187 protein-coding genes, 2 tRNA genes and 2 pseudogenes (1 of these 191 cut by a window edge) are annotated in these 208,846 nt (G+C 43.2%); 101 read left to right on the top strand and 90 right to left on the bottom strand.

All coding sequences use genetic code 11. The annotated features are described in order from the left end of the window. Positions 1–216, top strand: a pseudogene (locus IEX80_RS19070) (hypothetical protein); the annotation flags it as partial. A gap of 398 nt (positions 217–614) precedes the next feature. Here IEX80_RS19070 and IEX80_RS19065 read toward each other — a convergent pair. The 5 genes from IEX80_RS19065 to IEX80_RS19045 form a co-directional block, all read right to left on the bottom strand. Then, complete coding sequence (locus IEX80_RS19065) at positions 615–1,130, bottom strand: glutathione peroxidase (RefSeq protein ID WP_091174940.1); 516 nt, start codon at positions 1,128–1,130, stop codon at positions 615–617. Between the two features lie 42 nt (positions 1,131–1,172). After that, positions 1,173–1,598 carry an rRNA maturation RNase YbeY gene (gene ybeY / locus IEX80_RS19060; RefSeq protein ID WP_176626352.1) on the bottom strand — a complete coding sequence of 142 codons (426 nt, stop codon included), beginning with the start codon at positions 1,596–1,598 and terminating at the stop codon, positions 1,173–1,175. Then, the gene (locus tag IEX80_RS19055; protein WP_090532819.1) at positions 1,598–2,020 is read right to left on the bottom strand and encodes an ATP-binding protein; all 423 of its coding nucleotides are present in this window, start codon (positions 2,018–2,020) and stop codon (positions 1,598–1,600) included. Before IEX80_RS19055 ends, ybeY begins: the two co-directional genes overlap by 1 nt. 1 nt (position 2,021) lies before the next feature. Further along, the gene (locus IEX80_RS19050; RefSeq protein ID WP_188833780.1) at positions 2,022–5,351 is read right to left on the bottom strand and encodes a DUF4175 family protein; all 3,330 of its coding nucleotides are present in this window, start codon (positions 5,349–5,351) and stop codon (positions 2,022–2,024) included. Positions 5,352–5,552: 201 nt separating this feature from the next. Then, positions 5,553–5,990: a hypothetical protein gene (locus IEX80_RS19045; RefSeq protein ID WP_090532817.1), complete on the bottom strand. Its 438-nt coding sequence runs from the start codon at positions 5,988–5,990 to the stop codon at positions 5,553–5,555. A gap of 488 nt (positions 5,991–6,478) precedes the next feature. On the opposite strand from IEX80_RS19045, the gene IEX80_RS19040 reads away from it, so the two are divergent. After that, positions 6,479–7,192 (top strand): hypothetical protein, encoded by a 714-nt coding sequence (locus IEX80_RS19040; protein ID WP_188833779.1) that lies wholly within the window; start codon positions 6,479–6,481, stop codon positions 7,190–7,192. A gap of 688 nt (positions 7,193–7,880) precedes the next feature. Further along, positions 7,881–7,954: transfer RNA gene (locus IEX80_RS19035), tRNA-Pro, on the top strand. A 254-nt stretch (positions 7,955–8,208) separates the two neighbouring features. Here the strand turns inward: IEX80_RS19035 and IEX80_RS19030 are convergent. After that, positions 8,209–8,901: an FISUMP domain-containing protein gene (locus tag IEX80_RS19030; protein WP_175490075.1), complete on the bottom strand. Its 693-nt coding sequence runs from the start codon at positions 8,899–8,901 to the stop codon at positions 8,209–8,211. 429 nt (positions 8,902–9,330) lie between these two features. Here IEX80_RS19030 and IEX80_RS19025 point away from each other — a divergent pair, with 429 nt between their 5' ends. After that, entirely contained in the window at positions 9,331–11,754 is a 2,424-nt protein-coding gene (locus IEX80_RS19025; RefSeq protein WP_188833778.1) for a TonB-dependent receptor, read from the top strand. Positions 11,755–12,328: 574 nt separating this feature from the next. Here the strand turns inward: IEX80_RS19025 and IEX80_RS19020 are convergent. From IEX80_RS19020 to IEX80_RS18995, 6 genes are all read right to left on the bottom strand, one after another. Beyond that, complete coding sequence (locus tag IEX80_RS19020) at positions 12,329–13,417, bottom strand: acyltransferase family protein (RefSeq protein ID WP_188833777.1); 1,089 nt, start codon at positions 13,415–13,417, stop codon at positions 12,329–12,331. A gap of 249 nt (positions 13,418–13,666) precedes the next feature. Beyond that, complete coding sequence (locus IEX80_RS19015) at positions 13,667–14,218, bottom strand: DUF4256 domain-containing protein (protein ID WP_188833776.1); 552 nt, start codon at positions 14,216–14,218, stop codon at positions 13,667–13,669. Positions 14,219–14,416: 198 nt separating this feature from the next. Beyond that, positions 14,417–15,007, bottom strand: coding sequence for a YdeI/OmpD-associated family protein (locus tag IEX80_RS19010; RefSeq protein WP_229701678.1), 591 nt, complete (start codon positions 15,005–15,007; stop codon positions 14,417–14,419). Then, positions 15,008–15,397, bottom strand: a complete 390-nt coding sequence (locus tag IEX80_RS19005; protein ID WP_218117198.1) for a DoxX family protein — start codon at positions 15,395–15,397, stop codon at positions 15,008–15,010. 8 nt (positions 15,398–15,405) lie between these two features. Next, complete coding sequence (locus IEX80_RS19000) at positions 15,406–15,873, bottom strand: SRPBCC family protein (RefSeq protein WP_188833775.1); 468 nt, start codon at positions 15,871–15,873, stop codon at positions 15,406–15,408. Position 15,874: 1 nt separating this feature from the next. Next, the gene (locus tag IEX80_RS18995; RefSeq protein WP_090532792.1) at positions 15,875–16,195 is read right to left on the bottom strand and encodes an ArsR/SmtB family transcription factor; all 321 of its coding nucleotides are present in this window, start codon (positions 16,193–16,195) and stop codon (positions 15,875–15,877) included. 275 nt (positions 16,196–16,470) lie between these two features. On the opposite strand from IEX80_RS18995, the gene IEX80_RS18990 reads away from it, so the two are divergent. Further along, positions 16,471–17,964: a TonB-dependent receptor gene (locus IEX80_RS18990; protein WP_176626330.1), complete on the top strand. Its 1,494-nt coding sequence runs from the start codon at positions 16,471–16,473 to the stop codon at positions 17,962–17,964. A gap of 156 nt (positions 17,965–18,120) precedes the next feature. Here IEX80_RS18990 and IEX80_RS18985 read toward each other — a convergent pair whose 3' ends face one another. Both IEX80_RS18985 and IEX80_RS18980 read right to left on the bottom strand, forming a co-directional pair. Further along, positions 18,121–18,597, bottom strand: a complete 477-nt coding sequence (locus tag IEX80_RS18985; RefSeq protein ID WP_176626328.1) for a hypothetical protein — start codon at positions 18,595–18,597, stop codon at positions 18,121–18,123. Positions 18,598–18,601: 4 nt separating this feature from the next. Then, positions 18,602–19,564 (bottom strand): heme-binding domain-containing protein, encoded by a 963-nt coding sequence (locus IEX80_RS18980; RefSeq protein WP_188833774.1) that lies wholly within the window; start codon positions 19,562–19,564, stop codon positions 18,602–18,604. A 216-nt stretch (positions 19,565–19,780) separates the two neighbouring features. Here IEX80_RS18980 and IEX80_RS18975 point away from each other — a divergent pair, with 216 nt between their 5' ends. The 3 genes from IEX80_RS18975 to IEX80_RS18965 all read left to right on the top strand — a co-directional run bounded on the left by IEX80_RS18975 (position 19,781) and on the right by IEX80_RS18965 (position 22,466). Then, complete coding sequence (locus IEX80_RS18975; protein WP_188833773.1) at positions 19,781–20,851, top strand: serine hydrolase domain-containing protein; 1,071 nt, start codon at positions 19,781–19,783, stop codon at positions 20,849–20,851. Positions 20,852–20,864: 13 nt separating this feature from the next. Continuing rightward, positions 20,865–21,425, top strand: a complete 561-nt coding sequence (locus tag IEX80_RS18970) for a helix-turn-helix domain-containing protein (protein WP_188833772.1) — start codon at positions 20,865–20,867, stop codon at positions 21,423–21,425. A 306-nt stretch (positions 21,426–21,731) separates the two neighbouring features. After that, the gene (locus IEX80_RS18965; protein ID WP_188833771.1) at positions 21,732–22,466 is read left to right on the top strand and encodes a heavy metal translocating P-type ATPase; all 735 of its coding nucleotides are present in this window, start codon (positions 21,732–21,734) and stop codon (positions 22,464–22,466) included. A 192-nt stretch (positions 22,467–22,658) separates the two neighbouring features. Here the strand turns inward: IEX80_RS18965 and IEX80_RS18960 are convergent, their stop codons facing one another. After that, positions 22,659–22,889 carry a hypothetical protein gene (locus IEX80_RS18960; RefSeq protein WP_090532876.1) on the bottom strand — a complete coding sequence of 77 codons (231 nt, stop codon included), beginning with the start codon at positions 22,887–22,889 and terminating at the stop codon, positions 22,659–22,661. Between the two features lie 120 nt (positions 22,890–23,009). Then, positions 23,010–23,375, bottom strand: coding sequence for a response regulator (locus tag IEX80_RS18955; RefSeq protein ID WP_188833770.1), 366 nt, complete (start codon positions 23,373–23,375; stop codon positions 23,010–23,012). A 208-nt stretch (positions 23,376–23,583) separates the two neighbouring features. Here IEX80_RS18955 and IEX80_RS18950 point away from each other — a divergent pair, with 208 nt between their 5' ends. Beyond that, entirely contained in the window at positions 23,584–24,594 is a 1,011-nt protein-coding gene (locus IEX80_RS18950) for a LacI family DNA-binding transcriptional regulator (RefSeq protein WP_090532776.1), read from the top strand. A gap of 116 nt (positions 24,595–24,710) precedes the next feature. On the opposite strand, the gene IEX80_RS18945 is transcribed toward IEX80_RS18950, so the two are convergent. Together IEX80_RS18945 and IEX80_RS18940 are read right to left on the bottom strand one after the other, a co-directional pair. Then, positions 24,711–25,340: an NAD(P)H-dependent oxidoreductase gene (locus IEX80_RS18945; protein WP_090532874.1), complete on the bottom strand. Its 630-nt coding sequence runs from the start codon at positions 25,338–25,340 to the stop codon at positions 24,711–24,713. A gap of 163 nt (positions 25,341–25,503) precedes the next feature. Next, positions 25,504–27,405 (bottom strand): 7TM diverse intracellular signaling domain-containing protein, encoded by a 1,902-nt coding sequence (locus IEX80_RS18940; RefSeq protein ID WP_229701677.1) that lies wholly within the window; start codon positions 27,403–27,405, stop codon positions 25,504–25,506. A 521-nt stretch (positions 27,406–27,926) separates the two neighbouring features. Here IEX80_RS18940 and modA point away from each other — a divergent pair. From modA to IEX80_RS18925, 3 genes are read left to right on the top strand one after another with little or no spacing between them, the layout of a single operon-like run. Next, complete coding sequence (gene modA / locus IEX80_RS18935; protein WP_188833769.1) at positions 27,927–28,703, top strand: molybdate ABC transporter substrate-binding protein; 777 nt, start codon at positions 27,927–27,929, stop codon at positions 28,701–28,703. A gap of 15 nt (positions 28,704–28,718) precedes the next feature. After that, positions 28,719–29,390 carry a molybdate ABC transporter permease subunit gene (gene modB / locus IEX80_RS18930; RefSeq protein ID WP_188833768.1) on the top strand — a complete coding sequence of 224 codons (672 nt, stop codon included), beginning with the start codon at positions 28,719–28,721 and terminating at the stop codon, positions 29,388–29,390. Continuing rightward, positions 29,387–30,013 carry an ATP-binding cassette domain-containing protein gene (locus IEX80_RS18925; RefSeq protein ID WP_188833767.1) on the top strand — a complete coding sequence of 209 codons (627 nt, stop codon included), beginning with the start codon at positions 29,387–29,389 and terminating at the stop codon, positions 30,011–30,013. The genes modB and IEX80_RS18925 overlap by 4 nt, the downstream gene beginning before the upstream one ends. Before the next feature lie 166 nt (positions 30,014–30,179). On the opposite strand, the gene IEX80_RS18920 is transcribed toward IEX80_RS18925, so the two are convergent. From IEX80_RS18920 to IEX80_RS18910, 3 genes are all read right to left on the bottom strand, one after another. Then, a complete protein-coding gene (locus IEX80_RS18920; protein ID WP_129571791.1) occupies positions 30,180–30,812 on the bottom strand; it encodes a hypothetical protein in 633 nt (210 codons plus the stop codon). A gap of 120 nt (positions 30,813–30,932) precedes the next feature. Then, the gene (locus IEX80_RS18915; RefSeq protein WP_090532767.1) at positions 30,933–31,211 is read right to left on the bottom strand and encodes a NifU family protein; all 279 of its coding nucleotides are present in this window, start codon (positions 31,209–31,211) and stop codon (positions 30,933–30,935) included. A gap of 31 nt (positions 31,212–31,242) precedes the next feature. Continuing rightward, positions 31,243–32,331 carry an Mrp/NBP35 family ATP-binding protein gene (locus IEX80_RS18910; protein WP_090532765.1) on the bottom strand — a complete coding sequence of 363 codons (1,089 nt, stop codon included), beginning with the start codon at positions 32,329–32,331 and terminating at the stop codon, positions 31,243–31,245. A 115-nt stretch (positions 32,332–32,446) separates the two neighbouring features. Between IEX80_RS18910 and IEX80_RS18905 the strand changes: the two genes are divergently transcribed. The 5 genes from IEX80_RS18905 to IEX80_RS18885 all read left to right on the top strand — a co-directional run bounded on the left by IEX80_RS18905 (position 32,447) and on the right by IEX80_RS18885 (position 41,241). After that, entirely contained in the window at positions 32,447–34,699 is a 2,253-nt protein-coding gene (locus tag IEX80_RS18905) for a transglycosylase domain-containing protein (RefSeq protein WP_188833766.1), read from the top strand. 569 nt (positions 34,700–35,268) lie between these two features. Then, positions 35,269–37,146: a glycoside hydrolase family 30 beta sandwich domain-containing protein gene (locus tag IEX80_RS18900; RefSeq protein ID WP_090532761.1), complete on the top strand. Its 1,878-nt coding sequence runs from the start codon at positions 35,269–35,271 to the stop codon at positions 37,144–37,146. Between the two features lie 41 nt (positions 37,147–37,187). After that, positions 37,188–38,420, top strand: coding sequence for a family 16 glycosylhydrolase (locus IEX80_RS18895; protein WP_188833765.1), 1,233 nt, complete (start codon positions 37,188–37,190; stop codon positions 38,418–38,420). 65 nt (positions 38,421–38,485) lie between these two features. Then, positions 38,486–39,379, top strand: coding sequence for a hypothetical protein (locus IEX80_RS18890; RefSeq protein WP_188833764.1), 894 nt, complete (start codon positions 38,486–38,488; stop codon positions 39,377–39,379). 368 nt (positions 39,380–39,747) lie between these two features. Next, the gene (locus tag IEX80_RS18885) at positions 39,748–41,241 is read left to right on the top strand and encodes an MAC/perforin domain-containing protein (protein ID WP_188833763.1); all 1,494 of its coding nucleotides are present in this window, start codon (positions 39,748–39,750) and stop codon (positions 41,239–41,241) included. A 107-nt stretch (positions 41,242–41,348) separates the two neighbouring features. On the opposite strand, the gene IEX80_RS18880 is transcribed toward IEX80_RS18885, so the two are convergent. The 4 genes from IEX80_RS18880 to IEX80_RS18865 all read right to left on the bottom strand — a co-directional run bounded on the left by IEX80_RS18880 (position 41,349) and on the right by IEX80_RS18865 (position 44,557). Then, positions 41,349–42,179, bottom strand: coding sequence for an MlaD family protein (locus IEX80_RS18880; protein WP_188833762.1), 831 nt, complete (start codon positions 42,177–42,179; stop codon positions 41,349–41,351). After that, positions 42,176–42,967, bottom strand: a complete 792-nt coding sequence (locus IEX80_RS18875) for an ABC transporter ATP-binding protein (protein ID WP_176626296.1) — start codon at positions 42,965–42,967, stop codon at positions 42,176–42,178. The genes IEX80_RS18880 and IEX80_RS18875 overlap by 4 nt, the downstream gene beginning before the upstream one ends. 1 nt (position 42,968) lies before the next feature. Next, the gene (locus IEX80_RS18870; protein WP_090532750.1) at positions 42,969–43,748 is read right to left on the bottom strand and encodes an MlaE family ABC transporter permease; all 780 of its coding nucleotides are present in this window, start codon (positions 43,746–43,748) and stop codon (positions 42,969–42,971) included. 98 nt (positions 43,749–43,846) lie between these two features. Next, on the bottom strand, positions 43,847–44,557 hold the full coding sequence (locus IEX80_RS18865) for a pirin family protein (RefSeq protein WP_188833761.1): 711 nt from the start codon (positions 44,555–44,557) through the stop codon (positions 43,847–43,849). A gap of 83 nt (positions 44,558–44,640) precedes the next feature. Here IEX80_RS18865 and IEX80_RS18860 point away from each other — a divergent pair, with 83 nt between their 5' ends. The 5 genes from IEX80_RS18860 (at position 44,641) to IEX80_RS18840 (ending at position 51,207) form a co-directional block, all read left to right on the top strand. Further along, positions 44,641–45,297, top strand: coding sequence for an oxidoreductase (locus tag IEX80_RS18860; protein WP_188833760.1), 657 nt, complete (start codon positions 44,641–44,643; stop codon positions 45,295–45,297). Further along, positions 45,294–47,159, top strand: a complete 1,866-nt coding sequence (locus IEX80_RS18855; protein WP_188833759.1) for an ABC-F family ATP-binding cassette domain-containing protein — start codon at positions 45,294–45,296, stop codon at positions 47,157–47,159. The genes IEX80_RS18860 and IEX80_RS18855 overlap by 4 nt, the downstream gene beginning before the upstream one ends. Further along, positions 47,159–47,404, top strand: a complete 246-nt coding sequence (locus IEX80_RS18850; protein WP_208102383.1) for a CBU_0592 family membrane protein — start codon at positions 47,159–47,161, stop codon at positions 47,402–47,404. The genes IEX80_RS18855 and IEX80_RS18850 overlap by 1 nt, the downstream gene beginning before the upstream one ends. Before the next feature lie 184 nt (positions 47,405–47,588). After that, positions 47,589–49,451, top strand: coding sequence for a tRNA uridine-5-carboxymethylaminomethyl(34) synthesis enzyme MnmG (mnmG, locus tag IEX80_RS18845; protein ID WP_090532742.1), 1,863 nt, complete (start codon positions 47,589–47,591; stop codon positions 49,449–49,451). A 115-nt stretch (positions 49,452–49,566) separates the two neighbouring features. Beyond that, entirely contained in the window at positions 49,567–51,207 is a 1,641-nt protein-coding gene (locus tag IEX80_RS18840) for an Ig-like domain-containing domain (RefSeq protein ID WP_188833758.1), read from the top strand. Here IEX80_RS18840 and IEX80_RS18835 read toward each other — a convergent pair. Further along, positions 51,197–51,709, bottom strand: coding sequence for a gamma carbonic anhydrase family protein (locus IEX80_RS18835; protein ID WP_188833757.1), 513 nt, complete (start codon positions 51,707–51,709; stop codon positions 51,197–51,199). The two genes, IEX80_RS18840 and IEX80_RS18835, sit on opposite strands and share 11 nt — an antisense overlap. A 74-nt stretch (positions 51,710–51,783) precedes the next feature. Between IEX80_RS18835 and IEX80_RS18830 the strand changes: the two genes are divergently transcribed. Beyond that, a tRNA-Gly gene (locus tag IEX80_RS18830) sits at positions 51,784–51,856 on the top strand. A 126-nt stretch (positions 51,857–51,982) separates the two neighbouring features. On the opposite strand, the gene nadB is transcribed toward IEX80_RS18830, so the two are convergent. Beyond that, the gene (nadB, locus tag IEX80_RS18825; RefSeq protein WP_090532736.1) at positions 51,983–53,575 is read right to left on the bottom strand and encodes an L-aspartate oxidase; all 1,593 of its coding nucleotides are present in this window, start codon (positions 53,573–53,575) and stop codon (positions 51,983–51,985) included. Between the two features lie 407 nt (positions 53,576–53,982). Between nadB and nadA the strand changes: the two genes are divergently transcribed. The 4 genes from nadA (at position 53,983) to IEX80_RS18805 (ending at position 57,806) form a co-directional block, all read left to right on the top strand. Beyond that, a complete protein-coding gene (gene nadA, locus IEX80_RS18820) occupies positions 53,983–54,975 on the top strand; it encodes a quinolinate synthase NadA (RefSeq protein WP_090532733.1) in 993 nt (330 codons plus the stop codon). Between the two features lie 441 nt (positions 54,976–55,416). Then, a complete protein-coding gene (gene thiL / locus IEX80_RS18815; protein ID WP_188833756.1) occupies positions 55,417–56,463 on the top strand; it encodes a thiamine-phosphate kinase in 1,047 nt (348 codons plus the stop codon). Next, positions 56,463–56,909, top strand: a complete 447-nt coding sequence (locus tag IEX80_RS18810; RefSeq protein ID WP_090532729.1) for a hypothetical protein — start codon at positions 56,463–56,465, stop codon at positions 56,907–56,909. Before thiL ends, IEX80_RS18810 begins: the two co-directional genes overlap by 1 nt. A 36-nt stretch (positions 56,910–56,945) precedes the next feature. Continuing rightward, positions 56,946–57,806: a DUF6263 family protein gene (locus tag IEX80_RS18805; protein WP_188833755.1), complete on the top strand. Its 861-nt coding sequence runs from the start codon at positions 56,946–56,948 to the stop codon at positions 57,804–57,806. On the opposite strand, the gene IEX80_RS18800 is transcribed toward IEX80_RS18805, so the two are convergent. The 3 genes from IEX80_RS18800 to IEX80_RS18790 form a co-directional block, all read right to left on the bottom strand. Continuing rightward, on the bottom strand, positions 57,807–59,177 hold the full coding sequence (locus IEX80_RS18800) for a DNA recombination protein RmuC (protein WP_090532725.1): 1,371 nt from the start codon (positions 59,175–59,177) through the stop codon (positions 57,807–57,809). A gap of 78 nt (positions 59,178–59,255) precedes the next feature. After that, entirely contained in the window at positions 59,256–60,683 is a 1,428-nt protein-coding gene (locus IEX80_RS18795) for a DUF4932 domain-containing protein (protein ID WP_090532723.1), read from the bottom strand. Between the two features lie 104 nt (positions 60,684–60,787). Next, on the bottom strand, positions 60,788–61,018 hold the full coding sequence (locus tag IEX80_RS18790) for a hypothetical protein (protein ID WP_090532719.1): 231 nt from the start codon (positions 61,016–61,018) through the stop codon (positions 60,788–60,790). Positions 61,019–61,117: 99 nt separating this feature from the next. On the opposite strand from IEX80_RS18790, the gene IEX80_RS18785 reads away from it, so the two are divergent. After that, positions 61,118–61,498, top strand: coding sequence for a hypothetical protein (locus IEX80_RS18785; RefSeq protein ID WP_090532717.1), 381 nt, complete (start codon positions 61,118–61,120; stop codon positions 61,496–61,498). A gap of 6 nt (positions 61,499–61,504) precedes the next feature. On the opposite strand, the gene IEX80_RS18780 is transcribed toward IEX80_RS18785, so the two are convergent. The 3 genes from IEX80_RS18780 to IEX80_RS18770 are packed head-to-tail and all read right to left on the bottom strand — an operon-like array spanning position 61,505 to position 64,628. Further along, positions 61,505–61,987 carry a gliding motility lipoprotein GldH gene (locus tag IEX80_RS18780; protein ID WP_188833754.1) on the bottom strand — a complete coding sequence of 161 codons (483 nt, stop codon included), beginning with the start codon at positions 61,985–61,987 and terminating at the stop codon, positions 61,505–61,507. Then, complete coding sequence (gene ricT / locus IEX80_RS18775) at positions 61,984–63,480, bottom strand: regulatory iron-sulfur-containing complex subunit RicT (protein WP_188833753.1); 1,497 nt, start codon at positions 63,478–63,480, stop codon at positions 61,984–61,986. Before ricT ends, IEX80_RS18780 begins: the two co-directional genes overlap by 4 nt. A 2-nt stretch (positions 63,481–63,482) precedes the next feature. Then, positions 63,483–64,628, bottom strand: coding sequence for a DNA polymerase III subunit (locus IEX80_RS18770; RefSeq protein ID WP_188833752.1), 1,146 nt, complete (start codon positions 64,626–64,628; stop codon positions 63,483–63,485). A 164-nt stretch (positions 64,629–64,792) separates the two neighbouring features. Between IEX80_RS18770 and ruvX the strand changes: the two genes are divergently transcribed. Next, on the top strand, positions 64,793–65,203 hold the full coding sequence (ruvX, locus tag IEX80_RS18765) for a Holliday junction resolvase RuvX (RefSeq protein WP_112653146.1): 411 nt from the start codon (positions 64,793–64,795) through the stop codon (positions 65,201–65,203). A gap of 94 nt (positions 65,204–65,297) precedes the next feature. Here ruvX and IEX80_RS18760 read toward each other — a convergent pair whose 3' ends face one another. Next, on the bottom strand, positions 65,298–65,675 hold the full coding sequence (locus IEX80_RS18760) for a GxxExxY protein (protein WP_188833751.1): 378 nt from the start codon (positions 65,673–65,675) through the stop codon (positions 65,298–65,300). Between the two features lie 161 nt (positions 65,676–65,836). Between IEX80_RS18760 and IEX80_RS18755 the strand changes: the two genes are divergently transcribed. The 5 genes from IEX80_RS18755 to IEX80_RS18735 all read left to right on the top strand — a co-directional run bounded on the left by IEX80_RS18755 (position 65,837) and on the right by IEX80_RS18735 (position 70,024). Next, positions 65,837–66,475 (top strand): O-methyltransferase, encoded by a 639-nt coding sequence (locus IEX80_RS18755; protein WP_091174796.1) that lies wholly within the window; start codon positions 65,837–65,839, stop codon positions 66,473–66,475. Between the two features lie 3 nt (positions 66,476–66,478). Continuing rightward, positions 66,479–67,021, top strand: a complete 543-nt coding sequence (locus tag IEX80_RS18750) for a glycoside hydrolase family 73 protein (protein ID WP_090532703.1) — start codon at positions 66,479–66,481, stop codon at positions 67,019–67,021. Positions 67,022–67,083: 62 nt separating this feature from the next. Next, positions 67,084–67,920 (top strand): glucosaminidase domain-containing protein, encoded by an 837-nt coding sequence (locus IEX80_RS18745; RefSeq protein WP_090532701.1) that lies wholly within the window; start codon positions 67,084–67,086, stop codon positions 67,918–67,920. A gap of 125 nt (positions 67,921–68,045) precedes the next feature. Further along, positions 68,046–68,855 (top strand): peptidase associated/transthyretin-like domain-containing protein, encoded by an 810-nt coding sequence (locus IEX80_RS18740; protein WP_188833750.1) that lies wholly within the window; start codon positions 68,046–68,048, stop codon positions 68,853–68,855. Positions 68,856–69,001: 146 nt separating this feature from the next. Continuing rightward, complete coding sequence (locus IEX80_RS18735) at positions 69,002–70,024, top strand: DUF3078 domain-containing protein (protein ID WP_188833749.1); 1,023 nt, start codon at positions 69,002–69,004, stop codon at positions 70,022–70,024. Positions 70,025–70,027: 3 nt separating this feature from the next. On the opposite strand, the gene IEX80_RS18730 is transcribed toward IEX80_RS18735, so the two are convergent. Next, entirely contained in the window at positions 70,028–71,230 is a 1,203-nt protein-coding gene (locus IEX80_RS18730) for a DUF3738 domain-containing protein (protein ID WP_188833748.1), read from the bottom strand. 129 nt (positions 71,231–71,359) lie between these two features. Between IEX80_RS18730 and IEX80_RS18725 the strand changes: the two genes are divergently transcribed. The 6 genes from IEX80_RS18725 to IEX80_RS18700 all read left to right on the top strand — a co-directional run bounded on the left by IEX80_RS18725 (position 71,360) and on the right by IEX80_RS18700 (position 78,614). Further along, complete coding sequence (locus IEX80_RS18725) at positions 71,360–72,868, top strand: sensor histidine kinase (protein ID WP_188833747.1); 1,509 nt, start codon at positions 71,360–71,362, stop codon at positions 72,866–72,868. Then, positions 72,856–73,548: a response regulator transcription factor gene (locus IEX80_RS18720; protein WP_188833746.1), complete on the top strand. Its 693-nt coding sequence runs from the start codon at positions 72,856–72,858 to the stop codon at positions 73,546–73,548. The genes IEX80_RS18725 and IEX80_RS18720 overlap by 13 nt, the downstream gene beginning before the upstream one ends. A gap of 71 nt (positions 73,549–73,619) precedes the next feature. Continuing rightward, positions 73,620–74,948 carry a signal recognition particle protein gene (ffh, locus tag IEX80_RS18715; protein WP_090532696.1) on the top strand — a complete coding sequence of 443 codons (1,329 nt, stop codon included), beginning with the start codon at positions 73,620–73,622 and terminating at the stop codon, positions 74,946–74,948. 242 nt (positions 74,949–75,190) lie between these two features. Then, complete coding sequence (locus IEX80_RS18710) at positions 75,191–75,934, top strand: hypothetical protein (protein ID WP_188833745.1); 744 nt, start codon at positions 75,191–75,193, stop codon at positions 75,932–75,934. A gap of 78 nt (positions 75,935–76,012) precedes the next feature. Beyond that, a complete protein-coding gene (locus IEX80_RS18705) occupies positions 76,013–76,936 on the top strand; it encodes a hypothetical protein (RefSeq protein ID WP_188833744.1) in 924 nt (307 codons plus the stop codon). Between the two features lie 97 nt (positions 76,937–77,033). Further along, complete coding sequence (locus tag IEX80_RS18700) at positions 77,034–78,614, top strand: M1 family metallopeptidase (protein ID WP_188833743.1); 1,581 nt, start codon at positions 77,034–77,036, stop codon at positions 78,612–78,614. Positions 78,615–78,845: 231 nt separating this feature from the next. On the opposite strand, the gene IEX80_RS18695 is transcribed toward IEX80_RS18700, so the two are convergent. After that, complete coding sequence (locus tag IEX80_RS18695) at positions 78,846–79,217, bottom strand: response regulator (protein WP_090532688.1); 372 nt, start codon at positions 79,215–79,217, stop codon at positions 78,846–78,848. Positions 79,218–79,492: 275 nt separating this feature from the next. Here IEX80_RS18695 and IEX80_RS18690 point away from each other — a divergent pair, with 275 nt between their 5' ends. Both IEX80_RS18690 and IEX80_RS18685 read left to right on the top strand, forming a co-directional pair. After that, on the top strand, positions 79,493–80,896 hold the full coding sequence (locus tag IEX80_RS18690; protein WP_188833742.1) for a glycoside hydrolase family 30 protein: 1,404 nt from the start codon (positions 79,493–79,495) through the stop codon (positions 80,894–80,896). 36 nt (positions 80,897–80,932) lie between these two features. Beyond that, positions 80,933–82,723 carry a cellulase family glycosylhydrolase gene (locus tag IEX80_RS18685; protein WP_188833741.1) on the top strand — a complete coding sequence of 597 codons (1,791 nt, stop codon included), beginning with the start codon at positions 80,933–80,935 and terminating at the stop codon, positions 82,721–82,723. A gap of 637 nt (positions 82,724–83,360) precedes the next feature. On the opposite strand, the gene IEX80_RS18680 is transcribed toward IEX80_RS18685, so the two are convergent. The 6 genes and pseudogenes from IEX80_RS18680 to IEX80_RS18655 all read right to left on the bottom strand — a co-directional run bounded on the left by IEX80_RS18680 (position 83,361) and on the right by IEX80_RS18655 (position 88,703). Next, positions 83,361–83,801 (bottom strand): hypothetical protein, encoded by a 441-nt coding sequence (locus tag IEX80_RS18680; RefSeq protein ID WP_176626240.1) that lies wholly within the window; start codon positions 83,799–83,801, stop codon positions 83,361–83,363. After that, complete coding sequence (locus tag IEX80_RS18675; RefSeq protein WP_188833740.1) at positions 83,798–84,241, bottom strand: hypothetical protein; 444 nt, start codon at positions 84,239–84,241, stop codon at positions 83,798–83,800. Before IEX80_RS18675 ends, IEX80_RS18680 begins: the two co-directional genes overlap by 4 nt. A 128-nt stretch (positions 84,242–84,369) precedes the next feature. After that, on the bottom strand, positions 84,370–85,872 hold the full coding sequence (locus IEX80_RS18670) for a TlpA disulfide reductase family protein (RefSeq protein ID WP_188833739.1): 1,503 nt from the start codon (positions 85,870–85,872) through the stop codon (positions 84,370–84,372). 106 nt (positions 85,873–85,978) lie between these two features. Further along, positions 85,979–86,086 (bottom strand): annotated as a pseudogene (locus tag IEX80_RS28010) (magnesium chelatase subunit ChlI family protein); the annotation flags it as partial. A gap of 549 nt (positions 86,087–86,635) precedes the next feature. Continuing rightward, positions 86,636–88,174, bottom strand: a complete 1,539-nt coding sequence (locus tag IEX80_RS18660; protein WP_188833738.1) for a YifB family Mg chelatase-like AAA ATPase — start codon at positions 88,172–88,174, stop codon at positions 86,636–86,638. A 121-nt stretch (positions 88,175–88,295) separates the two neighbouring features. After that, complete coding sequence (locus IEX80_RS18655) at positions 88,296–88,703, bottom strand: hypothetical protein (protein WP_176626232.1); 408 nt, start codon at positions 88,701–88,703, stop codon at positions 88,296–88,298. 540 nt (positions 88,704–89,243) lie between these two features. On the opposite strand from IEX80_RS18655, the gene IEX80_RS18650 reads away from it, so the two are divergent. Next, positions 89,244–91,940, top strand: a complete 2,697-nt coding sequence (locus IEX80_RS18650) for an outer membrane beta-barrel protein (protein WP_188833737.1) — start codon at positions 89,244–89,246, stop codon at positions 91,938–91,940. Positions 91,941–92,151: 211 nt separating this feature from the next. Continuing rightward, positions 92,152–93,666 (top strand): PA14 domain-containing protein, encoded by a 1,515-nt coding sequence (locus IEX80_RS18645; RefSeq protein ID WP_188833736.1) that lies wholly within the window; start codon positions 92,152–92,154, stop codon positions 93,664–93,666. Between the two features lie 155 nt (positions 93,667–93,821). On the opposite strand, the gene IEX80_RS18640 is transcribed toward IEX80_RS18645, so the two are convergent. Beyond that, positions 93,822–96,773, bottom strand: a complete 2,952-nt coding sequence (locus tag IEX80_RS18640) for an outer membrane beta-barrel protein (protein ID WP_188833735.1) — start codon at positions 96,771–96,773, stop codon at positions 93,822–93,824. Positions 96,774–97,209: 436 nt separating this feature from the next. Here IEX80_RS18640 and IEX80_RS18635 point away from each other — a divergent pair, with 436 nt between their 5' ends. Further along, positions 97,210–97,482 (top strand): hypothetical protein, encoded by a 273-nt coding sequence (locus tag IEX80_RS18635; RefSeq protein ID WP_090532667.1) that lies wholly within the window; start codon positions 97,210–97,212, stop codon positions 97,480–97,482. A 136-nt stretch (positions 97,483–97,618) separates the two neighbouring features. On the opposite strand, the gene IEX80_RS18630 is transcribed toward IEX80_RS18635, so the two are convergent. Both IEX80_RS18630 and IEX80_RS18625 read right to left on the bottom strand, forming a co-directional pair. Continuing rightward, on the bottom strand, positions 97,619–100,261 hold the full coding sequence (locus tag IEX80_RS18630; RefSeq protein ID WP_188833734.1) for a zinc-dependent metalloprotease: 2,643 nt from the start codon (positions 100,259–100,261) through the stop codon (positions 97,619–97,621). Between the two features lie 96 nt (positions 100,262–100,357). Next, on the bottom strand, positions 100,358–101,608 hold the full coding sequence (locus IEX80_RS18625) for an aspartyl protease family protein (protein ID WP_188833733.1): 1,251 nt from the start codon (positions 101,606–101,608) through the stop codon (positions 100,358–100,360). Positions 101,609–101,667: 59 nt separating this feature from the next. Between IEX80_RS18625 and IEX80_RS18620 the strand changes: the two genes are divergently transcribed. Next, positions 101,668–102,993 carry a D-alanyl-D-alanine carboxypeptidase/D-alanyl-D-alanine-endopeptidase gene (locus IEX80_RS18620; protein ID WP_188833732.1) on the top strand — a complete coding sequence of 442 codons (1,326 nt, stop codon included), beginning with the start codon at positions 101,668–101,670 and terminating at the stop codon, positions 102,991–102,993. Positions 102,994–103,114: 121 nt separating this feature from the next. Here the strand turns inward: IEX80_RS18620 and efp are convergent, their stop codons facing one another. The 7 genes from efp to IEX80_RS18585 all read right to left on the bottom strand — a co-directional run bounded on the left by efp (position 103,115) and on the right by IEX80_RS18585 (position 109,727). Next, positions 103,115–103,678, bottom strand: a complete 564-nt coding sequence (gene efp / locus IEX80_RS18615) for an elongation factor P (RefSeq protein ID WP_090532660.1) — start codon at positions 103,676–103,678, stop codon at positions 103,115–103,117. A 221-nt stretch (positions 103,679–103,899) separates the two neighbouring features. Beyond that, entirely contained in the window at positions 103,900–104,520 is a 621-nt protein-coding gene (locus IEX80_RS18610) for an ABC transporter ATP-binding protein (protein ID WP_188833731.1), read from the bottom strand. Beyond that, the gene (locus IEX80_RS18605; RefSeq protein WP_188833730.1) at positions 104,517–104,696 is read right to left on the bottom strand and encodes a hypothetical protein; all 180 of its coding nucleotides are present in this window, start codon (positions 104,694–104,696) and stop codon (positions 104,517–104,519) included. The genes IEX80_RS18610 and IEX80_RS18605 overlap by 4 nt, the downstream gene beginning before the upstream one ends. A gap of 93 nt (positions 104,697–104,789) precedes the next feature. After that, positions 104,790–105,575 carry an acyl-ACP--UDP-N-acetylglucosamine O-acyltransferase gene (gene lpxA, locus IEX80_RS18600; RefSeq protein ID WP_090532656.1) on the bottom strand — a complete coding sequence of 262 codons (786 nt, stop codon included), beginning with the start codon at positions 105,573–105,575 and terminating at the stop codon, positions 104,790–104,792. Continuing rightward, positions 105,572–106,978, bottom strand: coding sequence for a bifunctional UDP-3-O-[3-hydroxymyristoyl] N-acetylglucosamine deacetylase/3-hydroxyacyl-ACP dehydratase (locus IEX80_RS18595; protein WP_188833729.1), 1,407 nt, complete (start codon positions 106,976–106,978; stop codon positions 105,572–105,574). Before IEX80_RS18595 ends, lpxA begins: the two co-directional genes overlap by 4 nt. 21 nt (positions 106,979–106,999) lie before the next feature. Then, complete coding sequence (lpxD, locus tag IEX80_RS18590) at positions 107,000–108,049, bottom strand: UDP-3-O-(3-hydroxymyristoyl)glucosamine N-acyltransferase (RefSeq protein ID WP_188833728.1); 1,050 nt, start codon at positions 108,047–108,049, stop codon at positions 107,000–107,002. A gap of 445 nt (positions 108,050–108,494) precedes the next feature. After that, complete coding sequence (locus IEX80_RS18585; RefSeq protein WP_090532868.1) at positions 108,495–109,727, bottom strand: HD domain-containing protein; 1,233 nt, start codon at positions 109,725–109,727, stop codon at positions 108,495–108,497. Positions 109,728–109,996: 269 nt separating this feature from the next. Here IEX80_RS18585 and porX point away from each other — a divergent pair, with 269 nt between their 5' ends. Further along, positions 109,997–111,550 carry a T9SS response regulator signal transducer PorX gene (porX, locus tag IEX80_RS18580; protein WP_188833727.1) on the top strand — a complete coding sequence of 518 codons (1,554 nt, stop codon included), beginning with the start codon at positions 109,997–109,999 and terminating at the stop codon, positions 111,548–111,550. An 80-nt stretch (positions 111,551–111,630) separates the two neighbouring features. Here the strand turns inward: porX and IEX80_RS18575 are convergent, their stop codons facing one another. From IEX80_RS18575 to IEX80_RS18565, 3 genes are all read right to left on the bottom strand, one after another. Beyond that, entirely contained in the window at positions 111,631–112,398 is a 768-nt protein-coding gene (locus IEX80_RS18575; protein ID WP_176626213.1) for an exodeoxyribonuclease III, read from the bottom strand. Positions 112,399–112,569: 171 nt separating this feature from the next. Next, positions 112,570–113,280 (bottom strand): peptidylprolyl isomerase, encoded by a 711-nt coding sequence (locus tag IEX80_RS18570; RefSeq protein ID WP_188833726.1) that lies wholly within the window; start codon positions 113,278–113,280, stop codon positions 112,570–112,572. A 167-nt stretch (positions 113,281–113,447) separates the two neighbouring features. Continuing rightward, the gene (locus tag IEX80_RS18565; protein WP_090532643.1) at positions 113,448–113,798 is read right to left on the bottom strand and encodes a hypothetical protein; all 351 of its coding nucleotides are present in this window, start codon (positions 113,796–113,798) and stop codon (positions 113,448–113,450) included. Positions 113,799–114,009: 211 nt separating this feature from the next. Between IEX80_RS18565 and IEX80_RS18560 the strand changes: the two genes are divergently transcribed. The 7 genes from IEX80_RS18560 (at position 114,010) to IEX80_RS18530 (ending at position 121,764) form a co-directional block, all read left to right on the top strand. Next, on the top strand, positions 114,010–114,333 hold the full coding sequence (locus IEX80_RS18560) for a hypothetical protein (RefSeq protein WP_188833725.1): 324 nt from the start codon (positions 114,010–114,012) through the stop codon (positions 114,331–114,333). A gap of 73 nt (positions 114,334–114,406) precedes the next feature. Then, entirely contained in the window at positions 114,407–116,728 is a 2,322-nt protein-coding gene (locus IEX80_RS18555; RefSeq protein WP_188833724.1) for a TonB-dependent receptor, read from the top strand. 197 nt (positions 116,729–116,925) lie between these two features. Beyond that, a complete protein-coding gene (locus IEX80_RS18550) occupies positions 116,926–117,903 on the top strand; it encodes an alpha/beta fold hydrolase (protein ID WP_188833723.1) in 978 nt (325 codons plus the stop codon). A gap of 361 nt (positions 117,904–118,264) precedes the next feature. Beyond that, positions 118,265–118,681 (top strand): tRNA (adenosine(37)-N6)-threonylcarbamoyltransferase complex ATPase subunit type 1 TsaE, encoded by a 417-nt coding sequence (gene tsaE / locus IEX80_RS18545; RefSeq protein ID WP_090532637.1) that lies wholly within the window; start codon positions 118,265–118,267, stop codon positions 118,679–118,681. Positions 118,682–118,734: 53 nt separating this feature from the next. Continuing rightward, positions 118,735–119,961, top strand: a complete 1,227-nt coding sequence (locus IEX80_RS18540) for an alanine dehydrogenase (RefSeq protein ID WP_090532635.1) — start codon at positions 118,735–118,737, stop codon at positions 119,959–119,961. Positions 119,962–119,970: 9 nt separating this feature from the next. Then, positions 119,971–120,654, top strand: a complete 684-nt coding sequence (locus IEX80_RS18535; protein ID WP_188833722.1) for a M15 family metallopeptidase — start codon at positions 119,971–119,973, stop codon at positions 120,652–120,654. A 111-nt stretch (positions 120,655–120,765) separates the two neighbouring features. Further along, the gene (locus IEX80_RS18530; protein ID WP_188833721.1) at positions 120,766–121,764 is read left to right on the top strand and encodes a YihY/virulence factor BrkB family protein; all 999 of its coding nucleotides are present in this window, start codon (positions 120,766–120,768) and stop codon (positions 121,762–121,764) included. A gap of 226 nt (positions 121,765–121,990) precedes the next feature. On the opposite strand, the gene hisS is transcribed toward IEX80_RS18530, so the two are convergent. Together hisS and IEX80_RS18520 are read right to left on the bottom strand one after the other, a co-directional pair. Continuing rightward, a complete protein-coding gene (gene hisS, locus IEX80_RS18525; RefSeq protein ID WP_188833720.1) occupies positions 121,991–123,529 on the bottom strand; it encodes a histidine--tRNA ligase in 1,539 nt (512 codons plus the stop codon). A 269-nt stretch (positions 123,530–123,798) separates the two neighbouring features. Further along, positions 123,799–124,830 carry a hypothetical protein gene (locus tag IEX80_RS18520; RefSeq protein ID WP_188833719.1) on the bottom strand — a complete coding sequence of 344 codons (1,032 nt, stop codon included), beginning with the start codon at positions 124,828–124,830 and terminating at the stop codon, positions 123,799–123,801. A 1,234-nt stretch (positions 124,831–126,064) separates the two neighbouring features. Here IEX80_RS18520 and IEX80_RS18515 point away from each other — a divergent pair. The 3 genes from IEX80_RS18515 to IEX80_RS18505 all read left to right on the top strand — a co-directional run bounded on the left by IEX80_RS18515 (position 126,065) and on the right by IEX80_RS18505 (position 129,264). Further along, complete coding sequence (locus tag IEX80_RS18515; protein WP_217633198.1) at positions 126,065–126,727, top strand: 3-keto-disaccharide hydrolase; 663 nt, start codon at positions 126,065–126,067, stop codon at positions 126,725–126,727. A 132-nt stretch (positions 126,728–126,859) separates the two neighbouring features. After that, positions 126,860–128,596 (top strand): GMC oxidoreductase, encoded by a 1,737-nt coding sequence (locus IEX80_RS18510; RefSeq protein WP_188833718.1) that lies wholly within the window; start codon positions 126,860–126,862, stop codon positions 128,594–128,596. Positions 128,597–128,616: 20 nt separating this feature from the next. Continuing rightward, entirely contained in the window at positions 128,617–129,264 is a 648-nt protein-coding gene (locus IEX80_RS18505) for a gluconate 2-dehydrogenase subunit 3 family protein (RefSeq protein WP_090532622.1), read from the top strand. A gap of 153 nt (positions 129,265–129,417) precedes the next feature. On the opposite strand, the gene IEX80_RS18500 is transcribed toward IEX80_RS18505, so the two are convergent. Continuing rightward, complete coding sequence (locus IEX80_RS18500) at positions 129,418–130,989, bottom strand: alpha-amylase family glycosyl hydrolase (RefSeq protein ID WP_188833717.1); 1,572 nt, start codon at positions 130,987–130,989, stop codon at positions 129,418–129,420. Between the two features lie 298 nt (positions 130,990–131,287). On the opposite strand from IEX80_RS18500, the gene IEX80_RS18495 reads away from it, so the two are divergent. From IEX80_RS18495 to rbp, 4 genes are all read left to right on the top strand, one after another. Further along, complete coding sequence (locus IEX80_RS18495) at positions 131,288–132,406, top strand: Zn-dependent alcohol dehydrogenase (RefSeq protein ID WP_188833716.1); 1,119 nt, start codon at positions 131,288–131,290, stop codon at positions 132,404–132,406. A gap of 8 nt (positions 132,407–132,414) precedes the next feature. Further along, the gene (locus IEX80_RS18490) at positions 132,415–133,212 is read left to right on the top strand and encodes an alpha/beta hydrolase (protein WP_090532618.1); all 798 of its coding nucleotides are present in this window, start codon (positions 132,415–132,417) and stop codon (positions 133,210–133,212) included. 317 nt (positions 133,213–133,529) lie between these two features. Continuing rightward, a complete protein-coding gene (locus IEX80_RS18485; RefSeq protein WP_229701676.1) occupies positions 133,530–133,925 on the top strand; it encodes a GreA/GreB family elongation factor in 396 nt (131 codons plus the stop codon). A gap of 311 nt (positions 133,926–134,236) precedes the next feature. Then, on the top strand, positions 134,237–134,617 hold the full coding sequence (gene rbp / locus IEX80_RS18480) for an RNA-binding regulator (protein ID WP_090532614.1): 381 nt from the start codon (positions 134,237–134,239) through the stop codon (positions 134,615–134,617). Positions 134,618–134,771: 154 nt separating this feature from the next. Here the strand turns inward: rbp and IEX80_RS18475 are convergent, their stop codons facing one another. After that, positions 134,772–135,980 (bottom strand): sensor histidine kinase, encoded by a 1,209-nt coding sequence (locus IEX80_RS18475; protein WP_188833715.1) that lies wholly within the window; start codon positions 135,978–135,980, stop codon positions 134,772–134,774. A 211-nt stretch (positions 135,981–136,191) separates the two neighbouring features. Between IEX80_RS18475 and IEX80_RS18470 the strand changes: the two genes are divergently transcribed. From IEX80_RS18470 to IEX80_RS18440, 7 genes are all read left to right on the top strand, one after another. After that, positions 136,192–137,037, top strand: a complete 846-nt coding sequence (locus IEX80_RS18470) for a dienelactone hydrolase family protein (RefSeq protein WP_188833714.1) — start codon at positions 136,192–136,194, stop codon at positions 137,035–137,037. Between the two features lie 82 nt (positions 137,038–137,119). Then, on the top strand, positions 137,120–138,082 hold the full coding sequence (locus tag IEX80_RS18465; protein ID WP_090532608.1) for a lysylphosphatidylglycerol synthase domain-containing protein: 963 nt from the start codon (positions 137,120–137,122) through the stop codon (positions 138,080–138,082). Then, the gene (locus tag IEX80_RS18460) at positions 138,079–139,209 is read left to right on the top strand and encodes a glycosyltransferase family 2 protein (protein ID WP_229701675.1); all 1,131 of its coding nucleotides are present in this window, start codon (positions 138,079–138,081) and stop codon (positions 139,207–139,209) included. Before IEX80_RS18465 ends, IEX80_RS18460 begins: the two co-directional genes overlap by 4 nt. Before the next feature lie 221 nt (positions 139,210–139,430). Continuing rightward, positions 139,431–140,639 carry an ABC transporter permease gene (locus IEX80_RS18455; RefSeq protein ID WP_090532606.1) on the top strand — a complete coding sequence of 403 codons (1,209 nt, stop codon included), beginning with the start codon at positions 139,431–139,433 and terminating at the stop codon, positions 140,637–140,639. Between the two features lie 40 nt (positions 140,640–140,679). Beyond that, the gene (locus IEX80_RS18450; RefSeq protein WP_090532604.1) at positions 140,680–141,918 is read left to right on the top strand and encodes a PP2C family protein-serine/threonine phosphatase; all 1,239 of its coding nucleotides are present in this window, start codon (positions 140,680–140,682) and stop codon (positions 141,916–141,918) included. Between the two features lie 86 nt (positions 141,919–142,004). Next, positions 142,005–142,601 carry a ribonuclease HII gene (gene rnhB, locus IEX80_RS18445; protein WP_090532602.1) on the top strand — a complete coding sequence of 199 codons (597 nt, stop codon included), beginning with the start codon at positions 142,005–142,007 and terminating at the stop codon, positions 142,599–142,601. Between the two features lie 57 nt (positions 142,602–142,658). Further along, complete coding sequence (locus IEX80_RS18440; RefSeq protein ID WP_090532600.1) at positions 142,659–143,873, top strand: glycosyltransferase family 4 protein; 1,215 nt, start codon at positions 142,659–142,661, stop codon at positions 143,871–143,873. An 80-nt stretch (positions 143,874–143,953) separates the two neighbouring features. On the opposite strand, the gene IEX80_RS18435 is transcribed toward IEX80_RS18440, so the two are convergent. From IEX80_RS18435 to IEX80_RS18420, 4 genes are all read right to left on the bottom strand, one after another. Continuing rightward, positions 143,954–144,922, bottom strand: a complete 969-nt coding sequence (locus IEX80_RS18435) for a transglutaminase family protein (protein ID WP_090532598.1) — start codon at positions 144,920–144,922, stop codon at positions 143,954–143,956. 96 nt (positions 144,923–145,018) lie between these two features. After that, positions 145,019–145,954 carry an alpha-E domain-containing protein gene (locus IEX80_RS18430; protein WP_090532596.1) on the bottom strand — a complete coding sequence of 312 codons (936 nt, stop codon included), beginning with the start codon at positions 145,952–145,954 and terminating at the stop codon, positions 145,019–145,021. A 110-nt stretch (positions 145,955–146,064) separates the two neighbouring features. After that, positions 146,065–147,513: a circularly permuted type 2 ATP-grasp protein gene (locus IEX80_RS18425; protein ID WP_090532594.1), complete on the bottom strand. Its 1,449-nt coding sequence runs from the start codon at positions 147,511–147,513 to the stop codon at positions 146,065–146,067. A 198-nt stretch (positions 147,514–147,711) separates the two neighbouring features. Then, on the bottom strand, positions 147,712–148,569 hold the full coding sequence (locus IEX80_RS18420) for an AraC family transcriptional regulator (RefSeq protein ID WP_188833713.1): 858 nt from the start codon (positions 148,567–148,569) through the stop codon (positions 147,712–147,714). 90 nt (positions 148,570–148,659) lie between these two features. Between IEX80_RS18420 and IEX80_RS18415 the strand changes: the two genes are divergently transcribed. Next, on the top strand, positions 148,660–149,667 hold the full coding sequence (locus IEX80_RS18415) for a zinc-dependent alcohol dehydrogenase family protein (protein ID WP_229701674.1): 1,008 nt from the start codon (positions 148,660–148,662) through the stop codon (positions 149,665–149,667). A gap of 51 nt (positions 149,668–149,718) precedes the next feature. Here IEX80_RS18415 and IEX80_RS18410 read toward each other — a convergent pair whose 3' ends face one another. The 8 genes from IEX80_RS18410 to IEX80_RS18375 form a co-directional block, all read right to left on the bottom strand. Next, positions 149,719–150,183, bottom strand: coding sequence for a hypothetical protein (locus IEX80_RS18410; RefSeq protein WP_188833712.1), 465 nt, complete (start codon positions 150,181–150,183; stop codon positions 149,719–149,721). Between the two features lie 51 nt (positions 150,184–150,234). Further along, a complete protein-coding gene (locus tag IEX80_RS18405) occupies positions 150,235–150,936 on the bottom strand; it encodes a hypothetical protein (protein ID WP_188833711.1) in 702 nt (233 codons plus the stop codon). Positions 150,937–150,997: 61 nt separating this feature from the next. Continuing rightward, a complete protein-coding gene (locus IEX80_RS18400; protein WP_176844483.1) occupies positions 150,998–151,378 on the bottom strand; it encodes a VOC family protein in 381 nt (126 codons plus the stop codon). A 60-nt stretch (positions 151,379–151,438) separates the two neighbouring features. Continuing rightward, a complete protein-coding gene (locus IEX80_RS18395) occupies positions 151,439–152,245 on the bottom strand; it encodes a helix-turn-helix domain-containing protein (protein ID WP_090532585.1) in 807 nt (268 codons plus the stop codon). 150 nt (positions 152,246–152,395) lie between these two features. Continuing rightward, the gene (locus IEX80_RS18390; RefSeq protein ID WP_090532583.1) at positions 152,396–152,662 is read right to left on the bottom strand and encodes a Txe/YoeB family addiction module toxin; all 267 of its coding nucleotides are present in this window, start codon (positions 152,660–152,662) and stop codon (positions 152,396–152,398) included. Beyond that, positions 152,650–152,871 carry a DUF2683 family protein gene (locus IEX80_RS18385; RefSeq protein WP_090532581.1) on the bottom strand — a complete coding sequence of 74 codons (222 nt, stop codon included), beginning with the start codon at positions 152,869–152,871 and terminating at the stop codon, positions 152,650–152,652. Before IEX80_RS18385 ends, IEX80_RS18390 begins: the two co-directional genes overlap by 13 nt. Before the next feature lie 117 nt (positions 152,872–152,988). Further along, positions 152,989–154,806 carry a serine hydrolase domain-containing protein gene (locus tag IEX80_RS18380; protein WP_188833710.1) on the bottom strand — a complete coding sequence of 606 codons (1,818 nt, stop codon included), beginning with the start codon at positions 154,804–154,806 and terminating at the stop codon, positions 152,989–152,991. Next, on the bottom strand, positions 154,793–156,424 hold the full coding sequence (locus IEX80_RS18375) for an amidohydrolase (protein WP_188833709.1): 1,632 nt from the start codon (positions 156,422–156,424) through the stop codon (positions 154,793–154,795). Before IEX80_RS18375 ends, IEX80_RS18380 begins: the two co-directional genes overlap by 14 nt. A gap of 127 nt (positions 156,425–156,551) precedes the next feature. On the opposite strand from IEX80_RS18375, the gene mutL reads away from it, so the two are divergent. From mutL to cysS, 5 genes are all read left to right on the top strand, one after another. Then, complete coding sequence (mutL, locus tag IEX80_RS18370) at positions 156,552–158,411, top strand: DNA mismatch repair endonuclease MutL (RefSeq protein WP_188833708.1); 1,860 nt, start codon at positions 156,552–156,554, stop codon at positions 158,409–158,411. An 18-nt stretch (positions 158,412–158,429) separates the two neighbouring features. Further along, positions 158,430–159,155, top strand: a complete 726-nt coding sequence (locus tag IEX80_RS18365) for a rhomboid family intramembrane serine protease (protein WP_090532574.1) — start codon at positions 158,430–158,432, stop codon at positions 159,153–159,155. A 33-nt stretch (positions 159,156–159,188) separates the two neighbouring features. After that, positions 159,189–160,061, top strand: coding sequence for a rhomboid family protein (locus IEX80_RS18360; RefSeq protein ID WP_090532572.1), 873 nt, complete (start codon positions 159,189–159,191; stop codon positions 160,059–160,061). Continuing rightward, positions 160,062–161,171, top strand: coding sequence for an endonuclease/exonuclease/phosphatase family protein (locus tag IEX80_RS18355; protein ID WP_090532570.1), 1,110 nt, complete (start codon positions 160,062–160,064; stop codon positions 161,169–161,171). A gap of 87 nt (positions 161,172–161,258) precedes the next feature. Next, positions 161,259–162,725 carry a cysteine--tRNA ligase gene (gene cysS / locus IEX80_RS18350; protein ID WP_090532568.1) on the top strand — a complete coding sequence of 489 codons (1,467 nt, stop codon included), beginning with the start codon at positions 161,259–161,261 and terminating at the stop codon, positions 162,723–162,725. Positions 162,726–162,740: 15 nt separating this feature from the next. Here the strand turns inward: cysS and IEX80_RS18345 are convergent, their stop codons facing one another. Further along, a complete protein-coding gene (locus IEX80_RS18345; RefSeq protein WP_188833707.1) occupies positions 162,741–163,415 on the bottom strand; it encodes a hypothetical protein in 675 nt (224 codons plus the stop codon). A 277-nt stretch (positions 163,416–163,692) separates the two neighbouring features. Between IEX80_RS18345 and IEX80_RS18340 the strand changes: the two genes are divergently transcribed. Further along, positions 163,693–164,556, top strand: a complete 864-nt coding sequence (locus tag IEX80_RS18340; protein WP_090532564.1) for a Cif family virulence factor — start codon at positions 163,693–163,695, stop codon at positions 164,554–164,556. Between the two features lie 207 nt (positions 164,557–164,763). Here the strand turns inward: IEX80_RS18340 and IEX80_RS18335 are convergent, their stop codons facing one another. Together IEX80_RS18335 and IEX80_RS18330 are read right to left on the bottom strand one after the other, a co-directional pair. After that, on the bottom strand, positions 164,764–165,726 hold the full coding sequence (locus IEX80_RS18335) for an AAA family ATPase (protein WP_090532562.1): 963 nt from the start codon (positions 165,724–165,726) through the stop codon (positions 164,764–164,766). 3 nt (positions 165,727–165,729) lie between these two features. Continuing rightward, a complete protein-coding gene (locus tag IEX80_RS18330) occupies positions 165,730–167,199 on the bottom strand; it encodes a peptidylprolyl isomerase (RefSeq protein ID WP_090532560.1) in 1,470 nt (489 codons plus the stop codon). Positions 167,200–167,377: 178 nt separating this feature from the next. Here IEX80_RS18330 and IEX80_RS18325 point away from each other — a divergent pair, with 178 nt between their 5' ends. From IEX80_RS18325 to IEX80_RS18310, 4 genes are all read left to right on the top strand, one after another. Next, complete coding sequence (locus IEX80_RS18325) at positions 167,378–167,971, top strand: hypothetical protein (RefSeq protein WP_176626146.1); 594 nt, start codon at positions 167,378–167,380, stop codon at positions 167,969–167,971. Between the two features lie 21 nt (positions 167,972–167,992). Then, the gene (locus IEX80_RS18320; RefSeq protein ID WP_176626144.1) at positions 167,993–168,574 is read left to right on the top strand and encodes a non-canonical purine NTP diphosphatase; all 582 of its coding nucleotides are present in this window, start codon (positions 167,993–167,995) and stop codon (positions 168,572–168,574) included. Between the two features lie 175 nt (positions 168,575–168,749). Continuing rightward, the gene (locus IEX80_RS18315; RefSeq protein WP_175490073.1) at positions 168,750–168,917 is read left to right on the top strand and encodes a hypothetical protein; all 168 of its coding nucleotides are present in this window, start codon (positions 168,750–168,752) and stop codon (positions 168,915–168,917) included. Positions 168,918–168,966: 49 nt separating this feature from the next. Then, positions 168,967–169,449: a hypothetical protein gene (locus IEX80_RS18310; RefSeq protein ID WP_188833706.1), complete on the top strand. Its 483-nt coding sequence runs from the start codon at positions 168,967–168,969 to the stop codon at positions 169,447–169,449. A 151-nt stretch (positions 169,450–169,600) separates the two neighbouring features. Here IEX80_RS18310 and IEX80_RS18305 read toward each other — a convergent pair whose 3' ends face one another. Together IEX80_RS18305 and IEX80_RS18300 are read right to left on the bottom strand one after the other, a co-directional pair. Then, the gene (locus tag IEX80_RS18305; RefSeq protein ID WP_090532553.1) at positions 169,601–170,734 is read right to left on the bottom strand and encodes a lactonase family protein; all 1,134 of its coding nucleotides are present in this window, start codon (positions 170,732–170,734) and stop codon (positions 169,601–169,603) included. Between the two features lie 161 nt (positions 170,735–170,895). After that, positions 170,896–172,317, bottom strand: coding sequence for a pseudouridine synthase (locus IEX80_RS18300; RefSeq protein ID WP_188833705.1), 1,422 nt, complete (start codon positions 172,315–172,317; stop codon positions 170,896–170,898). Positions 172,318–172,563: 246 nt separating this feature from the next. Here IEX80_RS18300 and IEX80_RS18295 point away from each other — a divergent pair, with 246 nt between their 5' ends. The 5 genes from IEX80_RS18295 to IEX80_RS18275 all read left to right on the top strand — a co-directional run bounded on the left by IEX80_RS18295 (position 172,564) and on the right by IEX80_RS18275 (position 178,844). After that, the gene (locus tag IEX80_RS18295) at positions 172,564–173,334 is read left to right on the top strand and encodes a lytic transglycosylase domain-containing protein (RefSeq protein WP_188833704.1); all 771 of its coding nucleotides are present in this window, start codon (positions 172,564–172,566) and stop codon (positions 173,332–173,334) included. A gap of 215 nt (positions 173,335–173,549) precedes the next feature. Further along, positions 173,550–176,396: an excinuclease ABC subunit UvrA gene (uvrA, locus tag IEX80_RS18290; RefSeq protein WP_188833703.1), complete on the top strand. Its 2,847-nt coding sequence runs from the start codon at positions 173,550–173,552 to the stop codon at positions 176,394–176,396. Between the two features lie 109 nt (positions 176,397–176,505). After that, positions 176,506–176,760, top strand: coding sequence for a type II toxin-antitoxin system Phd/YefM family antitoxin (locus IEX80_RS18285; protein WP_090532548.1), 255 nt, complete (start codon positions 176,506–176,508; stop codon positions 176,758–176,760). Beyond that, a complete protein-coding gene (locus tag IEX80_RS18280; RefSeq protein WP_090532546.1) occupies positions 176,757–177,011 on the top strand; it encodes a Txe/YoeB family addiction module toxin in 255 nt (84 codons plus the stop codon). Before IEX80_RS18285 ends, IEX80_RS18280 begins: the two co-directional genes overlap by 4 nt. Positions 177,012–177,056: 45 nt before the next feature. Continuing rightward, positions 177,057–178,844 carry a DUF885 domain-containing protein gene (locus IEX80_RS18275; protein WP_188833702.1) on the top strand — a complete coding sequence of 596 codons (1,788 nt, stop codon included), beginning with the start codon at positions 177,057–177,059 and terminating at the stop codon, positions 178,842–178,844. A gap of 360 nt (positions 178,845–179,204) precedes the next feature. Here IEX80_RS18275 and IEX80_RS18270 read toward each other — a convergent pair whose 3' ends face one another. Continuing rightward, positions 179,205–180,089 carry a UbiA family prenyltransferase gene (locus tag IEX80_RS18270; RefSeq protein WP_188833701.1) on the bottom strand — a complete coding sequence of 295 codons (885 nt, stop codon included), beginning with the start codon at positions 180,087–180,089 and terminating at the stop codon, positions 179,205–179,207. Positions 180,090–180,219: 130 nt separating this feature from the next. Here IEX80_RS18270 and IEX80_RS18265 point away from each other — a divergent pair, with 130 nt between their 5' ends. From IEX80_RS18265 to IEX80_RS18230, 8 genes are read left to right on the top strand one after another with little or no spacing between them, the layout of a single operon-like run. Beyond that, positions 180,220–180,747: a YceI family protein gene (locus IEX80_RS18265; RefSeq protein WP_176626131.1), complete on the top strand. Its 528-nt coding sequence runs from the start codon at positions 180,220–180,222 to the stop codon at positions 180,745–180,747. Positions 180,748–180,765: 18 nt separating this feature from the next. Further along, positions 180,766–181,875, top strand: coding sequence for a type III polyketide synthase (locus tag IEX80_RS18260; RefSeq protein ID WP_188833700.1), 1,110 nt, complete (start codon positions 180,766–180,768; stop codon positions 181,873–181,875). Between the two features lie 6 nt (positions 181,876–181,881). Next, complete coding sequence (locus IEX80_RS18255; protein ID WP_188833699.1) at positions 181,882–183,006, top strand: NAD(P)/FAD-dependent oxidoreductase; 1,125 nt, start codon at positions 181,882–181,884, stop codon at positions 183,004–183,006. An 18-nt stretch (positions 183,007–183,024) separates the two neighbouring features. Beyond that, positions 183,025–183,723 (top strand): methyltransferase domain-containing protein, encoded by a 699-nt coding sequence (locus tag IEX80_RS18250; protein ID WP_188833698.1) that lies wholly within the window; start codon positions 183,025–183,027, stop codon positions 183,721–183,723. Positions 183,724–183,732: 9 nt separating this feature from the next. Next, complete coding sequence (locus IEX80_RS18245; protein WP_091169237.1) at positions 183,733–184,797, top strand: sensor histidine kinase; 1,065 nt, start codon at positions 183,733–183,735, stop codon at positions 184,795–184,797. A 48-nt stretch (positions 184,798–184,845) separates the two neighbouring features. After that, entirely contained in the window at positions 184,846–185,496 is a 651-nt protein-coding gene (locus tag IEX80_RS18240) for a DUF47 domain-containing protein (protein WP_090532530.1), read from the top strand. Positions 185,497–185,517: 21 nt separating this feature from the next. Then, complete coding sequence (locus tag IEX80_RS18235; RefSeq protein ID WP_090532528.1) at positions 185,518–186,528, top strand: inorganic phosphate transporter; 1,011 nt, start codon at positions 185,518–185,520, stop codon at positions 186,526–186,528. Between the two features lie 34 nt (positions 186,529–186,562). Next, entirely contained in the window at positions 186,563–187,300 is a 738-nt protein-coding gene (locus IEX80_RS18230; RefSeq protein WP_188833697.1) for a DUF4197 domain-containing protein, read from the top strand. Positions 187,301–187,370: 70 nt separating this feature from the next. On the opposite strand, the gene IEX80_RS18225 is transcribed toward IEX80_RS18230, so the two are convergent. From IEX80_RS18225 to IEX80_RS18195, 7 genes are all read right to left on the bottom strand, one after another. Beyond that, positions 187,371–188,738, bottom strand: a complete 1,368-nt coding sequence (locus IEX80_RS18225; RefSeq protein ID WP_188833696.1) for a carboxypeptidase-like regulatory domain-containing protein — start codon at positions 188,736–188,738, stop codon at positions 187,371–187,373. 16 nt (positions 188,739–188,754) lie between these two features. After that, positions 188,755–189,324, bottom strand: a complete 570-nt coding sequence (locus IEX80_RS18220) for an RNA polymerase sigma factor (protein ID WP_188833695.1) — start codon at positions 189,322–189,324, stop codon at positions 188,755–188,757. A 228-nt stretch (positions 189,325–189,552) separates the two neighbouring features. Further along, positions 189,553–191,118: a M28 family metallopeptidase gene (locus IEX80_RS18215; protein WP_188833694.1), complete on the bottom strand. Its 1,566-nt coding sequence runs from the start codon at positions 191,116–191,118 to the stop codon at positions 189,553–189,555. 540 nt (positions 191,119–191,658) lie between these two features. Then, a complete protein-coding gene (infB, locus tag IEX80_RS18210; RefSeq protein ID WP_188833693.1) occupies positions 191,659–194,763 on the bottom strand; it encodes a translation initiation factor IF-2 in 3,105 nt (1,034 codons plus the stop codon). Positions 194,764–194,823: 60 nt separating this feature from the next. After that, positions 194,824–196,059, bottom strand: a complete 1,236-nt coding sequence (gene nusA / locus IEX80_RS18205; RefSeq protein WP_090532515.1) for a transcription termination factor NusA — start codon at positions 196,057–196,059, stop codon at positions 194,824–194,826. Between the two features lie 3 nt (positions 196,060–196,062). Then, a complete protein-coding gene (gene rimP, locus IEX80_RS18200) occupies positions 196,063–196,527 on the bottom strand; it encodes a ribosome assembly cofactor RimP (protein ID WP_176626114.1) in 465 nt (154 codons plus the stop codon). Positions 196,528–196,653: 126 nt separating this feature from the next. Continuing rightward, positions 196,654–197,079: a hypothetical protein gene (locus IEX80_RS18195; protein WP_176626112.1), complete on the bottom strand. Its 426-nt coding sequence runs from the start codon at positions 197,077–197,079 to the stop codon at positions 196,654–196,656. A gap of 66 nt (positions 197,080–197,145) precedes the next feature. On the opposite strand from IEX80_RS18195, the gene IEX80_RS18190 reads away from it, so the two are divergent. Beyond that, positions 197,146–197,751: a murein L,D-transpeptidase catalytic domain-containing protein gene (locus IEX80_RS18190; RefSeq protein WP_229701673.1), complete on the top strand. Its 606-nt coding sequence runs from the start codon at positions 197,146–197,148 to the stop codon at positions 197,749–197,751. 33 nt (positions 197,752–197,784) lie between these two features. On the opposite strand, the gene IEX80_RS18185 is transcribed toward IEX80_RS18190, so the two are convergent. From IEX80_RS18185 to IEX80_RS18175, 3 genes are all read right to left on the bottom strand, one after another. After that, positions 197,785–198,345 carry a suppressor of fused domain protein gene (locus IEX80_RS18185; RefSeq protein ID WP_090532508.1) on the bottom strand — a complete coding sequence of 187 codons (561 nt, stop codon included), beginning with the start codon at positions 198,343–198,345 and terminating at the stop codon, positions 197,785–197,787. Positions 198,346–198,424: 79 nt separating this feature from the next. Further along, positions 198,425–199,006 (bottom strand): hypothetical protein, encoded by a 582-nt coding sequence (locus IEX80_RS18180; protein ID WP_090532507.1) that lies wholly within the window; start codon positions 199,004–199,006, stop codon positions 198,425–198,427. A 129-nt stretch (positions 199,007–199,135) separates the two neighbouring features. Next, positions 199,136–201,496, bottom strand: coding sequence for a prolyl oligopeptidase family serine peptidase (locus IEX80_RS18175; protein ID WP_188833692.1), 2,361 nt, complete (start codon positions 201,494–201,496; stop codon positions 199,136–199,138). A gap of 70 nt (positions 201,497–201,566) precedes the next feature. Here IEX80_RS18175 and IEX80_RS18170 point away from each other — a divergent pair, with 70 nt between their 5' ends. The 3 genes from IEX80_RS18170 to IEX80_RS18160 are packed head-to-tail and all read left to right on the top strand — an operon-like array spanning position 201,567 to position 202,858. Then, entirely contained in the window at positions 201,567–202,082 is a 516-nt protein-coding gene (locus tag IEX80_RS18170) for a GNAT family N-acetyltransferase (protein ID WP_090532504.1), read from the top strand. 16 nt (positions 202,083–202,098) lie between these two features. After that, entirely contained in the window at positions 202,099–202,677 is a 579-nt protein-coding gene (locus IEX80_RS18165) for an ATPase (protein ID WP_090532502.1), read from the top strand. Beyond that, complete coding sequence (locus IEX80_RS18160; protein WP_091169281.1) at positions 202,667–202,858, top strand: DUF8506 family protein; 192 nt, start codon at positions 202,667–202,669, stop codon at positions 202,856–202,858. The genes IEX80_RS18165 and IEX80_RS18160 overlap by 11 nt, the downstream gene beginning before the upstream one ends. A 7-nt stretch (positions 202,859–202,865) precedes the next feature. Here IEX80_RS18160 and IEX80_RS18155 read toward each other — a convergent pair whose 3' ends face one another. Further along, positions 202,866–203,360, bottom strand: a complete 495-nt coding sequence (locus IEX80_RS18155; protein WP_188833691.1) for a GNAT family N-acetyltransferase — start codon at positions 203,358–203,360, stop codon at positions 202,866–202,868. Between the two features lie 41 nt (positions 203,361–203,401). Next, positions 203,402–204,652, bottom strand: coding sequence for a peptidase T (pepT, locus tag IEX80_RS18150; protein WP_188833690.1), 1,251 nt, complete (start codon positions 204,650–204,652; stop codon positions 203,402–203,404). Between the two features lie 78 nt (positions 204,653–204,730). Between pepT and IEX80_RS18145 the strand changes: the two genes are divergently transcribed. The 5 genes from IEX80_RS18145 to IEX80_RS18125 all read left to right on the top strand — a co-directional run bounded on the left by IEX80_RS18145 (position 204,731) and on the right by IEX80_RS18125 (position 208,687). Continuing rightward, a complete protein-coding gene (locus IEX80_RS18145) occupies positions 204,731–205,480 on the top strand; it encodes a hypothetical protein (RefSeq protein WP_188833689.1) in 750 nt (249 codons plus the stop codon). Further along, positions 205,480–205,833 carry an MmcQ/YjbR family DNA-binding protein gene (locus IEX80_RS18140; RefSeq protein WP_188833688.1) on the top strand — a complete coding sequence of 118 codons (354 nt, stop codon included), beginning with the start codon at positions 205,480–205,482 and terminating at the stop codon, positions 205,831–205,833. The genes IEX80_RS18145 and IEX80_RS18140 overlap by 1 nt, the downstream gene beginning before the upstream one ends. 13 nt (positions 205,834–205,846) lie before the next feature. Beyond that, entirely contained in the window at positions 205,847–206,248 is a 402-nt protein-coding gene (locus IEX80_RS18135) for a ribonuclease E inhibitor RraB (RefSeq protein WP_188833687.1), read from the top strand. Between the two features lie 63 nt (positions 206,249–206,311). After that, the gene (locus IEX80_RS18130) at positions 206,312–208,057 is read left to right on the top strand and encodes a M14 family zinc carboxypeptidase (RefSeq protein WP_188833686.1); all 1,746 of its coding nucleotides are present in this window, start codon (positions 206,312–206,314) and stop codon (positions 208,055–208,057) included. Beyond that, a complete protein-coding gene (locus tag IEX80_RS18125) occupies positions 208,058–208,687 on the top strand; it encodes a rhomboid family intramembrane serine protease (protein WP_188833685.1) in 630 nt (209 codons plus the stop codon). It abuts the gene before it with no gap. Here the strand turns inward: IEX80_RS18125 and IEX80_RS18120 are convergent. After that, a protein-coding gene (locus tag IEX80_RS18120) for a hypothetical protein (protein WP_176626095.1) crosses the window boundary here: on the bottom strand, positions 208,656–208,846 show its 3' portion. The gene runs 799 nt beyond the window's last position; the window shows 191 of its 990 coding nt (coding positions 800–990); the start codon falls outside the window, past its right edge; it ends in the stop codon at positions 208,656–208,658. The genes IEX80_RS18125 and IEX80_RS18120 overlap by 32 nt on opposite strands.

Genomic DNA, 208,846 nt, shown 5'->3' with positions numbered 1-208,846 from the left:
GAGGCACAAAACGCGTTTCTGGAAATCAATCTTTACAAAAACCGACTGCAGATCAGCATCCGTGATGACGGGCGCGGATTTGACCCTGATGTGCGCAAGCACGAAACCATGGGCATCCGGAATATTTACGCCCGGGCAAAAAGATTGAACGCCGAACTGAAAATTGATACCGCCCACGGTAAAGGCACATCCATCGGCCTTAAACTGAACCTTTAGCGTATACCCCATAATAGGTATAAAGAAAGCCGGGATAATTTAGGAAATTAGCATTTTATATTTACCGAAAAGCATGCTCCAGATAGTTTTGTTAGAAGATAATTTACATTACCGGCGCGGGCTGGAACAGAAGAAACTAAAAGGCCTTGTTAAAATTAACTTCCCTGTTAGTGATCTTTAAAGCCTAAACCTTATCATTACCATAATTCATTGCCGCCCGGCTTCGCGAGTACTTGTCATTCACCTTTGCACAATTATAATCACCAGCCTAAAGGATCAATCCCGCTTTAACAGTAAAGGGACAAACAACCAATTGGTCAATTGCCCCTTTATTTTGTTCAAACCTATCCTGCGCAACCGGAACTATCGCCGGCAGCCTGTGCCTTAAAGGCAAAGTCTTAGTTCAGATATTTGGTGATATCTTCAGATAGTGGAGTGGTTTGCGACCTGAAACGGTGGATCAGTTTGCCGTTTTCGTCTATCAGAAATTTTTCGAAATTCCATTTGATGTCGCCGGTAAAATCAGGGTTTGGAGCAGTTGTTAAGTATTGGAACAACGGATCGATATCTAGGCCCAAAACGCTAACCTTACCGCTCATAGGGAATTTTACGTTAAAGTTTTCTTTGCAAAAGGTTTTGATATCCTGGTTGGTACCCGGCTCCTGGCCGCCAAAGTTATTGGCCGGAAAACCTACTACAACCAGCTTGCCTTTGTATTGCTCAGATAATTTTTCCAGGTCGGCGTATTGCTTGGTGAAGCCGCATTTTGAAGCCGTATTTACGATCAATACTTTTTTGCCTTTGTATTTAGCCAGGCTAAAATCTTTGCCATCAATAGTTTTCAGTTTAAAATCATATACCGAAGAAGGCGCGGTGGCAAATAATAAGGCGATGATGAGTGCCAGTGTTTTCATGGTTTTTACAATTGATTTTTATAATCCACTATAAAAGTAAGGCTAAAAATTTCTTTTAGCTAAGTACTCATCTTCTTTTTGTGTCATTTTTTGTTTTGTAACAACACTTTTATCCGTATAGCCCAACAAGTGCAACGCGCCGTGAATAATAACACGGTGCAACTCATTGGTTTCGCCTGTTTTAAATTTGGCGCCATTTTCACGGATGCGGTCTATCGAAATAAAGATATCGCCAACTATCTCCCCCTCCACTTCCGAATTATCAAAAGTAACGATATCGGTATAGGTATCATGATCAAGGTATTGCTGGTTTATTTGCAGCAGGTAGGCGTCTGAGCAAAAAATGTAATTAAGCTCCCTCAGCTTAAAGCCCTCGGCAATTACCGTCTCTTTTATCCACTGCCTTAATTGTGCTTTTTGTTTCGGTTTAAAAGTAGTGTCTTCTTCAAAAAAATTAATCGCGGGCATCAGATCTTAAAGTGAAGTTCAATTTCATTCCCCGAGGCGTTAAAGATACATTGATCGGCGAGGTGCTTAATGATAAACACACCGCGGCCCGTCAGGTTCTCGAGATTTTCGGGAGCTGTAGGATCGGCAAGGTTATTATAATCAAAGCCAGGGCCTTCATCGGTAACAGTCCAGATAATACGCTTGGATTCAACCTCGGCATTAACAATCACCTTTTTAGTCTCGTCCTGCTTGTTCCCATGCATAATGGCGTTAATAACCGCTTCGTTAAGACAAGTCATCATGTTGGCAAAAGTATCTTCCTCAACATGATATTTATCAGCAATTTCTTCTATCAGCTGCTCAAGCAACGTTATGCTCTCCGGTTTTGACGGCAGCTGCAACGTATATAGCTCGCTGGTTTGAACATTTGCCTCTTCCATATTATTTGGCATTAAGTTGATCAAAGTAAGATTTTATTTTTTGTTTATAATACAAATTAAGTGCCGGAGATACCGTTCTGATCTGCTCCGTCTGCTTTGCTTTTTGTTGCTGGTACCCCTGCAGTGCCTTTATATATCCCGGTGGCAAATCCTTCCCCGCATTACTCTCTCTTTGCTGATCCTGTTCACGTTGCTGCTCGGCCTTTTCGGCCTCCAATAACCGGGTTTGTATTTGCTGCTGCCTTTTTAGCGCGTCATCTGTAATCTTCCTGTTTACGAGATCACGTTCGGTTTGTTCCATTTCTTTCGAAATTTTATCCAAATTGCCCAATCCCCCTGTCCCGTCTTTATTTTCATCCTTGTCAATTTGTTGCAAAGCCTGCCGTATCATCTGCTGTTGACGTGCCATTTTAGCAAACTGCTCGCTCATATTACCGCTATTGCCCCGTTGCCCTTTACCCTGATTGCCTTGTTGCTGCATCTGTTCGCGGGCCTTTTGCATATTTTGATTAAGCTGCTGCTGCATTTTTGCCAGTTGCGATATGGACTGCTGTTTGCCCTTGCCTCCTTTACCACCCTTGTTCATCATTTTCTGCATTTGCTCAAGCGCTTCACTTAGCATCAGGGCAAGGTTGTTCATGGATGTCATGGCGTATTGCTGATTACGATTGGCTTCAAGTGTACGCCTGTCGCCCAAAAATTCGAGCGCTTGATCAATATGATCGTTAATACTGGTAATCTCCTTATTAACTGTCGACTGGATCTGCGGCACCCTCCTGCTGATAGCATATAGGCTGTCTTCGGCCGTTTTCAAGTTGTCTTTTATATCCTTTTGATTTTGCGATAGCGTAACATATGACGGATCTGTAGGATTGGTGTTTTTAAGCGTTTGCATCAGCTTTTCCTGGTTAAACGAGCTGTTAACTAAGCTCTTTAACAACTCTCTCAGTTGCTGTGCGTCAACGGCATTCTCTTTTGATTCGCCTTCGTCGCTATCCTTTTGCATTTTGGCAGCGAGATCTTTCATCTGCTTTGCTGCCTGCTGCTGCGATTTTGAAGCCTTTGCATTATCTTTTTTTTGCAGATCGCCGGCGCTTTGATCCATCTGCTGTTCAATATCTTTGGTTTCCTTCTCTGGATTTTGATAATCTGATTTACGTTCGGACTGCTCATTGACCTTCTGCAACTCATCGAAGCCTTTCTTCACATCCTGAAAATCCTGCTTCAGTTTATCCTGTTGCTGTTGCAGGTTCTTCTGGTCGGCACCGGGCTGTTTGGTTTGATCAGATAGTTTTTGCTGCTCGTCGGCCAGCTTATTCAACTGATCGAGGTTTTGGTTAAGCTTTTGTTCAAATTCCAGCTTTTTATAAAGTTCCAGCACCCGGTCAAGTTCTTTTTTCAATGATTTATTATCCATCTGCATTTTGGATAGTTCATCGCGGGTAGCATCTTTTTGCTGCTCATTTAGCATTTGCTGCAGGTTTTGAAGGAGCTCCTTTGTTTTTTGATCAAGTACATTGTTAAACAAATCTTCAATTTGCTTTTGCTTAGCCCGTATCTCTTCGGTTTGCTGCTGGTTTTCCTGCCGGTTGTATAAATTCTTTTTATTGTCGGCCTGGATATCTTTCACCATGTCTTCCAGGTCTTTCCTTTTTTGCATCAGGTCTTCCACCTGCTTTTTCTCATCGAAAGAGAGCGTGTTTTTGTTCAGCAGGTTTTGATTTAGCTTTTGCGCGTCGCGCTCAACCTGCCCGGCCAGTTTAATAGCCGATTGCATTTTTTCTTTTATGGCCTTTGATCCGGCATTTAACTGCTGGTTAATCTCCTTGCTGTCAGGGACATTTAGTGTATGTTTTGCTGTACGGGCTGTTTTATGCCCGGCGACGCCATCGTTATCGGCAACCTCAAAAAAGTAACTTACATGATCGCCGGGAGTAATGCCCATGTCCTTGAGGTTCCAGTAGTAAAAAAAGTCGGCCTGTGTTTGAGACAAATCTGCATTAACTTTTTTGGTAAATTCCCTTTCCTTGCTGTTGCCTGTAGCCTCGATGGTATAATGAAACGTGAGCGATGAAAAACCGTGATCGTCCTGGATTTTACCGTTAAAGTAAAATGCTTTCATACTTACCGAATCCGGCTTTTCATCAATAGTAATGGATGGCGCTTCATCAGTAACAACGTTGATACGATATGTAGCCGAATCACTTTGGTTCACCTGGGCATTAACCGGTAAAAGCTTATAGACCGAATTTTTCAATACCCGTTCACGATGTTCAAACAAATCGGCGCTGCTTTGCACAGCCGGATGGCTTTGTCCGTTCATATCAAACATGAGCGCACTGGCATATTGGGTATGCAATTGCCAATTCACAGTTGTACCGGCAGGAATAATCAAATCGCCGGCATTGAGCAGCCTTTCATTTTTTTTATGGAGGTAGGCCGGATAATTTAGGTCAACGTCAAAGTGTAACAGTGCCGGCTTTTGATTTACCTTGATTTCGTAAACAGCCGAACTAAAGCCATTACCCGAAAACTTAAAGCGGGCATTTTGCTGCAGGTTGCTAAACTGGTAATGAAAACGGCTGATGTTATCTTTATCCAATTTAAACGTATTCTCCCCTGTTTCAACATAAACATCCGCGGGCAGCTTATCGCCTTCCAGTTTAAGGTCGAGCTTTAAATCACTCCCCTGCACAACTGAAAGTGTTTTGTTCAATACAATAAACCTGAACGGAGCAGCAGGAACAAAATATTCGTTATGCCTGATCAATCTTTTAGTACTTTCGGTTAATACAGAGGGCGCAGTTAAAGCAATAATGATAATTACGCCCAGCGGACCAAGCGCCCATTTTAAATATTTAGTGTTTTCTTTCAGATTGATAGCCGATGGAAAGCTTACCGGTTTAAGCGCCTCTATCTTTTGGTCGATACTGGCTTCAATCAACGCACGGTGGCTTTCATCTTCGGCAGCAAGTTTTTTTAGCTGCAGAGTATTGAGGAGTTTATCATGCACATCGTTAAAATGCCTGCCAATAATTTCGGCAGCTTCATCATGCGTTAAAGTTTTACCCAGCTTAAGCCAGGCCAGCAATGATGGCAAAACCAGCCAACAAACAAGCACTGTATTAAGCAGGATAAAAAAGTAAAAAAGAATGGTACGCAGCAGGATACTGAAATTGCCGAAATATTCGCTTAAGGTAATTACTACGTAAGCTGAGAAAAGGCCGGCACCTAAAAATATTAATCCGCGCAAAAAATTATTGAAATAATACTTCCGGGTAAAAGTATTGATTTTGCCAAGCAAAAGTTCATAATTTTCTGTCGAGGCCATACTACATGTGGAAAACGTTAAATAAACACGCCTTATTAAACGCAAAAGCCATGTATTATATATAACACGTGTTGGTTTAAGTTAAAAATTAAAGCAATAATAATAAAATGTTAATTGTTTATGACAATTAAAATTGAATCCCCCTCTTTATTGGGAAATACATGGTTTTAAACAATGATAATAGGCAAAATTGGGAAAATCTTATTCCTGCTCCTCAACTGTTTCTTCCTCAAAATCTGGAGATTCCAGCTTATGCAGCCAAATACCGGCTATCCCCGTAATTGAATATGGAAATATAATTACAGCTATGGAAGATACAGCCGAAACCTTTTTCTCAAAAAGTAATTCAAAAAACGGGAGCATAGTAATTATCAATATAGCTATGGTTAAAACCTGTTTTACATAAAACGGCTCTCTCTTTTTTGATAAAGAGTATACTGCCACCCAAAATACAAAGGCGAAAGGAATAGTAAGCAGCAGAACCATATCTGCAAAAATGATATAGTCTTTTTGGATCTCTGCAATAAGGCTTATTTCAGGGTTCTCGATAATAAACCATGACAGCACAAGGTGGAGCAATGGCGCTATGATCACCATCAGCAACCAAACTTTTAAACTATATATAAATGACCTGTTCATAATTTATTAAGCGCGCAAACAAGATACATAGCAGTCAATAAAATAACAAGGCTACCCGGGTTAGTAAACGGTATACGATTATTATTTAACACAGCAATTATAATCGTGATAACCCGGAAAATGCTTTTTTACATACGGCCGTTGCGCTGCCATAATTGCAGATTTAAAAACAACGCTGATTTAAGGGCCACGCCATTTAATTTAAAAGGTTTACATTAAAATATAGAACTGTTTTTTTATCCAAAAATTATATCTGCAACAGCAGAAAACCCTCTCCTAAAATAGTGGAGCAAAAATTTCGGCTTTCGGGGAGAAAACGTAGGATTTGGACCACAAATAACAAGTACGATTATTTATTTTAAATTTCTACATTAAATTAACCCCGGGTTAATTGCCGCAATATAAATTACCATAAAAAAGGGTGTTTTCACGGATTGTTAAGCGTATAGTTAATTATTACCTTGCACTAATTTAGCCACAGCCCTATCATGACCATTCCTATCCAACTCGATAAATCCATATTGGACTACTTTAGTGTAGGTGGCGTTTGGCAAAATATTTTATTTTACGCCACTATACTTTGCCTTTTTTATATTAACATTTTGTTAACCCGTCGAAAGAAAAATTATAAGCTGCAGCCCGTTGGGGACTTACCTGACGAAAAAGACGAGTCTGCGCTGACGACGGCAGATAGCGCCGGGCTCAAAACAAACGTCGCTTTAAATAAAGAAATAGCTACACTAAGAAACGAGCTTTTGGCTCTGGGCGAGAAATTGGAGCTTTCGTACATGAAATCGGAAAGACTTAATGGCCAGTTATCAGAAATATTGGATAGTGTTGAATTAACAATGGTCTACGATCATACCCTTTGGGATTGGTCGCTGGATTTTAGCAGCAAAGAGATTACGCTTTCCGAATATGGCTTAAAGCTCTTCGGCTTTCCGGAAAATACAAAGCCCATTTTAAATGAGGCCATCCATATTGTTGATCCCCGGCACCAGGCCGCACTTATGGATGCTGTTGAAAAATCATTTAACACCGGTGCCGACTTTTCAATAACCTGTCTTGTTCATCCATTAAACGGCAGCCAGTCGAAAGAAATAAAGGCAGCAGGCAGGGTTTATTATAACGAGTACGGAACACCCCTAAAACTATCCGGGAAATTTTCAATTATGCATACCGAGCCAGTGGCGAAGAGGTGATTGTGCTTCACAGCTTCCGTTCCCTGCCAAATTTACAAGTGTTCAATTTTTAAAAGTGTGAACACTTGCTTTTCTTTTGCAAAAGAACCTCATTGGCTATCAGCCACTTATATTTTGTCTAAAATACATTAAAAGGAGATTTGAACAAACAAGCGCTGGAAATCAACGGGTTACAAATTTTCATTTTCAAACATTGAACACCCGGTTTTTAAAAATTGAACACTGACAAGATCCTGTCAGTTTATTGGGAGGGATTAGCCCGTTAAGTAATCGCCCGGGCAGGGGTTTAAAGTTCATTTTATAACGATATAGCTGTTTTGGAAACAACAGCTCTGGTTAAGGCATACGTTGGGGAGTTGCAATGTTTGTATCGTTAAATAGCAAACTAACTTATTACATTTGAGAATCAATTATAAACCAATATGTCACGTACTCGAATGGCAGGGCTACTTATCTTTCTTTTAGGGATAGGGATGTTAATCTGTGGCGCTGGCATGTTCACCTATCAGGGAGAGGCCTTGACCCCACTCGTTTCTAAACTTGGAGAGTTTTCATTTATATATTGGGTTCCGACTGTAATCATAGGTATCGCTCTGTTCATTGCAGGCAGAAAGAGCAAATAGGCTTCATTTACATTTTGAAATATCCCTGCAACAATTATATTTGCAGCCCGGCCATACATTTATTTCGGGATGTAGCGTAGCCCGGTATCGCGCCAGCATGGGGTGCTGGAGGTCGTGGGTTCGAATCCCGCCATCCCGACTTGAACACAAGCATTAAAGAGCATGTCTCAAAGGTAGTTTTACTGATGAGGTATGCTCTTTTGATTTCTTATTGCCCTGAAGCTTCGTCCTTACCGCTGTCCTCAAGGTTAGCTTTACGGGTTATAAAAACTCCTGATAATGATTTCATTCACAATTTCCAATATTCAATACTTTGCATGCTGGCCACAAGGCACAGCCTTGCGGCAGCGGGGGGCACTTTGATTATGCATTTAGCTAAAAACATAGAGGCAATTATTTAGCCTGATTATCTCTTACAAACCTCACCGATTTGGGAGAGTCGATGTTATGTCCGCCGTCCACAAAGCAACCAAAACATTGCGTATAATCATCACTGGAAGTGGTTCCATACAGCCTGCTTAAAATAAACGAATAATAAGTGGCATGAAAATTAACTTTTGCAGCCGGCAATGGAGTGGAGGTTAAAAACAACGCAAGGTTTCCTGGGGTTTCGTTATATGGGCTGGCATAATATCCCGCCGGATAAGCATTAAACCCAGAAGTATTAGTTCCCTGTTTATCAGATGCCCCACGCACCTCCCATCCCGACGTAGATTTAAGCACGAGGGCCTCATTGTAATCCATTACAAAATTGCCCTCAGTATCTTTCTTGCTGGTAAAATTGCTCATTAGTTTATTAAAATCGGCAACAGTCGGTATACGCCAGCCAGAAGGCAGTTTTAAGTTCGCTAAATCGGCTTGAGTATAAAATTTCTTATAATTGATATTGGGCACATAAAAAGTACCCTCTATACCTCCCTGTCCGTCATAGTTGACGGCCGTCCATTCTTGTTGCCCAATTTTAACAGTTGGATACACAGTGCCTGATATGATCACTCCTGAAGCTTCCTCTTTTGTTGTGCTATCTTTTTTACAGGCGGCAAATAGCAGTAAAAAAGATAAAAACAAAAGCAGAAGGAGTTTCATTGGTAAGGTTTTATCCAAAATTAAACAAAAACTTAGATATTCAAAACGACACATTTTTGGGTTCGAATCCCGCCATCCCGACTTAACCACAACGTTAAAGAGCATATTTGAGCAGTTTTTTACTGATTGAATATACTTTTTGATTTTGTTTACGATCGTGTTTACAGGGGCGTTTACGGTTTACCTCTCAACAGTAAATATCAACAATTGGTGATCTCTTACCCCGGAGGTAATTGAATACGAACTTATATTCTTCCATTTTTTTAACCCCGAATTAATTTTAATAATCTGCAACCCCCATAGAAAACATTTCAATCAGGCATATATTATTAAATAAAAAAAAGATCTTTTTTATAGCTTAGCATTATATTTTTAAAAACACAACGATGGTCGAAAACAAACCGACATGTCAAAAAACACGATCATTCTATGAAAAAAGCTTTCCTTACCTTTCTCCTTTTCTCGTTACTTACCCATGCTTTTTCCCAATCAACCGGCAATATTAAAGGTAGCATCACCGACAATTCAAAAGCCCCGTTGGAGCTGGTGAATATTATTCTTTACAAAACAAATTTCAGCGCCACCACAAATAATAAAGGCCAATACAGCATCAATAATATTCCTGCCGGAAATTACCTGGTCATTATTTCGCACATCGGCTATAAATCTGTTAAACAGCATATACTCGTAAAAAACAATGACACTACTGAATTTTCCTATACGCTTCAGGCCGGCGTTATTAAGATATCTGCTGTTGAAGTACAAGGCGAAAGAGGCGTAGGAAGCATCAAAGCGTTACCCGAGATCGGCGGAACAAATATTTATTCGGGCAAAAAAAATGAAGTTGTTTTGGTTGACAGCGTCAATGCAGATATCGCACAAAATAAAGCCCGCGATGTGTTTGCAAAAGTACCGGGTATCACGTCGTGGGAGTTGGATGGTTCGGGCACTCAAACCAGTGTAGCGGCAAGAGGATTAAGTCCGCACAGATCATGGGAGTTCAATGTGAACCAGAATGGCTACAATGTTAATAACGATCTGTATGGTTATCCCGAGGCCATGTATAACCCGCCATTGGAAGCCGTACAGCAAATTGAGCTCATCAGGGGATCAGCCGCTCTTCAATATGGCCCTCAGTTTGGAGGAATGCTCAATTATGTAATTAAACAACCTGATACCACGAAGTCGTTAAGCATTGAAACCGAACAAACGTATGGCTCGTTCAATACCTCAAATTCCTTTGTTTCGGTAGGTGGAAAAAAAGGCAAGTTCACTTATTATGCTTTCTTTAATTACCGTAGCAGCGATGGATGGCGTCCTAACTCCGACTATAATTTCCTGAATGCTTACGCAAGTTTGCACTATAAGCCAACAGATAAAATGGATATTGGTCTCGAATATTCAAGAGAAAACTATGTGCAGAAATTTGCTGGCGGGCTTACCGACGCGATGTTTGCTGCCAATCCGCGCCAGTCAACCAGGAGCAGAAATTATTTTAACCCGATACTTAACCTCCCCGCTTTGCTTTTTAATTACGCCATCAATAGTAAAACATTATTGAATATAAAAGCCTATACCTTGTTCGGGCAAAGAAACATGGTTATTGCCAGCCCGAGTTTAGCCACCAATGCAGATACCATCAGCCAAACTACAGGCTCCTACGCGCCAAGAGAGATAAACAGGGACTTTTACAACAGCTATACTGTTGATGCACGAATGATAAAAAAATACGATCTGTTCGGCCATGAGAGTGCCCTATCGGGCGGCTTAAAATATTCCAACGCTGCTACCAACAGAAAACAAAACGGGGAGGGAACTACAGGAACTAATTTTGACCTTACTCAAACCGGCAATTACGGTATCGTCCTGCTCTTTAAAACAATAAACTACGGGGCGTTTCTTGAAAACCTTTTCCGCATCACCGATAGGCTATCCGTTACCCCCGGCATCAGGTATGATAACCTCAAATCAACTTTAAACGGAACGGAATATAAAGTATATAAAAATTTTAACCCCGTATCGCTTTCAACCTCCAGGAACATCGTGCTGGGTGGAATCGGTGCGCAGTATAAGATCACTGAAAGCATTAATATTTATGGCAATTACTCGCAGGCATACAGACCTATTCTTTATGCAAATCTTATCATCGGATCGAGCACAGCGGTGATCGACCCGAATTTGAAAGACGCGAGCGGCCATAATGCAGATATTGGCATTAAGGGAAAGATTAAAAAGATATTGACCTTTGATCTAAGCGCATTTGAACTGAAGTATAACAACAGGATAGGAAATATAACGCTGACTGATGGCAACGGAAAACCCTACACCTACACTACCAATGCAGGCAATGCGCTCACCAGGGGAGTGGAAGCTTTTGTTGAGGTTCACCTGCTTAATTTTAATACCGAGGACACTAACAATGATCTTTCCATATTTTCTTCTTACGCTTATAATCACGCCAGGTATTTAAATGGCAAAACAGGCGTGGTTGATCTGACTGGAAAAACGTTGGAAGACGTTCCTCAATTTGTTAGCCGCTCGGGCATAAATGGCTCTGTACATAACCTCTCCGCTACCTTGTACTATTCATATGTTGGCGGATCATGGTCGGATGCGAATAATACAGCTGCTACCAAAACAAGTCCCAATATAGGTTATGTCCCACGATATCACGTGGCCGATTTTGCCCTGGGCTATAAGTTTTCCGACAAGTACAACATCAGGATCGGTATCAATAACCTGACAGATAATAAATACTTTACCCGCCGAACAGAAACGCTCGTTTACCTTGGTAATGGTATATTACCCGGCGACGGAAGATCATGTTATGTTACATTAGGTGCTAAATTCTGACAGCAGGATATCAATCCTGTTTTTGCACAATGGCTGTTCAACCTATTTCCGCCGACTAATAGTTTGTCTGCCTGCTTGCAAGATTGCCAAAATGCGAACCGCATAGTTTACGCCATTGTTCTTTCCCTATTCACCAATTTAGCGAGTTTAGCCCACCGCCGGGATAAAAAGTAAAGGCTATACAAGCGGGCGGATTTGTTCGTCTTCAGCGGCCCGGCCTTGGCTTTTCCCGGGTCGCGCTTTAGGTTGCTTACATGGGTGATTAAAGCGCTATCGTTCAATTGCATCGCCGGGGGAGCCATAACTACGAGATCTTTTATTTGTAACAGACATTCATCATGTTTTATAACAAGTTCATTGATTATCAACTATAGCATAAATAAGTATCAAAGGCCATCAAACCGAAGCACAATATATGTGCCCCATACGGCGCCCGTCCTGAATATCATAGATATAAATGCCGGGGTAATCGTCTCCTCATCCCGACTTGAAAACAACAAAAAAAGCATACCTGCACAGTAGTCTTACTGATTGGATATGCTTTTTTTTATTTAACAAATGCCGTAATTGATAATTAGAAATTTACAGAATCATCTACTGCTTGTAATTTTAAACGCTTCCGGTCTTTCCAGCCTTTTATCCAGTCTTTTGCTGGAATTTCAATGAAAAAATAACAGGCAATTGAAATACAAATAAGCGCAACCAAAAAGGTATAAAATTGCAGTTCGGGATTTACAACCCGTATTTTTTTGAAGAAAAAGCTAAGGAAAGATTTTATTGGATGTTGAAGGATGTACATACTATAGCTTGCTTCGCCCAACAGTATCAAGTATTTGTTTGAGAAAACCTTTGTGATTTTTCCGTTATTTAAGGCCAATAATAAAATGAGGGGAGCAAACAATACGGCCATTAACCCATCATGAAAGCTTAAGTAATTATTAACGGATAACACGACTAATAAAGCAATAACAATAAATGTAATGTGCAAGTCATAGTTTGCCTGCCTTTTTGCCGACTTTAAATAAACAAAGCCGAGAATATTGCCAATCATAAATTCATTAATATGCATTAATGGAAAATAGAATAACAGGTCATGAATGGTAGATGGCGGAGCTGCGTAATATGGCGACCGGTAAAGAAAGTTTAGTAGCACCTGGGTTGTAAGCCATAAACACGAAACCAATATGGCGACAGACTTAAACGAGAATTTACTATAGTAATAATTGAAAAGCAATGGAAACGCTACATAAAACAAAGCCTCAACGGATAATGACCAGCCCGGGGCGTTAACCTTGCTGATATAACCAGGGAACCATGATTGAATAGCAAACAGCTGTAATATAAATTCCTTAACAGGTAGCGTATCAATTATCAATAATCTGACAGCTGCCAATATAAGCGCAAAAAGATATACCGGATAGATCCTGGCTATTCTGTTCAAATAATAATTCCCCGGCTTAACTTTAACGGCTTTTTGCTGGCCATAGGCAATGATCATTACAAATCCGGATAATATAAAAAAGTAACTCACACCAACATTTGCCTTACTGAAAACATTATGTAAAACCGGCAAATTAAATGGCCAAATATCACTCTTGGCGTGGTATATAACAATAGCAACCGCTGCAAGAAACCTGGTAAAAGTAAGTTGGTTTAATTTCATATTGGGCAGAATATATCAATTAAATTTTTACACAAAGGTAGCTTTTTAACCCTTTCTTTCACTGACGGAAGTTTTATTTCTAAACAAGCTTTCTTTACACAACATTTCAGGTCAATTTGCGCTATGCATAGCCGCCAACATCACACATTCATCGACACATTTGCTCTTTAACCTTAATACTAAATTGCGCCTATTTACTTTAGTCACCCCTACCCCGCCATTTGATTTTAATTTCGGGCCAGGTCGGCTTTAAACCCTCAACGCCCCTCTAAACCCCCTGGCAGCATAATATGACTCCGCCCCATTGTGGTAAATAAATATGGTACCATAACGGTAATCGGCGAAGATGGCCCCGCCGAGCTTCCTGATATCGGCCGGTGTTTTGATCCAGCTTGAGGTTTTGGTATCAAACTTCCCAAGCTTTTGCAATTCGCGGTATTGTTCTTCATCTAAAAGTTCAATGCCCATATCCTTCGCCATTTCAACAGCGCTGTTTCCGGGCTTGTGTTCTTTTCTGGCTTCCAGCGCTTCATGATCGTAGCAAACACTCCTGCGGCCTTTGGGGCTTTCTGCAGCACAGTCGAAAAAAATATATTCGTTCGTGTTTTTATCGTAAGCAACAACATCGGGTTCTCCGCCGGTTATTTCCATTTCATTAAGTGACGATAGTTTTTCGGTATCGGCTTCCAGATTGGCCTGTACCCCGGCCCATTCTATGCCGGTGTGACGGTTCATGTTTTTCTCAAAACGGGTTTTTAGTATGCCGATAAGTTCTTCCTGTTGTTCTGGTGATAGCTTCATATTTATTGCAGGTTATGGTTTATTGGTTTTTAGGTAATTTTTCAATTCCCCTCTTGAGAGAGGGGGCGCGTAGGACAGCGCGGTGGCAGGGCTGTGTTTATGCGATTTCCTTTTCAAAGCAGAAACACACCCCTACACCCCTCTTGAGAGAGGGGAATCGCACAGGCTTCCGCTTTTTATTCTTCAAAACGGGCTGCATTACAAATCATTCAATCCTTTACCGTTAAGGATTTGCGGCATCCATTTTTCAACTCGTGCCTCGCGGGTTGAGGTTTGTTTGGGTTGGGAAAAATGAAGGAGATATGCTTTTTGCCGTCCGGGTGTTAATGCTTCAAATGCGGTTTTAAGGGCGGGTATGGTATTTAATTTTTGTTGAAACTCCTGAGCGACGGCAAAATCTTCCGTCTGCTTTAAATTTACTTTTAGTCCTGCCTTTTCCACCTCAATGGCTTCATAAATATAAGCTTTCAGGATACTCCTTTGCCCGGCTATTTCCCCGGCATTGGTAAACCTGATTTGCCGCGCAGCTTGTACGTTTTCGGTTTGCTGAATAAGGATGTTATGGGTATCACTTAATAAAGCTCCCTTGAAAAATAAAAGCGCGCAATATTCTTTAAATACATGGATCAAAACAATGTTGCTTTCCCGAAAGGTGTAACAGGGACAGCCCCATTTTAATTCTTCGGTCAATCCGCAATCAAGAACAATCGATCTCAATTGCTCTACTTCTTCCTGCCACTTCCCGGCTTTATTAAAATAAAAATCAACTTTGGGGTTCATGTCGTTCATTTATTGGTTTCCCGAAATTACTTTTCTTTCGGCGGGTCTGAAATACCATGATATTACAGTAAGTACCAGTAATAACAGCGCGGGAAATATCTCAGCTATAGCATTCCCCGCTGCAATATGCGAAAAAATCGCGCCCGACATAGCAAAGAAAAAACCCGCGTACGCCCATTCCTTTACCACCGGAAATTTAGGAATCAATACTGCTATAACGCCCAAAACTTTCCAGATGCCCAATATAGTCAAAACATAACCCGGATAGCCTAAATGCGTCAAACTGTCGGCTCCTCCTGCCCCGGCCTTCGCTTTTAATAACTGTACCATTCCTGTTGATATCATCCCTAAAGCAAGCCAGATGGTAGCTATCCAATAGATAATTTTATTCCGTTTCATGATATGTGTTATTTCAATTTGTTTACTACTTCCTGCAGGCGGTTATGGGCCATATTTATACCATAGGCAAAAGGCAGCTTAAGCATCTGGTCTCTCAGTTCGGGCGTTCGGTAAACCACATGCATATTGAGCTTGCTGGTATCGTCGGTAAGCTTTTCAAACTCCAGGAACTCGAGTTGCACATCAAAGGGCGCGTTATCCATTTCAAACGTACGGGTGATCTTTTGCCCGGGGATAAACTCATGAATTGTTCCGTTGGCTTTAAAAACAATGTTTCCATGCGGGTCTTTTGTTTCAAATTGCCAGCTGCCGTGCTTTTTATTTTCAAGCTTCAGCACTTTTGTTCCCATCCATTGCTCAACAATTTCGGGCTCCATGTAGGCTTTAAAAAGCAGTTCCACCGGTAAGTCAAACACTCTTGTAATGGTTAAATCCTGTTTGCCGTTTTCAGCGTCTATTTTTGTTTTTTGTTCCATGTTATTTGCCTTTATAATTTTTCATAATAGTTTCTAATTTGTTGAACCTGTCTTCCCACATTGCGCGGAACGGTTCAATGAAGTCGGCCACATCTTTCATTTTTTCTGCATTGATATGATAATAAATCTCCCTGCCGTTTTGCTCCTGTTTAAGCAGCTCACACTCAGTAAGTATTTGCAGGTGTTTGGAAACTGTAGGCCGGGCGGTGTCAAAGTTTGACGCAATTACACCAGCGGTCATTGCTTGTGTGGCAACCAGTAAAAGGATGGCCCTTCTGGTTGGGTCGGCTATGGCTTGAAATACATCTCGTCTTAAATTCATCGTGTAGCTATTTGACTACAAATATAAATGTAGCCATTTAACTACGCAAGTTTTTTGTTTGTTTTTTTTACTGGAACCTTTACCTGATGACCCTCAGTATCAAGCCGGAATATCTGTCAAAAACACATTAATTTATTTTCTGAACGTAATAAAACGAGCCGATTGCTTATTTTGTAATACATTCTTAACACGCCTTCGCTTAAAAAAGTGTAATTTTAGACCTTCTTAGCAAGGTTATACTACTGGTAACAGTAAACTATAATAATTTAATGGGTATGAATGCCATTCACAATAAAGATATTGGGACCAAACAAAAAGCGCTGGCCATTAATCTTAACCCCGAAATTTATGGCTCATTTGCCGAAATAGGTGCCGGACAGGACGTAGCAGCAAACTTTTTTAAAGCCGGGGCATCATCCGGTACCATAGCCAAAACCATGTCGGCCTATGACATGCTTTTTTCAGATGCCATTTATGGGGTACAACAAACCCGCCGTTATGTAAGCGAACCGCGCCTGATGGCCATGCTTGGTCATGAATATGGCCTGATCATTGAGCGCCTTGGTACGCAGCGTGGTGACACTTCAACTTTTTTTGCTTTCGCGGATACCATATCGGCCCTCAATTACAATAAAACAAATGAAGGCCACGGTTGGATGGGCGTACGCTTTCAGCTGGAGCCGAACGGGCAGTACAATGACGTGGTGATCCACGTTAAGCTGCTGGATAATGATAATAACCTGCAGCAGCAGGCTGTAGGGATATTGGGTGTAAACCTGATGTATGCCTGCTTTTATTATAATGAGATTCCACCGGTATTCCTGCTTTCGCTGATGGATAATCTCTCGCGCGACAGGATCCAGATAGACATGATCCGCTTTGAAGGACCAAACTTTACCAAAGTTGATAACCGGCTCATGAGCCTTCACCTGGTAAAATACGGCTTTTCGGATGCGGCACTGTTTGGGCCCGACGGTAAAAACCTGCAACCATCCGAAGTTTTATACAAAAAGCATATCGTAATGGTGCGTGGCCGTTTCCGCCCGGTTATCAACGTGCATATGGATATGTTAAACACCGGTGTTAAACAGTTTTTACAGGAATCGGATGTTGATAAGGACAACGTTGTTGTTGTTACCGAGCTTACCCTCCAGGCCCTGAAAGAACGTAACGCAGATATCAACGCAGATATAGACGAGAAGGACTTTCTCGACCGTGTAGACATCCTCGGTTCGTTAGGGCAAACGGTGATGATCTCTAATTTTCACGAGTATTATAAACTGGTGGCCTATCTTTCAAAGATCACCAAACTTAAAATGGGCGTGGTACTTGGTTTCCCTAACCTGGAGTACATTTTCTCGGAAGAACATTATAAAGATTTGCCGGGCGGCATTTTAGAGTCGTTCGCTACGTTGTTTAGCCGTAAGGTGAAACTGTTTATATACCCTACCCTGCGCGATGGCGTGATCTGGAATTGCCTGCGTTTTTACCTTCCCCCTCACCTGATTGATCTGTACCGTTACCTGATAGCCAACAATAAGATAGAAGACATCAGGCATTATAACGAAAATAACCTCAACGTTGAAACCGACAATGTGCTTGAGCTGATAAAACTGGGCGCCGATGGCTGGGAAGAGTTTGTGCCGTCCGAGGTGGCTACGATAATCAAAGAGCGTCGCCTGTTTGGATATGCCTCCGGTTTGGAACCGGTAAAAACACTTGAGGCCCCTCCACAAGATGGTGATCGGACTGAAATTGATATAGCGTAAGGCTTTTTAAATCCCCTCTTGAGAGGGCGCGCGGAGGGGATGAGCGGTAGCAGGGGTGTGTCTTTGCGATAGACTTATCAAAACAGAAACACACCCCTCCACCCCTCTCAAGAGGGGAATCGCACGGCCCAAAACTATAAAAAGCTCATTCTATTGCTACGGCAAAACAGAAGGCTTTTGCCCAAGGATATATTTAATCCTTTCAGACTGGCCCGAAGTATCTGCTTTCAAGTCGAGAGACTTTCCATTAAGTTGTTGATAATTAACAGCTACGCTATTACCAGACGATGTAGTTTTAATCACTTCCACCGATTCAACATTTGATGGGATCTTCGCGCCAAACCAATGATCGTCATCCTGTTGCTTCCAGGTTACTAATGTAAATACTTCATTAGCGCCAACTGTTTTGTTTCCATCAATTGCCGATTTCAAAGCCAGGTCATTCCCGTAAAGTGTTGAGGCTGTACCTTTGGTCTTATTAACAAATGAGGTAATTACCTTGAGCCCATCGAGGTTATATTTCGGGGATGATGGCAGCGCGGCTTTGGTATTGTATAATTCAACCGGTTTGTTATCGGAGCAGGCCGCAAACATTAAGCTGCATACAGCAAATAAACTATATAATGCTTTCATGGGGTTAGTGTTTAATTGGTTGGGTAAATACAAAATCTTCGGCAGCCATCGGCTTGTGGCAATTCATACATTCTGTGGTAAACATGACATTTGAACCGCCATATGGCACCATTTTCGGGGTCTTAAACCTCGCCCAGCCCCAGCCATAGGTAGATGCATATTTTTTATCGTCTTTTATCATGTACTCCACCTGTTTAAACTCGCCGGTATGGGTGGTCCCGTCTTTATCCTGTAGTTGCGCCCAGGCCACTTTGGCAAATATGGCGCCGTTTGGCCATGGGTGGATCTTGTTTTCTTTGATCGCTTTCACGGCAATATCATTACCGAAGATTACACGAAGGGTGTTATTATCAAATCGTTCAGTTGTACTGATAGGCTGCCAGTTTTTATAATCGGGGATGTAAGAGATGCCGTTGGCCGCTGTCGGCAATTTGCTTACTGCTGTTTTGTTTTTTTGCCAATACTGATATTGCCTGTCGGCGGCATTGATAACCGCCGTATCGGCAGGCTTGCTGTGCACCATTGAAGCAAGATAGTTCTTCAAAACAGCAAGATCGGCTGCGGATACTTTTGCGCCGGTATGAACAGCGGTATAACCCGGCAAAGGCATTGCTCCGGCTATTATTTGATTTACCGACTCCCAGAGTTTGCCTTTCTGATCGGCCGGCGCGAGCTTATTCCATTCGGAAAAATTAAGGTCGGCCCTGCCCTGTTTGATATGGGACGCGACTCCCCAGTAAATGGGAACTATTTTATCATACCAGCGTAAATTGGTGTTGTTTGAATGGCAATCATAACAGGCACGTTGAATAATAGCCTTAACATCTGCCGGGGCTTCCAGGTCGCCCGTTACCGGCGGGTTAGGAACATCCGGGCGCACAAACTGGATGCACAAAAAGCCTGCAAATAAAATCAGGATGATAAGGAACGCTTTTCGTTGATACATGGGTTTTCTGTTGGTTTTCATAGCCATTCGGTTTGCAATGCAAAGAAAACTACTATCCTTTATAATAAATGTAACAATTAGTTGGGCGGGTGCAAATAATCGTTGAATAAGGAAAAAAGGAAGTTGAGACAACAAATCGCGCTGCTTTTGTGCTCGTCGCCATCAATATAATCAGCATGTATGAATAAACTTTAAATTAGCGTAGCAGTCAAACAAACGCATCAATCACCCTCAAAAATGGAAGCAAGATCTATCTTACTACTAATACTTATTTCCTTTAGCGCTATTAAAGTAAATGGGCAATACAATTTTACCAAAGTTGATAACTGGCTAAATGACCACGCATCCGAAATGGGTCGCCGGGTGGTGCTTATTGTTTATAAAGATGGCAAGGTAGTTTATAACCGCGCAGTTAATGATATGAACATGAGGCAAAAATTTGTTGGCCGCATGATAGCCCGCAAACAAGGCAAAAAGGCTGATCTGGATGACTATACGTCCACCTCAAAGGTGGCTATTGCCAGCTGCAGCAAATGGCTTAGTGCCGCTTTGGTGATGACCTTTGTTGATGAGGGAAAGCTAAAATTGAGCGATACAGTTGGCAAATATTTGCCTGTACTATCGCGACATGGCAAGGGGGGCATCACCATTGGTCAATGCCTGTCGCACCAAACCGGGATCAAGACGCCGCCATTAAAAGAAAGTTTAGAAGATATGCGCCAGGACAACTCGATGGATGATGCAATAGCCGATATAGCAGCCTTACCGATGGAAGGTACACCCGGCAAGGTTTTTCACTACAGCAATGCCGGCTTGCAAATTGCCGGGGCTATCATCGAAAAAATCAGCGGCAAAAACTTTGAAACCTTATTTGCCGAACGTATTGCCCGGCCGCTTAATATGCAGCATACTGATTTTGGAAATGCTAAAGTAGCCCTGCCCGCGGGCGGGGCTTACAGTATTCCCGAGGATTACCTGAACTTTTTGACCATGATCATGAACCGGGGCATTTTTAACGGAAAGCGTATCCTGAGCGAAAATAGTATAGCCCGGATGCAGGAAAACAGGATCACCGCTGACGTTAAGATCGCCTATTCACCTGCCGAGGCCGGAGGTTTAGGTTACGGTTACGGCGAGTGGGTGTTTGATGCCCATACCGTAAGCAGCCCGGGGTTGTTTGGGAGCTTTCCGTGGATAGACAAGGATAAAAAGTACGCCGCCTTTATGATGACTTTTTATATTAAAAACGATGGCAGGCAACAGCGTTATCGCGAACTGAAACAACTGGTGGATGAAGTAGTAAAATAGTAGTTTTGCAGCCATGAAGCTGTACATAAAAAACATGGTTTGCAGCCGCTGCAAAATAATGGTGAAAACCGAGCTGGAAAAAGCCGGGCTGCAGCCAGTTTCCGTTGATCTTGGTGAGGTAGAGATTAAAGAAGCCCCTACCCCGGGTCAACTTAAACGATTGGAGACATCGTTAAATGCCCTTGGTTTTGAACTTATCGACGATCAAAAGAGCCGTATTATTGAACAGATCAAAACCCTCATCATTGAGCATGTGCACTACGCCGAAACGCAATCGCCCTTAAAGCTTTCGGCGCTGCTTACTTCAAAACTTAATTATGATTATGGGTACCTGAGCAACCTGTTTTCGGCTGTAGAAGGCTCAACCATCGAAAAATACTACATAGCCCAGCGAATTGAAAAAGTGAAGGAACTCCTGATTTATAATGAACGTAGTCTTTCCGAAATCGCTTTTCAATTAGGCTATAGCAGCGTTGCCTACCTATCCAGCCAGTTTAAACAGATAACCGGGATGACGCCATCTGCCTTTAAAGCCCTTCAGGGCAGTAAACGCACAAACCTGGAAGATATTTAAAGCACGAATTTTATTCTGCAATGGTTCGTGTAACCCGATCAAATTGTGGCCGGCTTGCTGAGTGATTTAAATCCGGGGCCTCTGAAGGTTAGATGACAAAGAGCACCTGTCAGTCTGAGCCTGTCGAAGACTCGTGCGCAGAGGCCTGCCCGCCATACTTCGACGGGCTCAGTATGACACCCATTTTTTTTCGTTGTCATGGGTAGCTCTCGTGCTAACCTGTAAATCTTATAAATCATACCCATAATACCGTAATGCCTTCCCTGCCGGCTCATGGTAATTTTGTATCAGCAAATACAAATTATCATGACACATACCTATAATATCACCGGCATGACCTGCACCGGTTGCCTGGCTAAAGTGCAAGCCCTGTTACAGCAGGTTCCCAACATCGAAAAAGTTGAGATCTCATTAGCCGAAGGTACTGCCGACATCACGATGAAAAAGCACGTGCCGACTGCCGACCTTCAACAAGCTCTTGCTGCTTATCCTAAATACCAGCTTAGCGAAGCAGAGGTACATCATCACCATATGAGCACGAAAGATGCTGCTGAAAATCGCACCTGGCTGCAAACCTACAAGCCGATCCTGCTCATTTTTGGTTATATTTTAGCAGCAGCAATAATAGCCGGAAGCTATACAGGTGGCTTTAACATCATTACGGCAATGCGCGTTTTCATGAGCGGCTTTTTCCTGGTATTCTCCTTTTTTAAACTGCTGGATCTTGCGGGCTTTGCCGATAGCTATGCCATGTATGATGTGGTGGCCAAACGCTGGCGCGGATGGGGCTACGTGTATGTTTTTGTTGAACTGGGTTTAGGCCTTGCCTTTGCGCTTAACATTGCGCCGGTAACGGTTAACGCCATTATGGTTGGTGTAATGAGCATAAGCCTGATTGGTGTGCTGCAAAGTGTTTTCAGCAAAAGGCAGATCCGTTGTGCATGCCTCGGCGCGGTGTTTAATTTGCCCATGAGCACAGTAACCATTATTGAAGATGGACTGATGATTGCAATGGGGTTAATGATGCTGGGGTTAATGTAAGAGACCTTCAACAGGGTGTCATTTCGATTGAGCGGAAGAGGCATGAGCACCGGGGCGAAAGAGAAATCTTATACGCTGTGAAAGTTCGCTATAAAAGTTTGCAAGCAGGGTGTATAGGATTTCTCCTCTCTCCCATTACAATTCCCCGTCTGTTCGTCGAAATGACAACTTTAATAAGAAATTATTAAGCTCCTACATCCTAAACCGCAAGGCAACCGAGCGTCCCAAAGCCTGCGCAAATTCGGGGTCAATTACCGGGCCTTCACCTTTTTGTACCCATACACGGCGGGCGTCTTTTTGAAGGATTATTTTCTCGCCATTTAACAGGATCTCAAGTTCGCTGGTGGTTGGGGTAATTGGCGAGGTATTAATTTGATACACGTGGTCGGTATCGTTAAAAGTTATTCTTAGTGGCAATCCCATCTTTATCTTCTCTACGGTAAACATACGTATCCCATGTTACAAAAGCAACAACAGGCGGCGGGCAATAACAAATTTCTACATTAACAGGTTAATTTACAGATCATTATTTTGCACATTTAATCAGGCCGCCAGCTGCAACTGAACCTTATGGATCAGGCTGTTCATGCCAAACGGCTTGTGCAAAACATCATCCGGCGCTCCTTTTTGCGGTTCATGTGCTTCGGTTTCCTCATTTTCTGAACAAACAATTACACGAAGATTTTTAGTGGCCCGGTTCAATTTAATGAGCCGGCATAGCTCACGGCCGTCCATGCTTTTATTAACAATATCCAGGATCACAAGGTCAGGGTGGCATGCTTTTATAGTCCTGAAAAGTTCATGGGCATGGGTTGACGAGGCTACTTCGTAACCTTTACCAAGCAGGATGTAGGTCATTACCTCTATCATCAGCTCGCTATCATCAACTATCAAAATTCGTTTTGCCATAAACCAGGTCCTGCTTTTTGTACTTATGTCATGCAAACCGCATGCCACTGATTAACTTACAGTTAACCTCTTGTCGTCCAGGCAGGGAGCTATTCCCGATAGAGCTATCTTTTGTAATGATATTTTGACAATTATGGCCTTAATGTTTAAACACAATTGATCTGTTTTATTACATTTGGCCTATAGGAAATAGATTTAGCGAGCGAAAATGGACAATATCAATATCAAAAAACTGGCAAAGGAACTCAATATCTCCACATCAACCATCTCGAGGGCCTTTAATGGAAATACTGATATTAATAAAGACACCAAAGAGCGGATTTTAGCATACGCCAAACAACATAACTATTTGCCCAACCATTATGCCAGTAACCTCCGCGATAAAAAGACCAAAACCCTGGCTGTTATCGTTCCCGAAATAGCTAACGACTTTTTTTCGCAGGCAATCAACGGCATTGAAGAGGTTGCCCGTAAAAAAGGGTTCTACATTTTGCTTTACCGCACCGACGACGTTTTTGAAAAGGAAGTATCGTTTGTAAATTATCTTAACAATGGCAAAGCCGATGGCATTATCATGTCGGTATCCGGCGAAGCCAGCGACCACAACTATCTGCGCCAGCTGGAAAAAAAACATGTGCCTGTTGTTTTTTTCGACCGCGTTTATGAGGATATTGAGGCCGCCAAAGTAACTACTAACGACTATGACGCCAGTTTTGCAGCAACTGAACACCTTATTAAAACCGGGTGCAAAAAGATAGCTTACCTGGTGGTTAACAAAAGTATTTCGATAGGTAAAGTGCGGATGCAGGGTTATATGGATGCGCTGGCTAAGCACAAGATCGTGTTTGATGATACCCTGGTTATTGATTGCAGTAACGATGAAAAGGAAAATTATAAGATTTTGAAAAAGGCCTTACAGGTAATCAAGCCTGATGGTATTTTCAGTTCGGTTGAACGTTTGGCCTTTGCTACCTACTACGTTTGTAATGACCTTGGCATTTCGATACCTAACGATCTGAAAGTGATTAGCTTTTCAAGCCTCAGGGTAGCCCCGCTCCTTTCTCCCCCTCTTTCAACCATAACGCAACCCGCTTACGAAATGGGCGTAAAGGCAGCAACTTTATTATTCGATGTGCTCGAAAACAACGGCTCGGCTCCTAAAAAGCAACATGTGTTGAAATCAAAGCTGTTCATCAGGAAGTCGTCGTCGGGTTCATAGATCATGGTTGATGGTTTATAGCATGCAAGAAACAAAGCCATAGAAATAAAGTCTATTCCCTTGTTTCTTGCATGCTGCTATGAACTATGAACCATCATCTATGAGCCAATAAAACCTTACGCTTCAATAAAAAGCTCGCTTTGCGGCCTGCGTACTTTTAGCATTTTGCTGTAAGCGTCGTCTTCGGCACGGAAACCTACTGCGGCAATTACCGAGGTAGTTAAGCCTTTTTCTTTCAAGCCCAGGATCTCGTCGAATTTCGCAGCGTCAAAACCTTCCATTGGACCCGCGTCTACCCCAATTTCTGCCGCTTCAGCCAATAAAACCCCTAAAGCAATATAAGCCTGTTTGTGTGACCATTCAACTTTTTGCTCATCGGTACGGCTGGCCAGGGTGCCTAATACCATTTGCTCATAACCGGCAAGGCTTTCACGGGCAATGCTGCGGGTTGAAGCAACAAGGTCAATGAATTTTTTGCCAAAATCCTCATCAAGGTTAGTTAATGAAGCAAATACAAACAGAGCCGATGAATCGGTAATCTGCGGTTGGTCGTACCCAACGGCACGTAATTTCTTTCTTGTTTCTGCATCCTGCACAACAATCACCTTATATGATTGCAGGCCTAATGATGATGGTGCTAACTGAATGGCTGTTTTTAAAGCCTCTAACTGTTCTGCGCTTATTTTTTTGTTGGGATCGAATTTCTTAACGGCCGATCTCCATTGTAATTTTTCTACTAATGACATGATTATTTTAAAATGTTGAAACAAATATAGATGTTTAAACATATATGTTTAGCCACACAATTGTAAATAGATCATTACTCCCCCAATCAAGTGGAAATAGATGTCATGCCTGTAGCTTCCTTACATATAACTTTGGGTGATTTCGCCTGACTTTATCCTGCTGTTAAGCATTCGTGTCGATCACTAATTTACTCCACCCTTTATTTCCCGCGTTTTTGATCTCTTTTTTACGCTGCTCCATTACTTTTTTTATGCGCGAGCTGTAAGCCCAGCAAGTGCTTTGACGGATAGAAAGAATTTCGGAAAGTTTATGTGATGAGATCTTACCCTTGGTTGAATACATCAGGAAGATCATATAAAAAGCTTTATTGATAGGGATCCGGGTATTTTGCAGTATGGTATAAGCTATTACCGACTCCTCATAGCCACATTTTGAACACCGGCGGCTGTAAGGGAGGTGCCCGCTGCCGTAATGTGTATTGCTGCATTTGCGGCAGGCATAACTATGCTCCCATTTCAGATCAGACAGGAATTTGAAGCAGGTTTCCCTGTCGGGATAAATGCGGCTAAACTCTTCAAAGTCAACTTCGGTGAGCATTACCCTATCGTGTGTTACTTTTTCAATATCATTATGCAGGATAATGTTGTCTTTTTCGAGGAGTACATTCATGCGCGAGATCTCTTCGGCCTGTTGCTGCAGCAGCTCATTAACTGATTTTAGCTCCTCATTTTGTTCCGCTATCATTGATGACTTTTCAACCAGCTCGCGGGTGCGTTCCTGCACCTGGGCTTCAAGGCTGCGGTTCAGGGTATCTTTCAGCTCTTCGTTTTGCTTCATCTGGGCTATAATATCCTGCTGGGCAACGTCCTTTTCTTTTTTAAGGATCCGCACTTTATCCCCTATAGCAAAAGAGATGAACAGCATCTCCATAATAAAACAAATACTAAGGCTGTAGTAATCAAACTCGGTAACAGGCAGCCACCAGACATTTAGTGCTATACAGCTTTTAATAACAAAGCCGGTAAGTAAAAAAGTGTACCCAATAACAAAGAACCGCGCGGGTTTATACCCTTTTACCAGCACATAACAACCCGCATAAAAAGAAATGCACAGCGGCAAAAACTCGATGATCTTGTAGTTAAACCAGGCCAAATTAATGGTAATGCAAACCAGGAAATAAATGCACCTGAAAATGATCACCCACTTGATCACTTTATTTAAACGCGGGGCATTAACTTTTAAATTGAGCAGGCTTTGAGCAAAAAGGATGGCAAAAATACTGGCCGAGAACAGGGCGATACCATACGCATAATTGTTCCAGCCGGGATAGTTTGGCCAGATGTACTGGTAAGCTATGCCATCGGCACACATTTCATAAAGGCCAATACTTAAGTTATATATGATGTAATACAGGTATTGCACCTGGCGCATGGCTATGAACATCATGAAATTGTACAGGCCAAAAACCAGGATCATGCCGTAAAAAACACCAAAGAAAAAATATTCATCGAGCGCGTAGCCAATAAAGCGGCTTACGGTGCGCAACACCATGATCACGTTAACCGAATGCCCCGAACGGATGCGGATATAATAAACATCATCGGGCCCCTGGCTGCTGTTGATATTAAAGCTAAAGTTTTTGTGTTTGTAAAAGCGCGCGGCAAAAGGGCGGCTACTGCCAAGCGACGTTGCCCGGTAAGTATTTTTAACGGGCGAATAAACCGTAATACTGTCGATAGTTTGATCAAAAAACTCCAGGATCCAGTTGTTGCTGCTGGCATTGGCCTTGCCAATTTTTATGCGGTACCAGTAAGCCGAATTGTTGTGATGGGTAACCGGGGTAGGTTCCAGGTTAACTGCGAATTTGCCTGCTAAGTAAGCGTCGCGAATATCATCGAGGCTGAGTTTTCCGGTTGTATCCTCAAAATATACTATCTGCTTATATTCAAAAATGTGCTGGTTTACTTTGTCGTTTATTTGAACCGTGGTTTGAGCTATGCCTGTTGAAAAGCATAAGCAAAACATTATAATACCGATAAAAAATCTCAGTAAAAGTTTAAACATAGGCTTGGGAAATGGATGTATTCCGCACCTGTAATGGTGGTTTCACTACAGGCGCGAAAAAAATGGTTGTTTGGTTAGCGTCAGGCCGGATACAATTATAATATTTTTATTTTTCTATTCCTATTAAAAGTACATTAAACAGTGATTTAAAATGTTAATTTTTAGCCATTTGTTGTTAATATCCGGGAATTACTATATATAAATAGTCACAGGCCCATTTACTAAAGTGTCCGAAGCGGTTTTTCCATCTATTTCATATTAAAAGGCTACGCCTAAAAAACAACGCTGGCATTTCTCATCAGGCGTATTTTTAAAGCCGGCGCACGCGGCGCCCGACCGTTTTATCATTGTTAAAATTTGATTTATCAGATAACTTAACATGACTAATATATGAACCGCTATTGGTTATAACAAGCGTATATTTGTAGTGTTAGGCATCAAAACATCGCTTTTCAAAAATCACGATGTGCTTCATTACCAAAACGAAAACTGTTGCCTGCAAGCTAAAAACTATAAAACCGATGCAAAGCGAACATTACAATACCGGGCTAAAAAAAAGCATTCTTTTTTTATTCGCCCTGCTATTTACAGCAAGCTTAACCGTAAACGCCCAAAATATCCGGGTTGCGGCAGCTGCTAACCTGCAGCCGGTAATGGAGGTTTTACAAAAAGATTTTAAACAAAAAACAGGAATTACTATTGATGTAGTTATAGGCTCATCGGGTAAGCTGGTAGCTCAGATCAGTAATGGAGCTCCGTTTGATGTGTTTTTATCGGCAGATATGGCCTTTCCCGAAACACTGTTTAAAAATGGTTTTGCAAAAGAAAAACCGGTAGTGTACGCCTCGGGCAGCCTGATCATCTGCAGTACGCAAAACATTGGCTTTGAAAACTGGGAACGCCTGCTGCTTTCGGCAAGGATAAAAAAAATCGCCATAGCAAATCCGGCTATAGCGCCTTATGGTAAAGCCGCCGAGCAATCGCTCAGGGATAAGGGGATTTTGGATGATGCCAAATCGAAGGCCGTTTATGGAGAAAGCATATCGCAGGTAAATACTTACATTACCACAGGCGTGGCCGATATCGGTTTCACTACCCAATCGCTGGTAAAGGAACTGGGAGATAAAACACCTCTGTTTTATACGGTCGTCGATCCCAAAACCTACGACCCCATACTTCAGGGCATCGTGATCCTGAAACACGGAGCGACTAATCCTGCGGCCGGAAAATTTTACGGGTACATTTTAAGCCCGGCCGCTAAAAGTATTTTTAAAGCCTATGGTTATAGGGTGCAATAATTTGTATTTTTATCGATGGACCTATCGCCCATATGGCTCACATTAAAATTAGCAGGCATCGCCACGCTTTTGCTACTGCTTATCGGGCTGCCATTTGCCTGGTGGCTTTCAAGGGGAAAATCGTTTATCAAGATCATTTTCGAAGCAATTATTACTATGCCTTTGGTGTTGCCGCCATCGGTACTGGGCTTTTATCTGCTGCTGGCTTTTAGTCCGCAGCATGGTTTAGGGAAATGGCTGCATGATACTTTTGATGTACAACTGGTTTTTTCCTTTCCGGGCTTGGTCTTGGCTTCGGTAATTTATAGTATGCCTTTTATGGTGGGTCCTGTAAAATCCGCTCTGCAGCAATTGCCGGTTTCATTAGCCGAAGCGTCATACACATTGGGTAAAACCGAATGGCAAACGTTCAGGTATGTACTGCTGCCCAACATCAAACCATCATTATTAACCTCCGCGGTTTTAACCTTTGCCCATACGCTGGGTGAGTTTGGTGTTGTACTGATGATTGGCGGCAATATCCCCGGTGTTACCCGTGTAGCTTCTATTGCGGTATATGATTCGGTAGAGAAGATGGACTATGCCTCGGCCAATAACTATTCGCTTATTTTATTTTCCATCACTTTTGTGTTGGTGATAGCTGTTTTTATGTTCAATAAATACCAGGCGAAAGGCCCCATAGCATGATCAGTATAGATATTGAAATAAAACTGAAAGCCCATCATGGCGGGCAATTGCTGAAGATAAAACGGCAGTTTGTTTCCGGGAGCGTTACCAAAATTTGGGGGCCTTCGGGTTCAGGAAAAACTACATTGCTTAAAATGATAGCCGGTCTGTCAGCGCCCCGAAAAGGAAAGATCGTAGCGGACGGAATTACCTGGTTTGATGATGAACAACCGATCAATTTATCGCCGCAAAAAAGGCATATCGGCTTCGTATTTCAAAACTATGCCCTGTTTCCAAACATGACGGTGCAGCAACACCTGGAGTATGCCAGCAATGATACCGGCTGGATAAAACGCCTGCTGCAATTGGGACAACTGGATAATTTTACCACTCACAAGCCCGATCACTTATCCGGCGGGCAACAACAGCGGCTGGCCATTTTGAGGGCATTGGCTACCAAACCCAAACTGCTTTTAATGGATGAACCGTTTTCGGCATTGGATAGTAAAATGAAAACTACACTGATTGCTGAACTTAAGCTTTTACTTAAGCAATTAGGGGTTACTACTATTGTAGTAAGTCATAATTTGCAGGAGTTGGAAATGTTTGAAGGCGAGGTGATGGATTTTGATGATGAGGTTTAAATCTCTTATAAATATTTTTCGACTTGCGCTCGTTTTTAACGAGTACTTAATGTGGTTTGGCGTTTGCAATGCCATTTCCGGCGCTTACTTTACAAACGTAAGCCCATTTTAAGCACTCATCACAGATAAGCGCAAGTTGTAGGATTAACAACCAAAATCTTAATGATTATTTACTACTACTCTTATCCCCATCAGATATCGACTTGATGAGGCTACCCCATGCCAGCGGATTTAATAGTGGATTGGGTGTAAGCGAGTGCGAATTCAGTATGCTGGTGTGCATGGCCTGCGCATTGGCCGATTGTATTTCCTGGGCATCGCGGGGCAAAGTATTGTACAGGGCCGATAGGGTTGCCTTGCTGATATTTTTGCGGGCAATCTCCAAATCGTCATCAGCAAGTTTTATAGCCAGGAAATCTTTTTTAAACTCATCGGTCGTGGCCCATGGAAACACGTGAAATGTGGGCAGGTTGATGATCTGCGCTTTCAGGGATACCTGGGTAGTATAACTTTCATTTGGCAGATTGGACGGGATAACCACAGTAACCGGGGCATAGCCAACGCATGTAAATCGGAGGGTATCGCGCTCATGTACTACAAATGAAAAGTATCCCTTATAGTTTGATACGTTAATAATATTATGTGCCGAAGTATTGGTAATGGTTACATAAGGGATAGTGATCTTTACGCTATCGGCATTATGTGTAATACCGGTAAACTGCACAACGGGGCGGTCTTTGCTTTGTGCAAAAGCGCCCATTGAAACAAATAACAGCAGTAAACCAAATAAATATTTCATAAAACCATTAACTACTTAGCTCAACATATATTACGCTGCGAGCGCCAAAATAGTTTTTAAACTTCATCAAAAATAAGTCATATCCCCCAATTGAACCGGGGATTTAACAAATCTTAACAACTACCTTAAATTTTCGGGAAGCACGGCATTGGGGTCATCAATGTCCGTTAGGTTTATGGCCTCAATGGCGGTAATTTCGGGCACAGCTTTTTTAATAGCCTGCTCAATACCTGCTTTAAGGGTCATGATACTCATTGGGCATGATCCGCATGAACCCAACAGCTTTAATTTAACAACATTTTCAGGAGTTATCTCCTCAACAGAAACATTCCCCCCATCAGCCTCCAAATACGGACGGATAGTATCTAAAGCTGCTTCAACCTGATTTAATAAACTCATTTTTATTAATTTATAACGTTATGTAAAGTTATTAATTATTTACAATATTTTCTGCACTCAATGCTTTGGCATTTGATATGGCCACCTGCTGGGCAACACGCTCGGCCATTTTCACAAAAGCAGCGGTCATCGGACCATCTTCTTCAAGCACTGTCGGCTTGCCTGCATCACCCGAATCACTGATGCCTTTAATCAGCGGGATTTCGCCCAGGAACGGAACATCAAGCTGTGCCGCCAGTTTTTGTCCACCGCCTTTACCAAATATGTAATACTTGTTTTCGGGCAGTTCGGCAGGTGTAAAGTACGACATGTTTTCAACCACCCCCAGTATAGGCACATTAATAGCCGGCATCATAAACATACCAATACCTTTTTTAGCATCGGCAAGGGCCACGTTTTGCGGCGTGGTAACAATTACAGCGCCCGTTACCGGGAAGCTTTGCGTTACCGTGATGTGAATATCGCCTGTACCCGGCGGCAGATCGATCACCAGGTAATCCAGCTCGCCCCAGTCGGCATCATTGAACAGTTGTTTTACAGCGGTAGATACCATCGGTCCGCGCCATGGCACCGGCTGATTAGGATCGGTAAAGAAACCTATCGACAGTAATTTGATCCCGTATTTTTCAATCGGTTCAATTCGGGTTTTGCCATCAACCTGGCTGGCCATTGGGCGGGCACCCTCCAGGCCAAACATAATGGGCACCGAAGGACCGTAAATATCAGCATCGATCATTCCCACCTTTGCGCCCGATTTTGCCAGGCCCAAAGCAAGGTTTGCCGCTACAGTTGATTTACCAACCCCGCCTTTGCCCGAAGCTACGGCAATAATATTTTTTACGCCCGGAACCCCGGTATTTTTTTGAGTAGTTACACGCGAGGTCATGTTGATATTGATAACGGCCTCTTTGCTTACAAAATGTAGGATAGCATTACGGCAGGCATTCTCAATCATGGCTTTAAGCGGGCAGGCCGGCGTAGTCAGGATCACCGAGAAGCTAACGTTGTTGCCATCAATATGAATATCCTGGATCATGTTGAGCGTTACCAGGTCTTTTTTTAGATCCGGCTCTTCAACATTGCCCAGGGCCTGTAAAACTTGTTCTTTAGTAATTGTCATAATATGAGGCAAATTTATGAAAACAGGTGGTTGATTAAGTTTATCAGGAAACAATTTGCAAAAACAACCGTTTGCAGGGGATAAGATTTAGTTTAGTTTTGGATAAAATTAACAAATGAAGCGCCTTAATCCTAAATATATACGCATAGCCGCATACATTCTCGTTCCCTTAATTCTTATTCTGCTTATCGGCGGATATGTTGCCTACTCAAAACGTGGAGCCCTGCTCGAAAAAGCCATTGACAAAGCTAAATTAAAAGCAAAGAGGGATTATAATTTAGATGTAAAAATAGGATCGGCAAAGTTTACGGGCCTTAGCACCGTTTCATTCTCGGATATCAGCATCGTACCGGATGGCCGCGATAGTTTGCTGAACATCAAAAATTTTGTGGTAAGTGTACGGATAATGCCGCTGGTGCTTGGTGAGGTAAAACTATCAGATGTGGTATTGCAGGATGGCTTCATTAGCCTTGTTAATAAAAACGGGGTCAAGAATTTCGATTTTCTTTTCAAAAAGAAAAAGGACTCAACAGCCACCGATACCAAAGCCGATTTGAGCCATCTTGCCGATAACCTGATCAACCAGTTGCTTTATAAGATTCCGGATAACTTATCGCTCCATAATTTCAGGATCAGTTTTAAGAGCGACAGCGATCAACTTAAACTTTTAGCGCAAACAGCCCTAATCAAAGACGGGCAGCTGAGCTCAACCATAAAAGTTAATGACGGGGAAGCCACCTGGCATTTCGCCGGCAAAATGCATCCGTCCGATAAGGATATCGACGTAATGCTTTATGCCGATGGCAAAAAAGTAGAGCTGCCTATCATCGAAAAGAAATTTAACCTGAAGCTTAATTTTGATACGCTGCAAACCAAACTTACAGAGGAGGATCACAGTAGCGGGGAAACCAGGATCTCGGGTTCATGGTCGGTTAAAAACCTGCTTATCCGTCATCCGGGCATTTCGTCTACTGATATTGTGTTGCCCGCAGCAGCAATTGATGCTGATGTTAAAGTAGGCACTAATTATATATCTATTGATAGTACTTCGCTTATCCATATTAAAAAATTAACGGCGCACCCATACGTTAAGTACACACTTAACCCGGTAAAAATTTATGAGCTGAAGCTCAATACCGGCTGGCTTAATGCGGCTGATATTTTCGATTCGTTTCCTACGGGGATGTTTGACGCCCTTGACGGCATCCAGGTTGCCGGCAAGCTGAATTATCACATGAATTTTTACATGGATTCATCAAAGCCCGACGATTTGATATTTGACTCGGGCATGGATAAAGATAACTTCCGGATCCTGAAGTTTGGACGTACCGATTTAACCAAGCTTAACAGCCCCTTTGTATATACACCATATGAAAAGGGCAAACCAATGGCACCGCACCTGATAGGCCCCGAAAACCCGGAGTTTACGCCGCTGCAGCAAATTTCGCCCAATTTGAGAAACGCGGTAATGACGGCCGAAGATCCATCTTTTTACACCAACCATGGCTTTGTGATGGAAGCCATCCGCAAATCAATAGCTACCGATTTTAAAACAAAGAAATACAAACGCGGCGGCAGCGGTATATCACAGCAGCTGGTTAAAAACGCCTACCTGAGCCGGGAGAAAACCCTGTCGCGCAAAATAGAGGAGATCCTGATTGTATGGCTTATTGAAAATAACCGCATCATGACCAAAGACAGGATGCTGGAAGTTTACTTTAACATCATTGAATGGGGCCGTAACATTTACGGTATTGGTGAGGCCTCGCATTATTACTTTGGCAAATCGCCGTCTGAGCTTAGTTTGGGAGAAAGCATTTACCTGGCCAGCATTGTCCCCTATCCTAAAGGCGGTTTATACGCCTTTCAGCCTGATGGCACCTTACGACCGGGACTACATGGCTACTTTAACCTGATTGGTAAACTGATGGCTATGAAGGGTTATACCGCCCGGGATACCAATGCTTACGGATTTTACGAAGTGCGGTTAAGGGAAGGCCTGCGCCGTCAGATTGCCCCTGTTGATACTGCTACTGCCGATAGCCTTATGAAACAAGGCGGAGCAGATGACGATGGTATTTTACCAGTTGTTGAAGAGCCTGTAAAAAGGCCTAACTTTTTCCAGCGCCTTTTTGGTAAAAAAGATACCACCGAAGAAAAAGCCGAGGAAAAATTGAAACAAAAAGAACAAACAATAAAGGAGCAGCTCAAAGCCCAGATAGAAGCACTGAAAGCCGAATATAAACTCAAGATTGAAGCTGTTGATACCACCGGCGGCCGGACACGAAAAGAAGTACGGCAGGAAAAACGGCGGCTGAAGGACGAAGAACGGGAAAAGGAAAAAGAATTGAAAGATAAGATGCCATAAGTGAGCGTAAACGAGACGCAAGTCTCGTACGGCTGGCATGAGAGATGATGACTTGTGCTTTTTGGAAAAGTTAAAATTAATATGATACCTCAACCAGCAACGGTACAGTCCTAAAAGGTTTGCAGACTAATTCATATCTAAATATATCCGCGCATATATAGTCTGAGGCTACCCTTCCCTCTCTTTTTTACTTAAAATTAATTGCGAAGTAAGCGTATCACAAAAAAAATCTCATCGCAACAGAAACGTTGCACAGGCTATTTAAACTAATTTTTGCCCTCTTTAACACTGTGATGCAAGCGTATTAAATTATACATAATACACTATAAATCAATTAATTATGAACATTTTTCTTGATTGATCCGTTTAAATTACTGTAGATTTGTAATGCCAATTTTAAGCTACGCATAAACCTGCTTCATGGAAAACAGTAACGGTCGGGCGTATTTACCCTGACCAATGCTTTGATATTCTTAAGCAACAGTTAAATATTGTTACAAATATTGAATTGTTGCATAGGGGCTTATGTGATATTTTTTTGAATATCAATCAACTAAATAAACAACTCAATGAAAATCAATTACCAGTTAAAGCGGTTCGCAGTCCTCACCCTGCTCTCCACCGCTGCTTTTTACTCTTGTAAAAAGAATGTGAACAACAACGAAGCACCCAATCAAAAAACAAGCGGCACCGTAGCACGGGCCGCTAACGAAGTAGTGAATGCCTGGGTTACTACTGCCGATCAATCAAAGCTTTTACAGGCACAAGCCAGCTTTAATTTTAGTGCCGATGCCGGTACTAATGCAACAACTATTACAGTAGACGAAAACCAAACCTACCAGGGAATAGACGGTTTCGGCTTTACTTTAACCGGGGGCAGTGCCGGACTACTTAACGGCCTTGGCGCCAACCAAACCAATGTGCTTAACGAGCTTTTTGGCACAGCCAACGGCCAGATCGGGATCAGCTATATCCGGATCAGCATCGGTGCCTCCGATCTTAGCTCAAGCGATTTCACCTACAACCAAACCGCCGGCGATTTTAACATGAACAACTTCAGTATCAGCGCCGAAAACCAGGACCTGCTACCGATCCTGAAAAAGATCATCGCCATAAACCCATCTATCAAAATTATAGCTACCCCATGGACAGCCCCTACCTGGATGAAGGTAAACACCACCGGCAATAACGGCTATACCGGCGGCAGCCTCAATACAGCAGCAGGTTATTATGACGCCTATGCCCGCTATTTTGTAAAATACCTGCAGGCCATGCAGGCCCAGGGAATTACCATTGATGCCATTACCCCTCAAAATGAACCGCTTAACCCATACAACAACCCAAGTATGGTAATGCAGCCGGATGAGCAGGCCAATTTTATTAAAAACAACCTCGGCCCGCAAATCAGGGCGGCAGGCTTTCAAACCAAGATCATTGCCTATGACCACAACACCGACAGGATTGATTATCCCGAAACCGTGTTAGCTGATGGCGGCGCCAATCCCTATGTTGACGGATCAGCGTTTCACCTGTATGCGGGCAATATCAGCTCACTAACTGATGTACACAACGCCTATCCAAATAAAAACGTTTATTTCACCGAGCAATGGGTTGGCGCACCAAGCAATTTTGGCGGCGATCTGTCATGGCATGTTAACACGCTCATTATTGGTGCTACCCGCAACTGGAGCCGCAATGTTTTGGAATGGAACCTGGCCTCCGACCCAAACAACAATCCGCATACACCGGGCGGCTGCAGTACCTGTTTGGGAGGTATCACTGTTAGCGGTACTTCTATTACCCGAAATGTTGGTTATTACATTATCGGTCATGCATCGCGGTTTGTACGCCCGGGCGCTGTGCGGATTTCTTCCAATTTATCGGGCAGTATCCAAAACGTGGCCTTCAAAAATTCTGACGGCAGCAAAGTACTCATCGCCCTTAATAATGGCTCATCAAGCGTAAGCTTTAAAGTTAAATGGGGCGCGGAATCTTTTACTTACACGTTAGCCGCCGGCGCTGTAGCAACCTTTAAATGGACCGGCACCCAAAGTTCAGCATCAGGCCCGCCCATAGGTTCAGTCATCACCCTTAAAGGCTTTAATAACCTGTACGTAAGCAGCGAAAACGGCACGCAGGCCATGAATTGCAACCGGTCTACCGCCTCAGCATGGGAACAATTTACCGTGGTTGATGCCGGTGGAGGCAAAATAGCCTTGATGGCCATGAATAAATACGTATCCTCAGAAAACGGGACACAGGCCATAACCTGCAACCGCACAACTTTTGGCGACTGGGAAAAATTTGACTGGATCCCCACAACCGATGGCAAGGTTACCCTCCGCGGCAATAACGGCAAATTTATATCCAGCGAGAACGGTACACAACCCATGACCTGCACCCGTGCAACGGCGTCAGGCTGGGAGGCTTTTGGTGTAAACCAGTAATTACCTGCAAAACCAATTAATTATTCACCAATACTATCATTATGAAACAACTTTTAAATTTTGCGAAGAGTGCCGCTACTGCATCGGCATTAATGCTTTTAATTTCGTCCTGCAGCAAGGACTTGAACAGACCATCACCTTCCATTAAAACAAACGATGAAAAAACAGGCAGTTCAAGCACCACACCAAGAGCAGGCACATTGCTTTGGAGCGACGAATTTAACGGCACCAGCGTTAACACCGCCAACTGGAACATTGATAACGGCAACCCCGGCGTTAATAACGAAAAGGAATATTACCAGTCGGCAAACGCCACGGTATCAGGCGGTTTCCTTACCATTACTGCCCGCAAGCAATCCGTTGGAGGCCAGCCTTATACATCGGCCAAACTGACTACAGCAGGTAAATTCCAGCCTACCTATGGTCGTATTGAGGCAAGCATTAAGCTGCCGGCAGTACAAGGTACATGGCCCGCCTTCTGGATGCTGGGCGCAAACATCGGTACTGTAAACTGGCCGCAATGCGGCGAAATTGACATTATGGAGCAGGTAAACACCTCCAATACCATCTTGGGCACTATGCACTGGTACAACAACGGCGGCCACGTACAATATGGCGGCAGTACCACCACAACGCCAACAGGTTTCCATACCTACGCGGTTGAGTGGGATACCAATTCTATTCGCTGGTATGTGGACAATACGCTGTATGTAACCGGTAATATTGCCAATAATATCAACAATACCGGCGCATTTCATAATCCGTTCTTTATTATCCTTAACCTGGCCATCGGCGGAGATTTGCCGGGGAACACGATCAATGATAGTGCATTGCCTTGCAACATGGTGGTTGATTATGTACGGGTTTATGACCTGTCGGGCAGCAGTACAAACCCTCCTATTGGTCAAACTATCACTTTAAAAGGTTTTAATAACCAATATGTTAGCAGCGAAAATGGCACACAAGCCATGAATTGTAACCGTGCTACTGCATCAGCATGGGAGCAATTTACTGTAGTTGATGCCGGGGGCGGTAAAGTTGCTCTTCAGGCGATGGGTAAATACGTATCAAGCGAAAACGGTACACAAGCCATTACCTGTAACCGTACTACTATAGGCGACTGGGAAAAATTTGACTGGGTGCCTACCACCGATGGTAAAATTACATTCAGGGGCAACAACGGCAAGTTTATTTCCAGCGAAAATGGTACGCAACCTATGACCTGTAACCGTGCAACGGCATCGGGCTGGGAAGCTTTTGGCGTAAACCAATAATTTAAAATGATATATTTAGCCTGCTCTTTTTAAAAGGGCAGGCTTACTTGCTATATAAGCCTGCCATGAAAAAATTTACCGGCTTTTGCTTTCTGTGGTTAATAATAGGCCTGCGTACATTATATGCCCAATCGGGCAGAAACAAATTGGAGTTTAATCTTACCGATGGCTATCAGAAAGAGAATTTTCACTGGTCGATAGCCGGCAATAGCAATGGTCAAAGCCCCAATGTTTTTTCGGAACTGAAATGGACAAAGCTGAGCGGGCAAAGCATTGCTGCTTCTTTACAATATAATGTATATCAACGATTTAACATTTATGCAGATTACGGCCGGCAGTTTATCACCTCGGGCTCGGTAAATGATTCGGACTATAGCACCGATAACCGTACCGGTAATACCTATAATGAAACATTTGATGCTGGCAAGGGGAGCACACAGGGTTGGGCGCTTGGTGCAGGTTACAAATTAGTTGATAATGAACAATTTAGCTTTATACCTTACGCAGGATACAGCGATAACCGGCAATCCCTTTATTTATATGGTAGTGGTAACCGCTTTCCGAACTTGAACAGCAGCTACCAAACTAAATGGAAAGGCGTATTCATTAAAGTCATTGCATCTTTAAAACTCACTGAAAAGCTGAAGGCTAATGCCGATATCACCTATAACCAGGTAGGCTATAATGCCCTGGGCAACTGGAACCTCATCACCACTTTTCAGCACCCGGTTAGCTACCGGCACCATGCTAACGGGTATGGCTTGAATATGAGCGGCGCGTTGGCGTATTCAATCACAAATCACATAGCCATTCAGGCTGGTGGCGGATCCCTGCACTGGCAAACAGGTAATGGTACCGATGAACTTTACCTCAACAGTGCCGAGGTGGATAAAACACAGATGAACGGTGCGTATAGAAATGGCTTTAGGGTGTTTGGGGGAATAACATTCAATTTATAAGTGTTCCACGTGGCACATTGAAGCGATGACCAATTGGGATAGTCATTTAATTTGAACAGCCTATATCCCGTCCTTAAGTGAGGCACTTACAAGGTAGTAATTTTCGAAGATGATATCAACGCCAACCGGATTAGCATTAAATTATAAAATATTTTCCAAAAAAGTTTTCTTTCAATCGAGCATAAACCATAAGAAATTATAAATATAAAATATTTACAGTCAAATATTTATGAATAAAAACCCGCAATTCTATTCTTAAAAAGAGGCATATTCATCAATAATTAATCAAGGATTAAATATATTATTAACTATTGTGAAATATGAATTTTATAATATAAGTTTGCGCCAACTTAAACATTATAATAAATATGAAAAAAAACCTAAATCTCAAGCTGTTAATTACCTGCTCTGCGATTGCGATCACTTCAACCTTCACCAGCTGCAAGAAAAACGATTTTAGCCTTAATCAATCCACTAAACCTAAAAAACTAACAACTCAATCAGCAGGTGATCCCCTATATGATTTGTTGGGTTTTGGCTACGATGTGACCGGTGAATATGCAAGTTCAAACTCAACCACCTATCAGGTTGTAGATATTGCAAAAATTGCACAGGCAGAATCAAACAGGGTCGTGACCGACTTAAATGTTACACAATACTCAGAATCTCATTCGGGTTCAACTGCAGAAGATTATTCACAAAACCTTTCGTATTCTACTGGTGCATCCTTAACAGTGGGCGCATTTAGTGGTACAGTTAGTGAAAAGTTTCATGAATTCAGTTCCTTATCTTCGAAGTATTCATATGCAGACGCCTCATTAATAATCAGACAAAAACGGCTAAGATTTGATGCTCCATTAAGCCTGATAAAGTCAACTTATTTAACTCCTGTATTTAAATCTGATGTGAATAGCATGACTCCTCAGCAGCTTGTTACTAAGTATGGTACACACGTTTTAACAGATATTATTTTAGGTGCTAAATTGAGTTTATATTATCGTTCTCAAACCACCATTAAAGACAGAGCCTTGTCTGTAAAAGCAGGTGCAGAAGCTAAAGGTTTATTTGGAATTTTTGGAGCATCTACTAATATATCTTACCAAGATTCGCTGATAAATTCAAATTTTGATCAAACAATATATTATGAAACAGTCGGAGGCGATGGTACTAAGGGGCTATTCGGCGAAATTGTGCTGGATAATTCAGCTCCAAAAATCAGCATAGCAAACTGGCAAAGTAGCTGTACTCGAGAAAATGCTGCTTTTATTCAATTGGGTAACAGTGCAACAAACATAATTCTGTTATCCGATCTTATTGATGATCCTGCTAAAAGTACTGCGGTTAAAAACTATATTGACCAATATTTAGCAAACAAACATGTTCATTTATCAAATACGCTGGCAACCGTTAAGTCGAACGCCTTTTACAATGTGTATTTAAGATTAAATGGTACAAATTACGTTTCGAGCACCTCTGGTAGCGGTACTGTCAATTGTCAGTTCACTGCCGCACCTTTTGAAAAAATGTTGTTTGCAAAACAAAGTGACGGAACTTACACTATTGAATCAAATGCATTTGCTGGCTTGTTCTTAAGAATGGATGGCTCAGGTGTACCAACCGGCCCTCAGGGTGGAGGCATTGTAAATCTTCAAAATTCAGTTGGTCCGTATGAAAAATTCAATGTAATAAAACAGAGTGATGGTACATATGTTATCCAATCAGTGGCCTTTCCTGGCACTTACTTAAGAATGGACGGTACAGGCGTTACTTCCGTTTTGGCAAACGGTGGCGGAAAAATTAATTGCACGAAACAAGCCCCTGGTCCGTGGGAAAAGTTTGTTATAAAACCAGATTTATACTAATTCTCTATTTGGAAACTACTTAAAATTCAATTCCTAATAAAAAGGCGGCATTAGAGAAATCTTTAATGACGCCTTTTTTATTAAAACTTAACTGCCTTTCTATATCATCAATTACCATCCTTCTGCTTATCAGCAGCTTCCTTAGCTGCTTTTTCCCTTTGCTTTTGGGCTTCTTTCGCTGCTTTTTCCTTATCCTCTTTAATCTTCTCCTGGGCTTTTTTAATGCTGTCCTGCCTTTGTTGTTCACGCTTCTTCTTCTTGTTAAAGAAACCTCTTAACAAAAAGTTATGCTGGGCCGCGGTAAGGTCCTCATTAAGCGTATTGGTTGTAGTATGGACTGTTTTGATAGTAGTACGGGCCTGTTTAACAGTGCCTTCCAGGTCGCGCGCCATTTTGTCGCTGTTCAACAGGCGGCCAATACTGCCCTGCCCATTATTAATCTTGGCGACTATGCCGGTTAAATTTTCGGTTAATGATTCGGCGTTATCGGCCACGCGGGTAAGTTTATTAATGATCTTGTCTACGTCGACCGGGTTTATCGAACTTAAACGGCCGCCATCTTCAATCTCCTCGTGGCTAACAATACCGCCGGGCGCTATTACTACCAGCTTATCCCCCATCAAACCATCACTGCCTATGCTCAGCTTCGAATCTTTTTTTATAAACTTTTTCACACTTTTATTCAGTGTAAGGTCAACCCGTACCGAGCTATCGGTTACGATATTAATAGATTGTACCACTCCCACATTAATACCCGCGAAGCGTACATTATTACCTACCTGCAGGCCGCTCACATTTTTAAACCGTCCATAAACATGAAAGGTAGAATTGAACAGGCTTTTTTGGTTACCTATTAAAAAAATAGCTACCAACAGCACTGCCAATCCTAAAAAGGTGAACAGGCCTATTTTTATTTTTTGAGATGATGTGGTTTTCATGCTGATACGTTAAAAAATGATCTGACCATTTCGTTGTCTGATTTTTCGAGCTCTTTGTACGAGCCCTCGGCTATATATTTACCATCATCCATTACCAGGATCCGGTCGGCCGTAATGCGGGCACATTCCATGTCGTGGGTAATGATGACAGATGATATTTCATACTTCCGTTGCAGCCGGTTAATCAGTTCACTGATCTCGCGGGATGTTATGGGATCAAGCCCGGTAGTGGGCTCATCATACAACATAATTTCGGGGTTAACGATCAGTGTACGGGCCAGTCCTACCCTTTTCCGCATCCCGCCCGACAGATCTGACGGCATTTTATCTATGGCATCAAGCAAACCAACTGCATCCAGTACACCTTCAACCTTTTTATTAATTTCTTTCTGGTCTTTGAGCTTCAATACCCTGGTAAGCGGAAACTCCAGGTTATCCCTTACCGTCATGGAATCATACAAAGCACCGCCCTGAAAAAGGAAGCCTATCTTTATCCTAAGCTGTTTAAGCTCATCATCGTCCATCGTGGTAATATCTTCACCAAATACTTCCAGGCTGCCGCCATCGGGCTGTAACATACCTACAACACACTGAATAGTAACCGATTTTCCCTGCCCTGATTTCCCCAGTACAACGATATTTTCACCCTTTTTTAAGTCAAAACTGATATCCTTAAGCACCTGCTTTTTGCCAAAGGACTTTTTGATCCCCTTAGCGCGGATCACCACTTCTTTTTTTTGAGCTGATAGTTCCTTTTCGGCTTCAGTATGTTGGTTTGTTTCTTTCATCTCATTTATAAAATAACAAACTGGTGATCTGAACGGCTATCGCATCAATAATAAAAATCCACAAGGAGGCAGTTACCACGGCCGAGTTTGCAGCTATGCCTACACTTTCAGTGCCTTTATCAGAGTGATAACCTTTATAACATCCCACAAAACCAACCGCAAACCCAAAAAGCACCGTTTTGGCAACTGCAGGCAGCAGATCCGAAAAATCGAGCGAGGCTATACATTTATTGAAATAGAGGGAAAAACTAATGCTATCGGTGAAGTTGAGCGCCAGGAAACCACCAAAAAGCCCAATAGCATCGCCTATAACGGTTAATAGCGGAATCATAAAGCTGGTTGCCAGTATGCGCGTTACCACCAGGTATTGGACGGGGTTTGCACCCGATACTTCCATAGCATCAATCTGTTCGGTAACTTTCATACTGCCCAGCTCGGCGCCAATACTCGATGCTATTTTGCCGGCACAGATAATAGCCGTAATAACAGGCCCAATTTCGCGCACAAGGGCTACCGACAATGTTTTGGGCAACATGCTTTCGGCGCCAAGATCTACCAGCGACGGTCTGAGCTGCAAAATAAGCACCAGGCCCATAATAAAGGAGGTGATACCCACCAGCATCATGGAACGATAGCCTATTTCGTAACATTGCCTCACAAATTCCGACCATTCAAAGCCGCCGGTAAATATATTGCGGAAAAAACGTGAGAAGAACACCACATAGTCGCCTATGCCTTCCAGCCATTTCCTCCATCCGCTTAGTTCCTGCTGTGCTTCCATCAGTGAATCTTAAATAATTGTAAACAACAACAAAGCAATGCTCAATTGTTTTTGAACTTTCAATAATATTCACTTTATGGATTCAGGCTAAATACTGATTATGACATCGGTACATCAATGATCAGGAAACGGGAGGGCTCTTCGGTTATAATTGTAAGTGAACTTGTATCATAAACGCCCAGCGCATCTTTTTTGTTTAAAACCTGGCTGTTTATTTTAGCCGCTCCATCCAACACAAAAATGTAAGCGCCATTGCCTTTTGTTTTAATATCATAATTTATTGTTTGCCCCGCCTCAAACTTACCCATCGAAAATGTGGCATCCTGGTTTATCCAAAGGGTGTCTTTGCTTTTTTGCGGCGATATCAGCGTAGTGAGCTCATTCAATTTAAAACGGTCTTTAAAACTCATCTGATCGTAACGGGGCTGGATATTTCTTGCTTTAGGAAAAAGCCAGATCTGCAGCGTATTTGCCGCTTCTTTATGCGAGGCATTATACTCTGAGTGGTATACACCGGTACCTGCCGACATTACCTGTACCTCACCTGCATTAACTACCCCGGCATTGCCCATACTATCTTTATGCTGTAACCCTCCTTTTAAAGGAATGGTGATAATTTCCATATTATCATGCGGATGGCTTCCAAAACCGCGGCCCGCAGCAATAATATCATCATTCAAAACGCGCAGCGCTCCGAAATTCATTTTTTCGGGATTATAATACGATGCAAAACTGAAGGAAAAATTGGCCTTTAACCAGCCTATATCGCTATGTCCTCGTTCTGCTTCGGGATAAAATATTGTTTTCATGTTACTATATAATTATATGTTTAAACACACAATATTTATTCCACAATTTAATTATGCGTAATTTTGCAAAAAATCAATAAGTAATGGCAAAAAAAGCTGTTATTGCAGGCTCAAGCGGACTTATTGGCAGTCATCTCCTGCAAATTTTATTGGAACAAGCCTATTATGATGAAGTATTGATCCTGGTAAGAAAAAAAATACCACTACAACATCATAAATTAAAACAGCTTGTTATCGACTTTGAACAGCCCGAAACATATAAAAACGAGCTTAATGGCCATGCTTTGTTCTGCTGCTTGGGGTCGACAAAGAAGAAAACGCCTGATTTGGCTGTCTATCGCAGGATAGATCATGATTACCCGTTATTACTGGCACAATTGGCTAAGCAAAACGGGGTCGAACAATATCATTTGGTATCATCAATTGGAGCCGATATAAATGGTGTTAACTTCTATACCAAAACTAAAGGGGAAACCGAGGCCGATATAACAGCTGCTGGTATCCCTGCTGTTCATATTTACAGGCCATCTTTCTTAGCCGGCGACAGGCAGGAAAGCAGACCAATGGAAAAGTTTTTAAACGGCTTAATGAAGGTTATAAATCCGCTGCTCTTTGGCAGATGGAAAAAATACCAAAGCATTGATGCCTCAACCGTTGCCATGGCCATGTATCTACAATCAATAAAACAAACGACTGGTGTATTTATATACGAGTCGGATAAAATAAAACAACTATCGTGAGTACTTATCTTTCTGCCGAGAACCTTGGCCATCAATTTCATGACAACTGGTTATTTAAAAATGTAACCATAGGTATTAACCGCGGCCGTAAGGTTGCGCTTGTAGGCGTTAATGGTGCCGGCAAATCTACCCTTCTAAAAATATTGGGCGGTACTATAAAACCTACCGAGGGTAAAGTGGTGCAAGCCCGCGACCTTAACATGGGTTACCTGGAGCAGGACCCAAACTTTAAAAACGCGGTTACTATCAGCGATTATATATTTCATGCCGATGATGTGCAGCAGCAGCTCATCCGCAGGTATGAGGAACTGATGGAGAACGACCCGGAAAATACCAAGGCCATTGAAAAGGTAATGGAAGAGATGAGCGAGGTTGATGCCTGGGAGTATGAGTACAAGATCAAAACTATTTTAGGCCGGTTAGATATCCACCACCTCAATCAGCATATCACTACCCTATCGGGCGGGCAAAAGAAACGTTTGGCCTTAGCTAAGCTACTTATTGAAGATCCGGAAGTTTATATACTGGATGAGCCTACCAACCACCTGGATATTGATACGATAGAATGGCTGGAGAAATTACTGACCGAAGGCAACAAAACCATATTGATGGTTACGCACGACAGGTATTTCCTGGATAACGTATGTAACGAGATTTTAGAGATTGACAGAGGAAAGATTCAACCTTACAACGGAAGTTATGGTTATTACCTTGAAAAGAAAGCTGAACGAGAAGCAGCGGACGAAGCCGCATTTCAAAAAAACTCCAACCTGTTAAGGAAAGAGCTTGAATGGATGCGCCGCCAGCCCCAGGCCCGTGGTACTAAATCAAAAGCCCGCATCGATGCGTATTATGACCTGGAAGAAAAGACCAAGAATGGTGGTATCCGGGATAAAGTTGAATTAAGCGTTAAAACAGCGCGCCAGGGTAATAAGATCATGGAAATGGATCACCTGTATAAATCATTCAACGGTAACACTTATATCAATAATTTCAGTTATATATTTAAAAAGGGCGACAGAATTGGTTTAGCCGGAAAAAACGGCAGCGGGAAATCAACCCTTTTAAATATCATCACAGGCGCTTTACAACCCGATAAAGGCACTGTAGTAAAAGGAGAAACAACTGTAATAGGTTATTTCCATCAGGCAGGCATTACTTTTAAGGAAGACGAACGCGTAATTGATATTGTAAAGAACGTTGCAGAATTTATTACCATGGCCGATGGCAAAACCATTTCAGCCTCTGCTTTGCTTACCTTGTTTCTCTTCCCTCCTGCCAAACAGTATGGTTTTATATCCAAACTAAGCGGTGGTGAAAAGAAACGCTTGCAGCTAATGAGCATCCTGATGAAGAACCCGAACTTTCTGATACTGGATGAGCCCACCAATGATTTGGATATCGACACTTTAAATGTATTGGAAGAGTTTTTAACCAACTACGGAGGTGTATTGATGATGGTATCGCACGACAGGTATTTGCTGGATAAGCTTACCGACCAGCTTTTCATCATGGAAGAAAAAGGTCACGTGCGCATCTTTAATGGAAACTACTCATCGTACAGGCTTGAACTGGAAGAAGCCAAACAACAAGCTAAAAAACCTGCTGCTGTAGTGCAAACACAAGCACCTGCAGCTAAAAAGAGCAAGTTAAGCTATAAAGAAGCCAAAGAATTAGAAAACATTGAAGATGAGATCAACGCCATTGAGGCAAGTATAAAAGATAAAAACGAACAACTGAACGCTTCGGGCATCGACCCTAAAAAGCTTGATGATTTATTAAAGCAAATAGAGGTTTTAAACAAGCAACTGGACGATAAAAGCGCCCGTTGGATGGAATTAACCGAGCTAAACGAAGGATAATGAAGGCATCGGATATTATAGCATCAATAGGAGTAATTATACTTTTAATAGCATTTCTGTTAAATTTAACTAAGAAACTACCTACCGAAAGCAAGCTTTACAGCCTTTTAAACCTTATTGGCGCAGGCACCTGTTGCTATGCATCATATATGGTAAATTTCTACCCTTTTGTGGTGTTAGAGGGCGTTTGGGGGTTTGTAGCTTTAATATCATTATTCAGGGTTCCACGTGGAACATCTGTTTAATTGAGGTAATTTTGCAGTTAAGTCTGAAATTCTAAACAGTAAGTTGAAAGTACCAACGAGAAAATCAACGTAAATAAAATTAAAGTTCCACGTGGAACAAACTTGAATTGAAGTACCATTAAGTCAACATAAGACTTAAAACCTGCAACTCAAGACTTACCAAAAGTGGAACAAGGAGGATAAAATGTTTAAGAAATATAATGTAATAGTGGTAGGTGCCGGGCACGCAGGCTGTGAAGCTGCTGCTGCCGCTGCTAATTTGGGTTCATCAGTTTTGCTGATCACCATGAATATGGGTACCATTGCACAGATGAGTTGTAACCCTGCCATGGGTGGTGTTGCTAAGGGACAAATAGTGCGGGAGATAGATGCTTTGGGTGGATATTCGGGCATTATAACGGATAAAACATCTATCCAGTTCAGGATGCTTAATCAATCAAAAGGCCCCGCAATGTGGAGCCCGCGTGCTCAAAGCGACCGTATGCGCTTTGCCGAAGAGTGGCGTTTATCATTAGAACGCACCCCTAACGTTGATTTTTGGCAAGACACAGTTACCTCTCTGCTGGTAAAAAATAATACCGTAGCAGGTGTTCGTACCTCTATCGGTATCGAAATTGAAGCGGATGCCGTTGTATTAACTAACGGAACCTTCCTGAATGGTGTGATCCATATTGGCGAAAAAAGATTTGGCGGAGGCCGTACAGGTGAAAAAGCAGCTACAGGTTTAACCGAGCAATTGGTTGAATTAGGCTTTGAAGCAGGTAGAATGAAGACCGGTACCCCACCCCGTGTTGACGGTCGCAGTTTAAACTATAGCTTGATGGAAGAGCAATGGGGCGATCCCGTAAGAGGCAAATTTTCCTTTACCGACGTACCATTTATAGAAGAACAACGCTGCTGCTGGATTACCTATACCAATACCAATGTACACGAAACCTTGAAAGAAGGCTTTGAAAGATCACCCATGTTTACAGGTCGAATCAAAGGTTTAGGTCCACGCTATTGCCCTTCAATTGAAGATAAAATTAACAGGTTTGCTGAGCGCGATCGCCACCAGATTTTTGTTGAACCGGAAGGTTTAAATACTGTTGAGATCTACGTAAATGGTTTCTCCACCTCCTTACCTGAGGATGTACAATACAAAGCACTCACCAAGATTCCGGGTTTTGAGAACGCTAAAATGTTCAGGCCGGGTTATGCTATTGAGTACGATTTCTTCCCTCCTACACAATTAGGTTTAACCTTAGAAACTAAACAGATCAGCAACCTGTACTTCGCCGGCCAAATCAATGGCACTACCGGTTACGAAGAAGCAGCGTCTCAAGGTTTCATTGCAGGGATCAATGCGCACCAAAAAATTAACGATAAACATGAATTGATCCTGAAAAGAGCAGAGTCATATATAGGTGTTTTGATAGATGACCTGGTAACTAAAGGTACTGAAGAGCCTTACCGCATGTTCACTTCAAGGGCTGAACATAGACTTTTATTACGCCAGGATAATGCAGATATCAGGCTCTCTCCTATGGGTCATGAACTGGGATTGATTAGTGATGAGCGTTTGGAAAAAGTAAATCAAAAGATAAAAAACTCTGATGATATTGTGGCTTATACCAAAAGCAAGTCCATCGATCCATCAACAGTTAACACCCTGATGGAAGAGTTGGGTACGAGTCCGCTTGCGCAAAGCACCAAACTATTCAATTTGTTGAGCCGCCCGCAGGTAACCTTTAATGACCTTAAAAAAGCCGACGCTCCTTTGGCCGAGTTACTTTCGGCCTACGATAAAGAAACTATTGAGCAGGCTGAAATAAAAATCAAATATGAGAGTTATTTCATCAAGGAGATGGAGATAGTTGACCGGATGAAAAAAATGGAAGACCGCGAGATCAATCCAAATTTTGATTATCACACGTTGGTATCGCTCTCCAAAGAGGCACGCGAAAAATTGATGAGGATAAAACCACGCACTTTGGGCCAGGCTTCCCGAATATCGGGCGTTTCACCCTCCGATATTTCAGTTTTGATGGTTCATGTATCGAGATAAAACGTAAATAACTGATAATTAATTAATTATAAAAAGTCCTTTAAAATCAATTATTTTTAATTTTTAATAGTACTTCTCATAAAAACATAAAAATCGCTTATATCGCCTAAAAACTATGTTAAACACAAAAACGGCTATTTTTTACAAAAATTCAATACTGATTTTTATTGTTTTGTTCATTTTTGGATGCGCAGCCCAACAACCACCGCAAGGAGGGCCGCGCGACCAGACCCCGCCCAAATTGGTGAAGGCAATTCCCGGAAATAAAACCCGGAATTTTGCTGCCAAACAAATCGACCTGGAATTTGACGAATTCATCAAACTCACTAATGCTTACCAGGAGATCAGCATGAGCCCAGCCATGGAGAAGCCACCCGAGTATTCATCAAACAAAAGAAAATTAAAAATTGAGTTTAAAGACAGCCTTCAAAAAAATACTACCTACGTTATCAACTTTGGAAAGTCAATACAAGATGTGAATGAAAGTAACATCCTTAAAAATTTCACTTATGTTTTTTCTACCGGCAGCCACATCGATTCACTGAGCATCAGCGGTACGGTAACCAATACCCTCACCCAGGAAAAAGAGAAAGATGTACTGGTATTTATTTTCCCGGTGAAGCAGGACACACTCTTCGGAAAAAAGAAGCCATCTATTTTTGCCCTCACCGATTCGTCAGGAAATTTCGCTTTGAATAATTTAAGGGAAGATGACTATCGCATCTATGCCTTAAAAGAAGCAAGCCCCGATAAAATTTTTAACCGCGATGAAGAGCTGATCGCTTTCCTGAAAAAACCAATTCATCTCCGGGCCGATACTTCGAACGTCCAATTAAACTTATTCAAGCAAGATCCTGAAAAATTCAGGGTATCCGAAAAACGCTTTGATACTGATGGTAAGCTATTATTGGTATTTAACAAAGGGCTAACACAGCCGGCCATTAAAGTGATTTATCCTGCCAATGTGGATGATAGAAAACAGGTATCGTTTTCACGTACAAAAGATACAGCATCTGTTTATTTGCGTAATATGAACTTCGACTCCCTGCGTGTGGCCATATTTGACAAAGGAAAGCCTATAGATACCATCTATCAGCTTAAACGTAAAAATGAAAGCTTTACACGTGTTGTAACAACAAGCTATAACATGGGTAATGACAGTAAATTAAAACCCGGCGGCAATTTGGTGATCACGGCAAGCATCCCTATCGAAAACTTCGACCAATCGCAAATTACCTTAAACGAAGATTCTGTAGCTACAAGCGATTACACCATCCAAAAAGATACAGGCAACTATAAACTGCTCAATTTAAAATACCGATGGCGGGAAACCAGTAAATATGAGCTGATACTCAATGAAGGTGCATTGACGGATATTTACGGTGATAAAAACAAACGCCTGTCTAAAAAATTCCAGATCAATAAGCTGGATAATTATAGCCAGCTTACAGTGAAGTTAACTGTGCCTGATACCGCCAAAGCCTATGTGGTTGAGTTATTAAGTGAAGACAAAAAATTAATTCAAAGCGACCCTATTACCAAAAATACCTCATTGGTATATAAAGGGATCCTGGCCGCTAAATACTATGTTAGGATCATTTACGACGAAAATAAAAACGGCAAATGGGATAGCGGGAACGTAAGGTTGAAGCGACAACCCGAAAATATCTGGCTAAATGAAAAGCTCATCACCCTGAGGCCAAACTGGGAAGCGGAGGAACCGGTGACTATTCCAAAAGAAAAGGTTACTCCTTAAACCAGCCCGAATACATGATATAATTTTGAGGCAGTTGCTTCAACATAGCCCTTTGCTCATCAGTAAGGGGCTTTATTTTTTTTGCAGGGATGCCGGCATACAGATAGCCAGATTCGCAAACGGTGTTTTCCAGCACTACAGCGCCTGCAGCAATGATCACAAACTCATTTACAACCGCATGATCCATCACAATAGCGCCCATGCCTACCAACGTATGATCATGTAAAGTACAGCCGTGTACAAGCGCGTTATGCCCAATAGAAACATGATTACCTATATTAGTTGGCGCTTTTAAATAAGTGGCATGAATTACTGCACCATCCTGGATATTGGTATTATTTCCAATCTTGATATAATGCACATCACCACGGATCACCGCGTTAAACCATACCGAGCAATTATCACCCATCACTACATCCCCTACTATAGTGCAGTTTTCGGCAATAAAACAATCCTTACCCCAAACCGGGCTTTTATCTTTTATGGGCAGTATTACTGGCATATCTTTAATTAGTGAATTATTGATTTAATGGATTAGTGATTTGAATAATTTTATTTATGTTTGATTATAAATAAGCGAAAATAGCTCAGTCGGTAGAGCGTCAGTTTCCCAAACTGAAGGCCGCGGGTTCGAATCCCGTTTTTCGCTCACTCACTAAAGGCTCTTTTTCATGTCATTGCGAGGAGGAACGACGAAGCAATCTCGTAGCTATGCTTGTCGAATATGCATTGACTACGAGATTGCCACGCTACGCTCGCAATGACATATTTTATACTAAAACACCGTATCCTGCACCTGCTCAGCATGCTCAGGATAATCAGTAGTATAATGTAATCCCCTGCTTTCTTTACGCAACATAGCCGATTTTACGACAATAAACGATACCTGGATCAGGTTACGCAGCTCGCAAAGTTTAACCGATAGTTTAGTTTTCTTGTAGAAATCTTCAGTCTCTTCGTATAATAATTTTAACCTCCGCAGAGCCCTATCGAGTCTGAAATCCGAACGAACGATACCTACGTAGTCATTCATCAGCTTCTGCATTTCGCGTACGTTGTGGGTAACCAGGATGTCTTCGTTTGACAGCTGCACGCCCTTCTCATCCCAATCCGGGATATTATCGGGTATTACATTATTTTCGAAATTCTTAATTGCGTCCTCGTAGATCCTGTGGGCAAAAACCAACGCCTCTAATAAAGAATTTGAAGCCAGGCGATTAGCACCATGCAGGCCTGTTGATGAACATTCGCCGCAGGCATACAACCTTAATATAGACGATTGCCCAACATGATCAACCATAATACCGCCGCACATATAATGACAGGCCGGCGCAACAGGGATCATATCTTTAGTCATGTCGATACCAATCTCCAGGCATTTAGCATAAATATTAGGAAAATGGTTCAGGATATCTTTCTTGCTTCGGTGCCTTACATCTAAATAAACAAAGTCTTCGCCCGATTTTTTGATCTCGGCATCAATAGCCCTTGCCGTTATATCACGGGGTGCTAAGGATTTACGCTCATCGTATTCGTGCATAAACTCCTCGCCATTAGTGCGCTTTAACACGCCGCCAAAACCGCGTACAGCTTCGGATATGAGAAAAGAAGGATACTCGCCGGGATTATACAAAGCTGTTGGATGGAATTGCATGAACTCCATATTACGTACCTTACCTTTTGCACGATAAACCATAGCAATGCCATCACCGGTGGCGATGGTTGGATTTGTGGTAACAGCATAAATATGTCCGGCGCCACCAGCAGCCATTACCGTAACTTTAGATAAGATCTTCTCGACGATCTTGGTTTCGGTATTAAAAGCGTAAATCCCGAAACAGGTAATATCAGTACTTGATTTACCTACCAGCTCGCCCAAATGGTGCTGCGTAATTAAATCAACCGCAAAATAATGTGTAAGTATCTCAATATTAGGGTTTTTATGAATTTCCTCTAAAAGTGAACGCTCTATCTCCCAGCCAGTTACATCTTTGTAATGTAACACACGAAACTCGGAGTGCCCCCCCTCTTTAGCCAGGTCATAAACACCCTCGTTTGTCTTATCGAAATTAGTTCCGTAATCAATAATTTCATTGATGCGCTCGGGCCCTTCTTTAACAACTGCTTCAACAACTTCGCGGTCACAAAGCCCATCGCCACTTATTAAGGTATCCTGGATATGCTTTTCAAAAGAATCTTCTTTTTTATCCACAACCACCGCAACGCCCCCCTGGGCATATTTGGTGTTGGATTCGTCTTCGTTAGATTTTGTAACTATCAGTACCTTACCATGCTTCGCGGCTTTGAGCGCAAAACTTAATCCGGCTATCCCTGAACCCACTACAAGGAAATCAACATTTCGGGTCATATTTTAGATGAATGTGTGTAAAAGTAGTACTAATGTTAATAACAGCTGTATAACCTGTTAAGTTTATGTAAACAAAAAGTGAAAAATAGTTTACAGTGTGTATAACTCCCTTTCTCACGCCGAATATCAATATTTTTTGAGCGACTTTTACGACACTTTAGTCATAAAGCTAACATTTTGTCAACCCTGAAAATATTAACATAAAACTTTTTTAAATAAAAATTGATTGTCATACCTATCTAAAAATCAGCGCTATTTTTAGTGGAAAAATGTGTATAAGTGTTAATAAATTGTGAAAACTAACTTTTAAAACAAAAATTACTCCGAATTTTGCACATTACCAACACCCTAATAAACAATAGTTCTTTTTAATTTAAAAATTAGTTGTTATTAATTGAATTGTGGAAATGAATACCTTCGAAGAAATAAATCTGAAAGGATACGTGGATGAAGAAATTGATCCGACGCTTGATCTTTTCGCGGAAATTGAAAAATTAAAAAAGCAAAAAAATGCGGTGATCCTGGCGCACTATTACCAGGATGGCGATATCCAGGATATTGCCGATTACATTGGCGATAGTTTAGGATTATCTCAACAAGCCGCCAAAACGGATGCCGATATCATTGTTTTTGCAGGTGTACATTTCATGGCCGAAACTGCCAAGATCCTGTCGCCAACCAAGAAGGTTTTACTGCCGGATATGAAGGCAGGTTGTTCATTAGCAGATAGTTGTCCGCCACACTTGTTCAAAAAGTTTAAGGAAAACTATCCCGATCACCTGGTGATCACTTATGTAAACTGTACGGCTGAATTGAAAGCTTTAACCGACATTGTTTGTACATCAAGCAACGCTGTGCAGATTGTAGAGAGCTTACCGAAGGATCAGAAGATCATTTTCGGACCTGATAAAAACCTTGGCGCGTACGTAGCCAAAAAAACCGGCCGCGACCTGGTATTGTGGAATGGGGCCTGTATGGTTCATGAGATATTTTCGAGAGAAAAGATCACCAAACTAAAGGAACGTCACCCGGGTGCAAAGCTGTTGGCACATCCTGAATGTGAGGATGTTATACTGGAAATGGCCGATTATGTTGGTTCAACAACCGGAATTTTAAAATATGCCGGCAGCCACCAGGACAAGGAATTTATTGTAGCGACGGAATCGGGCATTTTACACCAGATGCAAAAGGAAAACCCGGATAAAATATTTATCCCGGCGCCACCAAATAACAACTGCGCATGCAACGATTGCCCGCATATGAAGCGTAACACACTGGAAAAGTTATACCTGTGTTTGAAAAATGAAACGCCTGAGGTAACTGTACCACAGCATATCATTGAAAAAGCAGTAAAACCGATTGAGCGCATGCTTGAAATTTCGGCGCAGCTTGGATTATAGTTCTTTGGGATTACACCGATTACAAGTTGACTTCACCGATTTTTTATCAGTTGGATGGCCTTGATCAGGAAGTTATAAACCGGGGAATTGTGGAAAACCGGGAGCTATAAAATTGAAGGTATTTTTAGTGTAAAAGTGCCTTCTTGCTTGTAAAAAGGCTAAAAATCGTAAAAAATTTTTCCGCCAAAGGCGGATATAAGGTATAAAGGTTGCGGCCCGAGAAATTGGGTTATCCACATTATTGTTAAGAAGTATAAAAGCTAAAGGGAAATTCGAGTATATATATTTGTCGTCCGTTTTTGGAGGTGAGAAAAATTTGGTTGGTACGTGACCGAAAGTGTAAAAAAAATTTCCCGCCTTCGGCGGAAGATGTGAAACCGGGTTGCGGCCCGAAAAATAAAATCGGTGAAATCAAAGGTCATCGGTGAAATCGCAAAAACTATGTTTGAAAATCAGGATAGAACCAATTTAGAGGAGCTTGGCGAATTTGGCCTTATCGGTCACCTTACAAAAAATATTAAGCTTACTAACGAAAGCTCAAAAAAAGGAGTCGGCGACGATGCAGCTGTACTTGATTTCGCCGGTAAAAAAGTGCTGGTGAGTACCGATATGCTGTTGGAAGGGATCCATTTTGATTTGGCGTACACGCCGCTTAAGCATTTGGGTTATAAAGCGATACAGGTAAACCTGAGCGACATTTACGCGATGAATGGAATAGCGTCGCAGGTTACGGTGTCTATCGGCATGTCGAGCAAATTTCCGCTCGAGGCCATTGAGGAGCTTTACCAGGGGATCTATATCGCCTGCGAAAAATATAATGTGGATTTAATTGGTGGTGATACAACATCATCCAAGCAAGGTTTGGTAATCAGCGTAACTTCAATTGGCTACGCCGATGAAGCTGATATTGTATACCGCAATGGTGCTGAAGAAGGGGACCTGATCTGTGTATCCGGTGATTTGGGAGGTGCTTATACCGGCCTGCAACTGCTGGAGCGCGAAAAGCTGATCTACCTGGAAAATCCTAATATTCAGCCGGACCTTGAAGGAAAAGATTACATTGTTGAGCGTCAGTTGAAGCCCGAAGCCCGTCGTGATGTGGTTGAACTGTTGAAAAGCATAGAGGTAAAACCAACCGCTATGATCGATGTATCTGACGGTTTGGCTTCCGAATTATTACACATCTGCAAGCAAAGCAACAAAGGCTGTAACTTGTACGAGGAAAAAATTCCGTTGGACCCGATGACTTTTGAAACGGCCCGCGAATTTAACCTCGACCCTACTATTTGCGCTTTGAGTGGTGGTGAAGATTATGAATTGTTGTTCACCGTGAAGCAGGCCGATTATGATAAGATCAAATTTAAAATGGATATCAGCATCATCGGCTATATCACCGAGGCTTCGGCCGGTTGTAACCTGATCACCAAAAGCGGTACTGTACACGAATTGAAAGCCCAGGGCTGGAACGCGTTTAAAAAAGCCGAGTGATGCTGCAGGATATTTTCGATAAATTTTACCTCAACAATCATCCCGATGGGAAACCGCCCGGGGCTTTTGTGAAGGGAATTTTATTGCTTTACCTGGGCTTGCTGATCCAAACGTTGAATAATTACCTGGACGGGTTCAATTTTTCGGCCATCCTGTTTGTATTCGTCGCTGTCGGCTTTTTGATCTTTGTTACCGGCGAAGGAAAGAAATGGGCCCGGATCATCCTTTCGGTTTTGGTATTGCTGAATGTGTTTTTCCTGGGATCATCATTGTTATACAGTTTTGGAATTTTGCATGATAGTTCGGCTCAAAAAAAAGCTATAGAAATGCCGGTTTATCTCATCATTTTAACCCTCGTCGAGATCATTGTTGAACTATGGGGATGGGCGCTGATGTTTACCAAACAGGCCGATTGGTGGTTTAACAGGAAAAACACTAATAGATAAAAACTTTATTTTTAAATCAAACCTAAATCTTTTAAAATGAAAAAATACATAATCTCATGTGTTTTATTATTCACTATAGCTAAAAGCTTTGCTCAAAACTCAACCATTTTTAAGATAAAATATAAGTCGCTTCATAAATATCATGTGAAAATGGTAACTGATCTTAAAATGGAGATAGACGCCGTAGGTGATGAAGCAAGTATAGCCGAAATAAAGAAAAATACGAAATTGCCGGCGACCATAACCGGGCATAATGGTCATGATTTAGATTTAGTTACAGGAAAACTAAATAGCGATAATTCTTTTCCTTTTACGATGACATTTTGGGGGATGCCATCGGTAATGAATTTTAATGGGAAGCAGATTGAAACCCCGGATCCTTTGAAAGACCGAATTTTTTATGGAACGGGGTCGCCGGAGGGCAAAATACATATCGATTCGGTATCCGGAAAAAATACAGACGAAAAGATAAAATCAGCTGTTACTGCTATTATCAATGACATCAGTAACAAACTACAATTTCCGGATAAGCCAATGAAAATTGGCGAGACTTTTACGCAGGAAATACCCATGGCAATGCCCGTACCCGGCTTTACCAATATGCAAATGAATATAAAGCTTGTTTATAAACTCATATCTGTTAATAATGATATAGCAAATTTCGATATAGATCAATCGATGGCTATGGATTTGAAGACTACTACAAACGGAGCAGAGGTAGCTATTAGTGGTAACGGTAAAGGAAGCGGCAAACTTGTTTATAGTATCAAACAAAATTACATGAGTAGCATGGTTAGCAATATAAATTTTAATCTGTCCATGATAATGGAGGGGATAACTTTTAAAGCAAATGCATCCGCCAACGCATCATATCTGGCAGTTGTTAACGAGCTTTAATTACTCATCCCCAATATATTTTTGATCTATTTGCTTGTCCGCTTTTGCTCCCAACTTTTTGATCTTTTCGGCGGTAGTAGTAAGGTTGCCCCTACCCTCCGATAATTTACTGATGGCGTTATTATAAGCCGATTGTGTTTGGTTGATATTTTTGCCAATGCTGTCCATATCACTTAAAAAACCAACAAACTTATCATACATATCGCCGCTTAAACGGGCTATTTCCAATACATTACGGTTTTGGCGTTCCTGTTTCCACATGCTGGCAATGGTACGCAGAGTAGCCAGCAAAGTCGACGGACTAACAATTACCACTTTCCTGTCCCAGGCATAATTAAACAGTTCGCCATCCAGTTGTACGGCAATACTGAATGAGGATTCTATCGGCACAAAAAGCAGCACAAAATCGGGCGAATTGATCTTATATAAATCGTGATATTTTTTGGCTGAGAGGCCGGTAACATGCCCGCGGATGGATTCCACATGAGCTTTAGCAAACAGTTTTCGGTCGTCTTCGGTATCGGCGTTAACCAGTTTTTCATAGGCTATCAGCGATACTTTGGAGTCGATAATCAGGTGTTTTTCATCGGGTAGGTCGATGATCACATCTGGTTGATATCTTGTGCCGTCGGTGGCCTGCATGGCGGCCTGGATGCGGTATTCCTGATCTCTGACGAGGCCTGAACGTTCCAGTACCCGCTCCAAAATTACCTCGCCCCAGTTGCCTTGTTTTTTGTTATCCCCTTTAAGCGCTTTGGTTAGGTTTTGAGCTTCATCACTAATCTGTTTGTTGAGATCCATCAGTTGGGTGATCACGCCTTTTAGCGTATTCCGCTCGGCCGCTTCCATGTTGTAAACTTTCTCAACTTTATCCTCAAATGCTTTCAAGTTTTCCTTTAATGGGTTAAGGATAACATCTAAATTGCTGCGGTTGATATCGGTAAATTCCTTCGATTTTTCTTTAAGCAGTTTTTCGGCCACATTTTCAAATTCCCGCTGAAATTGGGTGCGAATCTGCTCTATCTCGGCCTTTTGCTCCTGCAGTTTTTCCTGCTGCGATTTATAGTAGGCCCGGGCACTTTCTAAGGATTGATTGGCCTGTGCAAGTTGGGTACGCTCGTATAAAAGTTCGTCAATCAGGCGGTTCTTTTCCTCCTTTAAAAAGTTGGTAATGCTTTCTTTTTCAGCAGCTAAGCCATTAGATTTTTCTTCGGCTTTAGCCAATAAAATTTTAAACTGATCATGCTCATACCGGAGTTTGCTCAACTCCTCGGCAGAGATCAGCTCAACTGCTTTTGGTTTTTTCAGGAATAGAAAAACTGCAATCAGTAGGATGATCAGGGATACAAATACTAATATAATACCAGTCATTTATTGATAAAAATATTAGTAAAGTAAAGCATAAATTTTTATAAATACTAATAAAGTTAATCAGGAAAGGCAAGTGAATTAAGGGATGGGACTATTTTCTGTTTTAAAATTCAGGATATAGTTTTGTACAGCATAGCCATCGCTTGCCCGCATCATACCGCCGGCAATATTTATCTGGTATTCGGTATTGGGCTTCAGGCTAACTTTCATAATAATGCTTTTGTTATCATTAGCAAAGGTAAATTTTGCCGACTTAGGATAATGATCTATACCCTTGGCTCCCGGGCCAAAAAAGTACTTTATGCCATCCAATTTTTTATCAAAATCAAATATAATTTCAGTTGTGTTGGCTCTTATTGTAGTATCGCCGTTTTTGAAAGGCCTTACTGCTATTACCCGGGCACAATGTTGCTGATAGTCGTCATCGTAAAAACTGATATTTGGCGCCAATTTATTGTAAAAGACGACAATAGCAGGCATAAAGCTTTCAAGTGCAGGATAAGTTTTTCTGTTTGATTGATATTGACCAAGTAAATTAACCAATGGCCGCATCCAAACAAAACCTCTGGCCAATTGCTGCTTAAGCTCTTGTTCGGCCACCAATGTATCGGTATTATGGGTTTTCAGGTAACTGATTACCGATGCCCTTACTAACGCTTCGTTTATCATTGTTTTCCACTCGCCATAAGCTTGTTTCCGCATTTTTGTGCGCTCTTTTTCGTAAATAAGCGCACCCGCGTCTCTCAATTGGTTTTCATAATTATCGGTAAGATAATTGATAAATGAATGGTTAAACTCGTGGATCAATGTAGGCAGATAAGATGCCGCGTCATAAGTAGGTAAGCCTTGCTCATCAAAAGTACCAGAACCAATAATTGCATATACTTTTTTGGTATGATCGTTTAAATAAACATGTGGCCCGTAGTTTCCTCCGCCATTTCCAAATCCTATGATGATATTGAAATTTTCGGCCGGCGCTTTACCATAAAATTTATAATACCAGGATACATCCAGCTTTTTAAACAGGACATTAAAACGGCTTTCGGCTATAGCATAATCAGCTAAATGGGTATGGAAAAACCCATCGAAGTCGGCGTCTTTATAAAATTGCTTTAACAGGGCAGTGAATTTTACAGCGCTTTCCAGGGTCCACCTTTTGTCTGGTAAAGAGACTGAAAAAGGTACTAATGGTTCTAATGCCGGTGGTTCATTTAAGTGAACGGCCATTGACATAACAGCATCGTAGCTAACGCCGCTGCTGTCCCTCAGTTCCTGGGCGTATTTAATGAGCGGATGGTCAATAAATTTATCAAAATGCTTATGAATATCTGCAACGTATTTAACATTGTCAGGGGTATTGTATTCTTCGTTACCCGCTAAACGGAAAACAATGCTCAGCAATTCTACACGTTTATCAATTCGGGGCGTTGCTATAGTATTATTAGTTTGGGCTGATAACACTAAGGGAAAAAAGATGATAAGAAAAGATAGGTTTAGGTATTTCATTTAATAAAAAGGTTAAAGGCAACAAAAAAGTAAACTCCTGAAGGTAGACTGATCAGCTAATTCTTAGTTTAATCATGAACAAAAGAAATAGTGATCAGCCAGCATTAATGCACCGGATGCACAGCAGAATCAGTATCACCATGAAGACTGGTTGTATCCGACGAATTTGGTGCAACAGCGCCATTGCCCGGAGCCGAACTTTTAGCCGAATCGGCAGGGCCGCCGCTGCCTTGGGTCGCGCTGGTATCGTTTTGACGGTTATTTTTATCGGCGCTATGACAGGATGCAAAAGCTATTGAAGCAGCTACAAATGTAAGGATGGTTAATTTTTTCATGGGTGATGTTTAAGGCTTAACGGGTAGTTATACGTTTCAGTTTTATTATTAAGATTTTGTTCGCTGGTATAAATTAAGCATATTCACAAATAAAAAACAATGATGAAGCAACTGATTTATGGGATATTGATAAGCTTGCTGTTTGTGTCCTGCTCAAAGAAAAGCACAGATCAGCCTCCGCAGCCCCATACCATAAAAGTTACGGTAAGCGGGGCAGATGCCTTTAACGTTTCATTATCTGAATATAAAACAACGGATAGCAGCCCTAAAATAGTTGATGCGAAAGCTGTTGCAAAAGGATCATCATACAGCTATACTGCTACATTGAATCAAAACGACCAGGTAACCCTGGTTGTTGCCTCAGACGTTAGCAATACCGTTACCTACAGAATTTACGACAATGACAAAATAGTTGTACAGGATACCGACAGAGAGGTACTGACGCATGGCTCGGTTACCGTTACCTATAATATACCTTAGTGTAAATTATTGGGCTTTCTCTATCCTTAATCCCACATCGCTGATCTCATGAAGGGGGTTATCGCGCATGTTTTGTTCTATCTGAAAACGGTAAACGCCTTTTGTGGGGAAATGATAATCTTTACGTAAAAGCACCTGGTAGCTGTAAAGGTTGCCTGATCCCTTGCCCAGCCATTCGCCATCAGGATTGGCCAGCTTTACTTCAAAACGCGTAATATGCGTTTTTTTATCGGGCGAAATTTGACTAACCAATACAAATATGTTGGAGTATTTATAGTTGCCCGTAACCCGTAAATTAAGGTATTGGTTATAGGCAACTTTTTCATCATCAACTTTAACATCAAAGTTTACGCGGTTAACGTACGACCAGTTATGATCGGCAATTTCGGTGTTGGTATCAATGATCCTGTTCGGATCGGTACAGGAACCGGCAAACAGGGTTACCAATAACAATACTGCCGGGTAAATGATATTTAAAGCCCGTTTCATTCAGGTTTGGCCTGTTGATTATTATTGTTATTATTATTCCGGTTTGGGCGGTTTGGCCTGCGGCGCCTGTTGTTATTACCGCTTCCCTCACCCTGTGGTTTTCCTTCGCCTTGTGGCCCCGGTTCACCCTGTGGTCTCGGTTCTCTTTGAGGTTTGGCTTCGCCCTGAGGCCGGCCTTCTCCCTGCGGTCTGTTTTGCTGCGGAGGCCTGTTACCCTGGGGCTTGTTATTGTTTTGCTGCTGGCGGTTTCCTTCAGGACGCGGCTGCTGGGCCGGTTTTTCCTGCGGATTACCCGATCCCTGCTGAGGCTGCTGATTGGCCGGTTTGCCCTCGGCTTGCGCCTGGCCTCCGGGTTTCTGGTTTTTATTGCGGTTTTTGTTCTTCTTTTTATTGTTGTTGCGTCGTTCGTCGAGGCGGGTAAGACTATCCTGGCCAACCACGTTTTCGTAATCGAGCGCTTTTGCCGCAGGTGTTTCAACTTCAACAATTTCGCCAAGGTCTTCAGGGATCACACCATCTTTATTCTGCTGCTGAATCTCTTTAACCTTTTTTATTGGCAACGGAACCCATGATTCTTCTCCCGGGTAGCTAAACCACATTATTTTTTTAAAGATGTCGGTTTTTTGCAGGCGGGCATCCCCTTTTTGGGTTTTAAGGGTGTTTACATTATCAGGGATGTATTTTAAGGCATCCATGTAAGTATCCAGCTCGTAGTTAAGGCAGCATTTCAGCTTGCCGCACTGGCCGGCCAGTTTCAGCGTATTTAACGAAAGGTTTTGATAGCGGGCTGCCGAAGTAGATACCGTTTTAAAATCGGTAAGCCAGGTTGAGCAGCAAAGCTCGCGGCCACATGAACCTATGCCGCCTAAACGGCTTGCTTCCTGCCTCATACCAATCTGCCTCATCTCGATACGGATGCGGAAAGTTTCGGCCATTTTCTTGATCAGTTCCCTGAAATCAACGCGGCCTTCGGCAGTATAATAAAATGTTGCCTTGGTTTTATCGCCCTGGTAATCCACATCGCTCAGCTTCATGCTCAGGTTAAGGTCAAGCGCCAGCTTGCGCGATTTGTGCATGGTTTCCCATTCCATATCCTTGGCAGCTTTCCATTTGTCAACATCGGCAACGGTAGCTTTACGGTAGATCTTTTTTACAACATCAGCTTCCTTTACATGGCGTTTTACCATCTGCATGCGTACCAGTTCGCCGGTAAGCGAAACATGGCCAATATCATAGCCACCAGTGGTTGCTTCAACAGCCACAAGTTCGCCGGCTTCGAGGTAAATATTATCGTTGTTTAAATAAAACTCCTTGCGCGAGCCTTTAAACTTAACTTCAATAACCTGGAACGGCTTATAGTTAGTCGGCATGTCCATATGCGACAGCCAATCGTAAACATCTAATTTGCTGCAACCATTAGTAAGGCAACTGCCGTTACTTTTGCAGCCCGCAGGCGAACATCCGCCACCTGTTGAGCAACTTCCACATCCCATAATTAACTTGGCATATATTGATTCCCCGCAGGGACATTTTTATTTATTAGTATTTTAATAATTTGTAAAGATACATCTAAAAATAAGATTTTGGGATTAGCGTTGCGCTCCACATGATAATGTGCTTTTTCCAGCTCATCAATAATCATTTGCGATTTGCCAATGCTCAGCACGTTACTCATTTTTTGAGCCGTGTCCAGTTCCTTTGGCGGTAAATGTACCAGGCTACCCGCCCCGGCAATGAGTAAACAGCACTCGCGGATAAAGCTGGTACCGTAACGCAAAAAGTTTTTTTGGTTTTCGCGCCCCATTTTGGCAAATTGCTCCACAAAAGCCATCACCTCTATGCCTTTATTGCCAAAGCAATAGCGCAGCCATTGTACAAACAGCTCGTGGTAGCTTTTGTTGTCCTGCTGCAGCATGGCCAAAGCTTCGGTCATGTTGCCATTGCTCAAATAAGCTATTTCGGCAGCGGCTTCCTCGGTTTGGTGATGGGCACTTATTAAATGTTCCTTAATTTCGTCGTACTCCAAAGCGGGTATTTTAACCAGCTGCGTACGGGATAATATGGTGTTCAGGATCTGATCCTGGTTTTGGGCTACTAATAAAAAAAGCGTATTGGGCTGCGGCTCTTCAATAATTTTAAGCAGTGCATTCCCCTCTTTATCCAGGTATTCGGGCAACCAAAGGATCAGGATCTTATATTCCGACTCAAAAGGTTTAAAGCTTAGTTTTTTAATGATCTGGTGACATTCGGCAATATTGATATTGGCCTGTTTGTTTTCGGCATCCAGGTATCCGCGCCATATGTCCAGGCTTAAATATGGATTAGCCGTTAAAGCGCCGCGCCATTGCTCAATAAAAGTAAGCGCTGTATCATCTTTATGTTTTGCAAAGAAAGGGTAAGAAAAATGCAGATCGGGATGCATCAGTTTCTGGTACTTCCGGCAGGAAGAGCATACCCCGCATGAGTCGCCGGGCTGTTTATCCTCGCAGGAAAGGTACTGGGCATAGGCAACAGCAAGCGCCAGGCTGCCCGAACCTTCGGGGCCTAAAAATAGTTGCGCGTGGCTTACCCGGTTCTCGCTCACCGTGTTAAGCAATCGTTGCTTTGTTGCTTCCTGTCCTACTATTTCTTTAAACTGCATTTGGTGCAAAATAGTAATTTGATTTTAGATGTGAGATATGAGATGTGAGATTTGAGACAGGAATGGCATAGCAGAGCGTCCTTACTTGATGGAAAGTAAAGAGTGACTATCATCATATTCAAAAAATCTCACATCTCATATCTCGCATCTCATATCTTTACCAAATGAGAGTAATGGCTTTTGATTATGGTACCAAGCGCATAGGTATTGCGGTTACCGACCCTTTGCAGATCATCGCGACGGGCCTCGATAACATCCACCCCAATAACATTATTGAGTTTTTAAAAAAATATCTGCAAGCAGAACAAGTGGAGCGGTTCATCGTAGGCGAACCAAAGCAGATGGACAACACCCCCTCGCAATCGGCCATTCATGTAAAAGGTTTTGTGAACCTGTTAAAGAAAACATTCCCCGAAATCCCTATCGAAATGGTTGATGAGCGCTTTACCTCAAAAATGGCATCAGCAACTATCGCTCAGAGTGGCATGAACAAGAAACACCGGCAAAATAAGGAGTTGGTAGATACGATATCGGCGGTGATTTTACTGCAGAGTTGGATGGGGACGAGATTTTAAGCTGATTCTGAACCATGATTTGCTTGATTGAAGGATTTCATGATAGAGGGTTGAACCTTGATTTTCCTGATTAGATGATAGCCTGATATCTGCTTCAAACTAATAGATTGTTATTATGAACGCGTTTAAATTGTAAGCTTTTTGATCCGAAATTTATTAGTAGTCCTATTTCCATCTTATAGGCTTCAAGATAGTTCATGGCTTGTGCCAAATGTACATCTTCAAGGGATATGATGGCTTTTATTTCAACCATGATTGATCCTTCAACGAAGAAGTCAACGCGTCGTTTTCCTATGCCAACGCCATCATAATAGATAATCATTTCCAATTCCTGGGCAAACTTCAGATCTCCTTTTGCTAATTCCAAAGCCAACGCGCGCTGGTAAATTAATTCCTGAAAACCATTTCCGAGAGTATTATGTACACGCATTGCACATCCTATTATCTTTTCAGTAAGCTCTTTATATTTCATGTTAAGGTTTAAATCCAGCTAAAGATATCGTATTAAAAACAAATACAAAACCATCATCAAAAGTCCTTTAATCAAGTGAATCAAGGTTCAAAAGGAAGGGACATATAGCATCGGGAAATCCTTCAATCACGAAAATCAAGGTTTTTGTGTATCTTTGCCCCATGGATATTCTCCCTAATGCCTTACTGGCTTACTTAGATGACCATTGCGACCCGGAGCCGGAGGTGCTAAAAAAACTCAACCGCGAAACGCATATCAAGGTGTTAAAACCTAACATGCTATCGGGGCATTATCAGGGCAGGCTGCTTAGTTTTTTAAGCAAAATGGTGCAGCCTAAGCGCATCCTGGAGATAGGTACCTATACAGGCTACTCGGCTATTTGCCTGGCCGAGGGTTTGGCCGACGACGGCATCCTCCACACCATTGAAGTTAACCGCGAAATGGAGGAGATCATCACTTCACATCTTAAACTAACAAATGTTGAAAACAAAATAAAGCTGCATTTTGGGCAGGCAGAGGCCGTTATTGCTGATTTACAGGAGGATGTTTTTGATTTGGTGTTTATAGATGCCGATAAAAAGAATAATTATACTTACTTTCAATTAGTTTTTGACAAAGTCAGATCCGGAGGATTAATAATAATTGATAACGTTTTGTGGAAAGGAAAGGTGTACGGCACCGAAAAAGATGCCGATACTGAAGGAATCCGCAAACTAAATGACCAGATAGCTGTTGATAGCAGGATAGAAAAATTGATCCTGCCGGTACGCGACGGGCTGCTGGTTATCAGAAAAAAATAAATTATGAAGAAAATCTTACTGATTACAACACTGTTGATTTCAACATTAGCTGCTTCAGCACAGAAAAATACCTCACAATCTTACATTGAAAAGTTCAAAGATGATGCCATTAAGATCATGCACGAAACCGGGATCCCGGCAAGCATCGTTTTAGGTGTAGCCATGCATGAATCGGGCTGCGGCAACAGCACCATAGCACAAAACCTTAATAATCAATTTGGAGTAAAAGGTTACAATACCGTAGTTTATACCAAACACAACAAAAAAGTTCGCACCTCTTATAAAAGATACGATTCGGTTTTTGATTCGTTTCAGGACTTTGCACGCATCATGACCGAGCGCAAGCAGTTTAGCCACCTGGCCGACGCGCTTACCCATTATGATTATAAAGGATGGGCAAAAGGTATTCAGCGTGCCGGTTATGCCGGTAGCCGCAAATGGGCATCGCAGGTTTTAGGTATCATTAACAGGTATAACCTCAATGACCTGGATGAAAATCCGGCAAACCAAACGCAATTGGCCGACGCAACAACTAAACAGCAATAATTACGTTTATAAAATCTTAATTTGGCCCCTGGTTATATGCCACATAATAAGATTTAAGCCTCATGCGAAAAACCATATACCTGTTCATTGCTGTAGTTTGCCTCAATTCATGCTCTGCCCGCAAAAAAACCACTACAGTATCAAACCGCGATGCCAAACGCAATAACAGTAATATCCAAAAGGCCAATAAGGATGCTATTGCCAACTACCGGTCGTACAATTCGTTAGAATATATTGACCGTTTTAAGGCCATCGCCATCCAGGAAATGAACCAGTATGGTATCCCGGCCAGCATCACCCTGGCGCAGGGCTTGTTTGAATCGGGCGCGGGCAATAGTGACCTGGCCAAATACGCCAACAACCACTTCGGCATAAAATGCACCAGCGACTGGACCGGCAAAAGTTATTATAAGGATGACGACAACGTGAATGATTGTTTCCGCGTTTATGATAATCCGGAAGACTCCTTCCGTGACCACTCGGCGTTTTTAAAACGTAAAAACTATGCTAAACTTTTTGAACTGGACAAGAACGATTATGAAGGCTGGGCTTATGGGTTGAAAAAGGCAGGTTATGCCACTAATCCTAAATATCCGCAGTTGCTGATCAATATTATTGTAAAATATAACCTCGATCAGTATGACCGACCCGAAGGCGAGATTGCTAAAATTAAACGGGAAGACCGTGTATTATCGCAGATCAACGATAGCATTGGCAAACCTGTTCAGGATACCCTTTCCAAAACCCCGCCCGACGATAAGATCTACACCGTAAAACAGGGCGATACACTATACAACATATCCAAACGTTTTGGAATAACTGTTGATGACCTGAAAGCGTTAAACAGTATGAGCGACAATGGCATTAAAATTGGCCAGAAGCTTGTGGTTGTTAAGTGAGAAACAGAGGCAAGACAGCAAGAGTCAAGAGCCAGGACAGAAAGAAATGACCTCTAAATCTATCTTGATTCTTGACTCCTGGTATCTTGGCTCCCTCCCCCAAAGGTTAATTGTTGTTAAATTGTATGATCGCCCGCTGTACAACACGTATTTTTGCCCCCGCAATGAAATTGTGGATGCTCCTGATATGTTTTGCCCTGCCCGCGGCCCGGGTTTTTGCCCAGCAAAAAACCGTGGATGGGGTTGTGTTTGATAAAGACAGCAAAGACCGCATTGCCAAAGTTAATGTACAGAACATCACCACCGGCAAATCTATTTACAACACTTTTAAAGGTGAATTCAAGATAGAAGCCCAGCCGGGCGATGTGCTTGTTTTTACAAAATCAGATCATCATCCCGATACATTGAAAGTGCAAGGCGGCGAATCACTTGCCGTTTATATGAAGCGCACAGCCATACAGCTTAAAGAAGTTATCGTGCGCGACACCCTGCTTAACCCCCAAAAACGGCTTGCTGCAACCAAAAACGATTATACCAAAATCTTCGGCCCACTTAACAATAAAGATTTATTGAGCTTTGGGCCGGGCGGTGCTGGCTTAAGTATCGACGCGCTTTACAATTCATTAAGCCGCAGCGGCCGCAATGCTGCCCGCCTGCGCGAAACTATTGAGAAAGACTATCAGCAAAGTGTTATTGACTATCGTTTTAACCGAACTTATGTTGGCGCCATAACCAACTTAAAAGATCAGCAGCTTACCGACTTCATGCTGCGGTACCGCCCCGGCTATTATTTGGTGAAAACGGCCAGCGACTATGAATTTATAGCCTCGATTAAAACCAACCTCAATCGTTTTTTAAAGTATAAAAAACGCCCTTATTCCCTTACCCCGCTTGTTACACCCGAAGATAGCAAGAAGGATCTTGGCCGTGAATAAGGCAGATAAACCTTAATACAAGGTTCATTTTAATATCCGAAAATTCCAATATTTTTGCCCAAAAGTCGTTTGCCAGACTAAACCCTGAAGCAACATTTTTGTTTATTGTGGTTAAAAAAGGAGATTTTTGCTTTAATTTGTTTACTATGTTAAAAACAAAACCGGGATTACTAATACTCGCATTATCAGTCACGTGCGTTTTATCAGCAAAAGCACAAACAGATACCCTGAAAAAAGATAGTGTTAAAATAGACACTGCCGTACTTAATAAATACCGGATAAATTCCCGCAAAAATGCCATCCCCACGCGGGTTCGCCCCATACAGATCCAGCGCGAAATGGTACCTGTTACCATGCTCGATTATAAAGTAAACTACTGGAAAAAGGTAATCACATTCGGGCTGAACTTTAGCCAGTCGGCATTTAGCAGCAATTATGCGGCGGGTGGCGTAAGCGCGGTGGCATTGGGTTCAAATTTTATTTATCATACCGAATATAACAAAGCGCCTTTCAGTTATGTGTCCGAGCTTAACCTTACCTACGGGGTATCAAAAAACAAAGGCCAGGGCAAACGCAAAACGCAGGACCGTATTTATTTTGATAACAAAGTAGCGTCTCAATTATCAAAAAGCTGGTACTTTTTCGGCGCATTAACCTTCGAGTCGCAGTTTGATAAAGGGTTTAATTATGTCGATCAAGGCAATGGCAAGTTCGAGCAGCAATATATTTCAAACTTTATGTCGCCGGGTTATCTTACCGAGTCTGTCGGTTTTGAGTATAAGCCAAAAAGTTGGTTCGATTTGCGTTTGGGTACCGGTACCGCACGACAAACTTTTGTACTTGATCACGCCATCCATAAATATCAAAAAGATAACTACGGCGTGGATACGTTAAAAACCGTAAAAAATGACCTCGCGTTCCAGGTTGTGGCGTTGCTGGATAAAGATATAGCCAAAAACATTCACTTAAATACCCGTTACGCGTTGTTTATCCCTTATGCCCAATCGCCAAAATTTATTACCCACCGTGTTGATTTAACGCTAACAGCCAAGGTGAACAGGTTAATTAGTGCAACGGTAAACGGAACGCTGTTGTATGATAAACATACATCCGATAGCGCCCAGGGCTATGAAGGCATTGGGTTGGGAATGCTGTACCGGTTCCCGTAAGTGTTATTTATAAAACACCAATACTTTCATTTTACGTTCGGCCTTATCCAGTATAAGGCCGAGCTTGTTTACAGACTGTACTACTCCCTCTTGCGTACGCAGATCGACCGTGGTTTTTATATCGTATTTTTCTTTCAACCCGGTTTCATCCACAACCGGGCGGTCAAGGTCATTGCTCAAATAATCATTTGCGAAATTTGCCAACGACACAGATGTCCCGTTATACCCTTCCCCGCTAAAACTGATCATCGATTTATTTTGCGTTGATACCTGGAATGCCAATTTTTGGTCTGGGTTTACTCTGAGAACATAAACAGGGATTAATTTTTCGGCTATCCGCGCTTTTATAGGTAGTGACCTAAGCAGCTTTTTTTGCATGATGTGGTTAAGGCTATCCTTATCTTCGGGTTTAACTAACAGGTCAAAACAATACAGCGAGTTTTTATTATCGAAATCGCATACTGCTTTTTCATCAATCTCGTAAACGATTTGTTTAGATGAGGTAATGTCAAACGCGTCTTTATATAAAACATCTGCACAAACATTAATATAGCTAACCCTCCTGCCTTCATATGGCGCATTGAGATAATGCCTGCCCATGCTTTGCTGCCCCTTCATGTAGCCGCGAATGGTAAAACTTTCGGCAATAGTACTATCTACACCAAAAACGTCTTTGCGGTTGTTTACAGGAACCTCTTTTACTTCGGCAGATGATTTAATGGTTTTACCGCTCATGAGGTTGTTGATAAACCGCTGGTTTACCAAATCTGTTTTTACGAGTGCTACTACCATGTGCCTGCTGTTAATGATGGCGCTTTGCCCAACAGATGAAAGCCCGAATGCTTTGTATAAAAAGAACGAGGTATCGCTGGCGAGCCACAGGGCCGACGGTTTTTTGATTAGATATTTTTTCAACCGTGCAACCGGCTCGTTTGATATGGCTATAACCCTGATTTTACCTTCGTTTGCTTTTTGCAGCTTAGCCAGGGTATCCATTTCGGGAATGCATGGGCTGCACCAGGTTCCCCAAAAGCTCAAAATATAGAACGGTGCTTTAGTCGGGTCGGCAAGGTTAACGTGCAATGCCGGCGCATTAATAATTGGTTTTATAACAATAGCGGGCATGACATCGCCAGGTTTTAAAGTTTGTTGTGCCGATGTTGAAAAAAAGCAGGCTGATAAAAGAATAACAAATAGTTTTTTCATGACAGGTACAGATTTTATACCTGCAAAAATGAAGAGTGTAAAAATAAAACTGTGTTATCGGGCAAGTTAACTAATGTTATATTATGTTAACAGCAGATCGTATTTAACGCCGATGTTTTACATTTGGTTATGCCTAAAAGTACCCGCTTTGTTATTATAGTGTGTGCCGTAGCCATTGCCATGGTTTTACTGCTGCAATTTTACTGGGTAAAAAACTACTATATTGTAAACCAGGCCACCTTTGAAAAAGAGGTGAACATGGCTTTTGAGGACGCATTAAAAAAGGAGTTTAGCATCCGTTGCGATACCATCCAACAACTGCTTGCCAAACGGCTGATGGATACTACCGAGTTTCTGATCACCAGCAGGTTTGATACAGCAGAGAAGAAGAACATTTTTACCATAGCAAACGCCCATCAGCCGGGTCAAAAGTTTTCATCTTCGGCATTAAGTTTTCGTGGCATTAATAAGGCGTTATTGCCCGGGGACACGGCTTTTAAATGGGCAATAGCCACGCGTTTTGCCTACACCATGCGCACTGAAGATCTGCAAAACCATGTTGTATACTATCGTACCCAAAACCTGGGTGGTTTTATGGTAGATAACGTCAATAAGTATGATTTTGATACAACCCGCCTAAGGCCGGTGCTTGCCCATTACCTGAAGGATAGGAACATCGAGACCCCTTTCCGGTTTTATGTACGCGAAACCGACAGCACAATGAACCGGAGCCATTTTGATGAAAAACTGCTAGCCCGTTATCCTATCATCACCAAATCCTACCCAACTTACAAGCAAAAGGGAAAAGAACAATATGTAAGGGCTATGTTCAGTAATCCTTTTTCATACATCATAGGGCGTATGGGGTATATGTTTGCCGGCTCGCTATTGCTTATCGCTTTGGTGGCTTTTAGCCTTATCTATCTGTTACGTACCCTGTTCAGGGAAAAAAGGTTATCAGCTATAAAAAATGATTTTATCAGCAACATCACCCATGAATTTAAAACACCCATCGCTACTGCTTCGGCTGCAATTGAAGCATTGAACGGCTTTGGTGTACTTGATAACCGTGAAAAGACGCAGCGTTATCTTTCTTATACCAAAAATGAACTCGAAAAACTGGCCGGGCTGGTTGATCGGGTGCTAAGCATCTCGGTGTATGAAAACGCGGATTTTGATATAAAGCCAGAACGTGTTGATATCGACGCCGAAATAAAAGGCCTGTTAGCAAGGGCGGCAGCATTGCCCGGAAAGGAAATTAACTGGACATATGTAAATAATACCGGGATAAGCAGTATCATGGCCGATAAGCTGTATTTTGAGCACGCGGTTAATAATGTGGTTGATAACGCTTTTAAGTATTCGGGCACTCGGGTTCAACTGGTGGTAAGTGTGAGCATAAAGAACAACTTTTTGGTCATCGAGGTAAAAGATAATGGGATAGGTATAGCAGCGAATGACCTGCCGCTGGTGTTTGAAAAGTTTTATCGCGTACCCTCCGGAAACCAACACCGGGTAAAAGGCCATGGCCTTGGACTGAGCTATGTAAAAAGCATTGTGGATCGGCACAGGGGATGGTGTAAAATAGAAAGCGAGTTAGGTAAAGGCACTACACTTAGTTTAGCATGGCCAATATAAATAACGTTAAGGTTTTACTGGTTGAGGATGAACCGGTACTGGCCGAGATAGTACAGGAAAGCCTTCAATCAAGAGGGTTTAACGTGTTTCAGGCTGATACCATTGCGTTGGCTAAGGTCATTTATTACGATAGCCAGCCCGATATCATAGTACTTGACGTGATGCTTCCTGATGGCAGCGGCTTTGACCTTGCCCGGCAGATCAGGAATGTGGATACCGAAATACCCGTGATTTTTCTTACTTCCAAATCTTTGCCTCAAGACGTGGTTGAAGGTTTTGAAAGCGGGGGCAACGACTATTTAAAAAAGCCGTTCAGCCTGGAGGAGCTCATTATCCGGATAAGGGCTTTACTGAGTAAAAACAGGCTGGTGATAAGCCAAAGTGTGGGGTTAACTGAAATTGGCAGGTACCGGTTTTATTATCCGCAGGGTAAGCTTAATTTTGATGGAAATAGCAGGACACTTACCACCCGTGAAAGCGAAATTCTTAATCTGTTGATCATAAACAGGAACCAGTTGCTTAACCGTGACGAACTGTTATTGAACTTTTGGCAAAACAACGATTATTTCAGCAGCCGGAGTCTTGATGTTTTTATTACTAAGCTGAGGCGTTATTTAAAAGATGATCCATCCGTAAGCATCCTTAACATTCGTGGCCGGGGATATAAGTTAATCTACTAAGTAATTGAGTTAATATAGTTCAAAATCATACCTTTGTATCCTTATAAAAAAGATTAAAGTTTTTTAATATAATGTTTGAAAATCTTTCGGATAAACTCGACAGGGCGTTCAAGGTCCTGAAGGGTCAGGGAACAATTACTGAAATAAACGTGGCCGAAACCATGAAGGAGATCCGCAAGGCCCTTCTTGATGCCGACGTTAATTATAAAACCGCCAAAGCATTTACCGATGATGTGAGGCAAAAAGCGCTTGGTAATAATGTATTAACATCCATTTCGCCGGGCCAGTTGCTTACCAAGCTCATGAACGATGAGCTTACTGCGTTGATGGGCGGTACCACAGCCGATCTGAATTTTCCGGCTACACCCACCATCATCCTTATTGCCGGCTTGAACGGTGCTGGTAAAACAACCTTCACCGGTAAGCTTGCCAATTACTTAAAAACACAACGCAATAAAAAACCATTACTGGTTGCTGATGATATTTACCGTCCGGCGGCTATTGATCAGCTGGAGGTTTTAGGCCAGCAGATAGGTATCCCGGTGTATGCCAATCGCGACTCGAAAGACCCGGTTGCTATTGCCCGCGAAGGTATAGCCCAGGCTAAGCAGAACGGTAATAACGTGGTGATTATTGACACCGCCGGCCGTTTGGCTATTGACGAGGCCATGATGGTGGAGATTGAGCAGGTAAAAGATGCCGTAAAACCACACGAGATCCTGTTTGTGGTTGACTCCATGACCGGCCAGGATGCTGTGAATACTGCTAAAGTGTTCAATGACCGCTTGGACTTTACCGGTGTGGTATTAACCAAGCTGGATGGTGATACCCGCGGTGGTGCGGCCCTTTCGATCAAATCGGTTGTTAATAAGCCTATCAAGTTTATTGGTACCGGCGAAAAGATGGAAGCGCTTGACGTTTTCCACCCCGATCGTATGGCATCGAGGATCCTGGGCATGGGCGACGTGGTGTCTTTGGTTGAACGCGCTCAGCAGCAGTTTGACGAGAAAGAGGCAGCCGAGCTACAGAAGAAGATCCGCAAAAACAAGTTCGACTTTAACGACTTTTACGGCCAGATCCAGCAGATCAAGAAAATGGGTAACATGAAAGATCTGATGGGCATGATACCGGGCGTGGGCAAAATGATGAAGGATGTTGAGGTTGATGATAATGCGTTTAAAGCGATAGAGGCTATTATTCAATCTATGACCCCGTTTGAAAAAGCTAACCCTGAAACCATTAATCAAAGCCGCCGTAACCGCATAGCCAAAGGTTCGGGCACCGATTTACAGGAAGTTAACCGCCTCATGAAGCAGTTTGATGATATGAAGAAAGTGATGAAGCAAATGAGCAATCCCGCTGCTATGGCCAACATGATGCGCAGGATGCCTAAAATGTAAGGTAGGTATAACTTATAAAAGAACGTCTCTTGCTAAAAACAAGGGACGTTTTTTTTGCTCCTTTGCTGACGAACAAAATAAACATATGTATAATTTATTATACACAATTTCACACTTTTTGGGGGCGGAAGTCATTAAAATGTCATTTACTGTGCAATGGCACTTGCTTTGTTTTACTACAGCGAACAGATGAGGGCTTAAGTTTACCCCTCCCTCACATATTAATAACTAAAAAACTAATCATGAAAAAGTTAATTAAACCCGTTTTATTGACCGCCGCGTTATTTGCTTTTAAAGTTGGTTCGGCCCAGGTTAATCTTGGAGCAACTACCGCTACTAAAATAGCTACGCGGGTAGCTACGCCAACTGTGAATGCTGCATCAATAGCGCAAAAAGCGGTTAACACAACCTCAACCGTAACCAACCAGGCTGCAACACAGGCTCAAAATGTAGCAGCGCGGACAGCCGCTCAAACTCAGGCTACCACCAACCAGACTGTAACGGGCGTTGCCGCCAGTGAGGCCGTCAATGTTAACAGCAACGTTGCCTCAACCGTAAATACTACGGCAGGTACAACAGCTGCACAAGCCGGTGTTAGCAGCAATACCTCAGCCGCGGGTACTGTGAATGCAACCGGAGTAACAGCAACAGGCGAAAAAGCATTAACCACAACCGAAGGTGTTGCCGCTAACACTACCGAAAAAGTAAGCAGCAATGCTGCTGCTTTAAGGGCTGGCGCTACAACAACAACAGGTAAAACTGCAGTGGCCGCGGGTAATAGCGCCGACGCTGTTAGCAAAAATGTGAGTGTTACCTCGTCCGGTAACCTGAACAGTTCAGGTAACGTGGCAGCGGGCTCTAAAAAGCTAAATGCCGGACTCTCAAATAGCAGCGCTTCCAGCACTGCTGTAAAGGCGGGAAAGAAAAGCGTTACTGTTAAAACTTCGGGCAAGAGTTCAGCCAAACTAAGCGCTGCCAAACAGTAATAGTATTTACATACATTAAATCAAAAAGGCCGGTACCGGCCTTTTTGATTATCCGCACTTTTTTATTCAACATTAGCTATGAAAAAACTTAAACTTATCCTGCTGCTGGCTTTGACCGGCCCTGCGGTTTATGCCCAGCAAAAACCTGATACCGCGGCAAAAACAAAAGAGTTGTTTGTAAATGCGGGTTTGCAATATCTTTCAAACCTTACCTATGCCGGCCGGCGCGATGAAAGCAGTGTTCCGGTGCTTCTTCCCTCGGTTACATTGGTTAGCAAGCGGGGCTTTTTTGTAAGCGCTATCGGCTATTTTGATCTTAATGGCTCCAAATCTGGCACCGAAGGTCTTAGCGTTACGCCGGGCTATGTTTTCGCGTTTGATGCAAAACGGTATTATGGAGGCAATGTATCGGCCACCAAATATTTTATCACCAAAAGCAGCCCCATTATACTTTCTTCATTTAATGCCACGCTCGACGGGCAGTTGTATGCTAATCCGGATGATATTGTAAAATTTACCGCGGGCATCAGCTATAGGTTTAATAAAAATAACAGCAACGACGTTGTTAATACGGCCGAATTATCAAAAGAAATTTTTGCCCTGAAAACAGGCGCGGATAAAAAAAGCGGGCTAAAAGTTACTCCTACCGCCACGCTTTATGCCGGTACACAATCTTTCTACCAAACTTATTATACCGAATCGCAGGTTACCCGCTCGATAGAGCAACCCCAGCAGCAAACACCTATTAATATCCTGTTTCCCAGCCAGCCAAAGCAAACTATCATAACGCAAACGGTAACGCAGCAAAACCAGCGCGAGGTAAGGCAATATAAGCTGCTTGCTTTCAGCGGATCGTTGCCTTTAACCTATACTATTAACAAGTGGCAAATCCTCTTTACGCCCTACCTCATCAAGCCATTTAACCAGGTTGATTATGTAAAAAACACCAAAATGAACGGGCTTTACTTTTTGTTCACCACAGGGGTTAATGTAACGTTTTAGCAATGTAAAAATGTGATTAACCATATGGCCGGGAAGGGCGGATAACAGCTTGTTTTTATTAGCTTTGTTGCAGTACAAAACAAACTGAACCAAGGCTATGCGCAGGATATTTTTTGTTCTTTTATTGTTACCGGCCCTGTTTACCATGCCGGCATTTGCCCAGGTTCCAGGGGCGCAGATTGATGTTAAACATTATACGTTTGATATTAAACTTAATGACGCCGATAATAATATAGAGGGAAAGGCCACGGTTTCGGTAAGGTTTTTGAACGGCGCAGAAGGGTTCAGCCTCGACCTGGTGAAAAAGAATGCTGAGGGTAAAGGCATGCTGGTATCGGCAGTGACCGAAAACGGGAAGCCGGTAAAGTTTACCCAGGACGATGAGCAGCTAAAGATCAATACCCGCGCCTATAAAGGGAACACCCGCGATTATACGATAAGTTATAGCGGCATCCCGGCCGATGGGTTGATCATCTCGACCAATGCATTCGGGCACCGTACTTTTTTTGGTGATAACTGGCCTAACCGGGCCCACAACTGGCTCCCCTGCGTTGATAATATTGCCGACAAAGCCACGGTTGATTTTATTGTAACCGCGCCCGATCATTACCAGGTGGTATCAAACGGCCTGCAAACCGAAGAGAAGCAACTCGACGGAAAGCTCAAACTAACCCATTGGGTTGAAGCCGTTGCGCTGCCTACCAAAGTAATGGTTATAGGCGTAGCTGAGTTTGCGGTTGACCGCCCCGGTGATGTTAACGGAATCCCGGTTTTTACCTATGTTTTTCCGGAAAGTAAAGAGGTTGGGTTTAAAAGCTATGCTGTAGCTAAAAATATTCTCCCCTACTTTATAAAAAATGTTGGCCCTTACAGCTACGAAAAATTGGCCAACGTGCAGTCGAAAACCATTTTTGGCGGCATGGAAAATGCCAGTGCCATATTCTACTTTGAAGAATCGGTTAAAAGTCCGGATATAGAAGAACTAATGGCGCATGAAATTGCCCACCAGTGGTTTGGCGATGGCGCCAGCGAGAAAAGCTTTGGCCACCTTTGGTTAAGTGAGGGCTTTGCTACTTATATGACCAATCTTTATCTCGAAAATAAATACGGGGCCGATACCTTAAAAACACGCCTTATCGGCCAGCGTAAAAAAGTGCTGGATTTTGAAAAAGAGCGTTTAACGCCCGTGGTTGATACAGCTGTTAAAACAAAATTTATGCAGCTGCTTAATGCCAATAGCTACGAAAAAGGTGGTTGGGTACTGCACATGCTGAGGCGCAAACTGGGCGATGATGTTTTTTGGAAAGGGGTAAGAAATTATTATTCAAAATACCAGGGCGGGAATGCAAATACCGATGATTTGAGGCGGGTAATGGAACAAACCAGCGGCAAGGACCTGAAACAGTTTTTTACGCAATGGCTGCGCAACGCAGGGCACCCAAATTTGGCGGTTAGCTGGAAGTATAATGAAAAGGATGGTTACATTACCATAAATGTAACCCAAAACCAGGCCTATGTTTACAATTTGCCGCTGGAGGTGTCTGTTGACGGGCAGCTGTTAACTGTGCCGGTAAAAGAGAAATCGACAACAGCCCGTTTCCGGGTAAAAGCCAAACCGGCAGATGTTAAGGTAGACCCGAATATAAACCTGCTGGCATCGTTTGAGGAAAAGAAATAGAAGCGGTTTTTAATGAGGGCTGTCATTGTTTGACCCTCTTTTTTTGTTACGGATAGTTATAAATTAAATATATTTTTTGATCGGTATGAAAAATATGGGCGTTGCCTGCGGCCCGTGCTATACGCTCATACTGCACCGGCATTAGCCACAAGGCCGGTATCCGCCCCTATCACTAACGCAGCCCTTTGCACTATCCCTAAGAAAAAATTTATGGCATAATAGCTATCCCACCTACGCCGCTATCACCCTGTTGATCACCTTTTCCAGGTCTTCCAGATCAAATGGTTTGGCTAAATAGCTTTGGGCGCCGGCATGGTTGGCCAGGATCTGGATATCGCTGTTTGCCGAAAAATAAATTACCGGTATTTCTTTAAGCCCTTCGGTTTTTTTGAGGGTTTGCGTGGCAATGATCCCGCCCGAATCGGGGATCCAGTTATCCATCATGATCACATCAGGCAAAATGCCCGAAACCTTTTCAACAATGTTATTGCAGTCGCTAAATGTGTGCACTTCCCACCCTTGTTCCTCCAAAATATAACTGCAAATAGAAAGGATGTCCTCGTCGTCATCAAATATGACAATTTTTTTAGATGGAGTATTCATTGGATAGTTGTATGTGAATTTATAGAAATCTTTTCATAAAAACAAATGTTTTAAATTGCAAATTAAATTTGCGCAGTTAAACAAGACTTTATATCGCCCTGATTTAAATTAACCCTATGGGTAAACTACTTCTTAACCACTACAAAATTTAATTATTGACTTTGTAACCGATTAATTACTACGTTTTATTAAAAACAGTAATATTTTTACTCATCCAATTTTAACAGCCGTATTAATTCCTGTTATCCAACAAATAAACCTGTAAATCCTGTTTCATGAACATGCAAATCAAATCGATTTTATTGAGCGCCATGCTGCTTGGCCCGGCCGCTGCAATAAACGCGCAAACAAAGGCAAGCTTATGGCTTACCAGGGCCGACAGATCGGCACTTTTTGAGCAGCAAAAAGTGCCGCTTACTTTTAAAACCGGGAACGCCGGCGGCACTACTATTACTGTTAATGATAAGCAACATTACCAGCCGATAGACGGGTTTGGATTTGCATTAACCGGGGGCAGCGCTATGCACATCATCCGCATGAATGCCGAAAGCCGGGCAGCGCTGCTTAAAAATCTTTTCGCGGTTACAGGGAATGATATTGGTATCAGTTATTTAAGGCTGAGTATTGGCGCATCCGATCTGAACGAGAAAGTATTCTCCTATGATGATATGCCCAAAGGCCAGACAGATCCAACGTTAAAACATTTTAACCTTGGCCCGGATAAAACCGATGTGATTCCGGTAATGAAACAGATCCTGGCAATTAATCCGGCAATCAAGGTATTGGGTTCGCCATGGTCGCCGCCGGCCTGGATGAAAACCAATAATGATACCCGCGGCGGCAGGTTAAAACCCGATTGTTACCCGGTGTATGCAAAATACCTGGTTAAATATATCCAGGCGATGAAGGCCAATGGAATTAATATCGATGCCATCACCATTCAAAATGAGCCATTACACCCGGGCAATAACCCCAGCTTGCTGATGGTTGCGCCCGACGAAGCCGACTTTATCAAAAACAACCTTGGCCCAGCGTTTAAGGCGGCAGGCATCAAAACAAAGATCATTGTTTACGATCATAATGCCGACAGGCCCGATTACCCTATTTCGATATTGAACGACCCGGCTGCCCGTAAATATGTGGACGGTTCGGGCTTTCACCTGTATGGCGGCGATATCTCGGCCCTTACCGATGTGCACAACGCCCATCCTGATAAAAACATTTACTTTACCGAGCAGATGACCGTTGAGCCTGAAAATCAAAGTACCATCAACATAGCCTGGCCGGTAAAAAGCCTTATTATTGGCGCAACCCGCAACTGGAGCCGCAATGTACTGGAGTGGAACCTTGCCGCCGACCCTGAATATAAGCCCTATACCGACAGGGGCGGCTGCCCAATGTGCCAGGGCGCCGTTACCATTGATAAAAATGAGGTTAAGAAGAACGTAGCTTATTATTCAATTGCCCACGCTTCCAAATTTGTACGTCCCGGTTCAGTACGAATTGCATCAAACAATATGGATACTTTACCTAATGTAGCTTTCAAAACCCCCGATGGCAAAAAAGTACTTATCGTAGCCAACACCGGCGATGGCGCGCAGGATTTTAACATCCAGTACCAGGGAAAAGTATTAGCTGTTAAACTTGATAAAGGTTCGGTTGGAACGTATATCTGGTAATATAAACCGGTTCAAAAAATTTAAATGCACAACAACATGTTAACATCGTTAATAAAAAACATACAGATAAGCTCTGGGATTAAAGTTATGCTTGCCGCGGTCCCGGCGTTATTTGTAGCGTTACAAGGCAATGCGCAAACAGGCTTTTTAAAAGCCGAAGGCAAAAAAATAGTTGATGAAAAGGGGCAGAATGTATTGCTGCGAGGGATGGGTTTAGGGGGATGGATGCTACAGGAAGGCTATATGCTGCACATTAACAAAGACAGCCGGCAGTACCGCATTCGCGAAAGGCTTGAAGAGCTAATGGGCCCGGCCGAAACTAAGGAGTTTTATGATACCTGGCTGGCCAATAACACCCGCAAAATCGATGTAGACTCTATGAAACGCTGGGGATTCAATTCTATCCGCCTGCCAATGCATTATAACCTTTACACCCTGCCGGTTGATAAGGAGCCCGTTGCCGGTAAAAACACCTGGCTGGATAAAGGGTTTAAAATGACCGACGATCTGCTGGCCTGGTGTAAAGTAAACCACATGTACCTGATCCTTGACCTGCATGCCGCACCCGGCGGACAAGGCAACGACCTGAACATCTCCGACCGCGACCCGGACAAGCCATCGCTTTGGGACAGCGAAGCCAACAAGCAAAAAACCATAGCCCTTTGGCGCAAACTGGCCGAACGGTATAAAAACGAGCCTTACATCGGTGCTTATGATATCATCAACGAGCCAAACTGGGGTTTTGACGATCCTCAAAACGATAAAAACGGACTGAAGGAAAAAACAAACGGTCCGCTAAGAAAACTGATGGTTGATATTACTGCTGCCATTCGCGAGGTAGATAAAAAACACATTATTATTATTGGGGGCAACGGTTGGGGCAATAACTATAACGGTATTTTACCCCAGTGGGATAAAAACATGGTGCTGAGCTTTCATAAGTACTGGAATTTTAACGATCAGAAGTCTGTTGATCATATCGTAAAAACACGCGACCAGTATAATATTCCCGTATGGTTAGGCGAAACCGGCGAAAACTCAAATACCTGGCTTACTGAAGCTATCGGCTTATTAGAAAAAAATAACATTGGCTGGTCATTATGGCCATTGAAAAAATTGGGCATCAACAACCCGATGGAGATCCGTTCAAATCTGAACTATGATGATGTGGCGAGGTACCTGAACACCGGCAGGAATAAACCTAACGAGAGCAATACTTATAGCGGCACCCTTGAGCTGGCTACGTATGCTAAATTAGAAAATACCATTATCCATCATGATGTCATCGATGCTATTTTCAGGCAGCCGCATACAAGCGTTACCAAGCCCTTTAAAGCCAACAGGATTGGCAACGGCACCGTGATCAATGCTGTTGATTATGACCTGGGCCGCAATGGCTCTGCTTATTTTGACACCGATACAGCCGACTATCATACTTCGGGTAAACCGGGTGTTGGGAACAAAGGCCATGTGTACCGGAACGACGGCGTTGATATCAGCAAAGATTCTACGAAGTATGAAAGTTACTATGTAGATCATATTGAAACCAACGAATGGACACAGTACACAATACAGGTTAAAACACCGGGCATATACTCCCTAAGCCTCAAAGTGGCATCCGCCACCGATGATGCCAAACTATCTGTTTTAGTTAATAATATAACCCAGGCAAAAGAAGTGGCGGTTCCCAACACCGGCGGGTTAAAAAAATGGCAGGTTATTGCTGTAAAAAACATTGTTTTAAAGGCCGGGAGCAACAAATTAAAGGTATTAGCTAACAACGGAGGGTACAACCTGCATTACCTGCAGTTTTGGAAAGGGAAGTAAATACAGGTACGCTATACTTATTTAAACAGCCGGAGTATATATTATTTGCTCCGGCTGTTTATTTATCTAAGATGCCAAAAATGATTTTTTCCTTTACCGGCGCAAATATGCAGGGCGTGCCTGCGGGCAAAAGCTACTTGCACCTTCGGGTTTAACCCGTAATTTTTTAATATTATTTTCTGATAAAAAGGTATTGTAAATAACTGTTTTTATAGTTAAATTTATTATATCAATTATCAATGTCACCTAACATAGGGAGAAGTCGTTATGAAAAAACAAGCTACGATAGTTTGTCAGCCTGATAAGACTGAAACTACCCAACCACTACAGGTAAATTGCCCGCCATCTCATCAAAAAATGTATCGCGATCATACACATTGCGATCATGTGCATGGCAGGGTTAACAAATTTCCAATTGGCAGCAACCGCGGGCCATGCTTTTTTTAAGTTAACAGGCTATTTAATATAATAGTACAGTTGGCTGTATGGCTTAAAGTTTTGCAGGTAAACTGCTAAGCTGCATAACCCAATTTGCCCGCGCCGGGTATCAGCCCCGGCTTCGCCGGCAAATGATTGTTTTGTATTGCCCGCTATTAAACTCCAAATCAGCTGTTGTGTAGGCCAGCTTTATTTTGGCCTACTGGTTAATGTATTTGTATTTTTTTCGCCCATCCTGTACTTCAATTATTTTAATAGTGCTTACCGGTATTGCTTTTTTCAGTGAAAGAATCTTTGACTGAACACCGATAACAGAATCCTGGATAACCCAGGTGCGGTCGAAGTAAAAGGTTGATCGCCTGCCATTGATATCTGTAAAACGTATTTCAATAGATGGCCCGTTCTTTAACTTATAAGGAGTTCCGTCTTTATCAAAACATTTAATCGAATCAATAGGATAAACACTATAGGTATGCTTATGCCCAAGAGGGTCCTGGGCGGTAACCTGTCTTAAATTCACCGTTTCCAGGGTTGGCACCTGCTCCAGGAAAGTACCAACAGGCATGTAATAGGTTTTGCAGGAGCTTGAAAAGATAGTTAGTGCTGCGATAGTGATAAGGAGTAAAGGTTTTGTTGTCATTTTAAAATAGAAATATTAAACGTTAAACCCATTGGGCCATTTAACCGGGTTTTCATAATGATGCTTGCGATCTCAGTCGGCAATAAGTTTACATTTAGCGGAGTAACCGGCGTTGCCACTAAATGATAATTCGGATCGTTAAAAAGACCTAAGTTTGTTTTGTCGAAAGCATAAAGCCCTTTCATTGCCATGTTTATAAAAGACGATAGATACTGCTCGTCTGCCTCTGAATTTATGATGTTCTCCAGATCAGGGTTAATAACAAATTTGGTTGTATATGGCAAGCCCTCAAAGTATTCCTGCAATACCATATTGTTTTGAGCAGATTCCGCAACAGACCGCGGTAAACAAGTACCAGCAGATGTCATAAAGGCGACTTCTTTTCCGTTGGTTAAATACCAATCAATATCAAAGGCTTGCTGGTCGAAGTCGGTGTACATATTTAAAGAGATTTATGATTATTATAGAGAGAAGATATAAGTAGCTTTTCCCCGAGTCCCGCCCTTCATACCTGCGAACACACCACGGCAAACGATAACGAACGTCCACAATCAATGCCATCAAACCCTTACAGCAATGAAGTTATCATCAGCTCCAGCGTACGATGGTTCTTTTGATCGATGCGAAAATCTTTAAAAATTATTTTGCCATCTTTATCTATCAGAAAATTTTGGGGCTCGCCCTGTACAGCATAGTTTTTAAGGGCAAATGCACGGCTGCCGCGTAACGGGATAAATGAATATCCTGCGTTTTTTATTAAAGGGGCTACGTACGGATCCTGCTCAGGTGCTACATTGATGCCGACATAAGCAACATCCCCGGGTTTAAATTTATTGATCACGGCCTGAAAGTGCGGAAATTCGGCCCGGCACGGGCCACACCCCGGAAACCAAAATGTAAGCAATACTACCTTACCTTTCAGGTCATTCAGGTTTAAGCTATCTTTACTGCTATACAGGCCCAAATTAAAGGGATAGGCTTCAACAGCTTTGCTATTTCTTATTGTTTTAATATCGTTTGTAATTTGCTCTTTATCCTTCCCTATTTCCTTTCCATACAATTCAAGCGCGGCGTGGAGCTCATCGGTGGGTAGTTTTGCAAATTTTTCGGCCAGGCTATCATATGCTGTCTTAACATCGCCCGTTTTTTGCTGTAACGCCGCTTTTTTTAATAATATAAAATCGTCGATGTAATTAAATCGCGGAAGGGTTACCTGGTTAAGCACATTAAAGGCTTCTTTATAATTTTTCGCTTGCTCCAAATTACCAACCTGTATTAGTGATTCGGCCAACTTTTTCCTAATTTGCCAATCCTTTTCATCACCCATGCTGTTAATTAATACTAAGGCTTTTTCAGGATCTGTTTGCAAATACGCATCGGCCAAACCAATCATTCTGGAAGATGACCAATTAAACTCTTTAGGCGGGTATAATTGCAGTAGCTTTTCAAAGTAGTTGATTTTATCGTGAATATCACCCGCATCTTCGCCCAACCAGTATAATGCCTGTGCTCCGCGTTCGTCTTTTGGGAAGCGCTTCACAAAGTCAAAAACCTTTTGTTTGTACTCATCAGGGTTGTCATTGCCAAATGAGAAAAGGTACTGGAACGCATAACCGGCATTTGACGGGTCGGCAAGCATCGCTTTCTTAATATATTCATTTGACAGGTCTGTTTGCCCCCTAATAAAAGCGTCTCCCGATAGCATAGACCATATTTGGGCGTTATTTGGATCAATTTTAGCGGCCTGTAACAAAAACTCTTTAGCTTCCGACATTTCGGCGCGATAATAAATCGTGCCAATGGTTAATGGAATATTGATGTTTTTGGGGTATTTTTTCATCCAGGCCTTATATTGGGGAATCAAAAGTGGATTATCCAGGTTCAATGCATAGATGTAGTTTTTATGCGCCTCAATGCTCTCCATATTAAGCAGCACCGCCGCCCGCGCTTTCTCAATCTCCTCAACTGGCGCCGGGCCGATACGGACAAGCCTTTGGGCAGCAGCAGGCGCACAATAAAAGACCATTGTCAATAAGAGGGAATAAATAAAATACTTCAACTTGTTTTTCATCAACTTGTTTTTTTAGGTTCTTGTTATGCTGTTATGAACAATCGAGGACTATGTCATTTTTATTGAATATACTTCCGGTTTAGCTTATGCAATGGATATATCGTTTCTATCCCGCCCAATCCTCTCTATCCAAGCTCCTGAAATGAATAGCCTCAGTTAAATGCTCCGGTTTAATCTCCTCACTCACTGAAAGATCAGCGATAGTGCGGGATATATGGTAAAGGTACAAATCGCCAGATTTTCATACTTGTGCCGGAGTGCGTTGAGCAATAATTCTGGTCAGCTCTTTCGCCACTTCGTCGGCGGAGTTTCCGTTAAACAAATACCGGCTACCATCAATAAACTCCAATTTCATTCTGTTTATCAGGAGCCAAGAGGTTGTTAAACGCATGCATTGATTTACATCTTTTGTAATGTCTTTCCCGAAAATGCTCTGAATAATTATAGAATTTTCTGTTAAAACTATAGTCTTTGAAATGTATGAGATTGCTGTAAAAAGTATTACAAATCCCAAAAGGCACCAAATTAATTCAATATAATCCCTGCAAAAAAATCCGATGATGCTGAAGCAGGAAATGGAAATCCAATAAAGCATGCGATTTTCGCTTTTATTTGTTACACTTGAAATGGATTTGTTGCTAATCATTTATTTTTGCCTTTATACTTATTCTCCGAATAAGATAAAACTAAAGGACGCTACCCTTGCTGTCCGAAGTTTCCGGCTTCGGATTACTCTGTCTCGAGGCGCTGTCGCGCATAACCTTTACCCAGCCCAGCCCTCTCTATCCAAACTCCTGAAATGTATAGCCTCGGCTAAATGCTCCAGTTTAATTTCCTCACTCCCGGAAAGATCGGCAATTGTGCGGGATACTTTCAGTATGCGGTCGTACGCTCTTGCCGAGAGGCCGAGTTTTTCCATGGCTTTTTTGAGCAGGGTTTGGCCGGCCGCGTTGATCTTGCATAAGTCGCGTACCATTTGAGGACTCATTTGCGCATTGGCATGCAGATCGGGACGGTTGCCGAAACGCTCTACCTGGATTTCCCTTGCCCTGATCACCCGCTCGCGGATGAGCTCACTTTTTTCGGCAGCACGGTCAGATGACAGCTCGTTGAAGTTAACCGGTGTTACTTCCACATGCAGGTCTATCCTGTCCAGCAGCGGACCTGAAATTTTGCTCAGGTATTTTTGCACCATACCCGGCGGGCAAATACATTCTTTTTCGGGGTGATTATAGTAGCCGCATGGACAGGGGTTCATGCTTGCCACCAGCATAAAACTACTGGGATAATCTACCGTAAATTTAGCGCGTGATATGGTTACCCGGCGCTCTTCGAGCGGCTGGCGCATTACTTCCAGCGCGCTGCGTTTAAACTCCGGCAATTCATCTAAAAATAAAACGCCGTTATGGGCCAAAGAGATCTCGCCGGGGGCAGGGTTGCTCCCCCCTCCTACTAAAGCTACATCGCTGATGGTATGGTGAGGGCTCCTGAACGGGCGAATGGTTACCAGCGCATCGGCAGCGGCAAGTTTGCCTGCCACCGAATGGATCTTGGTGGTTTCTAACGATTCATAGAGACTCAATGGCGGCAAAATGGAGGGCAGCCTCCGGGCCAGCATGGTTTTACCTGCTCCGGGCGGACCGATCAGGATCACATTATGGCCGCCGGCCGCGGCAATCTCTAAGGCGCGCTTAATATTTTCCTGGCCTTTTACTTCGCTGAAATCGCTGTCGTAATTGCAGAGGCTGTCGTAAAACTCTTCACGGGTGTTTACTATTTCGGGCTTAAGCTCGGATGTGCCGTTAAAAAAGCCAACGACGTCTTTAATGCTTTCAACACCGTAAACTTCCAAATCGTTTACAATGGCTGCTTCACGGGCGTTTTGTTTAGGGAGGATAAACCCTTTAAAGCCATCTTTTCGGGCCTGTATGGCTATGGGCAAAGCGCCTTTTATGGGCTGCAGACTTCCATCGAGTGAAAGCTCGCCCATGATGATGAATTTATCAAGGGTTTCGGGTTCTATCTGGCCGGATGCGGCTAATACGCCAGTAGCAATAGTAAGATCATAGGATGAGCCTTCCTTTTTGATATCGGCCGGGGCCATATTAACCACTACCTGCTGGCGGGGCATCCTGAAACCGCAGTTTTTTAGCGCCGATTCTATCCTGAAATAACTTTCTTTTACAGCCACATCGGGCAGGCCCACAATGAAATATTTTGTGCCCGATGCAATATTCACCTCAACTGTTATGGTAATAGCCTGTATCCCATAAACCGCGCTTCCAAAAGTTTTAACCAACACAGTGATAAAAGTTTAATTGAAGCGAAAGATATAGAATTTTGATGAAGTGATAAAGCGGGACTATATAAAACAAAAAACCCGCCGGTACCGGCGGGCCTTCTTATAATCACATTGTTTAATCTCATCTTAAAAATGTTCCGGCCTGGCAAACAACCAGGAGCATGGTGCAGGAAACAATCACACAAACCATCAGCATTATTGACCATGTATTGGGATTGTGTTTGCTGATGCGCGCAAAAGCGGCATTCACCTTTTTAAAGTAGCGGCTGTTCAGCAATACAAAATAATTAAGTACAAACGCCCCTGTGGCGCCCAGTAATATCATTAAGCCGGATACCGGACTTAACTGAAACCAGCCGGCGGTTAAAAATAACTGTGCAACACTTACTAAAATGGCCAGCAAAATGATCATCAAAAAGCTTGCTCCAAAAAGGGCGTTAGCTTTTGGCAATCCGCCGTGACCAAAATTTTTAACGTTCCACCTGTAAAACGTTACATAAATGGACTTGTAGGTTTCTGCTGCTTTCATAATGTTATGGTTTTAGGTAATTAATTCGGTACAAAATAATATTACTTGCACAATATTAGTTTAAAAACGGAATTGGCAAAATTTTATTGCGGCCATGCTTGATTTTTATAGCATTTATATTCATTTATTTGGTTTGATGTTTATATCGCAAAAAAACAACGCGGAGAAAGAAATAATTTTATTCTGCATGGCTCCGGGAAAAAGGACACTTTGGTAAAATCAATGTTACAATACCCAATATCTCCCCTTTTTGTAGCGTATCAGGCAATATTAATGCTGCTTTCATGTTATTAGAGCACATTTATAGCATATAATGCTGCCTACGGGGTTATGGATGTAGTGGTTAAGCTGGGTGAGCTGTTTTTATGCTTTAAAAGTTTAAGTTTGATATTTGTCGAATACGCGTCTATCAAAAAAATTAACCAACATGCTAACATCTAAACCCTATAACTACCTCATGATTTAAGTTTCTATTTACCACGGCCCTACATCACCTATAACACAATTTAATTAACCTTACCTGTCTGCACCTAAACCTGGATGAAAACCATCTTTCTTTCATTAATACTGTTATGCCTGTTTTCCGGGGCCTTTGCCCAAAAGGCCACAATAAAAGGGAAGGTCACCGATTCCCTGAATAAGCAAGCTCTTGAGTTGAGTACTGTTGCCGTTGTCGACCTGAAAGATACCTCGCTTATAGCGTATACCCTTAGTAAAAAGAACGGGGATTTTGAATTACAGCGCCTACCGGTTGATAAACGGGTACGCCTGGTTATTTCCTATGCCGGGTATCAAAACTATATCCATAATTTTAATTTTAAAAAAGGCGATATAGTTGATCTGGGCAATGTTACCCTCAGCAGTAAGATGCTTAAAGAGGTGGTGGTACGTGCAGAGCGGGTTCCAGTCAAAGTAAAAAAAGATACCATTGAATTTGATGCTGCCGCTTTCAAAACCCGCCCCAATGCCGCCGTTGAAGAATTGCTTAAAAAGCTTCCCGGCGTACAAATAGATGGCGACGGAACTATTACCGTTAACGGGAAACAGGTAAGCAAACTGTTGATTGATGGCAAGCAGTTTTTTGGCTCGGACCCTAAGATCGCTACCAAAAACCTTGACGCGGCCATTGTTGCACAGGTTCAGGTTTATGACGACCGGGAAAACGATCCCGATCATTTGGTAAGTGAAACCCAGGTACAGAAGATCATTAACATCAAACTTAAAAAGGCCATTAAAAAAAGCGTTTTCGGTAAGGTATTCGGAGGTGTGGGTTCGCGCGATAGGTACGAGGCCGGGGGATTGTTCAATATGTTTCGGGATACGCTGCAGGTAAGCCTCATTGGGTTAAGCAATAACCTTAATCATACAGCTTTTTCTCGCGATGAGCTTAATGCCGAGGGTGGTTTTGACCGCAGCGGGGGTAACACATCCTTTAACGGCGGCCGAAACTGGGGCGGCGGCATTGAAAAAATTACGTCCGGAGGGTTTAACCTTAACCAAAACTATGGCGAAAAGCTAAAGCTTAACCTGCAATATTTTTATACACAGCGGAACAACAAAATTGAATCAGCCAATTTTCAGCAGCAGTTTCTGAAGGATACAACGCTGTTAACCCGTGCTTCAAGTAGCAGGTATGCAAACAATCATACGCACACTATAAGCGGACTTGTAGAGTGGAAGCCTGATACTATCCGCAACCTGCGCTATAATCCGTCATTAAGTTATAATTCTAACAATAGCAGCTCCTCGTCGTTGGGCAATACTTCAAATAATTTTGATATGCCAGTGAATAAATCGGTATCAGGCTCCGTGGGCGACTGGCATTCAACGCAATTTAACCAAAGCTTTTATTTTCATAAACGATCTAAGAACAAAAGCAAGGAGTCGTTCACTATCTCGCATAACCTGAGCATTAATCCTAACCACAATAACAATTTCACTAATAATGATGTGGTTAATTACCAACGCCCGGAATTATCAGATAGCTTGCATAGGTTATCTACCCGTACATCAAACAATGCTTCGGGCAATCTCGATTTTAGTTACCGATACCCGCTAACCAAAAAGCTTATTGTTGATGTTATCACATCGGGCATATATAATAAAACCAGCGACCAGGTTTTTACCTTCGACCGTAAAACAGGCGGCTTTGATTCGCTGCTCACTAATCAAAGCTCCGACCTTAAACGGGATCTGTGGACCGAGAATATTAAACCGGGGATCACTTATCAGCTTAATAAAAACGCACAAATCATCGCCGGGCTTAACACCCAATGGCAGCAGATTAATAACAATTTCGCGACCAGCAGGCTTGTTCAAAATTATTTTTTCCTGTTGCCAACAATCCGTATCGAAGCTTATGGAATATTCTTGAGTTATGAGCGCCGTGTTAACCAGCCGGGGGTATCAAACCTGCAGCCTATTACTATTGTTTATAGTCCGTTGTACAGCTACACCGGTAATCCAAATTTGAGGCCCGGCATAAGCAATACCTATTACTTTAATTTTTTCAAATACTTTAATAACAGTCAGCTGGGTATTTACTCGTACGGCAACATTTCTTCGCAAAAAAACATGGCAGTTTCACAGCAAACCATTCGCTCAGACGGGGTGCAAAATAGTACTACGGTTAACCGCGATGGCAGGCCGAGCTATAATTTTTCAGTTGGTATCTCTAAAGGGTTTAAAAAGATAAAAGACTGGCAGCTCGGCACATCAGCTAATTTTTACGGCAACTATTACCAAAACCTTAATTTGCTGAATAATGTGGAAGGCTGGCAAAATACTGTTGCATATGGATTGCGTGAAAATATTAATGTTAACTGGAAAGATGTGATTGACCTGAATACCGCCGTTGGTTTTAACCAATCGAACTCCAAATATCAATATGACGATTTCAGGAGCATCAGGGTAGCTACCTACAATATAAGCAACAGCCTGGTGGTAAGGTTTCCTAAAAAAATCATCTGGGAAACCAGGCAGGATTTTAATTATAACAGCCAGGTTGCGGCAGGCTTTAAAAAAGGGGTTAACGTAGTGAGCTCGTCCCTGGCCCTGCAAATGCTTAAAAAAGACCGGGGAGAACTTAAACTTTCCGTTTATGATCTCTTTAATCAAAACGTGAGCGTGTACCGTTACATTAACACCAATTCGGTTAACGATGTGCAAAACAATACACTGAAGCGATATTTCCTGGTTACTTACAGTGTCAAGTTCAATAAGCTAAGCACTAAATAAATGTCGGAAAAAAATAAAGGAACTGTATTAAGCTATATAGCGTCTAATAATTCAAGTAATTAAACAGTGTTAATAATCAGCGAATTAAGATTTAGGCTTTGTGCATTCTGCTTTTAGCTATGTAAAAAGAGCCAACCGCTGTTTTTTGCCTGCTTTGTGTAACTATCCTTACTAAGGTATAGTCTTACCAGTAATCAAAGCCTCTCCCATTATGAAAACCAGGACCTACCTTTTTCTATCCATTACAATTGCAGTAATAGTTAGCTTGTCAGGACGCGCTGAGGCGCAGGACCTGCCCGGTAAACGCGATTCCATCAATTCGGTTATATTAAATGAGAAACGCGTTATCCAGGTAATATTGCCCGATGGTTATAAAGCCGGTTCGGCAACCAAATATGATGTATTGTACATCATTGACGACTGGAATATAAAATTAGGGCGCGATATCCAGCATTTTATTTTTGATGAGCACACCATGCCGCCAATGATAATTGTCGGGCTACTGAATGTTGACCGTGATAGAGATTTTTTGCCGACCCATAATAACGGAAATAAAACATCGGGCGGGGCTGACAAATTTCTAAAGTTTTTTAAAGAGGAGCTGATCCCTTATATTGATAAAACCTATCCTTCTGATGGTGATAACACCCTTTTCGGCCACTCTTTCGGCGGCGTGTTTGTTACGTATGCTTTACTGAACGAGCCGCAGCTCTTCAGCAATTATATTGCCGGCGACCCAAGTTATTGGTGGGATAATGGCGTAATGCTTAAGCAGGTTAAAGAGAAGCTGCCTTCGCTTGCAGGTAAGGAGAAAGCGCTTTACATAGGCGGCCGGGAAGGGCGGGGCATGAAGGAAATGAAGATTAATGCCATGGACAGCCTGCTGAAAAAAGATGCCCCGACGGGTTTTGAGTGGGTGGTTAAAGCGTATCCAAAGGAATCGCACGGGACCGTGAGATTGAAAAATATGTATGATGGTTTAAGGTTTGCTTATAACGACTATGGCGGTAAGCCGCTGGAGTTTCACCCATCCCGCGGAATTGTACTTAAGGATAAGCCAATAAAGATCTGGTACTTTGACGATACCACAAAAGTGCACTATACATTTGATGGCTCGCAGCCGTCAGTGGCATCGCCGGCTGTAAGGCCCGAAATAGAGTTATCAGGCGCCGCAAGTGTTACCCTGCGGAAGATAGCCGATCGGGCTAAATTTGACAAGAGCACCAGCGGCGATTTCAGGGTGGGTACTTATCTGCCTGCAACGCGGCTCAGGAAAAACTACAAGCCGGGCGGCCTTCATTACGCTTATTACGAAGGCCAATGGGATAAGCTACCCGACTTTAAGGCTTTAAAACCAGTTAAAGAGGGCGTAGCCGATAGTACTTTCAGTATCAATAAACTCCCCCGCCAAAATAATTTCGGTATAGTGATGGATGGGCAATTTGAAGTTAAACAGGATGGCTATTACATTTTTGGGTTAGGGAGCGACGATGGTTGCAAAGTGTACCTGAATGATAAGCCGATCATTGACCTTGATGGTTTGCATGACGGCGATATTGAACGGTCATACATCGTTCCTTTGAAAAAAGGGTTTTATCCGCTGCGGATAGAATACTTTCAAAAAGAAGGTGGCCGTAAGCTTGATTTTGTTTACGTAACCCCGGATAATATTGCCAAAAAGAAGATCTCGCCAATTCCCTACGCATTGCAGTATGGGCCCAGATAGGTTGCTTACCGTAGAGGCCATTTAAAAATGACAGTTTTTGAATGTAGATACGCATAATTGCGTCTCCCGCCTGCAATTTACGGTAGCTAAGACGCTATTGAAATCGCTTGTCCTGCGGAAGACGCAACTATGCGTCTCTACAAAAATATTAACCCTTAGAAAGAACCAGGACCGCCCGGGCCACCTCCTCCTGGACCACCGCCCGGACCTCCGCCATCGCGGTTAAACCTGCGCTGGCCGGGCTGCTGATCTGGGGCCTTGCCTGCAAACTTTTGTAAACGAAGTGTGAATGTTAGCAAGTAGTAACGCCCAAGCCTGTTTACAGTAGATTGCGTGGTTATATTGCCATTTACAACCGATGTATAACCTGTGTTTTGGTTAAATAAATCGTATGCCGCTAAACGGATAGTTGCGCGGTGATCCTTCAAAAAGCGACGTTCAACGTAAGTATTCAGAATGTTAGGGTTTTTAATACCAAGACTTGGGTCATATCCGTAATTTACAGTACGGGTAAAGTCATAGCTCAGGGTCCAGTCCTTCCAGAAATAATTTTTGCCCGCCAGCCCTAAATTTAAGGTGCGGAAGTTTGAGCTGCCATCAATAAGCGTACTATGGATAGAGTTGGTTGTTTTATTGATGCCATAGCTGCTGCTTGCCTCTGCATCAATAACATCAACAATATTTACCCTGAATTTTAAACCGGGGGTAAAGTTGAGGTTTTTGGCTATGTTTTTTAATGGAGCAGCTGATGCGGCAACATTATTACTATCGATGCTGTTTGAGAATGCCACACCATTGGTGTAAGTTAAGGCGCTATTAAATTGCAGGGTAAATTTACGCTGGGCCCACGGCTTGGCGTATACCACATTGGCAGTGCCCGAATAGTAACCATCCGCATTTAAATAGTTGGTAAGATTAGTGCCCTCAAAGCTTTTTAACGATGGATCTGCTGCTAACACCGCCTTACTAAATTTGCGGGGATAAGAAATAGTGTTTTGTACTATTTTATTTTGTGTTGCGGTAAAGTTGAAATTGGTAAAGAAAATATTGCCGGTTTGGAAACTGAAATTATTATATCTCAATGAAAAGTTATTGGCAAGTTCCGGCTTTAGGTTAGGGTTACCCTGTACCGGGTAAAGCGCGTTTGTGAAATCAATAACGGGCTGCAGCTGGCTAAATGTAGGCTGATTGCTTGATCCGTTATACAGGAAGTTTAAAGCTTTTCCTCTCGAAAAATTATAGCTGAAACGAGCGGTTGGGATCACGTTAAACGTGGTTACGTGCGTAGCCGAATCGTTTTTAAGGTTTAGCCCGTTTAATGCGGCCGGTTGTACGCCAATACCTACAGTAACGTTGTATTTCTTTTCGATAAAGCGGTAGTTCAGGCCAACGCGGTTGGTGGTAAAATTGTATTTATAGTTATTACTCAACCTGTCGTAATGGTCATATGTATTGGCGGTATTCAGCGTATCGGTTTCCCTGTCGCTTGTGGTGTTTGAGCGGTTAAAGGCATAATTTAACTCCAGGTACCCCCGTTTACTTAGGGGCTCAATGTAGGAGATGTTTGTACCAAAGCTGGTTACGCGGCTATCGGTATAGGTTTGCTGATTGGCAGGCGCCTGGCGGGGTGCGCCATCGGCATAATCATAAGTCGGATTATCGAACTGCGATGTTTTTGACGTATTAGCGCTGATGTTAATACTTAGGTTACGGCCATGCCCGTTGAAGCGGTGGTTATACAAGGCGTTAATACCATAGCTTGGTGTTGTGCCGTCGGTATGAGATAGCGAGGTATATGAGGGATGTGTTATACCATCAATAGTTGTTGATAAGGATTCGTTAGCATCTGTATTAGTGCTCGAATAGGTGAAGTTTGGTACAACTTTTAAGTAATTAATGGTATCGGGTTTCCACTCAAGGTTAAAGTTAAAGCGATGGTTAATAGGATTATCTGTTTGATCGCTTTTTTGCGTACTTATACTTGGCGACTGAACGTTGTTGGTTTGGATAGATGAGCTCATGGTGTTGGTAGTATTATCAGTATAGCTGTAACTTCCGTAAACAGAGAGTGTTTTACCCCACTGATCGCGGAAGTTGGCACCGATGGCATGCGCATTGGTGATACCGTTTGCGCTGGTCGTGGAGCTGCTTGAGCCACGCAATGCATTCCCCCGGCCGCCGCCCCCGCCGCCAAAACCACCACCACCTCCGCCACCCGATGATGGGCTACCGTAAGTAAATGTATTTACGTTGGTATTGTTAATGGTACCCAATACGGCTATTTGTTGTTCATTATTGAAGTTGAAAAATTTCAGATCGCCTATATAACGATTGGCATTGGTTATGCCCGGGGCTTTAGGTAAAAAATCCTCGCCGTCGCCTGCTGTGGCTTGTCCAAAATAGCCATGGTTTTTATCCTTACGGATAGTGATGTTCAGGATCTTGTCCGGTTCGCCGGTTTTTATGCCGGTAAGATTGGCCTGGTCGCCGTAGTCATCAATTACCTGGATACTTTCAACCACATCAGCAGGCAGGTTCTTGGTTGCTGTTTTAACATCACCCCCAAAAAAATCCTTTCCGTTAACCCTTACTTTGGTCACCGATTTGCCCTGTGCGGTTACATTACCGTCTTTATCCACATCAACGCCGGGTAGTTTCTTTAACACGTCTTCAACAGGAGCATTTTCGCGTACAGGATATGCGCTTACTTTATATTCGGTTGTATCCTCTTTTAATATCACCGGGTTAACGCCTACAATGGTCACCTGGCTAAGCATATTGGTTTCGGTTTTTAAAACTATAGCGCCAAGATCAACCGGTTGGGTGCCGGCATCAAGCGAGTAATGTTTTTTTATTGCGGTGAAACCGATTGACGAAATGGTAAGGGTTAGTTTGTTGCCCTTTACTACCGGGAACGAAAATTTACCTGCAGCATCGGCAATGGCTATGGTGCTATCCCCGGCATTTGAAACCAGTTTAACACTACTTCCGGGTAAGGAAAGCTTAGTGGAATCAACGACAGTTCCCTTTACTTCCCGCCCTGTTTGAGCGTAGGAACCAAAGGCAAATAAAAGGGTAAAACTTAAAATAAGAAATAGGGGTTTCATAAACGTTTTTTCGGCGTGCAATTATTGTTTTTTTGTGTATATAGACGCAATTGAACTGCAAATGTTCAACTTAAAATCTGCTAAAAGCCCTATCAATATATTATTGTTACACATTAGGCCTGTAATTGCTTATCAATCATATTATTGTTACAAATTATTACGCAAAAAAGGCCGGGGTCTCCGGCCTGTGGTTGTTATAAAGATCAGTCAGTCAATTATAAGCGGCGGGTTGTGCTAAGTGAGTTCCGTTTGGAGGTCTTAAGGTTTATTACGAATATGTGAATAATTAGTTTCAATATTTGTTGCAGCAAATACCAAATAATGCTATTGATGCGTTAATAATCCACACAAGAAATAAACTATTGTTTAAAATGAATTTATATGATAGTAACATTGTGGCATGAAATTTCGTAATACTTAAACCAAACATTAACCTATGAACAATATTAGAAACTCGCTGCATTCAAAAGTGCACAAATGGATTGATACGATCGGTTTTAGGCTGAATACATCACAAACAAACAGCAAAAGTCAGGTTACAACCAATCATTATTTTTTTGAAACCTTTAATTTTTTCGAAAAATCGAAGAAAAACAGGCCCGAGTTAACAAAATTTTTATGCTTTGATGCTTACGGCGAAAAAATAAACGTTAAGTCGCTGCTTGATTTGCAGATTGCTTTTTTTGAAAATATAAGCCAGCTTAAATAGGCAAAGGGCTTTTTACACCCTGCCGCATAATTGTTTTAAGTCATCAGCGTTTTGTTAAAGTAAAGTCCATAAAAGAAAAATCCCACCCTACAAATAGGGCAGGATTTTAAGAAGGATTTTTAAGAGATGTGCCAGATTAGTTTTCAACATTGGTACGTGGCCAGCAGTTCATACTTCCTGTTTTCTCATTCAGTATATCCTGGTTGGCGGTGTTTATACCCCTAGCCATTCCCCCTTCAATATTTACAACCGGCCTTGTCGGATTAAGGGCTTCTTTTATCCTAAGGTGAAGGTCGGCATAATGAGCTGCTGTTATTGCATCGCCGCCCTTGGGCAGGCCGGTATCAATTTTCTTTAATTCGGCGCGTACCATAGGCCTGATATCAGACAACGCGATGTTGATTGGAGTAAAGCCCCAGCTTGCCAGCTGCGCGCTTGATATACCCGGGAACGCAAAGCTTGCATCTGTATTTAACAGGTTCTTCAGGTTTTCGATATAGCCCCTTTGCAGGTTGCGCTGGTAGCCGTCGGGTTTGGTTGTACCGAATATGCCCGTATGCAAATCGGTTAATAACTGCGCAACGGTATAGGCATTAGCGCCATTTTTGGCCTCGTTATCATACATCCGCGCCAGCCTTGAGGGGTTTAACTCATTGCCCAGCAATGAAACCTGCATGGCTTTAATACGGTTTATCATAACACCGTTATCAAACTTGGCCAATTCGGCTTTGTTAATTAGCCATAACGGGGTTGTGTATAATTGCTGGTTTAAAAATAAAGCGGCTTCGTGCTGGCGTTCTTTGCTCACAAAATCATAAACGGCGCCTTTTTGATCATATGTTTTAAAGTTTTCGTTCATGCCGCCAATGTTGGTGGTAACATGCCCCATGTAACGGTAATACTGACCTAAAACTTCATTATATAATTCATTAAGATCGGCATAGCCTTCATCTTTTTTGTACGACCATTTTTCGAGGTTTGGCAAAATCCGTTTCAGGTTGGCAATACCATAAGCGCTGGCCTTCATGGCATTATCGCCCAAATCTTCATTTTGCAGGCGGGGATCGATAGTAGTGCCCTGGCGACCGAAATAATAAACCGGGTTGCCTGCGTTTTTGTTGGTCCACACGGCTAATGTTTCTTTTTCCTGCTCCGGCGTTTTATTGCCCGGGAACCAGGTATACCCCCATTTTATTGCCCAGTTATCATACTCGCCAATTTGCGGGTACAGGTGCGTAACGCCATCGCCGGGTTGGGCTATGTAGTTAAAGCGGGCATAATCCATAATGGAGGGCGCTGTACCATGTTTATCGGTGAAGGTTTTTGAGCGTAGTGAATCAACAGGGTAAGCGTAGCTCGAGCCAAAGTTGTGTGGCAAACCTAAAGTATGACCAACTTCATGCGATGATACAAAACGGATCAGCTCGCCCATTTGATCGTCAGCAAATTGTGCATGGCGGGCTTTGGGGTTTACCGCTGCTGTTTGGATCAGGTACCAATCGCGCAAAAGCTGCATCACGTTGTGGTACCAGCCAACATGGCTTTCCAGGATCTCGCCGCTGCGTGGGTCGGCCACGTGGGGGCCATAAGCGTTTTCAACATCCGATGCAAAATACCTGATCACGCTGTAGCGGGCATCTTCGGTGCTAAACTGTGGGTCCTGTTTTGCCGTTGGGGCTTCTTTAGCGGTTATGGCATTTTTAAAACCGGCAGCTTCAAACGCTTTTTGCCAGTCGTTTACGCCCTGTATTAAATAAGGCACCCACTTTTTAGGTGTAGCCGGGTCAATATAAAACACAATTTGCTTTTTAGGTTCAACCAGCTCGCCTTTGGCATAGGCAATGGGGTCTTTAGGCTCTAACCTCCAGCGGTGAATATAGGCGGTAACCAGGGCTTTCTGCGCATTGGTGCCGTAATCTGTTTGGCGCTGGCCAAAAAAGCCCACGCGCGGGTCCATGATGCGGGCTTTCATCGGGACTTTGGGCAGTAAAAGCATGGAGGTGTTCAACTCAAATGTAATGGCAGCATTACTGTTATCAGTTGGCGATTCGCCGGCCCGGTAGGTTTTTAGGGTGCGCGCTTCAATATTTATCGGGAAGCTTTTAATGGTGTCGATATAGGAACGTGAGTTATCAACCCCCATGGTTTTATAAGCCTTTTTGATATCATCAGACAAACCAATAGCGGCAATATCGCCATTGTAAAAATCGGTAACATCAATTAAAACGCCGGTAGTGTCTTTGTTAAAGGCTTTTACCTCAAAGGAGGCCAGTATAGCATCAAGGTTTGAGTTTTTAACCGATTGGTACATATCACTGGTGCTATCGGCACGCAACGAATAGCTGGGCACCCTAATAAATACCTGCTTATCGTGCTTTTCCCATTTCCAAACCTGGTTGTTAATTTCTTCGCCGCCATATTGCTGGCCAAATGTTTTGAGGCCGCCCGGCGTTTTTACAAAACGGGTAACCACCAGCATCTCGCGGTTAATTAATGAATCGGGTATTTCGTAGTAATATTTGCCATCAACTTTATATGTATTAAAAAGGCCGCTATCAGCTTTTGTTTTAGCGGGAATAAGGTCGCTAAACTTTTTAATCCCTTCCTTTTTGGGGGGGCCGGTTGTTGCTGTCGCAACGGTTCCGCCGGGTGTGGTAGTAGTTTTTAGGGTAAGGCTTTGGTTTGCAGCTTGCTTCCTGGCAGCGCAAGAGCCCGCCAAAACCGCAAGTGCCAATACTGAGCCGCGTAAATAAATACCCGGCAACGGATGTTTTTTCATTTATTAAAAATAGTTTAAACCGTAAACTTATATAAAAAACAGGTTTTTTTTAGCTGTAAAGTGTTTTATCAATAATAATTTTACAGGTATTACTAATTATATCCTGCGTTTCAATGTCAGTACAACTTTATCAACCCGTTTGTCATGGTACACCTCAAGCAGCAGGCTTCTATCATCCTTTGATTTGAATATTTCATCAATATCCTGGAGGTTCATTTTTGAAACGGGTTTAAAATTTACCGATATGATCTCGTCGTCGCGCTCAAGGCCAATTTCATCGGCTGCCGAACCGGGCTCTACGCGGCTGATAACGATCCTGTCGAGGTGGTCGCCTGCGGCATAATACTCAAGGCCGCTCATGTCATGCTCAAACGGATCGTTATAGGTTGGGCCGGGTTTTAAATACATGGCGCTATCCGGATAATCAAGAATAACGGTAAATCGCTTTAAGATCCCGACGCCGAGGTTTCCATCGCGCTTCACCGACAGATTGGTTTGGTTATTGCTGTCATCAGGAAATGAAGCTATTACCCTTTTCATCCTGAATTTTCCTAAACTAAATTCGTCCATCCGGCTTATAAAGCCGTTTATGGGTCCGTTTAGGCCGATGCCAAGGTTGGCCGAAGCAATAAATTTTTGCGGGAGGCCATAGGTTTTGATATAACGTTCAATGGATACCGGGTGTCCTGCACCAAGGTCAACAACCAGCTTGGTTTTAATAGGTGCTATGCCTGGCATTATAACCCGCGCATCCACATAGGCTTTCCTGTCTTCGACAGACATGGGGATCTTATTCGCTTTTCTGAAAGGTTTAAGGTCTTTAGGCCGGCAAACGGTAACTACGCTGTCCTGGAAACTGATCTTTACGGCAAGGTTGTTAAAAAACTCGTAACCCAGCAAGCCATGAATGGGCATGCCCGCGTAACCCGAAAGGTTAAAGAGATCCTTTTTTAATATGGCAGCCGCAACATCATAACTAACCAGCCCCGGTATGGCAACATCTAAGGTTGAGGTTACATAAGCTTCAGAATCCTCCCCTTCGCCAAGTCCCGGGATTTTTAATGTACGTTTATTAGGAATACTGATAGAATCGACTAATTTAGGATCGGTTATGATCATGAGGCCTACGCCGGTATCCAATATAAAGTTAAAGGGCCCTTTGTGGTTGATCTTAAGTTGAATGATCATCAGGTTTCGTTCCAGCTTAAACGGGATATTCACCTTTTTTTTATGTACATCAAGATCAAAGTACTGGGCCCGGGCTGTGGTTATAAGGCAAAATGTTAACACAAATGCCAGCCACAATGCTCCCGGATGGCGTATTTTATAATATAGCTTGTGTAACAAAGTGGTTATAGTTGGTATATTAAATTTACGAGATTTATTTGTTAAAAAATTATTTTATTATGCGAAAGTCAACAATTTCATTTCTGTTAATTGTTTGTGTTTTATCCCTTTGTCGTGACATTGTTTATGCCCGTTCCATAAAAAAACGAAAGGTTAAAAAGCTGTTTAAGCATTCGCAGATTGTTAATGATCATTTTACCGGTTTCGCCCTTTATGATTTGGACGAGCATAAAATGATATATGAATTAAACGCCGATAAATACTTTACACCGGCATCCAATACCAAGCTTTTTACTTTTTATACCTGTTTGAAAATGCTTGGCGATTCTATCCCGGCGTTGCGTTATCAAACCCGCGGTGATTCGCTGATATTTTGGGGTACCGGCGACCCTTCTTTTTTGCACAGCGATTTGAAGGGGGTAAACGGGCTTAACTTTTTGAAGAGCAGCAGTAAACACCTTTTTTATTCGCCCGGCAACTATACCGGTGAGCCTTTTGGTGCAGGATGGGGCTGGGACGATTACAATGATTATTACCAGGCCGAAATAACCGCCATGCCTATTGAAGATAACGTTGCCAAGCTTTACGCAGATAATGACGGTAACATGCAGGTAAGGCCGCAATATCTAAAACGGTTTTTAAATGCCGATATTAATTATCGCCCGGCACAGTTTAAAGTTAAGCGCGATTTTATCAGCAATAACTTTGTGTACCCTGCCGGGGAGATCCCCAAAAACTATAAACAGGAAATCCCATGGAAAACAAGCCTGCAATTGACCATGGCCCTGCTGCAGGATACACTCAAAAAGCAGGTATCCTTATTGCAGGAACCAATGGCTGCCGATGCCCGGGTTATTTATAATACCAATGCCGATTCCGTTTACCGGCGGATGCTGCAGCCGAGCGATAATTTTATTGCCGAACAATTGCTGCTGGTGTGCTCGTCGGTAAAGTTTAATACCCTCAGTACCGATTCGGTGATCAATTACTCAAAAACACATTTTTTGAATGACTTGCCCGATGTGCCGCAATGGGTTGATGGCTCGGGATTGTCGCGGTATAACTTGTTTACCCCCAGAGACCTTGTAGCCCTGCTGCTCAAAATTCAGGACGAGGTGAAAGATGAAAACCTGTTACATAGCATGATGCCGGTAGGCGGCGTAGCGGGTACAATTAAAAGCGCCTATAAAACTGATAACGGGCAGCCTTTTGTTTGGGCAAAAACGGGATCGTTAAGCAATAACCATAACCAAAGCGGCTACATAGTTACCCGTAAAGGCAAACGCCTGGCTTTTGCGTTCATGAACAATAATTTTACCCGGCCAACCCGTGAAATAAGAGATGAGATGGTTAGGATCATGACGTATATACATGATAAGTTTTAATCCCTCTATAATGATCCTGAAACAAGTACGACATGGGCGGGGCTAAAACCAGGAAGAGGTTTCGTTTTCACGAAACCTCTTCCTGGTTTATATCTGTTCCTACCCTTTAAGGGCCGGTGGATTAACCTTTTACACGCTCAACGTAAGCGCCGGTAGCGGTATCCACTTTAACTTTATCGCCAATGTTGATGAACAACGGTACACGGATCTCCGCGCCGGTTTCAACGGTGGCGTTTTTCAAAGCTCCGCTTGAGGTATCACCTTTTACAGCCGGTTCGGTATAAGTGATTTCCAGCTCGGCCGAACCAGGGATAGAACCCATGATGGGCTCGTCGCTTTCGAAGGCAACAATTACGTTCATGCCTTCTTTCAAAAATTTAACTGCAGGGCCAAATAATGCCTTTGGTACGTTATGCTGATCATATGTGGTGTTGTCCATTACTACTAATGAATCACCTTCATCATACAGGTATTGATAATCATTGGTTTCAACGCGGGCTATGTCAACCTCTTCATCGGTACGGAAACGGTATTCAACCAGTTTACCTGATTTAACGTTGCGCATACGGGCCTGGTAAAACGCGCGTAAGTTGCCCGGGGTACGGTGTAAAAACTCCTCAACCTGAACTAATTCGCCGTTGAAGCGAAGTACATTTCCATTTTTAACATCTGATGCCTTAGCCATAAAATAATATTGAGGCGCAAACTTAGGAATTTGATTTGAGATTTGAGATGTTAGATTTGAGATTTTCTACTCTGCAGCCACATTTAAAGGGTTATGTATAAAATAGATATGAGATGTTAGATATGAGATTTGAGACTAAGCGAGTCGGATATCCGCTGTGTAGATTATCCAAACAACCTAACGAATTGGAAATCTCAAATCTCATATCTAACGTCTCAGATCTACACTTTGTAATCCACAATACTCAACCTGTGCGTACAGAAGCCGTACTCGTGCTCCTGGTTGGAGCATACTATAGTAAGCCGGCCTTCGGCAAATTGTTGTACGAGGCTTAGGTACCAGTCAACGCCCTGGGTATCCAGGTTGGAAGTTGGCTCATCCAGCATAAGCATGGGGGTATCGGCACAAAAAGCAAGGGCAAGCTTAAGGCGCTGTTTCATCCCCGACGAAAAGTATTTAATAAGCTTGTTGGCACTTTTAGGCAGGTTAAGCAGCGCGATAACCGTTTCTTTATCTATACCCGGTTTAAAGCTTTTGAATTTGAAATGAAAATCGATCATCTCGCTCATGGTAAACTCTTCTATCAGCTCAAGATAGGGAGCAGCCAGGCTTAAATGAGTAAAAACGGTATCTATTTCAACCGGCTTACCTCCGTTAGCAAATTCAATTTTACCTGTAGAAGGCGAAAGGCTCCCGTTTAAAACCTGCAGTAAGGTTGATTTCCCGGAGCCGTTGGGACCGAGGATAGCATAAGATTCGCCGGAAGTAAAGGTATAATCCACTCCCCTGAAAATCCAGTCGCGGTTAAAGCGGCGGCCGATGTTTTTGAGGGTGATGATCATAGGGAGCTTATGGTTGATGGTTCATAGTTCATAGCCAAAGAACCTGATTTGTAGCTTATGGTTGATGGTTCATAGTTCATAGCCGAAGAACCTGATTTGTAGCCTATGGTTGATGGTTCATAGTTCATAGCCGAAGAACCTGATTTGTAGCCTATGGTTGATGGTTCATAGTTCATGGCCGGAGAACCTGATTTGTAGCTTATGGTTGATGCAATACAGAATCAGACAAGTGCGCGGCTATGAACCATGAACTATAACCCATCAACCATTTAAGTATTCCCAAACCCTTTCATGATACCGCGTTGCGAGTTTTGGAGGAAGTTGATGATCTCATCGCGTTCTACACTGGGGGTAAACTCGGCCTCGATGATATCAAGCGCTTTGGTTACATTATATTTTTTGAGGAATATGATCCGGTAGATCTCCTGGATTTCGGCTATTGTAGCAGCTGAAAATCCCCTGCGGCGCAAGCCTACGGAGTTGATACCTACATATGACAGCGGTTCGCGACCAGCCTTGGTAAACGGGGGAACGTCTTTACGTACCAATGAACCGCCCGAGATCATGCTATGCGCGCCAATTTCAACAAACTGGTGCACGGCAGATGAGCCGCCGATGAAAGCGTAATCATAAACCGTAATGTGGCCTGCCAATTGCACGGCGTTGGCAACAATTACGTTATCGCCGATAACACAATCATGCGCTACGTGTACATAAGCCATCAGCAGGCAGTTGCTGCCAATGGTGGTGGTGTTTTTATCAAGGGCGGTACCACGGTTAAGGGTAACACACTCACGAATGGTTGTGTTATCACCTATGGTTACGGTGCTTTGCTCGCCTTTATATTTTAAATCCTGCGGCGGGGCGGATACAACCGCGCCGGGGAAGATCCGGCAATTTTTACCTATGCGGGCGCCATCCATAATTACGGAGTTGGAGCCGATCCAGGTACCTTCGCCAATTTCAACATCCTTATGGATGGTAACGAATGGTTCAATTACCACGTTATCGGCAATTTTGGCCTGTGGATGGATGTATGCTAATGGCTGGATCATGCTTCAGATTCTTTTACTTTTACAATTTGAGCCATCAGTTCGGCCTCAACAACAACACGGTCGCCCACCATGCCTATACCCTTCATGGTAGCTATGCCGCGGCGGATGGGGGCAATCAGGTCGCAAATATAAATAATGGTATCGCCGGGAACTACTTTGCTTTTAAAGCGGGCGTTCTCGATTTTCAGGAACAGGGTAAGGTAGTTTTGCGGATCGGGAACCGTGTTTAACACCAGGATGCCACCTGTTTGCACCATACCCTCAATTTGTAATACACCGGGGAAGATTGGCGCGCCGGGGAAATGGCCTTTAAAAAACTCCTCGTTAATGGTTACGTTTTTGCACCCTACAACGTGGCTTTTAGTAAGCTCCAGGATCTTGTCGATCATCAGGAATGGCTGGCGGTGGGGCAGCATGCCCATAATTTCCACAGTATCAAAAACCGGCTTGGCGTTCAGGTCATAAGTTTTTACCTGCTTACGGCTTTTTTCCTTTTTGATGAGCGCTTTGATCTTTTTAGCAAAGGCAACGTTAGCCGCATGGCCTGGTCTTGCGGCCATGATGTGCCCTTTAAGCGGTACGCCAACCAGCGCCAAATCGCCTATCATATCCAACAGCTTGTGGCGTGCCGGCTCATTTTGATGGCGAAGTTCAATATTATTTAAAATGCCCTGCGGGGCAACATTGATATCCTTGCGGTTAAACAGCTTGGCCAGGTGATCAAGTTCTTCCTGGTCAACATCTTTATCAACAACCACGATGGCATTGTTCAGGTCGCCGCCTTTAATCAGGTCATGCTTTAGCAACATTTCCAGCTCATGCAAAAAGCAGAAGGTACGGCATGAAGCAATTTCTTTTTTAAACTCGCCAATAGTTGAGATACTGGCATGCTGGCTGCCCAGCACCTGCGAGTTATAATCGACCATACAGGTAAAACGGTAATCGTCCAAAGGCATGGCAACCATTTCAACCTTACGCTCAGGTTCAGAGTAGTGAATGTTATAGGGAATATGATAGTATTCGCGGTCGGCATCCTGTTCAACCAGCCCGATTTCGGTTATTACGTCAACAAACTGTATCGAGCTGCCGTCCATAATGGGAGTTTCGGGGCCATCAAGATCAATCAGCAGGTTATCAACTTCAAGCCCAACCAAAGCGGCCAGCACGTGCTCAACAGTATTTACTGTAGCGCCGTTCTGGCTTATAGATGTTCCGCGTGAGGTATCACTCACGTTATCAACATCGGCATCAATAATTGGCGCACCGGGAATATCAATCCTCCTGAATTTATAACCGTGGTTTTCAGGGGCGGGATTAAAGGTCATTGTAACGCTTTGTCCGGTGTGTAAGCCTGTTCCTGATACCGAAACCGGCGCTTTAATAGTTCTTTGTTTAACGTTCATATTTAAATTTACAGGCTAAGGCTATTCGCTTGCCTTGCCTTTACGTAGTTCTTCAATTAATTTTTCAAGCTCGTACACCTTACGGTCAAGCTCGGGCAGCTTTCGCAGCTTAGCGTGGGCACGAAGGTAATCTTTATATGGCATATATGGAGAGCCCCCCCATGCCTTACCTTCTTCTGTTATAGAGCCGTTTATCCCCGTCTGGGCCGAAAACTGCGATCCGTTAGCAATATTGAGGTGACCGGCAAAACCAACCTGGCCGCCAATTACAACCCTTTCGCCAATTTTGGTACTGCCTGAAATGCCCGACTGTGCTGCAATTACAGTATGCGCACCAATTTCCACATTGTGGGCTATCTGGATCAGGTTATCAATTTTAGCCCCTTTGCGCACTATGGTCGAACCCATGGTTGCCCTGTCGATAGTAGTATTTGAACCCACTTCAACGTCGTCTTCCAATATTACGTTACCAATCTGTGCAATTTTGGTATAAGTGCCGTCGGGGTTGGGCGCAAAGCCAAAGCCATCACTGCCTATTACCGCTCCTGAATGCACTATCACGTTGTTGCCGATAACGCAATCAAAGTAAACCGTGGCCCCCGCAAACAGCGTTACATTATTGCCAAGGGTTACATTATCGCCAACATTAACGTTTGGATAGATCTTACAATTATCGCCGATGCTTACATTTTGGCCGATATAGGCAAACGCGCCGATATAAACGCCCGCCCCTACCTGTGCTGTGGGATGGATAAAGCTTGGCTGTTCAATTCCTTTTTTATCAAGCCTGAAAGTGTTGTACTTATCAAGCAGGACAGTGAACGCGCTGTAAGCGTTCTCAACCCTGATCAGGGTTGCCTTTACCGGCTCCGTTAACTGCTGATCATTATTAACAATAACAATGGAGGCGTTGGTAGTATACAGAAACTGCTCATACTTGGGGTTGGCCAAAAAAGAAAGGCTGCCGGCCCCGGCTTCCTCTATCTTGGCAAGCTGGCTAACAGTTGCCGAAGGATCGCCTTCTACAGTTCCGTTGAGCAGTAAACTTATATCATGAGCGGTAAATTGCATCGGGCAAATTTAAATGTTAAAATTGAAGCAACAAATTATTAATGAGTTATGAACACACGTTAAAAAGTTTTGACTGTCAACGCGTTTTATTTTTCACCATTTCTTCATTTGTCGCAAGTGTATATCGGTTTCGTTTTGCTATTTGTTAAAGTCCAAAGTACGACGCCATTGTTTTATCGCTCTCTTAAATAGGGGCGTTGCCTGCGGCCGGGCTTTCCGTTCCAAGTCCTCGCTTGCCAAACCCGTAATTCCAACCCTCGCTGCGGGCTTTACACTACAATTCCTAACGCGGCCAGCGCACATTTCCGGCATTTATCCATAATGCCTTTTTATGTAGAGACGCATAATTGCGTCTCCTTTAGGACAGATCGCTTTGCCAATCTCGAACTGCCGTAACCTGCATGCGGGAGACGCAATTATGCGTCTCTACAGTGAAAACCGCCTGTTAATTCAACAACTCCTTGTTATAACAAAGGATATACTTTTTCACCGTCTTGGCCAAAGCCACAAGGTTTGAATTGTCGCTGGCGGCAGCAATATCTTTTACATCCCCATTCTTCATCAGTATCCCGATGTTGCCATCGTTTTGGTTATAAGCATTATTGCGGATAGATGTGGTAAACACAAAGTAGGCCGCAGCATCTTCATAACTAACGCCATACTTTTCCATCGCCTTTTGGCGGAGGCTTTCAACAAAAGCTTCATCGGGGCATTCGTTGGTAATATCAACCCTGAAAAGGTTACGCTGCACCAGGTTTTTGCAAAGATGGGAAAGTACCTGGTCGGGATGATATGCCCACACTTTTACCGATGCCATAATATCGGTATCATCCAAACAGGCAAACGTTTCCAGGTGATGGTCCTCGTTCATGAAAGCATTCCTGCTGATGCGGTTCTTTAAAAAATGCAGCAGGGCCGGGGTGGCAAACAATTCCTTACCCTGCGAAATCAGTTCACGGCCGCGCCTGAAGATCTTGGTTAATACCTCCTCGCCTGCTATTACTGTTTTATGCAGATAAACCTGCCAGTACATAAGGCGGCGGGCAATCAAAAATTTTTCTATCGAGTAGATTCCCTTTTCGTCAACAACTACATGGTCATCCTTAACATTGAGCATCTTAATGATCCGTTCTGAACTGATCACCCCTTCGGATACACCGGTAAAGAAACTGTCGCGGTTAAGGTAATCCAGCCTGTCCATATCCAGTTGGCTGGATACCAACTGGTGCAGGAACTTACGCGGATAGGTATCATTAAAAATATTGATAGCCATGGTAAGCTTGCCCTCAAACCGGGCATTAAGCTTATTCATCAGCATTGATGAAATATCCTCGTGTGCTATCCCGTCGATAATGGTGTTTTCCAAAGCGTGCGAAAATGGCCCGTGACCAATATCATGCAATAATATGGCAATGGTAACCGCCTCCTCCTCTTCGGCAGAAATTTGATGGCCCTTGTTTCGGAGGGTTTCAAGCGCTGTATCCATCAGGTACATGGCGCCCAAAGCGTGATGAAAACGGGTGTGCAATGCTCCGGGATATACCAGGTGGGTCATGCCCAGCTGTTTAATATAACGCAGCCGCTGAAAGTATGGATGGGATATAAGGTCAAAGATCAGTTCGGTTGGGATACTGATAAAACCGTAAACCGGGTCGTTAATTATTTTCTTTTTATTCAATGCCGCTTCTAATAATTGCAAAAATGTAAAACAAAGGTAAAATAAGCGCGACAGGTTTGTTAAATTTTGTTAATACCTTTACTGTGTAACAACAAAAGCATCTATTTGGGGTTTACTGTCTGAATCAGAATTCATAGAATTTTAGGATTCACAGAATTTAATGGTAAAAAATTGATATTTGAAAAGCATTTAACCTTATACCGGATCATTCTGCTAATTTTCAAATTCTGAAAATTCTGATTCAGACGACTATTTAATATACATATACTATGCAAGACACTACCATTTTATGGGCCGATGACGAAATTGACCTGTTAAGACCACATATACTTTTCCTGGGCGAAAAGGGCTACAAAGTAACCACGGTTACCAATGGCTATGACGCCGTCGACTCTTTTAAGAACAATTATTTCGACCTGGTTTTCCTTGACGAAAACATGCCCGGCCTTACCGGCCTGGAAACGCTTCAGCAGATCAAGAACATTAACAACGATGTACCCATTGTACTGATCACCAAAAATGAGGAAGAGTACCTGATGGAAGATGCCATCGGCTCAAAGATAGACGACTACCTGATTAAGCCGGTACACCCTAAGCAAATCCTGCTTACTATAAAAAAACTGACCGAAAACAAACGCCTCGTTACCGAAAAAACCACCATGGCCTACCAGATGGATTTCCGTACACTCGGCATGACGCTTAACGAAAACCTGAGCCACCAGGAATGGGTTGATGTTTACAAGAAGCTGATCTACTGGGAGCTTGAGCTGGAAAAGCTGGAAGATGCAGGCATGCACGAGATCCTGACACTGCAAAAAGCCGAAGCAAACATGCAGTTTTGCAAGTTTGTGGAGCGCAATTACCTTAACTGGATCAAAAACCCGGATTTGGCACCAACTTCATCGCCCCAGTTATTTAAAAAGAAGGTATTCCCAAAGCTGGATGGCAAAGGCCCGCTGTTTTTTATTTTGATAGATAACCTGCGTTATGATCAGTTTAAGATCATTAACCCTATTATTTCCGAATATTTCAGGCTGGAGGAAGAGGACACTTATTATAGTATCCTGCCAACAGCTACGCAATATGCCCGTAACTCCATTTTTTCGGGCCTGATGCCTTTGGATATGGAACGCCGCTATCCATCTATGTGGCAAAACGACGAGGACGAAGGCGGCAAGAACTTGTACGAAGCAGACTTTTTAGCCGATCACCTGAAGCGCGTGTTGCGAAAAGACTGCAAACACTCCTACCATAAGATCCTCAATATTGATGAAGGCAGGGCGCTGAACGAGTCGGTGAACAACCTTATGAACAACGAACTTAACGTAGTGGTGTATAACTTTGTGGATATGCTGTCACATGCCCGTACCGATATGCAGATGATCCGCGAGCTGGCAAGTGATGATGCTGCTTACCGTTCATTAACCCTGTCGTGGTTTGAGCACTCCCCGTTGTTCGACCTGCTGAAATATCTCGCACAAAAACAGGTTCGTGTTATCATTACTACCGATCATGGTACCATCCGCGTAAAAAATCCAAGCAAAATTGTCGGCGACAGGAACACTAACACTAACCTGCGTTATAAACAAGGCAAAAACCTGAACTATAATGCTAAGGAGGTTTTTCATATCCGTAATCCGCATGATGCCATGCTGCCGAGACTGCACATCAGCTCAAGCTTTGTTTTTGCCAAGGAAGATAGCTATTTCGTGTACCCGAACAACTACAACCACTTTGTGAATTTCTATAATGAAACTTTCCAGCATGGAGGGATCTCGTTAGAAGAAATGATAGTGCCGGTGGTTACTTACGGGCCAAAGTAAAGACCTCACCCACCCCTCTCCAAAGGAGAGGGCTAAAAAACTTTCTTAAAAGTCTCCCCTTCAGGGGAGATTTAGAGGGGTTAAAACTCCAATTCCAGCAACACCGGGCAATGGTCAGAGTGCTTTGCCTCGGGCAATATAGCCGCGCGGCGGATCTTATCTTCAAGCGGGGTACTGGCCATGGCATAATCAATACGCCAGCCTAAGTTTTTACCGCGTGATCCGGCGCGGAAGCTCCACCAGGTATAATTATGCGGTTCTTTGTTTACGTGGCGGAAGGTATCTATAAATCCGCCTTCAATAAAGTTCTCCATCCATTCGCGTTCCTCCGGCAAAAAGCCCGATGAGTTGGCGTTTGATTTTGGGTTGTGAATATCAATAGGGCGGTGACAAATGTTATAGTCGCCGCAAACCACCAGGTTAGGGTGCTCCACTTTAAGCAGGGTAAGGTACTTGCCAAACTCATCTAAAAAACGGTATTTAAAAACCTGCCGGTCATCACCGCTTGAGCCCGATGGGAAATAAACGCTCATCACCGAAACCTCATCAAAGTCAACCCGGATGCAGCGCCCCTCACGGTCAAAATCAGGAATACCGCAGCCGTATTCAATATGGTTGGGCAAAATTTTAGTAAAAATGGCTGTGCCGCTATAGCCCTTCTTTTCTGCCGGGAACCAGTAGTGCTGGTAACCCATCTGGTCAACCAAACCCAAATCGGTCAATACATCGGGTGTTGCTTTAATTTCCTGCAAACAAACAACATCAGCATCGGTAGCCTGCAGCCAGGCCAGCCAGCCTTTATTAATTGCCGAACGGATGCCGTTAACGTTATATGTAAGTATTTTCATGCCCCCTAACCCCCTAAAGGGGGAATTTTCTTTTTAAAGTTTAAACTATCTGCCGCGGGGTTTCACCCCGTGGTGTACCATTGTTTCAGCTTTCAGCTGAATTTGTGTAAGCTGAAAGCTTACATTATGCCAACCACGGGTTACGCTATCGCTAAACTCGCGGCAGCCGGTTTATTTTTTATCCGGAAACAATATCTTATCCAACTGCTTGCATTCTTTTTTGCTTAGCAGCTCAACAGTCATCGGCGCATCGGTGTTGGGACGATCATTCCCATCTTTTTTAACTGCAGCAATGCGGTCAACCATATCAATCCCCGTAACAACCTCGCCAAAAACGGTATAGTTTTGATCAAGGTGAGGCGAACCGCCGACCGATTTATACCATTCGCGCTGCCATGTCGGGATCTTGCGGCCTTTAAGGCGGGTATTTTCCAGCGTATCCAGTTTGCCGTCGGTAAAGCGTTTGCCTTCCACAATATAAAACTGGCAGCCGCTTGATTCTTTTTTAGGGTTATCATCCCGTGCGGCAGCAAGTACGCCGCGTTTATGAAACAAGCTGTCGCGAAACTCGGCAGGGATGGTATAACCCACATCGCCATTGCCCAGTTCCGCGCCAAGTTTTGCTTTTACCGGGTCTTTTGAATCCGGATCGCCGCCCTGGATCATGAAATTCTGGATCACGCGGTGAAACAGCGTACCATTATAAAATCCCTTTTTGGTTAGCTTGATAAAGTTATCGCGATGCAATGGTGTTTCATTATACAGGCGAATGATGCAATCGCCATATGCCGTATGGATCCGCACATATTGGTTTTTAGGCGGTCCGGCAAAAGCGGCAGTAAGGGTTAATAAAAGAATGCTTAGGGTAAAAAGTTTCTTCATAGACCGTTGATTATTTTGATTTTTTAATTCCCCTCTTGAGAGGGGACGTGTTGGATTTGTGCCTGGCAGGGGTGTGTTAACCCGCGTTCCTTATCGCATTGAAGAAACACACCCCTACACCCCTCTCAAGAGGGGAATCGCACAAGGCCTTATTCAACGCACACTCACTACTCAGCCCCCTCCATCTCCTCAAAGTAATTTACAATGAGCGATTTCATCATCATTTCCTGTTCAAGCAGGGTATAGTTCGGGATTACTTTTACGCGTTTCCAGTGTGGCCAGCCATCCTGGTCAAGGCCTTCCAGCTCGTAAAAGCCCATCATACTCATTAAGCGGCAGGTGGCGATATGCATCAGCTCTTCTTTTTGGCGCTTGCTGAACTTACGCGGCCCCTGGCCCAGCTCCTGTACCCCGATCAAAAAAAGCATCACCTTTATATCGGGCTTTTCGTTATCAAAATCCTCAGCTATCCGCTGCTGAAGCGCATCCCATTTTTTATTGATCTCGGCAGGTGTCATATTTGGCAAAGATAGATTATTCATTGGGTCATTGCGTCATTAGGTCATTGGTTAATCGCATAACATACACACTGGTTGACAACAGATGAGCAAAAAATGACTTAATGACCAAATGAAACAATGACCAGGCTATCATTATTGTTACAATGTTGCATTAATATTCTCGTTTTAATACTTATTTTTGCCGTATTCCGTTAAAGGGATGTTGACTGTGAAAAAAAAACGCTTACATATTGTATTTGCGTGGCTGCTGCTTGTTTGCTTTGCGGCCGGGCAATATATGGTTTATTCGCACCAGCACGCCCTGATCAAGGGAATTACCAAACACAGCCATATGGACGTTGGTCAGCAAACTGTTAAAGAAAAATGTTTGCTGTGCGATGCCATGCACCATACCGATGCTGTGGCCGTTAGCAACAGTTCATTTTTTATCCCTCTTGTAACTTCTGATCATTTTTTTAAACCCGGCGATTACAATTTTGTAAGCCTTGCGCTTATCCTTGCCGCCGGCCGCGCCCCTCCGGTTATTGCTTAAGGTTACCTTACGCTTTCTTCAAAACATAGCCGTTGATTATAACGGTATTTATTGATTTTCTTAATCTTTTATCATGAAATTAAAGCTTATAAGCTTCATTATATTGCTGTTGGTGCAGGTTTCTGCATTTGCAGATGTTATTATTGTTAAAGGCCGTGTGGTCGACGCGCAATCAAAACAAACCTTACCAGGTGCTGTGATCACTATCCCCGAATTAAAGATATCTGCCATCACCGATCCTAATGGCGAGTTTTCCTTTAAATCATTACCCAACAGGGGCAGGTTCCTGTTCTCGATAGAATATGTGGGTTATAAATCCCTTACCAAAATAGTTGATCTTTCAGCCGGTACTCCGCTGGTTTTTGAATTGCAGTCGAGCATTATCGAAACCCACGAAGTGGTTATTACCGGCACAGCTATCAGCGCTAATAATAAACAAAACAGCACGTCAGTATCGGCTGTGGGGCGCGATGGCTTGTTAAGACAGTCAACCAACCTCATCGATGCGCTTGCACACCAGGTGCCGGGCATGTCGCAGATCACTACCGGTCCCTCTATTTCCAAACCGGTTATCCGTGGCTTAAGCTATAATCGTGTAGTTACTTTGAGCGACGGGGTTAAACAACAAGGCCAGCAATGGGGCGATGAGCATGGTATCGAGATTGATCAATACAGCTCGGACAGAGTAGAGGTGCTTCGCGGGGCGGCTTCACTGCTATACGGATCAGACGCGCTGGGCGGTGTTATTAACCTGCTTGAACCACTTACCCCGCCCGACGGGCAGATCAAAGGTGAGTTTTTAACTAACTACTCCACCAATAACGGCCTAACCGGAACTTCACTGATGCTTACCGGTAACGAAAACGGACTGGTATGGCGTGCCCGCGGCAGCTACAAAAATGCCTACTCCTTTAAAACGCCCGATTACTATTTCCCTAACTCCGGTTTTAATGAAACCGATCTGAGCGGTATGATCGGTCTTAACAAATCATGGGGTTACTCGCACATCAACCTTAGCTACTTTAAAAACAATATCGGTTTTTACGATCCGGAGCCTGCTAATGGCCTCAACTTTTTGCATGACGATGGCACACCATTTACGCAGGATGAATATAAAAGCCGTACGCTTGAATACCCTAAACAGGATATCCGCCATTATAAAATAAACTGGGATAACAACTTCATTACCGAAGGGGGCAACCTGAAAGTGAACCTCGGCTACCAGAAAAACCAACGCCGCGAGCTCGACGGACCGGATCCTTCCCTGTTCTTTGATCTGAATACGTACTCGGGCGATGTAAAATATTATGTTACCGAAACAAATGGATGGCAGCCTGTTTTTGGCGCGAGTTCGGACATCGGCCATAGTTTAAACAAAGGCTCGGAGTTTTTGATCCCTGCTTATGATACTTATGGCGTGGGCGCTTTCGCATACATCAAAAAAACCTGGGATAAAAACACCTTTAATGCCGGTATCAGGTATGATTATCGTAAAAACAAGGGCAAAGGCCTGGTTGAGGATGGCGAAACCAAATTTACCCCCTTTACCAACAAATTTTCGAACATAAGCGGAGCGTTGGGTTATACGCATGAGTTTAATGACAATTTGAATTTCAAGGCCAACGCCGGCTCGGCTTTCCGTGCGCCAAACCCGGCCGAACTTGGCTCCAACGGTGTACATGAAGGTACTTTCCGTTATGAAATAGGCAACCCTAACCTGGCGCCCGAAAGAAGTTACCAGGTTGACGCTACCCTGCAATACGACGACAAAATTGTAAGTGCCAGTTTGGGGATCTATGAAAACTACATCCACAACTATATTTATGCATCGCACAAACAGGGGGATGTAGCACAGGCCGAAAACGAAAGCGGCAGTCTGAGCCAGTTTGATGTGTACCGTTACAACCAGGTTAATGCTAACCTGTATGGTGTTGAAGGTAACTTTACCCTGCACCCCGTAAGCTTCATCCATTTTGAAAATACCTTTGGCTACACTTATGCCCGTAATAATACGCTCGACAGGCCGCTGGCGTTCATCCCCGCCGGTACGCTGAAAAACACGCTGCGTTTTGAGCCAACTATTAAAGGTTTGAAACAATCATACATTTCGGTAGGTATTGATAACTTCTTTAACCAGTACCGTTATGATTCCGCTTTTGAAACCGGCACCAAGGGCTACACGCTGTTAAATGCAGGCCTGGGCACAACGGTTAACTTTGGCAAACAACCAGTTAAACTGTATGTATCGGGTAATAACCTGGCCAACATCAAATACTATGACGCGCTTAGCCGTCTCAAACCCGGCCGGATAAGTTCGGAAGATCCGGAATTTGGTATTTATAACATGGGGCGCAATATTACCTTCGGTATTTATTTGCCATTGTCCATCAATTAATCATTAATGATGCCTCAGATAAAAAGTCCTGCCATCCGGCAGGACTTTTTTATTTTCCTGCCCCTCGCCCGACTGGCGCACGTATGTGCGGCTGCCCGTTCAGGGATTGCTTGCGCCTTCCTGGTCATCACCAGGTCAAACTCGCCCTTTGGCAGGCCGGGGGCAAACATTTACTTCTGTCTTCTGTATTTTTCTGTATGCGTAAAATACTAATGCTTTTACTCCTGATATCCACGATCATCGCGGCAAATGCCCAAACCGATACGCTTTCTATTACACTCGAAAATGTAAAATACCCCTACCCGGTAAACTTTATGCCCATAAAAGTTGAAGGGCAGGATCTGCGCATGGCCTATATGGATGTAAAACCAGCTGCTCCCAACGGCAAAACAATAATGCTTTTTCACGGCAAAAACTTTGGCGGCTATTATTGGGCAGATGTAATCCGCGTGCTCAGTAGCAAAGGCTACCGGGTGATTGTGCCGGACCAGATCGGCTTTGGCAAATCATCAAAAGCAATCATCCATTATAGCTTTCATCAACTGGCAAGGTTTAACAAAAACCTGCTGGATAGCTTAGGGGTTCAAAAGGTTACTTTAATGGGCCACTCCATGGGCGGGATGCTGGCCACCCGGTTTACGCTCATGTATCCCGGCAGGGTTGAAAAATTGCTGCTTGAAGATCCGATCGGCCTGGAAGATTACCGCACATTTGTTCCGTATGCAAGTGCCGAAGACGATTACAAAACCGAATTGAAAACCAGCTACGAAAGTGTTAAGAAGTATTATCAAACATCTTATTTCACCACCTGGAAACCCGAATACGATTATTTGGTTGCGATTGGTGCCGGCGTAAGTAAAAGCGCCGATTTTCCCCGTTATGCCAAAGTAGCCGCGCTCACTTTTGAAATGATTTATGAGCAGCCGGTTTGTTACGAATTTGGGCTCATTAAAGTGCCTGCCGTGTTGTTTACAGGCAAAGAGGATAAAACCATAGTAGGTAAAGGCCTGCTTAACGACGAAGAAAAAGCCAAACATGGGCAGTATAAAATATTAGGGCCCGAAACGGCCCGAAAAATCCCCGGCTGCAAGCTCATCGAGTTTGATAATTGCGGGCATATCCCACATATAGAGGTTAAGGAGGCTTTTTTTAAAGCCCTGATGGCTAATTTATAATTTAGGGATTTTGAGTATTTTTGAACAACTAAAAGGGTGCCATGGCGGGTAACCACTGGGCGGGTTACTAAAAAACCGTGATGGCGTATAAAATGGATTTTAGCGATCAGGTGCGGGGGCGCGTTAGTGATAGGAGCGGATACCGGCCTTGTGATTAAGGCCTGTGCAGTATGAGCGGATAGCACGGGCCGCAGGCAACGCCCATATTACTATCGATCAAAAAATATATTTAATAAACAATAATTTACGATCTCGTCATTATAAAATAAAGCAATTACATGGAAGCAAAGCGGCCCTGTATAGCATGCGGTTGACACGCTGCGCTCGCAAAATGACATGGTATAGAACAACATTATTACACGTGCAACTATCTGTAAATTCAACATCTCAATTACCGCAAGCTGCCGAAGCTATCCTGGCCAACTCGGCAGGGAATAAAATTTTTCTTTTTTATGGCGAAATGGGGGCGGGCAAAACAACGCTCATCAAAGCTTTATGCGAAGAACTTGGCGTAACAGAACAGGCAACCAGTCCGACGTTTTCAATTGTAAACGAATACACCGGGCGCGACAGCAGGATCTTTCATTTTGATTTCTATCGCCTTAAAAATCAAACAGAAGCATTGGATATGGGCTATGAGGAATATTTTTACAGCGATGCCTACTGCTTTATTGAGTGGCCCGAAAAAATTCCCGACCTGCTCCCGAACCGTTACACCAACATCCGGATCCGGGTTTTGGACAGCACCTCGCGCAGCATCAGCATGGAAAATATTTAGTTTTATCATACATCGTTTTTTCTTATCTTCAACAGCCTTAAAAAAAACACATCATGAGTTCAGGGATATATAGCGGGTTTTCGGATATTGCCAAGCAAGCAATGTTGCAGCCCCAGGAGTCGTTGCTGGAGGTAAAAAGCAAAAAAAACAAGCTATACATCGGCATTCCCAAAGAGGTTTCCTTCCAGGAAAACCGTGTGCCGTTGACCCCGCTGTCGGTAGCCTTGCTGGTTAATAACGGCCACGAGGTGATGCTGGAGAGTAATGCCGGGCAGGCCGCCAATTTTTCGGATAAAGATTACAGTGAGCAGGGCGCCCAGATAGTATATGATACCAAAAAGGTTTACGAGGCCGATATCATTATCAAAATAGCCCCTCCTACTACGCATGAAATTGAGCTGATGAAACCCGGGCAGCTCCTGATCTCTACCCTGCAAATCGCTACGCTCAAGGCCGAAAGCATTCAGGCGCTGATGGCCAAAAAGATCACCGCGCTAAGTTTTGAGCATTTGCGCGATGAGGGCAATACCCTTACGGTGGTGAGGGCTATGAGCGAAATTGTGGGCGCTACTTCCATACTTATAGCAGCCGAATATTTAAGCAATGTTTTTGAAGGCAAAGGCCTGATGCTGGGCGGTATAACCGGTGTTCCGCCAACCGAAATCGTGATTCTTGGTGCCGGAACCGTGGGCGAATACGCGGCACGCACCGCCATATCATTGGGTGCCGAGGTTAAGGTGTTCGATCCGTCGATATACAAGCTCCGCCGCCTGCAAAACAATATCGGCAACCGCGTTTTCACATCGGTGGTGCAACCTATTGTATTGGAAAAAGCTATAACCACCTGCGATGTGGCCATAGGTGCGCTCCGTGCCGAAGATGGCCGCAGCCCCTGCATTATCTCTGAAGCTACCGTTAGCCGCATGAAACGCGACTCGGTGATCATTGATGTAAGTATTGACCAGGGCGGCTGTTTTGAAACATCCGAAGTTACCAATCATACCCACCCCGTTTTTCGCAAATATGATGTAATTCATTATTGTGTGCCTAACATCGCATCGCGTGTAGCCCGTACCGCTACCTATGCGCTCACCAATATTTTTGCACCGATACTGCTTGATATTGGTGATATGGGCGGCATCAAAAACCTCATCTGGCAAAAATCGGGGGTGCGTAACGCGGTTTATATTTACCAGGGCCAGCTTACCAATAAACACATTGGCGAGCGTTTCTCGATCCCCTGCAAAGACCTCGATTTGCTGATCGTATCGCACAGGTAAACGGGTAATATGAATCGCCGGTATTTGATATTGCTGATATTTGTCGCGTGTGCTTTGCGCGTTAATGCGCAGCACTATAAATATATCGACAGTGCAAAAATTTATGGTATTGCCCGCTATAAACTACAGGTTAAAGCAAACCCGGATAAACAACTGGTGGAAATAAAGAAATATATCCCCGAAATTATCTTAGATCTGCGGTATGCTACAACCAACAATTTCATGCACCGCCGCATGTATACAAGGGCCAAAGCTTATGCAAGGCTCTCGGTTGTAAAAGCGCTTCAGCAGGTTGAAGCCGAATTAAAAATGCAGGGACTCGGTATTAAAATTTATGATGCCTATCGGCCATATTCGGTTACCGTTAATTTTTATGAAATGGCCCCCGATACCAATTTTGTAGCCGATCCGCGCAAAGGCTCGAAGCATAACCGTGGCTGCGCTATTGACCTTTCCCTTATCAATCTTAAAACCGGCAAAGAACTGGATATGCCAACCGGCTTTGATAGCTTTAGCCGTAAGGCCGGGGCAAACTATATGGATTTACCGCCGCAGCAAATTGCCAACCGCGAGCTGCTGAAAACAGTAATGGCCAAATACGGCTTTAAAGTGCTCTCAACCGAATGGTGGCATTATGATTTTATAGGCTGGGCCGGGTATGAGTTGCTGGATATTCCCGTTCAGTCCTTATAATACGTTAGGCAGCCCTGTTTCAAAACTTACAACTTTTATTACAAAACCATACAAAAGGCATTAATATTGCTTAACCGTACATAAGCAGGGTTAATCTACAAAAACACAGGCATGAAGTTTTTAAGCAAAGCATACTTTAAACAATTATGGAAAGTGCTGCTGGCATCGTTCACGGGCTTTTCAAAAGATAATGGCTTAAAATTAAGCGCCTCGCTGGCTTATTACACTGTTTTTTCAATTGCTCCATTACTAATCATTGTAATATCTGTAGCCGGCCTGGTTTTTGGACAGGATGCCGCAACCGAGCGGTTGTACCCCGAAATTGTTCGTTATGTTGGCAAAACGCCGGCAGCACAAATTCAGGATGCGTTAAAGCACCTTGCGCTATCCGGGAAATCGGGCATAGCGGTTGTTATTGGCGTGGTTACGCTTTTATTGGGTGCAAGCAGTATTTTTATCGAGATCCAGGATTCGCTTAATATTATCTGGAGGGTTAAAGCCAAACCTAAAAGTGGCTGGATGCAATTGCTAAAAAACCGGTTTGTGTCCTTTTCGCTCATCATCAGCCTGGGCTTCCTATTGTTGGCATCGCTTATTATCAACCTGATCATAAGTGCCCTGAAGGATCAGATCCAGCATTTTTTTCCCGGTATCGATTCTTTTACGAAAGTATTTGTCCAGGTGCTAAACCTGGGTATTACCCTGGTGGTGATCACTACCTTGTTTGGCATCATATTCAAGTTTTTGCCCGATGTTAAAATCAAATGGCGCGATGTGCGCAGCGGCGCGGTATTTACAGCTATCCTGTTTATGATAGGTCAGTATCTCATCAGCCTTTATATTCAATATACAGCACAAGGGTCGGCCTATGGCGCGGCGGGTTCTATTATTGTGATATTGGTTTGGATCTATTATACATCGGCCATATTGTACATTGGTGCCGAGTTTACCCAGGTATTTGCCGAAGCCAGCGGGAGCCATATAGAGCCGGCAGATTACGCCGTTCACGTTCAACAAACCGAGGTTGAACACCGCGTAAAAACTCTTCCACCTCAAAACCCGCAGCTTGAAGGGCATTTGAAAAAGGATGAGGGAGAGAAAAAGGGATAGGAAACATTATGGTAAAAAACGGGTATTATGCTGAGCTCGTCGAGGCATGGTAGGCTGGCCTCTGCGCGACCCTTCGATTGGCGCCATGAGATGTTGTAGAATCCAGACTTACGAAGTTTTCAAAACTTCGTAAGTCTTCCCCGGCTTTGTCATTTGCTCTAAACCAAAAAAGGAAATGAAAATAAGACGCGTACAAAATCAAATCCCGTCAATCCAAAAAATCCGTTTAATCCCGGTTCAGTTTTGCTACGATCTCATCCGCCGTCAATTTCTCCTGAACACCGCTTGCCATGTCTTTAAATGTCAATAGCCCGGTTTGCATTTCATCGCCGCCAATAACCACCACATAAGGGATGTTCTTATTGTTAGCGTACTCCATCTGCTTTTTAATTTTCGCGCCTGCCGGGTACAGTTCCGTGTTGATATTGTTGCGGCGAAGCTGCTGTAATAGAGGTAAGCTATAAAGTTCGCCAGCTTTATCGAAATTGCATATAAGTACCTGCGTGGTTTGATTACTGCCGGCCGGGAACAGGTTTAGCTCTTCCAGTACGTCATAGATCCTGTCGGCCCCGAAGGAGATCCCTGCACCGGTAAGGCCTTTTAAGCCAAACATGCCGGTAAGGTCATCATAACGTCCGCCGCCGCCGATGCTGCCCATATTTACTTCGTTGGTTTTCACCTCGAAGATAGCACCGGTATAATAGTTTAAGCCGCGGGCAAGGGTAATATCCAATTCAAGCTTTGCGGTTTGAAGCGGGCAACGTTCTATATAGCCGAAAACGGTTTCTATTTCGTCGCAGCCTTTTAAGCCGATCTCTGATTGGGCTAATGCTTCACGAAGGCTTGCCAGTTTTTCGGTGTTGTTGCCTTCCAACAGGATAACAGGTTTTAGTTTGTCGATATCGGCATCGGTAAAACCTTTTTCAAGCAGTTCTTTAGTCACGCCATCAAGGCCGATTTTGTCCAGCTTGTCGATAGCTACAGTTAAATCAATGATGTTATCAGATTTGTCTATAACTTGTGCAATTCCTGATAGTATTTTTCTATTATTGATCTTTATGCTGAAATCTTTAAGGCCAAGTTGGGTTAAAGCCTCGTCATAGATCATAATAAACTCGGCTTCGTTCAGTAGTGAATCAGAGCCTACCACATCCGCATCGCATTGGTAAAACTCACGGTAACGGCCACGTTGGGGCCTGTCGGCACGCCAAACCGGCTGCACCTGGAAACGTTTGAATGGAAAAGTGATCTCGTTTTGGTGTTGAACTACGTAACGGGCAAAAGGCACGGTAAGGTCATAGCGTAGGGCTTTTTCGGAGATTTCTGAAGTTATTCTCTTTGACGTTAAGGACTCATTTATAAAATAAATCAGTTGGCTTTCAATCTCACTTTGCTTTCCTTGCGCTGCTAATATTGTTGAATTAAGCGTATCCGAATTTGTTTTTGAATCCATCGATGCAAGAACTTTGTCCTGAAGTTGTCTTTGATGGAGTGTTTGACCTGAAAGATCTAATAGCTTTTTATATGTTAATGTTTTTTCAAGATATTCTCCGCTGTCTAATACTTTAAATATCAGTCTATCCCCTTCTTCGCCATATTTCCCCATTAAGGTTGATGAGTTTTCCATGGTGGGTGTTTCTATCTGCTGATAGCCATATTTGCGGAAAACGGATTTAATAGTATCGAAAATATAATTGCGTTTCACCATTTCGGCAGGTGAAAAATCGCGGGTGCCCTTGGGTACGGATGGTTTAATGGATGCCATGCGGCAAATGTACAAAAAAGAGGGTTATGCGATGGATTGTCGTGTCTGTTACTAAGCATGCGGGCCACAAGCCGGGAGGCTTGCGGCAGCGATAAAAAAAGAGAAGCGGTTTCGCCTGCGAAACCGCTTCTCTTTTCCCCTTTGCTAACGCCCGGCTCTTGCCGGGTGTTGACTATCAAACGGCCTCTGGCCGCCGAAGCCCCGTTATACAGGCCAGAGGCCTGGAAATAGTTGCCACCCGGCTGGAGCCGAGCGCCGGCGTAGTTTTTTTACTTATGTGTATGAAAACTCAGGCTTGTTGCAAAGCCAATGGTAACATAACCGTAGCTGTCTTCGAAAAACTGGTTATAATCATCCTGCCCGCGGTAACCTCCGCCAACCATAAGGGCAGCATCAGGCATAAACGGAAACTGGTAATAGTATTTCAGGCTGACGTTTAAACGCTTCTTAAAATCAAAAGTTGAGTAATTATCGTACTTATCGACAATATAGGTAAAGTCGAACCGGATGCGCTGCCAGTTTTGGTATACTTTTTTGTTCTTGTCAATAGGGTCGGTATAGGCTTTGGCGAAGTTGTACATACGACTACCATTAATGCGGATAAAGCCATAATGATCTTTCAAGCCTTCGGACAAGCCAAGGTTAAACAAACCGGCGTGGACCTCTAAACCCAGGTTGTCATAGCGGTTGATGATCAGGTCTTTTTTATCAAAGCGTTTGCCGCTGTAATAAGTTAAAGTATAAAAGTTGGTGGTGAACTTGCCGCTATCGCGGTTAAAGCTGCCGTCGGGATTAAGTGATGGTCCGCGTACGCCGTTGGAATGATGTGAGTAACCGAACGAAAAGAACTTTGGATTGTAAGTGTCCTCGTTCACCCTGAAATACACCGTACCGCCCGGCATAAAACTCGGCGATTTTACCGGTGCCCCGTGTGATGCCAGCAGGCGGATCTTCACCCGTGGGGTAAACACAAAAAAGAAACGCGACTTTGGCGTGCTGAATAAAACAAAGTTCGGCGCCAGATCGGCAGTGAGCTGGGTTTTTATTTTGTTAAAGTAATCGTTTCCTCCTTCTGATACCCGCAGGTTTTGCTCATAAATGTGATCGAAAGCCTGGTTGATGAGGCGCTTTTTCATTAGTGCGCTATCGGCCAGCGAATCGGTCGGAGTAGCTGTGCGGGTATTCGCGGCCGCTGTTAAATTGTCAACAGTAATAAAAATAAAAAGTATGCAAATTGCTTTTAATGCAAACGTTAAACCAGATTTCTTGAAACCAGGTTTTATAAAATAAAAATTGATCAATGTAGTAAGTGTTAATTACCGATAATGCTTGGGTTATAGTTATTTATGGATAATCTTATGCGTTAAGATAAGGTTAACCACAACGGCGCAATATTACCTATTATAAGTTTTTTTGCAATTGGGCATATGTCAGCATTAAGTAAATGTATCGGTAATCGGCATCTTGTGACATTAACCGGAAATTATGGGCACTTGTTGGCTGTTTTGTGGTAGATTTATCAAATCGGCGCGGGTGTGCCACAGAAAAATTGCATTAAAAAATATATGCTGTCGGGAGGCGAACGAATAAGAAATTTTTACACTAATTTTTTCAAATTAATCGAATTACACGAATTTTTTACTTGCATAAATTTGAAATTCGTGTAATTCGATTAATTGTGTTAAGTGAGAAAAATAATTCGTGTGAAAATTTCTAACCGCGATTTTTTTTTCGCGAACCGGCACAAGTACATGGCGCTGGCTTGCAGGCCGGGTACCCGTGACTTCTTGATCAACGAAGATTATCAATCGTGTTTTGCTCAACGCAGACTTATTTTGCCCTTTGGGCAAAACAACACATATCAATCTGAAAATATGGTGGCGCTATTTTGTCAGTGCTTAGCATTGCTCAATCCGCTGATATGGAAAAACTTAAAAAACGGATAAAAAATCGCTGAAATATTCGCTGCCTCCTGTTCTGCATTTGAAACACCTTTGATTATTCCTTTAGGTTTTACTTATTGATAATCAATTGTTTAATGTTGTTTCGCTTTGTTTTTTAGGTGGCTGATTATCAATGTGTTTCATAAAAAAGGCGTTTCGCTGTTTCACTCTCAAAAAATGGAACATTACTGTTTTTTAAAAAATACCGGCCGTCGGTTTTTCACTTTTTTGTGGGGAATCAAAAAATTGGGACACCTCATTTGTTACAATCAGGTACCCTTTCTGTGTTATCCATCTACCATAAATTATCCATTGTAACCAAGCTTTTACCTCGGTTTTCGCAGGCTTATACTTTATTTTTGCGATAATCGTTTTAGCATTAAAAAAAAGCCGATATATTTAACCCGACCTAAAAAAATGTTCACTTAATTTGCAATTAAAACGTTTTATCAAAATATGCCCTTAAACAGTTTTATACTTTTTAAGTCAGATACCTTGTACAAAGCAAAACAATGAAACCAACAGGAGCCGCCGCAACCAACCAACGCTATTTTAATGGCGGTTCTGATACTATAAAAACAACTATAATTTTATGAAAAAAATCATGCTTGGCCTGATGGCCATCCCGGCTTTTTGCCTGTCGGTATCGGCACAAACCAAACTGTTCGATGGGAAAACCACCAATGGCTGGCACACCTACTTAAAAAAGGAAGTTGTGGGCTGGAAGGTTGTTGACGGTGCTTTGCAACTCGATCCGCAGGCAGCAGAAGGTCATGGCGATCTGGTTACCGATGGCGAGTACGAAAACTACGAACTTACCTTAGAGTGGAATATCAGCAAAGAGGGTAACAGCGGTATTATTTTCGGGGTGCATGAAGACCCTCAATTTGACGCAACTTACTTAACCGGCATGGAAATGCAGGTGCTTGATAACAAAGATGCGAGCGACAACAAAAAAGCTAACCACCTTGCGGGCTCATTATATGATATGATTGCCCCTTCAAAAGATGTATGCAAACCGGCCGGCGAATGGAACAAAGTAAAATTGCGCAAAAAAGATGGTCAGCTTACTTTCTGGCTTAATGGTACCCAAATTGTTGATGTAAAAATGGGCAGCGACGAATGGAACAAAGTATTAGCTGATAGCAAGTTTAAAAACTGGAAAGGTTTTGCCCAATATCCTAAAGGCCACATTGCTTTGCAGGATCACGGTCACCTGGTTAGCTACCGTAACATTAAACTGAAAGAGCTTTAATATTTTTTATGAACAGGGTACGGATATAGTGCCCTGTTCATATCTTTATACCATAACTTAAATTGTGTTTTAACATGCTCCTGGCATGTGTAATTTCTCTTCGTATAAGAAAGAAGGATACTTTAATATAATATGAGCGATCTGCAAATTAAAAAATCATCAGCCACCTATGATGTGGTGATTGTTGGTTCGGGTGCCGGCGGAGGTATGGCCGGTTACGTATTAGCCAACGCCGGCATAAAAGTTTTAATGCTTGAAGCCGGTGCTTACTTTGACCCTGCTAAAGATTCACAACAGTTGAAATGGCCGTGGGAATCGCCACGCCGCGGCGCCGGTACTACCCGTCCTTTCGGCGATTTTGACGCGGCCTATGGCGGCTGGGAAATCGACGGCGAACCTTACACTACCAAAGATAAAACCGAGTTTTTCTGGTTCCGCTCGCGGATGCTGGGTGGCCGTACCAATCACTGGGGCCGGATCTCCTTAAGAATGGGCCCGCGTGATTTCCAGGCCAAAGACGGCCTTACCGACGACTGGCCAATCACCTATGATGATGTTAAGCCATACTATGATAAGGTTGACCGTATGATAGGTGTTTACGGAACCAAAGAAGGTTTGGAGAATGAGCCGGATGGCATCTTCTTACCTCCGCCAAAACCAAGACTTAATGAGCTTTATATAGTAAAAGGAGCTCAAAAAGCTGGCGTTAAAATTATCCCGGGCCGTGGTTCGGTATTAACAGAAGCTTTACCGGGTAATAAAGACCGTGGCGCTTGTTTCTTCTGCGGGCAGTGCGGTCGCAGCTGTAAAGTTTATGGTGACTTCTCGGCATCGTCATGTTTGGTAATCCCGGCTATTAAAACCGGTAACTTAAAAGTTATTACCAATGCTATGGTGCGCGAAGTGATTACCAACGCCGAAGGCCTGGCTGTTGGTGTATCATACATTAATAAAGAAGATTTGCAGGAATACCAGGTTAACGCCAAAACAGTTATCCTTGGTGCAAGCGCAGGCGAATCGGCCAGGATCCTGCTTAACTCAAAATCGGCCCAGCATCCGGGCGGTTTGGCTAACAGCAGCGGTGTTGTAGGGCATTATCTGCATGACTCAACCGGCTCAAGCGCCGGTGGTTTCCTTCCACAGTTGATGGACCGCAAGCGTTACAATGAAGACGGCGTTGGCAGTGTGCACATCTACTCGCCATGGTGGCTGGATAATAAAAAACTGGATTTCCCGCGTGGTTATCACATTGAGTATGGCGGTGGCTTACACATGCCGTCATATGGTTTTAGCGGTGGTATCCAGAATATGAACGGTGTAGTGCCGGGCCGCGATGGTAAAATGAAAGAGGCCGGTGGTTACGGAGCATCATTGAAAGATGACTACCGTCGTTTTTATGGTACCCAATTTGGCATGGCCGGTCGTGGTACTGCTATTGCCCGTTATGATAACTATTGCGAAATTGATCCTAACGTAGTTGATAAATACGGGATCCCGGTATTGCGTTTCCATTACAAATGGGCGCCTGATGAAATTAAACAGGCCAAACACATGCAGGAAACCTTCCAGGAAATTATGCACAATATGGGCGGTGCAATATACGGTCCGCCGCAAGGCCCTGAAACCAACTACGGTTTGGAAGCTCCGGGTAAGATCATTCACGAAGTAGGTACTATCCGTATGGGTAACGATCCTAAAAAATCGGCCTTAAATAAATGGTGCCAGGCGCATGATTGTAAAAACCTGTTTGTGGTTGACGCTGCTCCATTTGTGCAACAGGGTGATAAAAACGCCACATGGACAATCCTTGCGTTATCAATGCGTACTGCAGAATATATTATTCAGGAAAGAAAAAAATTAAACGTTTAACAAGCTAACATAACAATTTTATGAACAGACGTGACTCCCTTAAAGCCCTGGGCTTAGGAACACTTTCGGCAGGATTATTACTGGAGGCCTGTAAAACCGATACTAAAAAAGGTGCAGAAGAAACAACTACCGCAGCTGCCGGTGACGAAGTTGGTCGCCAGCCGTTTGAGGTTGAGCGGGATAAAAAACTGCATGCTGATAAATTTTTTACCGCTGCCGAAATGGCTACCATCACTGTACTGGCCGATATCATTATCCCAAAAGATGAAAAATCGGGCAGCGCATCTGATGCCAAGGTGCCGGATTTTATTGAGTTTATTGTAAAAGATATGCCCGATCATCAAACTCCCATGCGCGGTGGTTTACGCTGGCTCGATTTGCAATGCCTTAACCGTTTCGGCAAGCCATTTACCGACTGCACTAAAGATCAGCAGATCCAGCTAATTGATATGATCGCTTACCCTAAAAAAGCCAAACCAGAAATGGCCCAGGGTGTAGCTTTCTTCAACCGCATGCGTGATCTTACCGCTTCAGGCTTTTTCACCAGCGAAATCGGGGTGAAAGATATTGGCTACGCAGGTAACCAACCCGGCAAGTGGACAGGTGTACCTGAAGATATCCTGAAACATTACGGCATGGAAAATGTGAAAGCTTCGGCTTCGATGTAAGCAGCCCCACCCAAACCCTCCCCGGATGGGGAGGGCTTAAAAAAAGCTATTCTTGCGCTCGTTTGCAACGAGTGCTTAACTTGGGTTTGCGTTTTAAACGCAACTTGCGATACAACGAGCTCAAGTTTTAAAGTCTCCCCTACCGGGGGAGATTTAGAGGGGGCTGATCTCCCAAGCCCCCACCCCAAACGCCGGCAAATTAACCGTCAACTTTCCTCTCTTTGCTACCGGTTTTGCATCCCCAATAATATTAAGCGTATTTCCATTGGCATCAATGTTGGCACTGGTTTCCTTATCCGATAGGTTTATTGCCACCAGTATAGTTTGTCCGGCATCCTTCCTTATAAAGCTAAATAAATGCTCATTATCGTTGCCGATGGTTTTATAACTGCCGTCAGCAAAAGCGGGATTTGCTTTGCGGATGGCGATCATCTGTTTATAGTAATGCCATAATGAGTTTGGATCCTGTTTTTCTTCTTCGAGGGAGATACCATCATTAGGCTTATCGTTATTAAACTGATCTTTCCAGGGGCCGGTTTGTTTATACCACAGGGCCATGCCTTTGCCTGTATCGCTTCTGTACCATTCAAAAGCTTCCCTGTCGGGAATTTCATTGGCATCGGTAGCGCCAAAATTTGTCGTAGTGCCGGTCATGCCCAACTCCTGCCCGTAGTAAATGGATGGAATGCCGCCCATTAACAGGTTAAATGCACAGCCAGCTTTTAGTTTAGCCAGATCGCCTTTAACCGCATAGCTAAACCTCGGCACATCGTGGTTCTCAATAAAAACTACCTGTTGTTTACCGGGCGGCAGCATGGCCAGTGTTGAATCGGCATTGGCCAACAGCAGTTTTTTGTCAAACGACCGGATAGCAAAACACAGCCGTAACCCAAATACCCGGTCAACACTGCCGTGTTCCAAGTATTCGGTGCCAAGGCTAAACCAATTGGCTTGTTCGGCTACTATTTTAATTTTAGGGTTGATGGCTCTTAGCTTGGTTAGTAAAGGGTTCCAGAAAGTATCAAATAAATGTGGAAGACGGCCTTTATTATCCAGGTCGTCCATCATATGGTCAAGCCGGAAACCATCTACCCCATCATCAAATTTGCCATCGCCGTTGGGGTCTATCCAGTAGCTGAACAATTTTAGATTATAAGCCTTAGAAGCCTCGCTGTTAAGATTTGCGGTAGTTATTTTGCGGGTTACGCTGTCGTAACCTGTCAACCCGGTAAGGTTATATACTATGGTTGACGGCTTTTTGTTGTCCTTATCATCCCATAAAATATAATCGCTGTACGGTGATTTTGGATTTCCGAAAGCCTCCTTCCACCAGCGGGAATCTTCGGTTACATACTGGGTTTCCATATCCATATAAAATTTCATGCCCCGACGGTGCAAATCTTTGATCAACGTGAGATAATCGGCAAGGGAGCCGTATTTCGGGTCGATCTTTTCAAAATCAATGGCAAAGTAATTATGATAAAAAGCAGATTCGTAAAGCGGTGTAAGCAGTATGGATGTTACGCCAAGTTCCTGCAAATAATCAAGTTTTTGGCGGATGCCATTGAGGTCGCCGTGATAATCGCCATTACTATCGTAAAAACTTCGCTGGAATATATGGTAAATAATTTCGTTATTACCCGGCGCTCCCGTTTGGGCCTTAACGCCGGCGGGGATAAAGCCAAACGATAAACAGCCCAGGATAAAAAGCTTATTTAATTTCATGGTTTGTTATAATTGGAGTTTAAAGTAACGTAAAGGGTTGATTATTAACAATAACTACAGGTGTGAAAAACTGGTGTATTTTATCCGGGGATCCTTTAAAAATATTGTCAAATGCTATAAAAAGCGCCTGCGCGGATAATATAGGCTACTTTTTGGACAATTTGCTAAAGTTTTAGAATCATAGCTTAACCTATTTTTGTTGCATTCAGCACTGTTAATATGGCAAGCTATAGTGATTGCTATTATTTGCTCAACTGGTTTAACGGCGTATGAAAAGCGTTTAACATATCCCCCAATTATGGCTATAATATGCAAGGCGGCTATTGCCAATGGAAAGGGTGGTTTTTCGGTACAGGATATTGTGGTGAACGAACCGAAAGAAGATGAAGTGCTGGTTAAAATAAAAGCGGCGGGACTTTGCCATACCGATCATGACTCGTTAAGCTGGGGAAAGCAGCTCATTATAGGGCATGAAGGCGCTGGTATTGTGGTTTCGGTTGGGAAAAATATTAGCAGTGTATTACCCGGGGATAAGGTGATCTTAAACTGGGCCATGCATTGCGGCAAATGCTTTCAATGCCTGGAGGGTAACCTGCATTTGTGTGAAGTAGCTTCGCCGGTTGCAGCCGGCGGCAATGGCTACACTCCGGGCCATGCCGGTCTCGACGGAACAACGCTTAATGGCGATCCCATTTTAAGGTCGTTTAATATTGGTACCATAGCCGGATATACTTTGGTAAAAGAGTCGGCGGTGGTAAAAAACACATCGGAAACCATGTCATTCCCTGCTGCAAGTATCATCAGCTGCGGGGTGATGACAGGCTACGGCTCAGTTGTAAATGCAGCCAGGCTAAAAGCAGGTTCATCAGCAGTTGTATTGGGTACCGGCGGTGTTGGCCTTAATGTGATGCAAGGTGCAAAAATTGCCGGCGCGGGTATGATCATAGCTATTGATATTAACCCCACCCGGCTTGAAATGGCTGTTAAGTTTGGTGCAACACACACTGTTTTAGCCACGAAAGATGATATAGGCCTGCTTAAAGCCGCCGAAGAAGTAAAAAAACTTACCGGTGGCCGCGGGGCAGATTACGCTTTTGAATGCACTGCCATACCCGAATTAGGTGCAGCCCCCTTAGCAATGGTGCGCAATGCCGGTACGGCCATACAGGTAAGCGGAATTGAACAGGAAATCACCATTGATATGCGCCTTTTTGAATGGGATAAGATTTACATTAACCCGCTTTATGGTAAGTGCCGCCCGCAAATTGATTTTCCGGATATAGTACAACATTATATCAGCGGGCACTTATTACTTGAAGAAATGATTACACGTACATATTCTATAAACGAACTTGATAAAGCTTTTGACGACATGCTGAAAGGCAGGAATGCCAAAGGGGTTATCGTGTTCGACTAAAAAAGCTCATGCCATTTAAAACAACAGAAATTTCCAATCCGCAATATGAAAGTAATCAGCTACGGTTTATAACTGTAAAAACGCCCAATTTAAAGGGCCGGGGTGATATTTGTGTATACGTTCCGCCCGGAGCCAATAAAAACGAGGTTTTACCTATTGTAATATTGCTGCACGGGGTGTATGGCAGCGCCTGGAGCTGGGCCATGAGCGGGGGCGTTCATTTAAAAACTAATGAGCTGATTGAAAAAGGCGAATTGCCAAAAATGATATTAGCCATGCCGTCAGACGGGCTTTGGGGCGATGGCTCAGGTTATTTGCCGCATAGCGGCTTTAATTTTGAACAGTGGATAGCCGAGGATGTGCCTACGGCTGTAATGGAGAATATTCCGGGTGCAAAAGAAAATTCACCGCTGTTTATAGCTGGCCTCTCTATGGGAGGATTTGGCGCTTTGAGGATCGGCGCAAAATACGGGCATAAATTTAAAGCTATCTCGGGCCTCTCATCTATAACAAGCTTGCCGCAAATCAAACTTTTTGCCGGCGAGCCCTTAAAAACCTATGCCCAGGATATTGTGGCCGACGAAGATGTGTTTGCAACATTTAAAAAATACAGGGCCCAACTGCCGCCTGTTCGGTTTGATTGCGGTATTAATGATCTGCTGATTAACTACAATCGTGACCTGCATAAAAAGCTGGATAAGGAAAAGATCCCTCATGTTTATGAGGAAAACCAGGGCGGACACGAGTGGTCATACTGGGCAAAACATATTATTTCAACCCTTAAATTTTTTGCCGGTAAGCTGTAGATGAGGCTGTTAATATACACTAAGGACTGGCTTGTAATGTGCGAATATCATTATTTTGTCAGTTTTAATTAGGCATACATACCATTATTGCACTTCGTAACGTTTATCTACTTTGTAGGTTAACGCCTGCAAATAGTGATAAGGTTTAGGTTTAAAGCCCCCAAGCAGCGAGTGCAAGGGGGCTTTTATTTTACAGCAGTTTTTCTTGCCAATAAAATTTGATCTTTTCACCTATTTTAGTCTTTTGTTTGATATCATAAATGGGCGATCTGAAGAAAGAATTACATCAATTATGTGTTAATCACGTGCGTAAAATCATGGAGGCCGCGGAACTTGCCATAGCCGATGCCCAAAGGGCGTCAACCGATGATACCAAAAGCAGCGCGGGTGATAAATATGAAACCGGGCGTGAAATGATGCAGCAGGAAACCAACCGCAATATGGCGCAGCTAAATGAAGCCAACAAACTATTGGTGGCTTTAAACCGCATCAATACCACCGGGGTATCGATGCATGCCGAATCCGGCAGTGTGATAATTACCAATAACGGCAATTTTTACCTGGCCATTAGCGCCGGTGTTTTGACACTCAATGGCAAAACATTTTTCGCGGTTTCGCCCGCATCTCCAATAGGCAATTTACTTAACGGCAAAAAAGCCGGAGATGAGTTTGCGCTAAATGGAAAACGCTATAAAATTGAGTCGGTTGTTTAGGTTTTTAATACCGATTTATCTTCGGAAAATAACTTTATGTTACTTTAATATTAAAAAAATACGGGCGGCCCATTCTTTCTATATTTATTTTACGAAAACACTATATTTTCAAAACAAAACGGATTGGCCTTTGTATTAATGGATTGGCTTTCACCATTTATTTCCTCAAAAGGGTCAAAAAAATAATTTTTTTTAAAATAAAAGCATTCATTCACATAAACATGCAGTAATCATCAAATATCTATTACTATATTTGATGTTAACAAAACGTGGGTAATTAACAAAGCATGCCCATTAAAAACTAAATATTAATGAACATATTCGTAGGAAGTCTTCCTTTTTCTTTAGGGGAAGCCGATTTAAAGCAGCTTTTCGAAGCTTATGGTGAAGTTAACTCCGTAAAAATTATTATTGACAGGGAATCAGGAAGAAGCAAAGGGTTCGGATTCATTGAAATGGCAGATGATGAGGCAGCACAACAAGCTATAAGCGGCCTAAACGGTTCTGAAGTTAAAGGTAGATCAATTGCAGTAAGCCAGGCAGAAGAGAAAAAACCAGGCGGTGACCGCAGAAGCAGTGGCGGTGGCTACGGTGGTGGTAACCGTGGCGGCGGTGGTTACGGTGGCGGCAACCGCGGTGGCGGTGGCGGCTATTCAAGAGATAACCGTGGCGGCGGCGGCAAAAGCTGGTAAAAATATAATCTAAGGTAAAATACCGGGCTTTTAGGCCGGTATTTTACCTTAAGCATTGCATCTATAATCTACCTTCAGGAAAATAACTTATTTAGGGATTTTTTTTGCCTACGCAAATCTTTATGCCCTATTATCCTCCGGACAGGTTCTTTTATTATTGCATTTTTTGCGGCAGCCTTACCTCAAATACAGTCCCTTCGCCAGGTTTTGAGTAGATACTGATTGTCCCTTTAAGGGTTTCAATCAGATGTTTTACTAGTGCCAGCCCAAAGCCAAAGCCGGCTTCGCCAGTTGTGCCTGCTGTTGACGCTGCATTGCCTTTCAGTATTTTTTCGATACCTTTTTCATCTATGCCAACACCACTGTCCTTCACCTGGATTTGCAGTATGTGGGTATGGTCGTTCAGTTCGAGACTCAGGTCTGCATTAACATAACCGCCGGCCGGAGTAAATTTTATGGCGTTTGAGATGAGGTTCCCCGTTATTTGTAATAGTTTATTCCGGGCAAAGGGAACCCGCTCCGATTCGGATGAGGTTGTAACCGTAAGCAAAATGTTTTTATTGCGGGCTTGTGGAATAAAAAGCCGTTCAATTTTATCTTTAAATACCAGCAGGTTAAATTCCGCCCCATTGGATATGCGTTTATGATCGTTTTTATCAGCACTCAGGATCTCATCTGCAAGCTCCAGTATCGACCGCCCGCTTTTATGGATCAGGTTGGTAAACTCCAGCACTTCTTCTATCTGGTTTGCCTCTCCCTGTTCGCTGATCAGCTGGGCGAGGCCGATGATCCCGCTTAACGGCCCGCGGATATCATGAGCCACCTTTTTTTGAATTTCGCCGGCTTCAGCAAGCTTACTTTTTAATTTGTTAATTACTTTCAGATCTTTTAACCTGCTTAGTATTTCATTAGCAATGATCTTTAAAAGTTCAACCTTTTCGGGAGTGAGTTCTTTAACGTTTTTATCAAGCACACATAAGGCCCCGATATTATGATCGTCGCCTACCTTTAGCGGTATGCCATAATAATATCTTAATTTGGGTCCGTCGGTTACATAAAATTTATCCCGGAAACGTTCGTCATTCCGTAAGTCTTCAACCTCAAAATACTCTCCGTCTATAATAGTATACTGACAAACCGAATCCTCACGCGGCATTTGTTCGATTTCTAAACCATGGACACTGATGCTCCATTGGGTATAGGAGTCGATAAGGTTAACCAGCGAAACCTCCGTACCGGCAACCTTGGCTGCCAGCTTGGCCAGGTCCTTAAAACTGTCTTTGTGTTCGGTATAATCAAGATCAAACTCCGACAGGCTTAAAAGCCTTTCCATTTCATTATCAGGAATTGGCGGGACAGGCATATTAATATATATTGATGATTATTATATACGTGCTTTTACCCACATAAGATTCAATGGATAATAAACAGGCGTGCATTAAATTTTAGGTAATTGTGTATGCATTATCGTAAATTTATGCCGGTTAATCACATTAACCCCCGCAACTAAAACTATATTATCAACGTAATTGTTTTAACGCACATCAGCGTTAATTAACATAAAATTGAACCCTATGAAAAAACTGCTCTTATTTACATTATTTATCGGCATAGCCACTATAACTTCTGCGCAGCGCAAAATAGTTTGCTGCAGTAATCCATCGGCAACACAGCAGTTTGCCATGTTGGCCTCTGATACCCGGTTCAAAATGTCGCACAAAAATCCTTTGCCAATCCGCTTTCAAAGCAGTATAGGCGAGGTCATCACCTACAAAACATCCGACGGGAAACAGGCATCAGCATTTTTTATGAAAGCTAAAAAACCTACTAATAATTATTTATTGGTGATACATGAATGGTGGGGCCTTAATGACTATGTAAAAAAAGAATCGGAAAAGCTATATAATGACCTGGGTAACGTCAACATCATTGACCTCGACCTATACGACGGCAAGGTAGCTACCACACGCGAAGACGCGGGTAAATTTATGCAGGCGGTAAATGACGACAGGGCTCGTGCTATAGTAAACGGAGCCATAGCATATGCCGGCCCCAAAGCACATATCGCTACTATTGGCTGGTGCTTTGGCGGCGGGTGGAGTTTGCAAACCAGCTTACTTGCGGGTAAAAAGGCGGTAGCTTGTGTAATGTATTATGGCATGCCCGAGCAGGATGTAAATAAACTAAAAACCTTAAACGCCGATGTGCTGGGGAACTTCGCCAATAAAGATCAGTGGATTAACCCTAAGGTTGTAGCCAAATTTGATGCTGATATGAAAGCCGCCGGAAAAAAGGTTTATCTGCACCAGTATGATGCCGACCATGGTTTTGCAAACCCGAGCAATCCTATTTATAACAGCGATGCTACCAAAGACGCTTATGCAAATACGCTGGTGTTTTTAAAAGCAAGATTGAAGTAAACAAAATTAACAGTATCGTGTTGTATGGGGCAAGCTTTGGCATGCCCCATTTTTTTGTAACATTGCATAAAAATTTATCTACTTGACACGTTCTGCTAAAAAGGTTGTTTCGTATCTTCTTAAGGCCGGTATATTGATAATTGCAGGGTGGTTTATTTACCGGCAGTTCAACAAAAAGAATAACGACCTAAAGCAGTTTGAACATTTCGCATCGCAAATAAGTACTACCCATGTTGTTATTGTTATGGGACTGGTAGTTATATTGATGTTTTTAAACTGGTTTCTGGAAGCGCTTAAATGGCGCTATGTAACCAAAACATTAATCAATATTTCTTTATGGGAAGCTGTTGAGGCGGTTTTTTGCGGCCTTACATGGGCAGTAACCACACCAAACAGGCTGGGCGAATATGGCGGACGTGTGATGTTTTTACCCCCCCGCAAACGTATTCCGGGTATTTTTGCCATGGGCGTAGGTTCATTTAGCCAGGGTTCGGTAACCAATGTTTTGGGCGTAATAGCCATGATCTGGTTCGTAGTCAATTTTATTCATGCCAATTTATTGCTGGCCTGGGGGGTAGTTGCTATCGGCGTTGTAATTGCAGCTATGCAGCTGATATTTTATTTTCATATCAAGTGGGCGGTTACTTTGCTTGACAGGGTTCCGTTCATCAAAAAATATCACCGCTTTTTTGAAGTAATGGGCCGGTATCACACCCACGAGCTTATCAAGATCATGGGTTTTAGCATTGCGCGGTATATCACGTTTTCAATGCAGTATTTTCTGGTTTTTCAGTTGTTGATGCCGCATATGGTTGTTGTACCGATGATGCTGATGCTGATGCTGTTTTTCGTGGTATCATCAGCTATCCCTTCGCTTGATCTTTTTGATATTGGTGTACGCGGCTTTACTGCTTCGCACCTGTTTGTGTATGTGACCGATCAAAATATCGCCGTAATAGCCGGTGTATCGTCAATATGGCTTATTAATTTATTTATTCCTGCTATTTTAGGATCGTTTTTTGTTTTAAAACTCAAATTCTTTTGACCGCGCTGATTAGTATTATTTCATTATTTTCCATGGGCCTTTATGTGCTGTTGCTCATCTATCTCCGGATAGGCTGGGCAAAGGTCACCACCCCTCCGGTTATTGCCCAAACATTTAGCACCAAAGTTACTGTGCTTATTGCGGCCCGTAATGAGGAAGAGAAGATTCACCTTACCATTGAAGATATTTTGGCCCAGGATTATCCCAAACACCTGGTGGAGGTCATTATTGTTGACGATCATTCAACCGATAATACCGCAGCTATCATCAGCAGCTATGCGGCACAGGGCGTAAAGCTGTTGCAGCTTAGGCTTGGCGAAACACTTAACTCCTATAAAAAGAAAGCGATAGCCGAAGCCATTAAGCTTTCAACAGGCGACTTAATGGTAGCAACAGATGCTGATTGCCGCATGGGTAATCAATGGCTGCGTACTATAGTTGGATTTTATGAGCAGCATGACCTGGTTATGATTTCTTCGCCGGTAACTTATTTCCAGGAGCAATCGGTATTTGAGCGCATGCAAACGCTTGATTTTTCATCGCTTATTGGCATGGGGGGCGCGTTTTTAGGCCATGGTTTTGCCGCCACCTGCAACGGGGCAAATTTTGCCTATCGTAAAGATGTATTTTATGAAGTTGGCGGTTTTACCGGCATTGATGACCTGGCCTCGGGCGATGATGAACTTTTGTTGCACAAGGTTGGAGAACGTTATCCCGGCAGGATAGCCTTTTTAAAACGGCGCGAGGCAATTGTATATACCCACGCAAAGCCTAATTTAAAAGAGTTTATGCAACAACGGCGCCGCTGGGCATCAAAATCAACCAAGTACAAAAATAAAAAAATGGTTGCCTTTGCGCTTAGTATCTGGCTGTGTAATTTTATGCTATTGTTAACCGCCGTGCTGGGTATTTTCGATAGCTGTTTCCTGAAATTGTTTTTGCTTACTATCGGAATTAAATATGCGATAGACTTGTTATACATGACACCGATCATGAACTTCTTAAAACGACGCGAACTGCTGCTGTACGTAAGCTTTGTTTTGCCGCTTAATATCCTTTATTTCGTCATTATCGGTTTTTTAGGAAAAAATAAGAAGTATGCCTGGAAAGGCAGAATCGTTAAATGAGCTAAAAACTCAAGGCTAAAAGCATAAAGCTGAAATTGGGGCTTAACCAAAGCAGACCAGATGTACTGGATTTAGTCATGCCAGGCTCGTAAGCTTTATGCTTTCGGCCTTCAGCTTTCTGCTTTGAGCTTTCAGCTATCTAAATGTAAAGAAAGCCGTCCTTATTGCTAATTGCACCTATTTAAGCGATATTTAGCCAGTACACATGAACTATTAACACATTGGCCAAAATTACACCAGCAAAACGCACCTGGCGTGTTTTTAAGCGTAATAAAATTGCTTTAGGCGGGCTTGCATTTATCCTGCTTACGCTGCTTGTTGCGATACTGGGCTACCTCATTATGCCCGATGATACGCCCCTGGCCAATAATATGGTCATACAGCTCAGTATAAAAAAGCCAGGCTCAACCTATATGATGTTAAAGCTCAGGAAAGCGGAGGCTGTTGATACCGTAAATTTGTTCAGCAGGATGCTGTATGGGCAGCCGTCGTTTTATAAAGAAGTTCCCGTTACCGGGTATCATTTCGTTAAAGATTCTATTTACGTTAACGGATATATTGGCGATGAAGATAAGCCCGAGAAAAAAGCCTACAATATTTTTGAGGTAATGACCGGGCAAAAGCCGGTTTATAAAAACGGGAGGGTTACTTTTAATTATAACGGCCAAATTGTTGCCCTGCCTGCAATCCCGGCTGTTTATCAAAAGTTTGAAGCCCGCTTACGGGAGGAGAATATCGGGGCTAAAACCTTTTTACTTGGTACTGATGGTTATGGCCGGGATATGCTAAGCCGCCTGCTGCTGGGCACACGGATCTCGCTTGCTGTTGGTTTAATGTCGGTTATCATCAGTATGCTGCTGGGCGTAACTGTAGGTGCGGTAGCGGGTTATTTGGGGGGATGGGTTGATGCCTCATTAAGCTGGCTGATGAATATTTTATGGGCGCTGCCGGCCCTGTTACTGGTGATAGCCATATCATTTGCGTTGGGTAAAGGACTATGGCAAATATTTATAGCCGTTGGCCTTTCCATGTGGGTTGAAGTGGCGCGCCTGGTGCGCGGTCAGGTAATGGGCCTTAAACAGGTGGAGTACATCGAGGCCGCAAGGGCATTGGGTTTTAGCAACAAGCGCATTATAGCTAAACATATTTTGCCCAACATAACCGGGCCAATACTGGTTTTGGCCTCCTCAAACTTTGCCTCAGCTATACTTTTAGAGGCGGGCCTTAGTTTTTTGGGTTTTGGTGCACAACCACCTATGCCAACCTGGGGCGGCATGATCAAGGAACATTATGGTTATATTGTTATGGATTCGGCTTTTTTGGCTATCATTCCTGGTATGGCAATTATGCTGCTGGTTTATGCTTTTAACCTGGTTACTGTTGGCTTGCGCGATGCCTTTGATATAAAATCACAAAGTACTCGTATTTAAAAATTATTTCTTCTATTTTAGTCAGCGTACTTATATCAATATGCTGAATATAGACGACGGTTCCGGCGAAGACGAATTGATCAGGCTTTTGCTCAAACGGCAGTCGGAATTAAATTCTTTATTGGAAATTACGCGGGCCATAAACAAAAACACCGCTACTCCTATCCTCATTCAAATGCTGGAAGTTATCCTGCAAAACTATTTGCAGGTAGGTAAACTCAGGTTTTTGATTGAAAAAGATGATAAATTTGCCTGTATAGCCAAGTATGGCGGCGACGTTGAATCGTCGGTAGTGCTGGCCCGTGCGTGTAAAAAGCTGAGTAAGGTTAAAGCACCTATAGCTATTGCCGGGCACCGCGACCCTGTCCTTAAAAAATATAATTACTTTATCCCGGTATATCACAAAAGCAAGGCACTTGCCTACGCCCTTATCGGCGATTTTAATACCTCGGGCGAGATGCTTAATAATGATCTCAATTTCATCCAAACGCTGATGAACGTGATCATTGTGGCACTTGAAAATAAAAAACTTTTCCGCGAACGGCTGCAATCAGAACGTTTTTTGCGCGAGATGGAGCTTGCCGTAGAAGTGCAGAATATGCTGATCCCCATGCGTGAGCATAAAGACGACAGTGTGGAGATCGGGGCTAAGTATCTTCCGCATCAAAACATAGGCGGTGATTATTTTGATTTTATCCGCCTTAATGAGCATGAGTTTTTATGGTGTATTGCCGATGTATCGGGTAAGGGTATTTCGGCTGCTTTGCTGATGGCCAATTTCCAGGCCAGCCTGCATGCCTGGGCGGCGGTTGAGGATGATTTGACCAATATTATTGACCGTTTAAACAAGATCGTGCTCAGCAATACCAAAGGCGAACGGTTTATCACCCTGTTCCTTGCGCGATATAATCAAAAAAAACGGCGGCTTAATTATATCAATGCAGGGCACAACCCAACTATACTTTATTCAGAAGGCGGGGCCATTCCACTTAAACTGGGTACCACCATGATTGGGGTTTTTGAAGATCTGCCTTTTTTAAACGAGGGCGAAGTTGATGTGGAGCCCGGCAGCCTGATCTTTAACTATACAGATGGGCTCATGGATTTTGAATCGCCCAGCACCAAAATATGGAATGAGGATAAATTACTTGATTTTGTGCTTGCGCATGGCGAGCTATCGCCCGATAATTTTAACCAGGCGCTGTTGGATTATTTGAGCAACGTTTATAAAAGCAAGCCTATTGATGATATTACCCTGCTTACGCTAAAAATTTTTTAAGCAAAGGATGCGTTAACCACATGTTGAAAAACTCATCATACTAATTGTTTTACTAACACGTTTACAACTCTTATTATATTTGCCGGATGTTATCAGCCAGGTACCAGTACGAATTTTTGGAAGCAGGATGCGATGAAGCGGGACGCGGATGTTTGGCCGGGCCTGTTTTTGCCGCCGCAGTTATTTTACCGCCTGATTTTGATCATCACCTGCTAAACGATTCTAAGCAAGTTACTGAAGAGATAAGGTACCAGCTTCGGGCCGAAATTGAGGAAAAAGCGGTGGCTTATGCCGTAGCATCTGTTGATAATCTGGAGATAGATGAGATCAATATTCTCAACGCGTCATTCCTGGCCATGCACCGGGCCATCGAAAAATTACATCTTGAACCCCAGTTTCTGATCATCGACGGCAATCGCTTCAAAAAATACCGGAACATCCCACATGAGTGTATTATACAAGGCGATGGAAAATATTTCAGCATAGCGGCTGCATCTATCCTAGCCAAAACCTACCGCGACGATTATATGATGCAAATAGCGGCCGAACACCCGGAATATGAATGGCATACCAATAAAGGCTATCCAACCATTAGGCACCGCGAAACCGTAATGAAGATTGGTTTTACGCCCTATCACCGCCGCACTTTCAGGGTTACCGATCCGCAGTTAAGTATTTTTTAATGAAGTTTTGAATACCACGTTCAGGATGGTATTTTTGTTAAAAACCAAATCCACCGTTTGAAGATCCTAATTTTAACACATCGTGTCCCATTTCCGCAGAATGGCGGTTACGCTATTGTGGTTTGCAATACCATAAAAGGGCTGATTGCACTTGGGCATGAAGTTGCATTGGTGGCTTTAAACGGGAAAAGATATCATGGTAGTGTACAAACAGACGAAGATGAGCTAATGCAGAAGATCAGGTACACATCATATGACATTAACATTAATATATCTGTACTTGATTCCATAACCAATCTGTTCAGCAAAAAATCAAACGACGTTGATCGTTATTACAATGCCGAATTTGAAAAACTCCTGCTACGCGAATTGCGCCAGACATCATACGATGTTATCCAGTTTGAAGGCCTGTTTGTAACGCCTTACCTGGCCGCTATGCGTAAGCATACCAAAGCCAGGTTGATTTACCGGTCGCATAATATTGAACACCAGGTATGGATGAGGCTGGCACAACGAAAAAGCGACCTGTTTAAGAAGTGGTACCTGCATTTGCTGGCCCGCCGGGTGAAAGATTATGAACTGCAGCAGCTTAATAAATTTGATGCCATTGCTGTATTTACCAATGAAGATAAAAAAACGCTGTTATCCTACGGTGTTACCATTCCGGTTGATATTTTTCCGGTAGGTATTTCCCTGACCGATTATAAGCCGGACTATAATAAAACGGAGTTTCCAAGTTTGTTTTTTTTAGGTTCGTTAGATTGGATGCCCAACCGGGAAGGGATTGAATGGTTTATTGAGAATTTTTATAAAGACCTTACCGAGGGCGATCTGCGCGTAAAATTTTATGTTGCCGGACATAACATCCCCGATAGCTTTGATGATTATGAAGCGATGGGAAAGATCTTTATCCAGGGTGAGGTTGACGATGCATCTGAGTTTGTGAATAGTAAGGCTATTATGGTAGTGCCCTTGCTTTCAAGTGGTGGCATGCGGGTTAAAATAGTAGAGGGTATGGCGATGGAAAAATGCATTATCTCTACCTCATTAGGTGCCGAAGGCATCAATTTTACCAATGGCACTAATATCCTTATTGCTAATAACCGGCAGGAGTTTTATGATGCCATTGAACGCTGTATTACCGACGAAGAATTTTGCCGTAATATTGGCCTCAACGCCCGCCGTTTAATTGAAGAACAGCACGATGTACATGTAATAGCACCGGGCCTTGTTGCTTTTTATCAAAGCCTGAACGTTGATTTACCTGAATAAGAGATTCCCTATACCGTTGTTGGTGTGACAACAATTTCTCCGCTGCCAACTGCCACTGAAAACTGCCACTGCCAACTAATCTACTGTTGCTGTTGTTGTTGCTGCTGAATGATCTCCATATATCGCTGATAGCTGTTTTTAGGAAATTCGGCTACCGTGTGCATAGCCGGCGATTCGTGGGTTTTATCCTCAAAAACAATAGTATCTGCATCGTCAACAATTACTGACACTTCCAGCTTGTGGCCGTAGGCGCCTTTATAAACACCTTTAACCGGCGAACAATCTGAAAAATTGCGGCCCACGGCCAGGCGTACGTGGGTTTCATTGGCAATACAGTTATTTGTAGGGTCGATGCCAAGCCAGCCATAGTCGGGCACATACACTTCGGCCCAGGCATGGGTTGCTCCCTCGCCGCGCATAGCGCTGCTATGGGTACAGATATAGCCACTTACATAACGGGATGGTATTTTAAGCTGGCGGAGCATCACCATTAATATATGGGCAAAATCCTGGCAAACGCCGGCTTTAAGCTTCCATACTTCATCCAGTGTAGTTTCAACAGTGGTAACGCCTTTGATGTACTCAAAATTTTTATAAACCCAGCCGCAAAAACGAAGTGCTATCTGAAAGGGCGTTTCATCTTTACGCCGTTCCTGCTCAACTATTTCCTGTAGCTCGGGCAGGCCTTCAAAATATTCCTGCTTTAAAAAATCAATATAGGGCACCATGTATTGAAGCCGCTTAAGGTCCTCCCATTGCTGCTCCGGAAAAATATCATTAACCGGAAGGGGGCGCTGTCGGGTAATGACAACCAGCTTTGAGTTTATAACCAGCATGTTATGCTGGTTGCTGTAGGTGAAACTGCCAACCTCGTTGCCATAGTAATCGATATGAGTATCAACTACCGGGCTGCCTGTTATATTTAGCTCCTGTTTTACCACTTCCTGGTATTCATCTTTTATCGGGAACAGGATGATTTGGTTGGCGCTGTCACGAACAGGGCCTTCATAAGTGTATTTGGTGATATGTTGGATCTTAAATTCAGGCATTGTTTTAATTTTTTAATTTGAGGATTTGAAAATTTGAAAATGAAAAGATAGACCGGCATTTTCAAATCTTCAAATCAAAACATCTTCAAATTGTTATCATGAATTAGCAAAGTAATGTTGGTTTAATGAATTGCCTATGCCGTATAGCTCACTCCTGATCTGGGTGAGGAACAAGTGCAAGCCCTCCTGCTTGATACTTTTTACCGAACTATACTTTATGCGGCTTTGCAACCGGCCTATCTGAAACGACATTTCCCTGTAGTCATCGGCATTGCTGTCATTCTTCAATCTGTCGAAATAACGCTGAATATTATTTACCGAATAAATAACCGAGCGCGGAAAATCGTTGTTCAGAACAACCTGCTCCAAAACATTTTCGGCCTCAAACCCCTCACGATAGGTTTTTAAATACAGTTCGTACCCACCCAATGAAAGCAGCAGGTGTTTCCAGTAAGTGGTATCCGTAAGCAGATCGGGGTTGTCACTTATCGAGCTGAATTTAGTATCCAAAATATCAACCGACTGGATGGCCCGTTCCAGGTATTTGCCAATGTTCATAAATGCACGGCCTTCGCCGCGCTCCATAGTAATCTCCACTGTGCCGTAATAAAGCATTACTTGTTTTATCAGCACGTCCAGTACCCCTATCGGGTCTTCCCGGTGCAGGGCGCGTTCCAGTCGCGGATCTTTTACGGTGTGGTAATATTCATTCAGGCATTGCCAAAGGTCTTTGGTAATGTGCTCCTGTACGCCGCGTGCATTTTCACGCGCCAGTGTGATGATATTGAGTATGGAATTAGGGTTGTTTTTCCCGGTAACCATATACTTTAAAACCGACCGGCTGTCGTTGTCCAGCTTTTCGGCTTCACCGGCGTTTAGTCCGGCAAAGATCCGCATTACGGGTTCCCAGGTAAATTCCTGCACCGTATCCTGCGATGACGCATAATTAATTTTGAGCATCCGCAGCATACCATCGCTGCGCTCAATGTAACGGCTTAACCAATAAAAACTTGCTGCAACCCTGCTTAACATATGATCTAAATTTCGGAATTCGGATGTTCAATTTCGGATTTACTTAGCTCCGCATCCTTCTTGTTTTTTATTTAAAAGCCTTTTATCTTTCGCCTTTGTCCTTTTGCCTCTCAGGCTAACACCCACGTGTCCTTACTGCCGCCGCCCTGCGAACTGTTTACCACCAGTGAACCTTCTTTTAAAGCCACACGGGTTAGGCCACCGGGGACTATCTCAATGCCATCGGGGCCGTACAGCGCGTAAGGCCTTAAATCAACCCTGCGTGGCTTTAGTTCGCCCTGCATGTAACATGGCGCCGCCGAAAGACTGATGGTTGGCTGTGCTATGAAGTTACGCGGATCTTTCAGGATTTCCTTTTTATATTCATCTATTTCCTGCTCGCTTGCTGCATGCCCCATCAGCATACCATAGCCACCGCTGCCATTGGTTTTTTTAACCACCATTTTATTGAGGTTTTTAAATACCATTTCGCGTTCATCTGGATTGCCTAACTGGTGTGTTGGCACGTTTTTGAGTATGGGCTCTTCGTTCAGGTAATAGCGGATCATATCCGGTACATAGGCATAAACCGCCTTATCGTCGGCCACGCCAGTGCCTGTTGCATTTACTATGGCTACATTGCCTTTGCGATAAGCTCCCATAAGGCCTGCTACGCCAAGCATACTTGCCGGGTTAAATACCAGGGGATCGAGAAACTCATCGTCCACCCGGCGGTAGATCACATCAACCTGTTGCAGCCCGGTGGTGGTTTTCATGTACACTTTATGGTTGTTCACTACCAGGTCGCGTCCTTCTACCAATTCAACCCCCATCAGGCGGGCCAGCGTGGTATGCTCAAAATAGGCCGAATTATAAATACCCGGCGTAAGTAAAACAATAGTTGGGTTATGGATTTGCCGGGGTGAAAGCGCCAGCAGGTTTTTATATAGTATTGACGGATATTCAGTAACGCTGCGCACACTGCATTGCGGCAGCAGGTCGGGAAACAAGCGTTTGGTGATCTCCCTGTTCTCGAGCATATAACTTACGCCCGATGGGGTGCGCAGGTTATCTTCGAGCACGTAAAAAGTGCCGTCTTCATCACGGATAAGGTCGATGCCCGAAATATGTACATAAATATCATAAGGCACCTGGAGCTGGTACATCTCGCGCAGAAAGTGCGGACACGAATAAATAATATCAATAGGTACTATGCCGTCCTTTACAATAAACTGATTGTGGTATATATCCTTCAGAAATAAATTAAGCGCGTTAAGGCGCTGCTTGATGCCACGCTCAACAAAAGCCCATTCATCGGCAGTGATGATACGGGGGATAATATCAAAAGGAAAGATCTTTTCGATGCCTTCGCCGCTGTTATAAACGGTAAAGGTGATGCCCTGGCTCATGAAAAGGCGCTTGGCAAGCTCCTCCTTTTTGTTCAGGTCGTCGGCCGATTCCTTCGAAATGTAGTCAATAACTTTACGGTAATGTTCCCGAACATTAGCGTCCAAGCCATACATTTCGTCCCAAACATTATCAATTGGGCTGTATTTGTCAAAATAAGCTGATTCTTCCATGAAAAAATTACAATAAATTAAAAATTGACAATCAGTTATCTTTCAGAATTGTAATTTATGAAGTGTTTTTGATAAAAAAGCAAATTATTTTGAAATTTTTGAAGATATTTTAATCAAATTTTCAATTCATGGTGATTTTTAAAATATAATTCTTGTGTTTATTGGGGCGTTAATATAAAAATGACGGGCTTTAACGTATTAAACAAGGGCATTCAATTCTCCTTCCGCTTTCCTAAAATCCGAAGGGTTCATACTTCTGTATTTTTTAAAAATGCGGTTCAGGTGGCTTTCATCATTAAAACCAAGCTCATTGGCAATTTCAACCATACGCATGTTGCTGTGCAGTAAACGGTTCTCAATCAGCTTCAGTTTGTAATTGATGATATACTGCTGCATAGTTTCGCCGGTATGTTTTTTAAAATACTGGCCAAGGTAGTTTTCAGAGATTCCGGCTTTATCGGCTATGACTTTAGCTTTTAGTTTTTCGGGGAAGTAGATATTGGCCTGGATGTATTGCAGGATATCAAGTGTTTTTTCTTCGGTGTTCTCACCAACATCATCGGGCATGCTCATAGCCACATTACGGGCGGCGATTACTATAACCGTATTGATATATTGTTGAAGGAGTGCCTTACTGTAAAGCCCGTTTTTTTCTTTTTCACTGATGATGGCCTGCATAATGGGTTTTACAACAGCCTTATCTTCATCGGTCTTTAATATGCATCCCGGTGCCTGGCCTGCGTTTTTTAGCAGGAAATCGAGATGCTGGGCTGTTTCGCCGCTAAGGCCGCGATCTTTAATGTAAAGTGGGTTGAAGCGGATAAACAGGAACTGTGTTTCGGTCAGTATCTCAAAATAATGTGAATCATCAGGTGTAAGTAAAAACAGGTGACCGGGTTTATAGGTAAACTTGCTTTTGTTTATGCACTGCCTTCCGGTGCCGCTTACGATATAAATAAACTCGAAAAAGCTGTGTGAGTGTTCGCTGCGGGGACAGGCGCTGAGTGGTTCGCGCAAAACAACTTCAAAAGGCTGGTATAAATTATCTTTTACCATAGTGTAAATGTACAAATGTTACGAGGGATTGTACAAGGAATATGGCTGCCTCCTTGTATAATTTTGTATTGTAATTAAACAACAACACAAATGGAAACTCAAAATACAACAATGCAGGCCCTTATCGCTCCTGAAGCAAATGCGCCTTTCACAATAACCGTAGTTGACCGCCCAATTGCCTCCAGGGGCCAGGTACTGGTGCGTATTATAGCCAGCGGCGTCAGCGTATTGGATAATAAGATCCGTACTGGTAAAGGCGGGCATGCCAGGCAGCCCTTACCCGCTATTTTAGGGATGGACTTTGCCGGCATAGTTGAAGCTGTTGGTGCAGATGTAAATACTTTTAAACCTGGCGACGAAGTGTATGGACTTGCAGGCGGTATAGGCGGTTTGCAGGGTACCTACGCTCAATACGCAGCTTTTGACGCTGAGTTGCTTGCTGTAAAGCCATCTAATTTAAATATGCGCCAATCGGCTTCCATGCCGCTTAACTTTATCACTGCCTGGGAAGGCCTTGTAGACAGGGCAAATGTACATGAGGGACAAAAAGTGCTGGTACATGGTGGTGCCGGAGGCGTTGGCCATTTAGCGGTTCAGGTAGCGAAAGCTTTTGGCGCGGATGTATATGCTACCGGCAGCGCGGCCCAGCAGCAATATATTGAAAGCATTGGCGCTACTTTTATCGATTATCGTGCCACAACCGTTGACGAATATGTGAACAATTATACTAACGGCGAAGGGTTTGACATTGTATATGATACCCTGGGCGGAGCCACTTTAGATGCATCATTTAATGCGGTGCGTTATTATACTGGTCATGTGGTAAGTTGCCTGGGCTGGGGAGAGCATAAGCTGGCTCCCTTATCATTCCGGGGAGCTACATACTCAGGAGTGTTTACTTTGATGCCGATGCTCACCGGTAGAGGCCGCAAACATCATGGTGAAATTATGCAGGAGGCTACAAAACTTGCCGAGGCCGGCAAAGTTGTTCCGCTGGTGGACGGGCGTACATTTACATTGGCTAACGCCAATCAAGCCCACGAGATATTAGAGAATGGTAAGGCAAGCGGTAAATTGGTGATTGACGTTGCTGAGTAAGGTGATTCGCCCTAAAATAAGTTGACCTCTCCGTTTTCAAGGCCCAGGATTTTAAAACGGCCTGAATAACGGGCGGCTGATCAACGGCGAAAACGACCAGGGGATGGAACTTAAAATAACCAGCAGGGCAATGGTTAGCCAAATGGCCGTGGTTTTAAATTTGTCCTTATCAAGTGTTTTTCGTTTGGCTTTTGATGAGGCAATGGTGATCAGCGTAATGCCGATCAGCATCATGGTAACGTGCTCCATGCCAAAAAACCTGATCTGCCGCTCGTGCACCGCCTCTTTAAAATGGCTGATGAAATAATTGGCTATCGGGCTGATGAAATACAGCCAGAGCCCAATAGTTAGCTGGATATGGGCAATGTTGGTGGTAATAACCCGTACGCGGTCGTCGAATTTTGAATAGCTTTTGTTAGTAAGCCATCCGCTGTAAGCGCGATAAATGGCAAAAAGCAGGCTGGCCAAAACAAACCAGCGCGTAAGAGAGTGTAATGCTAAAATAAAAGCGTACATATATTATATGTATGACGACCGGCAAAGGAAAAGATTTTATCCGAAATAAAATTATTTTGATACCAATCCCCTTATATAAATTTCACCGGGTTTATCAGTTGGGTGCCTTCCGGCAACAGGGCCTTTGCGGGCTTCAGGCGCCAGCATCCATATGTTGATCGTTACATCCGGCGACCCATCTTTATTCTTTTTCCAGGTTAGGTTTATTTCGTTGATGTCCTGCGCCGAAATGAGCATACTTTCATCGTCAACAAAATAGCCGTCAACAGCAAACCTTACATTACCACTTACTCCAAACCTCCTTTTTATATCGTCAAAAGTATTTGTTTCAATTTTCACTCCTTTTTTAAGGGTTATCATTATTATACCAAACCTGCTTAGGTTGGCGACGTTTGCCGGAACATCTTTGTCTTTAAAAATTGTCAACCAGGTAACATCATTTGGATTTATATGGCCAAGACCGCTAATGATTTTGGAGTTAACAATAATTAATGGCTGCCGTTCCTTTGCATCAGGTAAATGGCGGTATAATGAATCGGCGGGAGACTTAGACTGGTAGCTTTTATATGTATTAGTTGTGTCTTTAAACGAGGGGCTTTGATTGGGGTTTAACAAAGCTTTGCCGGTATCTGACTTTGCCTGCAAAGGTTGAGCTGATTTACTTTGCGGCGGCGGCGTTTGAGGTAGGGCTGCCTGAGCAAAAGCGGTAGTTCCATAAAACAGACACACTAAAACAGTTAAAAGATTTTTCATGGTTGTAATTTTATGGATAAGATGCAGGCGCTGTTTGATTTCCATAAATTATTCAAATTATTTATAGCGGGTTAGTAATCCACCATGTATTTCCGAACGGGTCTTTTACCCCTGCGCTCCTGCCGTATGGTTGATCGGCCGGCGGCATAATGCTTTCGGCCCCGCTATCAATGGCCTTCTGGTAAGTTTCGTCACAGTTTTCTACATATACAAACATACCTGCATTTTGCTGCTGATAAGTATCGGTACAATCGGCAAACATGATGGTGCTGCCATTGATGTTAACCTCGGCGTGCATAATGGTGTGTTCATCGCGCATGGTTTTAAACTGTTCCGTTGCACCAAAAACCTTTTGGGTAAACCCGATAAACTGAGCGCCATTTTTAACAATGAGGTAAGGCATTACAGCCTGGTAATTTTCGGGAATGTTTATTGTTGCCATAATTTGTTTTTTTCTCAAAATTAGCTGTCCCTCTGTTCTCAAAATTGTAAAAACCGGACATTATATGTTCCGGTATTCAGTTCCCTCAGCCTTGCCTGAAAAATAAAAGCCCGGATGATAGCCTGTAAACTCCTTCACATCATGAATAAAGTGCGACTGGTCATAATACCCGCATTCCAGTGCTATCTGCGTTAATGTTTTATCTGCATTATATTGAGTCAGAACATCCTGAAGGCGCACCAGCCGCATATAAGTTTTAGGGCTAAAGCCCGCTGACTCCTTAAATTTACGGTCGAACTGCCGTGAAGACAAGTTATAGGCCTCGGCCAGCTCGCCAACTGTTCTGTACTGTTTATTGTGGATCACATCCCTGATAGCGATCGCCATCCGTTCATCCTTTAACACATTTTGACGTAAGCGCACAATTAAAAAACGAGACAATATCTCTGCTCGTTTATAGTTATTTCCGGCTAACATGATCTGCTCTTCCAGCTCCCGGCCGGGCCGGCTTAAAAACGTATCGAAATCAAATGCGAGGTTGCTGGTTTGGCTGCTGGGGGTATTAAAAAAATAAGGCACGGCAAAAGGATAAATATAGGCGCCAAAAATGCCAAAGCTTTCGGTTGTTATAAACCTGCGGTATTGTGTAGTTTGAAATTGAATGCCTGATAAGCTTGGGCTTTGCTCATTCTTCTCCTTCAATTCATTAAACGATGAATGGTAGTGAAATACCAATTCGGCACAGGCATCAGCAACAGAACGATAAATATATGACGAATGATCCGGCTCCAGCTCATGCTCCAACACCCAGTAAAATCTTACATAAGGTTTCAGCTCGGCCGGTGGCTGGATAGTGAAATAGCGCATCGTTTTGATTTGGGATTGCGGATATTCGATTTCGGAATTAAATAAATTTAGGGTTTTTATTTAAAAGATGACCATCAGCCAGTTTAGTTATATGATAAAAATCCAGAGGTATTTTATTTCAGGATAACTTCTCTCCCAAGATGTGGGATATTATTTCGTATAATGAAATCTAAGTGAGTAAACTGTTATAATATGGTCTTCTACTTTGTAAACAATACGATGTTCCTGGTTAATGCGTCTTGACCATGCACCCGAAAGGTTGTGTTTTAGTGCTTCAGGTTTACCGATACCTTTGAACGGATCAATTTGTATTGCCTGCATCAATTGACGAATCCGTTTAAGAATAATGATATTTCCGCTCTTCTTCCAGTATTCGAGATCAGCCAGCGCTTCGTCAGTAAAATTTATAGTTTCCATATGTCATCAAGGTTAAGTTTGGTGACTTTACCTTGATGCTCTTGCTCAATTGATTTTTGCAGATGCTGAGCATTTGCTTCTGAAGAAAGCAAGTAAGCAGTATCATCCGTTATTTCACTCGTTTTATAATCAACATGCAGGGCATCCAAAAAAATCCGGATAGCAGTTTCCTGATCTGCATCTGCAGGATGTATGGTTAATGTTGTCATATATCAAATATACCCGTTTTTATTTCAACCGTCAAATCTGTCTAAAATACAACCCGATACAGCCCCTGCAAATAAGGGGGCAAATCCGAAATCAAAATCCCTAATTTCGAAATTCCCTTACAACCCTTTAGTTATAGCCTCATATACCACGTCCTGAATCCTCGGCCTGATATTAAGGCTGCCCAATTTACTGGACACCGAGGGGTTCACCCTGTTTGACAGGAATACATATACCAGGTTATATTTAGGATCAACCCAGATACAGGTGCCTGTAAAACCGGTATGTCCAAAAGCCTGATCTGATGCCAGTTTTGAAGGATAATGTCTTTCGGCTATCGGGTCCCAGCGGTCAAAGCCCAGTCCGCGGCGGCTCACCGGCGATTGTTTGGAGGTGAACAGGTCAACAACCTCCGGCTTAAAATATTGGGCACCGCCATAGCTCCCCTTGTTTAAAACCATCTGGTATAATATAGCCACATCATTGGCACTGCCAAACAGACCGGCATGCCCGGCAACACCGCCTAAAAGCGCTGCAGTTGGATCATGTACATATCCATCCAGTAATGACATGCGGTACTCCTTATCGTTTTCGGTAGGGATTATCCTGTCGGGCGTAAAGCGATATAAGGGTAAGAAGCCTGCAGTTTGCATCCCCAGCGGAGTATAAAAATGCTGCTGTACATAAACGTTGAGCGGTACGGCGGTAATGTTTTCAACAACCTCCTGCATAAAAAGCATGCTTACATCACTATACACGTACTGTCCCCGTGTTTTCAGCGGAGAATTCAGCATGTCGGGCAGCATTACATCTTTATAATAGTCTTTACGCAGGTAATAATGATCAGATACTTTTGTTGGGTAAGCTGCAGACGAATCGGTACTGTGGTCTGTCGGTTTTACCTTTTCAAATGACTGGATATCGGGGATCAGGCCTGCCTGGTGCAGCAGCACTTCGCGGATCCGGATGTCGTTTTTATTGCTTTTACGGGCAAGGGGAATATAATCGCCAAGGGTTTTCTCCAGGCTTAATTTACCCTGGTCGGTAAGCTGCATGGTTTCCATGGTAGTTGCCGATACTTTGGTCATGGAGGCAAGGTCAAAAATATCGGTCAGCTTGTCTGGGATCACATTATCATAGGTGTGATAACCGTAAGCTTTATTAAATATCACCTTACCATCTTTAGCAACCAATACCACGCAGCCGGGGGTGGCATGCTCACGGATGGCTTCCTGTGCTATTTTATCTATTCCCTGCAGGTTAGCAGCATTTATGCCGGCTTCTTCAGGAACAGTATATTGCAGTCTCGTTTTCTCGGTAGTAAAGCCCATCCCGGTTTTATAAACCGCACTGTAGTTTTTAGCTAATTTTTGAGAGATACTTACCCCGCCGAATATAGCTTCGGCACTGTACATGGCCGACACCTCGGATACTCGTTCTGTCCAGATCACGGGGGCGGTTATAACATCAAGCTTGCTCAATAGCGAACCGCTGCCGAAAGCCGCTACAACTATGTTCTTGTTTTTTTGATTGGTGCTGATAAAATCAATCACATCCGGATTGCTTAAATCCGCATCATTTACCTGTACTATAATGGTGTTGTAAAACTTCAGGTCGGAAGTAAGATTGGCCAGCGTTTTATTACCCGAATAAGCGGCACCATCAAACAGCTGTACATTGTTATATTTATTAAGCAAGCTATCAAAAACGGCGGCGTACTGGTTATTAAAATGCACACTGGCAATTTTTAAATCCTCCAGCTTTTGCAGCGGAACCAGGTATGAGGCATTGTTAAGCAACACGGTAGAGTTGCCAACCAACCTTTCTTCGGCAATGAAGGCCTGCCCTGTTAACGGCGGATTTTGCGCACAAGCGGTATTAAATAATGCAAACCCTAATAGTACTAAAGGAACACGCCCCCATTTATTTTTTATCATATACTTTAACTCCGTTTATATAGGTTTGGGTCACTTTGGTTGCCGGGATCTCGCTGCCTTTTACTTTCATAATATCTTTGTTCAATATCACGAAGTCGGCGTATTTACCGGGTTCAATGCTGCCTTTTTCTTTCTCTTCAAAATTGGCTTTGGCTGCCCAAATGGTCATTCCCTTTAATGCTTCAATCCGGCTTAGGGCGTTTTCAGGCTGAAAACCACCTTCCGGAAAACCTTTCAAATCCTTGCGCTCAACCGCTGCATAGAACGTATAAAGCGGATTAATGTTCTCAACCGGGAAATCGGTACCCAAAGGCATCCACCCGTTTTGCTTTAACAATTGTTTATAGGCATAAGCAGTTTTAAGCCGTTCGCGCCCCAGTCTTTTACCGGCCCAGTACATATCTGATGTCGCGTGTGTAGGTTGTACTGATGGAACAATACTGTATTGGCCAAACATGTCCAGGTCTTGCGGCGATACGATCTGCGCATGCTCGATGCGCCACCTCAGGTCGTTTTTGCCTTTTAAATTAGCCGCATAAATCTTAAGCATTACCCGCACTGCCGAATCGCCAATGGCATGGGTACACATCTGGAAACCGCGGGCCGCTATTTTGGGAGCTATTTCTTCGAAATGTTTTGGGTTACTCAACAAAAAGCCGCTCCATTTGGCCGAGTCGGCATAAGGTTTCAGCAAGCAGGCCCCTCTTGAACCGAGTGCGCCATCGGCATAAACTTTAAATGCCCTTACATTTAAACGGGGTGTTTTAACAACTCCCTTCTTAAACAGGTAATCATAATTTTCCTGCCTGTCGGCCAGCATCACATACAGGCGCATTTTCAGGTCGCCTTTATTTTGCAGCTCGGCAATGGTGTTTACCATGGTATAAGGCAGCCCGCAATCATCAACAGTAGTTAACCCAGCGGCAAAACAATTTTTCTGTGCCGATAGCAAGGCTGTATCTATAATAGCAGCTGTAGGCTCCGGAATTTTACGGGTAACTATACCTACCGCGTTATCAACCAAAATACCGGTAAGTTTCCCGTTACTGGTTTCTATTTCGCCGCCGTTAATGGTTTGCCCCGGTTTAACACCGGCAATGTTCAGTGCGGCCTGATTGGCTATGGCGGCGTGCCCGTCTACACGGCTAAGGATCACCGGCCTCATCGGGAACAGCGAATCCAGCTTTGCCTTATCGGGGAAATGTTTATTAGTCCAGTCGTTTTGGTCCCAGCCATTACCAATGATCCAGCCATCGGTATTACGTTCGGCATAAGCCTTTACGGAGTCAATAATTTCGGGCCAGCTATGGGTGCCTACCAGGTTTACTTCCTGCAGGCCCATACCATATTCATAAAAGTGGGCATGGGCGTCAATAAAGCCGGGATAAACCGCGGCACCCTGCGCGTCAACTACCTCGCGGGCGTTGTATTTTTGTTCAAGGGAATCGGCATTGCCTACTGCAAGTATCTTTCCTCCGCTTACTACAAATGCGCCTGCTGTTGTAAAATTGCTATCTACGGTGTACACAACCGCGTTTTTTACCAGCATATCGGCATTGTATTCCTTTTGTTTGCAGGCCGCTGCCAATAATAGCAGCGCGGGCAATAGTCTCTTCATAAAGTAATTGTATGTTTATTGTAATTGTATTAAACCACAAAAGTATATACAACTATCAAATCATAAAGTTATGCCTTCAAATATTTAATTTAGCATCGAAATAGAAATTGGAGGGAGTTTTTTTTAGATGTCAGACATTATTCAGCTTTTACCGGATGCCGTTGCCAACCAAATTGCCGCGGGCGAAGTAGTGCAGCGACCGGCTTCTGCGGTAAAGGAATTGGTTGAGAACGCTATTGACGCAGGTGCGGATAAGATCCAGCTTATTATTAAAGATGCGGGTAAATCACTGATCCAGGTTATTGATAATGGCTGCGGGATGAGCCTTACCGACGCCCGCATGTGCTTTGAGCGGCATGCAACTTCAAAAATACGCAAGGCCGAAGATCTGTTCGCGATCCGTACCATGGGTTTCAGGGGCGAAGCCATGGCGTCTATCGCCGCTATTGCCCAGGTAGAGCTGAAAACCCGCCGCCATGAAGACGAACTGGGCAGTTGTATAACTATTGAAGGCTCTGAAGTGATAAGCCAGGAACCATGTGCTGCTAACGCGGGCACATCAATCTCTATAAAAAACCTGTTTTATAATACCCCTGCCCGCCGTAATTTTTTAAAGAGCAACCCGGTAGAGATGCGGCATATTATTGACGAGTTTCAACGTGTGGCCTTAGCACATCCCGAAATCTTTTTCACCCTTCACCATGATAGCCAGGAAGTTTATCATTTGCCGGGCACAACGCTTAAACAAAGGATAGTACACCTGTTTGGCAATAATTATAACCAGCGGCTTGTACCGGTTGAAGAAGATACAACCATTATTAAGCTCCGCGGCTTTGTAGGTAAGCCTGAGTTTGCACGTAAAACCCGCGGCGAGCAGTTCTTTTTTGTAAACAACCGCTTCATCCGCGATTCGTACCTTAATCATGCTGTAACAACAGCGTTTGAAGAACTATTGCCGGATGATTGTTTTCCGTTTTATGTGTTGTTCATCGATATCGACCCTTCAAAAATTGATATCAACGTACACCCTACCAAAACTGAGATCAAATACCAGGATGAAAAGGCTATTTATGCCATAATCCGGTCGGCAGTGAAGCGGTCATTGGGCAGATATAACATTACGCCCAGCCTGGATTTTGACCAGGAAAACAGTATCGAGCACCTGATAACCCCCAAACCATTTGAGGAGATCATCGCCCCTACTATTTCTTTCAATCCAAACTTTAATCCCTTTGCCGATAAAGCAGAAAAACCCAGGCAGGAGCACCCATTTTTAAGGGAGAGCGGAGGTTATAAAAAAGCCCCTATTCCACAAAACTGGGATACTTTGTATGAGATCAGTAAAAAGGAAACCCTTTTTCAGCACGAGATCCACGAGGAAAAAACCATAGCGGTTGATGAGCAGGATGTAAGTAAACCAAGCGAGCGGCAACTGTTCCAGATTCATAACCGGTTTATCCTGTCGCAAATAAAATCGGGCTTTATGCTCATTAACCAGCAGGCCGCGCATGAGCGTATTTTGTACGAACGCTTTTTGCAGCAGCTGCAAAATCATTCGGGGGTGAGCCAGCAAAGCTTATTTCCGCAATCGGTAACACTAAACGGTGCCGATTTTGAGTTATTGAAAGAGCTTTTGCCTGATATCCGGTCGCTGGGTTTTGACATCCGCGAATTTGGAAAAAACACTGTGGTAGTAGAGGGGATCCCGGCCGAACTGAACAACGTTGGCGAGCATGAGCTTTTAGAACATTTACTGGAAGGTTTTAAAAACAATATGGCCATCCTTAAATTAGATAAACGGGATAACCTGGCCAGGTCACTGGCCCGTAACGGCGCTATTAAATCAGGAACCAAGCTATCCCTGGAGGAAATGAACCAGCTTATCGACCAGCTTTTTGCCTGTGAGTCACCTAACCAGGCATTGAATGGTAAGCCCGTAATCAGTACCTTTACGATGAACGAATTAATGGAACGATTTGAAAAATAGCCCCAGGCTAAATTATATATGAACGGATACAATCAATCGCCTTTTGCTAATCTTACACCTGTTGTTAAAAACCTGTTGATCATAAATGTAATATGCTTTTTGCCATTTGTATTGTTCAGGCAATTTTATGAAACAACCGTAGTACATTGGTTAGGTGGCTTTTACTTTAACTCTCCTTACTTCGAGCCTTGGCAGATCGTTTCCTATATGTTTTTACATGGTGGCTGGGAGCATATTTTCTTCAACATGTTTGCCTTGTTTTCTTTTGGCCCTATTGTGGAATATGCTATCGGTTCAAAAAGATTTCTTAACCTCTATTTTTTATGCGGAATAGGGGCAATTCTGTTTCAAATTGCGGTACAGGCTATAGAGGTGCATGGTATAACTGGCGGTTTTACCATTGCTCATCCCTTGCTTCAGTCATCTTATTTAGACTATGGTGCAAATGCGCAAAAACTTTTTGATATTTATACTACACCTATAGTTGGAGCTTCCGGAGCGATATTTGGATTGCTTATTGCCTTTGGCATGCTGTTCCCAAATCTTGAACTGATGATATTGTTTATACCCGTACCCATCAAGGCTAAATATATTATACCGGTATATGTAGTGATAGAATTATTTTTAGGGGTAAAGCAATTTTCCGGAGATTCGGTGGCGCATTTTGCACACATTGGCGGCGCGCTTATCGGGTTTTTACTGGTTAAAATTTGGCGATTACAACGGCCAAACAATTTTTATTAATAACAGTAGTTATCTTTGTAATACAGCTTTATTATGAGCACCCTTTGGCAAAATATCCACTACAAAATGCTGCGCTCCGGCAATAGGCTGAACCTGCTTATCGGCATTAATGTGATTGTTTTTCTGGCGATAAACATTTCGGCAATAGTTGAACAGTTACTAACGCATTTTGGGGGAAGCATCATTTTACTTTATGCCGATAAATATTTAAACATGCCGGCATACCTGCCCGATTTGCTGAAGCGTTTTTGGACGCCTTTAACCTATATGTTCATGCATGCAGGTATACTTCATATCCTGTTCAATATGCTTTGGCTATATTGGATGGGACAAATATTTGAAGAGTACCTTGGTAATAAACGTACTATAGGCTTATACTTAATGGGCGGCCTGGCCGGTGCTTTGTTATACCTGCTGGCCTTAAACGTGCTGCCTGCATTTACCAGTGCTAACGCTGCACAGAACAGTACTATTGTTGGTGCATCGGCCAGTGTAATGGCCATTGTTGTGGCAACGGCCACCCTGTTGCCCAACTACACCATATCATTAATTTTATTTGGGCCGGTAAAATTAAAATGGCTGGTATTTGTAATCCTGGTTATTGATTTTTTGGGTATAGTTGGTGCAAACGCGGGCGGCGAAATAGCCCACCTTGGTGGTGCTTTAATGGGATTTGTGTATATTAAGCAATTACAAAAAGGCCATGATTGGGTGGGCGGAATAGCCGGGCTGTTTAAACGGAAACCCAGGTTAAAAGTGGTTTCAAATAATATGGGTAAAAACGCATCCGACTACCCGCGGCAGGAAGAGGTCGACCGTATTTTAGACAAAATATCGCAATCGGGCTATAATAGCTTAAGCAAACAGGAGCGGGAAATTTTATCGCGTGCAAGCAAACAGGAATAAATGATAAAAAAAAAGCAAAGTATTTTTAGCAGGGTGTTGTTATGGATAAACCTGTTTTTCTGTTTTGCTTTACTAATAGGATATTTAGCCCCCTCGGTTGATCCGCGCAAGTATTGGTTATTCGCTTTCTTCGGCCTTGCCTATCCTCCTATACTGTTGGTTAATATAATCATGATGCTGTATTGGCTGCTGCGCAAGCGCTGGCAGTTTTTATTTTCGCTGGTCAGTATTTTAATTGGCTGGGGAGTACTTAATAACAATATCGGGTTCAGATTTAAATCAAGTTTTTCGCTGCCCCCCGGGCTCAACGTTGTACATGTCATGACCTACAACGTGCATAACTTTAAACATTTTGGCTTCAATAACGATATATCAACCAAGCATGAAATCCTGGAGATCATCAATAGCGAGCAGCCGGATGTGATAGGGTTCCAGGAGTTTTATACCCGCAATAAAGGGCAGTATGAAACACGTGATTCGATCAACAAAATATTAGGCAGCAATAACTTTTACTTTGAACCCTTTAGTTTTAACAGCCGTGAAGCCATTGGCATGGCTATCTTTTCGAAATTCCCTATTCTATCAAGAGGGATGATCCGCCTTGCGGCCGACAGAACATCTGGTAACCAGTGCTTATATGCTGATATAAAAAAGGGGGATAAAATTTTTAGGTATTATAATATCCACCTGCAATCCATCAATTTTAACCCGGACGATTATAAATATATCGACAGCGTATCAAAAAAAGGAAAAACCGACATTAAATCAACCAAGCGCCTGGGGAGCAAGCTTAAAATAGCTTTTATGAAAAGGGCCGAGCAGGTTTTTAAAGTAAAGGCGCATGCTGCCCAATGTCCATATCCTTATATTATAGCCGGTGATTTTAATGATACCCCATCATCATTCGCGGTTAACCAAATGGCCAAAGGCTTAAACAACTCATTCCGCGAAAAAGGTTCAGGCTTAGGGCGCACATATAACGGCGACTTTCCCAATTACCAGATAGATTACATTATGAGCAGCCCGCAATTCTCAGTTTTCAACTACAAGGTGATCGAGAAAAAACTTTCAGACCATTATCCTTTACGCAGCGATCTCGTACTGAATTAACATAGGTCATTGCTCTTCGTTTGTAAAAATAAACCTGAAAGCCGGCAGGCAGTAACTTAAAATTGAAAAAATCGTAAGTTTGCGCTCATGCAACAAAATTTGTTTGTTTACAACACTTTAACCCGTAAAAAAGAATTATTTAAGCCCATTAACACGCCGCATGTTGGCATGTATGTTTGCGGGCCTACTGTTTATAGCGATGTTCACTTAGGCAACTGCCGTACTTATATATCTTTCGATCTTATGTTCAGGTACCTTACAGCTATTGGCTACAAGGTACGCTACGTACGTAATGTGACCGATGCGGGCCATCTTGAAGGTGATGCCGGCGACGAGGGTGAAGACAAAATTGCAAAAAAGGCCAAGCTTGCACAGCTTGAGCCAATGGAGATAGTGCAAAAATACACCGTTGGCTTCAGGGATGTGATGAGGATCCTGAACAACCTGCCCCCAAGTATTGAACCTACAGCTACCGGCCATATCATTGAGCAGATAGAAATGGTGAAGGAAATACTTGCCAGGGGCTATGCTTATGAGGTGGATGGTACCATTTATTTTGATGTTGAAAAATATAACAAAAGCCAGGATTATGGCATATTAAGCGGCCGTAATCTCGAAGACCTTTTAAATAATACCCGTACGCTTGGCGGTCAGCAGGAAAAACATGGCAAGCTTGATTTTGCCCTGTGGATAAAAGCCAAGCCCGAACACCTGATGAAATGGCCTTCGCCATGGGGTGTGGGCTTTCCGGGTTGGCACCTGGAATGCTCGGCCATGAGCCAGAAATACCTGGGCAGCCACTTTGACATTCATGGCGGCGGGATTGATCTTGTGCCAACGCACCATACCAATGAAATTGCCCAAAACGTAGCTTGCTGCGGTACCAACCCGGCCAATTACTGGGTGCATACCAATATGCTTACGGTAAACGGCCAAAAAATGTCTAAATCATTAGGCAACAGCTTTTTACCGCATGAACTGTTCAGCGGCGAAAACTCGATACTTAACAAAGGCTACAGCCCCATGACGGTAAGGTTCTTCATGCTGCAGGCCCATTACCGTAGTACACTTGATTTTGGCAATGAAGCTATGGAAGCATCCGAAAAAGGGTTTAAACGCCTTATGAACGCCTTTACCCTGCTAACCGACGGATTGAAAGCATCTGCCACTACCGAAGTTGAAATAGCATCATTAATGGAGCGTTGCTATGCCGCTATGAACGACGATTTTAACAGCCCGGTTTTAATTGCCGAGCTCTTTGAAGCATCGCGCATTATCAATTCGGTATATGATGGTAAATTGAAAATTGATGCCGCTAACCTTGAACAGTTAACCGCGCTTATGAATTTATTTGTGGTTGAAGTACTGGGTTTACAAAATGAGCAGGCAGCTAATGACGATCTGCCAAAAGTGTTAAATTTTATCGTCGATCTGCGCAGCGGTGCTAAAGCAAATAAGGATTATGCCACGTCGGATAAGATCCGTGATGGTTTATCACAGATAGGTTTCCAGCTAAAAGATAGTAAAGAAGGTACCACCTGGAGCAAAGCCTGATAACAGGACATGATTTTAAAGCGAGTTGTAGTAGCTGAATAATTTAGCTAAGGCAGCATCGCTTTTAAAATTAACTTTGTTGGTTTTGATATACTCCTGCATTTTATCGCCCTTGTCGCTCATTGCTGCTAGGATGGTTTTTTGCGACGGCCTGATCTTTGTCATTTGGTTATTGGCAAAAATGTAATAGCTGTTGGCCAGCGTGAAGGTTTTGGTGGTCACCTGCGAAGCAAAACCCGTTGACTCAAGTACTTTTTTCTTGTAATAACGGAGCAGTTTTACCTTCCCGTCTCCCACTACCTGGTAAAAAGTTTTTGGGGTTTGATCATCCACAGCCGGAAAGCCGCTGCTAAAGCTCATATCCGTTTGGTCACTTTCATCAAGCGCAATGCCTTTTACTGAAAAACCTTTCACCGGTTCAACAAAGGCCTGTACCGATGAATCCCGGGGGCTCTTAAACAAAAGTTCATCCCCGTAAATATTATAGTTCAATATTGCATTAGCTGTTTTGCCGTTAACGAAATAAACAGTGCCATTCAGCCAGTTATCGGTAAGTAGGGCGCTGCCTTGTATGCCATCATTGGTTTTAAGATAATATGGGCGGCCGGTATAATCAGAAAGATATTGCGCTTTTGCCTTTACACACAGCAATAAAAGTACAAATACGCAGTATAGCTTATACTTTTTCATGAAAGCAATTTATATTGATTTAAACAAAAACAGGTTAATTGGGTTATGAAGTTAAGTGTTTTTTTATTCAACTTCATTATTAAGTAAATTTAAATATTTACGCATATTTTATATGATCAAACCCGCGCTCTGCAATTATTTGCCCATATCTTCGTTTCAGGATAAAACAAAAATAATGCAATTGTTAAATTATGCTATGCTGTTTAATGCATTTTGACTATTGCGTATCCGACTTAAAATTTATTACTAAATTGCTCCCTAAAACCCGAATATAAATATGAAGAAAATAATATTAGCTGCTACATTTATTGGTTATAGTGCTTTTGCCCTGGCGCAGGACGCTGTTAATGTAAACAAGGTAGTTAGTGTTGAACAAGCTTTTGATAAGTTAGTTGAACGTAAAGGAATAAAAGATGGTTTCCTGGCAGTTGCCGATCCCGATGGCATCATATTTAAGCCCGATGTAGTAAAGATTGTTGATTTTTATAGTAAGATTGATAAACAGGCCGGCAAGCTTAGCTGGCAGCCCAAATTTGCCCGGATCTCGGCCAATGGGGACCTGGCTTTCACCGCGGGCCCTTATATATATCAAAACGGCAAAACTGATGATGATAAAGTGTTTGGCGATTATGTATCTATCTGGCGTACTAACGCCGACGGTAAATTAAAGCTACTCATCGACCTTGGTATCCAGCATCCTGAAGCTGAGGAAGAAGTTGTTACCGATTTTAAAGAACCCGACCCGGCGCACCGTTCAGGCCCAAGTAAGGATCCATTCGGCGCCAAAAATGTTATTATTGGTACCGATAAAACATTTAATCATGGGTTAACATTATCAGCCATGGCCAGCTATAAGGAATTTTTAAGCCCCGAAGGCCGCTATTATTTCCCCGGCTTTCCGCCAATGACCGGTACCGATGTGGTGATGAAGTTTATCAATAACGAAGCCATCAGCATCACTGCCGAAACTACCGATGGCGGCCGCGCCGCGAGTAATGACCTTGCTTATACCTATGGTCACGCCCGCATTACCAAAGGCAATGTTGTTGGAAACTACAATTATGTAAGGGTTTGGGAAATTGACAAAACAAAAAAATGGAATATCCTTCTTGAGATTTTCTCACCTATTGAGAATGAGTAATAGAGATTAGAGGTTTGTTGTGAGAGATTAGAGACTGGAGATCAGAGATTAGGGTAACAGGTTACCCGTAAGGACGCGGGCGCAATAAGTAATAGAAAGGCCTTGTAAACTATAAATTACAAGGCCTTTTTACTTTATCGACTATTAAAAACTAATCTTCAACCACTTCTAACCAAACCTCTGATCCCCAACCTCTAATCACTAAAATCAAAACAACTGCTCAATAATATCAGCTGCTGATAATCCTTCGGCTTCCGCATGATAACTGCGCACTATACGGTGGCTTAAAATAGGTTTGGCCACTGCCTGCACATCTTCAATATCGGGCGAGTATTTACCGTTAAGTACCGCGTGGCATTTAGCACCTAATACTAAAAACTGCGATGCTCGTGGTCCTGCGCCCCAGCTTAGCAAGCGGTTAATTTGTGGTGTGGCAAACTCGCTGTTTGGGCGGGTTTTGGATACCAGCTTCACCGCGTACTCCATCACATTATCGGTAACCGGGATATTGCGCACCAGTTGCTGAAAATAGATGATCTGCTGGGCGTTTAATATTTTATTTACTTCTGCTTTAGTAATACTGGTGGTGTTCTTAACAACCAGCAGCTCCTCTTTAAATGAAGGATAGTTGAGGGCTACATTAAACATAAACCTGTCCAGCTGTGCTTCGGGCAATGGATAAGTACCTTCCTGTTCAATAGGGTTTTGGGTAGCCAATACAAAAAAAGGCTGTGCAAGTTTGTGTGTTACGCCGGCTGCGGTAACCGCTTTTTCCTGCATGGCCTCAAGCAGGGCTGCCTGCGTTTTTGGCGGTGTACGGTTTATCTCATCGGCCAGGATAATGTTTGAAAAAACCGGCCCGTGGATAAATTTAAAATTGCGGTCTTCACCTAATATTTCAGAGCCAATGATGTCTGAAGGCATCAGGTCGGGCGTAAACTGAATCCTTTTAAAGTCAAGGTCAAGCACCTGCGATACCGTTTGCACCAGCAGGGTTTTTGCAAGCCCGGGCACACCAACCAATAAACAATGCCCGTTACTGAAAATAGAGATCAGCACAAATTTTATCACTTCATCCTGGCCTACTATTACCTTACCTATTTCGGCGCGGATTTGCTGGTAGGCCTGTTTTAAAGCGTTTGCGGCTTCTACATCAGAGCTGTGTTGCATAAATTATTTAGATGATGATTTGGTTTTGGTTTCGGGTATTACAGGCGAGGGATTGGTATTTACCCATTTCTTCAACACATCATATGCCTGATATTCTTTATCAATTTTAATGAAAGTTTCCTTGCGGCGTTTTTCGAACCATTGAGATACAGTTCTGTTAACCTTATCATTATAGGCATATTCCTTAAGTTTAGGGAAATCCTGCTCTAAATTAGCTTTATGGGCATTTGTGGCCGATTTAAGCATCAATATTTTGTAGCTCTTTTTACCATCGGCACCGGTAAACAGATCAGGTTTTGAAATGCTGCCGATTTTCATCGTATCGGTAATAAGCGCCACTTTAGGATCAAGTTTATCGGTAGGGATAAATGTTGAACGGCTTTGTACGTCTTCGGCATTAAGGATCATACCACCGTTGTATTTAGTGTCTTTATTGTCTGAGTAATAGGCTGCAGCGCTTGAAAAATCGACACCTACATTTTTATCTTTTATAAGTAAGTTATAAATACTATCGGCTTTTGCTTTTGCCCTATCCAAACTGGCCTGGGTAACAACAGGTGTAATGAGGATATGCCTCACGTGAACCTGTTCGCCGCGACGCTCAATCACCTGTAAAAAGTGGAAACCAAAATCCGTTTCAAATACCGGGGAAATTTCACCTGCTTTTAACTTGAAAGCGTTTGCGGTAAATTCCTTCACAAAAGTGGTACGGTCGGCAAACCCAAGGTCGCCTCCTTCAGGTGCCGAACCCGGATCCTGCGAATAAAGCCTGGCCAGTGTACCAAAGTCTTCGCCCTTTTTAACACGCTGCCTTAACTCTTCGGCCTTAGCTTTGTAAAGGTCTTTTTCTTCTTTAGTTAACTTAGGCTGAAAAACAATCTCACCAACTTCAACTTCTTTATTAAATGAAGGCAAGCTGTCCTTAGGGATTCCATCGTAATATTTTTTAACATCCTGAGGGGTAACATTCAGCTTCTCGGTAATGTGCTGCTGCATTTTTTGAGCAACCATCTGCTCTTTCAGGTCGGGCCTGATCTCATCTTTGTACTGGATAACCGAACGCCCTAAAAATGCTTCCAGTTTTTCCTGCCCGCCCGCGCGCTGTGTCATTTCGCGCATACGGCGGTCAACGTTGGCGTCAACATCTTCTTCCTTTACTTCAATACTATCAATTGCGGCTTGCTGGGCAAGCAGTTTTTGGGTTAACAAAGTTTGTAAAATGCGGGCTTTAACAGATGGGTCAGGTTGGTTTCCCTGTACCAGGAAGTTAGCGTATGACAGTTCAATGTCTGATAGCAGTATCGGGCTGTTACCAACTACCGCTGCAATTTTATCAAGCGTTTTGCCGGGTGTGGGGGCAATAACCGAATCGGCCTTAACCAGTTTTTTTGCTGCTGTATCTGATGCTACCTGTGCCTTTGCAAATGTTATTGTTAAAATAAAACTTAGTACTAATACTCCTAACTTTCTCATGTAACGCTGTTATACTAAATAAAACGGGATAGTTAACCCGTTAAAAACTACGAATTTCGGTAAAATTTATTAATTATAACCGAACAAATATTTTCTGCAAAACCAACCGGCTATAATTGTGCTAATATGCCTATAAAGCTTGAAACCGTTTAACTACTTTTGGTTAAAATTTGTTAAAGTGAAAGTTGAGAACCCTGCCGCGTTTCGTTTTTTGTTAGAGGATGAACTTTACCTGCTCAATGCAGATAAGCTGTTATATGATAAAATTACTGAATTCGAAACTCCTGCGGCAGTACCACTATCTCCTGTAACTGAAAATGCCAAACCGGCACCAGTAACCATTATTCCATCTTTAACTCCTGAACCTCAGGTAGTAATAAAAACGCCGGTTGATGATTTTAAGTATCTGGGTAAAAACTTAAAGAACTTTTTAGTACTAACATGGTATAAAAATGCCGGGTTTATAGTGGCCGAACATTTAACCGCCCTTGAAAACATCTTGAAGCGTAAAGAACTTAGCCCCGATGACGTGGCGATATTCAATCTGGCAAATTTCAGTGAAACCAAATTCAGCCAGTTGAAAACATTTTTTAAACCAACCAAGGTACTGGTTTTGGGAGGAGACGCCCTGCCACAGGATATAAAGGTGCTTAAACCAAATAAACCGGTAACCTCAAACGGGATCACTGTGCTTTACAGTTATTCATTTGATGAGATGATGGATAATGTGGAGTATAAAAAAACCTTTTGGGAGTTGGTTAAAACATTATAATAAAACACGCCACTAAGATATATGCAATTAGTTTTTGCTACCAATAACCGCCATAAGCTTGATGAGGTTTCGGCCAAGCTTAATGGCGCCATCCAGTTACTAACCCTGAACGACATTGGTTGTTATGATGATATTGAGGAAACAGGTACAACTTTTAAAGCTAATGCCTCTATCAAAAGTCACCATGTGTATGCCGAATATAAGCTTAACTGCTTTGGCGATGACAGCGGGCTGGAAATTGACGCCCTGAACGGAGAACCGGGTGTTTACTCGGCGAGGTATGCGGGTGCCCATGGCAATCATGCCGCCAACATCAGTAAAGTGCTCGATAATTTGAAAGGCGAAACCAATCGTAACGCCCGCTTTCGCACGGTAATTTCCCTGATCTGGAACGGCGAAGAGTACTTTTTTGAAGGAACGGTTGAAGGCACCATCCGGCAAGAGCCGAGTGGTAATGGCGGTTTTGGCTATGATCCTATTTTTGAACCGGAAGGTTACGACATTACTTTTGCCGAAATGAGTATGGACAAAAAAAATAGCATTAGCCACCGTGCAAAAGCAATGGAAAAGTTGATCGCATTTTTAAATAAAGCTGGTGAATAATCATTTTAGTACACTCAGCCTCAACTTAGCGCGTTACAATAACAGTTATTTATAAATAATAAAGGTGCTTTTTTTCTAATGGTAAAACGTTTAACTAAATTTATTCGATATTAGCAGGAAGAAACGAAACCTTAGTGGTGTAAGCCCCGTAAAATAGAGCTATAAGGAATAACCTATGAACATTATTAAGCAAATCGGTAAAATTTTATCGGAAAGGGATACCAACCCTAAGTTTATTAATAGCCTTAAAAAAGTTCGGGAAGCCGACCAGATTGCCGAATCAATCAATAAAAGGTTAACTGAATTAGAAAAACGCACCCGTCAGCAAGCGGTGAATTTATAATTACACACTTTGGCAGGATTTATGCTATTTATGCATAAAATATACTGTCATGAAAAAGTTAATTCAGACCTCAATCGCAATCTTTTCACTTGTTTTGGTCATTTCGGCCTGTTCGTCAACCAAAAACACAACTACGTCTAATGTATCGCGCGGTAAATTTGTTGGTACCTGGACCTGCAATAATGTAAGTTACGACGGCCTTGTACAAAATGCAGTACAGAGCGTATTTGATCAGGCTCCCCCCGAAGCCTTTGTTGGCAGCACATGGAAGCTCACCAACAGTGGTAACGGTATCTACACTTTAACCAACGGAACATCGCAAACCATTTTCTGGTCGGTTTATAACGGTGGTACAACCGGTACACAATTCCAGTTCAAAAAACTTTTTGAAGGCGATAAAGCCAAAAACGTATCCGAAGGATATCGTTTGGATATTGCCAGCAACGATGGCTCAACCATGACCTTGAAATCGCCTGTTACCGTAGGCAATACCACCGGATACATTGTATATTCGTTTACTAAAAACCCTTAATTGAGGTTAAAGCTAAAAGGCGAAAGGTTAAAGGTTTCCTTTCCAGCTGATAAAATGAAAAAGGCGAAGTTCGGAATATCTCAAACTTCGCCTTTTTCATTTTCAGCGCGAGGCCAAACCTTTCACCTTTTACCTTTATCCTTTCACCTTCTTACTCGGCTGGTGCAAATTTTAAGCATACCGGGTTGCCGATATCAACTCTGATACCTGTTTGGGCAAGTTTGCCGGTGTTTTGATCTATTTTGAACACCCACATGTTATCGCTGTTCTGATTAGCTACTATCAGGAAATTACCTGTTGGGTCGATAGCAAAATCGCGTGGGTTTTTGCCATAGGTGGACTGGCGCGCTACAAAAGTAAGCAAGCCTGTTTCCTGGTTAACAGCATAAATATTGATCTCGTTGGTTTCTAAACGATTTGAAGCATACAGAAAACGGCCATCAGGCGACAGATGAATAGCGGCACCTGCAGTTTGGCCGGTAAAGCCATCTGGCAGCATGGTAATGGATTGTTTCTGTTTCAGCTTGCCGTTATTGTAATCAAACGCGATTACGTTCGATCCCATTTCAGTTACCAGGTAAACAGTTTTTTTATCAGCCGAAAACTCCAGGTGCCTCGGGCCTTCTCCTGCGGTAACACTTACAAAGGCCGGTGTTGCGGGTACAATACGGGGCTCTTTTGAAGGGCGGTAGCGGTAAACATTCATTTTATCGGTGCCAAGGTCATTATACAATACATATTTTTCATCGGGTGTCAGGACCGCCATATGCGCGTGTGCAGATTCCTGCCTTTCCTTGTTTATGCTATGGCCATCATCATGTACCGTTTGAATTCCGTTAGCTATTGAACCATCTTTATTCAAAGGCATTACCGCAACGTTGCCGCTTGAGTAGTTAGCTATGATCAGGTTTTTTTGTGCTTTGTCAACAGATATGTGACATGGGTCGGCGCCCAGTGTTGATTGCTTGTTGATAAAAGTCATTTTGCCCGTTTTGGGCTCAAACGAAAATGCGCTTACCTCGCCTTTAGGCAGTTCGTTAACCGCGTAAATAAATTTATTATTGGCGCTCAACGTTAAATACGACGGATTATTTACGCCATCAATCTCACTGAGATAAGCCAATTTGCCGGTTTCGGCATAAAAACGGTATACCACAATACCTTTACTTTTGCCGGTGGTATAAGTACCAACCACCAGGTCGAAAGTTTTAGGCCCTGTTTTTTTATTTTGTGCAAATGTTAGCGCCGGTGAAAGCATAGCTATGATCAAAAGAAATTTCTTCATGGGTGATTATATAAGGTCTATTTAATTAATTCACAAATAGCAAAAATACTGACAATCATATAGCTTTAAGCTTTATGTATTCAGCTTAGCCTTACAATTATTGCTGTGCAAGATAACAAAATAGACAAAAAAAATGCCCCGCTGTTTAACGGGGCGTTTTATTATTTCATCAGGTGTTTTAACTGTATCACCTCTTTTTCATCAAGGTAACGCCAGCGGCCACGCGGAAGATCCTTTTTGGTAAGGTTTGCATAAACCACCCTGTCCAGTTTTACCACTTCGTAGCCCAGGTGCTCAAACATACGGCGCACAATACGGTTTTTGCCGCTGTGGATCTGGATCCCGATCTCACGTTTTGAACCGCCAGTAACATATGATACCGAATCGGGCTTAATTACGCCGTCTTCCAGCTCAAGGCCGAAAGTTAATTTATTCAGGTCGCCCTGGGTTAAGCTTTTGCTCAGTTCAACCTGGTATAATTTAGTAATGCTGTTACGCGGGTGCGATAGCTTATCGGCCAAATCACCATCGTTGGTCATTAACAACAAACCGGTGGTGTTACGGTCAAGACGGCCAACGGGGTAAATACGCTCGCGGCTTGCCTTTTCAACCAGGTGCATTACCGTACGGCGCTCCTGCGGATCATCTGTAGTTGTGATATAATCCTTTGGCTTATTTAACAATACATAAACCATTTTCTCGCGTTTCAGCGTTTCGCCGTTATATTTAATAGTATCCTTAAACGGATCAACTTTGGTACCTAATTCTGTTACCACTTCGCCGTTTACGGATACCACGCCCGCGGTAATCAGCTCATCGGCCTTACGGCGTGAGCAAATACCCGCGTTTGATATGTAACGGTTCAGGCGGATCAGCCCATCGTCTTCTGTTTTTTTAGCTGAGGAATTTTTACGCCCGCGCATGGTTTTAGGGGCATCGTGTTGGTTTTCCCTGTCATGCGGTCTGTGTGCCGGTCTTTCGCCAAATGGTGATTTCTCTTTAAAACCGCCTTCGCGTTTTTTGAAGCTGCCCTCGGTTCCTCTTGGTGCAAATTTACGTTCGCCCCCTGCATCACCGCCAAAGCTTCTTTTAGGTTTGCCCTCAAAACTTGCTGATGAACGGGTACGTGGAGATGAGTAAGGTTTTTTTTCGCCTTGTGCTTCGCCGCCGAAACTTCTTTTCGGCCTGTCGTTATCACCGGTTGTTGGCCTGCCGCTGTAAGGTTTACGCGGGCCGCCACTAAATGACTTCCTTTCGCCTGTGCTATCGTCGCCAAAGCTCCTTTTTGGCCTGCTTTCGCCGTCGCCTGTTGGCCTTCCCGAATAGGGCCTTGACTTAGCACCTGCTCTTCTATCGCCAGATGATTCACCACCCCTAAAATTGCTTTTGGGCTTATCGTCACTGAACCTGTTGCTTTGGAATGTTTTTTCCGGTCTGGAAAGTATTTTTTTTTCTCCGTTTGGAGTAGCTTTACCTTTTGGGGTTGATGCTGATTTTTTTGGTCGGTCGTCGGATCTTGAACTCCTTGATGACGACTTTCCGGGTTTGTCGTCGCGACTACCTGCTGGTCTCTTAAATACCATAATTTTTTGTTTAGCGCTTTCGCAGCGTGAGGGTCAAAGTTACGCTTTTTTGCCAATTTTCATCTAAAAAGATCAAAAAAATATCCTCTTGCAAAATCGCCGTTTAAACGGTTTTAAACGCCGTTTTTGAACCAAAAACCAACTCTAAAAAAGTTAGCAAAATGGTAAGTATTTGATTATGTGATCTGTATAGCCTACCTTTGCAGCACATTCTACCAAATGTATAGTTAAATGATAGGAAAAGAAATGATTAAAAAACACTTACTTACGTGCTCCGTAACACTGGTGCTGGTTCTCATTTCAGAGCTTAATATTTTCGGTACAACGATCATCGAAAAGGCTGCAAAAGCGGCAACTTTAAGCGCCCGAACCTCAGATTTTATTTTTCTCAAAAGCTCAAAGGCGGTTGCTTACAACTTTGCCAATGAGGCTTTACCAGTTAATGACGCAAGGGTTACGCGTAAACTCAACAAATCGCTCAGGCAGCATGACTATAAAAGCGTGCAAAGCAATATATTGCACCGCAAAGCCGAGCTATGGTTCCCCATTATCGAACCAATTTTGAAGTTTTATGGTATCCCCGAAGATTTTAAGTATGTACCGCTGGTCGAGTCAGGCCTTAAATCAGGTACATCATCTAAAGGAGCGTCGGGTTTTTGGCAATTTATGCCGGGTACTGCACGTACCTACGGACTTAGAGTAGGCCATGGCGTTGATGAGCGGAAAAACCTTCGCAAGTCAACCATTGCAGCCTGCAAGTATATCAAAGAACTATACGATGAATTTAACAGCTGGACACTGGCTGCTGCTGCCTACAACAATGGCTCGATCAAATTAGCGCGTGCCATTAACAAGCAAAAAGAAGATAACTACTTCCGCATGAAGCTGAACCGCGAAACCGGTTCATATGTTTACAAGCTAATTGCCATGAAAGCAGTTATAGAGCAGCCAAAAGAGCACGGGTATGATAATTACTTTATCATTCCGCCTGCATCACAGTTGCTGGCAATTAATTAACAGCAGGTAATCATACTGTAAATTAATTAAAAGATTACATTACGGAGCACTTTGAGGCCGGTCATCCACAGTGGATAACCGGCCTTTTTTGCTTATATTTGTAGCAAACTGTTGATGGTTTAAGCCAAAAATTTTAGGAAAGCAGGGTTTTGTAAAAAACTGGTAACTATAATAATTAGCTTCAAACAATGTCAATAAATCCATATTAATAAAGTATGAGTACAAAACCTCTTGTTGACCTGGGCGAGCAAAGTGAAGTTGAAGTTTATGGTGCCCGGGTGCATAACCTGAAAAATATAGATGTTTCCTTTCCTCGCAACCAACTGGTGGTAATTACCGGCTTAAGCGGCAGCGGCAAGTCATCGCTGGCGTTTGATACTATTTACGCCGAAGGCCAGCGCCGTTATATGGAAACATTTTCCGCCTACTCACGCCAGTTTATGGGCGGGATGGAGCGGCCGGATGTTGATAAGGTGTCGGGCCTGAGCCCTGTTATTGCTATAGAGCAAAAAACCACCAGCAAAAACCCGCGTTCCACCGTAGGTACTATTACCGAAATCTATGATTTTATGCGTTTGCTCTTCGCCCGTGCGGGTGATGCTTACTCGTATACCACCGGCGAAAAGATGGAACGCATGAGCGAAGACCAGATCCTCAAAACTATCAGCGAAAAATTTGACGGGCAGCCAGTTAATATCCTGGCTCCGGTGGTAAAGGCACGTAAAGGCCACTACCGCGAATTGTTCGAGTCCATCCGCAAGCAAGGATTTTTAAAAGTTTGGGTAGATGGCGCCATTGCCGATGTTGAACCCAAAATGCAGGTTGACCGTTACAAGATCCACGATATTGATATTGTGGTTGACCGCCTGGTGGTAAGCGAGAAGGACAGCAAACGTTTGTACACATCCGTTCAGCAGGCTTTAAAAATTGCCAAGGGCATTATCCGTATTGCCGATAAGGATAATAATGTATCCTATTATAGTAAATACCTGATGGATCCGGTTTCGGGCATCTCATATGATGAGCCTCAACCCAATACATTTTCGTTCAACTCGCCTTATGGTGCCTGCGAAAAGTGTAACGGACTGGGTTATATTTTTGAGGTTGATGAAGCTTCGGTAATCCCTAATCCGAAACTGAGCATCATGAACGGCGGTTTAGCCCCTATTGGTGAATACCGCGAAACATGGATTTTCCAGGTGTTGAAATCGCTGGCTAAAAAGTATGAGTTCTCGCTCTCAACCCCTATCGAAAAGCTGAACCGCGATCAGTTGGATATGATCCTGAACGGCGCCCCTGAAACATTGAGTGTTGCTGTAGAATATAACAAGTGGAATGTTCAAAGCTACCAGATCACTTTTGAAGGTATCATCCGTATGTTGGAGGAGCAGCAGGAACGCCGCAACGATGAGGGGATGGACGATATGGAGAACTATCGTGTGCTCCGTACCTGCCCGGTTTGCGAAGGCGCAAGGCTTAAAAAAGAGTCGCTGCATTTTAAGGTAGATGGTAAAAATATTTTCGAGCTGGCCTGTATGGATATCAATCACCTGCAGGAATGGTTTGATGGCCTGGAAGACCGCCTTAACGAGCGCCAGAATGTGATTGCTAAAGAGATCCTGAAAGAGATCCGCGCACGTATAGTGTTTTTACTGGATGTGGGTTTGAGTTATTTAACGCTTGATCGTACTGCTAAAACCCTATCGGGCGGTGAAGCACAACGGATCAGGCTGGCTACACAAATTGGTTCACAGTTGATGAATGTGATGTACATTTTGGATGAGCCAAGTATCGGTTTGCACCAACGCGATAACGAACGTTTGATCAACGCCCTTAAAAATCTGCGTGATTTAGGAAACACGGTACTGGTTGTTGAACACGATAAAGATATGATACTGGAAGCCGACCACGTAATTGACATGGGCCCTGCGGCAGGTGTACATGGTGGCCAGGTTGTTGCCGAAGGCACTCCGGCGCAATTAATGGAAAAGCATACGCTTACCACTTCATATATCAATGGCGAGCGCGAAATAGCTGTACCTAAAAAACGCCGCGAAGGTAATGGCAAAACCCTGAGCCTGAAAAAAGCTACCGGTCACAATCTTAAAAAAGTATCGGTCGATTTCCCTTTGGGTAAACTAATCGGCATAACCGGTGTATCGGGCAGCGGTAAATCAAGCCTGATCACTGAAACTTTATATCCTATTTTAAATCATCATTTTTTTAGGGCGAAGAAACAACCGCTGCCTTATGAAAAAATTGAGGGGTTAGAGCATATTGATAAAGTAATTGAGATAGATCAAACGCCTATCGGCCGTACACCGCGTTCAAACCCGGCTACTTATACCGGGGTGTTTTCAGATATCCGTAACCTGTTTGTAGCGCTGCCTGAGTCGAGGATCAGGGGGTATAAACCAGGTCGTTTCTCCTTCAATGTAAAAGGCGGCCGCTGCGAAACCTGTCAGGGCGCCGGCATGAAGGTAATTGAAATGAACTTTTTACCCGATGTTCAGGTACCATGCGAAGAATGCGGCGGCAGGCGCTACAACCGCGAAACGCTGGAAGTGCGTTACCGGGGCAAGTCCATCAGCGATGTACTGGATATGAGCATTGAGGATGCTACGCCATTTTTTGAGCACATCCCATCTATTTATCGTAAGGTAAGAACCCTGAACGACGTAGGTTTGGGTTATATCACTTTAGGTCAGGCTTCAACCACACTATCGGGCGGCGAGGCGCAACGTGTTAAACTGGCTACCGAGCTATCTAAAAAAGACACAGGCAATACTTTTTATATCCTGGATGAACCTACTACAGGTTTACACTTTGAAGATATCAACGTATTGTTAGGTGTACTTAACCAATTGGTTGATAAAGGCAATACTGTTTTGGTAATTGAACACAACCTTGATGTAATTAAAGTGGCCGACCACGTAATTGATCTTGGGCCCGAAGGCGGCTCGGGCGGTGGTAATATCCTGTTCTCGGGGACGCCCGAAGGTTTGTGCAAAGTGAAGAACAGCTTTACCGGCAAGTTTTTGAAAAAAGAAATGGGGTTATAAGCATTAATCAAAACTTCATAAGTTTATCTCTTAACGTAAAACCAAAACAACATGTACAGAAACTTGTACATGTTGTTTTGGTTTTATACCTTTATAAAAACTAATTTGAATGGAGATCACAACTTACACTGCCTTCAGGCAGCAACTAAAATCTTTTTTAGATAAGGTGCGGAATGATCATAAGCCTTTGGTAGTGACAAGTGCCAATGCCGAAGATATTGTTGTGATATCGAAAGCTGATTACGAAAGCATGGAGGAAACTTTCTATCTTTTAAAAAGCCCTAAAAATGCAGAAAGATTACTTCATGGTATCCAGGAATATGAAAAAGGTTTAGGCAAGGAAAGAAAGCTACTTGAAGAGTGAAGATAATTTTCCAAAACCCTGCATGGGAAGATTACCTTTATTGGCAAACGACAGATAAATCTATTTTAAAGAAGATCAACTCTCTTATCAAAGAAATAGAACGAACTCCATATGAAGGAAGTGGAAAGCCCGAACCTTTAAAACATAATTTAGCTGGCTGGTGGTCGCGCCGGATAAATCTCGAACACCGGCTAATTTACAGAGTAGAAGCAGACGCGATATTTATTCTGCAATGCAGATATCATTATTGATTATATTTTCCCTTTCCGTAGCTTTATCGTTTAAACAACACCCTCATGAAAAAAATACTACTCATGCTATTCATAGCAGGTTCGTTTGCAGCCTGTAATCAACCTAAATCAACAGACACCGCCAGCGGCATTCCAGCCAATAAGGATCTCGCCAAAGTTTTTGAAGATTATTTTCAGGACGGCTTAAAACTTTACCCGCTTAATGCAACCTACATTGGCGACAGGCGCTATAATGACTTGCTACCTAACGATGGCTCTGCTGAGTTTTTGAAAAAGGCGCATGATTATAACTCGGTTTACTTGTCGAAAGTGAAAAACTTTGACCGCGCAGAACTGAACGAAGACGATAGGCTATCATACGATATATTTACCTACGAGGTGCAACTGGCCCTTGATAATTTCAAGTATCATTTTGAGTACATGCCCTTTAACCAGTTTTATGCCCTGCCAATTACCATGGGGCAGCTGGGCTCGGGCTCTGGCGCGCAGCCCTTTAAAACGGTTGTTGATTATAACGACTGGCTGAAACGTTTATCTGCTTTCCAGATCTGGGCGGATACCGCCATCTCCAATTTTAACAAAGGCATCAAAACAGGCGTAGTGCTGCCAAAATCGTTAGTTGTTAAAATGATTCCCGAAATGCAAGACCTGGTATCAAAAGATGTAGAAAAAAGCCTGTTCTACGGACCTGTTAAGAATATGCCGAAGGATTTTTCGGACGCTGATAAAAAACAGCTGACGGAGGCTTATAAAAAAGCGATAACTACCATAGTTAACCCAACCTACCAAAAACTGGCCGATTACCTGAAAAATCAATACCTGCCCCACGCATGTGCAACCTCGGGTTTTTCATCCCTGCCGGATGGTACTGCTAAATACACCTATTTAGTTAAACAACAAACTACTACCGATAAAACTCCGGAAGAAATTTACCAATTGGGTTTGAAAGAAGTTGCCCGGATCCGTGGCTTAATGGATAGCATCAAAACCAGTGTTGGCTTTAAGGGCGATTTGAAGGCGTTTTTTGAATACATGAAAACCGACCCTAAGTTTACTCCTTACAAAACCCCGAAGGATGTACTTGATGCTTTTGAAAACATTCACAAACGCATGGAGCCAAACCTGAAAAAAATGTTTAACCATGTGCCTAAAACCCCTTTCGAGATCAGGCAAACCGAAGCCTTCCGCGCGGCATCGGCCAGTGCCGAATATAACCAGGGTTCGGCAGATGGTACCCGTCCCGGTATTTTTTACGTGCCGATATTAGATGCCACTAAGTTTAACACCACATCGGGCATGGAATCGTTGTTTTTGCATGAAGCAATTCCTGGTCACCATTATCAGATTTCGTTAACCCAGGAAAACGCTTCATTGCCAAAATTCCGTCGCTTTGATGGCGGGGAAACAGCCTATGTAGAAGGCTGGGCGCTGTATTGCGAATCATTAGGTAAAGAGCTTGGCTTATACACCGATCCGTACCAGTATATGGGCGCGTTAGGCGATGAGATTCACCGTGCCATCCGTTTGGTGGTTGACGTAGCCATCCACACCAAAGGAATGACCCGTGAGCAGGCTATTAAATATATGATGGATAACGAAGCTATCAGTGAGCAAGGTGCAACTGCCGAAATTGAACGTTATATGGCTATCCCCGGCCAGGCATTGAGCTACAAAATAGGCGCGTTGAAAATCCGCGAACTGCGTACCAAATATGAAAAACAGTTAGGCAGCAAGTTCAATATCGCCGAATTTCATGACCAGGTGTTAAAAGATGGCGCTATGCCAATGGCGGTTTTTGAGGCTAAAATGGATGCCTGGGCTGCGAAGAAGTAAAAAGAAAATTGCTATAATACAATGCGTCATTGCACGAAGGAATCCCCGACCTACAGAGCGAATCTGCATAGTTTGGGATTGCTTCGTGCCTTATAATGACGTGATTGTAAGTTATTGATTATTAAGTATATTTTTCTTGATGGATTTTATAACATGGGCGTTGCCTGCGGCCTGGGCTTTCCGTTGCAAGTCCTCGCCTTTCCCGCCCGCAACCCCATTGCGCGCTCTGGGCTTTACACTGCAATCCCTAACGCGGCCCACGCGCAACACCGTTAAAATATATTTTACATGTCATTGCTTTTTTTTAGGGTTTCCCTGATGGGTACTCGCAATGACGCGTTTAGTTTTTAGATCTATCTATCAACTAAACACCGCCAGCACTCCGAAATAAACCAGCATACAACCCGAGCTGATGAAATTCATACGCATGGCGTTTTTAAAATTAGCGTTGGCTGTCGATCGCCCTACTTTATAAAACCAATAATTAAAAAAGAAAAATATTGGCGCGGCGCATACTATAAAGAAATAAAAGTTAAGCATCATCCCAGCCAGGTGCCAATACCAGTAAGAAAGGGCTATCCCCGCGGCAAACAATACGCCCGAAAAAATAAAGGAGCCTTTGTAGCCTAAAACGATACTAAGCGTTTTATCGCCCCGCCTGCTGTCTTCTTCATGCTGATAAACCTGGGTTAAGGGGTATGATGCCCCAATGAGGCAGGAGCTGATAGCCCCCGGAATAATCAGGTCTAAATCCCAATGACCAAACAGGCTCGTACCGGTCAAAGCGGTATAGGTGGTGTAATAAATAAAACATCCCTGGAAAATAAACACCGTTAAAAAGCTGATAATCGGATATTTTTTTAACCGGGTAGCAGGATGGCTGTATAATTTTGACATAATGCCATAAATGAGCACCGCAAAGGCAAACTCCCAGCTAATGATAAAGCCAAGCAAAAACGCAATAACCTCCAGCAGAATGGAAAAATAATACAGGCTGAGATCCACTTCGGGCGGTTTGGCTAACAGGGCAATGCTATCTTCATCCTTATCAAAATAACTGTTATAGCCATTGCTGGCCGGGAAAGCAAGGAAATGCCATATAAAAAATACAAGTACGGCTGTTGAAGCTTTCACCACATCGGCCTGGCTAAAGGCAAACAGGTACACCGGCAGCAAAAAAACAGAAAACACAAACCTTAAATGCGCAAATGCCGACCGGGTAGGGATAAATTGTTTAAACTTCATGGCGTGTTTTTACATTATAATTACTGCCGGAGGCAACATCAGGTTGCCTGATTATGGTTATAAACATACAACCTTAAGTACAAAATTCCTTCAGTATAAATTATTATGTTTGAAACAGCGTTAATGTAACATGAATAAGAAAATTTATATAGTTGTACTTTTAATTTTCGCGACGACAGCGGGCTTCGCGCAAACAGTATCTAAATCAGATATCAGCTTTAAGATTAAAAACCTTGGCTTTAATGTTGGCGGCACCTTCGGCGGTTTGCAGGCTGATATTAAATTTAAGCCTAATGACCTGGAGGGCAGCTCTATTGAAGCGTCAGTGTTATCCAACACTGTTAATACCGATAACGAAAGCCGTGATAAGCATCTTAAAAGCGAAGATTATTTTGACGTAATTAAATATCCAAAGATCACGCTAAAGTCAGTTTCCTTTAAACGTAAAAGCGGGAGCAACTATACCGGCAATTTTAACGTAACTATAAGAGATAAAACAAAGTTGATTGAAGTACCTTTTACGTATACGGAATCAGGTAATACAGCACAACTGAAAGGAAACTTTATGATTTTGAGGACAGATTTTGGCATAGGCGGCAAAAACCTGATCCTTTCAAATGAGGCCAATGTTTCGGTTGAGGCGGAGATCAGCAAATAAAACGCTTAATCATTTTTAATGGAGAGTTGCATTAGTGCTATCGGGATAGCAAATCCCGCCAATCGGATTGCCCAGCAGGATATTTACCATTTCATGGCTAACGCCTTTGGGCTGGATGCAACCAATGCAGCAAGATTAAAGGGGATTTATGACCATTCGGGAATTGATTACCGCTATTCGGTAATTCCTGATTTTGGCTATCGGGATGCGGCAGATTTCACCTTTTTTGAACAGTCGGCAGGGCTCGAACCATTCCCTGACACACAGAAAAGGTTGAAGCTTTACGAAAAGGAAGCTATCGCCATAGCTGTAAATGCCGCAAAAAACTGCCTTCAAAAATTTGGAGATGACATTACCGGCAGCATTACACACCTGGTAACCATTAGCTGTACGGGTATGCACGCACCTGGGATTGATATCGAACTTGTCGACCGGATGCAGCTAAACCGCGATACCGAACGTACCTGCATCAACTTTATGGGCTGCTACGGTGCTATAAACGGCCTCAAGGTGGCCGACTATATCTGCCGCGCCGATGCCGGTGCCAAAGTGCTCGTTGTTAGTGTAGAGCTTTGTACGCTCCATTTTCAAAAAGTGAATACGCTGGATAACTGGGTTGCCAATTCATTATTTTCGGATGGGGCTGCAGCTGTACTGGTCGAAAATACGGCCAATCGTTTAGGCAGTGGCAATTACCTTTTACTCAAAAACTTCTATTCAGAATTTGTTACAGAAGCACGTAATGAGATGGGCTGGTATGTGGGCAACACAGGTTTTGAAATGAAACTCACCTCCAAGGTATCCAAGCAAATTAAGAAACATATCAAATCACTTACCCAGCGCTTTTTGCAAAAGGCCAAAACTGAGATGGATGATATTACTGCTTATGCTGTTCACCCCGGCGGGCGTACCATTTTAGAAGCAGTGGAAGACGCCCTGGAATTACCTGAAGAAAGCAACGCCTTTGCTTACCAGGTTTTGCAGGAGTACGGTAATATGTCGTCGGCCACAATTTTGTTTGTACTGGATAAAATGCTGAAGGCAGGTAACCTGGTCGATCAAAAGATCCTGAGTTTTGCCTTCGGTCCGGGTTTAACCGTTGAAGGGATGATACTTGAAATGCATTAAGCCATCATGAGCGATGTAATTGTAATTGGCGGGGGCCTGGCCGGATTGTTTAACGCCATATTATTAAACCGCGCGGGGCTAAAAGTTACAGTTATCGAAAAAAAAACCTACCCCATGCATCGCGTTTGCGGCGAGTATATCTCGAACGAGGTGATCCCCTTTTTGTCTTCGCTGGATATCAATCTTGATGAACTGAATGTTGCCCGCATCAACCGGCTGGAGGTAACAGCGGCATCCGGCACCAAACTTTCGCAAAAGCTTGACCTGGGCGGTTTTGGTTTAAGCAGGTTTACTTTCGATAATTTTCTGTACCAAAAAGCCCTCGCCGAAGGAGTTGATATTTTAACAGGCACACGGGTGGAGGATATTCGTTTTGCTGGCGAAAAATTTGAAGTGGTAACTCCCGGCGAAACATTAACAGCCCCGTTGGCTATCGGCTCGTTTGGTAAACGATCCAATCTCGATCAAAAACTTAAACGACCGTTCTTTTATAAACGCAGCCCATACCTGGCCGTAAAATTCCATTTGCAGATGGATTTCCCACAGGACCTCATCCAGCTTAATAATTATAAAGACGGCTATTGTGGGGTAAGCAAAACCGATGGCGACAGGTATTGCATGTGCTATATGGCCCATCGTGATGACCTGCGCAAGTATGGTACTTTACAGGCTTTAGAAGAGAACGTGATCCGCAAAAACCCTTACCTCGATGAGATCTTTCGTAACGCCAGGTTTTTACTGGATAAACCTGAAGTGATCAACGAAATCTCCTTTGAGAAAAAAGCGCCTGTTGATAATCATATCCTGATGAGCGGAGACACCGCCGGGATGATAGCCCCACTTTGCGGTAACGGCATGACCATGGCAATTCATTCGGCCAAAATCCTTTCCGAAAAGATCATTACACACTATAAACCGGGCAGCTTTAATCCTGAAAAGCGCGCCAGCCTTGAGCAGGATTATGCCCAAAGCTGGAACAAACAGTTTGCGCAAAGGCTTTGGGTTGGCCGGCAGTTACAGCGTTTGTTTGGCAACGATAACATGACGGCCCTTACTTTAAATACGCTCAATCACCTGCCTTCTGTTGCACAATACCTGATAAGTAAAACTCACGGCCAACCATTTGTATAGTTCAGGCGTATATATTATATGCCCGATTTAAGTTACCGTACCGATATGCTGGAGATCATGGATGATTTTGATCTCCCATCAGCCGAAATAACCCCTGTGCTTGAAGGCCTGGGGAAGATGAACGCGCTATTCGGTGGCCATAAAAGCATCATCAACGCATTGAAAAAATTTGCGGTAAGTAATAATTATGCGGTAAGCGATTGGGGGTGTGGCGGGGGCGATGCCTTGATAGCTATTGCAAAATGGGCTGAAGAAAAGAAAATACACCTTAAACTAAACGGTATTGATGCAGCGCCAACGGCAGTAAATTACGCACGGCAACAGGCCTCCGGATATAAAAACATCAGCTTTACCCGGGCCGATGTTATTGACGAGGTATACCTCATTAAACCGGCCGATATAATTATATGCAGTTTGTTCACGCACCATTTTGATGATGAGCGCTGGATTAAGCTCATTAAAAACATGCAAGCCTCGGCACAAAAAGGAATTATCATTACCGACCTGCACCGTCACTGGCTTTTATACCATGCCATAGTGTTTATAACCCGTGTTTTTACCCGTAACGCCATGGCCCGTAACGATGGTCCGCTTTCGGTTAAGCGCGGTTTTAAAAGGCACGAATTGTTGGCATTATTGAAAAAAGCACAAATTGATAACTTTAAATTAACATGGCGCTGGCCTTTCAGGTGGGAGTTAATCATCTATAAATCGTAGCTTTACGCTATGAATTTGCGTGTACTGGTTTTAACAACCTCGCTTGGCGTGGCAATTACGCTCTCGGCCGTTAATTTTTATTTTCAGCATAAATGGTACGATGTAATGGTTACTTTCTCGGTGGCCCTTGGTGTAAGTTACTTCGTTTTTTACTATCTCATCGAAAAATACATCTACTCCCGTATCAAGTTAATTTATAAACTGATCCATAACCTGAAATTAGGCCGCGACCTCAGGGATGCCCTTGGCGAACATGTAAGCGCCAATCCCATTGCCGATGTAGAGCAGGAGGTAAAGGAATGGGCCAAACAGAAAAAGACCGAGATAGACGAACTTCGCAAACAGGAAAAATTTCGCCGTGATTTTTTATCCAATATCTCGCACGAGTTTAAAACCCCGTTATTTGCTATCCAGGGTTACATTGAAGCCTTGCAGGATGATGATTTTGACGACAAGGAAATGGCCCGCCAGTTTTTGGAAAAAGCTTCAAAAAATGTTGACCGGCTAAGTTACCTGATCAAAGACCTTGATGAAATTTCCAAACTTGAATCGGGCGAGATGCCTATCAATTATACTAAATTCAAGATCAACGACCTGATCAAAGAGGTTTTTGAATCATTGGAGATCAAAGGCAAGCAGTACCACATCAAACTTATATTTAAGCAAAAGTATGATGAGCCTATTGTGGTGAATGCCGACAGGGAAAAAATAAGACAGGTGCTCGTGAACCTGATAGATAATTCGTTTAAGTACGGTAAAGAAGAAGGCAGCACTTCGGTAAGCCTTTTTGTACTGCACGACCAGGTTTTGGTTGAAGTTACCGACGATGGTATAGGTATTGAAGAAAAGTTTTTGCCAAGGTTATTTGAGCGTTTTTTTCGTACAGACAGCAGCCGTTCAAGGCAAATTGGTGGCTCCGGGCTGGGGCTTGCTATTGTAAAGCATATTATTGAAGCCCATCAGCAAACCATCAATGTGCGCAGTACAGAAGGGCTTGGTTCAACCTTTGGTTTTACCTTGGCAAGGGCCAAGCAAACCATTCCTTTCCCGAATTTACCTGTGTTAAAAAGTTAACAATAATTTAACATACTAACTGTACCTTTACACCAATTTCAAATCACTATGTCGCTAAACAGTATATTCCAGTATTTTGTACCCAAGGATAAAAAAATATTCTTCCCGCTGTTTGAACAAGCCGCGGCCAATGTTGTAGCTATGGCTACCATACTGGTTGAAGCAGTTAACTCAAACAACCCTGCAACCCGCGAGGATTTATATAAACAGATTGACAAGCTTGAAAACAAAGGCGACGAATATACTCACCAGATTTACCTGGAGCTTGGCAAAAACTTCATTACGCCTTTTGACCGTGAAGATATCCATGCCCTTGCAACAGCTATTGATGATGTGGCCGACTATATACAGGGTGCGGCCAACCGCATGAGCCTGTACAGGATAGATGATTTGAATGAGCATATCCGTAAGCTATCTGACCTGATACTGCAGGCCAGTGTTGATTTGGAAAAAGCTGTAAAAGAACTGAAAGACCTTAGGAATGTGCGTAATATCGCCGATTCATGCATCAGGATAAACAGTGTTGAAAACCAGGCCGATTATGTTTTTGACCGCGCTGTAGCCGACTTGTTCCTGTATGAAAAAGATGCTATCCGCCTTATCAAATACAAAGAAATATTAGCCGCTCTTGAAACCGCTACCGATATGTGCGAAGACGCAGCTAATGTTATGGAGTCAATCTTAGTTAAAAACGCTTAAGTAAATCTTATCCCCAGCTAAATGGTTACTTCCCTACTTGTAGTTATTGTTGTACTCGCCCTGTTGTTTGATTACACCAATGGCTTTCATGATGCCGCAAACTCTATAGCTACCATTGTATCTACCAAAGTATTAACACCGTTTCAGGCTGTGTTAATGGCCGCGGTATTCAACTTTGCAGCTTACTTTTTTATTAAAGATCATAAGGTTGCCAATACCGTATCTAAGATCGTATTGGAGCACTACGTTACCCTGCACGTGATCCTGGCTGGCCTGGTAGCCGCCATCACCTGGAACCTTTTTACATGGTGGTTCGGAATCCCTTCAAGCTCGTCGCACACCCTTATAGGCGGTTTTGCAGGTGCAGGTATGACTAATGCACTTTATATGGGCGCCAACGCCCTGCATGCTGTTGAAATGCAATATGTGCTTAAAATCGTTGCCTACATCGTACTTGCCCCGTTTATTGGTTTAATTATAGCTTATGTTGTAACCATTTTAATACTCCACCTGTGCAAAGCTGCCAGACCAGCCACTGCCGAGCGCTGGTTTAAACGCATGCAGTTAGTATCGTCGGCAGCTCTGAGTTTTGCTCACGGTGGTAACGATGCTCAAAAAGTAATGGGGATCCTGTACGTAAGCCTTATTGCTTCAAAAGTGATAAAGCCAGGTTCAGTAATGCCGGAGTGGATCCCTTTAGCTTGTTACTCAGCTATTGCTGCAGGCACCATGTCGGGTGGTTGGAAGATCGTTAAAACCATGGGCTCAAAAATAACCAAGGTTACCCCGCTTGAAGGTGTAAGTGCCGAAACTGCTGGTGCTATCACCCTGTTTATTACCGAGCGTTTTGGGATCCCGGTTTCAACAACACATACTATCACCGGCTCAATTATAGGTGTGGGTTTAACTAAACGAGTATCGGCCGTGCGCTGGGGCGTAACCATTAACCTGGTTTGGGCCTGGATCATTACCATACCTATTTCGGCACTGATTGCCGCCGGTGTATTTGCATTATTACATTTCTTTGCCTAAACAAACCGGTAGTAATTTTGTTAGTTTTACTACTATGAAAACAAGACTACTCATTATCCCCGTCTTAATAGCTTTACTTACATTTACCAGCTGTGATACGCTAAACCAGGTAGCTAATGCCACTATTCAAAACCAGGGAACACCAACGTCGCTTGAAATAGGCAACGGTTTAAAACAGGCCCTTGAAATAGGCACAGGTAAAAGCTCGGATCAACTATCGGCAGTTAACGGATTTTTTGGCAATGCCGCTATCAAGATCCTTTTTCCGCCCGAAGCGCAAAAAGCTGAGAGAACCTTACGCGGGCTTGGCCTGAACAGCCTTTGTGATAATGTGATCCTTTCGCTTAACCGCGCAGCCGAAGACGCCGCAAAACAGGCAAAACCTATTTTTGTTGATGCTATTAAACAAATGACCCTGCAGGATGTTACCAATATTTTATTGGGCAGCCAGGATGCGGCAACACAATATTTTAAACGTACCACTACCGCGAAGCTAAGCCTGCAATTCAAACCCGTTATCCAGGGAAGCTTAAATAAAGTGAATGCTACCAAATACTATACTGATGCCGCCCAGGCCTACAATAAGGTTCCGTTTGTATCAAAGCTTAATCCTGATATCAGCGATTATGTGACCCAAAAGGCTATCGATGGCTTATTTGTGGAGATAGCCAAAGAAGAGCTTAATATTCGTCAAAATCTTGGGGCTCGTACAACGCCTTTATTGCAAAAAGTATTCGCTTTTGCTGATAGGAAAAAAACTGCAGGACAATAAATAGATAAAAGAAAGAGATACAAAATGGGCTGCGTCGATGTTATTCAACGCAGCTTTTTTATTGGGCATATTATTTTTGCTTTTGGAATTTAACCTTTACAGTAACAACTTCGGGTTTGTTGTTAGTACTGCCAACCCATGAGGGGCCATTCTTTATAAGCTCGATGGCCTTTTGATCGGCCGCTTCACTCAGGCTTTTTTTAATGCTAAACTCATCTGTGATGCCGCTCGGGAATACCGTAAATGTTACGGTCACGGTGCCGGCAGTACCATCAGGCAGTACGGCATTAGTTTGTAAATATTTTTTCAGGCTGCCCCAGCCCAGTTGCGGATGTGCCGCGGTGACACTTACCTCACCGTTGTCATCGTCTTTTTTAGTTACAACCACCTCGCTAAGGGCCCTGGAATCGGGCTTAAGCGCTACTTTAATGCTATCGCCGCGTGTGGCGTTAACCTGCCTCGGCTCATAACCAATATAAACCACATCAAGCGTCGCCTTATCTCCCGGCGAACTAAGTGCGAATTTTCCGTTAACGTCAGTTACCGTGCTCCGGTTGGTGCCTTTGATCCTGATAGCCGCACCAATTAAAGGCGAACCGTCATCTCTCGAAATAATAGTACCGGCAATGTATAATGATTGTGCCGCCGCTTTATTGCTGCCAAAAATAGTTGCTGGCGAAGATGTAACGCCGTCAACCTTTCCGGGTAATTTAAATTGCAGCGGGGCTTTTGATTTAGCTACAGTAGTATTCGCTCTTAATGCTATCACATCCTGGCTTACTGTATCTTTTTTTGCAATTGGAGCTGTGTATCCTGCTACTATCCGCTCACTTAAATTGCCTTCTTCTTTCAAAACAACTTTATCTTTAGCAGCAGCGGGCGGAGTTGCCGGTTCTGCTAAAGGATTGCTGCCCACAGGAGGCGGAACATCATTCGAAGCTGTTTTATTGTCGCCAGCGGAGATTTCCTGCTGATAAAGCGCATTAGCCGATTGCTTTGCCCGTCTTGATTTTTTATTTACTGCAACTGATGGGGCCTGTATGGGCGTATTGGCACTCGCTTTTTTAACTGTATCGCCGGTCTTTACGGTATCGGCGGCAGCTGCCATGGGCGGAATGGAATTTTTATTTCCTGCAATGTTATTACTTTGCAGTTCAGCTTTAGGAGATCTGTTAAGATAAAGGCCTCCCAAACTTAATGCTATTAAAACCGAAGCCGCTATGGGCCAAACGGTCCACGGCATTACACGGCCTTTATTTTCTCCGGTACGCTGCCGCAGTCTTGAGCTAAGGTCAGCAAGGTTTAATTGTTGACTTGTCCCCATGTTTTCATATCCTTCCAATGCATCCATCAAAAAAGGGTCGTTTAGTGCCTCCATCTCCAGTTTATGCATAGCACGGGCATCAAGCTCTCCGTTGAGATACTTCTGTATTTGCAATATATTTGCCTTTTTACTATGCACTGTTCCGTTCGAGGCAAATTTTCAAATTCCTCTTACCGTTCTGGATATAACTCTTTACCTCATTTAAAGTATATCCTGTTATCCCGGCAATTTCTTTATAACACTTCTCTTTTAAATAAAACAGGTCGATACTTTGTTTTTGCCCGCCGGTTAACCCTGCTATGCAGTGCTCCAAAGCTTTCAAAGCCTCTTCCCTGTTATTATCCTCAGGATGCAAAAAGGGGGTAAATTCCATAACTTCATCTAAATTAACCAACTCCATCTTTTTACCGCTTCTTAACTGCATCAAGCAATAATTGCGCCCAAGTACATACACCCAATTCCTGAACTGGTTAATCTCATGCTTTTTAACCTTATCAACCAGCTCCTCAAAAATGCCCATTACCGCGTCTTTGGCCAGTTCTTCATCTTTCAGATATTTAAGGCAAACGCCATAAACAAGGGGCATATATCTTTCATATAAGCTGCCCAAAACTGTTAGGTTACCGCTTGCGCGATAATCACTAAGTAGTTCTTCGTCTGTTGATTTCCCTGGTTTTTGGGGTTTTATAAATAGGCTCATTAAACATACAAAATTAATTTATTAAAATGGTTTATGGAAATTAACTGCCTGCCGACCATTCTATTTAAAGAAAATAAGCTAATAACGAGGTGCTTTTCATATGTATTGGCCTATTTCTATTATAAACCCTGAATACACTAAGTCCGCACTGAAAGGCCAACAGCATAAAGGTTAAACAAAAAAAGCGATGCCCGGGAGCATCGCTTTTCTATAAATATCCTAACATTTTTACCTTGCCGGTTGAGGCTTTGGCAGCTCTTTGCGCGGTATCATTTCGGCGCGTTGTGCCGTATGGTAAACAAATGAAGCAACAATGGTAGCGGCTTGTTTCAGGTCGTCTTCAATAAGGCGATCGTAAGTGTCCTGATTACTATGATGGGTACGTGAACCGTAATCAATAGCATCCTGGATAAACTGGAAGCCCGGAATGCCAACGGCATCAAATGAAAGGTGATCGGTACCGCCGGTATTACGAATGGTAAGCGTGGTGGCGCCAAGATCTTTAAAAGGTTCAAGCCAGGCTTTAAAGATAGGTGCCGCGGCCGAATCTCCCTGCAAATACACTCCACGGATCTTGCCGGTTCCATTATCAAGGTTGTAATAGGCCGAAAGCTTTGCTTGTTCGGGTTTAAGCTCCATCGTTTTAGGATCGCCAAAATGATTGGCCACATATCCGCGCGAACCAAATAAGCCCTGCTCTTCCGAACTCCATAAGGCGATGCGAATGGTGCGTTTGGGTTTAAAGTTAATCGCTTTTAAAATACGCATGGCCTCCAGCATTACCGCGCTGCCCGCTGCATTATCGGTAGCACCGGTAGCGGCATGCCATGAATCAAGGTGGCCGCCAAGCATTACTACCTGGTCTTTCAGCTTTTTGTCCGTTCCGGGAATTTCAGCGACTACATCATAGCCCTGCAGGTCGTCGGTAATGAATTGGGTTTTAATATCAGCTTCCAGTTGTACCGGCTGGCCACCTTTTATAAGGCGCAAAATGCGCTGGTAATCTTCGCTGCTGGTTTCAAGCTCGGGTGCTACCGCTTTTGCGGTATCGGCGTATGAAGCGCCGTTGGTGGTAAACACAGTACCATCAGTACCGCGGGCCTGGCTTAACACCAAGCCAGCTTTTTCATCAACCAAAAATTGGCTTAATGCAGTCCTGAATGCACGTAATTTACGGAAAGCGGCCATTTGGGCCGCGTTGGGGTCCACAGCGTTCCTGCGAGGGCCGGCAGGCGCAGCTTTCGCGTTGGCCATTTCGGTAAGTTCCTCATCGGTATAACGGGCGGCATCCACTTTCCAGGTACGTTCTGTTGGTGCTTTAGTATCAAATATCACGATTTTGCCGGCCAGCTTACCTTTGTATTGCTCAAGCTCTGCTGCCGAATCGGCTTTGATTATCATCACTTCGCCTTTGATCAAACCATTTGTACCCGGTGTCCATGCTTTAGGTATGGCGATAATAGCATGATAGTAAGGAACCGTGATAGCCGCATAGTTTTTTTGAACTTCCCAGCCTTTGCCAAATTTACCCCAGGCCTCCAACTTGGAGTTGGCCATGCCCCAGGTTTTAAGCTGATTAACAGCCCAGTTTTGGGCGCGCTTTAAGCCCGGAGAATTGGCAAGCCTTGGGCCCGAAACATCTGTAAGATAAAAAGCCGTTTCCATTACCTTTGAATGGTTAAGGCCTTCTTCCCTTATTTTTTGAACCATGGCCGCATCAACAGGTTCCTGCGCAAACGACGGTACTGCAATACCAGCCGTAATTAAACACGAAAAGAGTAGTTTTAATTTCATATATAATAAATTATAAGATCAGTTAAAACAAACCTATTTATTATAAATTAAAATTGGGAATATATTGTGTTAACAAAGTTGTTACACGGGGATTAAGTTAGCTGGTCCAAGTTAATCTTCAGTTAATGGTTAAATTTATGACGAAAGTTTTAGTAACTTAAGTGATTATGAATAATTGATTCCCCACCAAAGAAATAATTAAGATAAAAGGAAGAAGTTGTAAAGTAATGCTTGGCTGTGCTTTATATACGACTCTCTCACTTGCCCATCACTGGTCGAAGTTTAGCGATAGCTAACTTCGTCCTGAAATAAAGCAAGCATCCTGCTTGCGAGCTTTACCAAAGACCTATTAAAGTTGAATCAAGTTAGAACAAGTTAAGCTGAAAGCTTAACTCATTTTAGGACGAAGTTAGCTATCGCTAAACTTCGACCAGTCCCGGAGTCCTCCTCTGAGAATACAGACCGCTTTGTGAGAAAGCCCCAACAAAAAAGGGCTCATCTGTTCAGATAAGCCCTTGGATATTTTAAAGCTGTTATAGATTACAGCTTGCGTTTAACTTCCACGTTTTCGTAAGCTTCAACGATATCGCCAACTTCAATGTTGTTAAAGTTGTTGATGTTCAAACCGCACTCATAACCTGCGCTTACTTCTTTCACGTCATCTTTAAAGCGTTTCAGTGAAGCCAGTTCGCCTGTGTAGATCACCACGCCATCGCGGATGATGCGGATCTTACTGTTACGGTTAATTTTACCATCCAATACCATACAACCTGCAATGGTACCCACTTTGCTGATCTTAAAGGTTTCGCGGATTTCGACGTTAGCCACAATCTTCTCTTCAAAGGTTGGTGCAAGCATACCTTCCATTGCCGCTTTGATTTCGTTGATCGCGTCGTAGATGATAGAGTACAACCTGATATCAATCTGTTCAGCTTCGGCCAGTTTACGGGCACTACCTGAAGGGCGTACCTGGAAACCAATGATGATCGCGTCGGATGCCGATGCCAGCAATACGTCTGATTCGGAGATCTGACCTACCGCTTTCGAGATGATGTTCACCTGGATTTGCTCGGTAGACAGTTTCAGCAATGAATCTGACAAGGCCTCGATAGAACCATCCACGTCACCTTTAACAATGATGTTAAGCTCCTTGAAGTTACCAACTGCCAAACGACGGCCGATCTCATCAAGAGTGATGTGTTTCTGGGTACGTAAGCCTTGTTCACGTTGCAATTGCAGGCGTTTGTTGGCAATTTCACGTGCCTCAACTTCGCTTTCAAGCGCGTTGAACTTATCGCCCGCGGTTGGTGCGCCCTGCATACCTAATACCTGTACCGGTGTTGATGGTCCTGCTGAATCTACACGCTGGCCACGCTCGTTGGTTAACGCTTTAACACGACCGCTATAGCAGCCTGCCAGTATCGGATCACCTACTTTTAAGCGGCCTGCCTGTACAAGGATGGTGGTAACAATGCCACGGCCTTTATCTAAAGCTGCTTCAATAACGGTACCTACGGCACGTTTGTTAGGGTTAGCTTTCAATTCGAGCAATTCGGCTTCAAGCAATACTTTTTCCAATAACAAGTCAACATTTAAGCCGGTTTTGGCCGAAATTTCCTGCGACTGGTATTTACCGCCCCACTCTTCAACCAAAATATTCATGGCCGATAATTGTTCCCTTACCTTATCGGCATTGGCACCCGGCTTGTCAATTTTGTTAAAGGCGAAGATGATTGGTGCACCTGCAGCCTGCGCGTGGTTTATGGCCTCGCGGGTTTGCGGCATCACGCTGTCATCGGCAGCTATCACTATAATTACAATATCTGTAACCTGCGCACCCCTTGCACGCATCGCGGTAAACGCTTCGTGACCCGGCGTATCCAGGAAGGTGATCTTTCCTTTGTTATCAGGCAATGTTACTTCGTAAGCACCAATGTGCTGGGTTATACCACCCGCTTCGCCGCCTATTACGTTGGTTTTGCGTATAAAGTCGAGCAATGAGGTTTTACCGTGGTCAACGTGGCCCATGATGGTTACGATTGGTGCACGAGTCACCAGGTCGGCCGGATCATCAGGCTGGTCAAGGTTGGCTTCCTCATCCTGCGGCTTCACAAATTCAACCTGGTAGCCAAACTCATCGGCCACAATTGAAAGTGTTTCGGCATCAAGCCTTTGGTTAATGGAAACGAACATACCCAGGCTCATACAGGTAGATATGATCTGCGTTACAGATACATCCATCATACTTGCCAGCTCATTTGCCGTTACGAACTCCGTAACCTTCAATACTTTTGATTGCAGTTCCTGTTCCATTGCCAGTTCTTCGGCACTTGCAGCAACGTCATCACGTTTTTGACGACGGAATTTAGCGCGCTGTGCAAACTTGCCCGACTTACCTGCTCCACTTAAGCGTGCAAGTGTAGCCTTGATCTGGTCTTGTATGTCTTTTTCTGAAGGTTCTTCCTTCGGTCCTGTATGTTGAGGCGGATTATTGCGGTTGTTCCTGAAATCCGGGCGGTTACCACCGCCATGACCTCCCTGGCCCTGACCTGGCCCGCTGTTTCCGGGTGCTCCATGTGTACGGTTCCTGAAATCCGGGCGGTTAGGATTAATGGTACCACCACCGCTGGGCTGTTGACCTTGTTGCGGGTGATTGCCACCACCGCCCTGCTGGCCATGCGGATGGTTACCGCCGCCTTGCTGCGGGTTGCCCTGGTTATCTTTACGCTTACGTTTGCGTTTGTGATCGGCCGAGTTATTATTTGAATTTGATGATGAAGCTACCGGGTTGCGTTTTGGCGCGTTAACCGGCAACTGGATCTTCCCAATAATGTTTGGCCCTGTTAAACGCTCGGCTTTAGCACGGATCACGTCTGGCTCCTGGCTGTCATCAGCTACTGGTGCAGCCGGAGTTTCGGGAGCAGCCGGAGGTGTTGCAACCGGTGCTTTTTCAGCAACAGGCGCTTTAGGCTCTTCAGCTTTGGGTGCTTCGGCAACCGGAGCTGCCGGTTTTGGCGTTTCAACCTTTGGTGGTTCGGGCACAACCGGGGCTACCGGCTGTGGCGCTTCAACTTTTGGCTCGGCAGGTGCCGGAGCCGGTGTTGGCGCAGGTGCCTGTGCAACTGGCTCGGGTTGTTTAACAACTACTTCCGCTGGTTTTTCCGCAGGCTTCTCCGCCTGTGGCTTAGCATTCAGGTTGTTAAGGTCAATTTTTCCAACCACCTTAACACCAGGTAATACGTCATTGCGCTCATCAGAACGTGCAGGAGCTTGCGCTGCCGGAGCAGGCTCGGCCGGTTTTGGTTTTTCAACCTGCGGCTGTGCAAAGTGCCCTGTATTCTTGATCAGTATCTCTTCGTTCTCAAAATCGCGCGAACGGCGGTTCTCAACCGGCTTTTCAGGAAACTGTGCAGCAGGCTCTTCTTTCCTTATCTTTCCGATACTGATCTGCTTAGCTTCCTCCTTAATACTTTTGTCAACAGCAAATTCCTTTAACAGGGCATTGTACATGTCATTATCCAGCTTGGCCATAGGATGCTTGTCAACCTTGTATCCTTTGGTAGCTAAATAATCGACAAGGGTACCCATGCCAATGTTCAGTTCTTTTACTGCTTTAATTAATTTTATGGATTTGTCTTCTGACATTTAATATTACTTTCTCTGCTTATTTAGTGCAAAAATACGATTTTAATTTGCTTATTCCGCTTATTCAAACTCCGCATTCAATATTGATAGCACTTCTTTTACTGTTTCTTCCTCTAAATCGGTACGTTTTACCAATTCACCAACGGTTAAGGCCAGCACTGATTTTGCTGTATCTAAACCAATACGTTTAAATTCATCAATGATCCAGCCTTCAATCTCGTCTGAAAATTCTTCGATGTCCACATCCTCGTCATGCTCATCAGCCTCACGGTAAACATCAATTTCGTAGCCTGTCAATTTTCCTGCCAGCTTAATGTTGTGCCCGCCACGACCGATAGCTAACGATACCTGGTCGGGTTTTAAATACACAGCAGCTGTTTTTTTCTCATCATCTAATTTAATAGAAGTGATTTTGGCAGGCGACAATGCACGCTGAATATATAGCTGAACGTTGTTGGTAAAGTTAATAACGTCGATATTTTCATTTTTTAACTCCCGTACTATACCGTGGATCCGTGACCCTTTCATACCTACGCAGGCACCAACCGGATCGATACGGTCGTCATATGATTCAACGGCAACTTTAGCACGCTCGCCCGGTTCGCGTACAATTTTCTTGATGGTAATTAAGCCATCAAAAATCTCAGGAACTTCAAGCTCAAACAAACGCTGTAAAAATTCAGGCGCTGTACGCGAAATGATGATCTTAGGATTGCTGTTCAGCATATCTACCTTAGATACAACAGCTTTAACGCTATCGCCCTTTTTAAAGTAGTCGGCCGGGATCTGCTCTGTTTTTGGCAGCAACAGTTCGTTACCTTCGTCATCAAGTACCAGAGTTTCTTTTTTCCAAACCTGGTAAACCTCGCCTGTAACAATTTCACCTACGCGGTCTTTATATTTTTTGAAGATCTCGTCTTTCTCTAATTCCAGAATTTTTGATACCAGCGTTTGGCGGGCGGCTAAAATAGCACGGCGGCCAAAGCTTTCTAAAGTGATCTGTTCAATATAGTCATCACCAACTTCAAGGTCGGCGTCATACAGGTGTGCTTCGGCAAGTTCTATCTCCAGGTCATCATCTTCGCTAAAGCCATCTTCCATAACTTTACGTGTACGCCAGATCTCTAAGTCACCGTTGTCGGTGTTCACAATTACGTCGCAATTTTCGTCCGTACCGTACTTTTTCCTGATCATGCTTCTGAAAACGTCTTCCAGTACGCTCATCATGGTAGGGCGGTCAATGTTCTTGAAATCTTTAAATTCCTGAAAAGAATCAATTAAATTAATATTGCTCATTTTTTACTTAAATGATATTAAAACCTTTGTTTCTGTTATTTGGTCCATTGGGATAACGCTTTCTATAACCTGCGCTTTTTTCCCTTTTTCTTTTACTTTTTCTTCAATGGTGATGGCATCCTCTGTAAGGCCGGTTAATGTGCCTTCGCGTTTAGCCCCATCTTTCATTTTAATGCCGAGGTTACGGCCAACATTTTTGGCGTATTGCCTTGGCGACGACAGCGGATAATCAATACCCGGCGATGAAACCTCCAGGTTATAAGCGGTTTCAATCACGTTTTCCTCTTCCAGATGGAAGCCGACATGCCTGCTTACCTGTACACATTCATCAATACCGATACCGTTATCGCCATCAAGCAGAATGATCAGCTTCCCGTTCGGGTGCATTTTAATATCCACTATAAACAGGTTCGGCTTGTCTGCTATCTTCTCTTCTACCAGTTCTTTTACCCTTTTTTCAATATTCATTACCCACCGGTGTTTTTGACAGAATAATTTTGATTGATAAAATAAAAGAGGGGACTAATTGCCCCCTCTTTTATTAACGGTTGCAAATATAATCAAAAATATTAAATTTTCAAGCATATAGGTAGTTTATTGCTTAAAAATCAAATCTGTATAGTGCAAGGTACCGGGTTTGCTGCGGCTTTTTATCAAATCGGTCAGCGTACCGCCGGCACTGAAATCATAGTAACGAAAAAAATACGTTTGCTGTGTGCTAAAGGCCGTATCGGGTGTAAAAACAACTACATTGTTATGAACGGCATAACGCCCCGGCTGTGCGGGCTGCAGGTTTCGCATAGAGGTATCGGCAGGCATGCGGTAAACAGCCATCAGCGTTTCCCAGGCTGTCGCCGATGAGTCACGGCTGATCTCGTTAATGATGGCCGGATCGAAACCGGTTATCTGCAATGCTTTTCCGTTATTAACTGTCTTAATGGTTACCGGCATTTTGGTTGATTTTTCGGCACAACTGAATAAAAACAACAGCAGGAGTAACAGAGGCAAAAGTTTTTTCATTTCACAAGATAGGTTTATTGTAATAAAAAGCAGATATTTCTGTTTACAACACAAAACCTGACACAATTGAAACTGAGATTTTTATTCCCGCTTTTCTCAATATTTTTTTGCTGTATTAAAACATACGCGGATGCACCTCGGGCAGACCTTAACCGTGTTAAAGAAAAAGCCAAACAAAGCCTGGCGTTTTGCCGGCAACGTGGCTACAACACCCGCTATTGTATTTTAATTGATATGGCCCTGCCATCGGGTGTTAAACGTTTTATGGTATGGGATTTCAGGAAAAACGATGTGCTGGTTTCCGGACTGGTGAGCCATGGCTGCGGCCGTAACCCCTGGAGTGGTGAATGGTCGAAAGACAAACCTGCGTTCAGTAACCTAGATGGCAGCCATTGTACTGCTCCCGGTAAGTATCAAATAGATGGGCGGGCCTACAGCGCCTGGGGAATCCACGTAAAGTATTACCTCACCGGATTGGAAGCAACCAATAATAACGCTTTAGCAAGGCAGATCGTTTTTCATTCATGGGAACAGGTAGCCGAAACTGAAGTTTACCCTAAAGGGACACCAGAAGGCTGGGGCTGTCCGGCTATATCAAATAATACCATGAAAATTGTAGATGCTTTGTTGAAGAAACAAAAGAAGCATGTGTTGATGTGGATATATCAATAACATAATTTGCGACCGAGGGACACGGTCGCGGGGTTAAATTACACTCCTCCTTTCACTGTCAATATAATTAAACTGGCTTTCTTCTAATTTTTCTTCTAAAGCGTCCAGCCCATTTTGCATTTTATAGTTCCGTTCTCGTAATGTTATAGGGATAAGCCAATAAAAAAATATTGTTTTATGGTTATTGCCAGGATCAAACAATTCAAGATCAGGTCCATCTAAATAAGGTAAAGAAATTAAACCGTAGCTGCACTCTGAATTTTCCTGCCATGGCCTTCCAAAATTAACCGTATGCCCTAAATTGAGATTTTGATTAACATTATGGAAATAAACTACACTTGTTAACAATTCTAAAATAGAACTATCCTGAATGGCGGAAAATAAATGTAGTTCGACAGGTTTTTCATGCGAAAATGTAGACATGCCACATGTTGCGTAAGTCCACATTTTCCTCTTGACAGTTGGTTTAAATTCTAAAATTGTAAGCGGATTATCAAGTTCATTGATAGGCCCCGTTGTCCATATCTTCTCTTCATAATTGCTTCCCCAATTTGATATATAATGCTCTTTTATCAGTTTGTTGTAAATGCTCATCTTGTAACCCCATTATACTTATAATGAATTTAGGTTATTTATTGTATTGTACTTGTTTTCAGACGAATGCAGAATAAGGCTACTTTATAATAGTTTTTACAAATCCGTACATAGATATTGTATCGGAGTATTTGCTTTCCAACAAATGCGACGCGGCGATCTGAAAAGAAAACTTGCCCCTCAAAAGCTCACCCTTTACGTAGGTGTCTTTATCAAGAACAACGTTTTTATCTATCACTTTAAAAACAGGTTTTTTGTATGAGCTATCAGTAATTGAAAAAGTTTGATTGTATTTGGCTTCAAATACACCTGGTGATTTAACAAATTTCAATTCATAGCGGCCATCAGAAAAAGGAGTGTCCGTCAATTGAAAAACAAGAGCATTTTTATCGAGCGTCACTTCGCAATTTCTGAAATATTGCCTGACTTTACCTTCAATAACTGTCGTTTCTGATGTGTAATTACGTTTTGTTGTATCTTTCGTTTGCCTGCTAATTACATAGTTGAAATGTTCTTCTTTAAAAAAAGGCTCATCATAAAGTTTGCTTGAATAGTTTTTCGCTGGATACAAAGTTGGTGTTTTTACCAATTTTGATTGTTTTTGTATTGGCTGTGAACAGGAAAAAAGAAACAGTGCGAGTAAAATGGATGCCTTTTTCATAAATGATTGATTTTTTAGCTTATAACTCGGCTTAACTTGCGGCGTTTGGATATATAACCGCCCGGTACAGGATCCGATTGGCGCGTCACCTCCCTCGCTTGTCCCCCTTTGCAGCTCTTCTTAATTACCCTACTTTTTCAACGTGCTCTCAAATAACTTATAAATGCGTTTATACTCGTCGGCCCAACTGCTGGGTTGTTCAAAGCCGTGGTCTTCTACGGGGTACGAGGCAAGCTCCCAATTTTCTTTGTGCAGCTCTATCAGTTTTTGAGTTAGGCGAATGATATCCTGGTAGTTCACATTCTGATCTATCATGCCATGGAGCATCAGCAGGTTGCCTTTTAAGCCGTTGGCAAAATAAATAGGCGAACTTTTACGGTAAGCCTGTTCATCGGTGAAAGGTTCATTGAGGATATTTGAAGTATATTCATGGTTATAATGCGCCCAGTCGGTAACGGAGCGTATGGCGCCGCCTGCAGCAAAAACATCCGGTTCGGTAAACATACCCATAAGCGTAATGAAGCCACCGTATGAGCCGCCGTATAAACCGACATGCTTCGGGTTAACGCCATATTTTTCAACCAGCAATTTTACGCCATCAACCTGGTCGGTGAGGTCCTTGCCGCCCATATGGCGATAGATCCCTGTTCGGAAATCCCGGCCATAACCCGCGCTTGCGGTATAGTCGATATCTAAAACGGTGTATCCGTTATCGGCCAGCATATTGTTAAACATAAATTCGCGGAAATAGTAACTCCATGAATAGGTAACGTTTTGCAGGTATCCCGCTCCGTGGACAAAAACCACAGCGGGTTTTGCAGGATCTTGCTTTTTAGGCTGATACAGGCGTGCGTAAACATCAGCGCCATAACGGTTTTTAAAAGTGATGATCTCCGGGTCGCGCCAGGGGTACGACAGGTATTCGGCCGAAACGGAGTTGGTTATTTTTACCGCCTTTGCACCGGGTTTATTGGCCTGGATATATAATTCCCAGGGCCTGTTTGAATAAGAGTAGCGAATAGCCAGCCACTTTTCATCAGGCGAAAGTGTTACCTCGTTGCCGCCCTTCATGCCGGTAATTTTAACGGGGATGCCGCCGCTAACCGGGATCCTGTAAAAATGGATAATGCCCGGGTGATCGATATTGGCGGTAAAATAAAACGTCTTTTTATCCTGGCTTAGCTGCAAAGTCTGCACTTCCCATTTGCCGCTGGTGAGTTGTTTTTTGGCGCCGCTGGTTACATCAACCACATAAATATGCGAGTAACCGCTTGCTTCGCTCTGGTAATAAAAATGGTTATCATCAATAAAACCTGCATTTCCGGGATCATCAATGCCGGGGCCGCCAATCCAGGCCTCATCTCGCTGACGGTCAAGCAGGCTTAGTTTACCGCTTACCGGGTCTAAGCGCATGATCCAGCAGTCTTTATTATCCTGTGCTGAGATAATGACCACGGCATTGCCGCCGCTTTGATTCCATAAAACGCCATCGATATTTACCTGCCTGTCGGCGTTTTCCTTTTGACGGGCTTTTAATTCATCGGGATAATCTTTTAAATAGTCGGGCAGGTCTTTAATGCCGGGGATCTCTGATGTAATAACCGGGTAAACTGCTTCCCGGCGTTTATCGTAAATAAAAGTCTCTGATGTTGACGATGGCCGGCCTACCTTTGAACGGTTCGGAATATCCTCGGTGAAACCCGATGCGGTAACATAATTAGGTACAATCGCGTTTTGAACGCCATCGGCGCGTTTGGTAAGGCGATAGGTGATAAACCTGCCATCCGGACTGATCTGTACAGCGCTCAGTCTTTTATCGCCATAGGCAATCTCTTTCAGCTTGTCGGACTTAAGCAATGCTGTTTCTGTTGAATCTTTTTTATCGTCTTTTGCTTCCTTTTTGATGATCTCAAACAACTCAAGCTGTTGTTTTTTGAGCCATTGTTCCTGCTCGCCGGGTTTATCCTTACTTTTTTTATCGCTTGCTGTCCGTACAAAATTGGTGAGCTGTACCAGGGTGCCGCCATTCAGGTTCAGGGCAAAGAGATTATTATCTTCTTTGTAAATGATCTTTGTTTCATCACCGCTGAAAACAGGGCTGTCTTCCTGCGCTACGGTATTTGTTAGCCGGGTGGTTTTGTTGGCTTTTACATCGTATAAAAATAAATCGCCGTTTTTACTGAATACCTTTTGGCTATGCTTTTTGTTCCATTCGCCGTAACCGGCTGCCAGATCGCGCTGCTCGGCAATGCTAACTTTTTGTACCTTGTTGTCGCCGGGGCTAACTGAATATAACCGGGTATTGCCCGAAGCATCATCATCCCATTTAAAATAGATCTTTTTATTATCGTTAGCCCAACGGATATTGGAGGGTGAAACCCCGATCCATTTAGGGTCGCGCATAATTTTTTCGATGCTAAGGGTATCCAGCTTTTGGGCAAAGGCGCCCGTTGCCGGGATCAGGAACAATAAGCCTAACAGTTTTTTCATATCTCAATAAAGCATGCAATTTAACAGTTTGGCTAATGATTGTTATTTTTAAGCATTTTATTGTTACAAAATGGAACTACAGGGCAACGGATTTTTATTGAGGGCGTGGCAACAGGGCGATGAAGCATCACTTCAAAAGCATGCGGATAACCCTAAAGTATCGGCTTTTTTGCGCGACAGGTTCCCGTATCCTTATACTATGGAGGATGCGCTATTTTGGGTAAACCTGGCCCAAAATCAGCAACCTTTAACCAACTTTGCCATAGTAGTTAACGGTGAAGCCTGCGGCGGCATTGGTGTTGAACTTTTTACCGACGAAAGCCGCATAACCGCCGAAATAGGCTATTGGCTTGGTGAAGAACATTGGGGAAAGGGCTTAGCAACCGAGGCTGTAAAACTGGTAACCACTTATGCTTTTGAACATTTTTCGCTATTGCGCTTAGAAGCCGGTGTGTATAATAGAAACACGGCATCCATACGGGTGCTCGAAAAAGCAGGCTATATTCAAGAGGCCGTACTACGAAGGTCAATTATTAAAAATGGCGAGGTGATGGATAAATATATGTATGCTATTTTTAAGGATTAACAACTAAATTCACAGGATGCCTAATTTGTATATTATAGCAGGTTGTAATGGTGCCGGTAAAACCACGGCAAGTTATACAGTTTTACCCGAATTGCTTAACTGTAATGAGTTTGTAAATGCAGATAACATCGCGGCGGGACTATCTCCCTTCGATCCGGAAAGTGTTGCATTCGAAGCCGGCCGGATCATGCTGCAGCGGATTGATGAGTTGCTGAACCGGGAAGTTGACTTTGCCTTTGAAACAACGCTTTCAACCCGGAGTTATGTATCCTTGGTTAAAAGAGCCCAGCAAACAGGATACGAAGTTACTTTATTGTTTTTTTGGTTGAGCTCTCCTGAAATGGCAAAGGAACGAGTAGCTAAACGCGTAAGCAAAGGTGGCCATAATATCCCGGCTGATGTAATAGAGCGGAGATATTATCGAGGAATAAGAAATTTGGTATCTTTGTATATACCTCTTTGTGATAAATGGTTTGTAATAAATAATATAAATACAGGCTCCCTGGTGGTGGCAAGAGGTTTCGGATCGTTAGAAGAAACAATAATAAAATCCGACGTTTGGAAAGTAATTTTAGATCAGGCAAATGACAACTAAAGCACAAAAAATGGGCATGGATGAGTTAGAGGCGAAAGTGCTTGAAGGCATGAAGCGGGCAAACCGCAAACTGGTTGAAACTGCCGCTGCCAACAACGAAAGCCTTATCATTGGAGATAAAGACGGCAGTTTCAAAGCTGTACCCGCAAAAGAGCTTTTAAAAACCCTTCCCGCCAAATAGCAATCAGCTATAGTTCCTTTCGCATTACATAATCGTTCATCCAGTATTTACCAATGGCTATATCCTCTTCATAGGCTATGGTAAACCCCATTTTTTCATAGAATGATTTGGCGTTATTGTACCTGTTGACGTTAAGTTCCAGCGTTTTCTTACCGGCATCTTTAGTTTTTTGGGCCACCTCGTTAATCAATACTTTTCCGTAGCCCTTGCCCTGCGTTTCGGGCAGGCAGTAAAGTTTATGCAATTTGTAGATCTCCGGATCCTCTTCGCGGGGCGAGTAGGCTGCAAATGCCACCGGATTGCCTTCTTCCTCCAGTAACAGGTAAGTTTGCTGATTTTCTTTAACCTGTTTGGTTATTTTCTCTGTCGAGTAAATCTCGCCAAGCATAAAGGATATCTGTTCGCGCTCAAGAATGGGGCTGTAGGTTACCCACCATGTTTTATCGGCGATATCACGGATAGTTTCCACATCGTTTAAGGTGGCAGTACGTATTGTATACATCTTCAAATTTAGTTTTGTGTTATTAAGAAAAGTCGTATGTCTTAACTTCTTTCTTCCCAGATCATGCACAGGTGCAAAATGGTTTCAACCGCTTTTTGCATATCCTGAATTGATACCCATTCGTGCCTGCTGTGAAAAGCATGTTCGCCGGCAAAAATGTTAGGACAAGGCAAGCCCATGAATGAAAGCCGTGAACCATCAGTACCACCCCGGATACTGCACAATTTGGCGGTTAAGCCGGTACGGTTAATGGCCTCCATAGCATAATCAACAATTTGCGGATGCTGGTCAAGCACACCTTTCATATTACGGTATTGCTGGCTCACGGCAATATCAAACGTTGAGCCCGGAAATTTTTTCAATACATCAGCAGCCGTTCGGCGGATAACCTCAACATGATCTGCAAGTTTGGCTTCATCAAAATCCCGGATTATAAAATCGATAGCGGCGGTTTCCACATGGCCTTCTATACCTACCGGATGCACAAACCCCTGCATGTCTTCGGTATACTCCGGCGAAAGTTCATCGGGCAGGGCGGCAATAATTTGTCCGGCAATTTTAATGGCGCTTTCCATTTTGCCTTTGGCAAATCCCGGATGTGAGCTTACACCATTTATGGTAAGCCTGGCGCCATCGGCCGAAAAGGTTTCATTCTCCATATTACCCGCGCTTTCTCCATCCATAGTATAAGCGGCAAAGGCACCCAATTTGGCAATATCCACATGGTCAACACCATGGCCAACTTCTTCGTCGGGCGTAAACAGGATCCGGATATCGCCATGTTTTATTTCGGGATGGCTGATGAGCTGGTAGCAGGCATCCATTATTTCGGCCACACCGGCTTTATTATCGGCGCCGAGCAGCGTGGTACCGCTGGCTGTAATAACATCGTTACCCAACTGGTTCTTCAGATCGGTATGCTCGGTCATGCGGATCACCTGGGTGTTATCATCGGGCAATATTAAATCCTGGCCCTGGTAATTTTTATGTACAATTGGTTTTACATCTTTTCCGCTGCAATCGGGCGCGGTATCCATATGCGAGCAAAAGCAAATTACGGGTACCTTTTTATCAGTATTTGACGGAATAGTAGCATAGACATAACCGTACTCGTCTAAATGTGCATCGGCTATACCCATAGCCAACAGTTCATCAACCAGCAGCCGGGCAAGATCTTTTTGCTTTTCTGTTGATGGAAATGAAACCGAAGAAGGGTCTGATTGCGTATCAATGGTAACGTAGCGCAAGAAGCGTTCGGCTACTGTGAACTTAATGAATGAGTTAAAATTCATATAAAGCTTTTATATTAGGGGAAATTTAGGCGGTGGTTAATGCCATCTCCAGTTGTAAATATTGATTAAAATTATACATTGAAAAAATATTTTCTACTTTTTGTTTTGGTTTGTGCTTCGGCTATGGCAAAAGCCCAAAGTGGTTTTAATTATTATGAATGGGGCATTGGCGGAGGTGTCAATTACGCTCGTGGGTTCGATGACCTTAAAAAACAAGTATGGCATCCCGGGGGTACGTTCAATTTAACTTACAACTACAGTCCTTATGTACCAATAGCGCTTGATTTTCATTTTGGAACTATTGAAGGCGGCGGCCTTACACCCAGTACAGACGAGTTTGGCCGTAAATCAAAAAATAATTTTTTAGCGCTTGTCCTTCGTGCCGATTTACAAATGGGCGAAATCATTGATTATAGTAACAGCGGCGTTTTAAACGTACTTAAAAACTTTTATATAGGCTCGGGCATTGGTGCAATAAAAAATAAGATGGCGTTTGTACAACGTTCGAACCCTCCCGGATATGAGAACCATGGGCCGGTTGGCGAAACCGAGGGTTTTCAGGGAAAAGATAAGAGCATCAACCTTATGATACCGTTAAGATTGGGCTATGAGTTTAAAATTTACGATGATTACGACCAGGTAGGTTACACCATAACCCTTGGCGTTCAGCACAGCTATACTTTTGGGGAAGGGCTTGACGGCTACAATGATAACCCTCAAAAATTTAAGAACAATGCGCCCGATCAGTTTGTTCAATATAGCATCGGTTTTAAATATAATTTTGGCAATACAGTATCCTACACCAAATTGGTCAGAAATTTCAGGTAATGAATATAGAAGAGTTGCGCGATTATTGTTTGCAGAAACCTGGTGCCACCGAGGGCTTCCCTTTTGGCGAGGATACGCTGGTTTTTAAGATAGCTGAAAAAATCTTTTTACTAACCGGTTTGCAAACCGGCGACAGGTTCAATGTTAAATGCGATCCTGAATGGGCTGTTGAACTCCGTGAACGCTACCCCGAAGTGCAGCCCGGCTATCACATGAACAAAAAAATGTGGAACACCGTGCAAATGAACGGCTCCCTCACCCGTAAACAACTCTGCGAAATGATTGACCACTCATACAATGAAGTGGTTAAAAGCCTGCCGAAGAAAGTGCAGGCGGAGATAGCTGTATTATAAGCAAATTATTCTTATGGGTCTATTTGGATTTTTCGGTAAAAAGGACAGCGGACAATTTGTATCGGCCGAAGCGTTCAGTGAAAAATCGGCAATACAGATTAACATGCTGCCGGTACTTATGGAAAAGCTCAGGGAGCTAAATGTTGACGAAGACAGGGAGCTGATGCTTGAGTTTTTCTTTTACACCAATACATATCAAAAGGCCCAGATATTTGCGCAGGAATTATCCAATTTAAGCTACCAGGTAAAATTCGGTGTTTCTGAAGGGGATAAAAAACTATTCATTATTACCGGCTGGTCTGACAAAGTAAAAATGAAAGAGGCAGTTGTAGCATCATGGATTAACCAGATGTGTAGCCTTGCTTACAAATTTGATTGTGAGTTTGATGGCTGGGGCACCATTCCCGATCAGTAATATTATTGTGTTTCGCATATCTAATTGGCATTCTTAAGCTATATTTGAACAACGTATTTACTTATGAAGATAGTTTTCGCTGCCCTTATCACCTGTTTTATTACCTTCTCTGCCCAAGCCCAGCTTACACCTTTTGAACTAAGTAAGGATAAAAATTATACCGCCACCCACGCCCAGGTAATCGATTACTATCAAAAGCTTAACAAGCTATACCCGCAGCAAATGAAGCTTATTAACTATGGCACAACCGATGTTGGCAAGCCGCTTACACTTGTTGTGCTTTCAAAAGATAAGATCTTTGATCCCGCGGTTATTAAAAAGCAAAATAAAAGGGTATTGCTCATCAACAACGGCATCCACCCTGGCGAACCGGAAGGTATCGATGCCAGTATGATGCTGGTGCATGATATGCTTAAAAATAATACCCTGCCAAAAGATGTGGTGATTTGCCTTATAGCGCTGTATAATATCGACGGTAATCTTAACCGCGGCCTGAGCCGTGTAAGCCAGAACGGCCCATCAGCTTACGGTTTCAGAGGTAACTATCGCAATCTTGATTTAAACCGGGATTTTATTAAGGCCGATAGCCGCAATGCCTTAGCCTTTACACAGATCCTCACTACCTGGAAACCCGAGATCTTTTTAGATAACCATACCAGCGATGGCGCCGACTATCAATATGTGATGACGCTCATCGAAACCCAGAAGGAAAAGCAAAACCCCATCCTGGCCGACTATACTACCAAAACACTTACCCCATATCTGTACAGCAAAATGAAAAAGAGCGGGTACGAGATGATCCCTTACGGTGCAGGCGAAGAAGGGCTTCCTGATTCGGGTATCGTTAGTTTTTTAGAAACCCCACGCTTTGCCACTGGATTTACCGCCCAGCATAATATCATCAGCTATATCACCGAAACGCATATGCTGAAGCCTTTTGATAAACGTGTGTATGCTACTTATGATTTTATGCAGCACCTTATTGAAATTAACCAGCGGGATGCCAACCTGATTGGGGAGTTGAAACGCAAAGCCGATGAGCAGGTAAGCAATCAAAAAACGTTTGCATTAAGCTGGGCGGTTGATAATAGCAAGGTTGATACCATTACCTTTAAAGGCTACGAAGCTGGCCATAAAACCAGCGGTGTAAGCGGATTGCCAAGGTTGTACTACGACCGTGATAAGCCATATACCAAAACCATCAAATATTTTAACACCTATAAGGTTACAGCCACTGCCGATAAGCCGGTGGCCTATGTAATTCCGCAGGCATGGGGTAAGGTGATTGACCTGTTTAAGCTGAACGGGGTACAGATGAAGCAACTGGCGCATGATACCACGCTTAACCTGCAGATGTATTACGTAGCCGATCTGAAAACACCGGCCCGGCCATTTGAGGGCCATTACCTGCATACCGGCGTAAAACTAAACCCGGTGGATATGCCTGTTAAATTTTATACCGGCGATTACGTGGTGTATACTAATCAGCCAATAAACCGTTATATCGTGGAAACGCTGGAACCGCAAGGTGTCGACTCGTTTTTTGCGTGGAACTTTTTTGATTCGGTGCTGGGCGAAAAAGAGTATTTTTCGGACTATGTTTTTGAAGATATAGCTGCTGATCTGCTAAAAAAGGATCCGTCGATTAAACAAAAACTGGACGATGCCAAAGCAAAAGACCCGCAGCTGGCCAATAATGCCGGAGCGCAATTGTTCTTTGTTTACCGCAATTCGCCCTACTTTGAAAAAACTTTTATGCGCTACCCGGTGGGCAGGCTTTTAACTAATACCAAACTCGACCTTAAATAAATGGAAATTATACACACGGCCCCTGTGGCCAGCATCATTTTTGCAATCACTATCATAACATCGCTTTTAGCTTTTTCAAACAATAACCTTTATGGCCGCATGATGCTGCACCCCTATACCGTTTCGCGGGGAAAGGATATTCATACCATCATTACCAGCGGACTTATTCACCGCGACTGGATGCATTTGTTTTTCAATATACTGTCGTTTTACTTTTTCGCGTTCGGGTTGGAGCCGTTATTAGGCCACGTTCAATTTGCCATATTGTACACTGTAAGCTTAATTTTAAGCGACATGCCTACTGTGCTCAAACACAAAGATCATTACAGTTATTACAGTCTTGGAGCTTCAGGGGCAGTAAGTGCGGTTATTTTTAGTGCTATATTATATAACCCGCTGGCTCAAATGATGATATTGCCGATACCAATTCCTATCCCGGCAGTAATATTTGGCGTATTATATCTTGTGTATTGCCACTTCGCATCAAAATATTCGCGCGATCAGATCAACCATGACGCGCACTTTTATGGCGCACTGAGTGGCTTAATGATCACCATTATATTTCATCATGAAATTTTGCCCGATTTTTGGCAGCAGATCACAATGGCAATTTCAAATCTTGGCCATTAATAAAATCGCCGTCGGCATTAAATAAAAAGCTCATGGGCTTTTCGGGGTTCCTGATGATCTCTAACAGCAGGAACCCCCAATTTTTCCAAAAGTTTTCCAGTACCTGTCCGTAGGTTTTGTTCATCCAGTCATCAAACAGGGGTTTGCTGCTGGTGCCGC

It is taken from the genome of Mucilaginibacter rubeus (assembly GCF_014643835.1).
Lineage (GTDB): Bacteria > Bacteroidota > Bacteroidia > Sphingobacteriales > Sphingobacteriaceae > Mucilaginibacter > Mucilaginibacter rubeus.
The sequence above is the reverse complement of the archived record's forward strand: the minus strand, read 5'-3'. Positions and strand labels throughout refer to the sequence as shown.

Coding starts and splice junctions, on each gene's coding strand:
- IEX80_RS19065 (WP_091174940.1), bottom strand. CDS start 1,130: ATGAAAACACTGGCACTCATCATCGCCTTATTATTTGCCACCGCGCCT.
- ybeY (WP_176626352.1), bottom strand. CDS start 1,598: ATGCCCGCGATTAATTTTTTTGAAGAAGACACTACTTTTAAACCGAAA.
- IEX80_RS19055 (WP_090532819.1), bottom strand. CDS start 2,020: ATGGAAGAGGCAAATGTTCAAACCAGCGAGCTATATACGTTGCAGCTG.
- IEX80_RS19050 (WP_188833780.1), bottom strand. CDS start 5,351: ATGGCCTCGACAGAAAATTATGAACTTTTGCTTGGCAAAATCAATACT.
- IEX80_RS19045 (WP_090532817.1), bottom strand. CDS start 5,990: ATGAACAGGTCATTTATATATAGTTTAAAAGTTTGGTTGCTGATGGTG.
- IEX80_RS19040 (WP_188833779.1), top strand. CDS start 6,479: ATGACCATTCCTATCCAACTCGATAAATCCATATTGGACTACTTTAGT.
- IEX80_RS19030 (WP_175490075.1), bottom strand. CDS start 8,901: ATGAAACTCCTTCTGCTTTTGTTTTTATCTTTTTTACTGCTATTTGCC.
- IEX80_RS19025 (WP_188833778.1), top strand. CDS start 9,331: ATGAAAAAAGCTTTCCTTACCTTTCTCCTTTTCTCGTTACTTACCCAT.
- IEX80_RS19020 (WP_188833777.1), bottom strand. CDS start 13,417: ATGAAATTAAACCAACTTACTTTTACCAGGTTTCTTGCAGCGGTTGCT.
- IEX80_RS19015 (WP_188833776.1), bottom strand. CDS start 14,218: ATGAAGCTATCACCAGAACAACAGGAAGAACTTATCGGCATACTAAAA.
- IEX80_RS19010 (WP_229701678.1), bottom strand. CDS start 15,007: ATGAACGACATGAACCCCAAAGTTGATTTTTATTTTAATAAAGCCGGG.
- IEX80_RS19005 (WP_218117198.1), bottom strand. CDS start 15,397: ATGAAACGGAATAAAATTATCTATTGGATAGCTACCATCTGGCTTGCT.
- IEX80_RS19000 (WP_188833775.1), bottom strand. CDS start 15,873: ATGGAACAAAAAACAAAAATAGACGCTGAAAACGGCAAACAGGATTTA.
- IEX80_RS18995 (WP_090532792.1), bottom strand. CDS start 16,195: ATGAATTTAAGACGAGATGTATTTCAAGCCATAGCCGACCCAACCAGA.
- IEX80_RS18990 (WP_176626330.1), top strand. CDS start 16,471: ATGAATGCCATTCACAATAAAGATATTGGGACCAAACAAAAAGCGCTG.
- IEX80_RS18985 (WP_176626328.1), bottom strand. CDS start 18,597: ATGAAAGCATTATATAGTTTATTTGCTGTATGCAGCTTAATGTTTGCG.
- IEX80_RS18980 (WP_188833774.1), bottom strand. CDS start 19,564: ATGAAAACCAACAGAAAACCCATGTATCAACGAAAAGCGTTCCTTATC.
- IEX80_RS18975 (WP_188833773.1), top strand. CDS start 19,781: ATGGAAGCAAGATCTATCTTACTACTAATACTTATTTCCTTTAGCGCT.
- IEX80_RS18970 (WP_188833772.1), top strand. CDS start 20,865: ATGAAGCTGTACATAAAAAACATGGTTTGCAGCCGCTGCAAAATAATG.
- IEX80_RS18965 (WP_188833771.1), top strand. CDS start 21,732: ATGACACATACCTATAATATCACCGGCATGACCTGCACCGGTTGCCTG.
- IEX80_RS18960 (WP_090532876.1), bottom strand. CDS start 22,889: ATGGGATTGCCACTAAGAATAACTTTTAACGATACCGACCACGTGTAT.
- IEX80_RS18955 (WP_188833770.1), bottom strand. CDS start 23,375: ATGGCAAAACGAATTTTGATAGTTGATGATAGCGAGCTGATGATAGAG.
- IEX80_RS18950 (WP_090532776.1), top strand. CDS start 23,584: ATGGACAATATCAATATCAAAAAACTGGCAAAGGAACTCAATATCTCC.
- IEX80_RS18945 (WP_090532874.1), bottom strand. CDS start 25,340: ATGTCATTAGTAGAAAAATTACAATGGAGATCGGCCGTTAAGAAATTC.
- IEX80_RS18940 (WP_229701677.1), bottom strand. CDS start 27,405: ATGTTTAAACTTTTACTGAGATTTTTTATCGGTATTATAATGTTTTGC.
- modA (WP_188833769.1), top strand. CDS start 27,927: ATGCAAAGCGAACATTACAATACCGGGCTAAAAAAAAGCATTCTTTTT.
- modB (WP_188833768.1), top strand. CDS start 28,719: ATGGACCTATCGCCCATATGGCTCACATTAAAATTAGCAGGCATCGCC.
- IEX80_RS18925 (WP_188833767.1), top strand. CDS start 29,387: ATGATCAGTATAGATATTGAAATAAAACTGAAAGCCCATCATGGCGGG.
- IEX80_RS18920 (WP_129571791.1), bottom strand. CDS start 30,812: ATGAAATATTTATTTGGTTTACTGCTGTTATTTGTTTCAATGGGCGCT.
- IEX80_RS18915 (WP_090532767.1), bottom strand. CDS start 31,211: ATGAGTTTATTAAATCAGGTTGAAGCAGCTTTAGATACTATCCGTCCG.
- IEX80_RS18910 (WP_090532765.1), bottom strand. CDS start 32,331: ATGACAATTACTAAAGAACAAGTTTTACAGGCCCTGGGCAATGTTGAA.
- IEX80_RS18905 (WP_188833766.1), top strand. CDS start 32,447: ATGAAGCGCCTTAATCCTAAATATATACGCATAGCCGCATACATTCTC.
- IEX80_RS18900 (WP_090532761.1), top strand. CDS start 35,269: ATGAAAATCAATTACCAGTTAAAGCGGTTCGCAGTCCTCACCCTGCTC.
- IEX80_RS18895 (WP_188833765.1), top strand. CDS start 37,188: ATGAAACAACTTTTAAATTTTGCGAAGAGTGCCGCTACTGCATCGGCA.
- IEX80_RS18890 (WP_188833764.1), top strand. CDS start 38,486: ATGAAAAAATTTACCGGCTTTTGCTTTCTGTGGTTAATAATAGGCCTG.
- IEX80_RS18885 (WP_188833763.1), top strand. CDS start 39,748: ATGAAAAAAAACCTAAATCTCAAGCTGTTAATTACCTGCTCTGCGATT.
- IEX80_RS18880 (WP_188833762.1), bottom strand. CDS start 42,179: ATGAAAACCACATCATCTCAAAAAATAAAAATAGGCCTGTTCACCTTT.
- IEX80_RS18875 (WP_176626296.1), bottom strand. CDS start 42,967: ATGAAAGAAACAAACCAACATACTGAAGCCGAAAAGGAACTATCAGCT.
- IEX80_RS18870 (WP_090532750.1), bottom strand. CDS start 43,748: ATGGAAGCACAGCAGGAACTAAGCGGATGGAGGAAATGGCTGGAAGGC.
- IEX80_RS18865 (WP_188833761.1), bottom strand. CDS start 44,557: ATGAAAACAATATTTTATCCCGAAGCAGAACGAGGACATAGCGATATA.
- IEX80_RS18860 (WP_188833760.1), top strand. CDS start 44,641: ATGGCAAAAAAAGCTGTTATTGCAGGCTCAAGCGGACTTATTGGCAGT.
- IEX80_RS18850 (WP_208102383.1), top strand. CDS start 47,159: ATGAAGGCATCGGATATTATAGCATCAATAGGAGTAATTATACTTTTA.
- mnmG (WP_090532742.1), top strand. CDS start 47,589: ATGTTTAAGAAATATAATGTAATAGTGGTAGGTGCCGGGCACGCAGGC.
- IEX80_RS18840 (WP_188833758.1), top strand. CDS start 49,567: ATGTTAAACACAAAAACGGCTATTTTTTACAAAAATTCAATACTGATT.
- IEX80_RS18835 (WP_188833757.1), bottom strand. CDS start 51,709: ATGCCAGTAATACTGCCCATAAAAGATAAAAGCCCGGTTTGGGGTAAG.
- nadB (WP_090532736.1), bottom strand. CDS start 53,575: ATGACCCGAAATGTTGATTTCCTTGTAGTGGGTTCAGGGATAGCCGGA.
- nadA (WP_090532733.1), top strand. CDS start 53,983: ATGAATACCTTCGAAGAAATAAATCTGAAAGGATACGTGGATGAAGAA.
- thiL (WP_188833756.1), top strand. CDS start 55,417: ATGTTTGAAAATCAGGATAGAACCAATTTAGAGGAGCTTGGCGAATTT.
- IEX80_RS18810 (WP_090532729.1), top strand. CDS start 56,463: ATGCTGCAGGATATTTTCGATAAATTTTACCTCAACAATCATCCCGAT.
- IEX80_RS18805 (WP_188833755.1), top strand. CDS start 56,946: ATGAAAAAATACATAATCTCATGTGTTTTATTATTCACTATAGCTAAA.
- IEX80_RS18800 (WP_090532725.1), bottom strand. CDS start 59,177: ATGACTGGTATTATATTAGTATTTGTATCCCTGATCATCCTACTGATT.
- IEX80_RS18795 (WP_090532723.1), bottom strand. CDS start 60,683: ATGAAATACCTAAACCTATCTTTTCTTATCATCTTTTTTCCCTTAGTG.
- IEX80_RS18790 (WP_090532719.1), bottom strand. CDS start 61,018: ATGAAAAAATTAACCATCCTTACATTTGTAGCTGCTTCAATAGCTTTT.
- IEX80_RS18785 (WP_090532717.1), top strand. CDS start 61,118: ATGATGAAGCAACTGATTTATGGGATATTGATAAGCTTGCTGTTTGTG.
- IEX80_RS18780 (WP_188833754.1), bottom strand. CDS start 61,987: ATGAAACGGGCTTTAAATATCATTTACCCGGCAGTATTGTTATTGGTA.
- ricT (WP_188833753.1), bottom strand. CDS start 63,480: ATGGGATGTGGAAGTTGCTCAACAGGTGGCGGATGTTCGCCTGCGGGC.
- IEX80_RS18770 (WP_188833752.1), bottom strand. CDS start 64,628: ATGCAGTTTAAAGAAATAGTAGGACAGGAAGCAACAAAGCAACGATTG.
- ruvX (WP_112653146.1), top strand. CDS start 64,793: ATGAGAGTAATGGCTTTTGATTATGGTACCAAGCGCATAGGTATTGCG.
- IEX80_RS18760 (WP_188833751.1), bottom strand. CDS start 65,675: ATGAAATATAAAGAGCTTACTGAAAAGATAATAGGATGTGCAATGCGT.
- IEX80_RS18755 (WP_091174796.1), top strand. CDS start 65,837: ATGGATATTCTCCCTAATGCCTTACTGGCTTACTTAGATGACCATTGC.
- IEX80_RS18750 (WP_090532703.1), top strand. CDS start 66,479: ATGAAGAAAATCTTACTGATTACAACACTGTTGATTTCAACATTAGCT.
- IEX80_RS18745 (WP_090532701.1), top strand. CDS start 67,084: ATGCGAAAAACCATATACCTGTTCATTGCTGTAGTTTGCCTCAATTCA.
- IEX80_RS18740 (WP_188833750.1), top strand. CDS start 68,046: ATGATCGCCCGCTGTACAACACGTATTTTTGCCCCCGCAATGAAATTG.
- IEX80_RS18735 (WP_188833749.1), top strand. CDS start 69,002: ATGTTAAAAACAAAACCGGGATTACTAATACTCGCATTATCAGTCACG.
- IEX80_RS18730 (WP_188833748.1), bottom strand. CDS start 71,230: ATGAAAAAACTATTTGTTATTCTTTTATCAGCCTGCTTTTTTTCAACA.
- IEX80_RS18725 (WP_188833747.1), top strand. CDS start 71,360: ATGCCTAAAAGTACCCGCTTTGTTATTATAGTGTGTGCCGTAGCCATT.
- IEX80_RS18720 (WP_188833746.1), top strand. CDS start 72,856: ATGGCCAATATAAATAACGTTAAGGTTTTACTGGTTGAGGATGAACCG.
- ffh (WP_090532696.1), top strand. CDS start 73,620: ATGTTTGAAAATCTTTCGGATAAACTCGACAGGGCGTTCAAGGTCCTG.
- IEX80_RS18710 (WP_188833745.1), top strand. CDS start 75,191: ATGAAAAAGTTAATTAAACCCGTTTTATTGACCGCCGCGTTATTTGCT.
- IEX80_RS18705 (WP_188833744.1), top strand. CDS start 76,013: ATGAAAAAACTTAAACTTATCCTGCTGCTGGCTTTGACCGGCCCTGCG.
- IEX80_RS18700 (WP_188833743.1), top strand. CDS start 77,034: ATGCGCAGGATATTTTTTGTTCTTTTATTGTTACCGGCCCTGTTTACC.
- IEX80_RS18695 (WP_090532688.1), bottom strand. CDS start 79,217: ATGAATACTCCATCTAAAAAAATTGTCATATTTGATGACGACGAGGAC.
- IEX80_RS18690 (WP_188833742.1), top strand. CDS start 79,493: ATGAACATGCAAATCAAATCGATTTTATTGAGCGCCATGCTGCTTGGC.
- IEX80_RS18685 (WP_188833741.1), top strand. CDS start 80,933: ATGTTAACATCGTTAATAAAAAACATACAGATAAGCTCTGGGATTAAA.
- IEX80_RS18680 (WP_176626240.1), bottom strand. CDS start 83,801: ATGACAACAAAACCTTTACTCCTTATCACTATCGCAGCACTAACTATC.
- IEX80_RS18675 (WP_188833740.1), bottom strand. CDS start 84,241: ATGTACACCGACTTCGACCAGCAAGCCTTTGATATTGATTGGTATTTA.
- IEX80_RS18670 (WP_188833739.1), bottom strand. CDS start 85,872: ATGAAAAACAAGTTGAAGTATTTTATTTATTCCCTCTTATTGACAATG.
- IEX80_RS18655 (WP_176626232.1), bottom strand. CDS start 88,703: ATGAAAGCAGCAGAAACCTACAAGTCCATTTATGTAACGTTTTACAGG.
- IEX80_RS18650 (WP_188833737.1), top strand. CDS start 89,244: ATGAAAACCATCTTTCTTTCATTAATACTGTTATGCCTGTTTTCCGGG.
- IEX80_RS18645 (WP_188833736.1), top strand. CDS start 92,152: ATGAAAACCAGGACCTACCTTTTTCTATCCATTACAATTGCAGTAATA.
- IEX80_RS18640 (WP_188833735.1), bottom strand. CDS start 96,773: ATGAAACCCCTATTTCTTATTTTAAGTTTTACCCTTTTATTTGCCTTT.
- IEX80_RS18635 (WP_090532667.1), top strand. CDS start 97,210: ATGAACAATATTAGAAACTCGCTGCATTCAAAAGTGCACAAATGGATT.
- IEX80_RS18630 (WP_188833734.1), bottom strand. CDS start 100,261: ATGAAAAAACATCCGTTGCCGGGTATTTATTTACGCGGCTCAGTATTG.
- IEX80_RS18620 (WP_188833732.1), top strand. CDS start 101,668: ATGCGAAAGTCAACAATTTCATTTCTGTTAATTGTTTGTGTTTTATCC.
- efp (WP_090532660.1), bottom strand. CDS start 103,678: ATGGCTAAGGCATCAGATGTTAAAAATGGAAATGTACTTCGCTTCAAC.
- IEX80_RS18610 (WP_188833731.1), bottom strand. CDS start 104,520: ATGATCATCACCCTCAAAAACATCGGCCGCCGCTTTAACCGCGACTGG.
- IEX80_RS18605 (WP_188833730.1), bottom strand. CDS start 104,696: ATGAACTATGAACCATCAACCATAGGCTACAAATCAGGTTCTTCGGCT.
- lpxA (WP_090532656.1), bottom strand. CDS start 105,575: ATGATCCAGCCATTAGCATACATCCATCCACAGGCCAAAATTGCCGAT.
- IEX80_RS18595 (WP_188833729.1), bottom strand. CDS start 106,978: ATGAACGTTAAACAAAGAACTATTAAAGCGCCGGTTTCGGTATCAGGA.
- lpxD (WP_188833728.1), bottom strand. CDS start 108,049: ATGCAATTTACCGCTCATGATATAAGTTTACTGCTCAACGGAACTGTA.
- porX (WP_188833727.1), top strand. CDS start 109,997: ATGCAAGACACTACCATTTTATGGGCCGATGACGAAATTGACCTGTTA.
- IEX80_RS18575 (WP_176626213.1), bottom strand. CDS start 112,398: ATGAAAATACTTACATATAACGTTAACGGCATCCGTTCGGCAATTAAT.
- IEX80_RS18570 (WP_188833726.1), bottom strand. CDS start 113,280: ATGAAGAAACTTTTTACCCTAAGCATTCTTTTATTAACCCTTACTGCC.
- IEX80_RS18565 (WP_090532643.1), bottom strand. CDS start 113,798: ATGACACCTGCCGAGATCAATAAAAAATGGGATGCGCTTCAGCAGCGG.
- IEX80_RS18555 (WP_188833724.1), top strand. CDS start 114,407: ATGAAATTAAAGCTTATAAGCTTCATTATATTGCTGTTGGTGCAGGTT.
- IEX80_RS18550 (WP_188833723.1), top strand. CDS start 116,926: ATGCGTAAAATACTAATGCTTTTACTCCTGATATCCACGATCATCGCG.
- IEX80_RS18540 (WP_090532635.1), top strand. CDS start 118,735: ATGAGTTCAGGGATATATAGCGGGTTTTCGGATATTGCCAAGCAAGCA.
- IEX80_RS18535 (WP_188833722.1), top strand. CDS start 119,971: ATGAATCGCCGGTATTTGATATTGCTGATATTTGTCGCGTGTGCTTTG.
- IEX80_RS18530 (WP_188833721.1), top strand. CDS start 120,766: ATGAAGTTTTTAAGCAAAGCATACTTTAAACAATTATGGAAAGTGCTG.
- hisS (WP_188833720.1), bottom strand. CDS start 123,529: ATGGCATCCATTAAACCATCCGTACCCAAGGGCACCCGCGATTTTTCA.
- IEX80_RS18515 (WP_217633198.1), top strand. CDS start 126,065: ATGAAAAAAATCATGCTTGGCCTGATGGCCATCCCGGCTTTTTGCCTG.
- IEX80_RS18510 (WP_188833718.1), top strand. CDS start 126,860: ATGAGCGATCTGCAAATTAAAAAATCATCAGCCACCTATGATGTGGTG.
- IEX80_RS18505 (WP_090532622.1), top strand. CDS start 128,617: ATGAACAGACGTGACTCCCTTAAAGCCCTGGGCTTAGGAACACTTTCG.
- IEX80_RS18500 (WP_188833717.1), bottom strand. CDS start 130,989: ATGAAATTAAATAAGCTTTTTATCCTGGGCTGTTTATCGTTTGGCTTT.
- IEX80_RS18495 (WP_188833716.1), top strand. CDS start 131,288: ATGGCTATAATATGCAAGGCGGCTATTGCCAATGGAAAGGGTGGTTTT.
- IEX80_RS18490 (WP_090532618.1), top strand. CDS start 132,415: ATGCCATTTAAAACAACAGAAATTTCCAATCCGCAATATGAAAGTAAT.
- IEX80_RS18485 (WP_229701676.1), top strand. CDS start 133,530: ATGGAGGCCGCGGAACTTGCCATAGCCGATGCCCAAAGGGCGTCAACC.
- rbp (WP_090532614.1), top strand. CDS start 134,237: ATGAACATATTCGTAGGAAGTCTTCCTTTTTCTTTAGGGGAAGCCGAT.
- IEX80_RS18475 (WP_188833715.1), bottom strand. CDS start 135,980: ATGCCTGTCCCGCCAATTCCTGATAATGAAATGGAAAGGCTTTTAAGC.
- IEX80_RS18470 (WP_188833714.1), top strand. CDS start 136,192: ATGAAAAAACTGCTCTTATTTACATTATTTATCGGCATAGCCACTATA.
- IEX80_RS18450 (WP_090532604.1), top strand. CDS start 140,680: ATGCTGAATATAGACGACGGTTCCGGCGAAGACGAATTGATCAGGCTT.
- rnhB (WP_090532602.1), top strand. CDS start 142,005: ATGTTATCAGCCAGGTACCAGTACGAATTTTTGGAAGCAGGATGCGAT.
- IEX80_RS18435 (WP_090532598.1), bottom strand. CDS start 144,922: ATGCCTGAATTTAAGATCCAACATATCACCAAATACACTTATGAAGGC.
- IEX80_RS18430 (WP_090532596.1), bottom strand. CDS start 145,954: ATGTTAAGCAGGGTTGCAGCAAGTTTTTATTGGTTAAGCCGTTACATT.
- IEX80_RS18425 (WP_090532594.1), bottom strand. CDS start 147,513: ATGGAAGAATCAGCTTATTTTGACAAATACAGCCCAATTGATAATGTT.
- IEX80_RS18420 (WP_188833713.1), bottom strand. CDS start 148,569: ATGGTAAAAGATAATTTATACCAGCCTTTTGAAGTTGTTTTGCGCGAA.
- IEX80_RS18415 (WP_229701674.1), top strand. CDS start 148,660: ATGGAAACTCAAAATACAACAATGCAGGCCCTTATCGCTCCTGAAGCA.
- IEX80_RS18410 (WP_188833712.1), bottom strand. CDS start 150,183: ATGTACGCTTTTATTTTAGCATTACACTCTCTTACGCGCTGGTTTGTT.
- IEX80_RS18405 (WP_188833711.1), bottom strand. CDS start 150,936: ATGAAAAATCTTTTAACTGTTTTAGTGTGTCTGTTTTATGGAACTACC.
- IEX80_RS18400 (WP_176844483.1), bottom strand. CDS start 151,378: ATGGCAACAATAAACATTCCCGAAAATTACCAGGCTGTAATGCCTTAC.
- IEX80_RS18395 (WP_090532585.1), bottom strand. CDS start 152,245: ATGCGCTATTTCACTATCCAGCCACCGGCCGAGCTGAAACCTTATGTA.
- IEX80_RS18390 (WP_090532583.1), bottom strand. CDS start 152,662: ATGGAAACTATAAATTTTACTGACGAAGCGCTGGCTGATCTCGAATAC.
- IEX80_RS18385 (WP_090532581.1), bottom strand. CDS start 152,871: ATGACAACATTAACCATACATCCTGCAGATGCAGATCAGGAAACTGCT.
- IEX80_RS18380 (WP_188833710.1), bottom strand. CDS start 154,806: ATGATAAAAAATAAATGGGGGCGTGTTCCTTTAGTACTATTAGGGTTT.
- IEX80_RS18375 (WP_188833709.1), bottom strand. CDS start 156,424: ATGAAGAGACTATTGCCCGCGCTGCTATTATTGGCAGCGGCCTGCAAA.
- mutL (WP_188833708.1), top strand. CDS start 156,552: ATGTCAGACATTATTCAGCTTTTACCGGATGCCGTTGCCAACCAAATT.
- IEX80_RS18365 (WP_090532574.1), top strand. CDS start 158,430: ATGAACGGATACAATCAATCGCCTTTTGCTAATCTTACACCTGTTGTT.
- IEX80_RS18360 (WP_090532572.1), top strand. CDS start 159,189: ATGAGCACCCTTTGGCAAAATATCCACTACAAAATGCTGCGCTCCGGC.
- IEX80_RS18355 (WP_090532570.1), top strand. CDS start 160,062: ATGATAAAAAAAAAGCAAAGTATTTTTAGCAGGGTGTTGTTATGGATA.
- cysS (WP_090532568.1), top strand. CDS start 161,259: ATGCAACAAAATTTGTTTGTTTACAACACTTTAACCCGTAAAAAAGAA.
- IEX80_RS18345 (WP_188833707.1), bottom strand. CDS start 163,415: ATGAAAAAGTATAAGCTATACTGCGTATTTGTACTTTTATTGCTGTGT.
- IEX80_RS18340 (WP_090532564.1), top strand. CDS start 163,693: ATGAAGAAAATAATATTAGCTGCTACATTTATTGGTTATAGTGCTTTT.
- IEX80_RS18335 (WP_090532562.1), bottom strand. CDS start 165,726: ATGCAACACAGCTCTGATGTAGAAGCCGCAAACGCTTTAAAACAGGCC.
- IEX80_RS18330 (WP_090532560.1), bottom strand. CDS start 167,199: ATGAGAAAGTTAGGAGTATTAGTACTAAGTTTTATTTTAACAATAACA.
- IEX80_RS18320 (WP_176626144.1), top strand. CDS start 167,993: ATGCAATTAGTTTTTGCTACCAATAACCGCCATAAGCTTGATGAGGTT.
- IEX80_RS18315 (WP_175490073.1), top strand. CDS start 168,750: ATGAACATTATTAAGCAAATCGGTAAAATTTTATCGGAAAGGGATACC.
- IEX80_RS18310 (WP_188833706.1), top strand. CDS start 168,967: ATGAAAAAGTTAATTCAGACCTCAATCGCAATCTTTTCACTTGTTTTG.
- IEX80_RS18305 (WP_090532553.1), bottom strand. CDS start 170,734: ATGAAGAAATTTCTTTTGATCATAGCTATGCTTTCACCGGCGCTAACA.
- IEX80_RS18300 (WP_188833705.1), bottom strand. CDS start 172,317: ATGGTATTTAAGAGACCAGCAGGTAGTCGCGACGACAAACCCGGAAAG.
- IEX80_RS18295 (WP_188833704.1), top strand. CDS start 172,564: ATGATTAAAAAACACTTACTTACGTGCTCCGTAACACTGGTGCTGGTT.
- uvrA (WP_188833703.1), top strand. CDS start 173,550: ATGAGTACAAAACCTCTTGTTGACCTGGGCGAGCAAAGTGAAGTTGAA.
- IEX80_RS18285 (WP_090532548.1), top strand. CDS start 176,506: ATGGAGATCACAACTTACACTGCCTTCAGGCAGCAACTAAAATCTTTT.
- IEX80_RS18275 (WP_188833702.1), top strand. CDS start 177,057: ATGAAAAAAATACTACTCATGCTATTCATAGCAGGTTCGTTTGCAGCC.
- IEX80_RS18270 (WP_188833701.1), bottom strand. CDS start 180,089: ATGAAGTTTAAACAATTTATCCCTACCCGGTCGGCATTTGCGCATTTA.
- IEX80_RS18265 (WP_176626131.1), top strand. CDS start 180,220: ATGAATAAGAAAATTTATATAGTTGTACTTTTAATTTTCGCGACGACA.
- IEX80_RS18260 (WP_188833700.1), top strand. CDS start 180,766: ATGGAGAGTTGCATTAGTGCTATCGGGATAGCAAATCCCGCCAATCGG.
- IEX80_RS18255 (WP_188833699.1), top strand. CDS start 181,882: ATGAGCGATGTAATTGTAATTGGCGGGGGCCTGGCCGGATTGTTTAAC.
- IEX80_RS18250 (WP_188833698.1), top strand. CDS start 183,025: ATGCCCGATTTAAGTTACCGTACCGATATGCTGGAGATCATGGATGAT.
- IEX80_RS18245 (WP_091169237.1), top strand. CDS start 183,733: ATGAATTTGCGTGTACTGGTTTTAACAACCTCGCTTGGCGTGGCAATT.
- IEX80_RS18240 (WP_090532530.1), top strand. CDS start 184,846: ATGTCGCTAAACAGTATATTCCAGTATTTTGTACCCAAGGATAAAAAA.
- IEX80_RS18235 (WP_090532528.1), top strand. CDS start 185,518: ATGGTTACTTCCCTACTTGTAGTTATTGTTGTACTCGCCCTGTTGTTT.
- IEX80_RS18230 (WP_188833697.1), top strand. CDS start 186,563: ATGAAAACAAGACTACTCATTATCCCCGTCTTAATAGCTTTACTTACA.
- IEX80_RS18220 (WP_188833695.1), bottom strand. CDS start 189,324: ATGAGCCTATTTATAAAACCCCAAAAACCAGGGAAATCAACAGACGAA.
- IEX80_RS18215 (WP_188833694.1), bottom strand. CDS start 191,118: ATGAAATTAAAACTACTCTTTTCGTGTTTAATTACGGCTGGTATTGCA.
- infB (WP_188833693.1), bottom strand. CDS start 194,763: ATGTCAGAAGACAAATCCATAAAATTAATTAAAGCAGTAAAAGAACTG.
- nusA (WP_090532515.1), bottom strand. CDS start 196,059: ATGAGCAATATTAATTTAATTGATTCTTTTCAGGAATTTAAAGATTTC.
- rimP (WP_176626114.1), bottom strand. CDS start 196,527: ATGAATATTGAAAAAAGGGTAAAAGAACTGGTAGAAGAGAAGATAGCA.
- IEX80_RS18195 (WP_176626112.1), bottom strand. CDS start 197,079: ATGAAAAAACTTTTGCCTCTGTTACTCCTGCTGTTGTTTTTATTCAGT.
- IEX80_RS18185 (WP_090532508.1), bottom strand. CDS start 198,345: ATGAGCATTTACAACAAACTGATAAAAGAGCATTATATATCAAATTGG.
- IEX80_RS18180 (WP_090532507.1), bottom strand. CDS start 199,006: ATGAAAAAGGCATCCATTTTACTCGCACTGTTTCTTTTTTCCTGTTCA.
- IEX80_RS18175 (WP_188833692.1), bottom strand. CDS start 201,496: ATGAAAAAACTGTTAGGCTTATTGTTCCTGATCCCGGCAACGGGCGCC.
- IEX80_RS18170 (WP_090532504.1), top strand. CDS start 201,567: ATGGAACTACAGGGCAACGGATTTTTATTGAGGGCGTGGCAACAGGGC.
- IEX80_RS18165 (WP_090532502.1), top strand. CDS start 202,099: ATGCCTAATTTGTATATTATAGCAGGTTGTAATGGTGCCGGTAAAACC.
- IEX80_RS18160 (WP_091169281.1), top strand. CDS start 202,667: ATGACAACTAAAGCACAAAAAATGGGCATGGATGAGTTAGAGGCGAAA.
- IEX80_RS18155 (WP_188833691.1), bottom strand. CDS start 203,360: ATGTATACAATACGTACTGCCACCTTAAACGATGTGGAAACTATCCGT.
- pepT (WP_188833690.1), bottom strand. CDS start 204,652: ATGAATTTTAACTCATTCATTAAGTTCACAGTAGCCGAACGCTTCTTG.
- IEX80_RS18140 (WP_188833688.1), top strand. CDS start 205,480: ATGAATATAGAAGAGTTGCGCGATTATTGTTTGCAGAAACCTGGTGCC.
- IEX80_RS18135 (WP_188833687.1), top strand. CDS start 205,847: ATGGGTCTATTTGGATTTTTCGGTAAAAAGGACAGCGGACAATTTGTA.
- IEX80_RS18130 (WP_188833686.1), top strand. CDS start 206,312: ATGAAGATAGTTTTCGCTGCCCTTATCACCTGTTTTATTACCTTCTCT.
- IEX80_RS18125 (WP_188833685.1), top strand. CDS start 208,058: ATGGAAATTATACACACGGCCCCTGTGGCCAGCATCATTTTTGCAATC.